Origin of the sequence: Idiomarina sp. H2 (assembly GCF_004364275.1) — a bacterium.
GTDB classification, from domain to species: Bacteria; Pseudomonadota; Gammaproteobacteria; order Enterobacterales; family Alteromonadaceae; genus Idiomarina; species Idiomarina loihiensis.
This window is the reverse complement of sequence record NZ_SNZY01000004.1, coordinates 115,343-320,137: the sequence shown is the minus strand read 5'-3', so window position 1 is coordinate 320,137 and position 204,795 is coordinate 115,343. Positions and strand designations below refer to the sequence as shown.

Genomic DNA, 204,795 nt, shown 5'->3' with positions numbered 1-204,795 from the left:
AACGTGGAGCGCATTTTAGAGATTTAACTCGTCCCGTCAAGCGCTTTTAGCACCTTTCTAACTGTTTTTTTACTGACTGCGTAAAGTTTCAGCAAATGTGATCAAATCCAACATAAATAAAGGGCGTTGGCACATAAAGGCATTGATGCGTAAAATAGAAGCCTGACTAATTACTGGCAAATATGGCGTAACCTCATAATGACTTACAAACGAATCGATACATCTGAATACCCACAACAACTCGCACAGAAGGCAGACCGGGTTAGAGAGATGTTTCGTCCTTTTCACCTTAATGAAGTGGAAGTGTTTGAATCGCCCGCCAGTCACTACAGAATGCGTGCTGAGTTTCGAGTTTGGCACGAAGGCGATGACTTATACTACATTATGTTTAACCCTGAGACGCGTGAAAAAATCCGCATGAATGAATTCATACCAGGGAGCCTGCTTATTAATGAACTAATGAAAGAGCTTATTAGTTTATTAAAGCCGAATGATGTTTTACGTCGCAAACTGTTTCAAGTGGATTTCCTGACTACCACCACCGGTGAAGCCATTATCTCTTTACTCTATCATCGCCCTTTAGATGACCAATGGGAACAGGAAGCCATCCAACTTCGCGAAGCGCTGACCTCTATAGCTAAGGTTGAAGTTATAGGAAGAGCTCGTAAGCAAAAACGCGTGTTATATAAAGAAAGCGTCACTGAAGAAGTTAAGGTTGATGGAAAAAGCTATCTGTCTCTACAAACCGAGAACAGCTTCACTCAGCCAAATGCCATTATTAATCAGCAAATGATCAGTTGGGCTAAACGCCACGCAGGCAACAATTCGCATGACTTATTAGAGCTCTACTGCGGCAACGGCAATTTTACCTTACCGCTGGCTGAGAACTTTAATCGCGTTTTAGCTACTGAAATTAGCAAAAGTTCTGTTGCGGCGGCTCGCGAGAACGCAGAATTGAACAATATTAAAAATGTCACCGTTGTTCGTATGTCTGCGGAGGAGTTTAGTGCAGCGTTAAGTGGAGAGCTGGAATCTAAACGGGCGGCTGATGCTGAGATTCACAGTTTTGATTGTCAAACCGTATTGGTTGATCCACCCAGAGCGGGTTTAGATAAAGACACGTTGAAGCTGGTGTCTCAGTATCAAAGAATAATTTATATTTCCTGTAACCCGGAAACTTTGACAGAGAACATTCATGATTTATCCAGTAGCCATAAAGTGACTGCAGCGGCAATGTTCGATCAGTTTCCCTACACAGACCACATTGAAACGGGCGTTGTTCTGGAAAGGAAGAGTTAACCTTGAACGGGCTCTTCAGCCACCGAGGAAAAATTAAGCTTGCGGCTTAAGCGAAGGTTCGAGACATGGGCATAAATAATGAGACCGGCACCAAATAGAATAATGACAGGTTCACCCCAGTGTCCCAGAATATCGCGTTGAGAATAGATAAATGCTCCTAGCAGTAACAATGACAGCAGGTGCCATTTACCGTGCTTCCGCGCACCACTAATAAGAGATAATAGCCCGATAACAACACTGAAGCCTAAAATGGTGTTTTCCAATAGGTCTTCGCCGATAAAGGCTAAACCCGCCATAGCTAGCAACGGCAGAATAACAGGCAGCAATAAGCAATGAATCGCACACAAAGTGGTGACCCAAATTCCTGCTTTATCCAAATTTTTGGATGCTGTTGCTGACATACTAGAAACGACCTTCTGCATAAACCTAAGCTGTAATATTATAACATACGAAAAGAATAGCCAAGGGAGATCAGAAAAAATTGTTTTCTCAGGCGAGACTGATCAAGCAGTTTGAATAGAAAAAGGCAGCACTTCGGTGATTGATTTCGCCCCACAGGCAATCATTAGCAGCCGATCGAACCCTAGTGCTACGCCGGAACACGCGGGGAATCCCGACTCTAACGCCGCCAATAAACGAGTATCTTCGGGTTGTGTGGGCAAATTCAGCTGTTTACGTCGTTGATTATCCTGGCTAAAGCGCAGGCGTTGTTCTGCTGGATCAGCAAGCTCATTATAACCATTGGCCAATTCCACTCCCTGATAATAAAACTCAAATCTTCTGGAGACGCGCGGATTATGCCGGTCAATTTTGGCCAAAGCAGCTTGCGACTTTGGAAACTCGGTAACGCAAACCGGTATTTCCGCGGGAAATTTGGCTTCTATTAACTCTGAAAATGCCACTTGAAGAATGGTATTTTCATCGTCTTCTTTTGACATCCAGTCCGTTAAAGCGGGTTGTTCAATAAGCTCTTGTCTGATGTTTTCAACACCGCAAGTCGTCAAAGGGTCTTCGCCAAGGTAATCAAGAAAACACTGCTGGTAGGTGATGACTTTAGTTTCCGGCGCGTCACAGACTTCAGTCAGCAGCTCTGAAACTTCAGCAATTAGCTGAATATCGTCGTACCCAACCCGGTACCACTCAAGTAAAGTAAATTCCGGATTATGGAAGCGCCCTATTTCGTCATCGCGCACCACATGGCTCAATTGATAAATATCTTTTCCATAGGCTGCAAGAATTCGCTTCATGGCGTATTCGGGAGAGGTCTGCAAATAGAGTGTTCTATTTCCTGAAGCCAGCGGATACTTGAATTCCGTGGTGAGATTATTCAGATGACAATCGGTTACCCCAAACTGGGACAACAAATGCGTATCGACTTCGGTTACTTTCCTTTCATAAAAAAACTGGCGGACTTGCCGCATGAAATCAGCGCGTTTAACAAGCACTGACCAATCTGCTGCTGGCCGCCAGTCGGTCGTCATATCTATTTACTTTTGAACGCGGGAAACGTATTCGCCCGAGCGAGTGTCCACTTTGATCACTTCGCCAATTTGTACAAATAACGGAACACGAACAACCGCACCTGTACTCAGAGTGGCAGGTTTACCGCCAGTACCGGCAGTATCACCTTTAAGTCCAGGGTCAGTTTCAGTAATTTCCAATTCAACAAAGTTTGGCGGCTGCACATTAATTGGCTTCCCTTCCCACAGAGTCAGAGTACAAACATCTTGTTCGACAAGCCATTTCTCCGCTTCGCCTACCGCCTTCTCGTCGGCAGGAACTTGCTCAAAGGTTTCGTTATTCATAAAGTGCCAGAATTCACCATCGTTATAAAGATAAGACAGTTCCAACTCAATAACATCAGCGCCTTCAACGGATTCGCCCGACTTGAAGGTTTTCTCAACCACTTTACCGCTGATTAATTTGCGAATTTTAACGCGGTTAAAGGCCTGACCTTTACCGGGCTTAACCATTTCATTTTCAACGATCGAGCATGGCTCGCCGTCCTGCATTATTTTTAAACCACCTTTAAATTCACTCGTACTATAATTCGCCATAACAAGACTTTCCTTTGTAAATGCCTGATCATTTGCGCGCAATAATAAAACAAATAGCGACTTTTTTCAGGTAAAATATGGAGTATTTGCAGCAGTCGCGGAGGCGTAGTGCCTGAGCCAGCGTATCCTATCTCTATAAATGATCGTCCTGACTGGCAGTTTGAGCTGAAACAAGCCTATACCCAGCCAGAAGAACTGCTACGCGCACTCAAACTCGATCCCGCATTATTTAGTGAGGATATCAAAGCCCGTAAGCTCTTTGCTATGCGCGTACCAAAGCCTTTTGTTGCGCAAATGCAAGTTGGAGACTCTAACGATCCATTATTACGTCAGGTGCTCCCCTTGCACAACGAATTTGAGTCAGAGCCCGGTTACAGCACCGACCCTCTGCAAGAACAGCAAGGCCCCGTAAATGGTCTTCTGCACAAGTATAAAAGCCGAGTATTGTTGATACTGCAAGGCGGTTGCGCAGTCAATTGCCGTTATTGCTTTCGGCGTCACTTTCCTTACGACGAATTAACCTTCAGCAAACGCCAACTAACGGAGACACTGGAGTACATCCGACAACACCCGGAAATTAATGAGGTGATTCTGAGCGGCGGCGACCCTCTAATGGCAAAGGACGAGCGGCTTAAAGGGTTGATTAACGAATTTGAATTATTACCCCAACTCACCCGTTTACGTATTCATAGCCGGTTGCCAGTCGTGATACCCTCCCGCCTGACGCATAAGCTTAAAGAAGTGCTCAGCAACAGTCGTTTGCAAAGCGTCTTAGTGCTTCATGCGAATCATGCAAATGAGATTTCTCCTGAGTTAGCCGAGGCACTCGATGACTGGCACCACGCGGGTATCCATTTACTGAACCAGAGCGTCTTGCTCAGCGGAGTAAATGATAATTTAACCGCGCTTACCGAGCTGAGTGAAACGTTATTTAGTGCCCGGGTTATGCCCTACTATTTGCACCAGTTGGACAAAGTTGAAGGCGCCAGCCATTTCGCCGTTAGTGACGAGAAAGCACAGGCCTTGTGGCAAAAAATGACTCATGAATTGCCTGGGTTTCTGGTTCCTCGTCTGGTCAGAGAGGAAGCTGGCGAGCTCAGTAAAACCGCTATCATGCCGGACGGCACTAATACATTAACAGAGGAAAAACTATGAGCGATAACCTGGAAAGTGTAGAAAGCAAACTGCAGGATCATCTTCAGCAACTGTATCGTCAAGTTATTGATGCAGACCAGTACCTTGACGATCTGCGTCAACAAGGCAAAGCCAAGTTCCAGGGCGTTTTCGCCGAGCAAACGGTATTTGAAAGCACAGGCAACCGTTTTCAGCCCTACCTTAATGAAATTGCTGCCAACTTTGAAAAATGGCAGCAGGACAAAGAAAACGAGCAGCAGTTACAGTTACTGGTCCAACAATTACAGTTAATGACTGAAACTCTCGCTCGTCTTAAAGCTATTCGTCAGGCTGGTTAACAAAGGTTTCTTCGAACCACTGAGTCAGCATCTGCTTTTCAAAATATAAGTCATCCCGTCTCATCCGTGATGCCAGGCTGTCGTAATTAAACCCCATATTTTTTACGTGAGCCTGGCCTTCCTTTACAGCTTCTCCGGAATTACTCATTAAACGATAATCAAATTCCATTCTAGGGAAGTCAATTTCCCGAACAATGCGCACGTAATTTGAACTCGAGCGTCCAAATGTCGGTTCAACCCGGCCGGTTAAATCAACGTCTGTTACGGTAATTTCCAGCTTCTGATCTTCAGGAAGCTTTGCCGCCAACTCCTGAAAATGCTCAGTCAGCTTATCCATCACCTTTTTCTGGTACCGATCACGTAAGCCATCGGCCGGTCGAATATCTGTGTAACTATCAACATCTTTCCAGGAAACTTCAGCCGTACCAGCATATGCTGTAAAGCTACAGGCTAATAACGCCGCTCCCACTATACCTTGAACACGCATGCTATCTTCCTCCCATACAATCGCCAAGGGTGTCATCTCTAGGTTAGAACACAAATAATGAAAAAAATTCCATAAAAAAAGGGGAGCCATCAAGGCTCCCCTTTTCAAAAGTGCGTTAGGAGGCTTACATCATGCCGCCCATACCGCCCATTCCACCCATGTCGCCGCCAGGCATGCCGCCTGCGTTGTCATCTTGTGGAATGTCAGCAATCATCGCTTCAGTGGTGATCATCAGTGCGCCAACAGATGCTGCGAACTGAAGTGCCGAACGGGTTACTTTGGTTGGATCCAGAATCCCCATTTCCAGCATATCGCCGTAAGTGTCGTTACCGGCGTTGTAACCATAGTTACCTTCGCCAGCACGTACGTTGTTAGCAACCACAGAACCTTCGGCACCAGCGTTCATTGCGATTTGACGCAACGGTGCTTCCATCGCACGCAGGGCTAAACGGATACCAACGTTCTGTTCTTCGTTGTCACCACGCAGTTCTGCCAGTTTGCTCGCAGCGCGAACCAGAGCAACACCACCACCAGGTACCACGCCTTCTTCAACAGCGGCACGAGTTGCATGCAACGCATCTTCAACGCGCGCTTTTTTCTCTTTCATTTCCATTTCAGTAGCAGCGCCGACTTTAATCACCGCAACACCGCCAGCTAACTTAGCCAGACGCTCTTGCAGTTTTTCACGGTCGTAGTCAGACGTCGTGTCTTCCATCTGCTGCTTGATTTGGTTAACGCGACCGTCGATAGCGGTATCGTCGCCATTACCGTCAACAACTGTTGTGTTGTCTTTAGTAATAACAACGCGTTTCGCAGTACCTAAGTCTTCCAGCTGAGTTTTTTCCAGCTCCATACCAATTTCTTCAGAAACCACAGTACCGCCAGTCAGAACAGCAATGTCCTGCAGCATCGCTTTACGACGGTCGCCAAAGCCTGGTGCTTTAACCGCAGCAACTTTAACGATGCCACGCATGTTATTTACAACCAGAGTTGCCAGCGCTTCGCCTTCAACGTCTTCAGCAATAATCAGCAGAGGTTTACCGGCTTTAGAAACACCTTCTAATACCGGCAGTAACTCGCGGATATTAGAGATTTTCTTATCAATCAGAAGAATGAACGGGTTGTCTAATTCAACCGAACCGCTTTCCTGATTGTTAATGAAGTAAGGAGACAAGTAGCCACGGTCAAACTGCATACCTTCAACAACGTCCAGCTCGTCAGTCAGTGCCTGACCTTCTTCAACGGTGATAACACCTTCCTGGCCTACTTTGTCCATTGCCTGAGCAATGATTTCGCCAATAGTGTGATCAGCGTTTGCAGAAATAGTCGCTACCTGAGCAATGGCTTTGCTGTCGGCACAAGGCTGAGAAATTTTCTTCAGCTCTTCAACTGCAGCGATAACCGCTTTGTCGATACCGCGCTTAAGATCCATCGGGTTCATGCCTGCGGCCACTGACTTCAAGCCTTCGTTAACAATAGCTTGAGCCAGAACGGTTGCGGTTGTTGTACCGTCACCCGCTTCGTCATTTGCTTTAGACGCCACTTCTTTAACCATCTGCGCGCCCATGTTCTCGAACTTATCTTCCAGCTCGATTTCTTTCGCAACAGACACACCGTCTTTGGTGATAACAGGAGAACCGTAAGACTTATCTAATACAACGTTGCGACCTTTTGGACCCAGCGTCACTTTTACTGAATCAGCAAGAATGTTAACGCCTTTCAGCATTTTTTGACGTGCTGTGTTACCAAATTTGACTTCTTTAGCTGCCATTTTTGCTTTCCTCTTAAATTCGTTTAGTCGGTTGTGCTAGTAAGCGTTTCTGACGTCTTATTCTTCAACAGCCAGAATGTCGCTTTCGCTCATGATTAAGTACTCTTCACCGTCAATTTTCTCGGTTTTAACACCGTAGCCTTCATTGAACAGCACTTTGTCACCAGCTTTTACGTCTAGTGCACGTACCTCACCGTTATCCAGAATGCGGCCTTTGCCTACTGCTACGATTTCACCGCGAGTAGATTTTTCTGCCGCAGAACCAGTCAGAACAATGCCACCAGCCGATTTCGCTTCGACTTCGGTGCGCTTAATAATGACTCGATCGTGTAAAGGACGAAGTTTCATTGTTGATAACTCCTCAACCTATTGTTGTTAGTGGTTAATACCCCTAAGGGGCGGATAAAAATGTGTGTGCACATTAAATGGGGGAGGAATTTTTGTTATCAAGGGGGAAGCCCAAAAATTTTTATGCTAATTTGCAAAACTGACAGGCACTATAGGGAGGTTCTATGACTCAGCAACCACAATTGATTTTATGCACCACAGACAGTTCTGACTCGGCTAAACAGCTGGCTCGTTCTCTGCTCGAAAAAAAGCTCGTGGCCTGCGTCAACATAGTGCCTAATATGACCTCTATTTACTCCTGGCAGGGCGAATTGCATGAAGACCAGGAGTGGCTTTTACTGATAAAATCGACTGCGGAACGTTTCAGTGACATAAAAAATACCATCAGTGCTATTCACCCTTACGATTCTCCAGAATTAATAAGCATCAATATTGAAGATGGTTTACCCGATTATCTGACGTGGATACAGGACTCAGTTAAATGATACAAAGATTCATCACATGTCTCGCAGCCTTAACTCTGGTTTTTGCCGTCGTTGCGCCAGCACATAGTGTGCAGTCGAATCCATTCCAGCAGAACAATCAGTTTTTATCGGTAGACCAGGCTTTTGATTTCGACAGCGAAGTTAATGACAGCAAAGTGACGGTTAGTTGGGTTGTCGCTCCCGAGTACTATTTGTATCAACACCGCTTTAAGGTGGTTCCCGAAAATGCATTAGCAGCAGAACCCGAACTCCCGCAAGGCGAGTCTCACAGCGATGAGTTTTTTGGTGAATCGATTGTGTATCGCGACTACGTTGAGTGGTCTTTTACCCTTAACCCGGAATTTTCCGGCAACACCATTACCGTTCAGTATCAGGGCTGCGCAGATGCGGGGCTGTGTTACCCGCCCACCGAAAAGCAGATTAAACTCTCCAGTAATAGTGAGACAAGCTCCACCACCGCACCGCCAAACACCGACAGCAGCCTGTTCGGTATAGGTGAACAGCATTTAATCATTACATTGTTACTCTTTTTTGCTTTGGGTATTGGCTTAGCTTTTACCCCCTGCGTGTTTCCTATGTACCCCATTTTATCCGGCGTTGTGCTGGGCAACCGTGAACGTAACTGGAAAAACACACTTTGGCTTTCCTTTATATACGTTCAGGGTATGGCCATTACCTATTCTTTATTAGGCCTGGTTGTGGCATCAGCGGGTATGCAGTATCAGGCTTACTTTCAGCATCCGGTGGTGTTAATCGTTCTGGCAGCGTTGTTCGCTCTTTTTGCTTTGAGTATGTTCGGAGCTTATACGCTGCAGCTTCCTATTAGCTGGCAGTCAAAACTGCAAAGCTTTAGCGGCCAGCAAAGCGGAGGCAATGTCGTTGGCGTCTTTATTATCGGCGCTATTTCCGGCCTGGTAGCATCGCCCTGTACCACAGCTCCCTTGTCAGGGGCGTTACTCTTTATTGCGCAATCGGGCGATATGGTAAGCGGCGTCGCTATTCTTTACGCATTAAGCCTGGGTATGGGCGTGCCGCTTATTCTATTCGGCTTAAGTGGCGGCAAGCTTCTGCCCAAAGCCGGCGCGTGGATGAACGTGGTTAAGCAGTTCTTCGGTTGGCTGTTATTGGCAGTTACCTTATTCTTAATTGAGCGCCTTATTCCGACCAGTATTAGCATGTGGCTGTGGATTTTTTACTTTATTCTCGCCGCCGTATCTCTGGCTGTTTCGATAAGCCAGCCGCTTCGGATCACCACGAAAGTTATCACTATTGTACTCTTAGCAGCGGCGGCTACTACAGGCAGTTACTGGCAGGTTAATAAAGCGCAACTGGAACAAAAAAGTCACGGCCTTTTTACTGTTGTTAGTAATGTCAGCGACATACAACAACAAGTAGCAGAAAGTGACCGATGGGTAATGCTAGACCTTTATGCGGACTGGTGCGTGGCCTGCAAGGAATTCGAGCAGTACACCTTTTCAGATGAGCAGGTTCAGGCGCAGTTTCAGGAGTTTAAACTCATTCAGGCCGATGTTACCCGCAATAACGCGCAAGACGTTGAGATTCTGAGTCGCTACAAGGTGCTGGGGCTACCCACCATTCTGTTCTTTGACCCTGAAGGCAACGAACGCCCTGAATACCGGGTTACCGGTTATATGAACGCTGAGGATTTCAAAAAGCATCTGGAAAAGATAGTTTCCGAGTAAACTTGTGCCTAAATGCTCTGATAAGACCAGTAAAGTGCTGCAATCTTGCTTTTTTTCCCTATAATACTGTTGTTATAGGAACCCAAACTGAAAGTTGTGGTCACTTTTAATAGTTTCCGTAACTTCACAGCAAATGGCGGCACAATGGCAGAACGTTTTAAAATATTAGTGCTCAATGGCCCGAATCTAAATTTACTGGGGCAGCGTGAACCAGAGCTTTATGGTAAGCAAAGCCTGGATGATATCGCTGATTCGCTGGGAGCCATTGCTAAACAACACGCAACAGCACTAGATTTCCGTCAGTCCAATGCTGAACACCAGTTAATTGACTGGATCCAGCAAGCCGCCAAAGACTCCGTAGATTATATCGTGATTAATCCGGCAGCCTACGCACACACCAGCGTGGCATTACGCGATGCGTTATTGGCTGTGAAAATCCCTTTTATTGAAGTGCACCTTTCCAATATTTATCGCCGTGAGAGCTTCCGCCACCATTCGTATTTGGCGGACGTGGCTGACGGTGTTATCTGCGGGCTTGGAGCCCGTGGTTATGAATACGCATTACAAGCAGCTTTAACTACATTGAACAACACAGATAACTAAAGGTAGACGTTAGCATGGATATCCGAAAAATTAAGAAACTGATCGAGCTCGTTGAAGAATCTGGCGTAGCAGAACTGGAAATTACCGAGGGCGAAGAGTCAGTTCGGATTAATCGTTACAGTGCGCAGCCTGCACCGATGCAATACGCGCCACAACCGCAACACGCCCCTCAGCAAGCGCCACAATCAGCTCCGGCAAGCCAGCCAGCGGCTGAACCAGCCAGTGAAGAAATTAGCGGCCACGTTGTTCGCTCTCCTATGGTTGGAACCTTCTACGAAGCTCCATCTCCTGATGCAAAGCCTTTCGTTACTGTTGGCTCTCGCGTTAATGCCGGCGAAACACTGTGCATTATTGAAGCAATGAAAATGATGAACCAGATTGAAGCAGACAAATCCGGTGTCGTTAAACAGATTTTAGTAGATAACGAAGAGCCGGTTGAATTTGATCAGCCACTGTTTATCATCGAATAAAGTAACCGCAGGTATTTGTCATGTTAGATAAAGTGGTCATTGCCAACCGTGGCGAAATTGCACTGCGCATACTGCGAGCCTGTAAAGAGCTCGGCATTAAAACAGTGGCAGTTCATTCAACGGTTGATAGAAACCTTAAACACGTTTTACTTGCAGACGAAGCAATTTGCATAGGTAAAGCGCCAGCGAACGAGAGCTACCTGAACATTCCCCGTATTATCAGCGCCGCTGAAATTACGGATGCAGCAGCTATTCACCCGGGTTACGGCTTTCTGGCCGAAAACGCCGATTTTGCTGAACAAGTCGAACAATCTGGCTTCATTTTTGTTGGACCAACGCCGGATCTTATCCGTCTTATGGGCGACAAAGTATCAGCCATTAAGGCAATGAAGAAAACCGGCGTTCCTTGCGTTCCGGGGTCGGATGGTCCTTTGGATGACGACGACGAGCGTAACAAGAAACTTGCTAAGCGCATTGGTTACCCCATTATTATTAAAGCAGCAGGCGGCGGCGGTGGTCGTGGTATGCGGGTTGTGCGCGAGGAGAGCGAGTTACTCAGCTCTATCACTATGACTCAGAACGAAGCTCGCGCAGCCTTCGGTAACCCTGTTGTCTATATGGAAAAATTCCTTGAAAACCCTCGCCATGTGGAGATTCAGGTTCTGGCCGATGGACAAGGCAATGCCATTCATTTAGGTGAACGTGACTGCTCGATGCAGCGCCGCCACCAGAAAGTGGTTGAAGAGGCACCTGCGCCGGGTATCACCCCTGAAATGCGTAAATTTATTGGTGAGCGTTGTGCCAAAGCTTGTGTAGAGCTTGGCTACCGTGGCGCTGGTACATTTGAATTCTTGTACGAAAATGGTGAATTCTATTTCATTGAAATGAACACCCGTATTCAGGTTGAGCATCCGGTTACCGAGATGGTCACAGGTATCGACTTGATTAAAGAGCAGCTGCGCATTGCAGCCGGTCGCCAGCTTTCGGTCAGCCAGGAAGATGTTGTCATTCGTGGTCATGCCATTGAATGCCGGATTAACGCCGAAGACCCTGAGACCTTTACACCGTCACCGGGCACTATCACCCGTTTCCACTCGCCGGGTGGCTTTGGTGTGCGTTGGGACTCACACGTTTACGCGGATTACAAAGTACCGCCGAACTATGACTCGATGATAGGTAAGCTGATTACTTACGGCGAAAACCGTGATATTGCTATTGCCCGTATGCGTAATGCCTTAAATGAATTGATCATCGAAGACATTAAAACCAATATTCCTCTGCAAAAATCAATTATGGCAGATGAAAACTTCCAGCACGGTGGCACCAATATTCACTACCTTGAGAAAAAACTTGGTATAGGCGGGCATTAATTAATGCCCTGGATACAACTCACCCTTTCCTGTAGTGAAGAGCGTGCGCCCCAAGTGGGTGACATGCTCATGGCTAACGGCGCTCAGGCGGTAACTTACCGCGACGGCGCCGACACGCCCATTTTTGAACCCCGCCCCGGCGACGTTATATTGTGGGAACACACTCTAGCCACGGGCTTATTTGACGCCGACGCGGACATCAAAGCGATTATTGCCAACCTGAAACAGTCGAACATTTTCGGCAGCGATTTGCAGTACAAAGTCGATGCACTGGAAGACAAAGATTGGGAACGCGAATGGATGGATAACTTCCACCCTATTCAGTTTGGCGAGAACCTATGGATTTGCCCTAGCTGGCGGGAAATACCAAAACCTGAAGCCGTTAATATTTTGCTCGACCCCGGCATGGCTTTTGGTACCGGAACGCACCCAACAACCGCTATGTGTCTGCGCTGGATAGACGCCAACCCACCAACCGGAAAAGCCGTTGTGGATTTCGGTTGTGGCTCAGGAATACTAGGCATTGCCGCGTTGCTATTTGATGCTGAACACGTCATTGGTATTGATATTGACCAACAGGCTCTGGTTGCTACTAAAGATAACGCCGAACGTAACCAAGTGGGTAATAAGTTTAGTCTGTACCTGCCAAGCCAACAACCTGAAACACAGGTTGACCTGGTGCTAGCCAATGTCCTTGCCGGACCTTTACGAGAGCTTGCTGATACCATACTCGGATTTGTGGCCCCGGGAGGGCAACTGGTTTTATCCGGTATACTGGAACGGCAAATAGAAGGGGTTATTGAGGCTTACCAACCGTACATTAAATTCGACACCCCGACTATAGACGGCGACTGGGCAATGCTCAGCGGCACCCGCGTTGGTTAACAAGCGTACGCTTTGTCAATAGTAAAAAATGAAAAAAAGACTCAAATTGCGTAATAAATAGCCTTTTCTTTATTGCGCAAATTCCCTAAAATTCCTCACCCTTTCGCTGAGTAGTTTTTAACCGATGCGGATTGGTCCATATCAACTCGACAATCAGGTCATATTAGCTCCCATGGCTGGAGTTACTGATCGGCCGTTCCGTCAGCTGTGTTACAGCACGGGGGCCGGGCTTACAGTATCAGAGATGCTGTCCAGTAACCCTAAGGTATGGCAGACCGATAAATCCAGGCAACGCATGGATCATTCGGGAGAGCTGGGCATTCGTGCTGTGCAGATAGCGGGCTCGGAACCGACATTAATGGCCGAAGCAGCGCGCGTGAATGTGAGTATGGGTGCGCAGATTATTGACATAAATATGGGCTGCCCGGCGAAAAAGGTAAATAAGAAGATGGCTGGCTCGGCGCTTATGCAACATCCCGAGTTAGTAGAAGAGATATTAACAGCTGTGGTTGCAGCTGTTGAGGTTCCGGTAACACTGAAAACCAGAACCGGTTGGGATCCCGAACACAGAAACGGTATTGATATAGCGCAGCTGGCAGAACGTTGCGGTATTCAGTCTCTTGCCATTCATGGTCGTACTCGTGCCTGCATGTACAAAGGCATTGCCGAATACGACACCATTAAGGCAATTAAGAAGGCTGTTTCTATCCCGGTAGTGGCTAACGGCGATATCCGTACACCACTGCAGGCTCAACAGGTTTTAGAGTACACCGGAGCCGACGCCATTATGATTGGTCGCGGCGCGCAGGGTAACCCCTGGCTGTTTAGAGAAATTGCTCATTTTCTTGAAACAGGACAGGAGCTAAGCCCGCCGTCCTTAACCGAAGTGGCTGAGACCGTTATTCATCACGTTGGCAAACTGCACGAATTTTACGGCAGTTACCAGGGTGTCAGAATCGCCCGAAAACACGTTGGTTGGTATTTAAAAGAACAAGCCAGCAATGATGAATTCAGGCAAACATTTAATCGTCTTGAGGATGCCAGCGAGCAACTTAAGGCACTTGAAGATTATTTTGTCACTGTAGAGAAGAGATAAGCGCATTATGTTTGATCAAAACCCTAGTCGTGAGAACGTATCTCCCCTAACCACTATCGGCAATAACGCACAGCCAAAGCCATTGCGTGATTCCGTAAAACAAGCATTGAACAGTTTTCTGCGTCAGCTTGATGGTCAGGATCCTGAAGAACTTTACGAGTTGGTGCTATCTGAAGTAGAAGCACCGTTACTGGAAGAAGTCATGACTTACACCCGGGGTAATCAAACCCGCGCCGCAACCATGTTAGGCATTAACCGCGGCACCTTACGCAAGAAGCTGAAAAAATACGGCATGAATTAAGAAGTTTTTTGGGCGCCTTTTGGCGCCCTTTTTTTATTAACCTCCCCGTAAGTTAACTCAGTATAGAAAGGCAAAACAATGGAAACCCGTCCAATCCAACGCGCTTTAATCAGTGTTTCTGATAAAACCGGTATTGTTGAATTCGCTCAAGCTTTGGCTCAAAAGAACATTGAAATTCTCTCTACTGGCGGTACAGCCAAACTACTCCGTGACTCAGGCATTGCCGTTATTGATGTTTCTGAACATACCGGTCAGGAAGAGATTATGGGCGGGCGGGTAAAGACACTGCACCCTAAGGTTCATGGCGGTATTTTAGGTCGCCGCGATGTCGACCAGGGTGTTATGCAGGAGCAAAACATCACGCCTATCGATATGGTTGTCGTGAACCTGTATCCCTTTGCTGAAACGGTTGCCAAAGAAGGTTGCTCTCTGGAAGACGCTATTGAGAATATTGATATTGGCGGTCCAACTATGGTTCGTGCAGCAGCGAAAAACCACAAAGACGTGACTATTGTTGTGAATGCCAGTGACTACCAGCGCGTGCTCGCTGAGCTCAATGAGCAAAATGGGGTCAGCCACAGCACTCGCTTTGACTTAGCAGTAGCAGCATTTGAGCACACCGCTCAATATGATGGCATGATTGCAAATTACCTCGGCAAGCAGCTGAGCGAAAACGATTTTGCGCGCACGTTGAACCTGCAGGTATCAAAAAAGCAGGACCTACGCTACGGCGAGAACTCACATCAGGCAGCGGCATTTTACGCAGAGCGCAATGCACCAAAAGGGACAGTTTCCAGCGCGACTCAAATTCAGGGCAAAGCGTTGTCCTTTAACAATATTGCCGATACAGACGCGGCACTTGAGTGCGTAAAAAGCTTTGTTGAACCAGCCTGCGTTATTGTTAAGCACGCAAACCCTTGCGGTGTTGCAATAGGTGAATCTATTTCCGACGCTTATGACCGCGCCTTTAAAACCGACCCAACTTCCGCATTTGGTGGCATTATTGCTTTTAACCGCGAGCTGGATGAAGCAACCGCAACCGCTATTGTTGAGCGTCAGTTTGTGGAAGTTATTATCGCTCCGAGCGTCAGTGAAAGCGCCAAGACAGCTGTTGCCGGCAAAAAGAACGTTCGCTTACTGGAATGCGGTGAATGGTCAGATACGGTTGAACAGCTGGATTATAAGCGCGTCAACGGTGGCTTATTAGTACAGGACACGGATAACCAGGACTTCATTCAGGATGACCTAAAAGTGGTTACGGAAAAACAGCCAACAGATGCGCAAATGACCGACTTATTGTTTTGCTGGAAAGTGGCTAAGTTTGTTAAGTCTAATGCCATTGTTTATGCCAAAGACGGTATGACCGTCGGTGTTGGTGCAGGCCAGATGAGCCGGGTTTATAGTGCCAAAATCGCTGGTATTAAAGCCGCTGATGAAAACCTCAGCGTACCAGGTTCGGTCATGGCGTCGGATGCTTTCTTCCCGTTCCGCGATGGTATAGATGCAGCAGCTGAAGCAGGCATCACCGCTATTATTCAGCCAGGCGGTTCCATTCGCGATGAAGAAATCATTGCTGCCGCCAATGAACACGGCATCGCGATGGTCTTTACCGGCATGAGACATTTCCGTCACTAAGCACCTCTGCTGATAAGTACAGCATTGCGTCAGTAACGTTTGGGGGCTAGTCTTATAGGCTAGTTCTCAACTCTACAGGTGATAGTATGAAAAAAATAATAACTTCTGTTTCCGCCATTGCACTAGCAAGCGTCCTTGGCGCCTGCTCGCCGGCTCCTGAAGCCGACTCTTTGCAAGCTGCTGTTGACCATGAATCACGTACTGACAAGTATCAGGCTCGTGACGAGTTCCGCCATCCCCAAGAAACGTTAGAGTTCTTCGAATTAGAGCCAAATATGACGGTCGTTGAAATTTGGCCGGGCGGCGGTTGGTACACTGAAATACTGGCACCTTACCTTGCCGAAGAAGGACAGCTTTACGCTGCACATTTTCCTGAAGATTCAGGAAGCGATTATTACCAGCGTTCACTGGAAAAATTCAAAGAAAAATTAACCACCAACCCGGTTTATGGGAATGTCAATTTAACTGAATTTGCCCCGGGTTCTGATAGCGAAATTGCACCGGCAAGAAGTGCCGATAGAGTTATCACTTTCCGCAACCTTCATAACTGGTATATGCAAGAAGGTGAAGAAGGCGTAGTGCAGGCATTCCGTCAGTTTTATCAAACACTAAAACCCAATGGCATGCTGGGTATCGTTGACCACCGTCTGCCTGAGTCGAAAGAGGCTGAAGCATTCAAAGATTCGGGTTATGTAAAAGAAAGCTGGGTCATAGACTTAGCCGAGCAAGCAGGCTTTGAGTTTGTCGCCAGTGCCGAAATCAACGCAAACCCGAAAGATACAGCCGACCACCCTAAAGGCGTATGGACTTTACCTCCAACCCTAACTCTGGGTGATGAAGATAAAGAAAAATATGAAGCCATTGGTGAAAGCGATCGTTTCACCCTGAAGTTTCGCAAACCCGTTACAGACTAACAGGACAAAGCTAACCTTATGAAAGTATTGGTCGTTGGCGGCGGAGGCCGTGAACACGCTCTGGCGTGGAAAGCAGCACAATCAAACCAAGTTGACTGCGTTTATGTCGCACCCGGTAATGCAGGTACAGAGCGTGAGCCAAACCTGACGAATGTTGCTATTGGTGCTGAGGACATTGAGAGTTTGCTCAACTTTGCTAAAAGCGAAGACATTGAACTGACTATCGTTGGCCCTGAAGCACCGCTCGTTGCCGGTATTGTTGATCGCTTTAACGAAGCCGGACTGGCAGCCTTTGGCCCAACCGCAAAGGCTGCACAGTTAGAAGGCTCTAAAGCCTTCAGCAAAGACTTTTTGCAGCGTCACAGCATACCCACCGCCGACTACCAAAACTTTACCGAAGTTGAGCCTGCTAAAGCTTATGTCGCTGAAAAGGGTCTTCCTATTGTCATTAAGGCCGACGGACTGGCCGCTGGCAAAGGCGTTATTATTGCCGAAAGTCAGGAACAGGCAGATGCCGCTATTGACGACATGCTGGCCGGTAACCGTTTTGGTGATGCCGGTCACCGCGTGGTTATCGAAGAGTTTTTACGTGGCGAGGAAGCCTCCTTTATCGTAATGGTTGACGGTAAACATGCCATACCTTTTGCCTCAAGCCAGGACCATAAGGCTCGCGACAACGGCGACAAAGGCCCAAATACTGGTGGTATGGGCGCCTACTCTCCGGCTCCGGTCGTTTCTCCGGCCATCCATGACTGGGTTATGCGTCATGTCATTAAGCCTACAGTGGACGGAATGGCTGCAGAAGGTGCGCCTTACAAAGGCTTCCTATACGCGGGTTTAATGATAGCCGAAGACGGCACCTCCAAAGTCCTGGAATACAACTGTCGCTTTGGTGACCCGGAAACTCAGCCCATTATGATGCGGCTGAAGTCTGATCTGGTCGAACTTTGCCTCCAGGCAATTGAGGGCAAACTCAACCAGGCGCCTATCGACTTTGACGAGCGTGCCGCAGTTGGTGTGGTTATGGCCGCTGGCGGATACCCTGAAAGCTATGCAAAAGGTGACGTCATTCACGGTTTGCCGGATCACGCACCTGAAAACCAGAAAGTATTCCACGCCGGTACTAAAATGGATAACGGTAAAGTGGTCACTAGTGGTGGTCGAGTTTTGTGTTGTACGGCTTTGGGTGACACTGTTACAGAAGCACAAAAACTAGCATATCAACTGGTTGATCAAGTGAGCTGGAATAACGTCTATTACCGTACTGATATCGCTCACCGCGCAATAAAACGCGAAGGCTAAATACTTACCTCCTGTCATAGCACTGTCATAAAATAAAACTAAGCTTTTATGTTGTGCTGTAACAGGGGGTTCCATGTCAGGGTCTGATTTAACTAAAGAGCTGCTTAGCCTTATTCAGGACAAACAGCTTTATCCTCTATTCCAGCCCGTTATGGACACTTCCCGTGGAATTGTTATTGGCCACGAAGCTCTTATTCGCGGGCCTAAAGGACATCCACTTGAATTCCCGGATCGCCTATTTTCTCTCGCCAGCCAGGCACAGTTACTGTCTGAACTGGAACTAGCCTGTCGCTCGGCAGCTATGGAAGCGTTTCAAAAAAACGCTATGCAGGGAAAGCTGTTTCTTAACGTAAACCCTAACGTGTTGCAGGACGACAGCCACCCTCATGGCTCAACGTTACGCTTGTCTCAGCAATTCGGCATAGCGCCGGAACAAATCGTTATCGAAATTTCAGAGCGCTATCCAATTGAAGACACCAAGAACTTAAAACACGCCATTATTCACTATCAAAAACTGGGGTTTATGATAGCAATTGATGATTTAGGAGCCGGTTACTCAGGCCTTAAGCTCTGGTCAGAATTGCGTCCTGACTATGTGAAAATTGATCGATACTTTATTCATTCTATTGAAAAGTCCTCTGTAAAAAGAGAATTTGTACAAAGTATCTTATCGCTAGCCACCAGTCTGCGCACAAAAGTTGTCGTGGAAGGCATTGAAACGCCAGATGAGCTTGAGCAACTGCAAGCTATGGGAGTTAATTATTGTCAGGGGTTCCTGCTTGGCAGGCCCGCGCCTTATCCGGTGTTGGAGGTTCCGTCCTCACTACTGTTACCGCATCATCATGTTGCATTAAACTACCAAAGTACTATCGCCAGTGTGGTTGATACCATTCATTGCGTATCAGCTCATACGCGCTCATCTGAAGTACTAGATACCTTTACACAAGACAAAACCTTATCTTCACTGCCCGTTATTCATGAGAAGAAAGTCGCCGGAATTATTCGCAGAGAAAAAATTATGGAGTTCTTTTCCGGTTCCTACGGTCATGCGCTTTATGCCAACAAACCGGTTTCATACATAATGGACGAACACCCTCTTTCCGTTGACTGGCAAACGTCGCTGGAAGAGGTGAGCCAGCTTATTACCGATAACGACGAAGTCGATATTTATCAGCACATTATTGTGACTAAAAGCGATGTTTACTACGGTGTGGCATCCATTAAAAACCTATTACGCAGAATCACCGAATTAAAAGTTAACAATGCACGACATGCTAACCCCCTAACCCAACTGCCGGGCAACGTTGCCATTAACCAAATTATTGAAGAGCAACTTTCCCGAGTGCGATCATTTCACGTCGCCTACTTTGATCTGAACCATTTCAAGCCCTATAACGACATTTATGGGTACGAACAAGGCGATCAAATTATCAAATGGCTGGCGCAGATACTGCAAAAGCAACTATTCAGGCATGGTCATTTCATTGGCCACATTGGCGGGGACGACTTTGTGGCCATTTTCAAAGACATAGATAAAGAACAAACCGAAGAGCAATGTAATAAAATTATCAGAGACTTTGAGCAGGATATTACCCGCTTTTATCATCAGGAACACATTGATTTAGGAGGCATAAAAGCGTTATCCCGAAACGGTACGCCGGTTTTTTACCCTTTACTGGGCCTTGCTATAGGAGTTGTTCAGCCTGATCCTTCCGAGTGTTTATCGCATCACGATGTCGCACTGCTGGCCAGTGAAGCCAAAAAAGAAGCGAAACAATCTGACGGCAGCCGTTGCTACATGTGCCACCGCCAAAAACCCAGACGTTTACGCCAAATCAGTCCTCAACAATAAGGTCATCTTCGGTGTCCGAGGCTGAACTGAAAGTGTCATCAGCAAATTTACCCCGACCATACATACTGGCAACTTTAGGGCGATGAATTCGTGCCTGATACTTGGCCCAAACCTTTTCTACAGTACTTACCGGAGCTTGCTCACCTTTGCACGCGGCCAGTAATTCAATGTCTTCTTTTAACGTCGGCTTAAATTCACCGTTCAGCATGGCTGTAATCAAACAACCATAATGAGTCAATGCATCGCTTTCACGAATTGAAAAGTCGCCGGAGCGTGAAAAGCCATAAGGATAGTTGCGGAAATCGTTAAACGGTTTCTTTAACAGTGATTCACGGGTCATCTTGGTCATGGGTAAGCCCTTCCTACAGACTAAAAACCGAACAAAAGTCTGTCGTTGTATACGACAAAGACGATATAGAGCTAACTCAGAATTTTGTCAATGAAAATTTTTGTAAAATGCCTTTTAACAAATTTTTACAGCATCTATAAATTAGCCTCACGTAATCAAATATGTCACTTTGTTTCAAATTATTTCGCGAGTAAAAGGAAGAGCACTATGAATAAGTTAATGTTAACAACTCTGGCTACCGCTACATTAGGTCTGGCTGCATGCGGAGGATCAGATAGTAATGACACTAACGATGTCGCTCAGTTCTCTTTAGGTATCAGTGACGCCCCTGTCGACAATGCAGAATCTGTTGTCGCCTGCTTTAATGCCATTGAGCTTACGGGAAATGGCAGCTCTCCGCGGACTTTCACAGTTGGTGAAGATATCGAGGCTCCTGAAGAAAATGATCTTTGTACTAATGAGGAAGGCCAGCCCATAGCCAACACCATAGGTATTAACTTATTAGAATTCACCGGCAACGATTCAATGATGTTTCTGGAAGATGCTGAAATAGCAGCCGGACAATACGGTCAACTAAGACTGGTTATGGCGGATGGCTCATACATTATGACCGACACAAATGGTGACGGCGAAGCCGAGAAGGTGAGTATTCAAGTCCCTTCTAATGAACTTAAACTAGACGGCTTTATTGCCGATGCCGGTGGCAACCTTAACTTTACTGTCGAGTTTGACTTACGCAACTCAATGACAAATCCGGTAGGCCAAAGCCACTATATTCTTAAACCCAGAGGCGTTCGTTTAGTTGATAATTCTGCAGTCGGACACCTGAAAGGAACCGTAGCTGAGGGTGCGCTGCTGTTTAACGACACTTGCACCGTGGCACCGGAAAACACAGATGAGCCAGTAGCTTACGTCTATCTATACGAAGGTAGTGATCTTGACGAAGCAACTCTGGCTGATAACGGCGGTTCGGAAGAAAATACGCCATATGCCAGCACAGCGGTTTACTTTGATGGGGTTAATACCTACGACTTTTCGCTTGGGTTTATTGCCGCAGGAGACTACACCGCCGCGCTAACCTGTAACGGTGACGACGACCCTGAAGCCGATGACGAAATTAATTTCTTATTTGCTGAAAATGTCAGTATTGAAGCGTCCAGCGAACCGCAAGAACTTGAGTTTGTTGGTGCCGCCAGCGAGTAACCTCAAATTAAAATAAAGCTACAGGGACGTAGCTTTTACCTACCAAAACCCAAAAGCGGAACCAAGACTTCTGCCACTCAGCACTACAGAAATCAGAAAAATAATTGCGGCTAAAATATTTTGCAGCAGTGAGTTGCGATATTTCCCCAACAGAGGGCTTTGACAAAGCCACCAGAGAAATCCGACTATTATGGGCAACAAGATGCCATTAGCCACCTGTGCAAACCAGATAACAGTTACGGGCTTAATACCAACGCTAGAAATAATAATGCCAATTACCAGAATCGTGAACCAGATAATCCGAAAAGCTCTGCTGCGTAAATTAACCGACCAGCCCATAATTCCACAAAGCGCATAAGCACTGGCTAAAGGCGCGGTTGTTGCCGACGAAATACCCGCCGCAAACAACCCTATTGCCATTAAATAAGTGGCTCCGTCTCCAAACAATGGTCTTAAAGATTCAGCCAAATCGCCAGCACTCTCTATCTCAACTTGCTGACCAAAAAAGGCCGAAGCAGCTGTAGCCACAATGGCCATAGAAATAAGGCCGCCAAAAGGAATAGAGAGGAAAAGATCACGCCGCGCGGCTGGCAATTCTTCTGCTGTTTTCCACTTTTTTGAAACACTGGATGCGTGCAGGAATATATTATAAGGAACCACAGTTGTGCCAATTAAAGCCACAACTGTTAAAGTCGCTCCGGTAGGCATGGAAAAACCAAAAGTACCATTGAATACCGCCCCCCAGTCAGGGTCTGTTAATAAAAACGTACCGATAAAAGCCACGCTCATTAGCAGCACCATAACGATAAGAGCTCGCTCTATCACCCGCGCATTCCCGGACCAGAGTATCAATAGCGCAATAATACCAATGATAAGCGCCCAGGCATTACTCAGCCAGACATCAAGTACAGGTACCGGTCCAAGCAGTTCGCTTGCACCCAGGCTTGCCCCGGAAAGGTTGCCACCCTGATAGACACTATTGCCAATAGCTATAGCACTAAAAATGAGCAACAGCGCCATCCACCTAAGCCAGCCAGAGGTTAAATTATTACGAATATTCTCGCCCAGACCAGCTTGAGTGACTAACCCAATACGGGCAGACATTTCCTGCAAAATGACACAGGCGACAACGGAAAACAGCAATGCCCACAACAATGCATAACCAAAATTAGCTCCAGCTAATGAAGCAGTAACTACCGTACCCGGACCAATAAAAGCCGCAGCGACCAGAGCGCCTGGGCCAAAGTTAGACAGTTTCAACATAAGTATTCCTGTGCCCCGGAGACAACAGAAAATTTAATTTTTTGATTAACCCATTTATTGTTTTTATTTTGCATGGGAAGCATGTCCGTTTGACGGTAATTTAACCGCTGAGTCTATCTCACTTTAGAGGATTGCACAAAGCACCTCACTGCGGTAAAACAGTGCTATGACAAAGACAAAATTAGACTGGTCAAAAATACTGAAATCCGGGCAGAGGATCTTTATAGGTTCTCACGCGGCGGTGCCTACGGCCCTTATTGATGACCTGATAGAAAATTCGAAAAACCTGCACGATATTGAAATTGTGCAGTTAATGACGCTGTCTGATAACAAATGGGCAGGCCCTCAGTATCAACAACTCTTTAAGGTAAACACCTTTTTTATTGGTGGGGATACAGTACGAACTGCGGTTAACGAAGGACGCGCAGATTACACTCCCAGCTTTATTTCTGACATTCCTAATTTATTCAGTAACGGAATTCTGCCGCTGGATGCGGCCTTAATTATGGTCAGCCCCGCCGACAAGTACGGCTACCATTCTATGGGCGTGTCGGTTGATGTGGTTGCCGCGGCAGCTAAGTCTGCCAATACGGTAATAGCGCAGGTTAACCCTAATATGCCGGTTACCTATGGACAGTCGTTTCTGCACACGAATCAGATTCACCATTTTTGGGAACATGCGGCGCCACTACCGGAGCTGCCGCCGCCAAGCCTGGAAAACAATAAAATCATTGAACGTATAGGCCAGTACATTGCTTTGCTGGTTGAAAATGGCGCTACTCTGCAAATTGGTGTGGGTACCATTTGCGCGGCGGCACTGCGTTACCTGAGCAATCACAAAGATCTTGGCATTCACAGTGAGCTTATCACTGACGATGTTATGCACCTTATGCTCAAAGGGGTCATCAACAATCGTAAAAAAACCTTTCACCCGAACAAAATCGTCACCAGTTTTTGTATGGGTTCTAAAGCTCTGTATGACTTTGTTGATCACAACCCCCACGTTGGCTTTTACCCTAGTGAGTACGTTAACTCACCGGCCAATGTCGCCCGCAACGACAAACTCGTGGCTATTAATAGCGCCATTGAAGTGGACTTAACCGGACAGATTGTTTCCGACTCCATAGGACATCAGTTTTATAGCGGTATTGGCGGGCAAGTTGACTTCAGTCGTGGCGCTTCCTTAAGTAAGGGGGGTAAGCCCGTCATTGCTCTGCCGTCAACCACCGAAGACGGCAAAGTATCGCGCATTGTGCCTTTTATTCGTGAAGGAGCCGGAGTGGTCACCACGCGAGGGCACGTGCATTATGTCGTAACCGAATTTGGGGTGGCGTCGCTGCGCGGAAAAAGTATCCGCGAACGCGCATTAGAGCTGATTCGTGTTGCCCACCCTAAATTCCGTAGCCATCTGTTACAGGAAGTACGCAAACACTACTGGGTGCCCAACTATCAGCAACAAACCCCTGTCGATGTGCCTGAACTTGGTGACATCGGCTTTAAAAAGCTAAAAATTAATAATGAGTCTTTCGACTTAAGACCTCTCTATCCATCAGACGAACGACGATTGCAGGAGTTTTTCTACTCTCATACCAAAGAAACTCTGCAGTTACGATACAACGCAGTGCCCACCAACATGACCCGGGAAAAATCCTGTAACTTGGTCAGCGTTGATCAGTCCAGAGACCTGGCCCTTTGTATTGTTCGCCAGAAGGGCTCAGCGGTTCAAATTCAGGCCGTAGGGCGTTACTACTTCATTGAGTCTCAAAATAGCTGTGAAGTGGCTTTTGTTACCCGTGAGAAGTATCAGGGGCGGGGCATGGCGGGCATGTTACTGGATGAAATGATCCGTATTGCCAAAGAGCGCAAGCTGGACAGTATGCAGGCCTATGTTCTGGCAGCTAATAAGCCCATGCTCAGCGTGTTCGAGCGCGGAGGCTTTAAGCGCCTACCCAGTGAAGAGCCCGGAGAAGTGCTGCTGAAACTCGAGCTGAACGAGGATGCAGACTAGCTATGTCTATCGTTGTCTTTAGTCATTCAGATTGCCTGGAGCATATTCCGGATGAACAACACCCAGAGTGCCCGGCTCGCATAGCGGCCATTAACGACCAGTTGATCCGCTCCGGAATGGACTTTGTTCTGGTAAGAAAAGACGCTTCCGACGCGCCACTTGAGGCTATTTACAGAGCCCATACCAAAGAGCATGTCGATTTTGTTTTCGCGCAAATTCCGGAGTACGACCACGAGTGGATTGATCCGGACACCTTAATAACCGCAGGCAGTAAAGCCGCCGCCCTGAAGGCTGCCGGAGCCGCCATCAATGCAGTGGATGATGTACTGACCACTTACAACAAGCAGGCCTTTTGTGCCGTGCGCCCGCCCGGACACCACGCCACCCGCGACAAAGCGATGGGCTTCTGCCTGTTCAATAATGTTGCTATTGCCGCTTACCATGCTCTGGAAACGCACGGGCTTGAACGCGTTGCCATTGTCGACTTTGACGTGCACCACGGCAATGGAACAGAAGACATTGTTCAGAACGATGAGCGTATTTTATTTTGCTCTTCCTTTCAGCAGGCGTTCTACCCCTTTACCGGTGAAGACACCAGTGCCAGTAATATCCATAATGTGCCCTTACCGGCAGGATGCAAAGGCCCACAATGGCAAGAAGCCGTTAGCCAACAGTGGTTTAAGGCGTTAGATGACTTTGCACCACAACTCATGCTGATTTCTGCAGGCTTTGACGGCCACGCCGAAGACGACATGTCGCAGTTCTTACTGAAAGAAGAAGACTACCACTGGATAAGCCTCAAGCTTAAAGAAATTGCCGATAAACATTGCGACGGCCGTATCGTATCTACGCTCGAAGGCGGGTATAATCTCAGCGCTTTAGGCCGCAGCGTGGTTGCGCATTTAAAAGGCTTGCTTTAATTAGCTAAGGCTTAGATAGCGCCTAAAACAGCAGGCCTCCATTCGTAAAAACATTCATAAAAAGAGTCGAGTATTATGGGATTAATTCTTAAGCTAGTTGCGGGTATTGTCGCAGGTATTCTCATTGGGCTATACCTGCCCGAGTGGGTCAGCCAACTGTTATTGACCTTTAAAGCTCTGTTCGGTCAGTTGTTATTCTTTACCATCCCATTACTTATTTTATTCTTCATTACCAGCGGTATTGCCAGCTTACCAAGCAACTCCGGAAAAATGCTGGGGAAAACCTTAGGTATTGCTTATGCCTCTACCGTCATCGCGGGTATTGTTGCGTTTTTCGCCGCCAGCCTTGTCGTGCCCTGGCTGACCACCGATGCTCAAAGTGTTTCTACCGAAGCCAAAGCTACTATAGAACCCTTTATTGAGCTGTCAGTTCCACCACTTATGGAAGTCATGTCAGCCCTGGTTTTAGCCTTCATATTCGGGCTGGGCATTGCCAGTACTAAAGCAGAAAGTTTGAAAAAACTGTCGGAGCAAGGCCGCGACATTATCGAGCTGCTACTGGTTAAAGTTATTATTCCATTACTGCCGCTGTATATTGCCGGTATCTTTACAGAAATGGCCGTTGCCGGCACGGTGTTTAATACCCTGAAAACATTTGGTGTCATTCTCATACTTGCCGTTGCCCTGCACTGGGTTTACATCACCTCTATGTACATTATGGCGGGCATAAAAACCGGTCGTTCGCCACTGTTTTTAATCAAAAATATGCTGCCAGCCTATTTCACCGCGTTAGGTACTATGTCCAGTGCCGCGACTATTCCGGTCACCCTGCAAAGCGTGCGTAAAAACAAAGTCGATAACGACGTAGCCAACTTTACCGTGCCACTTTGCGCTACCGTTCACTTAGCCGGCTCCACAATTACCATTGTCAGCTGTGCGGTCGCGGTTATGGTGCTGCATAATTCGCTGGCCATTCCCGGTTTCTTTACCATGCTGCCGTTTATTTTAATGCTTGGCATTGTCATGTTAGCCGCACCAGGTGTGCCCGGCGGCGCCGTTATGTCAGCGGTTGGCTTATTAGGTTCAATGCTGGGCTTCGGCGAAACCGCTATCGCCTTAATGATAGCCTTGTACATGGCACAAGACAGCTTCGGTACCGCCTGTAATATTACAGGTGATGGCGCTATTGCTATGTTTGTAGATAGTTCGAAGAAGAGTTAGTAAACGAAGGTTCAGAACACCTTGTCGCTGGTGCGTATTAAATTCAATTTAAACGTACTAGCGATTAAAACTTGGAGCGGGAAACGAGATTCGAACTCGCGACCCCAACCTTGGCAAGGTTGTGCTCTACCAGCTGAGCTATTCCCGCGTATTGGTACTTATTGCAGTATTTCTGGAAAGACTGACGTTGGAGCGGGAAACGAGATTCGAACTCGCGACCCCAACCTTGGCAAGGTTGTGCTCTACCAGCTGAGCTATTCCCGCTTCGTCAGTGCGGCGTGTATTCTACTGATACCACCGATAAGGTCAATAGTTTTCACGCCGCAATTGGTTTATTTGCTGAAAAAATGCTCTCGATAGTGCTGTAATTCTGCAATAGACTCGCGAATATCCGCTAAAGCCTCATGCGCACCTGACTTTTTAAAGCTATTAGCAACTTCCGGGTTCCAGCGTTTGGCCAGCTCTTTTAATGTGCTGACGTCTAAGTTCCGGTAATGGAAAAAAGCTTCCAGTTCAGGCATATGCTTTGCCAGAAAACGGCGATCCTGACAGATACTGTTACCGCACATTGGCGATACGCCAGCGTCAATGTAATGCTTTAAAAACTCAATGGTCTCTGCAGCCGCTTTACGCTCGTCGTGCTGACTCTCCTTTACCCGCTCAACGAGACCGGAGCCGGTGTGCGTTTTTACGTTCCAGTCGTCCATTCTGTCCAGGTACTTTTGTGGCTGATGAACCGCAATAACAGGCCCTTCGGCCAGAGTGTTTAACTCGGCATCGGTGACTATGGTAGCCACTTCAATAATGTGATTTTCATCAGGCTCCAGACCTGTCATTTCAAGGTCAATCCAAATTAAGCGTTGTTTCTTATTGTCCTCGGTCATTACCCTGCTCTCTCAATACAATTTGTTGTATGATAGCGTCATTTCTAGCACGACAACAGGTTAACGGGCTTGGTAAAACGCAGACGTCTTAACAAAGGTCAGCAACGGCAAGTATCAGTCAATCAGAAAAAGCGACTGAAAAACACCGATATAGAGTGGACTGACAGCCAGCTTAATGCACCGGAACCCGGTCGCGTTATAAGCCGCTTCGGCCAACATGCCGATATCCGTGACGAGCAGGGAAACACCTATCGCTGCCATATTCGCAGAGTTATCAGTAGCCTGGTCTGTGGCGACAGTGTTTTATGGTCCAGATCTTCGGTTGAGCAACAAGGAATGCAGGGTGTTGTGGTTGCCGTTCAGGAACGCGACAGCTTGCTTTCTCGTCCCGACTACTACGACGGTCTTAAACCGGTTGCCGCTAATATTGACCAGATATTTATTATCTCTAGCGTATTGCCGAGCTTCTCCTCCCCGATTATCGATCGCTACTTAGTCGCTTGCGAAGACATTGGCATAGAACCGGTTATTGTCCTGAATAAAGCCGATTTACTGCCGGAAATAGACGAAGAAGAGCGCAACCATATCCAGCAGCGCTTAAAAGACTACGAGAGTATTGGCTATAAAGTCCTTAACGTCAGCAGTGCGACTCAGGATGGTCTGGATGCCCTGCAGGACATGCTGAAAGACAGTATTTCTATTGTGGTTGGGCAGTCCGGGGTGGGTAAATCCTCGCTGGTCAATCAACTATTACCTGAGGTGAACGCCGAGACAAATTTCGTGTCCGATAATTCAGGATTAGGACAGCACACAACCACGGTTGCTACTTGGTATGATTTAAAGCAAGGCGGCGCACTGATTGACTCTCCCGGAATTCGGGAGTTTTCATTGTGGCATCTGGAACCCGAACGAATAGCTCGTTGCTATGTGGACTTCCGCGACTATTTAGGCGGCTGTAAATTCCGTGACTGCAAACATGCAGACGACCCGGGTTGTGCATTACAGGAAGCTGTCAGCAACAATCAATTGCATGACTGGCGTCTTTCTAATTATCATCGCATTATTGAGACTATGAAAACACAAAAGCCCAGTCGGGCAATTCGAGGTAAATAACTGTGGCTAAGACCGATAAAGTCAAAATCTTCTTCCAGCATGTCATGCCTAAGCATTTAATTTCCCGCTTAATAGGAAAGTTTGCTGCGGCGCGTGCCGGATGGTTTACTCAGCTGTTTATCCGTTGGTTTATCCGACAGTATAAAATTGATATGAGTGAAGCCATTGAAGAGTCGCCAACAGCTTATAAAACCTTTAATGCGTTTTTTACCCGCCATTTAAAACCTGAGCTCAGACCCTTAGAAGCCAGCGAAAGCGAACTGGCTCATCCGGTCGATGGTGCTGTCAGCCAATTGGGCGACATTGAAAACGGACGTATTTTTCAGGCCAAAGGCCACGATTATTCGTTACAGGAATTACTGGGAGGCAATGAAGAAGACGCGAAACCTTTTGTTGACGGTAAATTCGCGACTATTTATTTGGCGCCGAAAGACTACCATCGCATTCATATGCCCTGCGACGGCGTGCTGAAAAAAATGATTTATGTGCCAGGTGATTTATACTCTGTTAACCCGTTAACGGCGGCTAATGTCCCTAACCTTTTTGCCCGAAATGAGCGCGTAGTTGCCATTTTTGATACCGAAATTGGCCCCATGTCATTGGTATTGGTTGGCGCTACAATTGTTGCCAGTATCGGTACTGTATGGTCCGGTACCATAACGCCTCCTACCGGCGGGCGTATTCAAAGTTGGTCATATCCAACCTCGGGGCACTCTGCTATACACCTTAAAAAAGGTGAGGAAATGGGCCACTTTAAACTGGGCTCGACCGTTGTGTTGACCTTTGCTAAAGACGCCATTGAGTTTGACGATGAACTTAAACCTCAATCAGTGACCCGCATGGGTGAAGTCATGGCAGAAATAAAAGAGAGCGACGATTGATTTTATGGGCTCACCGAGGAGCCAGTTATGAGGCTCCGGAAAACACGCTCGCCGCATTCTCGCGCGCAATGGACAGCGGAGTGCATGGCATAGAGCTGGATGTTTACGCCATTGACGGTGAGCGTTTTGTCTTTCACGACCGGTATTTAGAACGCCTGACAGCCACCCCGGGCAGATTAAAAGATTTAACCGCAGAGCAAATTCGGCATCTGAAAGTCTTCGGTCAGCAGTCTATACCCACGCTTCGAGAAGCTTTAGCTCATATTAACGGACATTGTCATGTCAACATCGAGCTTAAAGGCGATGTGCCGACCAAGGAGCTATTACTGGACGTTGATTACGCTCTGCAGAACTCGAATTTTAAGCCCGAGCAACTGCTGGTTTCGTCTTTTAACCACCATTGGTTACAACGCCTTAAAAAGCGTCGTCCCAGCATTAAAATTGGAGCGTTAAGTGCCAGTTGCCCTTTGAGTTATTGCTACTTCGCTGAAGAACTCAAAGCCTTCTCAGCTCATTTCGCTGTCGACTTTGTGACACCTGAGTTAGTCGCAGATGGTCATCGCCGGGGCTTACAAGTTTATGTCTATACTGTGGATGGCCAGCACGACATTGAAGAACTGCACGCAATGGGAGTCGACGGTATTTTTACCAATCACCCTAGTTATGCACAAAACGTCGTTGCCGGCCTGACCACTGCCGGCAACGAACCTATTCTGCACTATTAGCACCGCAGACCATCAACTATGATGGTCCGGGTACTCTTCCTGTAAAGATTCCAGCTTACGTGTGATAGCCATTGGTGAGCTGGTATTCTTCGCCAGAGCGATATACAGAGCAGGAATAACAAATAACGTCAAAAATGCTGACACTGCAACCCCGGCAAAAATAACCGTACCAATGACCATACGGCTTTCAGCTCCCGGCCCAGAACCGAGGATAAGTGGCACGGAACTCATTAGAGTTGTGAACGCCGTCATAACAATCGGTCGTAAACGCTGTTGCGCAGCTTTAAGCACGGCTTCTTTGAACTCCACTCCTGAATCACGCAACTGATTCGCAAATTCAACAATAAGAATACCATTTTTCGCTGCCAGACCAATGAGCATCACTATGCCTATCTGACTGTATATATTGATGCTCATTCCGGCCAGATACAGCGCCATTAAAGCCCCAACTATAGCCATAGGTACCGCCAGCATAATGACCAACGGATGAATAAAGCTTTCGAACTGCGCCGCCAGAACCAGGAAGGTAATGACCAATGCCAACCCAAAAACAAAGACAATTGAACTACCACTCTCTTTGTACAGTTGAGACTCGCCTTTATAGTCAATTGAAACGTCTTCCGGCAGTTTTTCCTGCACCACGCCTTCCAGATAACTTAAGGCTTCACCCAGTGAATATCCCTCAGCCAGATTCGCTTCAATGGTGACACTGCGCATGCGGTTGTACCGGTTCAACCGGGCTGAAGTGGCCTGCTCAGTAATGCTTACAAGGTTAGAAAGCGGAATCAATTCATCACTTTTGCGTGAGCGAACATAGATATTATCTATAGCGCTGGGGCTACGGTAATCCGCTTTCTCGCCTTCCAGCATCACGTCGTACTCTTCGCCCCGGTCAAGGTAGGTTGTCACTCGTCTCTGACCTAACACAGACTGCAAGGTAATACCGATATCCTGCACCGAAACGCCCAGGTCGGCAGCACTGGCTTCATCTACCTGAATTAATAGCTGTGGCAGAGTTTCTTTATAATCACTGTCCAGGTTCTGCAACCCGGGGTTCGTAGAGGCTTCTTCTATAACAATGTCACGAAACTCCGCTAAGCGCTCATAGGTATTCCCCTGCAACACGAACTCGACTGGCCGGCCGCCTCCGCCGCTAATGCCGCTGCGCATAAAGGCGAACGCCTGAACGCCAACAACCGAGTCCAGTTGAGAGCGCATTTCTTCCATAAGATCAAAACTTGACCAGTCTCGCTCATCAAACGGAATAGCCCCAACAATAGCAATACCGGCACTACCGCCCCAACCGGGCGCACGAACAATCAAACGGTCAATCTTACCTTCATCAATGTAAGGCAGAAGAATCTGCTCTATTTCGTCCATATGCCTGGAGCTAGACTCAAAACTGGCACCTTCGGCACTGCGCACCTGAATGTAGAAAGTACCGCGGTCTTCGGGTGGCGCAAACTCTTGTGGAATAAATCTGAATAAACCAAACGCAACAACGCCCGACATCACCACCAGCACTATCGCCATCATGGGACGCTTAACGCTTTTCTCAAGCACGCGGCGGTAGCCTTGTTCCAGCCAGCTGAAGGTTGCATCAAAAGCCTTGCCAAATTTACTGCTACGCTCTTTTTTACTCAGTATTTTAGAGCTCAGCATTGGTGTTAACGTCAGTGCGGCAATACTGGAGAAAGCAACCGCAGCGGCTATGGCAAGAGCAAACTCAGTAAAAAGCTTACCGATATTTCCATCTAAGAAAGCCAGAGGTACAAATACCGAAATCAGTACCAGAGTCGTCGCAATAACCGCAAAGCCCACTTCTCTGGCCCCACGGTAAGCCGCCAGGATAGGAGGCTCTCCCTCCTCTATGCGGCGATAAATATTTTCCAATACCACAATGGAGTCATCAACCACCAGGCCAATTGCCAGTACCAGCGCCAGCAGGGTTAACAAGTTTATGGAGAAGCCCAGCGCAAATAGCACCATGTAGGAAGCGATAATAGCCACGGGTACTGTCAAGGCAGGCACTATGGTGGCTCTGATATTCCCTAAAAACAGGTAAATAACGACAATAACCAGCGCCATTGCCACAGCCAGGGTGTTATAAACTTCGTCAACTGAGCCCTGAATGAATATCGACGAGTCGTAACTGGGTGCCAGATACATGGTTTCAGGCAGGGTCTCCTGAATTTTTTTCATTTCCCGGTGAACGTTTTTCACCACATCCAGGGTGTTACCTTTCGACTGCTTAATGACACCCACACCAACCATGTTAACGCCGTTACCACGGAAGTCGGTTTTGTCATCTTCTGCACCCAGTTCTACCCGGGCAACCTCACCCAGACGGACTAAATAGCCATCGTCGCTTTGTCGTATCACCAGGTTTTTAAAGTCTTCCGGCGATAAATACGCACGCGCCATACGAACCGAGAATTCTCTGTCGGTTGACTCGACTTCACCCGCCGGAAGCTCAACGTTTTCTTCACGCAAACGGCTGACAATATCGGTTACCGTTACCTGTCTTGCGGCCATTGCATCACGATCCAGCCAGACACGCATGGCATAACGACGGTCACCACCAATGACTACCCGCGCGACACCATCGGCAACTGAAAGACGGTCTACGATGTATCGCTCCGCATAGTCAGTCAGCTCCAGAATCGACATGCTTTCACTACGAAGGTTATACCAGACAATGGTACTCTCATCGCTTGAGGCCTTTGAAACTTCAGGGGGGTCAGCTTCTTCCGGCAGGTTATCAAGTACCCGGGACACCCGCTCACGAACGTCGTTAGAAGCGGCATCAATGTCGCGAGTCAGATTAAACTCTATACTGATACTGGAGCGCCCGTTGCGGCTGCTAGAGCTAATGTTTTTAATCCCTTCTATGCCACTAATACGGTCTTCGACTAACTGCGTGACCTGAGTTTCTACAACTTCGGCAGAGGCACCGGGGTAGTCTGTATCAATAGTAACTATGGGACGATCAATATCCGGATATTCTCGCAATGGCAGCATGGTAAAAGCCACAATACCGAAGACCACCAGCAGAATATTCAGTACGGTTGCAAAAACCGGACGTTTTACAGAAAGGTCTGACAACAACATAATTTAACCTCCCTGCACAGAAACGGGTACACCGTCACGAAGGCGAACAATACCTTCTATAATAACTTCTTCTCCGGGTTTAAGGCCGCCTGTAATTTCCACAATACCGGGCTTACGTCGACCAATAGTGACTTCTTTTTGGCGCGCGCGATTATCCGGTGTTAACACATACACATATTGTCTGTTTTGAATGGGGATAAGCGCTTTTTCCGGCAACAAAAGAGCTTCATCAATGCTCCGTAGCAAAGTAATTTGCAAAAGCATTCCCGGACGCAGACGTTCATCATCATTGTTAATTTTTGCACGGACTTTTACTGACCGCGTTACCGGGTCCACACGAGAATCAATGCTGGAAATACGCCCAATAAACTGTTCGCCCGGATATGCACGGCTGCGGGCAATCACTTCCTGATCTACGGCAATACTAGCGAAATAACGTTCAGGAACGCTGAAGTCCACTTTAATAGGTTTGATATCATCAAGCGTTGTAAACACATCCCCCGGACTGACCAGAGAACCAGCGCTTATTTCACGAATACCGACACGACCTGAAAATGGCGCATAAATCTTCATTTCTTTTAAAGTTGCTTCCGCAACTTCTAAATCGGCCTGGAGCCCATTTACCCGAACTTGTTGCTCATTAAGTTGTTGTTGTGAGGCTGCATTACCACGACGCAATTCGGTTATTCGTTCCAGCTGGCGTTTTGCTTCGTCTAAACTAAATTTGAGTTGTTGCACACGAGCTACTTCTATACGCGCATTTAACTCAGCCAGCAGTTGTCCCTGCTCAACTAAGTCACCGCTTTCAAAATAGATTTTCTCGACAACGTCCTGAGTTTGCGCGGTAATACGAACCGTTTCATTGGCCATGGCGGTGCCTAACGCTTCAATAGTATCGCGGAACTCACTAATTTCAGCGGTCTGAGTTTTAACCGGAACCGACTGTTCCTTTACCTCTTCAACCTTAGTTTCAGGCGGAAACCCAAACAAATACACAGCTGCCGCAGTCAGGACAACGACAACAATAGTAATGGGATTAATCCAGGAACGTTTCGCCATGCTTACCTCTAGGTTCTTTTTACAACGGTTTTAACATGGACTATTGTACGCAAAACACCGCCTAAAGGCGGTGCACTTAACGAGGATTCTGGCGGTTTAATCGCAAATTCAATCGTTTGAATGAAACGCGGGGCTGTATTTGTGAATAGCTTCAATAAAAGCAGCAGCATGCTCCGGATCTACTTCGGGGTGAATTCCATGCCCCAAATTGAACACATGGCCAGTACCTGAACCATAGCTTTGTAATATGCTTTGTACTTCTTCCTCAATCCGCTCTGGTTTCGCATACAGTACGCTAGGGTCCATATTTCCCTGCAGCGCGACTTGCCCACCAACACGAGCTCTGGCATCGGATAAATCGGTGGTCCAATCCACACCCAGCGCATCGGCACCGCTGGCAGCCATAGCTTCCAACCATTGCCCACCATTTTTGGTAAATAAAGTAACCGGCACTTTGCGTCCGTCGGCTTCCCGCGTAAGACCCGCTACAATTTTCTCCATGTAAGCCAGAGAAAATGCTTTGTAGTCACGTGGTGATAAAACTCCCCCCCAGGTATCGAATATCATGACCGACTGCGCACCTGCGGCAATCTGCGCATTTAAATACTGAGTAACGGACTCAGCCAGTACATTCAGCAAGGTATGCATAGCTTCAGGATCAGCAAACATCAGTTGCTTCACCTTGGAGAAGTTTTTGGTGCTGCCACCTTCAACCATGTAGGTCGCCAGTGTCCAGGGACTTCCGGAGAAACCAATAAGTGGCACACTGCCATTCAGTTCGCGACGAATAGCGCGCACAGCATCCATCACGTAACCCAGCTCGTCTTCCATATCGGGCACAGCCAGATTTTTAATAGCAGCCATGCTGCGAACCGGGTCTTTAAATTTTGGACCTTCGCCAGCCTCAAAATATAAACCCAGACCCATAGCATCCGGAATGGTCAAAATATCACTGAAGAGTATAGCGGCATCCAGGTCGAATCGACGTAACGGTTGCATGGTCACTTCACAGGCCAGTTCAGTGTTACGGCATAATGACATAAAGTCGCCAGCCTGACCGCGCACTTCTTTATATTCAGGTAAATAGCGCCCAGCCTGACGCATCATCCAGACGGGTGTGCGATCAACAGGTTGTTTTGCCAATGCACGAAGGTAACGATCATTTTTAAGCGCCGGAGCGGTCATAGCGAATCCAATTATTTATCAACATCAATGCCCGGCATTTTATCAGTCCACAGGCATTGGCTCCATGAAAACTTATGCTTACCTCTTTTGAGATAGGTCAATCAACGTTCTTGCTATGGTCCCTTCCGGCGGAATATTCGGAAGGCTGTCAAAAGCAAACCAGTCGCCTGTCACCAATTCGTGCGGATCAATATGCAATTCGCCTTCTGCCCAGTCTGCAGTGTATCCCATCATTAATGAATGAGGGAAAGACCAGGGCTGGCTTAAATGGTACTGAATGTTCTTAACGCGGATACCTGCTTCCTCATAAACCTCTCGCTCTAATGCCTGCTCCAGACTTTCGCCGGCTTCAACAAACCCTGCCAGTATAGAGTGCAACCCAGGCTTATGCCGCTTACCCTGAGCCAGTAAAATTTTGTCACCTTTGCGAATAGCCACGATAATGCATGGCGACACGCGCGGATAACAACGGTGCTGGCACTGATTACAATGCATTGCCAGCTCCCATTCTATAGTTTGCATGCGGGCTCCGCAGCGACCGCAAAAGCGATGAGTATTCAAAAAGTCGCTGAATTGCCGGGCTCTGCCTGCCATCGCAAACTTTTCCATGTCATCCACGGTAAGTAATTGCCGTAAAGGCACGAACTCACCACCAATGAACTGCTCATCCATATAGTCAGCCATGACCAAATAACAGCTACGCTCCCGCAGTTCTCCTATTTCCACTACCCGGTAGTCATTTAAGTCTGGAAAGCTCAGATCTTGCAGGCAGCCAAAAGGGACTTCTCCGCTGTCATCCAGAAAAAGATGGTCAGAGCTCACCACAAACCACCAGGCAGGTTCATCACCCGCCGGTTTTGAATACAAAGTCGCCATATTAATCCCGCGTATCAAATGCGTTTGGTTTTCTGTAAAATCAGTTGAGTTCTAATGCTTCTGAATTTACATTAGGTACTGAAACTATAGACGGAGAGTATCATGTTAAGCCGTAATGAGCAGGCAAAAAAGCGCTGGGGCGGCGCTCATAAAAGTATCGACCTATGGCTATCCGAGCGCCAGGACTTACTGGTGAATTACTTTAAACTTGCCGCGCTCCCGCCTTATGAAAGCATTCGCTCGGGCTTACCCGACGTCACTGATATCCGTAACTTTTGCGGTCAATTAGTCGACTACGTATCGAGTGGTCATTTTGAAATTTATGACCAAATTGTGCGCGAAGCTTCATCTCAGGGAAACTCAGTTGATGATTTGGCTGATGAGTTATTCCCTTTAATTTCTGACACAACCGAAATAGCGTTAGATTTTAACGATAAGTACGGTGAGATAAGCTCAACTGACCACTGTGAAACCTTCGATAGAGATTTATCGGCACTTGGTGAAGCATTGGAATTAAGAATGGAGTTTGAAGACAAACTTCTCAACCATTTAGACGAGCATAATTTAATAACAGCTTAAGCTGACTTTTATTGAATTTATAAAAACGCCGGCAATTCGCCGGCGTTTTTGTATAGATGAAAACTCAACTGAGCTTATTCGGTATCCGGTTCGTCTTTTTGTACGTTAAGTAATTCAACGGTAAAAATCAGCGTTGAATTTGGTGGGATTTGACCATCACCCAATTCACGATCTCCATATGCAAGTTCAGACGGGATCACAAAACGGTACTTAGCACCTTCCTTCATCAACTGCAGACCTTCAGTCCAGCCCGGAATAACTCGGTTTAGCGGAAAAGATGTAGGCTCGCCACGTTCATAGGAGCTATCAAAAACTTCCCCATTAACCAACGTGCCTTCGTAATGAACTTCTACCATATCGGTTTCGGATGGACTAACACCGTCACCCTCTTTAAGAACTTCATACTGAAGACCTGAATCCGTTGTTTGAACACCTTCTTTTTTCGCGTTCTCGGCTAAATACGCTTTGCCTTCTTCTGCCGCTTTCTTACCCAATACGTTTTGACGTTGCTCCATAACTTCTTTGCGCATAGTGTTCAGGATTTTTTCAGCTTCCTCATCACTTAACTGAGGATCACCTTTAACCGCATCCACAAAGCCAGCAATAACAATATCGCGTTCCAGCATGAAATCCGCTTCTTCCTGACGTTCTAAGTTACGTGCAATAAACCCGCCAACAGAAGAGCCTAGAGCGTAAGCCTGCTTGTCTTTGTCTGTTTTTAATTCCGTATCATTCGCCGGAAATTTTTCTTGTGAGCAGGCCGCCAGTACCAGCGCGATAGCTGAAATAGCTAACGGCTTCATCAGTTGTTTCATCGTTTTCTCCAATTATCGTCTTGCATCCTTTCGGACTATGCCATAATAGTGTTATCTAACAGAACCATACTACACAACCACAAGGAACTTGCCTATGCCTTTTCTTAAGCTCTGCGGTGCGTTTATTTTGCTGGTTGTAATTACCGGTTGCCAACCTGCACCGGAAAAGGTCAAGAAAACGATTCACGCTGAAAACGGCACCTACGCCGCTGATATTTCCGACGACGGAAACTATAGCCTAGTCTCTACAGATGAAACTGGTTTACTGCTGTGGCCACGTTATGCCACCAACGCCAAGTACCAATGGCAGCATAATGAAAACACCGTCTCTCAGATTATAGACGTTGATATTAGCGCCGACGGGGAAGTGGCGGTTGCAGCATCGCGTAAAGAATTCTCCATGTGGGATATTAATAACGGCGAAAATCTGGGGTTCTGGCAAATAGGTTCAGGCGAGATACAAAAGCTGGTGGTCAGTAAAAAAGGTGGAACGGTGGTGCTTGGAAAGCAAGACGGTACACAGGTTGCTTTCAACCCCGCCTCAGGTCGACGTATTGAATTTTATGGGCATACCGAAAGTATTAATGTTCTTGATATTTCGCCCAATGGTTTTTATGTTCTAAGCGGTTCAAACGACCATTCGGCTATTCTGTGGGATACCCGGAGCGGGCAAATTATGCACCGTTGGCCACTGGAAGGGCGGATCACACAGGTTGCTCTGCACCCTGATGGTCACTTCGCGTTTATCTCAGATGCAATCGATAATTCGATTATTCACTCACTACCCGATGGCGAAATTGCCTCAAAACTTAAATTCATAGAGCGCCATAAAATTTTTAGTGCTGCGCGTTTTAGCGCATCCGGTGATTATCTCATTACCGGCTCGCCATCACGTCAAATTGCAATCTGGGACACCTCGACAGGAGAAGAGCTCACGCACTGGCGGGTAGATTTACGCGACGGAGGACGTCCCAGCAACGCTGCGGTGTTAGCCGTCGTCTTTGATGAAAAACAGCAACAGGTCATTAGCGAGAGCTCTGCCGGTCTTGCTGAGTGGTGGAATATTGATTTAACAGGTAGTAAAGAATGACAGTAGAGAAGATAGAAGCACAATTAACTAATCTGGAAATGCAGTTAACATTCCAGGAAGACACTATTGATTCACTAAATAAACTAGTTACTGAGCAGACTCAGCAAATGAGTGAAATGCAAAAGCAAATTCGCTGGTTAGGAAAACGCCTAAAACAAATGCAGGAGAATCAGTCGACTGACTCATATCCGGCAGACGAACCACCCCCTCCTCATTATTAAAGCGTTGGGTTTACCTTGACCTTAGCAAATCAGGTCAGTATAACAACTGTTCTTATTTAGTTTGCGAGAATGTTATGTCATCAAAGCACCCGATTATTGCCGTTACCGGTTCATCAGGAGCAGGAACAACCACCACAGGTCAGGCCGTACGCCATATCTTTCGTTCGTTAGATGTGAGTGCAGCGTTTGTGGAAGGTGACAGCTTTCATCGCTACTCCCGCCCTGAAATGGACTTGGCTATTCGCAAAGCTCAGGAACAGGGTCGTCATATCAGTTATTTTGGTGCCGAAGCCAACGACTTTGACCGGTTAGAATCGTTATTCCGCTCTTATTCGCAAACCGGCAACGGTAAAGTCCGTCGCTATTTACACAGCTTTGATGATGCGGTTCCTTATAACCAAATGCCCGGTACTTTCACGCCCTGGGAAGAACTGCCTGAAAGTACCGATGCACTTTTCTATGAGGGCTTGCATGGTGGTGTTTGCGGAGACGGCTACGATGTAACTCAATATGTTGATTTATTAATCGGTATGGTGCCCATTGTTAACCTTGAGTGGATCCAGAAATTAATTCGCGATACCTCGGAGCGGGGGCACTCACGTGAAGCGGTTACCACCAGCATTATTCGCGGCATGGAAGATTACATTCACCATATTGTTCCGCAGTTTTCGCGTACTCATATCAACTTCCAGAGAGTACCTACGGTTGATACGTCCAACCCTTTCAGCGCCAAGGATATTCCATCACTGGACGAGAGTTTTGTTGTTATTCGTTTTCGCGGTATTAAGAACGTCGACTTCCCATATTACCTGCAGATGATAGACGGCTCGTTTATGTCACGTACCAGCACCCTAGTTGTGCCCGGTGGGAAAATGGCCTTAGCCATGGAGCTTATTCTGACACCGCTGATTGAACAAATTATGGAAAGGAAAAACCAGGTTCGCCGTCAGGTTGACTGGATATCAAGTAAGTAACTACTCACCAACTAACCAGCGACTGTGAAAGTTGGCACCTTTATCCTGAGCCAGAGTCTTGCACAACACGGGTAACAGATGCTCGCTGTCCTGTACCACGCCATAAGGCGGATTAACCCAGAGAAAGCCACAGCCGTGAAGCCCTTTACGCTCATCATTGGTGCGTATATTCAGCTCCATGATCAGAGTCTTAGGCAGATCCGACAAAGCGCCAACGTCGCGATGAAAAGCCGCCGTTTTCAGCTCATCTTTAATGGGATACCAAACCGCAAAGCTGCCGCTTTTCCAGCGTTTTAAGCCCTGTTCAAGCGCGCTGACCACATCGTCAAACTCCGTGGTGTTTTCAAAAGGCGGGTCAATCAGTACCAACCCGCGCTTTTCAGCTGGGGGCAGTTGCGCACGCACAGCCTGATAACCGTCCATAGGAGCCAGTATTTGCACTTGTTTGTGCCGACCCAAAAGCGTTTTTTTAAGGGTTTCTGCGTCTTCTTTATGCAGTTCACAAACAACTAGCCGGTCATGTTCACGTAAGAACTCAGAAGTGATCACCGGCGAACCGGGGTAATACCTAAGCTTATCTTGCTCTTCGTTTAATTGGCGCACAGTATTTAAGTAAGCGGCGGCTAACGGCTCTTCAGCTGAGTGCTCAGCAAAACGGACAATGCCCTGTTCAGCTTCGGCGGTTCTTACTGCCTGATCGCCTTGCAAGTCATAGTAGCCGATACCGCCGTGAGTATCGAGTACAAAGTAGGGCTTTTTCTTTTGCTGAAAATACTCCAGCGCCCGCGCCAACAGCAAGTGCTTAAAAACATCGGCAAAATTGCCGGCATGAAAAATGTGTCGATAATTCAAAGATCAGTCGTCTTGTTGAGGAGATTCAATACGGTAACTGTGGGTAATATTAACCGAAGCTTCCAGCATTTTAGCCACCGAACAGTACTTGTCGGCCGACAGTTTCACCGCACGCTCTACGTGCTTTTCGTTGATATCGGTGCCCACGACCACGAACTCCAGATGCATGTCGGTAAAAACCTTTGGTACTGAATCGGCACGTGTCCCTGACAACTCACAATAGCAGCGCTGAAGGTTCTGCTTAGCTTTTTGCAATATACTGACAACGTCAACTGACGCGCAGCTTCCCGCAGACATTAGCACCATTTCCATAGGGCTGGGCGCCTTGCCAGGGCTGTCACCATCCATAACCACTTGATGACCACTACCTGAGGTAGCCACAAAAGTCATGCCCTCTACCCAGGTGACCTTTGCATTCATGCTATTTGCTGACATTGAAGATCCTTGCTGAACTCAATAAAAGACTACAGTCGGTAACTTTGCAGACGCTCATCGAAAAGGTTTTTTACCAGACCGACAAACTCGTTAATGAAGGCTTCCTGCTGCGGAGTCGGGTGTGTATCCAGAACTTTCGATAACACCTCTTCTAAATCGTAAACGATAGCATCCGTTTCCCGGACAATATCCAGCCGCACAGCCTCATCAAGCTCATTCTGCTCAAACACTGCCATCATGCTTTCTGACAAGCGCTCTTCCATAAAGTCGCGCAAAGTGTAATCCGCAGTTCTTGCGCTGCTACTTTGTTCAGTGAAGACCGGTAACTGACCTGTCAGGTACTGGATTAACTCAATGTATCCGTCTGTTTCAACTATCATCTGTTTCTCTTTGTCACGCGGCCAGGCAACCCATACGTTGCCCAGCCACTAAACTAGCACAGATTGCGATTAAAATTTAAGCCCTGGTGCTAAACTCTCAGGTAAGCTCATGCTGTCAGCTTCCACAGAGGCGACCGGATACGCGCAATAATCCGCCGCATAATACGCACTAGCGCGATGATTACCGCTTGCGCCAATACCACCAAAAGGTGCGGCACTGCTGGCACCAGTAATCGGCTTATTCCAATTCACAATACCTGCACGAATGTGTTTAAAGAAGTAACGATAGGTTTGTTCATCGTCACACAATACACCAGCAGACAAACCATAACGCGTGTTGTTCGCTTCTTTAATAGCCGCATCGATATCTTTAAAACGATACACTTTCAATAATGGTCCGAAATGCTCCTCGTCCGGTAAATCTTCAACTCCGGTTACATCCACAATACCCGGAGTGACAAAGCCTTTCTTCGAATCGGTCTGCTTCATACGAACTAATGACTTAGCTCCTTTATGTAACAGCTCATTCTGTGCATCGACCATTTCGCCCGCAGCTTTAGCAGAAATCATGGCACCCATGAATGGCTGTGGATCAGCTTCGTAGTCGTCGACCAGAATATTCTCAGTCACTTCAATGAGGCGTTCCAGTACAGCACGACCTTGCTCAGAATCTTCGATGAACAAGCGACGTGCACAAGTGCAGCGCTGACCAGAAGTGATGAAAGCCGATTGCACAATATTGTGTACCGCTGCATCAATATCAGCCACATTAGTCACCAATAATGGGTTATTACCGCCCATTTCCAGTGCCAGAATTTTATCCGGACGACCGCCAAACTGTTTGTGTAACAAATGGCCGGTGTTTGATGAGCCAGTGAAATACAGACCGTCAATTTGTGGATGCGCTGACAATGCTTTACCCGTATCAACTTCACCCTGAACCAGGTTGAGAACACCCGCTGGAATGCCTGCTTTTTCCCATAACTTCACGGTTTCCTGAGCCACCATAGGAGTCAGTTCGCTTGGCTTGAACACCACAGTGTTACCCGCAATAAGCGCCGGTACAATGTGCCCGTTAGGCAAATGCCCCGGGAAGTTATAAGGGCCATAAACAGCGACCACACCGTGCGGCTTGTGGCGGATAAAGGCTTTTGCGCCCGGCATGTCGTTTTCCACGGTACCGGTGCGTTCATGGTAAGCACGCTCGGAAATAGCCACTTTACCCATCATAGCGCCAACTTCGGTGCGAGTTTCCCAAACGGGTTTGCCGGTTTCTTTAGCCATGGTACGAGCCAAGTGCTCTTTATTTTCTTCCAGCAATTCAGAGAATTTTTGGCAAATAGCCAAGCGTTCTTCAACACTGCGACCAGACCAGTCCGGAAATGCCGCCCGTGCTGCCAGAATGGCCTTTTCAACCTGAGTTTCACTGGCAGCTTCGCCACTCCAGATAACTTCGTTTCGTGCTGGATCAATCGATTTGAACAACTGGCCTTCGCCAGCTTCCCAACAACCATCAATAAATTGAATACTGTTCGTCATACAAATACTCCTGCTTAGAGTGCAACAATGCGGGCTTCATCGCCGCTTTCTAAATGCATTGCCTGGGCTTGTTCTGTCGTCAATATGAGTTCGTCTGCACCTGCTGGTAAAGACAGTTTGGTTGCGCGGAAGTTCTTCAGTTGCGTGTTGCAGACAATATGAGGAATACCTTCATCTTCCGCTGTAGATCCGCTGACAGTTACCGTCACTAAACGACTGTTACGGACACTATTAAGATTACACACTTCGGCTTCAACCGTTGGCCCTGCGTCAAATATATCGACGAAGCCTCTGAACCGGAAACCTTCCGACTCCAGCAATTTCAGTGCCGGGCGGGTATTGTCGTGAACTTTACCGACAACCGCCTGCGCTTCCTTACTCAACAAGTTGGTATAAATAGGGAAGCGTGGCATCAATTCAGAAATAAAGACTTTATCACCAATGCCGCTTAAGTAATCGGCTTTAGGAAAGTCCATCGAGAAAAAGTTCTCTTCCAGCCAGTTCCAGAATGGCGAATCCCCATTTTCATCTGAAACACCGCGCATTTCGGCTATTACCCAGTCGCTGAAACGCTGTTTAAACTGCGCTAAAAACAGCATACGGAAACGAGATAAAGTACGTCCGTTCATATTGTGCCGGTAGGGTTCACGCAAAAATAGAGTGCATAGCTCAGAAACACCTGTGTAGTCATTACACAAGGTTAAGGTTTCCAGCGCATTATAAATATTAAGCTTTTCTGAATGATGCACAACTTTACCCAAACGGTAATGCCAGAAGGCTTCATTCAAACCCACCGCAGCTTCAATACCACTGACACCTGCAATAGTACCGGTTTCGGTATCTTCCATAACAAACAGGTAGCTTTCATCGCCCGGTGTTTCAACGGTGTCTTTAGCGAATGCTTTTTGCGCCGCATTAATGCGGCGCTCCAGCAGCGACTGGTCTACCGGTAAGGAAGTAAAACCATGACCGGATTCAATCGCGCACTGATATAACGCTTCGTAATCTGACGGCTTAATGGGTCTGATTAGCAACATAAAACAGCCTCAGTTATTGACCGACGACCTGAGCAACAGCTTTTTCAAAGCGCTGCAGGCCTTCTTTAATGTCTTCTTCAGAAATAACCAGTGACGGGGTAAAACGCACCACATTAGCACCGGCAATCAGTACCATCACGCCATGCTCCTGACCGGCCAGCAAGAAGTCGCGCGCACGCCCTTCGTACTCTTTATTCATTGCCGCGCCAAGTAATAAGCCCTGACCTCGAATTTCGCTGAACACGTTATATTTTTCGTTAATTGCGGCCAGTTGCTCTTTGAACCACTGCTCACGTTGCTTCACGCCGTCCAGCGTTTCTTTCGTATTCACAACATCAAGTACCGCTTCTGATACAGCACATGCCAGTGGGTTACCGCCGTAAGTACTACCGTGAGTACCAGGTTTAAGATGCTCAGCAATTTCCGTTGTTGTCAGCATAGCGCCAATAGGGAAACCACCGCCTAAAGCCTTGGCTGAAGTCAGAATATCCGGCGTTACGCCCAGCTGTTCATAAGCATAGAGGCTACCGGTACGGCCAAAGCCTGTTTGTACTTCATCAAAAATCAATAACGCGTCGTTTTCATTACACAGTTCACGTACCGCCTTCACGAATTCCACGTCAGGGCTTACTACGCCGCCTTCACCTTGCAATGGCTCCATCATTACCGCGCAAGTTTTGTCGGAAATCAGTTCCTTAAGCGCGTCGATGTTGTTGTAATCCACATGCTCAATAGCACCAGGTTTTGGACCAAAACCGTCAGAGTAGGCTGGCTGGCCACCCACGGTTACGGTAAAGAAGGTGCGTCCGTGGAAACCTTTGGTAAAAGCAATAATTTGTTGCTTATGCTCACCGTGCTTTTCAATTGCCCAGCGACGCGCCAACTTTAATGCCGCTTCGTTGGCTTCAGCACCTGAGTTAGCGTAGTAAACGCGATCAGCAAAGGTGGCTTCGGTTAATTTCTTCGCCAGACGAATTGCCGGTTCGTTGGTAAAAACATTACTTAGATGCCACAACTTCTGGCTCTGTTCCTGTAGGGCTGACACCATCGCTGGGTGGCAATGACCAAGACAGTTCACAGCGATACCACCGGCAAAGTCGACATACTCACGACCTTCTTGATCCCAAACACGAGCACCTTCTCCTTTAACTGGAATCATCGATGCCGGGTTGTAGTTTGGAACCATTACATCATTAAACATTTCACGGTTTACTGTCTTATTGTCTGTCATTACTCTCGTCCTTATCGCCTTAGCGAGTTAACAAAGGTGTCAACAAATTCATCTCTAAAAGTAGCCGGCTATTATGCCAAAATTTGTGCAGTTTGTCTGTGATAATTCGGTTATAAATCCCTAATCCCGAGGGTTTACGCTTTTCTTGCATAAGATACGAATAGTTATGCTAATGCATACTGAAACCATGAATCTTTAGTCATTATTTTTTAGGTCACGAAAATGTTTTCTCCGAATTAACATTTAAGTACGCAGAATTACATTGATCTTTAACTGGTGTTAATTTAGCCTGACTTATTGAATAAATGTTCGGCAACAGAAGACGTTATGGAAAATCAGACTCCGCCCCTGAACGCCTCATCTCAACCACAGTTAAAGCTTACCTACTTACGTCCGGGCGACGTAATTGATGTTGAGTTTTCTTCGGCGACCAAGGTGCGCACCAAGCTTCAGGTTGTGGGCTTTGATACCGGTAACTATTTATTGTTAAAACAGCCGAATCCACGCACTGACGGCAGCTATGCCGATGTGTTATATGAAGGCAACCCGGTTATTGTTCGCTTGGTTTTAGAGGGAGAAGCGGGTGAATGCCTGGCGTTTAAAACAAAGATCCGGGCCGTCTCAAATATCCCGTTCAGGTTGCTGTATCTGGATTATCCGAAAGAAATTGAGAATCGCGCACTACGCGCACAGCGGAGGGTTCGAACACACATTCCAGTCGATGTTACTGCTGACGGCAGCCAGACTAACACTAAAAAGAAATTGGCCAGTGGTGTTATCGTCGATATCTCTTCTGCCGGGTGTCGAATTGTGTTTAAGGCGCAGAACCAGACAGGTAATGTCACTCATATGAATATAAAAATCAGTATTGGCTCGGGTTCTCAGAAAGAGCCTCTGACTCTTTCAGGTCAAATTATGAATCAGCGCAAAGAGCATGGAATGATAAGTGTTGGCGTGCGCTTCACTGACGAGGAAGCGCATATCGGTAAAGTGTTCGAGCATTTATTAATCGACACCGAGTTTGAGTGCTGACCTCTCTATTCCGGCACGACAATTGGCGGGCGTTTTAAGCTCACATTGTGCAAGCGAGCAACAGTTTCTGACGTTATTGAATGCTTGTTTAGCAGGTGTTTACCCTCTTCCAGGCTGGCAAGGTCCACTTCGCGCAGCATTCTGAATTCGCAATAAGCATTGGCCTGAGCTAAGGCTTCCGCGTATTCAGAGTCATAGCCTTTGTCTTTCGTTTTGCTTTGCGTAAAAGCCAATAAGTGTTTGCTTACCGGAACACGCTTTAACCCCCAGCCTTCAGCAACCAGGTAACTTACGTCTTTATCCTTTTCCAGCATTAAATCGCGCAGAAAGCGCTCATCCGGAGTCAAGGTGACAATAGTATTGTGGCGCTCTGGTGACTTATCGTTAACGCTTTGCATAGCGAATTCACGCTGCACATCATCAAATAAACGCAAATACAGCTTGGTTAAGGCTATTTTCCCCAGCTCATGGAACATACCAATGGTATAGGCTAAAACCGGATCTCGCAGGTTACGCTCTACCGCAATATTGTGCGCAGCAATAGCCGTACCCAGCGAATGCTCCCAAATTTTCCGACGGAATAAAGTGAACGGTTGCGTGGCCGGCGGCAGCCAGTTTTGCATAATATAAGCAGGAGCCAGCAGGCGTAGGTTTTCTGTGCCAACAAAACTCATGGCCACCCGAAGGTTATCAATTTTCATCTGCTTATTCCGATCAATAAACGGTGGTTGATTGACCGTACGGATTAACCCCGTATGAAACCAGTCCATACCTTGCACAACGGACTCAATCCGGCGCATAGAAGCGGCTTTCATGCTAAGCGTATCGAGCAATTCAGGTAGCTTTTCAGGTAGTGGGATCAAGCGCTCGCGTATGTAGTCACCATCTTCGATGGTTTTCAACGCACGATGATAAATCTCTTCATGCAATTCATCAGAAATACGATCGGCGTAACGTTGACGCGCCTGCGCTTTGCGATCGCGCTCTTCGTAATTCAAACGCTCCACTTCTAAAAGCTTACGTCGCTGTTCATGCTCTTCGTCGTCGGTACCATCTTCTTTTGAGCGAGTTTTACGCGCAAACGGGAAGCTTATCAGATAGTTGATAAAGCGTTTTTCTAAGCGCAAAGCGGGATCGTTACTACCGCCTTCTGTGGTACCCGCAAAAAAGTGGAACATGTTACCTCGGTATTAGCTGAACTGCGGCAGTATTATGTTGAATAAGCAGAGAAAATACTACTTACTGATTATCGTATATAACGTAAAAAATTCGCTAACAGATTATGTCCTTGAGCTGTCATAACAGACTCAGGATGAAACTGAACACCAAACAGCGGCAAATGCCGGTGCCTTATTGCCATAATCTCGCGCTGGCCTTTTTCGGTTTCTGTATCGGCATCAATGACAAAATCTGTTGATAAGCTTTCAGGAGAAACAATCAGGGAATGGTAGCGGGTCACTTCTAAAGGGTTATTTAGCTGTCGGAATAGTCCCTCGCCGGAGTGTTTAATTACACTGGTTTTTCCGTGCATAACTTTTTCTGCCCGGATGACATCTGCACCAAAAACCTGCGACAATGCCTGATGACCAAGACACACACCTAATATTGGCAGCTTAGCCTGAAAGTGCTCAATAGCAGCCAGAGATATTCCCGCCTCGTCGGGAGTACAGGGGCCAGGTGATATAACAAGCGCTTGCGGTGCTAACTGTTCTATGTCGGTAAGAGTTAATTCATTATTCCTGAAAACACTAACGTCTTCGCCTAATTCCCGAAAGTAGCGTGCCAGATTGTGGGTAAATGAGTCAAAGTTATCAATTAAAACAATCATACTGCTAGGACAGCCGCTCGCTTAGCCAGTCTTTAAAATGGACTGGCCGGGCAAAATAGAATCCCTGCAATAAATCAGCACCATTTTCTTTCAGCAATTTAACCTGAGCTTCAGTTTCTACGCCTTCTGCTACCGAAGAAACCAATAGAGATTTAGTCATATTCAGCATAGCCAACAGCAGCCCCATGTGTTTGTCATTCACTTCCGCCAGTTGAACAAACTCCCGGTCTATCTTTAGCTCGCCTATTGGCAGTTGCTGAATGCGCATGAAATTAGAATACCCGGTACCAAAGTCATCAATAGAAAATACGACGCCGAGCTCGGCAAGCCGCGACATTGTTTGCTCAACTATTTCAGGGTCAGCCAACAATAAGTTTTCGGTAATTTCAATGGTCAGTTGATTCAGCGGCGCATCCTGTTCGGTAAATATTTTCTGTACCGTCTCGACATAATCGTCTTGTAAAAACTCAATCGGACTGACATTCACAGCTATGCGATCGTTAAGCCCTTTATCGCTAAGCTGCCGCACAACGAAAGCGACCTGACTCAGCAATTCTTTAGCCATAGGAATAATCAGCTTAAAACGCTCCGCAATCGGGATAAATTGATCTGGAGGAATGATCTCCCCGCCTTCATTGCGCCAACGCATTAGAGCCTCTGCACCACGAACAACACCGTTGGTATCCACTTTAGACTGCAACCAACATTCGAACTGCCCTTTACCCAAAGCCGCTCGTAAGGCCACTTCGGTTTTGGCATCGGTTACAACTGAATTAGATATTTCTGCTCTGTATACCGCAACTTTATCCCGGCCACTATGCCGTGCATTAGACGTTGCCGTATCGGCTTGTGACAGCAGTCCGGACGCGTTCTCATTGCCTCCACTCAAACTGACACCAACACTTGCAGTGAGGTAATGCGTCTGGAACGCCGTTTTAAAAGGCTCGCGCAGTGCGCCATGAAGCTCATCAATAATCGCCAGACTGGTCTCGGTGGAGTCCTGCATAACCCCCACCCAAAATCTGTCACCAAGATCTCTCGCTATCCAGCCCGAATCACGAATAGTTTTTCTCAGTCGCTGTGCAATTAACTGAATAACACGGTCACCTTCCTCGTGTCCGTGAATCGTATTAACGCGGTTAAAGTAGTCAATATTAACGGCTGCGACGGCAATAGGTAATTGGCTTTCAATACGTTTCTCAACCAGATCAAGAAAACGGTGGCGATTTGGCAACCCCGTTTGCTCATCGAAGTTTGCTAAATATTCCAGCTTACGGGCATTTTCTTTTTGCTCGGTAATATCCCGTATAATGCCGACATATTGCGTTTCACCAGAATGCGTTATCTCGGTTACCGCCAAATCGATAGGAAATACTTCTCCGGTTTTGCGCTTAGCCTGAACTTCGCGGCCAATACCAATAATGCGTGCGCGGCCTGTTTTTTGATAAGCACTAATATAACGGTCATGTTCACGGGCATAGGGTTCAGGCATTAACACGCTGACATTTTTACCTTTCACTTCAGCGGAACTGTAACCGAACATGCGCTCAGCCGGCGCACTAAAATTAATAATAATGCCGTTACTGTCGATGGTAATAACCGCATCCAGTAAGTTGTCCAGTGTGCTGCGTAAGGTATTGGCTTGCTCTTGTAACTGCTGCAAACGGTACTTTTTAATCGTAATATCCTGAATTGCACCAAATAGTGCCATGTCACCATTTTTCAGCGTTCGGGTAATGCCCGTAATAGCAACCCAGTGAATTATTCCGCTTCTGTCTTTAAGACAACTTTCTGCTGACCAGCTATGATGATTTTGAAAGCTTTGCTCGACCAGATGTTCAATATTTTCACGGTATTCAGGAAGGTGAAACGCCATTGCCTGTTCATAGGTAATGGGTTCATCCTGGGCTACACCATGAATTTCTCTTAACTGAGGGCTCCAGTATAAGTCTCCGGACGCGGGTTCATACCAAAAGCTGCCAATGTTTGCCATAGTTTCAACACTGGTTAGCAACTCCTTTTCACGCTGTTCCGGAGATTTATCTGCCATAGTTAAATTTATCCCGGGTAAGGTACAAAACCTACCGCTTTATAAACATCTGACAAAGTTTTTGCTGAAGCTTCACGTGCCTTATCAGCGCCTTGTTTCATGACCTGCTGCAAAAATGCCTGGTCATTACGCATTTCGTGATACCGCTGCTGTATCGGTTCCAGCATGGCCACCACAGATTCCGCCACATCCACCTTTAGATGCCCGTACATTTTGTCTTCGTACTCAGGTACCAGCTCGTCTATCGACTTACCTGTGGCAGCTGACATAATGCTAAGCAAATTCGAGACGCCCGGCTTTTCTTCCTGATTAAAGTAAATGCGCGCCTGCTCATCAGAGTCGGTAACGGCTTTCTTAATTTTCTTCAGAATCTTCTTCGGCTCTTCCAGCAAGCCGACAAAATTATTTGGATTATCGTCCGACTTTGACATTTTCTTAGTCGGTTCCTGCAGTGACATCACCCGCGCCCCGACTTTTGGAATCATTGGTTCCGGAATCGTAAAAATATCGCCATACAAGTTATTAAAACGTTCAGCAACATTACGCGTCATTTCCAGGTGCTGCTTCTGGTCATCTCCCACCGGCACTTCATTCGCCTGGTACAACAGAATGTCTGCCGCCATTAGCGCCGGATAAGTGAACAAACCCGCATTAATATTACTAGCGTGACGCTGAGACTTATCCTTAAACTGCGTCATGCGGTTTAGCTCGCCCATTTGCGTGTAGCAGTTAAGCACCCAGGCTAATTGAGAATGTTCCGGCACGTGCGACTGAATAAACACCGTACTTTTTGCCGGGTCAAGGCCACAAGCCAGGTACAAAGCCAGTCCATCAAGAGTTGCTTGCTGCAGTTTCTCGGCGTCCTGGCGTACAGTAATGGCGTGCTGATCAACCAGCATAAACTTACAATCGTGAGTGTCCTGCATCTTAACCCACTGACGTAATGCGCCAATATAATTACCAATAGACAACTGTCCCGACGGCTGACAACCACTTAACACAATTGGTTTCGACATTACTGTTTCCTCTAAGAACCTGTTACCGCAGCGATTTCATCGCGCATTGTCCGGATGACACTGGCGTAATCATCCGCATTAAAAATAGCTGAACCAGCAACGAACATGTCCGCGCCAGCTTCTGCAATTTCACCAATATTTGAAACCTTAACACCACCATCCACTTCCAGGCGTATGTCGCGGCCACTTGCTTTAATTCGTTTACGCACCGCTCTGAGCTTATCAAGCGTTGACGGAATAAAAGACTGTCCACCAAAACCTGGGTTAACCGACATCAGTAAAATGACATCCACTTTGTCCATAACATGATCAAGGTAATGCAGCGGTGTTGCAGGGTTTAACACTAAACCCGCCTGGCAACCCTGTTCGTGAATAAGCTGTAAAGTCCGGTCAACATGGTCGGATGCTTCCGGGTGGAAAGTAATGATAGAAGCCCCGGCTTCGGCAAAGTCTGGAATAATACGGTCAACAGGCTTAACCATTAAATGCACGTCAATTGGCGCTTCAATTCCGTAATCACGTAACGCTTTGCATACCATAGGACCTATCGTCAGGTTAGGCACGTAGTGGTTATCCATTACGTCAAAATGCACGACATCGGCACCAGCGTTCAATACCGCGTCAACTTCCTCACCTAACCGCGCGAAGTCCGCGGACAGTATCGACGGTGCAATTAGTGGTTTCATTGTTCGTTTTCCTGACCTATTTCAAAATGATGCTTATTGTAGCAGTTAACCCATGACAAAAAAATTCGCAATGATGACTAGAATTTTTACAAAATCGCTGATAAATTAGTCAATCAAGACTTGAGAGGGACTTTCATGCGATTACTAACAATAATAACATCACTAGCATTAGCTGCGTTTACTGCGCTTGCTATCGTGAGTCCTTCCTCGCTCGTTGCTCAGCAAAACCCCACTCAGCGCTGCCAGCAGCTTGTCACTGAAATAGAACCCAGTAACACCTCTGTTGAGTGTCAGTTAGCTGCCGAGCAAGTGACATGGTTTAGCTGGTTAAAAGGCAACAGCCGGTCCGTACAATTTCACTTCTTCGACTTGATTGAGTTAATCTCGAGTTCAAGCGACAGCAACAAAAAACATTATCAAAACGAATACACTGATTAATGTCTGAATCTACCGAAAATAAAACCTCTAAACCAGGAATTTTTAGTATGGTTATGAGTGTGTTGGCGGCATTTTTGGGTGTGCAAACAGAAAAAAACCGCCAACGAGACTTCCAGCATGGTAGCCCGAAAGCCTACATCATCATTGGCGTTATTCTTACCATTCTATTCGTCTTTGGTTTAATTGGTCTCGTTAACCTGGTCCTGGCTACCGCGGCCTGATGCAATAGCATCAGGCAGCTATGCCGCTATGACGTAACAAAGCTTCGGCATTCGGTTCGCGACCACGAAATTCCTGGAATAAATCTGCGGCTTTACGGCTGCCACCACGTTCCAGAATCACATGTAAAAAGTCGCGCCCGGTTGTGGCGTTGAATATGCCTTCTTCTTCAAAGCGTGCAAATGCATCAGACGACAATACTTCCGCCCACTTGTAACTGTAATAACCTGCCGCATAACCACCAGCAAAGATATGACCAAAGCTGTGCTGAAAGCGATTGTACTCCGGTGGAATACGTACTGAGGTTTGCTGACGCACTTCATCCAGAATTTCGCTAATTCGTGCACCTGTTTTTTTATCAAATTCGTGGTGAATGCGCATATCAAACAGCGAGAATTCCAACTGTCGCATCATTTGCATAGCCGACTGGTAATTACGCGCAGCCAGCATTTTTTCCAGCAGCTCCTTAGGCAGCGGCTCACCGGTTTCATAGTGTCCGGATATTAATGCCAAAGCTTCCGGTTCCCAGCACCAATTTTCCAAAAACTGACTGGGCAGCTCAACAGCGTCCCATTCAACACCGTTAATACCAGACAAACCAGCGGTATCGACCTGAGTTAACATGTGGTGCAAGCCATGACCAAATTCATGGAATAACGTCAGTACTTCATCGTGAGTAAAGAGTGCAGGTTTACCACCCACCGGCTTACTAAAATTACAGGTTAAAAAGGCTACCGGGTTTTGTAGCTCGCCGTCGGAATGTACTCGGCGGCCGACAAAGTCAGCCATCCAGGCGCCACCGCGCTTACCTGAGCGCGCGTAGAGATCCAGATAGAAGCTACCCCGCAAATGACCGTCGGCGTCGTTAATACGAAAGAAGCGCACATTCTCATGCCAGGTTTTTACGTCTTTTTGCTCGCTAACCGTCATGCCAAACAACCGCTTGACCACCTCAAACAAACCGTTTAGCACTTGTTGCTCAGGAAAGTACGGACGTAATAATTCGTCAGAAATAGAATAACGCTGCTGCTTTAACTGCTCACTAAAGTAAGGGACATCCCAGGCTTCCATTTTCTCCACGCCTTGCGCTGCAGCAAAGGTTTCAATTTCAGCATACTCGGCTTTCGCCTGTGCTTTAGACTTGTTGGCAAGGTCCTGGACAAAATCTAACACCTGCTCCGGTGACTCGGCCATTTTCGTCGCCAGCGACATTTCAGCAAAGTCGTTAAAACCTAACAGCTCCGACATTTCATGACGCAAAGCCAGAGTTTCGTTCATAACCTCAGAGTTATCGAACTCCCCGCCATTAGGCCCGGTTTCCGACGCGCGGGTCACAAAAGCCTGATACATTTCTTTGCGCAGTTCCCGGTCTTCGGCGTACAGCATTACCGGCAGATAACTTGGAATATCTAAAGTGAACAACCAGCCTTCTTTTTCCCGGTCTGCAGCGGTTTCTTTTGCAGCTTCTTTAATGCTTTCCGGCAAGCCAGCCAGGCGGCTTTCATCGGTAATCAGGCAAGTCCATGCGTGGGTGGCATCCAGCAAGTTGTTGCTGAAGGTAGAAGACAAGTCAGACAGCCGCGATGAAATTTCAGCATAACGTTTCTTTTTGTCTTCGGGTAAATCCACACCCGACAAACGGAAGTCACGTAAGGTGTCGTTAATGAGTTTTTGCTGAGCTTCGGTCAAACTGTCGAACTCGTCACTTTCACGCAGTGAATGATAAGCGTCAAACAAGCCTTTGTGCTGTCCTACATAGGTTGCGTAGTCCGACAACAATGGCAGGCAGCTGTCATGCGCTTCACGCAGTTCTGATGTGCTTACTACCGAGTTCAAATGCGAAACTGGCGCCCAGACATGCTCAAGCTTTTCATCCGCATCGGTCAAAGGTTCAATCAAACCATTCCAGCTAAAATCACCGCGTTCCAGCACGTCATCAATGGTTTTTCGAGCATGCTTTATGCACTCTTCAACCGCGGGTTGAATATGTTCGGATTTAATTTGCTCAAAGTCCGGAAGATGGCTCTGTTCTAATAGCGGGTTATGGCTCATTTTTACCTCAATTTTTCAAAATGCTTACAATGGATATTGGGGCTTTGCGCTAGTCTTCAACCACGCTTATGTGGTTTCCTGCGTTTTTTGCGGTATTATCAGTTCGTTAATAAATCAGAATAAAGGTAAATGTCATGTCTGACACCTCTTTTCGATCTTTACGCTTATTGGCCGGATTAACGGCCATTATCACCTTAAGTGCCTGTAGTAACCTGGGTGGACAATCCACTGAGGACTCCGGCGAAGCTGAAGTAACAGGCGTTAGCCAACTGACAGCGGAGAAAATTTTCGCCACTGATACCTTCAGTATTGACCGCCCGGCCCCAACCCGCTGGCTGGAAGACGGTTCAGGATATACAACTTTAGAGCAGTCCAACTCAGCCGATGGTCGCGATATTGTTCGTTACCACCCGGAAACCAACGAGCGCACGGTTTTAGTCAGCGCGAAACAGCTAACTCCGCAAGGTAAAAGCAAAGCACTGGATATTGCCGATTACGTCTGGTCAGACGATGGCGACAAAGTACTTATTTTCACCAATACCAAGCGTTCGTGGCGCACCCATACTCTGGGCGATTACTGGGTGCTGAACCGCAACAACAACGAATTACGCCAACTGGGTGGTAATGCGCCAGAGTCGACTTTGCAGTTTGCTAAGTTTAATCCGCAAGGTACAAAAGTCGCGTTCGTTATGCAGAACAATATTTATGTACAGGACCTTAGCAGCTTCACTGTCAGCGCGCTGACCAGCGACGGCAGCGATACTATCGTTAACGGTACCTTCGACTGGGTTAACGAAGAAGAGTTTTTCCTGCGCGACGGTTTCCGCTGGAGCCCCGATGGCCAGTATATTGCGTACTGGCAGCTGGACACCGAGGGCACGCCGGTATTTACTATGATCAACAACACCGACGAACTCTACCCAACGTTAAAAGAATTCCCTTACCCGAAAGTGGGTGAAACTAACGCTGCTATGCGCATTGGCGTTATGCCGGCCAGTGGCGGCCAGACAAAATGGATGGATATTCCCGGTGATCCTCGCCAGCATTACTTGGTGCGCATGAACTGGGCTGGCAACAGCGAAAAACTGTTAATTCAACAACTAACTCGCAAGCAGCATATTAACCGCGCTTTTATCAGCGATATTGAAACCGGTCGTAGTCAGGAGCTGTTACGCGAAAGCACCGACTCGTGGGCTGAGTATGTCGACGACATTCACTTTTTAAATGATGGCCGCGAGTTTACCTGGTTAAGCGAGCGCAGCGGTTACCGCCATATTTACCGGGTGCAACGCGACTCAGGCAGAACCACCGCTATTACCCGCGGTAACTGGGACGTGGTTGAAGTGCTGCGGGTAAACGAAGAAAACGGCTGGGTCTATTTTATTGCCTCACCAGAAACACCTCTGGAGCGTTACCTGTTCCGCGCCAGCTTAGACGGCAGCGGCCGCTTAGAACGTCTGACTCCGGATATGGACGGCACCCACAGTTACAGCATTTCGCAAGACGCCAAATACGCTGAACATACCTTTAGTTCGGTTAACCAGGTTCCGGTTACTAATATGATTTCACTGCCGGATCATGAAGTTATTCGTACCGTGGTTGACAATAAAGAAGCACAGCAAGCGGTTGAGCAGGTGCAGAAACAACCGGTTGAATTTTTCCGGGTGGAAGCTCGTGACGGGTTGGAGCTGGACGGTTACATTATGAAGCCGACTGACTTCGACCCCAGCAAAGAATACCCCATTTTGTTCTACGTTTACGGCGAACCCTGGGGGCAGACAGTGGCTAACCGCTGGGGCGGGTCACTGTATTTATGGCACACCATGCTGACACAGCAGGGCTATATTGTTGCGTCTATTGATAACCGCGGCACCAAATCACCACGCGGCTTTGACTGGCGCCGTTCTATTTACAAGAACCTGGGCGTTGTTACCGTACGCGACCAATACGATGCGCTACAACAAATGCTGGAACGCTGGGACTTCATTGATGAAAGCCGTGTAGGCATTTGGGGACACAGCGGCGGTGGTTCACAAACGTTGAATGCGTTATTTCGTTACCCGGACAGTTACCACATGGGTATGGCGCTGGCACCGGTACCTGATTTAACGCTGTACGACACTATTTATCAGGAGCGTTACTCCGGCTTACTGCCTGAGTCAGCCGAGCGTTATAAAGAAACCTCTGCCATTATTCACGCTGAAAACCTGAAAGGCGACCTACTGTTAGTGCACGGTACAGGCGACGACAACGTTCACTTTCAGGGCAGCGAGCGTCTGGTCAATGAGCTCATTAAACACGGTAAGCAGTTTGAGTTTTTTGCCTACCCGAACCGCTCTCATGGTATTTACGAAGGTGAAGGTACAACCCTTCATTTACGCACCATGATGACCGAGTTTGTGAAAGAGAACTTACCAGCCGGCGAACGTTCGTCATCTGAGTAATGAACTGATCTTTCGATTACCGCTATCGGTATAAAAAGCATGACAACCCCGTGTCTTTATTTGCAAGATACGGGGTTTTTATTCAAGATATCCGCAGTTTTTGAATTAAGTACAGGAGTTAAGCAATATGACCAGACATTATGACTATCTTGCGATAGGCGCAGGTAGTGGCGGCATAGCCTCAGCCAACCGCGCAGCGATACGTGGCGCGAAAGCCGCCGTTATTGAAGCGAAACACGTTGGCGGCACCTGCGTAAACGTGGGCTGTGTTCCCAAGAAAGTCATGTGGTACGGCGCTCATATTGCTGAAGCCATAAAATACTCGCCGTCATACGGCTTTGAGCTTGAACAAAAAGCTTTTGACTGGGCAACTATGGTTAAAAACCGCGAAGCCTATATTGAACGCATTCACGGTGGTTACCATCGCGGCTTTCAAGGCAATGGCGTTGAGTTTATAGAAGGCTTTGCGAAATTCGTTGACCACAAAACAGTAGAGGTTCACGGAGAAAAGATTACCGCTGACCATATTACCATTGCCACCGGCGGGCGCCCCATGATCCCCGAAGTTCCCGGTGCTGAGCATGGTATAGACTCTGACGGCTTCTTTGCCCTGACGGAACAGCCTAAAAAGGCAGCCGTTATTGGAGCCGGTTATATTGCCGTTGAAATTGCCGGTGTCTTCCATGCATTAGGCACTGACACGCACTTAATGGTGCGACGTGATCGTCCGTTGCGTACCTTTGATAAAGATATTACCGATGGTTTGCTGGAGCGCATGAAACAGGACGGCCCTGAACTTCATACAGAAACCACCGTTCGCGAAGTGGTTAAACAAGATGACGGCACATTAACCCTGCACTTTGAAGGTGGTCAGACAATGGACGGCTTCGACTGCTTAGTCTGGGCTATAGGCCGCGTACCATCCACCGATAAAATTAACCTGGAATGCACCGGTGTAGAACTGGATAGCGAAGGCTTTATTAACGTCGATAAATTCCAGAATACCAACGTACAAGGTATTTACGCTGTAGGCGATAATACTGGTGCCGCAGCACTTACACCGGTTGCTATAAAAGCAGGACGCTTACTGGCGGAGCGTTTGTTTAACAACATGCCAAACGCGCACATGGACTTTGAAAACATTCCGACCGTTGTATTCAGCCACCCGACCATTGGTACCGTTGGTCTGAGCGAGGAAGACGCTAAGCTCAAATTCGGCGAAGACAACATTACCGTGTATAAGTCATCGTTCGCGGCCATGTACAACGCCGTTACCCCGCACCGAGCTCTTAGTTATTTTAAGCTGGTATGCCACGGCAAAGAAGAAAAAGTGGTCGGCATTCACGGTATTGGTGAAGGTATGGACGAGATATTACAAGGCTTTGCCGTTGCTTTGAAGATGGGGGCAACTAAAGCTGACTTAGATTCGACTGTGGCTCTGCATCCGACCAGTGCTGAAGAGTTTGTTACCCTGAAATAAGAAGGGTACAGGAAGCCCCGCAAATTCTCTCGCGGGGCTTATTGTCAACAGTATAAACATGTCAAGCTTTAGCGCCAGAGGCATATTCCCAAGGATCCCGAACGTTTTCGTCAGACTCCGCCGGCGGAATATAAGATGACACCACTTTTTCCAAGTCTTCCAGGTATTCCCATTTGGTTTTCGGCACGTAGGAACGTCCGCTTCTCCGGTCCTCACCCTCGCGGGCTTCATAAACAGCCTGCAAAGCATCTTTACTACTTAAAACGGACTGCAGTTTATTCATCGCCTGTGGCTCTGCTTTCATGTCTATAAGTTCATTGGTGCTGCTAGTTTGTATACCTAATAGATTATCGAGGCCGATGACCGCAGCTTCCAGGTAGCCGATCTGTTCCTTTCTATTTAGGTCGTTAAGTTGGTCACCCATTTCTACGAGCTGTTCGTCACTGAAATTATAGGTTGTCAGCAATTCCCCCATATTCTCAAGCATTTTTTTCGTTGTCTCGAATAGGTTATCGCCAAACCCTTTGCTGATACTCACCACATGTTCCGAATCACCAAAAGCGCTCATTTCAAAGAAAGGGTTTGTTTTAAGTGCTACTTTACCAATAAAAGACAATATGCTCGTTCTGGCCTCATCACTTTTATCCAGAAGACCGTCAAGCAGTTGCTCACCTTCAATCCGGCTCATTCCAAGCACATTTAACAAGCTACTTTGCTGTTCCCGACTGTATTGATCGAGCTTGTTAACAAAATCAGCGGGCGATTTGGTATCTATTACGGTCGAAACAAAGTTCTGCAGGTCGTTCGCGCTCGATTTAACGTCGAAATATCCTCCTAGAGATTCATAGGTATCATTGTTCTCACGCTCAGCTTTGTGAATACTGATTTTTTCATCATATTCAGCCGCCTTTTCAATCAGTTGATCCCGGGCAATTCGCTGAGTGTCTGATAGCACTTCAATAAATTGTTCTACTTTTTCTTCGTATGTTCTGGAGGGATTAAATTCATTAACATGGGTAAAAAGCATGTTTGCAGAAGCCGACAACCCATAAAATGTATCGGTTAACTGCGAAAGTTGTTCTTTGTCCAGGGTTTCAACCATAGACAAGAAATCATCGTTCGATGTAATGCCTAACCTACCCAGCCGGATAAAATCTTCCTCAGACATTTTTGAGTACAAATCTTTTAGTTTTTCTATTTTCTCCGCCGAGAATTCTGATTGTATTGGCTCTTCCAACCATTTATTAAAATTAAAATAGAGTTTATCTAGCTCACTAAGGAAGACCCCCTGGGTATTTTCAGGCTGGGTATCCAGAGGCTCCGACACATGGCTCTGTAGCACCGTTATCGGCTGCTTAGCGGGTACCGGCTTGGTTAAGGATGAATAGTGATTTGTTATTGATATTTTCACCTTTAGTCTCTTATTAGTATGAGATACCTACTATAATCATCGGCAGTAACGAATAAATATTGAGCAAAATTTGAGGATTTCTTCCTTGCGCCCCGGCACTTTGCGGTAATCTTTAAAAAAGATAACAAACGAACTTAGATAACTTTGAAGGCAGCCAGTATTCCATGAGCAATATTCTTAACAATGCTGAACAAGGTTGTGACTCGCACGAACAACCGTCATCTGCAATAGAAGTTATTATTGAACCTCGCGACAGCGACTTAGGCGGCTTTTATGTCCGCCGCGCATTACCCACTCGCCAAAAGCGTATGGTCGGACCGTGGATTTTCTTTGATGAAATGGGCCCAGCCGACTTCCCACAGGGAGAAGGTGTCAATGTCGCACCACACCCGCATATTGGGTTATCCACTGTCACTTACTTATTCGATGGCGAAATGCTGCACCGGGACTCCATTGGCAGTTATCAGATAATTACGCCCGGCGATATCAACCTGATGGTCGCAGGCAAAGGCGTTACGCACTCAGAAAGAGAGCGCCCGGAAATTACGGCCCGCGCTCACAGGCTACATGGCTTGCAACTCTGGTTAGCTATACCCGAACAGTACGAGCAGACAGAGCCTGCCTTTTATCATATTCCGTCAACCGATATTCCGTCGGCTAATGTGAATGGGGTTTCGGTTCGCGTCATGATAGGTGAAGCTTATGGCGTAAAGTCACCTGTTCCTACCTTGTCTGAAACTTTGTACCTAGAAGCCAAGTTGGACTCTGGCCAAGAACTGACGTTACCGACAACAGAAGAGTTGGCTGTTTATATCGTTTCTGGTCGCTTAAATTCAGAAGGTAAAGAACTAGCGGCAAGAACATTGGTTGTATTAAAAACTGAAGAGCAACCCGTTATTACAGCTCAGGAACCATCACATATTGTCATTATTGGCGGTAATGCATTGGGCAACCGGTTTATTAACTGGAATTTTGTGTCCTCTAATAAAGAACTAATAGAGCAGGCAAGAAAAGATTGGCAGAATCAACGCTTTGATAAAGTTGTTGGCGATGAAGATGAGTTTATTCCTTTGCCTTAGTGGTTCCAGCCAACCGCTATAATAGCCATTCCGGTTAAAGTGAAAGCAGCGCCTACGGCATCGTAAGTCGACAATGAAGCTCCTTCAACAGCCTTTAACCACAGCAGTGCAGTTACCACGTAAACGCCCCCATAAGCCGCATAGACCCTGCCACTTTCAGCCGGATGCAATGTAAGCAGCCAGGCAAATACTGCCAAACTGATAGCTGCAGGAATCAATAACCAGGCACTTCCATCTTTTTTCAACCACAGGTAAGGTAAATAGCATCCGATAATTTCGGCAATTGCAGTAATAAAGAAAAGCCCTAGCGTTTTGGCTATCAACAAAACAGACATGTTCAGCACCTTTATTTAGCAGGAGAAGACATTATGCAGTCTACTACAAGCAGTTTCACTATGCGGGCATTACTCGTTACCGGCTTTCTTTCAATAACCATTGCCTCTCCGTTTTCCGTAGCCAAAGATACAAATACAGAGAGTGAAACTTGCTCTTATAACGAAGTTGAAATGTTAAAGCTATCTCCCAGGGAGTTTGACCAAAACCTGGAAAAAGGCTGGCGAGAAGTAGCTAAAGCGGAAGCCTGTCGTGAAGCGGCAGCCGACCTTATCCATACCTATTACACAAAGAACGAGATTTCCAAAGGGGCTATGAGAACCTTTGTCTGGCATGAGGGTCAGCTTAGAGCCGAAGTCGGTCAGTATCAACGCGCTATTAGCTTAATGAAGCAAGCGCGCAAGTCGCCCGAAAAAGACATGTCTGGCTGGAACTATTACGTTGACGCCACTATCGCCTTTTTACAGTCAGATAGAGAAAAGCTAAAAAATCAAAGGGAAAAACTGGCTGCAGTTCCTAAGCCCGAAGGTTTTAATCCGACAGATGCAGACGGAAACCCTATTGAAATACAATGGCCGCCAAACTTGAATATTGTTGATAAGTTCATTCGTTGTTTCGACCAGCCTTATTCTGAAGTCTACACTGAATGTACTGCAGAAAAATAACCTCTGCTCGTTATCGGATCTAATAGTGAATGATCATGAACTCGCAATTTTCTGGTAATACTTTATTGTCGCTGTTCGTAACGACTATTTTGTCTGCGGTTTTCATTCCCGCATAGGTTTCTACAGACACTTTAGAAAGCCTCAGTGTTACGGGGCCTTCCAGACTCTCGAAGTTAGCATGAATAGTGTCAGGTAATATGGACTGATAGCTTCCTTTGTACGAGGTTATTTCTTCTTTTTCTACGTCAATATGTACCCGTTTATTATTCTTAAATTCAAGAATCATACGCTGGTTATTACAGGTTTGGTGGTTACCGCGAAGAACCGGTGGAAGCCTTAATTCAGGAGCATTACCTCGCACGTATAACCCAACATTACGCCCTTTATAATAATGTTTCTGCTGATAAAACTTTTGATAAGCTACAGGCTCAAGGTTTTGTTGCCTAATAACCTGTTCAAGTTTAGCGAAAAACTCAGGGTTTTCATTGGCGGGGTTTGTTGCTACAACCACATCTGGGAATTCTTCCGGAACCATCACGCCCGAAGTTGCTTTAACTTTGAACCCATTTTCAGACAATGCAGAAATTAATTCCTGACGCTCTTTCTGTGGCAGCCGTTCTGTTGTGAGAAATACGGTGGGTGAACTGCAGCCAACTAATAAAAAAAGCATCGCTATTATAATAATTGCTTTCATTTTGACATCCCTGTACCAAAAGTATGTTTTAACTCTCACAATCTGTTACAAATTAGTCAACAAATAATTAAAAACCACCCTCAACAAGCAGGGTAGTCCTCGTTATTATATTGAGGTCATTTTTTTAAGGGATATTTTTATGAAGAAGTTATTACTCGCAAGCTCTATTAGCTTCGCTCTTTTAGCCGCAGGCTGCAGTCAGCCCGTTACCGAAACCGGCACCACTCAAAATGCCGTGGCGGGCGAAGTCATTAAAAGCCCGAACGACCAGCGCGAATATCGCGTAGTGACTTTGGATAATAATATTGAAATTATGTTGGTTTCTGATCCGAATACAGATAAGTCGGCTGCCGCTTTAAGTGTTGGCGTTGGTTTATTGCAGGATCCCGAAGCTCAGCAAGGACTGGCGCATTATCTTGAGCACATGTTGTTTCTGGGAACCGAAAAGTATCCCGATACCAACGAATACAGCGAATTTATGAGTAATAACGGTGGTAGTCAAAATGCCTCTACCTGGCTGGATGTCACCAACTACATGTTTAAAATTAATAACAACGCCTATGATGAGGCTTTAGATCGCTTCTCTGATTTTTTCAAAGCACCAAAACTGTACCCTGGGTACGCAGACAAAGAGCGCAACGCAGTGAACGCCGAATGGTCAATGCGCCGTGAAATGGACTTTTTCGGCCAGTTTAAATTAGGCCGCTTATTATTGGGGGAGCACCCTTCCAACCGTTTCCTTATTGGCAACCTCGACAGCCTGAGTAACAAAGAGAACAGCGAGCTGCATAAAGAAACCGTCGATTTCTACAACCGTTTCTATTCTGCCAACATTATGAAAGTTGCCATGATAAGCAACCGTTCGTTAGAAGAGATGGAAACCTTAGCTCGTAAACACTTTGCCAGCATTGAAGACGACGGTATTGATGAGCCCGAGGTCACAGCTCAAATTAACTTCGACGATGTAGGCAAGAAGCGCATCCACTATGTACCGAATGAAGACGTTAAGCAGCTAAAACTGGAGTTCATTATCAATGACAACCAGGAACAGTTTGCCGTTAAACCCAACCGCTATGTCAGTTACTTGCTCGGCTCAGAAATGCCTGGAACGCCAGCACAACAACTCAAAGATGCTGGCCTTATTGCTAGCTTAAATGCATCGGCACAACCCACTTTTTACGGGAACTACGGTGTTCTGGCCATTGATGTTGAGCTCACTAATGCCGGCATGCAACAGCGTGAAGAGATTGTCGCGCTTATTATGCAGTACATCGATAAAGTTCGCGCCGAGGGCGTTGATGAAAGTTACTTTAAAGAAATAAAAACCAGCCTGAATAATCGTTTTCGCTTCCTAGAAAAAAGCGATGAGTTCAGCTACGTTTCTTCTCTGGCTGAAACAATGCAGAACTTCCCTGCCGAATATGCCATCAGCGCCCCCTATGAATACCGTGAGTTTGATCCTGAAGCCATCCGCTCGGTACTGTCACAACTAACACCGGAAAGACTGCGCGTTTGGTATATTAGTCAGGACGAGCCGCACGACAGCGAGCTCGATTTCTATGAAGGCAAATACAAGGTTGTTGACATACCGCAAGAAGAAATCGCGAGCTGGGATAACGAACCGAAAATGTCCATTAACCTGCCGAAAGTGAATACCTTGTTGCCAGAGAGTTTTGCCATTAAGCAGAACGACGCTTTTGATAAACCCAAAGTGGTTATCGAAGAGGAAGGCATTCAGGTCTGGCAATATCCAAGTCAGTTATACAGCGACCAGCCGCGCGGTGTGTTTTATATTCAAATAAACAACGACGCACCTATTAAAAGTATAAAAGCGGACGTTTTAACTGCTTTATGGCGCGATTTATACAATATGAATGTTAGCGCTCTGGACACCGAGGCGAATATTGCGGGTATGAACCTGAACCTTAATGATGGCACCGGCCTGTCACTAACGGTGTCCGGCTTTACCGATAAGCAGCCTCAGTTGCTTGAACGAGCTATCGATAATTTGAGCTTCAACGTAGAAGAGCAGGCCTTTAAACAGGCCGTTGATCGCTATATCAGAGAACTGCAGAACAAAGGTCAGCAATTTCCTATTTATCAAAGTTTTGACGCCTACGGACAGTTGATTCGTGAAGGTGGTTTTAATCAAACGGACTTAATTGAAACAGCAAAAGGATTAACTCCGGCAGATTTGTCTGACTTTATGAATACCTTACTGGGCAATAATGCGATACGCGTATTTGCCTTTGGTAATTATGACCGAGGTGACCTGGAGGAGTCTGTTAAAAACATTCAGGCCAGCTTACCCGAAGACCGTAAGGTTACTGACTTTAAAATGGCTCAATTCTGGAAGCCTGAAACAGGAAAATCCATTGTATTACGTCGTGACCTGGACGTTGCTGACGTAGCGGTGGTCGATGCGCACATTCACCCTCAACCGGGTTTTGCCGCGTTAGCGGCAGGAACGGTTCTGCAAAGTCACTTCCGTACCGTAGCCTTTGATACCCTGCGTACAGAAGAGCAACTGGCCTATGCTGTGGGCTCTTTCGCACCGAGCCTGGATAAGTACGCAGGTTTTGGGCTGTATATTCAGACGCCGGTTAAAAGCGTTGCCGATATGCAGGAACGCTTTGATAGCTTCAAGGAAGAATACTGGGAAGACTTACAGGAAATGACGCCAGAAGAGTTCAATCAAATCAAACAAAGCACCTTGATTACATTGAACGAACAGCCGAAGAACTTGATGGAGGAAGTTTCTCCATTCCTGGCTGATTTGAGTTTGCAGCGCTTCGAATTCGACAGCAAAGAGCAGTTAATTGATGCCGTTGAAAACGTAAGCATTGAAGACGCCAAAGCGTTTTACCAGCAAACCATGTTAAACCCCGATGCCGCGCGTATTTCGGTGCAGCTACGTGGTACCAAGTTTGCAGATCAGCCCTACGCGGAATTGCAAAACCAGAGAGTTATTTCCGATTTGGCAGAGTTTCACCAGGAGATGGAAAAGCAACAGTAACGCCTAGTATTGAGCAACCTCATTATTGAGGTTGCTCTAATTTCAACAATCAAACCACACCTTGTTCCAGCATGGCGTCGGCGACCTTACGGAACCCGGCAATATTTGCTCCGAGCACTAAGTTATTAGGGTGTCCGAAATCTTCGGCAGTGCGTTTTGCATCCTGGTATATATTACTCATAATGTCTTTGAGTTTTTCGTCCACTTCTTCAAAGTCCCAGCGCAACATACTGGCATTCTGAGCCATCTCTAACTGGCTAGTGGCGACACCGCCAGCGTTTGATGCTTTGCCTGGACCGTAGCCAACACCACTTTCAATGAAAAGATCGACTGCAGCCTGAGTTGTAGGCATATTAGCCCCTTCCACAATGTACTTGCAGCCGTTTTCGAGAAGTGCCTGAGCATCTTTTTCGGTCAATTCATTTTGAGTCGCACAGGGGAAAGCAATATCGGCTTCGTAACGCCAAACGCAGTGACCTTCTTCGGGGTAATCGTCCTTAGACGTATATTCCGCATCCTCATGAGTTTCAAGGTACTCTATAAGTCGCCCGCCCTGTTCTTCTTTTATGCGCTTAACCAAGTCAAGGTCAATACCGTTATCATGGTAAATGGTTCCGCTGGAGTCACTGCAACTGATCGGTTTAGCTCCCAATTCATACAGCTTTTCCATAGCATGAATAGCAACATTACCTGATCCTGAAATCAAGCAACGCTTTCCGTCCAGCGAGTCATCCTGGTCATCCATCATGCATTGCGCGAAATAGACAACACCGTACCCTGTCGCCTCTTTTCTAACTTGAGAGCCGCCCCATAATTCACTTTTTCCGGTTAAGACACCATCAAAACGATTGGCCAGGCGTTTATATTGACCAAAGAGGTAGCCAATCTCCCTTGAGCCCACACCGATGTCTCCCGCAGGAACATCGGTGTGAGGACCAATGTGGCGATACAGTTCACTCATAAACGACTGGCAGAAACGCATAATCTCCGCGTCCGACTTGCCTTTAGGATCGAAGTTGGCGCCACCTTTGCCACCGCCAATGGGTAAACCGGTCAGAGCATTCTTAAATATTTGCTCAAAGCCAAGAAACTTAACAATACCGGCATTAACACTCGGGTGGAAACGCAACCCACCTTTATAGGGGCCCAATGCCGAGTTAAACTCTATTCTGTAGCCTTTATTTACCTGAATTTTACCGTCGTCGTCCATCCAGGGGACACGAAACATGATTTGCCGCTCAGGCTCAAGCAGCCGCTCAATAATAGAGTGTTCCCGATATTTAGGACGCTCTTCCAATAAGGGCTCTATCGACTCAAGTACATCCTCTACCGCCTGATAGAATTCGACTTGCGCCGGACTGGTTTGCTTTAACTTTTCGATGGTTTCTTTTATGTAGCTCATTCACGTATCCGTTATTGTTAAAGGCATATTCATGCTTATTAATAACGTATTTTAGAAAGTTTAGATCGCCCAAAATAAAAAACCCGGAGGCAAAGCCTCCGGGTTACAACAGCGTTCCAGCAGGGAGACTAGAACGACAAACGTGCTCCTAAATAAAAGCGGCGTGGTTTAACCCAGTCGACACCTTCACCAAAGGCGTAAACACCATCACCTGCTACTAGATCCTGTTCACGGCGAACCGCTTGATCATCCAGTGCATTAAATATGTCCAGGAAGAATTCGGCTTTATAACGCTCACCGAAGTCATGGGTATATTTAACACGCAGATCTAAAGTACCGTATGCTGGAGACTCATTTACACCAACAGTTCCCTCAGGGATCCACGTTGTGGTGTAACCACCATACTCATACGCAGGCCCTGGAGTCGGCAAGTGACGACCACCGGCAGAGAAGGTGTTGCTATAAAGCGTACCGGAGTTCCAGTTATACACACCACCAACTTCAATTCCGTTATCAAATTTATAGCTACCAAATAACTTAACCAAATGCTGCATGTTACCTGGTTGATCACCGTATACACCCGGCGCTCGTGGGTCTAACCATGGCACATCGCCCTGATAATCAGCATTACTATCTGAGTTTGAGTTACCTTCTGCTTTGTTGTAAGTCCAAGATGCATTGAAGAACCAGTTCTCAGTGCGGTGTTTAGTAAAGCTTACCTCTAAACCTTGATACTCACGTTTTGCACCCGCCAGTGTTGCAATAACATAGTTTGAGTTAGGCATCGTGTCGTAACCGAAATACGACAGCGGTAACTCAAGATCTGTACCCGCAAGAACATTACTGTATAGGTCCAAATCGTAATCTTCTAAGATATTCTTAGTAACACGATCCGTGTAGGTCACCTGGATACTCATATCATCAGCAATATTTGTTGCATAACCGAGCAACAGCTCATCTGTGTAAGGAGTTTCCGTTGTTGGAGCAAAGAATGCATCAGGCTGAGTCTCACCACCGCGTACACGATATGTTAACCACTGGTCTTCGAGGTAAACCTGTTCGTTCAGAACCGGACCGGTCAAGCTACCCGCAAAGTCCGTCATATTTGTACGAATTGGATCGTAATAACGACCTGCAAAAGCCCAAACTTTACTTTCGCCGTCGATGTCATATATAACACTGAAGCGAGGCGCTATTTCCCAGTCAAATTCAGCTACCTTAGTTCCCTTAGTGGAGAAGTGTTCCCATTTTTCAGAACGTATGCCTGCGTTAACAGTCCACTGATCCAGTGTCCAGGTATCCTGAACGAAGAAGGTACTTCCTTCAGTTTCAAGGGTCACTGCACCCGGGTTTGTTTGTAATATCCGATAAGCATTGATATCACTTGTTGGGTTGCCCGTAGTTTGATCAAAAACAACACCCTGCCCTAACTCACTGTCAGAAATGGTTCCGTCGCCATTAGCATCATAACGAGCGTAAAACTGAGCAGAGTTATCACTCTGGTTCATCGCATTTACAATACGGGCGTAGTCTTCCTGAACAAACTCAGTTGCCCCAGTCCAACTTGAATTAACATAATTGTCTAAGTCAACGCTACCAGTTACTGCTCCAATAGAACTGTATTGAGCGCCATCACCTGTAAACCGGCTATCTTGGGCGTTTTCATTTTTAGTTAAGACATAACCCGCCTTAATTTCATGGCTACCAAAATTCAACGTATCAAGGAAATACTCAAGCGTTGCTGAGTATTGATCACGGCCACGAAGATTAGAAGTGTTCGTTCCATAGCCACCTTTGTCCGTATCCGCATTTGTTGGCTCAAACGAGCCACCTGACAGATAGGCCACATCATTTCGTGTTGAATTATCTTTCGCCAAGACCGTTGATTCACTCTCATGACTTGCCGCTTGAACAGTCAGGATAAAGTTATCCCAGTAACGAGAGTATTCTAGCTTATAGTTATCGCCGCCATATTCTCTTGATTGGTCACGATTCATCAAAGTTGAAGGCGAAGATGAACCACTAATCTCACGCGGGTCATTAAACCAACTTGCCACAAAGCGGTCATTCCCCGTTGGTTGCCAGGTTAATTTAAAGAAGCCTAAGTCTGACTCATCGGTAACCGAACGCATGATTTCATCAGTATTAGGGTTTACGACATCATCTTCACGGCTTTTCTTCTGAAATGAACCGAAGAACCAAAGTTCGTCTTGTATTATGGGGCCACCCAGCGTGACAGCAGTATCGTAAGTTGAGAACTTCGCGCCATCAAGGTGTTCATTATCAGCAACTAAACTATCATTCTGAAAATAGTAGTTAACCGAGCCGCTCCATTCGTTACCACCTGACTTGGTGATAACCCGAGTTACCAGGCCTTGTCCACCTGCGTATTCAGCTGGAATACCGCCCGTTAAAATTCTCTGTTCCTGAATGATTTCGGAGTTGATGCTTGAACCAAAAGTACCTGTCTGGTTATCCGTGACATTAATGCCATCCAGATAATACACATTATCAGAAGATGAACCGTATTCTCCCCCAATGTCAGAGTAGTTTACACCAGACTTTGATGACGGATTACCGCTCGGAGATGGTTTAACACCTGGTGCTAATTGCAAATAATCCTGGAAGCTCCGCGCAGTTGGTAGAGACTCTGTCATATCCAGAGTAACGGCTACACCTGTAGTTGAAGAAGTCGTATCAATTGTTGATGCTGCTCGTCCAGTAACCTGAATCGTTTCAATATCCGAACTTTCCGGCGTAAGAACATAACTTAGTTCAAATGTCTGACCCGACGACACTCGAACATCCCCAGATTCGAATGTTGAGTAACCTTCTTCAACAACTTCGACCTGATACTGTCTTGAAGGTTGTAATCCGCCTAATCGAACATAGCCGTCATCATCCGTTTCCGCATTTCTCGAAACCAACGTATCCGGCGCCTTAACAACCACCGATGCATTCGGAATCGGGTTTCCCTGATTATCAGTAATCTGTATACGAAGTGTACCGGTATCCTGAGCGTAAGCGCTAGAGGCAGCAGTTAATGCCGCAGCCACCGATAACGCTGTTAACGTTTTTTTTAGTTTTAACATGATTGTTCTCTCCGTTAACAAACGCCACTATCTAAGTGAACGTACAACTTGTTTTTGTTATAATTTCTTTTTGTTATTGAGGCGAGACCTCACAACCACACTAACTTTCAGTCTCTTTTTTGTCCAGTTGTTATTTTTGACAACAAAAATATATTCTATTACGCCCAGCCTTTTTCGCAGAATAAAGGTTCTCATCAGCACGTTTCAAAATGCTATCCGCGGTATCATCAGGTTCCTTTAACGTCGCACCTAAACTGATAGTGACTTTGACCGTTTTACTCTGCTCCTTTTTACCTCGCGCTTCTTTGCCTTTTATCTTACTCTCCGGCCGCGAGGGCTCTCGCAATTTAAGCGGGTAATTAGCTACCTGGCTACGAACGCTTTCCAGCGTACTTTTTAACTTTTCTTCATCGTTGTGGAAAAATACTAAGGTAAATTCCTCTCCGCCATAGCGGTATGCCTTAAACCCGCCGTGTTCTTTTAAGATACTGCCTAACAGCCGCAACACCTGATCACCAACCTCGTGTCCATAGCGGTCATTAAACTTTTTAAAATGATCAACGTCGAGCATGCAAACGGCACTGCGTTTGCGTAAGTGTTGCAACTGACTCATCAACGCACGCCGTTGCGGCAGCCCGGTTAGTTCATCAATGTAAGCCAGCTTCAACATTTGGTCGGCCAGCGCCAGCAATAAGCAAGCACTGGCTGCCAAAGCGGCCCAGGTGGAGGCTTGTTGATACTGCACGGCCAACAAAAAGACCATAAGCGAAAACCAGGCCGCCCAATGACTCCAGGCAAAAGCGAAAGCGCTTTTATAAAGCAAATAAGTTGCCCAGACGCCGCCCATGGCGACCGTCCAAATTAGCAGCCCAATAGCAAACGAACTTTGTTGCCAGTCAGGTAAAGTCAGAACCTCTGCGGGACTCAATAACGCAAGGGTTTGTGCAACTGGAGTCAGCAATAATGATAAAGGCAGTATTGCCAAAGCAACAAATATCAGTATGCCTTTTCCGGTTAGTAGCACTGGCTTTTTCAGGAAGGTCAGAAGCAAGGCACTAACCGACAACCACACAGGAAGTGCCTCGTACAGTTGGGAAACCTCTTTCTGCGCCAGCGGTTGCTGCAAACCGAGCTGAATCGTAGCGTAGATACCACCAACCCAGGCGCACCAATAAAACCATTGCCATTGCCGAAAGAAAGCGGCAACCAAGAACACTAGCCCTAATGCTGCTGAGACAGTTCCGGGAACTGAAAGCGAGACAGACGTCAGCCACTCAGGAAAAAACCAAACCATAAGAGCCCAGATAATTGCCGGTAACGCCGCAAAAAAGGTCAAGTTCAACTCCCTACTAATAAACGGTCTAAATGATCCGCAAAGTTTTTGCGATCCACATTCGACAACGGCGGCGGACCACCAGACTGAATACCGCTACTGCGCATGGTGTCCATAAAATCTCTTATGTTCAGCCGCTGACGAATATTATCGGGAGTGAAGAGCTCCCCCCGGGGGCTTAATGCTTTAGCGCCTTTGTCTATAACTTCTGACGCCAGCGGAATGTCACTGGTTATGATTAAGTCGCCCGCTTCACAACGCCGGACTATTTCATGGTCTGCCACATCAAAACCACTACCTACCTGCACCATATGAATAAATTTAGATTTAGGTGTTTGAATGCGTTGATTAGCCACTAAGTAGAGGTGCAGTTGTTTTCGTTGTGCCGCGCGAAAGAGAATTTCCCGTATTGCCACAGGGCAGGCATCGGCATCAATAAATAAAGTCATTGCTAATAGTCCACGCATCTATATTAGAGTAAAAGGTTATAAGCCCAATGCCTTGTAATGTGTTCAGTACGCTATCATTTAATGGTTACCAGCAAAGCTTATCAATAATTGCTTCAGGAGGCACTCTATGACATTACGTATTGGCGATACTGCACCGAATTTTACCATTGATACCACACAGGGTTCGATAGAATTCCACGACTGGGCGAAAGGCTCGTGGGTATTTTTCTTCAGCCACCCGGCAGACTATACACCGGTTTGCACAACGGAAATGGGTCGCACAGCCCAACTGGCACCAGAGTTTGAAAAGCGCAACGTGAAACCTCTAGGGCTGTCTACCGATACCGTGGAAGCTCACAAAGGCTGGATCAATGATGTTAACGACACTCAAAATACCGTACTTGAGTTTCCTATCGTTGCCGACAAAGACTTAGAAGTCGCGCAGCTTTACGACATGATCCATCCAAACGAGAGCGCCACAGCAACAGTGCGTTCGGTTTTCATTATCGATCCGAACCAAAAAGTTCGTTTGATCATGACGTACCCAATGACTGTCGGCCGCAACTTCAACGAGATTTTACGGGTTATTGATGCTCTGCAAACGACTGACCGTGACGAAGTGGCATGCCCGGCAGATTGGATGCCCGGAGATTCTGTCATTATTCGTCCAACGGTCAGCGACGAAGACGCAAAAGAGAAATTTCCGCAGGGCTGGAAAACCTTACGTCCGTATTTGCGACTGACTGATATTAAATAGTTAAAAATCAATTATGCTGGGTGTTATATGACACTCAGCATTTTTTCATCCCCCCCTAAAGTAACCCTCTTTAGCTTCCGATAATAAGTCACACGACATCGGTCGCGAGCTACTTTAGAGGTTAAATTATGAGCTGGTTTAACAACCTTACATTTCGGTACAAATTAATACTTCCTATTGCACTACTGGCTTTAGTGCTTATTGGTATTGCTACCGTCAGTACCGTGAATTTTAAATCCGTTGCTAACAGCGTTGATGAAATAGCCAGTGAACACTTACCCGGCCTTAATTACTTATTGCAAGCGGATCGCGACCTACATCAGGCTCTGGTAGCAGAAAGAACCTTACTTTCAGTTCCACCAGGTTCGTCAAAAAAACAAGCACTTGTCGACACAGTCAATGAGAACCTACAGCAAGCTTCTCAACGGGTGGACCGATTTTTAGCTATCACTTCAAGTGCCGAAGAACGTCAAATGGTTGCTGATTACAAGCGAAAAAATGAGACCTGGGTCGCAACCACTAAGCGAGTAATAGAGCTTCATGGTCAAAACAGGGTTGAAGAAGCCATTAGTTTAAGTGAGCAGCAAAGCGGCCCTCAGTTCGAGACCATGCGGGACGTTCTTGACCAGCTAGAGCAACGCAAAGAAGAAGCAGCACTCAGTCAGTCTGACATTATTGACGAAGTCATCAGTCAAAGTAACTGGACAGAGATGGTTGTCCTGACCATAGGTTTAGCTATCTGCGTATTGCTGGCATTATTCTTTCCACCATTAATTACCAGGCCATTGAACTTAATGCTTGAGCGTTTTGAAGATATGGCCAAAGGCGAAGGAGATTTAACCGCACGCGTTAATCTGGACAGAACAGATGAACTGGGTCGAGTAGCCGATGCATTTAATGCTTTTGTCGAAAAGCTTCAGCGCATTATTACCAAAATTAATGAAATGACCGAACAACTGGCAACATCGTCAGAAGAGCTTTCCAGCATTTCAGAAGAGTCTAACGAAAGCATCAGGAAGCAACACGAAGCGGTTGAGCAGGTGGCAACGGCTATCCATGAAATGTCGACCACAGTGGACGAAATAGCCAAAAGTGCTAATGACGCAGCGACTTCTGCGAAAACAGCTGACGATCATACCAAGCAAGGTCGCGATGTCGTTAAGTCGACAGTTGATGCGATTCAGAGTTTAGCTAACCACGTGAATCAAACATCTCAAACTATTTCTAAGGTAGCGGAAGATAGCGACAACATAGGTAAGGTACTGGACGTTATTGGTAGCATAGCTGAACAAACAAACTTGCTTGCGTTAAACGCGGCTATTGAATCTGCGCGTGCAGGGGAACATGGAAGGGGCTTCTCTGTTGTTGCTGACGAGGTCAGAACCTTAGCCAGCCGCACACAAAAATCAACCCAGGAGATTCAGGAAATGATTGAGCGTTTACAAACAGCAACTCATGAAGCTGTCCGCTCAATGAACACCGGTAAGGAAGAGGCGGATCACACAGTGGAAAGAGCAAGAAATGCTGATGAGTCACTCCAGGCAATAACCTCGGCGGTAGCAGAAATTAATGATATGAACAGTCATATTGCCAGCGCGGCTGATGAGCAAAGCTCAGTTACAGAGGAAATTAATCAGAACATTAATACTATTAGTAGTATTTCAGATCAGTCCGCGCAAAGTTCGGCGCAGGTAAAAGAGTCCAGTGAAAATTTGGCGGAGCTATCTGCCAACCTGCAACAGGAGCTCCGTCAGTTCCGAATCCGCTAACGTTCGTTTTCGAAAGATTGCTGGCGTTCTGCCCATTTGAGCAGTTCTCCCAGCGGCTTCGGCTTACTGAATAAGAACCCTTGCATAAAGTGGCAACCATGCTCCACTAAATAAGCACATTCTTCTTCTTTTTCTACGCCTTCAGCGACAGTTTCAATACCTATGCCTGCAACCATACTCAGAATACCGCAGGTAATAGCGGCGTTATGCGAGTTCTCATGAATATTTTCAATAAAGCTGCGATCAACTTTGAGCTTATTTACCGGCAACATATTTAAATAACGTAAGCTGGCAAAGCCACTACCAAAATCGTCAATGGCCACGTCCAAACCCAGATCGCGCAATTGCTGCAATAACTCAGCAATACGCTGAGTATCATTAACTAATACATTCTCTGTAATTTCGACGGTGATCTCGCCGGGTTTAATATCAAACTGTTCGAGTATCGCTTTCGTTTTACTGACAAAATCTTCACGATAAAACTGGATAGGCGAAAAGTTCACCGAAACAGATTTTATACCGTATCGCTTAAGCTGCTGCAGATCGCGACAAGCCTGCTTTAGCACCCATTCACTAATTGGAATGATTTGCCCTGTGCGCTCAGCAACAGGAATAAAGTCTGCGGGTGAAACATAACCTTTGGTTGGATGTTGCCAGCGAATGAGCGCTTCGGCTCCGGCGACTTTACCTTTGTCGGTCATAATGGGTTGATAAAACAGCTCGAACTGCTCTTGCGCAAGCGCCTCCTGAATTTTGGTCCGCAATGCCACTTTGTATCCTAAGCCTTCATCAAGGTTTGCGGAATACCAGTAAACAGAGTTACCGCCGCGTTTTTTCGCTTCATACATAGCGACATCGGCACGTTGAGTAAGCTCCATTGGATGTTTAAACTCAATATCATTTGCTGAAACACCAATTGCTGCCGATAAAGAAACCTCGACTTCGCCAATCCGAAAGGGCTGTTCAAATACCGCTAGAACATCCGCACATAACGCATTAACTTGCTCAACAGCACTCATATCCTGAATAACGGCGACAAACTCATCGCCACCAAAACGGCAAAGTAAGTTAGGTTCCGAAACAACCTGCTGCAAGCGTTGCGCCGTTTCAATTAAGACCTCGTCTCCAAGGTAGTGTCCCAAGCTGTCATTTATAGGTTTAAAGCCATCTAAATCGATAAAGAGAACGAATATTGCCGCGTCACTCTTGTTTTCCTGCAACTGCTGTAGTCGCTGCTCCATTGCACTGCGGTTTACCAGGTGCGTTAAGCTATCGTGAGAAGTGAAAAATTCTAACGCTTCTTCTCGCTGAATTCGTTCGGTAATATCTTTAGCTATGCCGTGTACACCGGTAATTTCGCCATCGATAATAATAGGAATATTGGTTATCGCTAAGTCATGAAGCTGACCGGTCTGGTCTTTTACCTTTATCTCGTAAGACTGCGGAATACCGGATTTAGCCGCTTCAAAATGCTCTAAGGTTCGTTTCTGATCACTTTCAGGCACTGCCAGCTCATAGTGTTTACCCAGTAAATCCTCTTCTTTAAGCAATAAAAGCTCACAAACTGAACGATTGACACTCGTAAAGTTGCCTTCTAAGTCGAGCATAAACACGGCATCAGGGTTGTGAGTAAAGAGTGAACTTTGACTTTGCTCAAGACGAGCTTGTTTCCTTCTTTGCTCCTCCTGTTCAATGATGAGAGCCACCAGATCACGATTACGGACAATAATTTCAAGTTCAGGTCCTAAAGGCACTCTCGGCTCTGAAAAGTAAATTGCGAAAGTTCCAATAACGTCACTGTCAGAGGTTGCAAAAATAGGGTGGGACCAGCACGCCACTAAACCTTGCTGCTCGAGGAGGGACCGGAACTCATTGAAGCGCTGGTCCTTTCTCATATCAGCAACCAGCACGGGCTCACCGAGTGCTGCCGCTGTACCACAAGCGCCAACACCCTCTGCTACGGCTAAGCCATCTAAGGCGCGGTTATAGGACTTAGGTAGGGAAACAGAAGCGGCGGTTGATAAGGTTTGTGTTTTTTTATCAACCGCCATAATGGAGCACATGGCACCATCAATTTGAGACTCAATAAGCCGACAGATGCCCAACAGGCGGCTTTCAATATCCCGGTGCCGGGCTAACGAGTTAAACGCTTCATAATGTGACTGAATTAAGTAATTTGTGCCTTGGTATTTCTTTTCCGCTCTTTTGCGGATCACTACGACAAAAATTGTCGTAGCAATCAGAACAATAGCTATGCCTGTCGCCAACAGGCTGTATTCGGGGAGGCTATCCTGCATTGGCTCGCTGCATATTTACCGCCTATTTTATTTAACCCGCTGCACTCGCATACGGCGATTCGAACCTTCACGGCCAAAGAAAAATGAATTTAATGCGCCGCGTTCAATATAATAGGTATCGTCTTCGTCCCAGGGAAAATAACCACCGCTGTCGGTCTGTTTCCAAATTTGGCCATTACTCAGTTCGATACGCCACTTGTCATAAGGTCCCTGCTCTTTCGCTGCGACTTCAACCTCAATTCGGTCGAGCTGGCCTTCCTCTTTGTCTTTATGCTCCATACCAAAGGTTCGCTCTAAAGAAGAGTTACCACGGCGCTCAGCCTTTGATTTTTGTTTTTCTGCCTGCACTTTTCCTCTGGCTTTTCCTTCTGCTTGCTTCACCTGTCCCTGAGACTGCTTAGCAATATTGTCATAACATACCAGTCGCTCCAGCGAGTCTTCAATCCCTGCACATTGCTGCAATGCCTCTTGTTGTGCATTAACACTGCCCGCCACCAACAATAAGCTTGCCCCTAGTAATGTTTTGTACATACATCATTCCTGTTTTGTTTTATTTAATAACGTAATGTAAGAGTATCGCCTTTTTGCGTTAACTCAAATTCCTTCAAAGCACTCATGCCCAAAAGTATGACATCCCCATCCATTCCGGGAGTGATAGACGCCGCGACATTCGTTAGCTGAATTTCACCCAGTTCTAATCTGTCAATTTCTGTTCTATAAGTTATAACACGTCCGTTCGCGGTTTGAGACATACCCTGGCGGCCTTTACGCAAGCCCAGTTCTTTAGCCAGGTTTTCAGGAACAGCAACCAGTGTCGCACCGGTGTCCAACAAGAAAGTCACAGGCTGACCATTCACTTTACCCTGAGCCACATAGTGACCCATCCGGTTTTGCTCCAGCAAAACGGTGACTTGTCCGTTATCAACATGGCTTTGCACCTGAGAGTTCGGGTTAAACTGTTGCTGCAACTGGTCTTCAAAAAACCAGACCAACATGACAAGGGCTAGCCCCCAGGCAATAAACATAAAAGGTTTGCCGAAAGAAGTCGTACGCGCCAAGTTAATCTCCTTTAATCATCATAGGGCAAACTTTGCTTTTTTACCTGGTCAGCTCTTTGCTGTCGCTGTTCGGTTACGTCTTCAACTGACCAGCCTTGCAAATTATTTTCAATAAGCTGACTTAGCGCATCAATATGCCCGCTTTCGGCATTCAGAGCTGAAATGTACTCGTACCGCTCACCACCACTTTCCATAAAGTATTCACGGTTTTCTTCACCAATTTCTTCTACGGTTTCTAAGCAGTCAGAAGAAAAACCCGGACAAAAGACCTGAACCGACTTTACTCCTTTACCTGGAAGCGCTTTCATCGTCATATCGGTATAGGGCTGCAACCACTCTTCGCGACCAAAACGTGACTGAAAAGTCGTCAGATACTCGTCTTTTCCAAGCCCTAATCGTTCTGCCAGTAAGCGCGATGTTTTGTAGCATTCGCAATGGTAAGGGTCACCATTTTTCAGGTAGCGCAGTGGAATCCCATGGTAGGAAAACAGCAACTTATCAGCCCGTCCATGAGCGTCCCAGTGTTTTTCAATGCGCTGAGCAGCGGCCTCTATAAAAGGTGAAAAATCGTGATAGTGAGTAATAAAACGAAGTTCAGGTAACCAGCGGCGTTTGGTAAAGTCTTTGGCCAGCGCATCAAAGGTTGAGGCCGTGGTCGATGCCGAGTACTGCGGATACAAAGGCAACACCAGCAGTTTGCGAACGCCTTTTTGCATCATCTTCTCAACCACCTCGCTAAGAGCCGGGTTCCCGTAACGCATGGCAAAATCCACAACAATGTTGTCACCCCAGGTTTGCTTCAGTTTTGCCTCAATGGCCGAAGCCTGGTCTTGCGTGTGAAATAACAAGGGAGAGCCACGATCAGTCCAGACAGTTTTATAAGCTTCAGCTGAACGTTTAGGCCGAAAACGCAAAATAACGCCGTTTAAAATCAAAAACCAAAGTAAGCGCGGAACTTCCACCACTCTGGGGTCGGATAAAAACTCTTTTAGATAGGGCTTGAGTGCTTTTTTTGTTGGAGCCTCTGGAGTTCCCAGATTAGTAACCAAGACACCAATTTTGTCCGCCTGCCCATGAGAAAAGCCCGGGCTTCCTTGATATTTCATTTTGAGTTACCTTTTAACAACACGATGTAAGTGCAAATTTTACGTAAGTTTTAACGGCTTCGATCCCTATTTGCAAAAAAATCACGCTACACTGGGCCGATGAATGCTATCGAAAATAATATGTTGACGCGCCAATGACAGAAAACTCGAAGACGCAACAATGGTATCAGAAACTGGCCAGTTCCCCCCATGCGTTGATACTTCTATTTTTTCTGTCTGCCCTGGAGGCAACAATACTTCCCTTAGCCTTAGAGTTGGTCTTAGTACCTTACATGGTACTAGAACGCAAACGCATATGGCTGGTTTCGACTGTCGCTTTAGCGGGTTTTTTGGCCGGGGCTATTGTCGGTTACTACATTGGCTTTGCCTTATTTGATACCGTTGGAGAATGGTTTATCAACTACCTGTCCATTCAGGACTACTATAAAGAATTCCAGGACACTCTGAGTGAAGACGGTTTTATTGCTATTTTTCTGGTGGGCGTTACTCCCGTTCCTTTCCAGGTAGCCATGCTGGCTGCAGGTGCTGGTGATTATCCGCTTTGGCTATTTATGCTAGCGGCTGGTGCCGCAAGAGCTTTACGTTATTATGTATTAGCACTTATCGTTTTATGGTTAGGACCTTATACTGAACGCTTATGGGGTAAATACGCAGGTCTCGTCGGTTGGTCTATTCTCATCGTCGCGGGAACTATGTTATTACTAATGCAGTTTTTGTAAGTATTTAAGGTACCAATGTTCCTACTCATTGTTTTTGCTGTTATTGCCATTGGCGTTTCATTTATTTGTTCAGTTTTAGAAGCTGCCATTTTGTCGGTTACACCAAGCTATATAGCCCAGCTAAAAGAATCCCGGCCTAAAACCCATCAACAGTTGCGCAAGCTAAAAGATTCTATCGATAAACCGCTGGCAGCTATTCTGACACTTAATACTATAGCTCATACAGCAGGTGCCGCAGGGGTTGGAGCACAAGTTGGGGTCGTCTTTGGTGACGGTTATCTGGGAGTAGCTTCAGCAGTTATGGCGTTGCTTATTCTTGTGCTATCAGAAATAATTCCGAAAACCATAGGTGCTAAATTCTGGCGTGAGATAGCTCCTATGCTACCTCCAGTACTAAATTTTTTAATTTTATCGCTTAAGCCGTTTATCTGGCTTTCCGATCAAATCACCAAACGCATTGGCAGCGGAGAAGCGGACATTGACGTTCGCTCCGAAATTAAGGCCATGGCCACTATTGGCCACGAAGAAAAAGCGTTAGATGACGACGAACGTCGGGTCATTCTGAACATTCTCGACTTACATGAAATTCGGGTACGTCAGGTCATGACTCCAAGAACAGTATGTGAATCCATTCGACCAGATTTAAGCATGCCGGAAGTCAGCGAAAGGATTAGAAATCTGCCTTTTTCCCGATACCCGGTCATTGATACCGACGAGGAGCCACAAGGCATTGTTTTTCGTAGTGATATTCTTGATGCTGAGGAATCAGACTCGCTGAAAGACATTGTACGACCGGTTGAGATCGTCACAGAAACCGTCAGTGTTGAGGCTCTAATGAGCCACCTGCTTAAAGAGCGTCAGCATATGGCTTTAGTGTATGACGAACACGGCAGCTGGCTGGGACTCATTACGCTGGAAGATATTATCGAAACCATACTGGGTACCCCCATCATGGATGAAACCGATAACATTGCCAGTTTACGCCGTTATGCCCGTCAACGCTGGGACAAACGGCTCAAGCGCGACCCAAAGCAGACGCAAAGCCAGCAAGGTAATGATTAAGCGAAATAGTTGGTCAAAGCGCTGGTCAGTAATTTTTTTCAGCCAGTGCAGACCAATCCAGGTACCGGCAAAACCGGCCGCTATCATTGCTAATACCAGCGGTAGCCAGTCCTGAAATACAAACCCGGCCATGCCAAACACCAGCGCTTTAGGCGCGTGTTGCATGGTCATTACTGCGGAGAACGTCGCGACGGTTTGCATTCGCTGACTAAACCGGGCTTTTACAAAAGCGGCAACCAGTGGCCCTGACGCACCAACAAAAAGAGAAATAAAGCCGGTAACCAAGCCACCACCGACTAGACCAGCACGCCCACGGAAACTCTGTGGCAACTTAGGTCCCCAGGTTAGCCAGATTAAAAATAGTGCGATGGTAATTTGCAGAAAATGTGTCGGAAGCTGAACCAATAATAAACTGCCGATAAAAGTGCCTAACAAACCAAAGGGCACAAACCAGGCAACGGTAGGCCAATGAATGTATTTCCAGGACAACCCGGTTCGTCCAATATTAGACCCCATTTGCACTAGTCCATGTACCGGAATAACCGCGCTACCGGGTAATACCAGAGCCATTACACCAATCAATACCGCGCCTCCGCCAGCACCGGCCACGGCTGTTAATAACGAGGTTGCGGCTGATAAGAGTACCAGGCCATAAAACAAGGCTTCGTTAATCATGCTTTCTTACTGCTCCCTGAGTCCCTGATTTGCGCTGATCGGGATCAAAACGGTATAATCCGCGCGATTTACTGATCCGCAATTTAATTAATGGCTCCGGATTTACGTTCCGGACCGCTGAAGAAGGTAACATGATATGTATATTTGTGCGGCATTGTATAAATTTGTTGAGCTAAATGACTATAAAGAGCTCCGCGAACCTCTGTATCAAACGCTTATCGCAAACGATGTAAAAGGCACTCTGCTGTTAGCCCGTGAAGGCATTAATGGCACCATTTGCGGTACCCGCGAAGCCATTGACAACGTTTTGAATTACTTACGTTCCGATGAGCGTTTTGCTGACATTGAACACAAAGAATCCCCCAGTGACGAGCAAGCTTTTTACCGCACCAAGGTAAAACTGAAAAAAGAAATTGTCACCCTGGGCGTTGACTGGGTTGACCCTAAAAGCTCGGCCGGTACTTATGTCGATCCGGAAAAATGGAACGACCTGATTGCCGACCCGGAAGTGCTGGTTATTGATACCCGCAACGAATATGAATACGCCGTAGGAACCTTTGAAGGCGCCATTAACCCTAAGACCGATACTTTCCGCGAGTTTCCGGAGTACGTGAAGCAGCATCTGGATCCGGAAAAACATAAGAAAGTTGCTATGTTCTGCACCGGTGGTATCCGCTGCGAAAAGTCGACCGCTTATTTAAAAGAGCAGGGCTTTGATGAGGTTTACCATCTAAAAGGCGGAATTCTTAAATATCTGGAAATGATGCCGGAAGACAACAGTCGCTGGAATGGTGAGTGCTTCGTTTTTGACCAACGCGTTACCGTTAAGCACGGTCTGGAGCAGGGTGAATACGACCAGTGTTATGCCTGCCGCATGCCCATTACTGCTGAAGAAATGCAGTCAGAACATTACCAGAAAGGTGTCAGCTGCCCGCATTGCTATGACAAGACCTCAACCGAGCAAAAAGAGCGATTTGCCGAACGTGAGCGTCAAATTCAATTAGCTAAAGTGCGCGGTGAAAAACACATCCGCGACGGTAAACTTGAAAGCCTGAGTTGATTTAACTCACAGCGCCCCCATACTCCCTATGTAAGCATAAGCTGACAGTTATCGAGTTTAACTGTCAGCGTTATCGATTTTCATCGCTTTCTTTAACCCTATGATTCAACTATGGTTAAGGCATAACGATGATAAAGGAGGGTTTATGAAACAGTTAAGCGTTATTGGTTTAGACCAGAAAAAAGCAGAACAACTTGGTGACAAGCTCAATGAGCTACTTTCAAATTACCAAGTTTTTTATATGAATGTTCGCGGTTTTCACTGGAACATTAAGGGCGAGCGTTTTTTTGAACTGCACGCTAAATTCGAAGAGACCTACGACGATTTACTGCTTAAAATTGATGAAATTGCAGAGCGTATTTTAACTTTGGGTCAGCGCCCTCAGCATGCTTACTCAACTTACATCAAGAACAGCGAAATTGAAGAAGTTAAAGATGTACACGACGGTCGTGCCTGTGTAGCCAATATTCTGGATAGCTATCAGACCACCATTCGTTTGCAGCGTGAAATTCTTGAAATTTCTGATGAAGCAGGCGATGAAGGAACCAACGCGTTGATGAGTGACTACATCAAAGAGCAGGAAAAAACAGCCTGGATGCTGACGTCTTACATGGGCAATTAATCGCTCCGAGAAGTAACAATAAAAACGCCCCGGTATTCGGGGCGTTTTTTTATGTCGATAATGACTAGAAAGTGTAATTCAACCGAGCGTAGTAGTAACCACCGTTAATACCGAACGGGAAAGTTTCCCAGCCATATTTAAAGCCCGCATCAGAAAATGGTGAACCAGCACTGCCCCATTCGTCGGGGTAAGTGTCAAACAGGTTATTCGCACCAATACGAACATTTAAACTATCAGTAAAGTCGTAACCAATAGAAAGATCAGTTAACCACTTACCGCCCCACTCATGACGCACACCGGTAAAGGCTTGCCCTTCAACAGGCCCAAAGTAATTAAAGGCTAAATTCACATTCCAGGCATCACGAGTCCAGTCACCACTTAACGTTGCTTTCTCACTGGGTTGTCCCTCTTCAAGACGCAGGACTTGAGTGTCGTTGAAGATCTGTTCCCCCGGAATTAATGAAGAGACCGAATTCACCTGCTCTACATCGGTATTCATAAAGCTCATTGCGGCAGTTAAATTCAAATTGCCGTCCATAAACTCAGTCGGGTAAGACGCGATCACATCCAGACCTGTGGTTTTGGTGTCAACAGAGTTGGTAAAAAACTGAGCGGCGCCCAGGTTATTATCCTCCAGAATTTGGCCAAACTCCGCACCAACATCGGCCGTCAGAGATTCCGATAACACAATGCGATCATCAATATTGATTTGATAAAAATCCATGGTCAGATCGAAACCGTTGTTGAAACGCTTTATAAGACCCATACTTATGCTTTCAGACGTTTCTTCTTCCAGCTCGTTAATACCAAACTGACGTGCGACTTCGTCATCATTAGCAATGGTCCCGGTTTCTACCAGAGTGCCATTAACAATGTTAGTGGATACCTGACTGTAATAAATTTGCTGTACACCAGGAGCCCGGAATCCGGTCGATACTGTGCCACGCACAGAGAGGTCACTGTTGATATCATATCGGGCAGACAGTTTACCGGAAATATTGTCTCCGGCTATGTCATAATCTTCGTAGCGTAAAGCCCCGGCTAACAAGAAGTCCGGCGTTACATAGTATTCTGCATCGACATAAGCACCATAACTGTCACGGTCAGCATCTACCGCCTGGCTCGGACTAAAACCCGGAAAACCTTGTATGCCGGCTTCAGCAGGGTCACCAGATGGGGTTAGGATTTCAATGCTGGGATCATTAGCTCTGCCATAGGACCAAGATACCGGGTCACCTGGGTTAATTTGATAGCCGTCACGCCGCATTTCTAATCCCACAGCCAGATAAAGCAGCTCATTTGCGATATCAACCGTACCATTAAAATCTAAATTGAATGTCGTCTGCTCAAAGACCAGTTCGCCATCGAAAGCCTCTGTTGGTGTTTCGCCGTAAATACCGCCGTCCGGACTTGGTTCGTAGTACCAACTTACATTTGCTGAGTTTGACGAATTAAAGCCAAATTCATTTTTCCCGTAAACCACACTGGCATCCCATAGCCAGGCGTTAGGCAGGTCTCCGCGAATTCCAACAGCCAACGATTGATCATCCGCTTCGGTCTCTAGTTTCGGCAGAAAACCATCGGGGTAAATTGCTTCTATGGTTCTCGGGTGTCCGCGTCCGCGGAAGAAACCTGAAGAACCACCGTCACGGCTGGAGATACCACCAAAAGCATAAAGCTCTGTCGTTTCACTAAAGTTATAACCGGAGTTAAACCAGGCGTATAAGTTCTCCGAATCGGCATCACCAATATGCAGACGAACCACAGGGTCGCCGCTGGGCGATGACCAGTCTCCTATGAGCGATGCTTCAGCTGGAGACGCCCGGTTCGTCATTCCCCGGTCACGGTACTCCAACGTGCCGTTGAAAAAGCCGTTGTCTGACTCAACACCAAAATTAACGCCAATAGTATTAACTTCGCCATCACCCTCGTAAGTTTGACCTATTTCAGCGGAGACACTGCCGCCTTCGGAGCTTTTCAGCGTGATATTAATGACCCCGGCAATGGCATCAGAGCCGTATTGAGCCGCCGCACCGTCTCGTAGAATTTCGACACGCGCAACAGCGGTAATTGGAATGGCGTTAATGTCGTAGCCTGCCGAGCCTTTACCAATGGTTTCCTGAACGTTCACCAGAGCTTGTTGATGCCTGCGTTTACCGTTAACCAGAACCAGAACCTGATCCGGATTGAGTCCGCGCAGTGTTGCCGGACGAATGATGTCAGAACCGTCAGAAATGGTTGTGCTGGAAAAGTTAAAAGAAGGCGCACTCATTTGCAGGGCTTTACCGAGTTCAGTCGCTCCTGTATTTACGAGTTGCTCTGCAGAAATAATATCAATTGGCGAAGCCGATTCTGTCGCTGTTCTGCCATTAACCCGTGAACCCAAGGTGACAATGCGCTCCATAGATTCGTCAGACTCTGCATTAGCATCCGCTTGTTGCGCAAAACCGGTACCCGGGATTGCTAACGCTGCTGACATTGAAATGGCCAAATACCCAAGTTTAAAAGATGCTCTGCTCATAGTTCTGCCTTACTTTTGTTGTTTTTTTGTTTTAAACGCGACCAGCTTTTTAACAACTACAGCCATTTCATTGGCTTGGGAATATACCAGATGATATAAATCAATATTTGTAAGGAAACTTGCGGATCTGACAGAGTGCTTTATATTGATAGTTGTAAACACAACAAAAGGAAGACTTTATGACTCGTATCGTAGGTATTGTTCTATTAGTTGTTGGCGCTATTTTATTGTATTTCTCATATGAGGCCTCACAATCAATTGCCTCTAGCGTATCAGAAGTGGCTACAAATGAACCAACTGACAACACCATTTGGTATTTAATTGGTGGTGTTGCAGCAGTCATTATTGGTCTCTACGCGGTCATTCGCGGAAAGTAACCTAGTAAACGTAGTTAGCCAGACGTGTCGCCTGATACGTCTGGCAGTCTTAAGGCTGTAAGGGTAGCAAGTAAGCCAATAGCTCCCAGTACCCATAAAACGGCAGCAACGCCATAAGCAGCATCAACCCACCCCAGTAATAAACCAGCTAAAAGCACTACCCCCATCACGGTATTAGATACCGCCGTCAGTTGCGCCCGGTTATCTTGCGTTGCCATATCAACCAGATAGGTTTTTCTGCCAACTCGTGCTCCATGATGCGCAACCGCCGAACTGAATAAAAGTAATGCCGCAATCCACTGCGCGCCCAGCGCCTCAGGTATCCAGTAATAAAGTGCCAGCGCAGCCGATATTACCAAAGTCGACATAACGGAAGCTGCTGCCATCACATGGTGACTGGCAGAATCGGACCAACGCCCCCAAAAGCGCCCCGCCAACAAACCGGCAAGCCCACTCGCTAGCATTAAACTGCCCAGACTAGTCAGTTCGGACTCACCTTCGCGCTGAATTAGAACCACGATATAAGGAATAGCAAAAGCGGCGGCGACTAGTAACGCCCGCGAAATGACAAAGTGTCCAAACTGACGATCCTGCCACAGCAAAGACATTGATTTCAGTGCTTCGGTCAGCGCGTTACCACCGCCCTCGGTTGCACCGGCAACCTCAGGAATGCCCGCATAAAGTAGAGCCGCAACAAACCAGAGCACAACACCGGCACCTAGTAGTCCAATAAATAATGAGCGCTGACCTTCCATATCGGGTGCAAATATAATAACGAGTGCGGTTAACAGTGTGAGTAATCCGGCGGTGGAGGCTGCGACACCGGACATTCGTCCACGGCGCGTTTTAGATACCGTTTTACCGGTCACATCCTTATTCGCCACAGAACAAATGCCCCGTGACAAGCTAAATATTGCCAGTAAAACAACTACAGACCACCCCAGTGCAGATTCATCTAAAGTTGCTACCGCAAACAACATCGCCAGCAACGAGACTGCCTGACCGACACTGCCCGCAACCCAGAACCATTTGCGTACCGGCTGCTCACGGAGCTTTTGAGCAACAAAGAGCTGAGGTAATAAAGCCAGAGATTCCCTTAAAGGCACTAAAGCGCTAATAAACACCGCCGGAGCGCCAAGCGAACTCAACATCCACGGCAATACAAGGCGCGCGCTGACTAAGCTGTCACCCAGTTTTGTCAGAGTTAACGACAACAACATCAAAACGAATGAACGCGGTTGCTCGTTACAGGCAGACTCAGGAATATCTTTACAAACGCGAGCATCTTCGTCTTCAGCTAAGTAGCCGTAAACGCGTTCAGTCAGTTTTTTATCAGTCATGGCAAAGTGTTCACTTTAAGAAAGGTGTCGAAATAGATGCTGCCATACTTTATTCAACCATTCCACAAACTCAAACCATTGCGCTAAACGCTGCCGATCAATTTGATAATGGGCTATTTTTTCGTACTCTGTTATTAAGCGAACCGAGGCTTGGTCACTGAGTTCATTCACGACAATTGCACTGGCAATATCAAACAAGGGGTGGCCAATACCCGCGTACTCCCAGTCAATAATCCGGATAGGATCGGCCATTAAAATATGATTCATAGATAAATCGTTGTGGCATAACACCGGATAACTGAGCCAGTCCTCTAACAAGGGTTGCATGGGTACCAATTTCTGGCTCATTTGAGCAGCAACCGCCGAATTGACCGAACGCAACTGCTGCAAATAATGCTCGACCCGCTCAGACATAGACCAGGCCGGAATATCAACTCGTGTATTGTGGATTTTCGACAGCGTTTCAGCCAGTACAGTGGCTTTAATCAAAGGCGACAGCGTAACTTGCTGTAAAGACGGAGCCTGGTAGTAAGGCTGTAAAAACCAGCCTTGCTTAGCATCGTAAGCTAAAACTTCGGGGGCAAGAGCCTGTTGCGCCAGCTCTTTTTGTATAGATACTTCCAGCTCACGGTCAACCGCGAATACCTGTTCATAGCGCCAGCGTTTTAACACATAATCTTCTGTATCTGTTCGCAGTCGCAACGTCTGATTAGACTGCCCGGAAGCAAGCAGTTGTATTTCGCAGGGCCGGCCAATCACCCGGCTTCACTCGCAGATTTCAGCGAAATGTCATGGCGCCAGCGCCACATGGCATAAATCACCAGTATCAGATAAACCACGAACAACAAGGCGGTGGCGACAAAGCCTTTGCTGGCGTACAAATAAACGTAAACACTGTCGATAACCAGCCAGTACCACCAGGTTTCATACGCTTTTTTGGTAACCAGCCAGGTGGCCAGCAAACTGAATATTGTGGTGTAAGTATCGAGCCATACTGCGTCTGCGTCGGTATAAACCGAGAGTAAATAAGCAATGCCGGCAGCCAGAGGAACCAACCACGCCCATTGCAGCAGATGCCAACGAAACGGGTATTTCGCGCCATCAGGACTCTCCTTTGCTGCGCTTTGCTGACGCTGCCATTGCCACCAACCATAGCCTGCCAACGCAATGTAGATTGTTTGCAGCAAAGACTCCATATACAACTTACCTTGCCAGAACAAGACAGCGTATATAGTACAGCTGACCGCCGCCGCAGCCCAGCACCACTGGCGCTGATGTGCCGCCAGCACTAAATACCCCAAAGCCATGACTAAAGCCGTCAGCTCCCAGGGGGAACTGACCATCAACTGCTCAAGCCAGGATTCAAGCAAAGACTCAGGCATTATCCGGCCTTAAGTCTTTGTTAATAAACTTACAAACCAGAACATTCGAAGGCACATTCTGGAAAAGCATCTCCATTTCTTCACCCATAATGCGCATAACGTCCTGCATTTCACCAAATACTTGCGTACTCATGGTGTTGGTCAGAACCGTTAGTTCTGAATGCTGATTTAAACGCTCAATAAAATCTTTAATGGTATCCAGGTAATTTTCAGCCAGTGGATACAGCGACATTTCTACTGAAACTTGCATATTAAGCTCCCTTAAAACGATTTTCTGACAGTGATACCAAAGCGACGCGGTTCACCGTATTGGACGTAAGTTTCCGGCACATACTCCTTACGAGGGTCATTACGAAAGTAAAAACCGCGAGTTTCGTAGTCTTCATCCGTTAAATTACGACCCCATAAGCTAAAGTGCCAATCCTGATAATGATAGTTTAGCGCAAGGTGCAACACTGCCATGCTGTCCGCTTTTTGGTTATGAGAGTCAGAGAAGTAGAACTCGTCTTTCGCGTCGGCCTGAATCACCCACTGGAAGTTCTCGCCTAACCAACCTTCAAAGCCAATATTCAACTGGTAATTAGGCGCTTGCGCTTGCTCCCGCCCGGTCATATCGGTGCCGTCTTCGGTGACAAAACCTTCAATTTCGGTTTTTAACCAGCTGGCCGAAGCGAAAACCGCCAACCAATCCGTAAACTGGTTGCGAATTTCCGCTTCCAGACCGTAACCTGTGCCTTCAGCGGCGTTCTCAATGTAACCCACAAATGACTGGTCTCGGTTTACCCAGCCCTTGAGCTGCACATCGTCACGCCAATGGTAAAATGCGCTGACTCTTGAGGTTAAACGCCCATCGGCACTGCTGCCTTTTACGCCAAACTCGGTACTCCAGAGCGTTTCCGGAGCAAAGGTTGAGCGGTCTAACAAGTAGTTTTCTAATTCTTCCAGACCCTGATCTTCAGCTTTTCCTAAAGCTTCACCATTAACGCCACCGGCTTTGTATCCGCGCGCCAGAGTCGCGTACAGGTAACTGTCGTCAGACGCCTGATAGCGGACACTGAAATTACCACCCACCATGGTGTCTTCAGGTTCAGCGGTAATATCGCGACTGTCGAGGTAGTCATTGTCGTAACGTTCTACCCGCAAGCCAGTTATAGTACTAACCCGGTCACTCCAATGCTGAGTTAGCTCACCATAAATAGCAACGTGATTGCTATCATAGTCGCTGTTGAAAATGCTTGGCTGGCCTAAGTCCCAGTTAAAATAGTCACGTGTCAGCTGAACCGATTTGTCGTAATAGTACAAACCTAAAACCCATTCGCTATCAATACCAAACAGGCTTTCGGGCTCGTCGGATACCCAGCGAACTTCGGCGGTTTTGTCGTCACGGTCGCGGAAGTACGCGTCAAAAGCTGAGTATTCCCAGCCCGGAGCGATACCTTCATAGGTCCAGTCTTCGTCGTAAGCGTAGCCGGTGTCTGCATCCAGGTAGTTAACAGACATTTCCAGACGGCTGTTGTCAAAACCCAGGTAACTGAGCTGCAAGCGCAATGCCTGACTTTCTAAGCGGTCAAAACCCGGTTCATCGGACAAAGTTTCGCGGGTGTTGTCGAGACTAAACGCATCGTAGCCATTGTCGACATCGTTATAATGCAGAACCGTTTGCAGCAGCCAGTCTTTACTGAGCTCTGTATCCAGCTTGAAGCGCGCAGTGAGTTCGTCGCGCTGTTCCGTGTCATCACGCTCAAGATAGGTATTTTCAATGTAACCGTCTTGCTGAAACTGGCTGACCGAGAAGCGGGCATTACCGTGCGCTCCAAGGTTTCCGCCCATAGCAAGGCCGCCCATGGCTTCGGAATAGTTGCCTGCTGATAGCTGAAACTGGCCGTTAAAGTCGCTGCTCGGTGCGGTGCTGTCCAGCAACAATAAACCGGCCATAGCGTTCACGCCAAAACGTCCGCTTTGCGGACCGCGAAACACTTCCACGTGATCAATATCGAAAAGCGATGCGGCACTGCCTAATCCGCTGTAATCAATACCATCAATTATCAAACCGACCGAGGGCGTTACAGGATCAACAAACTGAGAGCGCTCGCCAATACCACGAATTTGAATAAACCGAGCCGTGGAAGTACCTCCCGAGAAATTCACGTTGGCCAAACTGTTCAGAGTGTCTTGTAAATGCTGTGAGTGACGCTGTTGCATCGCATCTTTATCAATAATAGAAACGCTGCTGGTGGTTTCATTTAAGGTGCGGCGGTGAAAGTCACCACTCACTTCAATAATTTCAATGTCTTTTGTATCTTGTGTGTCCTCTGCTGCAAAGGCAAAAGCGGGAACACTGGATAACGCAGCGGCAATGCTGGCTGCTAAGTATGAATTGATTATTTTCATGGATCATTTCCTCAAAACAAAGTCAGAAACGATCCGGTAAGGCTGTATTAGACGGGTTTTCTACCATCCCTACGCCAGTATTAACCGGATCAGGTTTTAAGGGTTCGCTAATGCATCTCAGCCGTTGCCGGCACCCCTTGGTAAAGCGGCGTCAGTATAACGCAGCTTGTTAGTTAAACAAATTTACTTTCAGTGCAATTAAATAAAGGACAGAGCGTCGCCGTAAAGGTTTTCTAACGGTACGTCTTTAGCGACAAAGTCGTCGCGAATAACGCGTATCATTTCAAAACGGCCAGCCATGTAAATTTCACACTCAGGCAGACTTTGCTCACGGGCCATAACCGCGTGGTGCACTAAACCAATAGAATAAGCCCAGTTGTTATCCGCGTCTTCGACCACCGGGTGATAATCAAAGTGCTCGTACTGGCTTGCTAAGCGTTCCAGTTCGTCATGCAAATACAGGTCGCTTAAGCTTTTTGCACCCCAGTAAAGTGTCAGAGGCCGCTCTGGCGACACACGTAAATGTTGCTGCAAAATAGAATAGGTATACGAGAAACCGGTGCCACCAGCAATTAACACTGCCGGCTTAGTGTTTTCCTGACGGTAAAACGCAATACCGTCCGGCGCATCAATTTCTAGTTCCCCATCGTCACGCACTTTATCCAACACTTCCATGGCATAGCTGTTGTCCGGCGTAGCACCAACATGAAGTAACCACTCACTTTTATTGGACGGGCACGACGCAATACTGAAAGGCCGCTTATCGCGTTCGCCCATCACCACCATAAGGTACTGGCCTGCTTTAAACTCAACCGCCTGCGGCAATTGTAAACGCACTTCCCACACAGCATCCGCCAACTGGCGCGAAATTTTAGCTTTACAGGTCATTTGTTGACTCATTCACGACTCCATAATATTCAGTTCGTCCCACAGCTCGTCAACACGCTGTTTTACCTCATCGCTCATGACGATTGGTTCGCCCCACTCACGGTCGGTTTCACCCGGCCATTTATTGGTGGCGTCCATTCCCATCTTTGAGCCCAGTCCGGAAACCGGTGAAGCAAAATCAAGGTAATCTATTGGCGTATTTTCGACCAGGGTCGTATCACGTGCCGGATCCATCCGGGTTGTCATAGCCCAGATAACATCTTTCCAGTCACGCGCATTTACGTCGTCGTCACACACAATCACGAACTTGGTGTACATAAACTGACGCAAGAAAGACCAGACACCCATCATCACACGCTTCGCGTGACCCGGGTACTGCTTCTTCATAGTGACTACGGCCAAACGGTACGAACAGCCTTCCGGTGGCAAATAAAAATCGACAATTTCTGGGAATTGTTTTTGCAGCAACGGAATAAAAACTTCATTTAAAGCAACGCCCAGCACCGCAGGTTCGTCCGGTGGACGTCCGGTATAGGTGCTGTGGTAAATAGGATCTTTGCGGTGGGTCACATGAGTCACGGTAAACACCGGAAACTCATCCACTTCGTTATAGTAGCCGGTATGGTCGCCATAAGGCCCTTCTGCCGCCATTTCACCCGGCTCTATGTAACCTTCCAGAATGATTTCAGCGTGCGCAGGTACTTGTAAGTCGTTACTGAGACACTGCGTTACTTCGGTTTTGCTGTCGCGCAACAAACCGGCAAAGGCGTATTCCGACAAGCTATCAGGCACAGGGGTTACCGCACCCAAAATAGTCGCAGGGTCTGCGCCCAAAGCAACTGACACCGGGAACCTTTCGCCCGGATGCTGCTGGCACCATTCCTGGAAATCCAACGCGCCGCCGCGATGCGACAACCAGCGCATAATAAGCTTATTCGGACCCAAGAGTTGCTGGCGATAAATGCCTAAGTTCTGACGTTCTTTATGCGGACCTCGAGTTACCGTAAGACCCCAGGTCACCAAAGGCGCAACGTCGCCCGGCCAGCAGTGCTGAATAGGCAGCTTGGTTAAGTCAACGTCGTCGCCGCTCATAACCACTTGCTGGCACGGTGCCTTTTTAATGCTTTTTGGCGACATACTCAGCACTTTTTTGTACTTAGGCAGTAAATTCAACGCGTCGCGAAAGCCTTTAGGAGGCTCAGGCTCTTTTAAAAAGGCCAGCAATTTGCCCACATCCCGTAAAGCGGTTACTGACTCCTGACCCATGCCTAAAGCCACGCGGTCGGGTGTGCCAAACAAATTAGCCAATACAGGCATATCATGGCCTTTCACGTTTTCAAACAATAAGGCCGGGCCTTGTGCTTTTAACGTACGGTCTGATATTTCGGTAATTTCGAGGTAGGGATCGATCTCTTGTTGGATGCGCTTAAGTTCACCGCGCTCCTCGAGGAGCGCGATAAAGTCACGCAGATCTTGATATTTCATACGCCACTTAACTGTTGCGTTGACGTTTCATCGATTCGAAGAATTCGTCATTGGTTTTGGTCATCTGCAGACGGTCAATCAGGAATTCCATGGCCTCAACTTCGCCCATTGGATGCATGATTTTGCGCAGGATCCACATTTTTTGCAGCTCGTCCGGCGTAGTCAGCAACTCTTCGCGACGCGTACCTGAACGGTTGAAGTCGATGGCAGGGAACACACGGCGTTCAGCCAACTTACGGTTCAGATGCAGCTCCATGTTACCGGTACCTTTAAACTCTTCGTAGATGACTTCATCCATTTTCGAGCCGGTATCAATAAGCGCGGTTGCAATAATGGTTAAACTACCGCCTTCTTCTACATTACGCGCAGCTCCAAAGAAACGCTTAGGTTTGTGCAATGCGTTAGCATCCACACCACCGGTTAACACTTTACCGGAGCTTGGAATAACGGTGTTATAAGCACGGGCAAGGCGAGTAATTGAGTCCAGCAAAATCACTACGTCTTTTTTGTGCTCAACCAGGCGCTTGGCTTTTTCAATAACCATTTCGGCCACCTGAACGTGACGGCTGGCAGGTTCATCAAAGGTTGAAGCAACCACTTCGCCATGTACAAGACGGTGCATTTCGGTGACTTCTTCCGGACGCTCATCAATCAACAGAACAATCAGTTCAGCATCAGGGTGATTCGCCGCAATAGAAGTTGCAATATTCTGCAATAGTAAGGTTTTACCCGCTTTTGGTGGCGCAACAATAAGACCACGCTGGCCTTTACCTATTGGCGCTGATAAGTCCAGTACCCGCGCAGTGATATCTTCTTTACTGCCATTGCCGCGTTCTAAGTGAAAACGCTCTTCCGCGTGTAGCGGCGTTAAGTTTTCAAATAAGATTTTATTGCGGGAGTTTTCAGGCTTGTCGAAGTTAACTTCGCGAATTTTCAGCAGGGCAAAATAACGTTCGCTGTCTTTCGGTGGGCGAATTTTCCCGCCAATTGTGTCACCCGTACGCAGGTTAAAGCGACGAATTTGGCTTGGCGAGACGTAAATGTCGTCCGGGCCAGCCAGGTAAGACGAGTCGGCTGAACGCAAGAAGCCAAAGCCATCCTGCAAAATTTCCAGCACACCACCGCCGTGAATGTCTTCACCGCTTTTAGCGTGAGCTTTTAAGATAGCAAAAATGATGTCTTGCTTACGTAGGCGGGCCATATTCTCAAGGCCCATTGAGTCCGCGAGCTGAACCAGCTCGTTTACGGGTTTATCTTTAAGTTCTGTTAGATTCATAGGAGGGTTTTCGAGTTATCGATTGAACACAAAGCCTTTTTTAATTTGACTCTAGAAAGTAAAACAATTGGAACATTCGGAATTCGCGAAGTGCGAAACCAGAAACAGACGTTTCATTTAAAAACAGGTTAACCGGTGGAGTTGGTGAACCCGTATGAACAGTTAATGAGCAGAAGTTATCACCAAAAAAGCGATTCGTCCAGTTTTCTCAACAAAAACGGCGCATAACACGCCGTTTTTTGACAATCATTAAATATGCTGGTCTAAAAACTCAGTCAATTGAGCACGTGATAATGCGCCCACTTTCGTTCCAACGACTTCTCCGCCTTTGAATAGCAATAACGTTGGAATGCCACGAATATTGTACTTAGGTGGAGTTTGTTCATTATGGTCGACGTTCAGCTTACCAATAACTAATTTATCAGCGTACTCGCTGGCAATGTCATCAAGAATAGGCGCTACCATTTTACATGGTCCACACCACTCAGCCCAAAAGTCGACTAATACGGGTTTATCGGAATTTATGACATCAGCATCAAAACTGTCATCACTTAGCTGAACTATTACGTCACTCATGGTACTCTCCGCTACTTTCTTCGCGTGGAAATATTAGAATAGTATTATTTCTGTTTTTGAATACAAGCGCAAACTGATATGCTTATAACTTATGACTAAAAAACATCTTACAGAAACTCGCTTTGCTGATTTGGCGCTTCACCCCAAAATCCAGCAAGCAATATCCAGTGCCGGATTTGAGTATTGTACTCCAATTCAGGCGTTAAGTCTGCCCGTTGCTCTGTCTAACCGCGATGTTGCTGGTCAGGCTCAGACAGGTACAGGCAAAACCTTGGCATTTCTGCTGGCTACTTTCAACCGCTTAATGCAGAACGAATCGTCCGAAAAAACCGAATCGGGCCCACGCGCACTGATTATGGCACCGACTCGGGAGCTCGCTATTCAGATAGCTCACGACGCGGATGCCCTCATTGAGCATTGCGGTTTGAAAATGGGCGTAATTTACGGCGGCGAAGGCTACGAAGGTCAAAAAGAACAACTGGCTGCACAACCAGACATACTGGTCGGCACCACGGGTCGTCTTATAGACTTTTATAAGCAGGATCTATTTAGCCTTAAAGATATTGAAGTTGTGGTGCTGGACGAAGCCGACCGCATGTTCGATCTGGGCTTTATTGATGACATTCGTTACCTGTTACAGAAAATGCCGGATCCATCCAAACGTCTGAATCTGCTGTTCTCTGCAACCTTGTCTTATCGTGTGCAGGAACTGGCGTACGAACACATGAATGCACCGACCAAGCTCGAAGTAGAACCGTTACAAAAAACGGCCACACGGGTAACTGAAGAACTGTTTTATCCTTCTAAACCCGAAAAGTTTCCGTTGCTACTGACATTAATAGAAGAAGACTGGCCGGATAAAGCCATTGTTTTCGCCAACACCAAGCACGGTTGCGAGAAAGTGCATGGCTGGCTGGTCGCGAACGAGCACCGTGCGGGTCTGTTAACCGGTGATGTTCCGCAGAAAAAGCGTTTACGCATTCTGGAAGACTTTGCCGAAGGAAAGCTCGACTTTTTAGTTGCTACCGATGTCGCAGCACGTGGTCTGCACATTCCTGAAGTAACCCATGTATATAATTTCGACTTACCGGATGACTGCGAAGACTATGTTCACCGTATAGGCCGCACAGGTCGCGCAGGCGCCAGTGGCGCTGCAATAAGCCTGGCGTGCGAAGAGTACGTATACAACTTACCGGCTATTGAAGACTATATTGGTCACACCATTCCGGTCACCAAATACGATGGCGATGCTTTGCTTTCTGATTTACGACGTCCGCGTCCAATTCAGCGCCGTCGTCGTCATAACTCAGGCGGAGGCAAGGGCAAACCTCGCGGCCGTCGCTCGGGACCTCCGCGCAACGCGTCGTAATATGCCAGCCAAAAAGCGCAAACTTGCTGCCATTGACATGGGATCCAACAGTTTTCACCTGTTGATGGCAGAAGTTTCAATGACGGGGTTCTTTCCTAAGCCCCGGATTCTTTCCCAGCATAAGCAGAAAGTTCGTTTAGCCGACGGCTTGAACGACAATGACAGCATAGACGACGCTGCCATTTCCCGTGGCATAGATTGCCTTACTCTGTTTGCCGAAGAGCTTAAGCGCTTCCAGCCTTTTGCAGTAAAAGCGGTAGCAACTGCGGCGCTGCGCAAAGCCAGTAATCAGAAAGAGCTTCTTGCACGCTTTGAGTCGACATTAGGCTTCCCCATTGAAGTTATTACCGGAGAGAGTGAAGCTGAATTCATTTATGCCGGGGTTTGTAGTGCGTCACAATGCCGGGATAAAGTTCTGGTTATTGATATTGGTGGTGCCAGTACTGAGGTTGTAGCCGGTAATGGAACTCAGGCCAATGTGCTTCATAGTCTGGATATGGGCTGTGTGGTGTTTCAAAACCGTTTCTTTAAAGGTGGAGAAATTAACCCGGATAATGTAGAGCTGGCCATTCAGGCCGCTACCAAACTTATTAGGCCCTACATCGCTGATTATCAGCAGCATGGATGGCTACGAGTTCTTGGCGCCTCTGGTACTTTTCGTGCACTTACTGAAATAGCGGCGGCAGAGAAACAACCGGGGCTTACTCAAATCTGGTTAAGTGAACTGATTCAGCGTTGTATCCGGCAGGGGCAAGTTGAGCGTCTGAATTTTGCCGGATTACGTGATGACCGCCGCACTGTTCTAATGGGCGGAATCACTATACTTTTGGCGGCACTGAAAGCACTTAGTGTGGACGATTTTGAGGTGACTACAGGCGCGTTACGCGAGGGGCTACTCGCGCAACTTGCCAATGAAATAACAGCTTAGCCTTTCTTCGTTGCCAGACGTTCAGCTACCGATTTTGCAAAGTAGGTAAGAATGCCGTCAGCACCTGCCCGCTTGAAACCCAGCAAACTTTCTTCAATAACGTCCTGACCCAGCCAGCCATTTTTAATGGCGGCCTGGAGCATGGCATATTCACCACTGACCTGGTACGCGAAAGTCGGCACGCCGAAGGTGTCTTTTGCGCGGCGCACAATGTCTAAATAAGGCATGCCCGGCTTCACCATCACCATGTCAGCGCCCTCCTGAATATCCAGTGCAATTTCCTGCAGAGCTTCGTCTGAATTAGCCGGGTCCATCTGATAGGTCTTTTTGTCAGCTCCCTTCAGATTGCCGGCAGAGCCGACCGCGTCGCGAAATGGGCCATAAAACGCGCTGGCATATTTAGCCGAATACGCCATAATTTGAGTGTTGATAAAGCCTTCAGCTTCCAGTGCTGAACGAATAGCGCCAATGCGCCCGTCCATCATATCCGACGGAGCCACAACATCTACCCCGGCCCGCGCATGAGACACCGCCTGTTTTACTAAAACTTCGGTAGTAATATCATTCACCACGTAGCCGCTGTCATCAAGAATACCGTCCTGCCCATGAATGGTAAAAGGATCCAAAGCAACATCGGTCATTACACCCAGCTCCGGAAACTCAGCTTTTATGGCTTTGACCGCACGCTGAGCCAGACCGTTATCATCATAGGCCGCCTCAGCCATCTCCGACTTAGCCGAAGCAGGAGTCACCGGGAATAACGCGACCATAGGAATACCCAAGTCAACCAACTGAGCGCATTCTTGCAACAACAGATCTATACTCACACGGTCAACGCCAGGCATTGAACTGACCTGCTCACGCTGGTTCTCACCTTCGAGAACAAACATAGGGTAAATTAAATCGTCCACACTTAACTGGTTTTCTGCCACCAGCCGTCGGCTAAAACCGTGGCGGCGTAAGCGTCTTAGTCGTCTGCCCGGAAAAGTACCCTGATTTGTCATTCTTGACTCCTGATTGGTTACTGCACCGCTAATCTGTCACGGCCTTCATTTTTAGCCGCATATAGCGCGTCGTCTGCGGCTTTAAAAAGCTCATCTACATTATCAAAAATACGTACGCTAGTGGAGATCACCCCAATACTCAGCGTGATCTTAAGCAAACCGGCATCGGTTTTAAATTCGGTATTACGAACCTTTTCCAGTAACTGACTGGCAAAAATTTCAGCCTCCTGAAGGTCGGTTTCCGGCAAGATAATGGCAAACTCTTCACCACCATAACGACAGACAATATCAGCGGCTCGTTTAGCGTGTTGCTGCATCAATTTTGCTAACTGTTGCAGGATTTGGTCTCCGGCAAGATGCCCATAGGTATCGTTCACGGGTTTAAAATGGTCGACATCGATCATTAGTAACGCTAGCGGTAACTCGCGGCGTAATGTACGCCGCAGTTCACGTTCCAGATGCTGCTGGAAATAACGGCGGTTATACAAACCGGTCAACGGATCTTCCGTATTCTTCTGTTCCAGCTCTGTATTAACGTCCTGGAGCTCGCGCAGAGCAACTTGTAGCTCGAACGTACGTTCGTCAACACTTTCTTCCAGCTCGCGGTTATGACGTTGCTCGGCCTGCAGCCGCTCTTTACGTTGCTCGCTGTAGCGTACGGCAAGAACCCAGGACAACAGCAAAATTTCAATGCCTGAACCTATCATAATGGCATGACGCTGGATGAACATGCTGTCGATGATGCCTAGATACCCGAGAGAATTGACAACTACAGAAACGAGCAAGCTACACCAGGCTAAGGTGAAAATGCGGGCGTAAACAAAACCCTTACGCCACATATATACGCCCACAACCAGAAGAAATAAACAACCAGGTACAGCTAAACTCAACAACACATGAATGCTAACTCGATAGTTGGCGAAAATAGCAATTAGCAGACTCAAACCGGCAAGGAAGGCCATCACCATTAACCCTCTGCCCCAGGTATATCGGTAACGTTTTAGCTCAAGGAGCTGATAAGCAAACAAGGCAGCGGTTAGAAAGGTTAGACTACCGAATATAGGAATTCCTTTATCCTGTAAATACAGAGAGTCAGGCCATAAGTAATGAAAGCCAAGCCCCTCTAATGACAGCATCAACCCGGCAAAAAATAACGTGTAAAGCGAATACACACCAAATTCGGGCTCGCGCGACGCAATAAAACCGAAAAGATTATAAACCGCCATACAAAGCAGTACGCCAAAGTAAATTCCTTCGGCAATACGACGATTCATTTGCGTCTCGAAAAAACCAACTTCGGTACGTACAGCGATAGGCAGGCGCATAGAGCTTTGCGTATTGGTCTTGATATAGATTTCACCACCGATGTCATTGGGTAACGGAACAGCAAATTCCGAGGTCGGTATTGGACGCTCGTAGAAAGGCAAAGTGTCACCCATCCGGTAAGTTCTTACCCCCTCCGGCCTCATAATATAAATGGTCAGCTCATCAAGCAAAGGGTAGGCAATATGCAAAATACGGTCATAAGGCTTAGCGTCTAGCTTAAAGCGAAACCAATATTCATCAGTGGTGTAACCAAAGGAGGCGCGGTCTGTATTCAGTTTATGCCAGTCAGTTGAAGGTAAGTTTTTTGCGGTTTCTAAGTCCAGCTTTTGCTGACTGTTAGTGTACTCAATTGCCAGCTCTGACTGGCTTTCGGGAAGTATTTTCGCCGCAGCAGCGGATGCAGAAAAAAGCAGAGCCACTAGAGCCAAAAATAGCCACTGCAATGCACTTATCCCGGAAGCTTTAGTCACTGTTCTCTCCCAGCCCGAAAAACCGTTCCGTATTAGCATAGGTCAGCTCGGCTAAATGCTGTACCGACACATCAAGATAGTTGGCCAGAGCCTCTCCAACTATCGGTAAAAGCGCAGGTTCATTCATTTTAGGTCGCGGCTTCAGCCCCCGCGGTAATAAAAACGGTGCATCCGTTTCAAGTACCAGCCGATTCAGAGGCAGGTACGGCAAAGCTGACACCAGTTCCTGGTTACGCCGCTCGTCGCACACCCAGCCAGTAATACCAAACCAATGACCTCGCTCAGCATAACGATTCAGCGCTTCAGCGCCACCGGTAAAGCAATGAGTTAAGCAGGGCGTTGAGTCATCACAATTCTGGTTTAACAACTCTATTTGACGGTCAATGGCATCGCGTTCATGCAAATACAGCGGAAGGTTTAGCTCATTAGCCAGCTCAATTTGAGCAACGAATACCTCTTCCTGTGCCTCGCGAGGAGAAAAATTCCGGTTAAAATCCAGACCACATTCACCAATAGCCACAACATAGGGCAAGCCGGCCAATTCCCGTAACTGCTCTTTGTAATTTGCTGACGCCTCGCCGGCGTCGTGTGGGTGAATACCCACGGTCATCAGCAACTTCTCAGGAAACTGCTGACACAATTTAACGGCTTGCTCAGCCTCTTCAATAGAGGTCGATATAATCAGCTGCTTTTTCACATTGTCCTGCTCTGCACGAGCCATAACCCCGTCCAGATCGCTCAACAACCTTTTGTTGGTTAAATTCACTCCGGCATCAAACCACATCGTCGTCTTCCTGCTGGGTGGGTGTATACCAACGGCTAACTTGTAAGCCTAACTCAAACAACAACCACATAGGTATTGCCAATAACGTTTGGGAAATAACATCGGGTGGGGTTAGCAACATACCAATAGCAAACGCACCAACAATAATGTAAGGCCGTTTTTTAGCCAGCGACTCACGGGTACAGGTACCGGTCCAGATCAACAGCATAATGGCAACCGGCGTTTCAAAGGCAATACCAAAAGCAACAAAAATAGCCAGAATAAAGTCCAGATAACGGGAGATGTCGGTGGCAACCGTGACCCCCTCCGGCGCTGCACTGCTGAAAAATGCCATGGCAAGAGGCAGAACCACAAAATAGGCAAAGGCAATACCGGCATAAAACAGCAAAGTGCTGGTAGCCAAAAGCGGAATTACTAAGCGCTTCTCGCGACCATACAAGCCCGGCGCTATAAAGCCCCATATTTGCCACAGTAAATAAGGGACGGTAAGAGCCAGAGCCACGACCAAAGTTAATTTAAAAGGGGTAAAGAACGGCGCCGCAACGTCTGTGGCGATCATTTGCGAACCAACCGGCATGTTCATCAGCAGGGGCTGGGCGACAAAATGATAAATATCATTGGCAAAGTAAGCGAGCGCAGCGAACACAACCAGAATAACCAATACCGAGCGTAATAGTCGGCTTCTGAGCTCCAGCAAATGATTTAATAAAGGGGAGTCACTCATTACCTTTACCCACATCGGTTCCGGTTTTTTCTTTGGGTTCGGAATCTGGCTTAGAATAGGGTCGCTGAACCTCTTCTGCCGCACTTCTTAATTCGACTAGCGAGCGTTGCAGTTCCGGACTTAAATTTTCAAGGTCCTGACTCTCAGCTTGTTTCAAATGTTCGTGCAGCTCTTTAATACGCAGTTCATGGTCAAGCTCATTCTGTACTTTTTGAGAGTACTGCTTAATACTCGACAAGGTTCTCTGAAAGCCACGAATAGCCGAAGGCAGGCGCTCGGGACCAAGCACCAGCAAGCCGACTATCGCAATCAGCAATAACTCCCAGAAACCAATATCGAACATTTAAGATTTCCCGGATTTATCCGAATTGGACTTATCGTCATGTTCTTCTTTGTGCTGCAAAGAGTCGTCTTTATCTTTGCTGTCATCTTCGTCGCCCATAGACTTTTTAAAGCCTTTTACCGCATTACCTAAGTCTGAACCCAGGCTACGCAGACGCTTGGTGCCAAACAGCAATACAACAATGACCAACAAGATGAGTAACTGCCAAGGTGATACACCCATGTTATTTCCTACCGTTTAAGTTAAACAAATTCACTATTCTTTGTTTTCGGGCGAGTGCGCCAGGCCATAAGGCCCAGCAGTACAGTGACAATACCCGCTCCAATCGTCACTTCTGAAAGCTCAGTCTGGTTCCAGAGCAGAGTCGTACAAATTAAGCCGCTGCCGGTTAACACAGTCCAGAACAGCGACGTCGATGCTTGTCTTTGTGTTAATAACTGCTGCTTACGTAACTCTCGCTCGCGCTCATCAATATTATGTTGTTGACGAAGGTTTTCATACAACATCATTGGCATTTCCGGCAGTTTTTCCGCCCAGTACGGCGCGTTCTCTTTTACCGACCGCACAATCGCCCGCCAGCCCAGCTGTTCCTTCATCCAGCGTTCAAGGAAGGGTTTTGCCGTTTTCCATAAATCCAGCTCCGGGTACAACTGACGCCCCAAACCTTCAATGTACAACAGGGTTTTCTGCAGTAATACCAGCTGCGGCTGAACTTCCATCTCAAAGCGTCGCGCCGTATTAAATAAGTTAATCAGCACATGCCCGAATGAAATTTCCGCCAACGGCTTCTCAAAAATAGGTTCACAAACCGTTCTTATGGCAGACTCAAACTCTTCAATATTGGTGTGTTTGGGTACCCAGCCTGAATCAACATGCAGCTCCGCAACTTTGCGGTAATCGCGGTTAAAAAATGCCAAAAAGTTTTCAGCTAAATAACGTTTGTCGTCGCGGTTCAGAGTTCCGACAATACCAAAATCAATACCAATGTAGCGCGGATTCAATGGGTCATCTTTCGCCACAAAAATGTTGCCAGGGTGCATATCGGCATGGAAAAAACTGTCGCGGAATACCTGAGTGAAAAAGACTTCAACGCCCCGCTCAGCCAGTTTTTTCATATCTACGCCGCGGGCTTTCAGGGTGGCAATATCACTCACCGGAATGCCATCAATGCGTTCCATTACCATCACGTTGTGGCGACTGTAGTCGCTGTAAACCACCGGAATGTATAACATGTCGGAGTTTTCAAAGTTGCGCTTCAGCTGTATCGCGTTACCGGCTTCGCGCATTAAGTCCAGCTCATCCAGCAAGGTTTTGCGATACTCTTTAACCACTTCTTTAGGTTTTAAACGCCGCCCGTCGGGCAAATGGTGTGCAGCTACCGAAGCCAGGGTTTCCATCAATTCTAAATCCGCATTAATGGTCTCGCGAATATCCGGGCGAATAACTTTTATGACAATATCCGTTAGCTCACCGTCTCTGGTCTTCAGTTTCCCGGTGTGCACCTGAGCAATTGACGCTGACGCTAAAGGCGTTGTGTCAAAATCTGCAAAACAGTCATGGATGCTCTGCAAGCCTAAGGACTTTTCGATAATACGCTGTGCGGCATGACCATCGAAAGGAGGAACTTTGTCCTGCAGGCGTGCCAGTTCAATTGCAATATCAGGCGGTAATAAGTCGCGGCGGGTTGAGAGCATTTGCCCGAACTTGACCCACACCGGGCCCAGCTCTTCCAGTGCCAGTCTTAAACGCACACCGGCAGGCTTGTCTTTATGCTTATTAGGCAACCAGAAAAAAGCATGGCGGCCTAAACGGATAGTCCAGGGCAACCAACCCGCAGGGATAAGATCATCTAACCCGTAACTCAGTAGTGTTTTGGTGATTTTGTAAAAGCGGCGCGTCCGCATCATTAACCCTTCTTCTCACGACACTGGCGTTCAAGGCGCTCGATTTGAGCCCGCAGCTGTTGTAAATCGGTTTTAAACTGGTCAAATTCAGCTCTTACCGGTAATAATTTCTTCTCTTCGGTCAACACACCATGCACCCAGCGCTGCTGCTGTTGCCAATGTGTTTTTACCTGCTCACGGCTACGTCGCCACAGCTTTCCCAGCCAGTAGGCAGGCGCGTCACCAACGGTTTTCGCGAGCTCAGCTTCCCAGTCAACGTTCAGCGACTTAAACAAGCTAACCACTTGTTGCGCCAGCATGGGGTCACCATCAATATCCAGTAAGTCCGCTTTTATCAGCCGCGTGAGGTTAGCGGTATCCTGCAACTCCGGCAATACACCCATTTCTGTTGCAATACGGCAGTCTACTTCGCTGTCATCCGAGGTACTAAGCTGAACACCATGGGCATCAACACTCACAGTGACTTCAAAGGGCAGTTCCTTCAGATGAAAACGCAGGCGCTTACCGTCCAGCCGCTGCAAACGTTCCGCCGATTCCGGGTCACGGTGCAGCACATTGTTTGCTAACTTCTCGACCAACAAGATTGGAATAAGCGGTAATAACGTCATCAGAACTTATACCCTCGGTGCAGTGCAACCACGCCACCAGTCATGTTCTGGTAGTCGACTTTTTCGTAACCAGCTGCTTCCATCATTGACTTCAGTGTTTCCTGGTCCGGGTGCATACGGATAGATTCCGCCAAATACTGATAGCTGTCAGAGTCGTTAGCAACAACCTGCCCCATTTTTGGCAAAATGTTGAACGAATAAAAGTCGTACACCTGATTCAATGTAGCCGATACCGGCTTAGAAAATTCAAGAATTAGTACCCGACCGCCAGGTTTCAGTACCCGCAACATAGAGCGAAGAGCTTTGTCTTTGTCGGTGACATTGCGCAAACCAAAAGCAATGGTAATAACATCAAAGGTATTGTCATCAAACGGAAGTTCTTCCGCGTCAGCCTGCACGTAACGAACATTGCCAATAATGCCTCTGTCACGCAGCTTGTCACGACCCACTTTCAGCATAGCGTCGTTAATATCGGCCAGCATAACTTCGCCCTCAGCACCAACACGACGTGAGAACTGAGCCGTTAAGTCGCCAGTTCCGCCGGCAATATCCAATACTTTCATACCACGGCGAACACCACTGCAGTCAATGGTATAACGCTTCCATAAACGATGAATACCAAACGACATTAAGTCGTTCATAACATCATATTTTGCCGCTACCGATTGAAAGACATCAGCGACCAGGTTTTTTTTCTGATTACGGGCGACTTTTTGATACCCAAAATCAATGGATTCTTCGTTTTTATCGTTCATTCAACTATCCCGAACTGATTTTGTACTAGTGTACTTGATGATCACACCTGAGCATAGTGGTCACGACGCGGTAACCAACGCTCAATTAGCGCTTCCGCGCTTTGCGGATAATGCTCTAATACGTGCTGAGCAATATTTTGGGCTTCTGGTATTAACGCTTCATCGCGCTCTAAGTCAGCCACTTTTAATTCAGCTAACCCTGTCTGCCGGTGGCCTAGCAATTCACCCGGCCCACGAATTTCCAGATCGCGCTGTGCAATCACAAAACCGTCGTTACTTTCGCGTAAAACGCCCAGCCTCTGCTGTGCAGTTTGCGATAACGGACTGTGATACAGCAGCACGCAATGACTGGCTACAGAGCCCCGGCCAACGCGGCCGCGCAACTGGTGTAACTGAGCTAAGCCCAGCCGTTCCGGGTTTTCAATAATCATGAGCGACGCGTTGGGAACATCCACCCCAACCTCTATGACCGTCGTTGCGACCAATAAGTCAATATCACCCGCTTTAAACGCCTGCATTACCTGTTCTTTCTGCTCATGTTTAAGCCGGCCATGCACCAGGCCAATACTCAAGCCCGGCAATTGCTCCTGCAAGTCATTGGCGGTGTCTTCTGCGGCCTGACATTCAAGTACATCGGACTCTTCAATAAGGGTACAGACCCAATACGCCTGACGGCCTTCAGTGGCACAGACCTCCCGCACACGCTCCACAATTTGTTCCCTCCGGGTATCCGGAATGGCAACCGTGGTTACCGGTGTGCGTCCGGGCGGTAATTCATCAATAACTGATGTGGCTAAATCCGCATACGCTGTCATAGCCAAAGTTCGCGGGATGGGTGTTGCAGTCATAATTAACTGGTGAGGATGCACGCCGGCCTGAACGCCTTTTTCGCGTAATTGTAACCGCTGGTGCACACCAAAACGGTGCTGTTCGTCAATAATCACCAGTGCCAGGCGCCGATACTCAACATCCGCCTGAAACAACGCGTGGGTACCAACCAGTAAATGAATTTCACCCTGCTTTAACTGTGCCAGTAACTCCCGACGGGACTTGCCTTTAGATTTGCCACTTAACCAGCCCACGTTGATTCCTAAAGGCATCAACCACTGACTGAAAGTAATGGCGTGCTGTTCAGACAAAAGCTCGGTCGGCGCCATTAAAGCCACCTGATATCCAGCTTCAATGGCTGCCAGAGCGCTGAGCGCAGCAACCAGAGTTTTGCCTGAGCCGACATCACCTTGCACCAGTCGCATCATTGGCTGACCTTGCGCCATATCGCTGGTAATTTCTTTCACCACTCTTGTCTGCGCGCCAGTGGGTGAAAACGGCAACTGCTTTAAAAATGCCTCTTGTAACGCACCATTGCCTTTTATGGTAAAGCCCGCCTGAGCCTGTCGAGCCTGGCGTAACTGCAGCAAACTTAACTGGTGAGCAATAAGTTCTTCCGATGCCAGGCGCTGCTGCGCGGGATGCTCGCCTTGCTCCAGCAGTGCCAGGGGAACATCCACCGGCGGCCGGTGCAGAGTCAAAATAGCCTGCTCTAAAGAAAGTTGATGGGGTCTTAAATTTTCAGGCAGCAGTTCAGGTAAAGAGCCGGGCTGAAGATACGTCAGTGCCTGCTCGATGATCTTGCGCAAAATTCCCTGAGTCACGCCTTCTGTCATGGGGTAAACCGGCGTCAGAGTTTCCTGCATATTCAATGGCTCGCCAGCTTTGACCATTCGGTACTCGGGGTGAACCATCTCCCAGCCGGTCATGCCCCGACGCACTTCGCCAAAGGCTAGTAACTGCGTGCCTTGTGCGAATTGCTTTAGCTGAGCCGCGCTAAATTGAAAAAACCGCAGACTGATACTGCCGGTTTCGTCACTGGCCTGACAAATCAGCATGCGCTTACGGCCGTACTTAATATCGGCATGCCGCACCGTGACCAAAACATTGGTTGCCACACCGGCACGCAAATTTGCAACGTCGGTCACTTGGGTACGATCTTCGTATCTCAGCGGCAGGTGCAACAGTGCATCGCTGACAGAGGCTAAGCCCAGCTTGCGCAGCTTAACCGCAACCTTTTCGCCCACACCTTTAAGTACCGTCAGTGGAATGTGCTGCAGTCCTTTTACCGCCACCTTTGCTCCTTATCTTGCGCGCATCGCCAGCCACCAGGCTTCATCAGCGACAATTTGTCCATTTTCATCCAGCTCCGGGTAAGGCATATTCTTACGTTTACACGCCTTTGCATAAACTGGATGACCACCTTCAAATAACACCCTGTGCCGCTCTTCGGCGCTGATATGTGTTTTATCGTATAAGCCAGCCTGCTCTCGTTGTCGCTGCGCTTCATACAGCATCACCGCGCCAGCAACAGAGACATTCAGTGACTGTACCATGCCTACCATAGGAATCATTACGTGATAATCAGCAATATCCAAAGCTTCATCGGTAACGCCATACTTTTCCTGCCCCAGCAGAATTGCGGTTGGTTTGGTGTAATCCACTTCACGAAAATCCACCGAATGTTCCGAAAGGTGAGTCACTACAACTTGCATGCCCCGACCTTGAGTTGCCTCAAGAGCTTCACTAACGGTTTTATGATTATGAATTTTCACCCAGTTTTGACTGCCAAGCGCAGTACCACCCGACAAACGCGCCTTTTTGGTCAGCCATATGGCGTGCATTTCATGCACGCCTATCGCATCTGCTGAGCGAACCACCGCAGACAAATTATGGTTTTTATGCACGTTCTCCATGACAACAGTCAGGTCTGGCTGGCGTTTGTCCAACATTTGGTTAATTCGTTGATATCGTTCAGGACTCATTGCTTTTTTAAGAAAATAGGACTAGATATAAGCAGTATACCCGAGAGATTCGGTCAGAACTAACCCTATGCTTTACTCAGGATAATAAGAATAACAATGTCGTACTCCTACATTGCGCGGCAACCTATTTTAACCAGAGACCAAAAAGTTTTTGGTTACGAACTGCTGTTCCGCAACAGCACTGAAAACAGTTTTCCGAATATTGACCCTAACGAGGCCACCTCCAAACTGCTTTTGCAGCAACATTTACTGGGCGACATTCAGACGCTTTGTATGGGAAAGCAGGCGTTTATCAATTTTCATGCCCGTACTTTGCTAAATGACTTCCCTTCCTTTCTCAACGCCCGCACCGTGTGGGTAGAGCTACTGGAAACCGTGGGGGTTGATGCACCCTTGTTAGAAGCATGTAGCGCCACTCGCGCAAAAGGTTACCGAATTGCATTGGATGATCATGATTTTGCCGGGCAATGGGAACCTCTCATTCCTATGGTCAATATGGTGAAAGTTGATATCCAGGAGCAAGGTTTAGAGCTTGATGAAAAAATTCGCTTCTTTAAAGAAAAGGGCGTTCCACTGCTCGCGGAACGGGTTGAGACCAGAAGTGAGTTCGAACGTTGTTTAGAGCTAGGCTTTGATTATTTTCAGGGTTTTTTCTTCGAAAAACCGCAAATTGTCCAGCAAAAATCTCTCGCGCCTAATCGCATTAGTATGCTGACACTGTTGTCTGAAGCGCATAAAAAAGAACTCGACTTAGATACCATACGACAAGCCATTGAGCAGGACTTATCACTCACTTACAGCTTGCTTAAACTGGTCAACAGCGCTTTATACGGCGGCCGCAGGAAGATTGAAAACATCCAGCATGCCCTGGTCTATTTGGGGACTACCGAAATTCGCCGTTTTATCACTCTGATTGTTTTAGCTAATGTGTCAGCAGGGCAGCCTGAAGAGTTGACCATTAAATCGGTCACCCGAGCGCGCTTTATGGAATTGGTTACGGTTGAAATTCTTAACGAAAAGCACCGTTCCAGTGCTTTTTTAACAGGCATGCTGTCATTACTGGATATCATTTTGGGCGTATCTATGCAGGAGGTGCTTAGACAGCTTCCGTTGTCTTCAGAAATTACAAAAGCATTGAAAAGCCGCGAGGGTGTATGGGGATATCTGCTGCAAATGACCGAGCTTTATGAGCGCGGCGAGTGGGAAGCTCTGGATAAGCACCCGCTAAAACAAAAATTGAACGGCACCGATATTGGCCAGCTTTATATCGATGCCAGCCAGTGGTGCCGTTTAGCCCTATTCTAAATGCCCTAGCTCATCCGTTTACGAGATACTTCATAGATATCCGTACGACGATCCTTTTTATTGGTCACTGAGCCTTCATGGTGCAAATAACGCAGCTCATCCAGATTTAAGTCTGAGAACATTAGCATTTCCGTGTTCGGCGTGGTCTCCGACATGATGGCGTCATGCGGGAAGGCGAAATCCGAAGGAGAGAATACTGCCGACTGCGCATATTGCACATCCAGACTTTCCACTTCAGGCAAGTTGCCCACGCTACCGCAAATCACCACATAACACTCGTTCTCTACCGCACGGGCCTGAGCGCAATGTCGTACACGCAGGTAGGCGTTACGGGTATCTGTCCAGAACGGTACAAACAGAATTTCTAATCCTTCGTCCGCCATTATGCGACCCAGTTCTGGGAACTCCACGTCATAGCAAATTAAAATGCCAATGCGTCCGGCGTCGGTATCGAACACTTTAACTTCGTTGCCGCCTTCAATGACCCAGTCGCGCTTTTCGTGCGGGGTAATATGCAATTTGTACTGCTCTTCTACCGAGCCATCGCGACGACACAAATACGAGACGTTATAAATACTATCTCCGTCCTGCACCGGCATCGACCCGGTAATAATATTGACGTTATAGCTGACTGCCATTTGCGACATTTCACGCTTAAACAGATCGGTGTACCCAGCCAGAAAACGAATTGCGTCCATTTGCTGACTCTGGTCAGTTAGCCCCATTAACGGCGCATTGAAAAACTCCGGAAAGACGGCAAAGTCGCTTTGATAACCCGACAGAGCATCAACAAAGTATTCCACCTGCTTCAGCAACTCTTCTACCGACTCCACCGAGCGCATTTGCCACTGCACGGCACCCACCCGCACATTTTGAATACGGGTTGTCAGAATATTGTCTGAGGGCTCATACAGAAAATTATTCCACTCCAGTAAAGTGGCAAAGCCGCGTGACTTTTTATCTTCCGGAAGATACTTACCTAACAGCCGTTTTACGCTAAAGTCATTCGCCAGCTGAAAGGTCAGAATCGGGTCATAAATTTCGCGCCGCTGCACTTTGTCCAGATACTGGCTTGGCGTCAGTTCATTTGCATATTTGTGGTAATTGACAATACGACCACCAGCCAGAATGGCGCGCAGGTTGGCCTGCCGGCACAGCTCTTTACGTGCGTCGTACAAGCGACGCCCCAGACGATAACCGCGATACTCCGGGTGAATTAAGACATCCAGCCCATAGAGCGCGTCACCTTTTTTATTGTTAAGAATGGCCTCTCTGTGACCAATTAAGTCGTCATAGGCGTGAGGGTTAGAAAACTTGGTGTAGGCCACCTTAACCGTTAAGGCGACACCAACAATGCGGCCATTATCCTCCAGACAAAACTGACCTTCGGAAAAGTCCTTTATCAGCTTTTCTATAGTGAACTGGCTCCAGGAGCCACCTATGTCTGTGTAAACAGCATCCATTAATTCTTTTAACTGTTCGTAATCTTCCAGCCGCAAATTTCGTATTTGCAAATGCAGTTCATCGGGGCTCATTATCTTTATCCTGATCTAAAACAACTTTACCGACAGTCTACACGTAATTGGAATAAGGTTGCATCAGGATAATTAGCTGTATAAACTTCTGGACGTCCAAATAAAAACAAGAAGGCTGACACATGACCAATGCTTCGCCACAACCGGCTAGCGCTAAAGCGCTGTTACCTCTGGCTTTATTCTTGATCCTGTTCTTAGGAACCGGATTGTATTTTCAAAGCGAAGGGGTCGAATACGCGTTTTACCAATTACCCAGCCCGGTTGCGATTCTGCCGGCCATAGTCCTTGGTATTTTACTCAGTAAGCAGGCATTTGAAGAGCGCATCGAAACCTTCGTTGGCGGCGTTGGCGACAACAACATTATTACCATGTGTCTCATTTACTTGCTGGCGGGTGCGTTTTCGACGGTGGCAGAGGCAACCGGTGGGGTCGACGCGATGGTGGCACTTGGGCTAAATGTTATTCCGGCTTCTTTCCTGCTGCCCGGGTTGTTTATTATTGCCGGGGTTATCTCTACCGCTATGGGCACCTCTATGGGCACACTGGCGGCGCTGGCTCCGGTGGTTCTGGGCATTGGTGAAGCAACCGATATTAGTTTGCCGCTGCTGGCCGGGGTACTTGTTAGCGGCGCCATGTTTGGCGATAACTTATCCATTATTTCAGACACCACCATTGCCGCGACTCGTACACAGGGCTGCACCATGCGGGACAAATTCCGCGCGAACTTAAAAATTGCCATACCCGCGGCTATCTTTACCGTAATTTGGTTAGTCACTTACGACACCAGCCAGGTGCCTTTAGAAATTCCGGAAGCCAACTTATGGCTATCATTACCTTATTTCATCATTATTGTTTTAGCGGTTATGGGGCTTAATGTTTTTGCCGTACTCGGGCTTGGCATTGTATTAGCAGCCGCTTTTGGCATGTTCACTGTCGACTACGAATGGGTGGCTTTTAGTCAGGATATCTACGAAGGTTTTGGCAGTATGCAGGAAATCTTCCTGCTGTCGCTGCTCATTGGCGGCTTGTCGGCGTTAATTCGTCAGCAAGGGGGATTGGCTTTCTTAGCGGGTTTTGTCGAAAGCGCAGCGAATAAGGTCAGTAAACACAAGCAGCGGGCATCAGCTATTGGCGTGGCGGCCCTGACCGCTCTGACAAATCTATGCGTCGCCAACAACACCGTCAGTATCTTACTGGCCGGCGAAGTTAGTAAACGTCTGGCCAAAGTGGGCAATTTAGCACCGCGCCAAAGCGCCAGCTTATTGGATATTTTTGCCTGCGTTGTGCAGGGAGCTTTGCCTTACGGGGCACAGGCACTGTTGATGGGAGCCAGCTTTAAAATATCGCCACTATCGGTCAGTCTGCATACGGGGTATTGCTTTATTCTGGCAGCCGTGGCTATTGCCATTATCATCTGGCGCCGCCCTCTGGAAGACAGAGAGCCGACACCAGAAACAGCTTAATTAATAGGTACTGGGCAGTTCCATAATGCCGTCAATTTCGATTTGCGCGCCTTTCGGCAACTGCTTTACGCCGATAGCCGCGCGAGCCGGATACGGTTCTCTGAAATGCTTCGCCATGACTTCATTTACAATGGCAAACTGCCCCAGATCGGTCAGGTAAATCTGTACCTTTATCATGTCCTGCAGTTCGCCGCCGGATGCCTCACAAACAGCCGTCAGGTTTTTAAACACCTGCTCAGCCTGGGCCGTGAAGTCTTCACTAACAAGCTCCATACTTTCAGGAACCAGAGGGATTTGTCCAGAAAGGTATACTGTCGTACCAATTTTTACCGCCTGTGAATAAGTGCCGATAGCTGCTGGCGCTTTATCCGTTGAAATAATCACTTTAGACATATTACTTCCTTAAGCGCGTCACGCGCTGAACATCCGGCATCTTACGAATATGACGGATCACATCCGCTAAATGCTTACGGTTTTTTATCGTTAAAGCCACATCAATAAAATAAATGTTGGCATCAATTTCTTCGGTCTGCAGACCATCAATATTACAGCCCGTGGTTGCAATAGCCGATGTTAACTTAGCCAGCACGCCCTGATTATTGACAATTTCGATACGAATTTCAGAAATAAACTCGGCTTCAGGTTTATTATCCCACTCAACCGGGAAATAACGCCCTGGGTCATCTTCATGGCCACGAACGTTTTTACACTCACGACGATGAATAACCAAACCTTTACCCGGACTCACATGGGCAATGATATCGTCGCCCGGAATAGGCCGACAGCATTTGGCGAAACTGACCAGCAGACCTTCGGCGCCTTTAATTGAGAGGCTTTTCTGTGATGCGTTGTCATCTTTTATCGGCTGTAAGTCGCCTAAAAGCCGCTTCGCAATGGCCACCGACATCATATTGCCCAGCCCAATTTGTTTCAGCAAATTCTCGCGGCTATCAATTTTTGTTTCCTGCAATACCCGCTTAAATTCCGACTCTGGAATTTCGTCGTAACTGACCTGCCCGAGTGCTGAGCGAAGTAAGCGCTCACCCAACTGTTGCGCTTCGTCAGCTTCCTGACTTTTCAGGTACTGGCGAATTTTAGCCCGGGCTTTACCGGTTACCACAAAGTTTAACCAGGCAATATTCGGGCGTGAGTTAGGTGCTGTTTTTATCTCAACCGTTTGCCCGGTTTCCAGCGGTTTACTCAACGAATAAGTACGATGGTTAACTCTCGCACCAATACAGGTGTTACCAACGTCGGTGTGCACAGCGTAGGCAAAATCTACCGCGGTAGCGCCCTGAGGTAATTCGGTAATTCGGCCATCGGGACTGAACACGTATATTTCATCCGGGAATAAGTCAGACTTTACGCTTTCAATGAATTCAAACGAGTTGCCAGCGCTTTGTTGTAACTCTAACAAGCTTTGCATCCACTTACGCGCGCGCACCTGAGCCGTGGTGCTGGAATCGTCCGATTGTTTATACATCCAATGCGCGGCGACACCGCGGTCGGCCATCAGATCCATCTCTTCGGTACGAATCTGAATTTCTACCGGCACCCCGTGAGGGCCTTTCAAGGAGGTATGCAACGACTGATAACCGTTCGACTTTGGAATAGCAATGTAGTCTTTAAACCGCGTTTCAATAGGCTTATACAAATTGTGCAGCGCCCCAAGAACCCGGTAACAAGTATCGACACTGTCCACAATGACGCGGAAAGCATATATGTCCATGACCTGTTCAAACTTCACTTCTTTGGCCTGCATTTTCCGGTAAATGCTGTGCAGATGCTTTTCACGGCCAGACACCCGTGCCTGAATATTGTTACCGTCCAGGCGCGAACTGATTTCGCTTTGCACTCGCTCGGTAAACTCGCGACGGTTACCGCGGGCACGTTTTACTTCTGACTCAAGCAATTTCCCACGCCAGGGGTACAGCGCCCAGAAGCCCAGTTGCTCCAGCTCATTTTTAATATCGTGCATACCCAGGCGGTGCGCTAAAGGTGCATAAATTTCTAAGGTTTCACGGGCAATACGGCGGCGTTTGTCGGGGCGCAAATGCTGAATGGTGCGCATGTTATGGGTGCGGTCAGCCAGTTTAATCAGAATAACCCGAATATCCTGCACCATCGCCATAATCATCTTGCGATAGTTTTCGGCCTGAGCTTCTTCTTTGGAGTTAAACTGCAACTTATCCAGTTTAGACACGCCCTCCACTAAACTGGCAACAGTTGCCCCAAAACGCTCGGCCAGATCTTCCCGGCTGGTTTCAGTATCTTCAATAACGTCATGAAGTAGAGCCGCCATTAAGGTTTCGCAATCCAACCTCATGTCAGCAAGCAGGCTTGCAACCGCAACCGGGTGCGTAATGTAAGGCTCGCCGCTGCTGCGTTTTTGCGAACTGTGGGCTTCGTTTGCTACAACAAAGGCATCACGAATACGTTCCACCTGCTCGGACGGAAGATACTCACTAACCTGAGCCTTTAAGCCTTCAAATAAGTACACCAGTTAACTCCCCGGGTAATACCGGACTATGAATATACTTTCAGAATAAGGGGATTTGACGGAATTGCCAACGGCATTGATGCCGTTGGCGAACAGAAACTTTTATTCGATACCGCGTAGTGCATCTACCGCACGCAGTTCTTCAGCGTCTTGCTGCTTTTGAGCCGCCTGATCTTCAATATCAAGACGTTCGTTGTCGATAAGGCCTTGCTCTATTTCACGCAAAGCAATAACAGTTGGTTTTTCGTTTTTTGTTTCAACTAATGGCTCTTTACCATTGGCCAGCTGACGCGCGCGGCGTGAGGCTAACAAAATTAAATCAAAACGGTTACCAACACGGTCTACAGCATCTTCTACAGTTACGCGAGCCATGGTTTACTCCCAATAAAGCGTGAGTCGTATTTTTCGAAAGGCTAAGAATTATACGGAATTAAGGCCTATTATCCAAGTAATTCCTTCAATACGCTTGAATATCTTATTTGCTGATGCGGCATTTTTTGTCGCTGGGCTAAAACGATATGCTCCAGCGATGCCAGACTGTTGTTAAAGTCATCATTTACCAGTAGATAGTCAAACTCATGATAATGCGACATTTCTGCCTGAGCTTTTGCCATGCGCTCAGCAATAACTTCGTCGGAATCCTGTCCGCGAACACGCAAACGTTCCTCCAGAATTTCCAGGCTGGGCGGAACAATAAAAACCGAACGCACTTCAGGATGGTGTTCACGAACCTGCTGAGCGCCCTGCCAGTCAATATCCAGAAATACGTCTTTGCCTTCAGCCAATAAAGACTCTACAACTTTACGGGAAGTGCCGTAATAGTTGCCAAATACACGTGCCCATTCGTAAAATTCACCGGCATCAATACGTTGTTCAAATTCTTCAGTACTGAGAAAGTGATAATGAACACCCTGTACTTCTCCCGGACGCGGAGCGCGAGTGGTGGACGATACAGACACCTGCATAGACTGATCAGGATGCTTTTCCAACAAAGCCCGAATGAGGCTCGACTTCCCTGCGCCACTCGGGGCCGCAATGATAAACAAATTCCCTAACACCGGAGACGCGGTCATAACGGGTTCTCTTTTAAAAAACGGACGATCACTGTTGGCGCGAAATAATAACACGGTTTCACACCGCGATGAAAATTGAGTAAAGTATGGCTTTTAAGGACTGGTGGTATTACTTTGCAGACTCAATCGGCGCCTGTCGCAAAACCGTCTAAATTCCCCCTGCTGTTCGGCTTGCTCGTACTGGTATTGCTGGGGCTTAATTTACGTCCTTTGCTGACATCCGTAGGGCCGCTGACCGATGAGCTACAAACCATTACAGGTCTGTCTTTCAGTCAGGTATCGCTGTTAACGACACTACCCATTCTAATGATTGGCTTAATGGCCTTATTTGCCGGACGGGTGACAACAGCTTTGGGTTACCGGCAAGGTATTGGGCTGGGCTTGTTGATTCTGTGCGCAGGCCTTACTGCCCGGCTATTTGAGCCGACCAGCACCAGCATGATTACCAGCGCTTTAGTGGGCGGAGTTGGCATTGCGTTACTGCATATCGTTATTCCGGAACTGACCAAACAACAGTATTTGAATCGTCTGGGTATGGTCACTGGCCTTTGGTCTGCGGCACTCATGGGCGGCGCGGCGCTAGGTGCTGTCGCGACGCCATGGGCGGCAAATTTATTACCAGAGCGCTTTCAGGCACTAGGCAGCTGGTCTCTTTTAGCGGCGATAGTGCTGATTATTTGGTACTTACCATTTAACCGCACACCGGTTGCCAGCATTCCTCCCCGACATCTGCTATTGCGGGCTCACCGTTACCCCAGGGCTTGGCTTCTGGGTATTTATTTTGCCCTGGTGAATGCAGGATACGCCGGATTTATTGCGTGGATAGCGCCATTTTATGGTGAATTCGGTTGGCCCGCACAAAAAGCAGGGAATTTACTGGCGCTGTTTTCTCTGGTTCAGGTTATCGGCGCTTTGCTGCTACCGGCTCTATCGCGCACACAAGACAGACGGTTGTGGCTAACAGCCGCGGTACTTATTCAAATGGCAGGCTTTGCGGGGTTAAGCTGGTTTCCGACCGAAGCTCCCTGGCTATGGTCGGCACTTTGCGGCTTTGGCTTAGGTGGTGCCTTCCCGCTATGTATTGTTATGGCGCTGGACCATATCGATAACCCTGTGCAGGCAGGGCGCCTGGTTTCTTTTATGCAGGGTATTGGCTTTATGTTTGCCAGTCTAATGCCGCTGTTAACCGGATGGTTCAGAGACGTTTCCGGCAATTACAGTTTCGGCTGGCAGTTACATATTATTGTCGGCATTCTTATTTTGCTGATAACCTGGCAATTTAACCCTAATAGCTACCGTGGCCTGTTTAACTTGCGGGAATAATTCTCGCAATTATATCGTCGGCTAAGCTTTCCAACTGCTGCCGCGGAATTTCTCGCCTGGCCATGGTGCGCAAACCAATAATATTCGTCTGTAATAAAAGCCCCAGACGTTCAGGAGACTGCGAACTACCGATTTCTCCACGCTGCTGCGCCTGCTGAAACGCTTCTGTAAAAAGCTGTTCAAATTTATCAAGGTAACTTTGTACTGGCTCGCTAAACGCTTTGTCTTCGGGCGTAAATTCCAGCAAAGTTTTTACCAGCATACACGCCTGCGTAGGCGCACTGGTAGCTGTCATTACCGCAATATTACGAAGATACAGACTGATTCCCTGCAGCACCGAAGACTTTTGCGCTAAAGCTTGCTTAAACTCCTTTTCAGCAAGAGTACAGTATTCTTCAAGGGTCTCTTTAAATAAGGTTTCTTTATTACCAAATGCGGCGTAAATACTTCCTGGCCTCATATCCATTTCTTCCTCTATGTCTTTCATAGAGGTTGCGTGGTATCCCTTGCGCCAGAAAAGCATCAGCGCATTGTTAAGCGCTGTTTCCCGGTGAAATTTAGGCGTTCTGGGCATTATTTTTATCCTTAATTATTTACCTGGGAGCAAGTATAGACCTGCTTGTTGTTAATTTCACTTTAAGAAGTGTTAAGAAAACATGATCTAAATGTCTCGGGCTCCACTATTAACCCATACATTTCGTACTTAGAGGTAACACAATGGAAATTGTTCAATTCGGCTCTGATGATATCGAAAACACCTTAGCTAAAATGTCAGACGACAAATTAAACGACATTGCGTTTGGTGCTATTCAGTTAGACGCCAGCGGTAAAATCATTCAATACAACGCCGCCGAAGGTGACATTACCGGTCGTGACCCGGGTGCTGTCGTTGGCAAAAACTTTTTTAACGAAGTGGCACCATGCACCAACAGCCCTGAGTTTAAAGGACGCTTCGACGAAGGCGTTAAAAACGGCAATTTAAACACCATGTTTGAATATGTTTTTGACTACGAAATGCAACCGACCAAAGTTAAAGTTCATATGAAAAAAGCTTTAACCGGCGACACCTACTGGGTATTCGTTAAGCGACTATAAAGTGACAGACTCACTTCAGCAGCACCTTATTGTTACTGTCATAGGCGATCTTATCGCCGATGAACTTGCGCGTATGCGTCCGGCTGAAAGTGAGTACTGGAAGCGTCGCCAATGGCATGAAGACGACACGTTAGTGGCAAAACACAAGTCAACCAAAGACAATGGCGAGGATGACGTTGTAGTTGATTCGCTGGAACGACTGGCCTTAGCTGGCCGGGTAGTTCAGTTCTTTCATATGGGGGACAGCGGAGTGGAAGATTACCTTCTGCGCCGTAACAGTCTGGCTCAATGGGCTGAAGTTGTTCTGAAATCGCGGCAAGTTCACACCCAAAACTTAACAGTTACCACTTCCGGCAGCACCGGCCAACCCAAAGCCTGCGAGCATTCATGGAGTGCATTAGTTGAGGAAGTGAGAGAGTTTGTCCGTATCTTTGACAACGATTATGAGTTATCTCCAGTTCGTATTGTCGCTTTAGTGCCAAGCCACCATATTTATGGATTTCTGTTTACCGTATTGTTGCCACATCTTGTTGATGCGCCGGTTTTGCGTGGTTTTAAAGCTTATAGCCACGTTCGCAACGGTGGCTTACGTGCCGGAGATGTCGTTGTCGGTTTTCCTGAGTTGCTTACCCAGTTATCGTCAGAGATGCCGCCATTACCGCCCGGAGTACTTTTTATTAGCTCTGCCGGACCGTGCCCTGCCAGTACCTCGCACCAGTTATATGCCATAGGAGCAGCATGCACTGTCGAAATTTATGGTAGCTCTGAAACTGCAGGTATGGCTTACCGGAGTAAACCAGAAAACAACTACCGTTTGTTATCCCGCTGGCGCAGAAATACAGAAGACCATCAGCAGCTAATTGATAAGAAAACAAAGGTTATTTACGAAATACCAGATAATACCCAGTGGCATACAGAGGATGAATTCCAAATCACCGGAAGAGTCGACAAGGCGGTTTCGATACGAGGAATCAATGTGTTCCCGGCTCATATTGCTAAGTGTCTGCGTCAACACCCGGCAGTTGCCGATGCAACGGTACGCCCGATGAGATCCGACGAAGGCTATGGACTGAAGGCCTTTATTGTTTTACAGGAGAATATTAGTGAAACGGTAACTGAACAACGTGTTCAAACCTGGTTAAGTGACAGCCTCTGCGCTGCGGAAATACCGGAGCGAATTAGCTTTGGAGAGCAATTACCCATAAATTCCATGGGTAAGGCGCAAGACTGGAGTATCGATAACTCGCCAACGGGTAAGCCGTTAAATTAATTCAACGCACGTAATAACACATCGTCAAACCTCAGATCTGTTATTTGTGCAGATTCCAACGCTATTTTATGCTCAATGCCGTGCTGCTCTAACAACTGCCGGGTAGCCTGCAGGCAATTCTTATTTTGCTCTGCTGACAGCGTTGACATGAGTACAACGATAATTCCTTTTCCTAAGCAACCCGGAGTGTCGTAATCCTGAATGTTCTGACGGACAATTTTGCTGACGGCTTTTAACGTTTCTGCGTTATTAGCAACGCGCACGACCATGACATAATACTGATGCTCAGAATGAGCCTGGTATAAACTAAAGCGCCGTTGCAGAGACTGCAGCATAAGCCGTCGATTATAAAATCCGGTGTGCTCGTCATTGCCACCGGTTTCCCTGAGCTTGAGCTCAAGTTCTTTATAGTCGGTAATATTCTGAGTTGTACCAAAAATAATTTCACGCCCGGCTTCGTCAATACGATAAATCCCCGATTGCCTTAACCATCGAGTTTCACCGTCACCCAACATAATGCGATGCTCGACATCTCTCGCGCCTGACTGCTTAACGGCATTAATTGCGTCGGTTACGGCTTGTCTGTCTTCGGGATGAGTTCTTTCTAAAGTCAGAGCTAAGGAGGGGGTAACTTTGGACTTGTCCAAACCATGCAAATTGTACATGGTATCCGACCACTGCGATTGGCCAGTTTCTAAATCAAGCTGCCAATGCCCGAGCCCGGCAACTCGCTCAGCAAGCATTAAATTGCGCTGATTTTCTTCAACTTTCAGCTCCAGCATTTTTCTCTCAGTAATGTCCAGCATCTGCCCATTCCAGAGTGCACTGCCGTCGGCCTGTTGACTGGTTACTGCGTGCCCGTATATCCAGCTAACTCTGCCATTTTTAATCACCCGATACTCTTTCACCCACAAATATTGATAGCGGGCAGAGTTGTGCATGCTGCTCAAAACAGATTGTAAGTCGTCGGGATGAATAATTTCACTCAGCAATGTCACGTCATTTGCCAGTGACTCAGCCGAGCACCCAAAAATAGCCTCAACGCCCTGACTGACATAATTAAACTTCAATTGCCCGTCCGGTGAGCGTTCAAGCTGGTATAGCGCCCCCGGTACCGAGTTTGCTAAATGTTCAAGGTTAACCAGTTGTTTCTCATGATCCATAAATTGCAACATAACTCATTATCGATAAACATACGCCGCAATATTAACCCACAGACCAGAAACTAAACAGTAAATAAATGCAAAGTGACCCATTACAAATCTTTTTAAGTAGTCTATATATAAATAAATCATAATAAAAACAGGAGCTTTTATGTCGACCGAGAAGCGAAAGTGGCATTCAGCGATTTTACTGCCTGTCTTTCTTCCTGCGGTTATCGTTATAGCTTTACTGGTTGTAGGCACTTTAAGTGCCCCGGAAAAAGCCGGCGAGCTGTTTAGCTGGACTCTTGCTGGTATTACCGAAAATTTCGGTTGGTTCTACATGTTAGCCGTCGCACTTTTCCTCATGTTCATTATTGGCGTGGGTGTTTCGAGCTGGGGGAAAATTAAACTCGGCCCCGATCATTGCGAACCCGAATACAGTTTCACCTCTTGGTTTGCGATGCTCTTTTCAGCAGGTTATGGCATAGCCTTACTCTTTTTTGGTGTCTCTGAGCCCATACTACATTATGCCGAGCCCCCGGCTGGTGCGGCTGAAACCGTCGGCTCAGCTAAACAGGCGATGCAAATCGCTTATTTCCACTGGGGCTTTCACATTTGGGCAATTTACGGCCTGGTCGGTTTGGTTCTGGCCTATTTTTCATTTCGCCACGGCTTACCGCTCACCATGCGCTCAACCTTGTACCCACTCATCGGTGATAAAATTAATGGCCCCATTGGGCATACTATTGATACCTTCGCCATTCTCGGCACCATGTTCGGCATTGCCACCACGTTAGGGCTTTCGGTTATTCAAATTAATGCCGGGCTCAATTATTTATGGGAAGACATTCCGGTAGGAACAACCGTTCAAGTTATTTCTATTGGGGTCATCACGTTAGCCGCAATCGCTTCGGTCGTCGCAGGCATGGATAAAGGCATTAAGCGGTTGTCCCTGATTAATATTACCTTAGTGATATTCCTGTTGCTGTTCGTTTTCGCGGTTGGCCCGACCATCCATATTCTGGAAACCTTCCTGCAAAATACTGGCGCGTATTTGAGTGGCATTGTCGAGCGCACTTTCAACTTACAAGCCTATGAGCGCAGTGACTGGATAGGTAACTGGACTTTATTCATATTTGGCTGGACTATCGCCTGGGCACCTTTTGTCGGCTTATTTATTGCCAAAATCAGCCGCGGCCGCACTATTCGCCAATTTGTTTTTGGCGTTATGCTGGTACCAACTATATTCACCTTCTTCTGGTTTGCTGTATTCGGTGACACAGCACTAAATATGATCATGAACGAGGGTTACACCACCTTAATTTCAGAAGTTCAGGATAACCAGGCAATAGCACTATTTAAGCTCTACGAAAACCTGCCTATGACCAGTATCTTGAGCTTCCTGACAGTATTACTCATCATCACCTTTTTTGTAACGTCATCGGATTCTGGCTCGTTGGTTATTGATTCGTTGTCCTCTGGCGGCATGATGGAAACACCTATCTGGCAACGTGTTTTTTGGGCAAGCACCGAAGGCATTGTTGCCTCTGTCCTACTGGTAGCCGGCGGTCTAGACGCTCTGCAAACTGCCGCTATTACCAGCGCCTTGCCATTTGCGATTATTATTTTAATATCCGCGGCAGGCATGTGGCGCGCACTTATCATAGAAGGACACCAGTCCAATAGTCTTCAAAGTCATCGCCATTCTCATCGTCGCGGAGTCAATGAGGGAGCCGACTACTGGAAAAAACGTCTGGCGGGTCTGGTCGACTTTCCAAAGAAAGAGAAGGTACTTGAGTTCATCAACGGACCGGCAACAAAAAGTATGAAAAAAGTCCGGGACGAGTTAAGAGATCAGGACTGGCCGGCAGAATTCAAAGCTGACGAAGAACATAACCGTATTATTCTCAGCGTTGAGCGAAAAGGCGATTTAGAATTTGCTTACGAAATTCGTTTAAAAGACTATCTGTTGCCTGAATTCGCTTTAACCAACGATAAAAACAGAGAAGTTTACTATCGGGCTGAGGTGTTTCTCAGACAAGGTGGTCAGTCTTATGATCTCTATGGTTACGAGCAGACCGATATCATTAATGATGTGATTAATCAGTTTGAAAACTATCTGCACTTCCGTCATAACAGTCCCGGAGTTCTGCCCTGGGATCTTGAAAAACATGACGAAGACCTTAATGAAGACCTTGAGTCACAAAAGTAAAAGGAACGTAAAGAAGCCGCTCTTCGGAGCGGCTTTTTAGTGGTCGGACTGTTGATAGCAAGAGACATGTGCGAGAATAGCCATATTGTCAGTATGGAGTTTAACTATCACTATGGAACGTGTTGATACAAGCCCTCAAAAGCTAAGCCCAATGCCCAGCATGTTACTGCGTTCTCTGTTGACGTTACAACGCAGCGATGAGTCAGCAGCAGAGTCTGAAACTTTGCTCAAAGAGTATTCTATTCCTGCGCCAACAGCTAAGCACCTGAGTCGTTATCAACAGTCATTCGGTGGTTTCGTCAGTGATGTCCCTCTGGCCATGCTGTACTGCATTGCGCAAAGAGCTCATTTATCGCAAATGCTTGATGACAGCTTTCCATGGCCTGCGCCTGGTCTGGTTCATGTCAGTAATAAAATTGAACGCCACCAGGTTATTTCTGCGCAAGTGCCTTTTCAACTGGTCTCCAAAGTGAAAGTACCCAAACGTGGTCCTGATGTTTCTCCGCGCCGACTGCGGCCTCAGTTTGTGGTTGAGTTCTGGCAAAATAATGAGAAAGTCGCAACATGCTCGAGCGTTTATCAGGTTATGAGCGGACAAAACACCGGGTCAACGAAGAAATCGACGCCTCCGATAAAAGCATTTGAGCCGGAAGCCGGCTGGGAAAATCTCAGTCACTGGCAATTAGGCAGCGGTATGGGCAGACGCTATGCGCGCATCTCCGGCGACTTTAACCCTATTCATTTGCATCCGCTGGTATCACGCTGGTTTGGCTTTGAAAAACCAATTATTCATGGCATGTATATGATGGCAAGAGCTCAGGCTGAGCTCGAGCAACGTCAGCAGAAACCTGTAACTTATATTGATGTCACCTTTAAACGTCCGGTTATTCTACCCGCACGGGTACAGCTATGGGCGTCAGAGCAAGGTGATAAAACCAAATACGAAGTACGCAGTGCGGATCACAGCTCACTGAAATTGGAAGGGTCAGTTCGTTTCGACTAACCCTTCCAGATAACTTATTGGTGCTTATAGACTTTGCCGTCTTTCATCACGAAACTCACATTTTGTAATAGTGTGATGTCATCCAGCGGATTTCCTTTTACAGCAACAATATCGGCCAGTTTACCTTCCTCCAGATGACCAATATTTTCATTTTTCAGTATTTTCGCTGCTGTTTTAGTCGCTGACTGAATTGCTTCTGCTTCCGATACACCGGCCTCTACCATGTACTGGAATTCAAGCGCGTTATCGCCGTGCGCTGAAACACCACTATCGGTGCCAAAAGCAAAGTTCACACCAGCCTTATAAGCCTTAGCAAAAGTGTCCTGAATTTGGGGGCCTATGGCACGTGCTTTTGGTCTGACAACATCGGGGAAATAGCCGTCAATTTCAGCTTTCTTAGCAACAAATTTACCGGCCATAATTGTCGGAACCAAATAAGTACCATGCTCTTTCATTGCAGCAATCACTTCGTCATCCATGTAAGTGCCATGTTCCACCGAGGTGATCCCCGCTTTTACAGCACGTAACATACCGGCTTTGCCGTGAGCATGGGCTGCAACGTGAAAGTTATAATCGTTAGCAATATCCACCAGAGCTTTTAATTCATCATCGGTAAACTGTGGGTTATCGCCACTACTGGCCATACTTAAAACACCACCTGTTGCGGTAATTTTGATGAAATCAGCTCCATCTTTATAATGCTGGCGTACGGCCTCACGTGCGCCCTCCGCACTGTTAATGACACCGTCTTTTGGTGTGGGACGCCCCATGAGTTCTTCCTTCCAACCATTAGTAGGGTCGGCATGCCCACCTGTCGTTGCCAACGATTTGCCCGCAGAATAAATTCTGGGACCATCAACGACACCGTCATTGATGGCATCGCGCAGAGCAATAGTTACATTATAAGAGTCACCCGGATTTCTTACCGTGGTAAAGCCCGCATTCAGCGTTTTCATACCGTAATGCTGAGCAGTTAAAGCGAGATCGGCTGGGTTTTCAGTAAACTGTTTTATGTATGAATTCGGCCCGGACTGACCGTCAAGGTGCACGTGTAAGTCTATAAGACCGGGTAAACAGGTATGAGAACTCAAGTCGGTAATCGAAGCATCATCACCGGGTCGGTTCACTTTTACAGCGGTAATTTTGTTGTCAGTAACTTCAATATAACGCTCACCAGCCAGACGACCACTCTCACTATCAAAAACGTTTCCGCAGTGCAGCCATTCACCGGCTTGAGCGGAATGCCCGGCTAAAGCGACAGTCAATCCGATAGCTATCTTTTTCAGCATAGTTCCCCCTAATCTTCATTCTGGTTATTGTTCTTCTTTGATACTCCGAACTCTAACCAATTGCAACGGCAGCGACCAGCATTGAGACAAAAAGTCAGTCTTTGTCGATAGTTACCGGAATAGGGGTCCCCCAAAACTCTCTAATTTGTGCGTCGTTACTCACCAATGAAGCAAGCGTATAGTTGGACAGAAAGTCATAGAAGGTCTCTTTGCCCTGGTTAATCACATTTTTCAGCTCGCAAACGGGAAAAATAGCGCACTCGGGTTTATGGCAGTCGACCCAGTACTCATCACCTTCCAGTCGGCGTATGACTCTGTCCAGCCGTATATCAGCCGGTTCAATAGCCAGCAGGAAGCCACCATTTTTGCCTCGACGTGTTTCAATTAGGCCTTCTTTGCCTAGTTGATGAACGACCTTATTTAAGTGATTGCGGGGAACATTGAATATGCCGCTCAACTCATCAATAGTGGCGCGCTTCGTATCCTCTTTTGCAGCCAGATACATAAGAACTCGCAGACCGTAATCTGTGTACTTTTTTAATTGCATGGTGGCGCCCTTTTGCCTTTATTCGCTCTGTTGCTTAAATGTCATTTGACGGCCGCCGCGAGTGCTCAATATCAAACGCCCTTTATCATCAATATTCACTTGATAAACTCGCTCCAGAACACTTCTGAACTCTTGAGAGAGTTCGTTAGCCTCGCCATTGCAGGCCATTTTTGTGCTTCCGGTAACCCGAATTTGAGCTAGTTCTCCACCCATATTGTAGTTCCCAAAATAACGATTACAGCCATTAAAACCGGCAAGCTGGCTGTCTTTCAAAAACTGAATGGTTGCCGGCTTAGAATGTATCGCATGGCCTTCAAATTCAGAGAGCTCCCAGGTAGCCCCCTGAAGTAACCATTCGCTATCGCCACCGCAGCCAGAATACATGCGGTCAGATTCTTGTAAGTCGACCTGGTATGGATATAAACGTCCGCTCATCGAATCGCGACATAGTCTGTCAATAACAAGAAGATGTTTATCGGTCGTCGACTCAATACGCCATTCATAAGGTTGCTCAGAAACAACCTCCGCTGCGACTAAATCAATAATTGCTTCGCTCTCAGGAGTGGTCAGTGCCATATGCTGTGGATTTACCGCCACTTGCCAAAAAGGCTCATTACCTCTTGCCGTAAAGTGTTTGGGTAAAGTGCCTTGCTCAACACACAGCGGCATTTCCTGACCCCGCCAGGTAATATCGGCTTCGTTACCTTTATTCCAGACTTGAGTTAATGGATCTTTATCATTTGAGTAACGAGCTCCGGAGCCACTCACAGCCCGAGGTAACTCTTCCTGTTGCGACCCGTAACTTAACAGCACACCGTTTTCTTTTTGCAGTACACTGAGCTCGCTGGCACCACACTGGTAATATGTCGGCACTTGCTCTTCCGGAGTTAACAGAGCGCAACCTGACAGCAGCATTACAACGAGAATAGAGACACTTCCTTTCATATGTATCGCAGGCATACTTGCCATCCTTATGTTTTTAACCGTTAAGTTAGAATTCTATAGATCGCACTGGTAATTGCATTAATTCTTCCAAGTCTTTTTCGAATCTGCCGAAGGAGCGCCACAATAAAGAGCTAGATCAAAAAACACCGCAATCTATTATTGCGAATCATTCTTATTTTAATTATCATCCATCCCGAATTTAATTAAACTAAAATAACTTTTCAAAAAGATGAAACGAGTCCGTTATGAAGAAAACGATCTTAGCCAGCACCATACTGACCGCTCTTGCAGCTCCTGCTATGGCCAATAATGCCGTCGGCGATACTGATATCGAGCAAATCAAAATTATTGGCAGTAAAACAGATGCCCGCAATGTTGCCGGCTCCAGCGCTGTTATTGACGAAGAACAGATGCGCATTGAGGTTCCTAGCGACATTAACCAGTTAATGAAAACCATCCCGGGTGTTTATGTCCGTGAAGAAGATGGCGAAGGCCTGCGTCCTAATATCGGTATTCGCGCTGCGACAGCAGGGCGTGTCAGTAAGGTCACTTTGCTGGAAGACGGCGTTATGATGGCCCCGGCACCTTATTCAAACCCGGCGGCCTACTACTTCCCGACTACCTTCCGTATGTCATCCGTTGAAGTATTAAAAGGCGCTCCTTTACTGCGTTACGGCCCACAGACAACCGGCGGCGTTTTAAACCTGGTAACAACACCTATTCCAGAAGACTTTGGCGGACAAGTTCTGACTCAGTTTGGCGAAAACAGCAGCCGTGATATTCATGCTCATGTTGGTGGCACTGAAGATCAATGGGGCTTTTTATTAGAAACCGTTCAACGCAGCAGCGACGGCTTCAAAGAAATTGACCGCAGCAGCCGCGACGCCGGTTTTGATATTGAAGACTATGTTGCAAAACTTCAGTGGACTGGCGAGCGCCAGAGCCTGTTGGCCAAAGTTCAATATTCAGAAGAAGTCTCGAACGAAACTTATCTCGGTTTGACCGATGCCGATTTCGCTCAGGATGAAAACCGCCGTTATGGCCTTTCTGAAATTGATCAGATGGATAACTCCCACAAAGGCTACAGCTTAAACTATGCGTTTGAAGCGACTGATAATCTGACTTTTAATATTTTAAGCTACTACAACGACTATGCTCGCAACTGGTTCAAACTGGATGGCGGTAATGCATACGTCAGTGCGGCTAACAGCGGTGACGCCGATGCATTAGCTATTTTGCAAGGCACTCAGGATGAAGCCGGTCTGAACTACAAAAACAACAACCGAGCTTATGAATCTAAAGGCATTGAAGCTAATGCTCAGTTTGCTTTAGGGACTCATAACCTGGAAGTGGGTGTTCGTGACCACAGCGACGAAATGGACCGTTTCCAGCCGGTTGAAATTTATGATCAGGTTAACGGCAGCCTTGTATACCAGGCTGAAGTTATGCCTACTGGCGGTAACAACCGTCTGGAAGGCGCTGATGCAGTCAGCTTCTGGCTGACAGACCAGTGGCAGGCAACCGAAGACCTTAACGTCCACTTTGCACTGCGTTATGAAGACGTTGAGTCTTATCGTTACCAGTTTGCTGACACGGCTCGCGAGCAACTGGACAGCACACGTTCAAACGACAGCGACGAATGGTTACCGGGCGTTTCCTTCACTTATGACGTGAATGATAACTGGCAGGTACTGGCAGGCGCTCATAAAGGCTTTTCGCCTTTAGGCGGCGGTGCGAAAGACTTTCAGGAGTCAGAAACCAGTAACAACTACGAAGCCGGTGTTCGTTTTAATCAAGGTTCTTTCTTTGCGGAAGCCATTGGTTTCTACAGCGACTTTAGCGATACCACACAGCAGTGTTCAATTGCTAACCCATGTGACAATGGCGCTGAGTCGGGCTCTTATGTGCTGGGTGAATCAACGGTAGCCGGTCTGGAATTACAGGCGAGCAATACCTTTGAGCTTGGTCAGTTCCTTATGCCAGTTGATTTGGCTTACACCTATACAAAAGGTGAAATCAGTCAGGACAACGCGGTGACAGGTTTGATGGACGGCGATGAACTGAATGACATTCCGCAGAATACCTTCAGTGTTCGCGTTGCGCTAGATAACAACAAAGGCTGGGTAAACTATGTGGTCGGCAAATACATTGACGAAATGTGCGTCTCTGTTGGCTGTAACCGCGACAACAGCCGTTTTAACAAAACCGAATCACTGTTTGTGACCGACTTTGTCAGTCGTTATGAAGTCGACAACAACATGGCGGTTTATTTCAAAGTTGAGAACTTGTTTGATCAACAGAAGATTGTTGCTCGCTCACCACATGGTGCGCGTCCGAACAAACCTCAAACAGCCTCTTTAGGTGTGGAATACACTTTCTAAAAACCAATCCCTCCCTGGATTTGTTATGGCCCCATTCTTATGGGGCCATTTTTTTGGTTTAGCTTATTGAGCTAAGCTGATCAGGTAATCCGCTAACGCACCCATACCCGTTTTTTTAACACCCGCTTCGCGTTCTGCGCTTTGATTATAATTGGTGTTGGTGTTTACATCGTAAACGTACAGCTCGCCTTTTGCGTCCTCAATAAATTCAATACCGGCCACATCAATATCATTGGCCTTCAAAAATGCTTCCAGCGCAAAAATAATTTCATGGTCATTAAAGCGCTGCGTAATAGTGAATTTATTAGGCTGATTGTCATCAGCAGGCGCTTCACTGGTTGGGCAAAACGCATCATCCACACTGCACACATCGGCCGGGCATAACTCAAAGCCTTGCTCAGTATTAACATTAACCGCATAAACAAATTTCTGTCCGACAAACTCACTGCGGGTAATATGCGGCTGCTTTGGCTTAATGTATTCCTGTAACAGCCAGATGCCATCTAACGGCTCTTCATAATCATCGCTGTTTATGTAGCTCTTTAAGCCAGCAACATCATCAAACTTAATAACACCTAAGCCTTTACCACCGCGGTTAGGTTTTAAAATCAATGGCCACTCGGCAAATTTCTCAGCGGCCTCGGTCAGCAGCTCTTTCCCCACCACAGCCTGTGTTTTAGGCACGTTAAGGCCGGCTTTTTGTAATGCCGCATACTGCGACAGCTTACACACCTCCAGCGCCAGCACCCGGGTACCATTAACCACGGTTCTATTACTGTTTTCCAACCAGGTTAACGCCATGCGAGTCAGCTCCGGTGCAAAACGATGTCCTCTTGTATGCGAGGAGGCACTCATACGATTATAGTAAACCGCATCTTCCGGAAGCTCGGAAAAAGGTATAACCCCCGTATCCAGGAACCATTCTTTGGCTTGCACACCGCGTTTCTCAAACTCTGCTCTTAGTGGCACCAGCCACTCTTCATTTTCGTGCAGAATAACAATATCTCGCATGGTTACCTCTTAGCGTCTCAGCTGATGTATCAGCAGAACTACGACAATAAAAATAAGCCCTGACAACAATACCTGCCAGGGAACAAAAACGGCCAGTCCAAGACAACTGACTAAACCTAGTATGGATACCCATTTAGGCACAAAACGATCACTTTTTGTGACCTTCAATGCCGCTAAATTCGTGATGCCATAATACACTAAAACCGTGAAGGCACTGAACGACCATGCGGTCTTTATATCACCAATTGCGACCAGCACCAGCATGACAACACAAGTTAACCAGGTTGCCGATGGCGCCGAGGTTTGCTGGTCGTTTAAATTAGCAAAGCGCATGGGTAAGTCGGCGCGACGCCCCATAGCAAGAACCACCCGCGATACTCCCAAAATTAAGTTCAGGATAACCCCGCCCATAGCAACCACCGCACCAAGAGTCACCAACCATCGTACAGGTCCGCTCGGCAGCAAACTCGCCAAAGAGAAGTGCTCAGCCTGAAAGTCCGCTATGCTGGGAAAATGCAAGAGAGCGCTACCAACGCCCAAATACAGAAGCGTCACAACCGCCAGAGTTAAAATAACGGCCAGCGGAATAACCTGACGCGGATTTTGTACCTCTTCCCCCATAGTGGCAATACGTCCGTAACCTGTGTAGGCAACAAAAAGCAGAGCTGCCGCCTGCAAAACGTGCCACCACTCGACCAAAGCCCGCTCAACAACAACGGCGGTTTGTTGATGACCTGTAATAATAAAAGCCAGCAGAGCCACTATGCTCACCGTAACAATGGCTGCATTAACCCAGTTTGTGCGCTTAACGCCCCCCAGTACTAATAACGTAAATAGCACCAATACTGCGGCGGCTATCCACTGTGCTAAATATTCAGGTATTGCCGTGACATTCGTCACATACCAGCCTACCGCCAGCGCAGCGGTTGCCGCTGACGCACTTTTTGCTACTACGAACAAGCTACCCGCCGTTACGCCATAAGCCGGGTTCAAAAACCGATAACCATATTCATAGGTGCCGCCGCTTACTGAATGTGCGGAAGCTAACTGAGCCGAAGACAGGCCATTGCATAAAGCCGTTACTGCCGCAATGAGAATGGCCCATAAAACGGCACCACCGGCAATATCCGCACCAATACCCACACTAACGAACGCACCGGTACCTAAAATGGAACCCAGCCCTAAAACTATAGCTCCGGCCAGCGAGGTGGAACGCACGAGTTGTTGACTCATAGGTTGCCCTTTTTTCTTTCGTTGGTGATTCAGTCACTTCTCTATTATCTTACAGGGTAAAAGATGAAATGGATGTGACAAGACCACTTTAAGAGCTATAATCGCACGCTTTCATCTCCTCAAAAGGATCTGACATGAGCGACTTCCCAGCCTGCCCTGAGTGTAAATCAAGCTTCACCTACCACGATGGTACCTTATTAGTTTGTCCTGAATGCGGACACGAATGGTCTGAAAACGAGCCAGAAACAACTGACGATGCACCCACTTTTCGCGATGCCAACGGTGCACCACTGGAAGACGGCGATACTGTCACTGTCATTAAAGATCTTAAAATTAAAGGTTCATCATCGGTCGTTAAAGTCGGTACCAAAGTTAAGAATATCCGTTTAATTGATGGTGACCATGACATCGACTGTAAAATTGATGGTATTGGTGCAATGAAACTGAAATCTGAATTTGTTAAAAAGGTCTAAAATCGGATACCGGAAATTACTATGAGAACGCTTTTAGCTGTCTGCCTTGTTCTTTTTTCGTCATTTACTTTCGGGAAAAGTAATGAACAAACTGTGGTGCTTATTTCAATTGATGGCTTTCGTCACGACTATATTGAAAAACATGACGCCAAAAACATTGCAGAATTAGCTAAAAGCGGTGTGCGCAGTAAAGGGCTTATTCCTGTTTATCCGTCAAAGACATTCCCAAATCATCTATCTATTATCACCGGCCGTTATCCCACTAATCACGGCCTGGTGGATAATAATTTTTACGATACCGAACGCCAGCAAAAGTACAGCATGGGCGACGGCTTAGAGGACAGTAGCTGGATTACCGCTTTACCCCTATGGAACCTTGCCGAATTTCAGGGCGTAAAAGCGGCGACCTTTTTCTGGCCTGAGTCTGATGCCCGCATTAATGGCCGGACGCCCAGTTACTTCTATCATTACAGTACACCGGTTCCTAATAGCCAACGAGTAGACCAAATTATTGAATGGTTAAAGTTACCGGAGAAAGCGCGTCCAAGACTGGTTACTGGCTATTTTTCTGTCGTTGACACAATGGGTCATCGGTTTGGCCCGGGCGCTAAACAAGTGAAAGGTGCAGTTCAGCACGTTGATAAGCTTATTGGCGAGTTATGGCAGCGAATGCAAACGGAAGTGGATGCGCCGGTTAATCTGGTTCTGGTTTCTGACCACGGCATGGCGCCGATAAAGGCCAACAAGATGATTGATGTTAATGAGCTGAATATTGATGAAGAGCTTTTTAACGTTGTGAATGCACAAACTCGACTGCTTATTTACGCAAATGAGGAGACTTCGGACAAGCAAGTGGACTCACTCCGACAACGCCTGAACCAAATGGCTGATGCCCCCTTTTATACAGAATCGGAAGCAGCGTTGGCTCAGCGGCATTTCGTGAATAGCCCACGGGTTCCTGCCATTGTTTTAGCAACGGATGCTCCTACCAGCTTCGCTACACGGCCGCGTGATCAGTGGTCAGACGGCGGCACTCACGGGTATTACGGCACCCGCGATATGGACGGCTTTTTTGTTGCAGCCGGAACCGGTTTTCATCGTGGCCAGCAAATTGAGCGTTTTGAGAACATCCATATATACCCAATGCTGGCAGAATTACTCAATTTAGAGCTGCTCACCGAAATTGATGGCCGGGCTGACGTACTCCGGCCAATCTTAAAAGCGAATTAATTATCGTCAAGTTGCGGTGTTTTCATAAATATCGCAACTATTGCTGCAGTAATAGTTCCGACAACAAGGGCAAAGAGCATTGACTGAATAATATAGCTACCTAAAGTAAAATAAACTTCCGCTTGCTCTGCATCCATTCCACCTTCATTAACAGCAAAGTTACTAACATTTTCAAAATAATTAGGTGAAATAATAACGTGCGTTATCCACTGGCTAATCGGCGTTAAAATAGCCACTACAATGGCTATAATCAGGCCACTGATGAATCCCTGTTTCCAGGTCATTGATCCGTTAAGATCTTTTTCTCGTTTTTCTCTAAGCGCTAATACATAAATGCCGATAGCAATAAGTGCAAAGAAGTTCGAGTAAGTTGAATGGTAAGCAATGTAATTGTCATGAAGACCAATTAGCCTTGCTATTAATACCCACAACATACTGGCTATAATAAAAATAACGCCCCACTTTATTTCTGTTGTTCGTGTTTTAAGCATTCTGGATTACCCTTTTGTAAAGATCCCTAAAAACAATAGCACTATTAAGGGATAGTCTGTAATTATAGTCCCGTTTTAAACGAATTAATTCAGGAGGATTCCCGTGGAAATACCCAGCATGCTCGCTATCGTAGCTGCACTGTGGGTTGTTCTGGTCATAGCCGGCGCTTTTGAGGCCGTTCGCCATTGGGCACTTGTCCGTAAAATTCCAGTGCGAGTCCATGTAAATGGTACTCGGGGAAAAACCAGCGTTACCCGGTTAATTGCGGCAGGATTACGCAGTGGTGGTAAACGCATTTGTGCTAAAACAACTGGTTCTGCAGCAGCTATTACCGACCCGGATGGTCGCGAATTTCCTATTTACCGAATAAGCGGTGCAAATATTATTGAACAAATGCGCACACTCAAAAGAATGGCAGCATTAAAGCCTGAAATTGTGGTTATGGAATGTATGGCACTGCAGCCTCAGTATCAGTCTTTGAGTGAATTGCGAATGGTTCGCTCAACTGTTGGTGTTATTACCAATGCCCGTGCCGACCATTTAGATGTTATGGGCCCCGGTGAGAACGATGTCGCCTTAGCTCTGGCAGGTAGCACCCCACTAAAAGGCGACTTATTCACCGCAGAACGCGACTTACTGGATGTGTTTAAACATTCATGTAACGACCGTAAAAGTGAACTGCATGGCGTAACCGAGGACGAAGTTAACGCTATTACCGATGACACCATGAAGCGTTTCCGTTACGCAGAGCACGCCGAAAATGTTGCTTTAGCTCTGAATGTCTGCCAGCACCTTGGTGTTGACCGGGAGAAAGCTCTGGATGGCATGGTTGCATTAGAGCCGGAAGCGGGTGCCATGCAGGTTCTTCACGTTAACTACTTCAAGCGCGAAATTGTATTCGTCAACGCCTTTGCAGCCAATGACCCTGAGTCTACAGGACGCATTTGGGAAAATATGCTGGAAAAACATGGCGAAGAACGACGTAAAATTGTTTTGATCAACTGCAGGGCTGACCGCCCACACCGCTCTCAGCAAATGGCCGAAGACATCGTCAAATGGAGTCCGGCAGATAAATATCTGCTGATGGGCTCAGGAACCTTTATTTTCGTCCGTAATGCCGTGAAATACGGCCTTGACCCCGAAAAGCTACTTGTTATGGAAAATGCTGAGATGACCGAAATTACCGAAACTATTTTAGAAGAATCCGGCAGCAGCGCATTAGTTGTCGGTATGTGCAACATTCACGGAGGTGGCGAAGAAGTCGCTCGTTTCTTCCAGAACCGGGCAATCAAGGAGGAAGATTTATGATTGCATTAAACATTCTTGCCGTTGCCATTGGTGTCGGTTTATTTTTTACTTTGTTACTCACACAAACATTAGGTTTAGCCGCTGGCGGCTTGGTTGTTCCGGGTTATGTTGCATTGCAACTGACTGATCCTCTAAGCTTGGCTATCACGCTTGTTGCGGCGCTTATTACCTATCTAATTGTCAGAGTTATTGCCAGCTTCGCTATTATTTATGGGCGTCGCCAAACCATTATCATGATTCTTACCGGTTATCTCATTGCCGGCTTGATGGATTTATTCCTTGGTAACATTGTTAACTGGGTAGATTTGCAAATGATAGCAGGCGGTGGTGATGCACAGGCTCAAGTTGCCACTCTTGAATCTAGCTTTATGATGTCGATTATGGAAAGTAGCATCGTCGGCTACATTATTCCCGGGCTTATCGCTATTTGGTTTGATCGGCAAGGCGTACTGCAGACCTTATGCGGACTCGCAGTAACTGCGGTACTGGTCCGCTTGGCACTTATCATCATTATGCCGGAATCATTACAAATGTACGAAGCAAGCCAAGCATTTCAGATGCCAGGCTGGTAACAGGAGGACGAATCATGAGTAGTTTTACAAAGATTTATTGGCGTTCGTCGGGCGTACCAACCTGGGGACTTATTTTTCTTATCGTACTGTCAGTAATCGTTATGGTTTCTGCGGAAAATATAAAACAACGCGATCCCGTCGTTGATGACAATTACGCAACCATGGTTAATGCGTCAAAAATAATGCGTGAAGGTATGCAGGTTCTTAAACCGTTACGCGCAAAACTGGCTCCAATTAACCCGGAGTTCGACCCCCAACGCTCTGGCATGGTTGGTTTGGAAAACAGCATTGTTACCACTAACCATGGTAGTCGCGAATCCAAACAAACCACTGTTAACCCTAACTGGGCAGCGGTCGCGGTCAAATTAATGGCAGATGCTGGTGTGCAGGAAGGAGATTTAGTTGCAGTTACGGTATCAGGCTCCTTTCCGGCAATGAACCTGGCCGTCTATTCAGCTATCGAAGCGATGGGAGCAGAAGCGATTATTATCGCTTCCGCATCATCCTCGCAGTGGGGCGGAAACGTACCCAACTTTCTATGGCTTGATATGGAGCGAGAACTCCGCGAAGCCGGTGTCATCAATCTTAAACCCGTTTACGCTTCCATTGGAGGTATTGAAGATCGGGGTATTGGTATTCCTGAAGAGGGCATTACCTCAATACGAAATACCATAGAAAGAGCCGGTATCAACTTTATTGATCCTGCTAGCTACCAGGAAGCGGTAGCTGACCGTATTGCCATATTTCGTGAATATTCAACCGATCGTCAATACAAAGCCTTCATAAATGTTGGTGGTGGCGCGACTATAGTAGGCCCTCCCGGCATTGACGATATGTTCAAGTCTGGTCTTCAGAGGGACGCTCCTTCCAGAGCTTTTGCTGTCGACACCATCATGGGCTATTTCCTGCAAGAAGATATTCCGGGTATTCACTTTAGTGGCATTAAAGATATGGCCACACGACATGGCCTTCCGTTAATGCCACAAGAAGTTGTGCCCGTTGGCAATGGCGGTATCTATTCAGCAACCGTTTATAACCGCTGGTTAGCACTTGGTTTAGGCCTTGGTTTATTCGCCATGACCTGGCTTATCGTCCGCTCTGCACGCATCACTAGCTTGTGGCGCCGAACCGGCGAAAGCGGTAAGAGCACGAAACCGATGGTTTAATAAAACCAATCACAACGGGAGCAGGTTAACCTTTGCTCCCGTTCTTTAAGTCATAACAATGACAAATAGCCTGCCAAGCGTCTTCTGCACTATCCACAATCTGGAACAAATCTAAGTCGCATTCTGCAATAGTGCCTTCTTCTACCAGCAAATCGAAATCGATTGCCCGACGCCAAAATTCAGAGCCCACCAAAACAATAGGAACTGGCTCAGACTTTTTGGTTTGTACCAAGGTTAAGGTTTCGAATAACTCGTCGAGCGTTCCGAAGCCACCAGGAAAAGCAACTAACGCACGAGCTCGTTGCAGAAAGTGCATTTTTCGAATGGCAAAATAGTGAAACTGGAAGCAGTATTCAGGCGTTATATATGGGTTTGGACGTTGCTCATGAGGCAGTACAATATTCAGACCAATACTTTCTCCTCCGGCTTCCATCGCTCCTCGGTTCGCAGCTTCCATGATGCCGGGGCCACCACCACTGACAATCATCAGGTTTTCTTCATCGTGCTTAAGGTTGTGTTCAGTCGCAATACGTGAAAAGTCCATTGCCTGCTGATAGTAAGCACTATTTTTTAATGCCCGCTGGGCGCGCTTTAAGTTACCTTTTAAGCTGTCATTATCTGGTTCTTCTTCTAACGCCTGCTCGGCCATACGAGCATCGTGCTGCGCCTGTTCAGGCGATAAGAATCGAGCACTACCGAAGACAACGATGGTTGCGTCTATTTGATGCTTTTCCAGAGTTAACTGAGGCTTTAAATATTCCAGTTGCAAACGTACCGCACGCAAATCGTCCTGAAGTAAAAAATCATGATCGGCAAATGCCAGCTTATACGAACTTTGTCCTTCTATTTTTGCGATAGATTCTTCAGACTGCTTTGCTGAAATTAAGCGGCGTCGATGTAATTCATTTTCTGTCATGGGAAGTCCGTATACATGAATTTAATGGCAATCAATAGCGGCTAGTTTATCTTAAATACAAGGCAAAGCCTTTTGAATTATTCTTTCTCCAGCCGCATAGCAACCATACCGCTATTCTCTCCGGCTTCGTGAAAGCCAAGGCTTTTATAGAGTGACCGCGCCGGCGTATTTTCGGGGTATACATTCAACGTAATAAACCGCGTTTGCTGCTGCGCCCAGGCATTTCCCAGTAAGGCTTTTACAAACAACCGGCCCAGTCCTTTGCCTCTCACTTTCGGGTTAACAATAAGGCAGGCTATGTGAATACCGTTCTCGACTTTTTCATAAGCCTGGGCAAAACCAACCAGCTCTTCATTCTGGTAAAACGCAAAACTCCCGCGTTCGTTACCTTTAATCTGTTGCCAGATGGCCTCAGCCGGACTGCCATACCGAACTTTATCGCCAAACCACAGTCGGAACTCGGCGGCATTCTCGGGCCAGGTCAGCGCCACTTTTAACTCATTGATTTCAGCTTTCTTTAACATCGCTCTTCGTTTTAACAATGGGTTTCCAACGTAAATTAGCACAGAAGAAAACCTAACGTCGCGTTAGTTCACTAACTAAGGTAATGTAAGGCAAATAAAAAATGACCTCCTAAAAGATGCAACTAACGGCGCCATGCTAAGCAATACCAAACTGCACCAGCAACTCGCTTTACCCTTGATTATTCTCTCTCAATTACTGGGCACGTCCTTGTGGTTCAGCATTAACGGTGTCTGGCTTCCTTTATCGGCAGAGCATCACCTTAACGAAGCAGACTTAGGCGCTTATACCCTGGCTGTGCAGCTGGGCTTTATTATCGGAACTCTAACGCTGGCGTTAACCGGTTTTGCTGATCGTTACCGAGCCAGTCAGATATTTTTACTCTCGAGCATTGCCGGTGCGCTGGTTAATGCCCTATTTATTGTTGCAATTGATCACTCAACTCTCGGCTGGCTATTACGTTTCTTAACCGGACTTTGCCTGGCAGGAATTTACCCAATGGGAATGAAACTGGTGATATCCTGGGTTCCACGCTACGCTGGCAGTGCCCTTTCCTGGTTATTAGCCATGCTAACGCTCGGAACAGCGCTACCACATCTTATGCGTGGCATTACTCTGGACTTTTCCTGGGAAATTCCTCTTTTAACTTCGTCAATACTGGCATTGCTTGGCGGTTTATTAGTGGGCTGGCTTGGTAGTGGGCCTCATTTACCTAGCGTAGCGACACCCCACACGTTACGTTCCGGATTACGCGCATTAACCCAACCTAAGTTTCGCGCCATAGCAATAGGCTACTTTGGTCATGCCTGGGAACTCTACGCCTTTTGGATGCTGACACCCTTGTTGGTATTGCACCCATTAGCGACTCTCAACGTGCCGTTAGGCACAGTGCCCTGGCTGGCCTTTAGCATTATTGCTATTGGTAGCCTGGGCTGCATTGGCGGCGGTATCATGAGTAAAAAAATAGGCGGTTTACGCGTTGCCCGACTGGCTTTATTCAGTTCCGGTGCTATTTGCTTACTATACCCTTTAATGACAGCGCTTCCGGCAGGGTTTATTTTCGCTTTATTACTACTGTGGGGACTGACTGTTATCGCCGACTCCCCACAATTTTCGGCACTAGCCGCCCAGTTTGCGCCAAAGGAGAATATTGGCTCGGCACTGGCTATAATGAATGCCATTGGCTTTTCTTTAACACTACCGGCAATATGGCTAACCAGCAATTTGTGGTCTATACATAATGAATGGGTAACCTGGCTTTTACTGCCCGGCCCCGTTATTGGTTTATGGGCAATGCGTAAATTATCAGCATAGAGAAAAGACATGACGACAGAACGGAAAGACCAGCGTATCTACAAACACGGCATTTTCACCATTGTCGGGGTAATTGCTGCTTTAGCTCTTATTTTTCTTATTGCCAGGTTTGGCTAAGTGAGTACTCGCTACCCCTCACTCACCCTGCAATGTCAAAACTAAAGTACGGGCGCCACCATGATCTCTATGTTCACATAGGTATATACCTTGCCATGTTCCCATATTCAGACCACCTTCGGTAACCGGAACCGTCACGCTACTTCCCAGAATACTGGACTTTAAATGCGCGGGCATGTCGTCAGAACCTTCAAATGTATGCCGGTAATAGGGCGCATTCTCCGGTACCATTTCATTAAAGTGGCTTTCAAAATCCTGCCGCACTGTTGGATCAGCGTTTTCGTTGATGGTCAGGGACGCTGATGTGTGCTTTATAAATACGTGTAATAGCCCCACTTTAACCACGCCGAGTTGCGATAAAGCTTGCTCAACTTCATGAGTAATAAGGTGAAACCCTCGTGTTTTGGGCTTTAACTGAACTTCGGTCTGTTTAGTAAGCATATGTAAACCTATTTGCCGCTTATGAAAGCTTGCCATATGCTGACAGCATACAGAAAATAAAAGTATAACTTAAAGGAAGAATAACCATGCGATACTTAATTATAGTTTTTACCTTGCTATTCAGCAGCGCGGCTTTAGCGCAAGAGAGCGTAGAAGAGGCTACAACGAAAGCTGTTGAGGGCTTTCTTTATGGCGCCAGCATTAACGACCCTCAAGCTCACGACCGTTTCTGGGCAGATGAGTTAACTTATACCAGCTCCAGCGGTAATCGCTTCGATAAAGAGCACCTTATGTCCGGCGTGAAAAGCTCAAAAACCAAAAAACCGGAAAACGTCGAGGTTTGGTACGGTGCCGAAGATATCGAAGTAAAACAATTTGGTGACACGGTGGTTTTTAATTTCACACTAACCGCCGAAGAAGAAGGAAAAGTGACAAAATACTATTACAATACCGGCGTTCTTATTGAACGGGACGGTCGCTGGCAGGCTGTTAACTGGAACGCGACTGAAGTCCCTGAATAAAACCGATATAAACGCCGGGGGGTAGAAATGGCAAGAGCACACGCATTACATATTTTAGTTGAAACGAAAGATGAAGCCGAAAAACTAAAAGAGCAACTGGCCAAAGGCGCAAAGTTTGCTGAGCTTGCACGTAAGCATTCACTTTGCCCATCGGGCAAAAAAGGTGGTGACTTAGGCGAGTTTAACCGCGGACAAATGGTTCCTGCTTTTGACAAAGTAGTGTTCGGCAAGCCCACTCTTGAAGTGCATGGCCCGGTCAAAACCCAATTTGGCTGGCACTTAATTAAGACATTGTCTCGCAGTTAGCTGGCCGGGGCGGTGCTTGCCTCACCGTCCCACAACCATGTATCGCGGCCTTTATTCTTTGCCCGATATAATGCCTTATCGGCTCTCTCAAGACATTCATTAACGGTTTCATTTTCTGCAAGGCGCGCGCCGCCTATACTACAAGTTAACTGAGCCACAGGCTCAAAGCTTTTTTGTCTGACAGAGGAAAGTAAACGCTCACATAGTAATTGAGCATCTTTTACATTGGTTTGGGGACAGAAAATAACGAACTCCTCTCCCCCCCAACGGGCAACAACATCTGTAGCTCTCACTTCCTGACGCAGAACGTCGGCAAATTGCCGTAGAATTTCATCTCCTGCGCTGTGGCCAAACTCATCATTGACCTGCTTAAAATGATCAACATCGACAATCAACACGCAGGTTTCTCCCAGGTCTTCCACTCGTCTTTGCAGCTGCTGATTAAAGTGATGCCGATTATAAAGCTGAGTCAGAGGATCATGGCTTGAAGAATAGGAGAGTTCTTTATTGGATGCTTCCAATTGCCGACGCAACATTTCCAACTCATGATTCTGTTGCTGTAATTTCCAGTTCATTCGCCGCAACATTAAAAAATAAATAAACACTAAAACAAATACAATGCCCGTCACTGACGCGGCTTTCCAAAACAAGTGATAATCTGGTTCGTTCACTATTTTGACATTGCTCCAGCGCTGATAAATATCCATGCGGTGGCCATCATTAATTTCTTCTAACGCAGTATTTATTGCTGGCAACAAGTGTTCATATTGCTCAGTAACACCAACCCTTAAACGGTCTTCTAACAGAGCCCAACCCGCTATTTTTAAGTTATTAAGCTCGGCCGACTGGATGTAACTATTCGCAGATAAAATGGAAGTAATGGTAAGGTCGATATCCCCTTTCGATACCGCTATCAAAGCGTCCTTTTCATTATCCATAAGACGGAATTCTATAGCGGGATAATAGCGCTCCAGAAATTCCACCATCCGGTAGCCCCGGGGCATCCCCAGTTTACGTGCGCCAATGTTGTCGACATCTTGTAGAAAAGGCTGATTATCGGTTGATACCAGAACATTCGGCGCGGAAAAGTATACCTCACTGAATTTTAGATACTGGGAGCGACTCTCTGACGCGTTTAGTATGGGTACTAAGTGGCATTTCCCTTGCTGCAGAAATTCCAACGTTTCCAACCAGGTATTAGTTGGAACTAAACGAAAATCCACATTGAGTTTGTCCGCCAGAATGGCCAAGTAGTCGGATGAAATACCAACGTGTTTTCCATCACGAATAGCTTCGTAAGGCAGCCAGTCCGGGTCTACGCAATAATCAATCGCCTCTCGCTGAGCTCCATGGGCCACTTTACTTATGATAACAGGCAGCAATAAAGCAATAACAAGTAGCAGTGAGACTCGGCTGAGGGCTGTCCTGATTGTTAGCATAGTTCATTAGTTGTGATTATTATTTAGTCACCACTATAAATTGACTTAGGTCTTTATACCACTAATTTAACTGGGCTGACTCTAATCGTTTTTATCCGATTCAACGGCTTTCTCGTCTTCAGGTTTCACATAAATAGCAATGCCTTCTCCGGTTTTATCAGTCAACCCAAAAGCCTTACCCACACTCACTCCTAAGCCCAAGTTACCAGAGTATTTCCCGGCACCGGTGCCGACATAAACAGAGTTACCTTCTTTTTCACCCGTTTTTTGAAGCAAAATTCCATTCGCCCCAACTTTTGCAGCTTCCTGTTTCAGGCGCTTTAATACGGCATCCATTTTCGCCTGCTCACCAAAGCTCCATGAGGAATCGCTGGTTGCTTCAATTAAGGCTATTTCCTCGTAGTTCTCTGGCTTTTCTAAATAGACTTTTACCTGCTCAGCTGAAATTTCCGGACGAGCATCCCCAATAAGCACTGAAGAAGACGGCGACGCACAGCCAGCCATAAGTACCATCAAGGCAAAAACTAAACCATAAGAAATTTTCTGTTGCATAATACGACTCTCGCTTTCAATTCCATCCTTAATCAATAGCACAGAAGTGGAGGTTTCACTCAACTCTTTCAATATCTTTAAAGAGCCGCAAAATGGAAAGGCTGGCGGGATGAAATTAAATACGGTTCTAGGCACTGTCGAAGGCAACGTCGGTAAAACTCGCAACAACAGTATTTCTCCCATCAGCTTTCGCCTGATACAGGTTTTTATCTGCCGTTTGCAACAACTTTTCAGCCGTATATTCTTTTTCACTTGCTCGTGACGTAGCGACACCAATACTGACCGTAACACTAATATCTTCGAGTAAAGCTTCGTTATTAAGCTTCATTACTATTCGGTTGGCAATATGTTCAGCTTGCTGCGCATCGGTTTTAGGGCAAATAATCAGAAACTCCTCACCACCCCAACGACCAACCAGATCGCCATCGCGAGTCTCCTCTTTCATGATATGAGCAATAGCGACCAAAACTTTATCGCCAACTATGTGCCCATATTCGTCATTAATACGTTTGAAATGGTCGACATCTAGCAATAATATCGACGTAGAGTGTGAATCGCGTTTTGAGGCGGCCAGCAGCGTCTTTAAAGTATTATCTAAGTGCAGACGATTAAAAATACCAGTTAGAGGATCAGTTACCGAAGTTTTTTGCAGTTGCTCATAGGCTCTGCGTCTGGATCTTTCGTAATAGCGAAATATAAAAATTTGCGCTGTTGCCACTTCAATAAAGTTGAAAAACGCACCCAGGCTTAAGTTTCCAGGCAGCCCCTGCCCAAGCAGTTGATACAAAAACCAACTGCAATAAGCAAATACCGAACCAGTTACCCAACTGCCGGCCTTCGGTCCAAGCAAAAAGAATGCTATCGGAGGTAAAATAGTGACCCACAGGAGTGAATAATTCCGCCCTTCGGCTACATGAATAAAAGCAAGTAATACAAAGATTAAGGTTGCGGTCACCACCCAACCTGCAACTTTAAAGTTACCGCCCCGGCTTACGTATAAATAAATAGCGGCAGCTAACAAAAAACCTGAGAAATCGAAAACAGCAATATCAGCAGCATCGAAAAGCGTAATATTCAGCAAGCCAATTAAACCGAAGTAAATCAGCATGATAAGTAAAACACTATATATCAGCGATACCTGATGATACCGAGGATCATCAGCGCCAATAGTCGGGTGGTATTTCCGCCAGTATTTCATAAGAGTTTTTAGCCGCTTTTTTTCTATGCTAGCGCGGTTTTGTAAAGATTGGAATGTGTATACTGAACCTACGAACACAAAATAGCGTATTAGTCGCACAGGTAAAACCTGCTTAAAACAGTGGACAATGGCTTTGCTTACGCGCAACCATGTCAATATTAATATTTACAACAGCCGAGTCATATATTTGCAATGAATAAAACTGCGTTCGCCGACCTAGCCAAATATATGGACTTGCTATTAGACGCCATTTGCGTTGTTAATAAGCAACACCAATTCAGCTATTTAAGTCCAGGCTCAGCGCGTGTTTTCGGCTATGCACCTGAAGAAATGATTGGTCGCTCAATGTTTGACTTTATGCACCCCGATGACCATCAGGCAACATTGACTGTCGCGCAACAGATCAACGCAGGCGAACAGATTGTTCACTTTGAAAATCGCTATATACGTAAAGATGGCTCTATAGTCTATTTGCTGTGGTCGGCGCGTTGGTCGGAACGAGATCAGATGCGGGTCGGCGTTGCCCGCGACATTTCCGAACAAAAGCGATTAGAACATCAACGTGAGGCTTTAATATCGCGATTAGAACACATGGCACTGACAGACCCGTTAACTCAACTGCCCAACCGCGCCTTATTTTATGATCGAGTGAGCACATCGCAGAAGCGAGCTGAACGTGACGATGTCGGCTTGGGGTTATTATATCTGGATCTCGACAAATTCAAGCATATTAATGACGCCCATGGCCACGCAACCGGTGACCAGTTACTTAAGGGAGTTGCTGAGCGGATTGCGTCTTCAATTCGTGCAACCGACACAGTAGCGCGGCTAGGTGGCGATGAGTTTGTGGTACTTATTGATGCTATTCCGACAACAGATGAAGGAGTCAATATAGTGCGAGCGGTTGCTGACAAAATTCGTCAGGCAATGCAGACACCATTAATGCTTCCGCACGGAGAAGAGGTTATTACCGCCAGTATGGGAATGGCTCTGTGGCCTAAACATGGCGACACAGTGGATGCTTTAATAAACCACGCCGATCAGGCTATGTATCAGGCCAAACGCGATGGCGGGAATAGACTGAGTGAATAACAAATGTAAGCAGCGCATCACCGCCGAGTTAAAACGATGATGCGCTGAATTTAGATTGAGCTACTAAGAAGCTTTCGTTTCACTGATATAGTCGTTAACGAACTGCTCAAGAACATTAAGTGGCACCGGACCACTACCCAGCACAACATCATGGAATTCACGAATATCAAACTTGTCGCCAAGCTCTGATTTCGCTTTTTCACGCAATTCCAGAATTTTATTCATACCAATTTTATAGGCTGTTGCCTGACTCGGCATAACAATATGGCGCTCAACCATTTTCACAGCGTCTGCCTTCGCGTTCGGCGTATTGTTTACGTAGAAATCGATACCCTCTTCACGAGTCCACTTTTTATCATGGATGCCGGTATCGACAACCAAACGCACTGCACGCCACAATTCCATAGCTAAGCGACCAAAGTCTGAATATGGGTCTTCATACAGACCAATCTCTTTTGGAAGTTTCTCGGTATAAAGCCCCCAGCCTTCGGTATACGCCGTGTAACGGCCATACTTTCTGAAGCTAGGAATACCTTCCAGTTCCTGCGCCATCGCAATTTGCATATGGTGACCCGGAATGCCCTCGTGATAAGCCAAGGCTTCCATCTGGTAGGTTGGCATGGAGGCCATGTCATAAAGGTTGGCGTAGTAAATTCCCGGACGTGAACCGTCCATTGACGGCTGCTGATAGAAAGCTTTACCTGCAGATTTCTCGCGGAAAGGTTCCACCGCTTTTACCGTTAAGTCAGCTTTAGGCTTATTGAGGAACAGTTCGTCAAGACGTCCACGCATATTATCGATAATAGCCGTTGCTTCATCCAGATAACGCTTGCGACCCTCTTCGGTACTTGGATAGGTAAAATCGTCACTGTTGCGCATGTGCACAAAGAACTCCTGAAGCGTACCGTCAAAGCCAACTTCTTTCATAATGCCGCGCATTTCTTCGTGGATACGCTCTACTTCGTCCAGACCAATTTGATGAATTTCATCAGCAGTCAGATCAGTCGTGGTGGTGCGTTTTAATGCGTTATTGTAAAAAGCTTCGCCATCAGGAAATTTCCAGGCACCATCTTTGGTTGTCGCTTTTTCTGCAATGCCTTCTACTGCAGTAATTAAGTTTTCGTAGGCCGGTTTTACCGATTCCAGCATCGCTTTTTTAGCCGAATCTAAAAGCTCATCGCGCTGACTGTCATCAATATCTAAGCCTTCTATTTTCTTAGAAAAGTCTGCCCATAACGCGCTGGGTTCACCATCATCAAACGGTGCACCGGTAATGATATTTTCGCTGTCGCTAATCACGTAAGGGTAAACGAATTTAGGTGCGATAATGCCTTTTTCAGCACGCAGCTGGAGATTCTCAGCCAGTTGATCAAATAACTCAGGCAGGCCATTAAGACGCGCAATATAATCTTCTGCGTCATCGACTTCGCTAATACCGTGCTGATTAATTAACAACGACGCAACGCTGGAGTGCATACCGAACATTTGGTTAACCGGATAGTTATAGTGACGCCATTTAAAGTCAGCAATGTCGTTTTCCAGCTTCTGCTTCATCAACGTCCAGCTAATTTTAGTCTGCTCATTAAGCTTAGACTCATCAATAGCCATTACCCGTTCCAGCTGTGCTTTCTGAAACTCTAGATCTTCTTTTGCGCGCTCTTCAGAGATATCGTCCCATTTATCCTGGTCATCTTTAATACCAAGATAAGACTGATACATTGGGCTGCGCATGACCGTTTTCATGAAAATATCTTCAAACAGCTTATTCGCCTTTTCCGATTCGGTTTGCTCCGCATTTTGGGTAGCGTTTTCAGTCGTCGCGGTTTTCGACTCAGCAGTTGCCGTCGTCGCTTCTTCTTTGGAAGCATCAGAGCAGGCCGTTGTCATTAACACCAGCGAGACCGCCAGCGCTATCTTTTTATATTCAAACATGTGTTCTCTCCTGTAAGGTTTCTAAACTTAATATCTGTTGTAGCACAGTATGTCAACGCAGGCACGACCGCAGGGTAAATTGTTAAGGCAGGCAGCGGCTTATTGCAGTGTATGTTCCCGGCAAGCCTCAATTTGCGCTGCGAGCAAGGGCTCACCTATTACCGGTTCAAGTGCTAATTGCACTTTTGGGATCAGTGCCTGAAACTCCGCCAGCAAAACCTCTTCGCTTACGCTTTCATTAAATACAAGTGTCACCTTTAAGCTTTGCGGAAAGCGCCGATAATTAACCTCGTGCGTTAGCCAGATAAAGCCTTCATGATCAAACTTTGCGGCTTCGCACATTTGAGTCAGTTCGCGGATTATCTCGCGCTCAAGTTTTTTATCCGTTTTTCGCATACAACAAACCCTTTTATTCAAGCTGTGGATAGAAGCAATCTAATCGCCAAAATCGACATTTATTATGTATAGAAAATCCCATTTTCTATACATAATTAGCCTTTCATGTATAATATTTTCGATTATTTATATATATTCCGACTCAGATACACAGAAAAGGCCAAAATCTATATGCCAGCTTCGCCACCATTTCTTCCGTTGGAAAACATTGAGCAATGGGAAACACGAACAGTGCTCAAAAGAACAGCAGAAGCCCATCGTTTTCTGGCTGAACTTAAAGGTATTGCGGCCAGTATTCCCAATGAAGCAATTCTTATTAATACGCTCTCACTTCAAGAAGCAAAAGATAGCTCTGAAGTTGAAAACATTGTAACCACTCATGACGAACTCTTTAAAGCGAACCTGTTTGAGGATGCGCTGGTTAATCCTGCCACTAAAGAAGTTCAGGATTACGCTATTGCTTTGAAACAAGCTTTCGCAACCGTGCGAAAAACGAAGACTATTCGTTTGCATGATATTCTGGTCATACAACAGCATCTTGAGCATAACAACGCAGGATTGCGTCGTTTACCAGGAACCGAACTCAAAAATGTAAACACTGGCAAAATAGTTTACACACCACCACAAAAAGCTGATGAAATCTCCTCGTTGATGGACAACCTTGTTCAATACATCAATGACGACGAGCTCTGCGATGCCGATCCACTGGTAAAAATGGCAATTATCCATCATCAATTCGAGAGTATTCATCCGTTTTACGATGGCAATGGCCGGACAGGTCGTATCGTCAATATTTTGTATCTAGTAGCAAAGGATTTACTTAATCTTCCGGTGCTTTATCTGAGCCGCTTCATCACACAGCATAAAGCAGACTACTACCAGCAACTCCAAAGTGTGCGAGAAACGGGAAACTGGGAGCCCTGGCTTCTTTATATTCTAGACGGTGTAATTGATACAGCTAAAAACACAATCGCATTAATTTCAGAAATGAAGGTGTTGATGACAGACGTAAAACACCGCATGCGAGATCAGTTGCCTAAGATCTACCGGCAAGATCTGCTCAACAATATGTTTCACCACCCCTACACCAAAATCGAATTTGTCATTGATGAACTTGGGGTTACTCGCATTACGGCGACTAAATACCTAGAGCAACTCGTCGAGCACGGATTTTTGCAAAAACAGCGCATCGGGCGCGCAAATTATTATATTAATCAGCCGTTATGCGCTCTGCTCATGGTTCGCGGTTAACGACCTAAAAGAAACCGGTGAGTTAAACATACACGTTGGGCTCGCCTATTTCTGCGATAAAGCACCTAATTTATTTCAGCTTTTCTTTGAAGTGACCGATAACCACTTGTATAAGGCGCCAACGCATATTTTGATTGACTTAAACCTAATCTACAATCAATCTCAACATAATATTAACAGGGTTCAGGGTGGCTATGAATATCTCAAAAAAACTTACTCTGTCATTCTTCAGTACAGTGTTTCTGCCCATCGTCATTATATCGACCATTCTGATACTTCAAATTCGGGATCAAGCAGTAGAAGACTTTGAAACCACGACATCTCGCGAAGTTAAGCAAGTTGATAACGCCATTCAAATTCTATTCAGTGAAATAGAGCAAAACCTGAATTTCATCGCCCAGGAGCCACTGATTAATCAGGCTGTCCCTAATGCACGTTCCTATTTGTCGAACCCTGAAGGAACGCAAATGGACTCATTAAGTGAGTCTCAAGAAGAAGCTGCCGTATTTAATTTCTATACCCGCTTCGCTAAAACCCATCCGAGACTGGCCTATCTTTACTTAGGTACAGCCAACGGCGGCTACATTCAGTGGCCACAAGGCCCGCTCAGCAAAAACTACGACCCAAGAACTCGCCCATGGTACGAAGCCGCCATGCAGGGAGAAGGTGAAATAGTGCGAACCGATGCCTATTACTGGGCTGCGGACGACGCCGTTATCGTCTCAACGGTCAAAGCTTTGAAGCAAAATGGCAAGCTTGTCGGAGTACAAGGCATGGACGTGTCTTTAGCTCAATTGACCGATCTCATCGCCGACGTCAAGATTGGAGAGTCAGGCTATTTGATGCTTGTTGAGGACACCGGAACCGTTTTAGTTGATCCTAAATATTCTGACAATAATTTCAGTAATATTGACGATGTCTATGACGGAAACTTTGCCCAAATAAGCAAGCAGTCTGACCAAAACCAAGTCGGCCAGATTGTTATAGACAACGATAATTACTTAGTTAACACTTACACTTCCGAGAAACTCGGCTGGCAATTTATTGGCTTAGTGAAAGAAAGTGAAGTGATGAATAGCGCCAACCAGTTAACCTGGGTCATTGTTGCTGTCGGTATCATTCTGATTATTCTATTTACCTTGCTTGGCTGGTACTTATCTAAAGTCATATCAACTCCTATCGTAAACGTGTCGAATAAGCTGTCAGAGATAGCCGAGGGCGGCGGCGATCTGACGCAACGGATTGAAGTTTCAACCAACGACGAAACACGCGATCTTGCAGACAACTTTAACCAGTTCCTCCTGTCCATTAACCGACTGGTCAAAGACATTAATAATGCATCTCTTCAGGTCAGCGATAGCGCAGAAATTAATAAGCAGTTGTCGGAAGAAATCACCGACTCCGCAGGAAAGCAGCAACAGTCACTGGAGATGGCGTCGAGTGCCGTCGATGAAATGGCTTCTGCAGCAGACGAAGTCGCCGCCAGTTGTTCACGGGCGGCAGACTTGGCCCGGGAAACACAGGATTCTGCGAACAACGGCGTTCGTATTATTAAGGAAAACAATGACAGTGTTGCCGAGCTGCGCAACTCACTTGAACAAGCCGAAACCAACCTTCAGGCATTGCAGGAAGGCAGTGAGTCGATGGTCTCTATCATTAGAACGATTAGAGATATTTCAGAGCAGACCAATTTACTGGCACTTAACGCTGCCATTGAAGCCGCTCGCGCCGGTGAACAGGGACGCGGCTTTGCGGTCGTTGCAGACGAAGTGCGGGAATTATCGCGGCGAACCGCAGATTCAACCACTCAAATATCGGATCAACTCGAAAACTTCAAGAGCACCTCTCAGTCTATTGTTGATGTCATGAAAGCCAATATTGGGCGTTCTCAGCAAGCCGCGGATAAAGCCGATCAGGCACAAAGTGAGTTTTCGGGAATTGTGCAATCTATCGCTCACATTAGCGATCAAAACGCACAAATTGCGACCGCAGCCGAGGAACAACAATCGGTAGCGGAAGAAATTAGTCGAAATGTCAGTGAGATTAAAGGTTCCGCCGATACCATTGCTGATGTGGCGCAGCGTGCCAGTGATAGCAGTCAGTCGTTGGAGCAGCAATCAAGCGCTTTATCGACACTGGTTAGGAAGTTTAAGACAGACTAAGTGATGGGGGTGGGTGTTGCTAAGCTAATTGGAAACCTTATAACGCGTACTTCGCCCACCGCCTTCTGTTTTATACACCACCAGCCCCTGTGCAACTATATCCGTCAAATGACGCGTCGCCGTTGCTTTGCTCACTTTAGCCACCGACTTATACTGCGATGCATTAATGCCGTCCGCAAAATCACCATCCAACAACCGGTTAAGCACCTTTTGCTGATTTGGTTGAATATTCTTGTTCACGTGCCGAGCCCAGAATTTTGTCTTAGCAACAACTCGATCAATTTTTACTAGAGCAGCGTCAATAGCCTCGTCCAGTGTTTGTAAGAACCAAACAAGCCATGGCGTTATATCAGCCCCATGTTTCTGAGTGTATTCCAGTATGTCGTAATAACCCGTACGATTTGCCAGAATCGCTTCGGACATCGCAAATAACCGAATACTTTGCCTGTCCGCCTGAGCCAGAGCTCTGTCGGTAAGCGCTCGAGTTATGCGCCCGTTACCATCCTCAAATGGGTGTATTGTCACAAACCACAAATGGGCAATAGCAGCACGTAACAAAGGGTCGTAGTGCGAGTCCTGCTGCGTTTCGTTGTACCAATTAACAAAGCTTTCGAGCTCTGTTTCTATATTGGCTCTTGGTGGGGCTTCAAAATGAACGGTCGGCCGTGTAATAGGCCCAGAAAAATTTGCATAGGTGCTTCACCGCGCAAAACGCCAGGCTCTACTTTTTGTATAAGTGATTCATGATGTTCAAACAACCACCTATGCCAGTTTAGTAGCCTTTCTAAGTTAATTGTCTCATCCAGGTCTGTTACTGCAGAGCGCATTAAACTGGCTAACCCTTCCGACGAACCATCTGTCTTTACCGGTGATTTGTCATTGATACCAAGTTGCCGAGCTAAGGAGGAGCGCACCGCGTACACATCGACTTTTTCACTCTCTATCGCCGACAATGCAACAATATTTGCCAGAAGCGTATCCAGACTAAACTCAGCGTTATTTTCAACCAGTGCAGATTTGCCCTTTAGTTGACCAAGACGATCGTAAACACCACGTAACAAAGGCGCCAGCTGTTGTTGCTGCCACACCATGTTCGGCCAATTTTTATGTTGCCAAAGCCACGCGGTCATACTTGTTGATTGCCTTATTTTGCTTGCGTCGTAAGCTGAATAGCAAACTTATTCGGCTCATATAATGAGCCAAATAGTAGGTGTATTCGACTCATTCTCCAAACTCGGGTACTTGTGTATTCTTTATCGACTAAAGCCAGTACGGAACCACATCGACTAAAAGGCTACCGGCGATTAGAAACATTACCGCACTGATTAATGCATTAATAATACGCCACGTTTTTGGTTTATTCAGTTTACTAGCGAGCTTTTTTGCAACAAATACTAGTGTATAAAACCACGTTGCGGAGGCACTTAAAGCTCCGGCCACGAACCACGGTCTATTGACTTGCTCAAGGCCAGCAGTAACACCGCCAACCAGAACAACAGTGTCTATATATACGTGTGGGTTTAAAAATGTCATTGCAAAAGCCATCAATAATGTGCTTTTAAGCGAGGTTCTTTTGCTTTCACTCTCGTCTATCGATAATCGACTTTCACCTTTTATTGCAGCTTTTAGCGCATTACTTCCATACCAAATTAAGAAAATAGCGCCCGCTAAGCTCAGCATTTGCCCCCAGATGCTTTCAATCGAAAATAACGCGCCAACGCCAAACACGCCCGCACCAATAAGTAGAATATCGCCAACAAAGCAAACGGTCGCCGCTGCAAACGGATGATTATTCGTTAGCCCGGTTTTTAACAGAAAGGCGTTCTGGCTACCAATTGCGATAATCAATCCACCAGAAATTACGGCCCCCATAACGAATACACTGACAAACTCAAACATTATCACTTCCTGCGTTGTTCTAATCGTTTAAGTCAACGATAATGGAAATTATCGTCAGTTTAATATAAAGAAACAAATAGTCAATATAATGACCGATAAAGATAAAACAGCTATTAACGAAGCTATCGCAAAACGCGTTTACACCTTTCGTAAGCAATACGGAATGTCCCTTGATGAGCTGGCTAAAAATGCCGAAATCAGCAAGGGGATGCTAGTGCAAATAGAAAAAGGGCGTGCAAACCCAAGCATCGGAATTCTATGTAAATTAGCCAATGCACTTGCCGTTTCTGTGGCGGATATCGTAGCTGTATCAGACGACCCGAAAGTAACGATTCGACAGCCTCAGGACATTCCGACACTCTGGAATGGTGATCATGGGGGGACTGCTCGACTGCTTGCAGGTTCAAAGGGCACAATCATGATCGAGTTATGGCGATGGTCTATGTTTCCCAAAGAACAATTTGTATCTGAGGCGCACTCTAAAGAAACCATTGAACTCATTCACGTTGAGGGAGGTTGTTTAGACGTTTTGGTGAATGGAGAAACTTATACTTTATCGGCAGGTGACTCAATGACCGCCGAAATGGACGTTGCGCACACCTACCAAAACAGCACTAACGAACCCGTTCACTTCACAATGACGGTCTACGAAAAGTCGAGGTAGAGGTCTCTTTGCCAACTTCCTGTTGAAATTTTAACCACTCACCCCCACTTATTAATTTAAGGCAAGGAGCTGGCTCGTACCTCGCTGATACATTGGTCGAAATTCCCACGAGGACTATCACATGGCAAAGACTACAAGCGGCAAAAAGAAGGTTCACGTTCCTGCGTACACCAAAAAAGATGGCACGAAGGTTCCCGAGCACTACCGTTCTACGCCGAACTAAAGCTATCAGGGGCAGTTTGCAGTCGCCCCTTCCTTAATCCCATTAAATAGCAAATCTAATACAAGGAAGGGCAATGATTAAAGTCATAATCAACGAGCAAGACCGAGTTTGGGATAGCAGCCAAGCAGGGTGGCTTAATAGCACTATCAACGATCTTCAGAAAGATGGAATTCCACTCTGTGTTCGGGTTTCAATCCAATATGGCGATATCAATGTCGGTTTATCCGCAGGTAGTTGTTCTAGTAGCTCCAGTGCTGTCAGACCACCGAACTCGCGTGAACGGGAGCTAATTAAATCTTGGAACGAAATGGCTGTCGATGAAACCCCACTAAATAGCGGTAAAATTGTTTCACTCTTGAATAGGGTAAAACGTCAGTGAATCTTGCCCATAATCGCAAACCAACTGACTCATTAGGTGAAAGGGATGTCATTCTTTGATTTAAAAGGAACCGGAGAACTGCACTGCGATAAGACGAAGCGTATCGTTGAAGTTGATTTAGTCATTCAAGCAGTTAATGGGCGCACACGTATTCATTACTCATTGGTTGATATTAACGAACCGTTCGACTTACATGATTTTTCGTTTACTGCGCATAACCCTTCGTTGAAGAATGTAAAAATCGAGAGCGCCGCCGGAACACTATCAGCCGACCACCTTGCAAACGTTCACTTAAACTATCTGTCCTCGTTTAACGAAAACGAACCGTTGTTAATTACCCAACTTGCCAATATGCCAGGGAAGCGACATACATTAACGCTTGAAGCAGGATACCTTACCTTAAGCAGTTCCAACTTAGCATTTGACTTTGAACCATCATCGGAGCGTATCACCGGCTTCCAGTTGATGTTTATTGGGTCAGCCCAAAATATAAAAGCGTTTCGAACAAGTATCGTTATTGGTAACCAGATAGTAAAGATTCAATCTTACGGCAATACACACCCGTCGTTAGCGGGAATCATCGTTGTTGACGCTAAAGGAAAAATTTCAATTGAGCATCAGGAGATACTTAGCCTCACTTTAGAACTGTACCTTCGTCAAAAAGTTAGCTTTTTAGCTGAGCTGAGTACGAACAAAGCACTTCTGAACATTGTAGACCATTCGACAGTGAGCTTTAGTGCGCTAAATACAAACGCCAGCTATTCACTTATTCATATAAAAGCGTTTATTGCAAAACATCCCGAGTCTCGAACCTATCTGCGATTTCTAACTGAAATGGCGGGAAACAGCGGAACTATTGATGATCGACTTTTAAATGGCTTCGTGGCTCTTGAAGCCTTGTTTGAAGGGAAAAAATTACAAGAAGATAAAATCAGTCGACGCTTAAGTATATCAAGAGTTACAGCCAAATTTATTATAGAGCTCCGTAACACGTTTTTTCATGATGGACGGAGCATCAAAGACACACTGGACTTTCTACTTGAGCAAAAGTTAAAGCACCCACAAGCTCCAATAATTCCACTTCTACAAGCGTTAATTCAACGAGAAGATGCGAGTTGGATTGTATATAGTAGCTTCGCTGACTTAATGTACACGCACTTTGCTACTTTGGTAGGCCTCGATCCAGAAACAATTAGGCAATGGTCTGAGGTAGATCTTCGAGACGATAGTTGGTTTCAAAAACTAGAGGTGCAGAAAGGACAAAGGCCCTTTTCGGAGCCTTAATTCATAGCTACCACTGTTTGGGTAGTCTCAAATGACTGATGCCTAAGCAGAGTAGGAACAATGATAAATCTTCACATTACCGCTCTCGCGATCAAGTTGAGTTAAGTCGAGCCGGTGAAAACCGGCTCGATACATCATGTCTCCATTTATCCATGAGCTTTTTGTAATTCCCTAGTCAAAACTCTCAATGCGGCTTGTTTCTTGGCCTGCTATAAACAAATCCTTTACAGCCCAAGTAGCCAATGTATTAATAGGTGAACTAGTCAAAAGCGTGAACATCTAAGCTATAATAGTGAATTAATTTTTCGGGCAAATTAGCAATCCCTTAATAATAGGCGAGCGAAGTCATGGTTGAAGCACTGGTAAACCCAAGCATTTTAGCGTGGGCTCGCGAACGGGCAGGGTTTGCTGTGTCTGAAATAGCTAAAAAATTAGACCTTAAGCAAGAGAAAGTAGAAGCTTGGGAGAAAGGCGATAAGAAACCAACATTTCGCCAGGCTCAGCGCTTTGCCGATAAAACCTACATTCCTTTTGGTTATTTATTCTTAAATGAGCCACCAAAAGAGGAACTGCCGATACCTGACTTGCGAACTATTGGCGATCATCCCATTGGGGAATTCAGTCTTGCGCTTAAAGATACCATCAGAGGCTCTTTCGAACGGTTGGAGTGGTACAAAGATTTTTGCCGCGAGCAAGAGTTACCACGTGTAAATTGGATTGGTGGTACATCAATTAACAGTTTTGAAAACGCTTTAGCTAATCTGAACAACTTACTGGGCAATGCCATAGGCCAACGCCCACGAGAGTTCCATAATTACTACGCAGAGCTAAGAAAAGAAATTGAGGATCTGGGCGTACTTGTTATGCGTAACAGCGTGGTGGAAAGCAATACTCACCGCCCGTTAAACCGAGATGAGTTTCGTGGTTTTGCTATCTCTGATGACTACGCGCCAGTCATTTTTATTAATGCAGCGGATACACCTCAGGCACAAATTTTCACGCTAATGCACGAATTTGTGCACCTTTTGATTAATGAGTCTGGTGTATCTGATTTAAGTCACCGAAACGAAAACAAAATTGAGAAGTTCTGTAACCGAGTTGCAGCCGAGTTTCTGGTTCCCACCACTGAACTTACTCAGTTATGGAACAATAACCTTGATGACTGGAAGCATAACTTACCAGACTTAGCTTCTCATTTTCATGTGAGTCATTGGGTTGTTGCTCGCCGGGCATTAGAAGCCGGGTTTATAAGCGAGCAGCAATACTGGGAACATTACAGCAAAATTCTTGCGGCTCTGAAAAAAGACAAAGAAAAGCAGAAAGAGAAAGACGGCGGCCCTACTTACTATCGAATGGTAAATACTCGATACAGTAAAAGGTTAGCCAAAGCTGTTGCCAGTGAAGCGTTAAGCGGTCGTATGCTGTTAAGAGATGCTCAGCGGCTTATTGGCATCCACCCGAGCAAGTTGAAGTCTTTTGCGAAAAAGGAACTTAGCTTTTGATTTACTTGCTGGATGCAAACTCCTTCATACAAGCCAAAAATTTGCACTATAGAATGGAAGTTGTTCCAGGCTTTTGGGAATGGCTGTTAAAAGTCCATGAGACTGCCGATATTCGAAGTATCGATCATGTCTACGATGAGCTGACTAAGAGTAATAATGACCCTGATGAACTTCATAAATGGTCAACAGCACATAAAGCGTTCTTCAAAGATTCAACATCCATTCAAATACAGCAGATATACGGTGACATCGCCAACCACGTTGCGGCACATCCCGTCTATTCCCAAGCAGAAGTTCAACGTTTTTTGGGTGGTGCAGACCCCTGGCTAATAGCTGCAGCGAGAGCCTTAGGTGGAATTATTGTTACCCATGAAGTTATCGTTCCTGAAACCAGCAGAAAAGTGAAAATACCCAATATCGCTCGAGAGTTTGATGTTGAATGGATGGATGTTTTTGACTTGTTGGAGTTAACGGAAGATAGGCTAGTTTTAGAAAATTAAAGCTTATCGTTTTTAGAGATCTCACCTGCGGTAGAACCGCAGGCTACGTCAAAACACATTATTCCAAGTTCTGGATCTGCTCACGCATCTGTTCAATCAAAACCTTTAATTCCACCGCAGCCGCGGTAATGTCAGAGTTGATAGACTTAGAGGCGAGTGTATTTGCTTCGCGGTTGAACTCTTGCATCATAAAGTCCAGGCGCCGTCCGCAAGGGCCGCCTTTTTTCAATATTTTGCGGGCTTCTTCCACGTGGGCGTCTAAGCGGTCGAGCTCTTCGGCTACGTCGGTTTTTTGCGCCAGCATGACCATTTCCTGTTCAACGCGTTGCGGGTCAAGCTCGACTTTCGCTTCTTCAAAGCGGGTTAGTAAGCGCTCACGTTGCCATGCCATGACTTCTGGCATACGTTCTCGCACAAAAGCTACCTGTCTGGTCACTCCGTCTAAGCGCTCCTGCAGCATTTTATCAATGGCTGCGCCTTCACTTTTGCGGTTCTCAATAAAGTCGTTGGTGGTCTTTTCCAACGCAGCCAAAACGTCTTTTTGCAGCTCATCCATGTCCTGGTCCTGAGCAGCAACCACGCCTGGCCATTTGAGAACGTCAATAGGGTTCAACTGCCCGGCAGCGGAATGCTGACTCACCCACTTGGCACTGGCAATCACGCTTTTTGCCAGGTCTTCGTTAATCGACAAGGCACTTTGCTGGGCTTCATCTACCTGCAGGCTAAGCTTGCACTCAACTTTGCCGCGCTGCAGCTTTTTACGAAACTGCTCACGTAGTGAATTTTCCAGAGAGCGAAAGGTTTCCGGCAGGCGGAAGTAGGTTTCCAGATACCGTTGGTTAACGGAACGTATTTCCCAAACCGCGGTGCCCCAGTCGGCTTTTTGCTCGTAACGAGCATAGCCAGTCATACTTTGAATCATGTCGGTTCCTTTAAAACGAATCGTTTCTGTTACCGCTTTGCGTGTTTCTCGCGGTTCTTTTGTTTCTGTTCGGCGTTCTTTTTCATCATTATGTAGGCTGCGCCGCGGCCACCATGCGGTCGCTGTGCGCTATGAAACGCCAGTACAGGTTCCAGCTCGCGCAGCCACTTATTCACGTAACTTTTTATCAGTGCCGGATGCGGCTTTGTGTGCTTGCCCATGCCGTGGATGATTAAAGCCGTACGTACTCCGGCTGCATGGCAGTCTTTCACAAAATTAAACAGTGCCGTGCGTGCCTCCGCCAATGTATGGTGGTGCAGGTTCAGACTGGCTTCCATGCTGTAACGCCCTTGTTTCAGACGTTTGAAAACGCCAGCCTGAACACCATCGCGATGAAACTCAATAACGTCATCGGGCCCGACTAAATCCACATACTCGGTCGATAAAAAATTTTCGTTTTCAGCTTCTTCCGCCTCAGCGGCGCGGCGACGCTCTTTTTGCGCCAGCGTTGGTTCAAAAGCCTGCTTAATATCGGCAACTTCTTCACCCGCCAAAGGCGTTACGTCAGTCATTTCCTGACGAAATAACTCAAATTCTTCATCATCTGAACGCGACATACTGCCTCCCGCTCATATTCTTTTGCTCGGTCTAGTGTAATACGTTGCTGCGCGAATCGCGATCCATTAATCGTCCAATTCTGCTACAATTGCGCCCAATTTCATACATTGCGACATTCACTCAGTAAGGAGATGACATGCGTCCAAGTGGCCGTACGGCACAACAAATTCGACCGGTAACCATTACCCGTAACTTTACCAAACACGCAGAGGGCTCTGTTTTAATTGAGTTTGGTGAAACTAAAGTGCTTTGTAATGCGTCGGTAGAACGTGGCGTTCCGCGTTTTTTAAAAGGTAAAGGCCAGGGTTGGGTTACCGCTGAATACAGCATGTTGCCACGCGCAACTCATACCCGTTCTGCCCGCGAAGCGTCCCGCGGTAAGCAAGGCGGTCGTACCTTAGAAATTCAACGTTTGATAGGCCGTTCACTGCGTACCTGCATCGACATGAGCGCCTTAGGTGAACACACCATTACTATCGACTGTGACGTGATTCAGGCTGACGGTGGCACTCGTACGGCCTCTATTACCGGAGCTTGTGTCGCCTTAGTTGACGCGCTTAACTGGATGCGTGGCCAGGGCATGGTCAAAGTAAACCCGTTAAAAGAAATGGTCGCGGCTATTTCAGTGGGTATTTTAGACGGCGAGCCGATTAGCGATCTGGAATACACTGAAGACTCAAAAGCCGATACCGATATGAACATAGTCATGACAGAAGCCGGCAAGTTTATCGAAATTCAGGGCACAGCCGAGGGCGAAGCCTTCAGCCTGGAAGAAATGAATAACCTGGTTGATATGGCACGTCACAGCATTCGCGAGTTAATTGATATTCAGAAACAAGCTTTAGCATAAATTTGGTGTAACAGTAGGTGAGGAACCCTTCAGCAATGAAAGCGTATCAAAAAGAGTTTATTGAGTTTGCCATAGAGCGTGGCGTATTAAAGTTTGGTGAGTTTACCTTAAAGTCCGGCCGCACCAGCCCCTACTTTTTTAATGCCGGGCTGTTTAATAAAGGGTCTGACCTGGCTCGCTTAGGCCGCTTTTATGCCGCCGCGCTGGTCGACTCCGGTATCGATTTTGATGTGCTTTTTGGCCCGGCCTACAAAGGCATTCCAATTGCCACCGCCACAGCCGTTGCTTTATACGACCACCATCAGCAGGACACCCCATATTGCTTTAACCGTAAAGAAAAGAAAGACCACGGCGAAGGCGGTAACCTGGTGGGCTCTGCGCTGGAAGGCAAAGTGATGCTGGTGGATGACGTAATTACCGCAGGCACAGCTATTCGTGAAGCCATGGAGATTGTCGAAGCCAACGGCGCAGAATTGTCCGGTGTTCTGATTGCTCTGGATCGTCAGGAAAAAGGCAAAGGCGAACTATCGGCGATTCAGGAAGTTGAGCGTGATTTTAATGCCCAGGTGGTTAGCATTGTAAGCTTGAATGATGTCATCAACTTTTTGAAAGATGACGACACTTTTAACGAATATCTTCCCAAAGTTGAAGCGTATCGCGCCGAGTTCGGCGTCGCCTGATACGAATGTGCGTAGCCTGACGTTTACGTCAGGTCCAATATCTCACCTGACATGAATGTCAGGCTACCAGGAAAACGGCAATAAGTGATTGCCGTTTTCATTCACGCCAGGTGGAATATCGGGGAATAAGAGTGCGCCTGACGGTTGCGAGGGGTCTTGTGGAGGTGTGCAGCGCCGTGGATGGCGCTGCTCAAGTCCTACAAGGATGTATTCACGGGCGTCCTCCAAAAGACTCCTCGTAACCTCAGCACTCGCTTTCCCAGTTTCCCAGCCGCTACAGCTTTTCCTGTGGCTGCCAGGCAATACCAATGCTGCCGTTTACAATCTGGCATTCGCCACCTGAAGACTGCACGCGACTGGATTCCCCGCGCTGTGCAATTAGGCGGAAGTCTTTATTTAGCAAGCTAACCTGCTTACGCTCGCCACACAAAATGCGCATAGAATCGATTAAGCCACGATCACTGAGAAAGTTTGTTGTTGGCTCTTCCTGAACAACATCATCGCCTTTCGCAAACTCGGCGGTTTGTAATCCATACGGAGAGATAACCCCCGATGCTCCGGCGACCAGATAATGAAACGTAGCAGCTACGGCATTATCGGTTCCTTGTGCATCTTCCACCATAAACGCACCACGCTCACCAATAATGTTGAAAGCGCCGCTTTCTAAATTCACTTCCATTGCGGTGTTTTCGTCAATACCAATAGATAATGGTGTGGAACTCGCAGCCGCCAGACGCATTAAGCGCCCCTGCCGCCCGCGCTCAGAAAACTCAGTATCCAATGTGGCATAGTGAAACAAACTTAAGCCGCCCAGCGGATGGTAAGTCAGGCTATCAGGTCCAACATTCGGCGGACAGGTGGTGTCTAAATTGCAACCAAATGGAGGAGGATCGGAAGCAATCGCTCCCTCTTTTATGGCCTGAGCGGTTGTGCCATTAGAAATCATAGGCTTAGAAGTCATAACCGCAGTGCCGGCACCCGTTCCGCCAATAACCACTTCCTTTTGTTGCACAGCTGCAATAATCGTCTTCAGCACATCGCCGGGTTCATTATTCGCCTTAATAAAGGTTGAACGAGTCAGGTTCTGATCACCATCATTAAAAAACAGTCCATCGGCATCGGCCAGCATCTCTGCGGCCGCATCAGAATCTTTGCAAAAAGCGACTTGCTCCTGATACCGGTCTTTATGCACCCGGTCACGTTCATAAGCACCTAATTGCTTTTGCTGAATTTTTGCCAGTTCATCGCAACGACCTTCCCGCTGAGCTTTTACTACAGCAGAATCCAGTGGCAGCCAATGCACTTCTGCTCCCAGCTGTTCAAATACACTATTGTAAAAATCTATCTTATCGTACGGATTACGTGATGCAGAGGTCAGGAAATACACCTTTGGCTTCCGTTCATCTCCGGCAACTGACTGCGCCATTTCAACAAAGCGCTGAAAAATTGCTTTTGACTCACCTTTGAGGTTTTCATCCAGATTAACCACTTCACGTGCGGAATCCGGAACCGGTAGCTCAATTAAGTCAATAATCCGGTTCCACTCAGCATCTGACAACGAGTTATAAAGCTGTTGTGTCGCCCGCCGGGTAAACTCACGCAGAAAAACGCGCTCAGGAACAATGTCTTCTTTTAAACGCTCGTGAATTAATTCCAGCGCATCAGCAACTTTTTTGCGAGTTTCTTCACGGTAACTAGGCCAAACCGACTCTGCCGTTGCTCTCGAACGAAATTTTTTCGACAGGTTTAAATACCTGTCGGTGCGCATCGTTTCCTTATCAATCCAGTCAACGTCATCACAGTTATCCGACGCGAAACTGGAACAGGCCGTCAGACCGCCACCAGCCAACAATAAATGTCGGTATGTATCGTCATCGGCAGCATTTGACGGCGCCGCAAAAGCTGATGACAATGCCGCCAAAGAGAGCAAGGAAAACAACGACTTAACCATAAATAAAACCCCTAGTTACCGACGGCTTTCACCGCTAGAATATTTCAACTAACAAAATCAACAGGCTGCAACGCTAGAGCGTTAACAACCCAACTGTCAAATATAGGACAATAGATTAACGCATTTATTATAGACAGACCTAAAATTCTCGCAGAATTAACTTATGTGATACGGCATAGTAAACTCACTGTTAATAAGCGTAAACCTATGAAAATAAATAATTTTCAGGGCTCGTGACGAGCATCCGAACACTGCTATACTAATCTCTCTTTTATGAAATAAGATCACACGTGTTGTTATGAAGTCACCGTTACGTTTTTGCGTTCTGTTACTGCTCGCGGGCCTGCTCCCGATGACCAGTTTTGCCTTCTCAGAGCAGAAACTGACTTTCCGTGCTCCCGAGGAAGGTCCCTTTACGCAATATGTAACAGCGGTGCTTGAAGAGGCATACGAAAAACTCGGTATTGAACTCGAGTACATCGAACTTCCCCGCTTACGAGGTGAGCAGTTGGCTGCTGAAGGTACCATCGCCGGGGAGCTGGGAAGAACAGCGCTACTTGAAGACAAGCGCCGGCACCTGCGCCGGGTGCCTTTTCCACTATTCACTTTCGATATTATCGCGGTAGCCGATCGTCGTAACTGTGGTTACTGCCCATTGTCAGAAATGAAAAGTCTGGCCTATGTTAACGGTATGGACTCAATTACCAAATTGGTCGAAAACCTGCCTTACGAACCGTCTATTGTCACCCCTATTGATATTGAGCAAGTGGTAAAATTACTCGATTCGGGGCGCATTCAAATGGCATTTATGGGGGATTTTCAATTTGAAAATTCAGATCTGAAAGATAACCCTCATTTAATTACTCATAAGTTATCGACAGAGGTTGGTTTTCATTATCTGAATGAAGAGCATGCGAGACTGATACCTCAACTGACTTATCACCTGCAAACTATGCGCGACAACGGCCGGATGAAGGCACTGCGCGAGCAGTATGGTGTCACCCTGGAAACACCAATACAGCCCATAAAGCGTCCTGAGCAACTGACGGTTGTAGGAGCCATACACCAGGGCTTACTGAATGCCGACGGCACGGGCAAATTATGGAATTTGGCTAAATCCGTATTTCCGACTTTTACCTCCCGGCTCAATACGGTTGTCAGCAGTTGGCAGCGAAGTATTCAATTACTACAGGAAGGCCGTGCAGATGCGTTAATCGGTGTTCGTCCTGATCAGAAAATAAAAAATATCATTCTGTCTAAATATCATATTGGCTACGACGACAGCATTTTTCTTTTCACCCTTGAACAACCGAATGATGGTCCTATTTGTGTATCCGGCCCTCGCTTCATGCAAACCTTAGTGGATACCGACCGACCCTTTTACCGGGCCTCGAATTCACTGGACTGCTTTGCACTGCTGGATATGGAAAGGGTCAGTGCGGTAATAGACTACAAGGACAACCTGCCTGACTGGACCGAAAAGCCCTACAAGAAACAGAAGCTGTCGGGACCACAACCTTTATTCATGGCCTTTCTCGACAACAACAGAGGCCGTGCACTTCGTCAACTATTTGATAACACGCTGTTCGAACAGACAATTGAAAAAAGGGCTAAACAGCAAATTAACGAGCGCCTGTAAAATCGTTCTGGCGCCAGGCTTCATAAGCAAAAATAGCCACTGAATTGGATAAATTCAGGCTTCGGCTGGTGTCCGCCATTGGCAACCGCAACCAGTTCTCTTGTGGAAAAGTTTCCAGGACCTCCATTGGCAGCCCGCGAGTTTCAGGGCCAAACAACAAAACATCGCCGGCCTCATAAGCCACTGCAGAGTAATTTGTCTTACCTTTGGTTGTGCACGCAAAAATGCGGTTAAACGAGGTACTATTCAGAAAGCTCTGCCAGTCTTTATGGATATTTACAGAAGCTAAATCGTGATAATCAAGACCCGCCCGACGTACTTTTTTTTCATCCAGCTCAAACCCTAAGGGCTCAATTAAATGCAAGGACATGCCCGTGTTCGCCGCCAAACGAATAACGTTGCCGGTATTAGGGGGAATTTCAGGCTCAAACAGTACAAGGTGCAACATGGTCGTTTTCATCACTTGGGTAAAAGCGGTAGAATAGCAGAATATCTTTTATAAATGTGTACCGGTACTGTGGCAAATCAGAAAAACTACCAACAGAATTATGCTTTTTGGGTACGACTGGCTAGTACAGCGTCGGTTATCGTTGCCATAATCCTAATTACCATTAAGCTTTTTGCCTGGTTCCAGACAGAATCCGCCAGTATGCTGGCATCTCTCACCGATTCAATTTTAGACAGCGGCGCTTCCATATTCAGCTTTTTTGCGATTCGCTACGCTTTGCAACCAGCAGATGAAGAGCATCGATTCGGTCACGGTAAAGCCGAATCCCTGGCGGCGTTAGCGCAAAGCGCCTTTATTTCCGGTTCCAGCATGCTGCTTATTTTTCACAGCGTTCAACAGTTTATGCAGGGCGGCAGTGTGCCTAAAGTGGGTTACGGTATCGCGGTTTCTGCCATTGCTATTGTCATTACCTTTGTTTTAATTGTTATACAGCGTATGGCTATTCGTCATACCAACTCTCAGGCCGTGCAGGCCGATAATCTTCACTATCAGTCGGACATACTGCTGAACTTAGCCGTTATTGTGGCGTTAATTTTAAGTAGCTATGGCTGGCTCTGGGCTGACAGTATTTTTGCCATGGGCATTGCCGTTTACCTCATTATTGGCGCAGTTCGTATTGGCTGGGATGCATTTCAGGCACTGATGGATCGTGAGTTGTCAGAAGAGCTGCAAGAGCAGATTGCTAATATCACAATGGCGGTAAACGGCGTTAAAGGCTTTCACGGTCTACGCACACGGGAGGCAGGCCCGGTGCGCTTTATTCAGTTACACATTGAGCTGGCCAACGAATTGTCTTTATTACGGGCTCACGCCATTGCCGATGATGTTGAAGCACAGCTGATGAAAGCTTTCCCGGGCGCCGATATTATTGTCCACATGGATCCTGAAATTGTCGCCGTGGTAGAAGGTTCACTTAAGCGTTAGCAAGTTTCCGGGTTTCTTCAATAAGAGCGTCCAGCACAGGTTGACGAAACTTGTCAGTTTCCATCATAAGCTCGTGCGATGCACCTTTAATGGTCTCAAACCTAAAGTGGTCCCGGGTAACCGCAGCAGCTACTTTCTTTTGTCCTGACGCGGAAACCACTTTATCATTCCCTGCCTGAAACAGAATGACCGAAATGGTAATGTCATTTGCCAGTTTCTGCGCGTTGATAGCGGCACTGATGGCCTCATACAGCCAATTAAATGTGGGCCCGCCTAGCTGAACATCCGAAACATTATCATAAGCATCCCGAAACGCCTTATATCGCTGTCGGCTATGTGTCAGAACGTTCTCTTCAAAAGGCACCGGCTTATAATTTCCCATACCGAGAAAATACCACGGTTTTGCCAGCCAGCGGTTTAACCAGGCTCCCGCAAAAACTATCCAACGCGCGAACCAATAAGGCACTATTCCTGTTTCTATAGAAAACATAGGAGCAGAGAGTATGAGTTTTTTATAAGGATGCTGGTAAGTGGCACAGTAAATGGTCGCTATTGTTCCGCCCATCGAGTGAGAAAACAGTGTTTTGGGTACATCGCCAAATCGTGCCACTAACAGGTTGGTAAAGTCCGAAAAGTCACGTACAAAGTCATTAAAGTTTTCGACATGTCCCTGATGAGGGTTCGCCGTCAGGCGCCCCGACAATCCCTGCCCACGGTGATCCAGTGCCGCAACAGAAAAGCCCTGCTGTGCCAGCTCCCAAAACAGTTCCTGATACTTCAGTGCCGACTCTATTCGCCCCGGAGCAATAACCACTAAGGGTGCGGAGTCACTATGTCGGTAATAGGCAAAATGTAATTTGAGACCATCAAACGCAGCAAAATACTCAGAGGTAACTTGTTGTTCCCAAAAGACTTCGACTTGAGCCTTAAAAAACTCCAGCCATTCGGGCGTGTCGTCTGCAGGGCGTTGTTGTGTAGTAGGCGGTTGCTTCATTCTTTCTGTTCGGGCTGACTTTTGGGTAAGTCTAACACGACTTCAAGTCCCCCTTCAGAGTGATTATGAGCTTTTAATTCACCACCCAGAACAGCCGCCGCGCGATGACTCAAGGCTAAACCAAGACCAACGCCGGCTTTATGGTGTCGCGCCGGATCGCCGCGATAAAAAGGCACAAACAGTTTACTTATGGTGCTCTCATCAACCCCCGGGCCGTGATCCCGAATGCGAATATGACAGCCTTTGCCGTAATCGTCACAGGAAAGCTCTACGTTATCTTCGGTGTAGTGCAGTGCATTACGGACAATATTTTCCAGAACCAGCCGCAGCAATTCAGGGTCAGTATCAATAACCGGCCAGTTGCTACCATGCCGCAGCAAGCGCTCGCGTACTTCTGGATGCTGATAACACATATCATTAATAAGCTGCTGCACCAGTTCACCGCTATCCAGGCTTTCATGGTTCAGATCAACCAGCCCATTCTCCAGTCTCGACAGCGAAAGAATTCGCTCAATAATCACACTGAGACGTTCCGTATCGCGGCGCAATTGTTGCCAATTAGGGTCGTCCTCATTGCAATCGGCTAAATCCAGAGCCACCTGCATACGCGCCATAGGTGAACGTAATTCGTGCGATACATCGCTGAGTAATCGCCGTTGCGCGTCACGCGAAGTTGCTAAGTCGACCGCCCCTTGCGATAAAGCCCGTGCCAGTTCACCAATTTCATCACCACGTTTAGGTAAACGTTTAAGTTCAGGCGTTGCACTACCATCAGCCACTTCGCGCATTGCCAGAATCATTCGTCGTATAGGTCGAATAAGCCAAATACCCAGTAATACTGCGAGTAAACCGCTACCAACCATTAAGGTCAGTATGCGCGCGCGGGTCGATTCTGCTTCCAACCGCTCACGGTCAACCTGCTCTTCAATGCCTAAGGGCTTAGTCACCAGAATTTTATTGCCGTCGAGCTCGAACGGACCCATTAACAAACGCTCGTCCAGAGGAATCTGCTGCGGAGACTCTTGACCCAGCATACGCAATAGCGTGGAACCGTGACTTACGCGCAGCATCTCGTCCATTAATAGCTTTTCGCTGCCCTGCACCGACAACTGTGCGGCAACGCGGTAGTCGCCAGCAATAAGCCGGCCGGGTTGTAGAGAGTGAAAGGTTAACGCATCGCTCAATAAAGGCTGTAACGTCTGATAAATCTCCGGCTCCAGTGGTTTAAGTTCAGCTTTAGGTTTGTTCCAAACCGCCAACAAATAACCACTGGCCGCTGTGACCGAAAGCAGCGCCCAAAAAATGAAAAGTAATCTCAGAGCAAGCGATCGGTACCACCGCGTACGCCGGTTCTTCATAAGCTTGCAATCAGTCGGTAGCCGCGACCTCGTATAGTTTGAATACGATCAGGTTTTGCCGGGAATTTCTTCCGGATGTTACTAATATGCACGTCAAGACTGCGGTCAAAAGGCTCCATTTTTCGTCCCAGTGCCGCAACAGAAAGCTGATCTTTACTGACCATTTGACCGGCTTGCTGCATCAGACAACGCAAAATATCAAACTCAGTTGGTGTCAGAATCAGTTCAGCATCATCGCATTTTACTTCCGTAGTAGCCGGATCCAGCACTATGCCACAAACGTTCAGGCTTTCATTCTGCATGGTTGTGTTTGGCGTGCGACGCAGCAAAGCTCTTACACGGGCAATCAGCTCACGTGGATTAAAAGGCTTTGGCAGATAATCATCTGCGCCAAGCTCCAGCCCCATGACTCTGTCATCATCGTCACCACGAGCCGTCAGCATCAGCACCGCGGTATCACGATGTTGTTGGCGTAACCGCTGCAAAAGCTGCATACCATCAATGCCGGGTAGCATAACGTCCAGCAAAATAAGTTCGTAGTCACCGTTAAGTGCTTTATCAAGACCAGTGACACCATCTTCGGCGACACTTAAATCCACAGATTCACGTTTAAACAATTCTGTCAGCATGACAGACATTTCAGTATCATCGTCAATGAGTAGTACGGAATGTCTCATAACTTGTTGTTCTCTCCAGAAATAAATCCATGATCCAAAATGCCGGGGATGGATACGACCCTCTTTACATAACTTTTACTTTAGCAGAGTTTTCAACTTTCGGGTTAAGGTATTCCTTCCCCAGCCCAGCCATGCGGCTGCTTTTTGTTTATGTCCGGAAAAACGTTTTAAAGCAGTCTGTAACGCAACCTGCTCCAGCTGCTGCTGATAACTTTGCAGAACATCCTGCGAGTTTAACGGCTGCTGTTCCAGCTCAGTTTGCAAAAAGTGTAACCAGGTAAGCTCACCGCCTGGCTCTGTCGAACCTGGCTCTGAAGTCACCAGAATGTCTTCAGGCAAGTCCCGGGGACTTATTTGCTGCCCGGGCGCCATAACGGTTAGCCAGCGACAGGTATTTTCCAGTTGTCGGACGTTACCTGGCCAATTGTAACTCTTTAATGTGCTAAGCGTTTCATTTAACAATGTTTTTGGTGTGACATTCAACTCTTCGGCCGACTTTTTAAGAAAGTGTCTTGCCAGAGTATCGATATCTTCCGCCCGCTCACGCAGAGGCGGCAGCCGCAAACGGATAACGTTAAGACGATGATAAAGGTCATCCCTGAATGTGCCCTGGTTAACCAAGTGTTCTAGTTCCCGGTGGGTGGCGGCAATAACGCGCACATCCACTTTTACCGGTTGCAACGCTCCCACCGGGTAAAACTGTCCTTCGGCCAGAACTCTCAACAGCCGTGTCTGAACTGGTAAAGGCATATCGCCAATTTCATCCAGAAACAAAGTACCACCGTCAGCTTGCTGAAAACGCCCGACGCGTTTACGGTCGGCTCCGGTAAAGGCCCCGCGTTCGTGCCCGAACAGCTCCGACTCAATTAAATCGGCGGGTATTGCTGCCATGTTAAGCGCAATAAAAGGTTTATCCGCCCGTGGGCTGTGTTTATGCAGAGCTCGCGCGACAACTTCTTTGCCAGTACCGGTTTCTCCGGTAAGCAGCACACTAACGCTTGAGCCCGACAAGCGACCGATAGCACGAAACACATCCTGCATAGGCGTGGCTTCACCAATAAGCTCGGGAACTGAATTTGCGTCTATTTGCGCGGGCACATTTTCACTTTGTCTGGCATGCTGCAGAGCACGGTCAACGGCGGTAATAGCTTCATCAATGTCAAAGGGCTTTGCCAGATACTCAAATGCGCCGCCCTGAAACGCTTTTACCGTTGTCTCGAGATCGGAATGCGCGGTCATAACCACAACAGGCAAATGCGCCTCGGTCTGATGCAGCCGCTCCAGTACAGCCAGGCCGTTTTCTCCCGGCATACGGATATCGGTGAGCACAACGGTTGGTTTATCGCTCTTTAGAGCCATGAAAAAGTCTTCGCCATTGGCAAAACTGCGCACGTGATAACGGCTATCAGCAAAGGCTTTTTCCAGTACCCAGCGAATAGAGTCGTCATCATCAATTATCCATAACTGAGCATTAGTGGTCATCCGTCACCTCATTACCATTTTCTGCTGAAAGATAAGGCAAATACACTGAAAATCGGGTTTTTCCGGGACTGGAATCAAAATCAATTTTCCCTTTATGCTGATGCACTAAATTTTGTGCCAGCGACAAGCCGAGTCCGGTTCCTTCAGCACGGCCGCTTATCAACGGATAAAACAGGGTTTCGCGCAACTCGGCCGGAATACCGGGCCCATTATCGGTCAAAGTAACCACCGCACATTGTCGATAGCGCTGTCCAAACAGAGTCAATTGGTGTTCTACCCGCGTTTTAATTGTAATAGTGCCTTCGCCTGACATAGCTTGTGCTGCATTTTGGGCAATATTCAAAAACACCTGTTCACAAGCTTCCGCAACCACCTGAATATCCGGCAGCGACGGGTCGTAATCCCGAACTAAATTCAGCGAGTCTCCATATTCGTACACCAAAGTTCTGGCAACTCTTTCCAACACTTCATGAATATTGGTTTCCTTCGACTCGCCCCTTTTTACCGGCCCTAATAACCTGTCGACCAAATACCTTAACCGGTCCGACTGGGTGATGATCAAGTCCGTATACTCTGTCAGGCTCTCGTCCGGAAGTTGCCGTGCCAGTAACTGCGCAGCGCCGCGTAAACCTCCCAGAGGGTTCTTTATTTCATGCGCCATACCGCGCAATAAGTGCTGGGTAGCGAATAGCTGATTACGCTGTTGATCTTCCTGATTTATTCGCCGCAACTGGTCTACTTGTTTTAATTCCAGTAGCAAAGCACGTCCAAAAGGTTGCTCTACTGTTTGAATACTGGTTTCCACCCGAATATTGTGCCCGGAATGCAGCGCGAACTGAGCTTCCGCATTCAGCACCGTTTGCTCGCTATTCAGGCACTCCATCAGCGTTTCTGACGCCAGCGAACACTGATAAAAAGCCGCAGTGAAAGGTTCGCCCAACAGGCGTTTTGCACTGTGATCGAGTAAGGATTCAGCAGACGAATTGACGTAACGGATGGTCAGGCGATCATCGAGGATGAGTATGCCTGTGAGTAGTTGGTTAAGTAGCGCGCTATCGTTCACGAAGGCAGGATAAATTACGCACCAAGTTGGTGCAACCGGGTAAGGCAAGACACCTTACCCGGCCAGTAACCATTAAACGCTGTAGTACATATCGAATTCTACCGGGTGGGTAGTCTTCTTCAATGTCTCTACTTCGTTGTACTTAAGATCGATGTAGGCATCAATCATGTCGTCGTCCATAACGCCGCCTTGCTTAAGGAAGTCGCGGTCTTTATCCAGCGCGTCCAGAGCCATTTCCAGTGAGTGACAAACGGTCGGAATGTCTTTCGCTTCTTCAGGAGGCAGATTGTATAAATCTTTGTCCATGGCATCGCCAGGGTGGATCTTGTTACGGATACCGTCAAGGCCAGCCATTAACAGCGCAGTAAAGGCCAGGTACGGGTTCGCACTTGGGTCAGGGAAGCGCACTTCAATACGGCGACCTTTCGCGCTGGAAACCAATGGAATACGGATAGAAGCCGAACGGTTACGGGCGGAATAAGCCAGCATCACCGGTGCTTCAAAACCAGGAACCAGACGCTTGTACGAGTTAGTAGAGGCGTTCGCAAAAGCGTTAATGGCACGTGCGTGCTTAATAATACCGCCAATATAGAACAGCGCGGTTTCGCTCAAGCCTGCGTACTGGTCGCCGGCAAATAAGTTTTCGCCGCCTTTGTTCAGTGACATATGCACGTGCATGCCAGAGCCGTTATCGCCAACCAGTGGCTTCGGCATAAAGGTTGCGGTCATGCCGTAAGAGTGCGCGACGTTATGCACCACATACTTATAAACCTGCAGTTCATCAGCTTTCTTAGTCAGAGTATTGAAGCGTGTAGCCACTTCGTTCTGACCTGCTGTTGCTACTTCGTGGTGATGGGCTTCAACAACCATACCCATGTCTTCCATTACTAAGCTCATGGTGCCACGAATGTCGTGCGCTGAGTCTACCGGAGGTACCGGGAAGTAGCCGCCTTTTACTCCAGGACGGTGAGCCAGGTTACCTTCTGAATATTCACGGCCTGAGTTCCACTTCGCTTCTTCCGCGTCAATCTTGTAGAACGAACCACTCATGTCTGTGTGGAAACGTACGTCGTTGAACAGGAAGAACTCAGGTTCCGGACCGAAGTAAGCGTCGTCTGCAATGCCTGATGAGCGCAGGAAATCTTCCGCACGCTTTGCAATTGAACGAGGGTCACGGCTATAGCCCTGCATAGTTTCCGGCTCAAGAATGTCACAACGTACATTCAATGTGACTTCATCAGTAAAGGGATCAATCACCGCAGACTCGTTGTCTGGCATCAGTACCATGTCTGATTCGTTAATGCCTTTCCAGCCGGAAATAGATGAACCATCAAACATTTTACCTTCTTCAAAGAAGTCTTCATCGATTTGCGACACCGGAATAGTGACGTGTTGCTCTTTACCTTTAGTATCGGTAAAGCGTAAATCGACGAATTTTACGTCGTGTTCTTTGATGGTATCGAAAATCTTATTAGCTGACATGTTGTCCTCCGTAGACAGCGTCTAAAAATACAGCTTGAGTATAGCAAAGCCTGTGCCAACTGACTTTTTTGTTTATATTCATAAAGTTAGTTCATTTAGCACTATAATGCGTAAATTAATACGCACCAGTATAGCGCATAACGCACAAAATTGGTGCAAAAGTAACATTCTAAGATAACGTCATAAAAATATAACGAACAAAAAACAATCAGGTCTTTCTTAATCCAACTCAAAAAGGTAGAATACGCCGCTATTTTTCACAAAACCCCTTGGACGGGTTTCATTCCCGGACAACTACAGGCAGTTCTTAATGACAATTCAGGTATTTGATATAGAAAAATTACGCAACATCGCGATTATCGCGCACGTTGACCATGGTAAAACCACCCTAGTCGACAAGTTGTTGCAACAATCTGGCACTTTAGAAAGCCGTGGCGAAATAGAAGACCGTATTATGGATTCCAACGATCTTGAAAAAGAACGTGGTATTACTATCCTCGCCAAAAACACCGCGGTTAACTGGCAAGATTACCGCATCAACATTCTGGATACTCCGGGACACGCCGATTTCGGTGGCGAAGTTGAACGCGTACTTTCTATGGCAGACTCCGTATTGTTAGTGGTTGATGCCGTTGACGGTCCTATGCCTCAAACTCGATTTGTCACGCAGAAAGCTTTCTCTCATGGTTTGAACCCTATTCTTGTTATTAACAAAGTTGACCGTCCTGGTGCACGCCCTGACTGGGTGATGGATCAGGTATTCGACTTATTTGATAACCTGGGCGCTACTGACGAACAGCTGGACTTTCCGGTAGTTTACGCATCAGCGCTTAACGGCTGGGCATCATTAGACATAGAAGATCAAGACGGCGACATGACGCCATTGTTCGAAACTATCGTTAGTAAGGTAAGCCATCCCGATGCTGACCCTGAAAGCGACCTGCAAATGCAGGTGTCACAGCTTGATTACTCGAGCTACTTAGGCGTTATTGGTATTGGTCGCGTTACCCGCGGTAGCGTTAAAGTGAACCAGCAAGTGACTATTGTTGGTGCCGACGGCAAAGAACGTAACGGAAAAATTGGTAAAGTCTTTAGCTACCTGGGTCTTGACCGCATTGAAGCGGACAAAGCTGCAGCAGGCGACATCTGCGCCATTACCGGTCTGGGCGAGCTAAAAATCTCCGACACCGTGTGTGCAGTTGGTAAAGCTGAAGCTATGAAGCCACTGACCGTTGACGAGCCAACAGTAACTATGACCTTCCAGGTAAACACCTCACCTTTCGCAGGTAAAGAAGGAAAGTTTGTTACTTCTCGTCAAATTCTTGAACGTTTGCAACAAGAGTTGGTTCATAACGTAGCTTTACGTGTTGAAGAAACTGACAACCCGGATCGTTTCCGCGTATCTGGCCGTGGTGAGCTTCACTTAGGTGTTCTTATTGAAAACATGCGTCGTGAAGGTTTTGAATTAGCCGTTTCTCGTCCAGAAGTTATCATCAAGTACGAAGATGGTAAGAAAATGGAACCTTATGAAACCATGACGGTTGATATTGAAGAGCAGCATCAAGGTGCGGTTATGGAAAAATTAGGCTTGCGTAAAGCCGAAATGACCAACATGACACCAGACGGTAAAGGTCGCGTTCGCGTTGATTTTGAAGTACCAAGCCGTGGTTTGATTGGCTTCCAGACAGAATTCATGACACTGACTTCAGGTACTGGCCTTATGTACCATACGTTTGACCACTACGGTCCGCACAAAGGCGGAACCATCGGTCAGCGTAGTAACGGTGTACTGATTTCAAATGCTCAGGGTAAAGCTCTGACTTACTCACTGTTTAACCTGCAGGAGCGCGGTAAGTTATTTGCATCACACGGTGATGAAGTTTATGAAGGCCAGATCATCGGTATTCATAACCGTTCAAACGACCTGACAGTAAACTGCCTGAAAGGTAAACAGCTGACTAACGTACGCGCTTCTGGTACTGACGAAGCACAGACCTTAAGTACACCAATTCGTTTAACGTTGGAGCAAGCACTGGAATTCATCAATGACGATGAACTGGTCGAAGTGACACCTGAGTCTATTCGTATTCGTAAACGCGCACTGACAGAAAACGATCGTAAACGTTTAGGTCGTGAGCCGAAGAACGGTTAAGATTTGCAGAGCTGTTATAAAAAGACGCCCGCTACTTTAGCGGGCGTTTTTTATAACCAAAATTCAGCTTATCAGCTAGTTCGCACTCAGCAACTCCGGTTGCGGCAATACAAAGTAGAAAATCGAGAAGAAATGGAAGACGCTGCCCGCCAATACAAACAAATGCCAGATGGCATGATGATAAGGCAGAGATTTCCAGACATAAAAGATAACACCCAGCGTATAAGCTAAACCGCCGGCGACAAGCAACATCAAGCCACCTGCATCCACATTATCAATCATCGGGTTAATCGCAATAATCGCCATCCAGCCCATTCCAAGGTAGAGAGTAAGCGACAGCCAGGCAATTCGCTTTTTCAGCGTCAGCTCAAGCACGACACCCACCAAAGCAATTCCCCAAGCCACGCCCAATAAGGTCCAGCCCCAGGCATCTCTTAAATTGATTAAAGCAAATGGCGTATAAGTACCAGCAATTAAAATGTAAATAGCGGCATGATCAAGCTGTTGAAACACCGCTTTCATTTTTGGCCAGGGAAACGCATGATAAAGCGTTGAAGCGGTATAAAGCAGAATAAGACTAGCACCGTAGATACTCGCAGCAACAACATGCCAACCATCACCGTAAGCCGCCGCCCAAATCAACATGAAAACTAAAGCAACAATACTTAAAACGGCACCAATGCCATGAGTTAATGCATGAGCCACCTCTTCCTTTACGGTATAGACTTTATGCTGATTGCTCATCCTCGTTCCATTCCCGGCGTCTCATAACCTTTACTGATATTCTTGAGTGCCCTTATAAACTGGTCATACTGTCTTTCATTGTCGTATTTTAAGTTATATGAGTTATGAAACTGCAGGGTTAGCGTGACACCATGCCCTTCCAAAAAAACGGTATAACCGTCATGGTCGGTATAAGCTTCTATTCCGTCCAAGTAGTGACGTCCCTGACGAGCTTCGCCATGAGTGTGGATCTTTTCGTACGCATCCAACATCAGTTTGTTATCAAGTTCGTTTTTCATCACACACCTCAGCGTTTTCTAACTAAATGTATACCCTTATTATTAGGGTCGAATGTCCATTCCACAACCGCTTTTACCTATTTGTTTCAAAAACCTTGTATCAGAATATACATACATAGGTGCATGATTAGGCAAAAGCCGCTATAATAATGAACGGATGTTAAGAAATAGGAGCCGAACATGGTTCGACGCACAAAAGAAGACGCAATGGAGACCCGCGCCAAGTTATTAGACGCTGCTGAGGCTTTATTCAGCGAGAATGGTGTGACTCAAACGTCGATGATGCAAGTGGCTGAAAAAGCGGGTGTCACTCGCGGTGCTATCTATCACCATTTTGAAAATAAAATGGATCTCATTGAATCGTTAATGGGAAGAATTTCTCTTCCGATCGATGAAATGCGGGAACAAATAGCCGAGAGTTTAGAATTCGATGCCTTAGAAGAAGTAAAAGCCCGCTCTAAAGAATTTTTAGCTCGCGTTCAAAATGAGCCCCAGGTACGTTCTATTGCCAGCATCCTTCTTCACAAGTGCGAGTACATTGACGAAGTAAATCCTATAAAATTACGGCATGTTAGCGGTCGTAACGAATGCATTTGTGAAGTCGAAAAGTTGTTTGAATCAGCTATCCAAAAAGGTCAGTTGTCCTCAAAAGCTAGCCCCAGGGTTGCGGTTATTGGCTTGTTTTCATTAGTGGACGGCCTTATTTATAACTGGCTGCTTGCTCCGGATTACTTTCCTTTAGTGGAGTACGGCAACCAGGCTATCGATAGCTATATTAACGGGTTAGCACGCTAAGGCTCGTTGCTGTCTGCACGTCCGCGGCGCCAGCCATTGTATTTTCGGTGCACGCCGCGGGTCAAAGATTGAAAAGTATCTTCCAGTAAGTCGACACCAAGCAATACACCAACAATTACCATCGACAACACAATACTAACCCCGTACATACCAAGACCGACTGCAATGCCAATTGCCGCCAGGGCCCAGATTGTCGCCGCCGATGTGACACCAACTACAACACCGTCCCGAGCCAACATAACGCCTGCACCAAGAAAGCCAATGCCGGTAATAATTTGTCCAATGACGCGGGATGGATCGCCGCCCTGACTGACAACCGAGGAGCCACCAGTTAAAAATAGATAGGTACCTAAGATGATAAGTGCAGCGGTCCTTATACCAACCGGTTTGCCTCTAACCTGTCGCTCGAGCCCGACAATGGCACCACAGAGCAGGGCAGTGCCGATGCCATTCCATGAGTAAGGACCCAGTTCCTGAACAACTTGCCAGTCAATCACTAGCTGGCCTCTCCTTGCTCTAAAAATTGCTTAAGAAAACTTTCATCCATTGCCGCAATGCTTTCGTCATTGGCATTCGGACAGCAGGCAAACAACGGCGCAGTCCATGCCTTCACATTGCCAAGAATGTCCCGCAAGTGGCTTAGCCCCCGAATGCCCCCTAACCCCCCGGGTGAAGCAGCAGCCAATAATACCGTTTTACCGGCCCAGGCCTGCGTCTCAACCCGCGACACCCAGTCAATCGCATTTTTTATCAGTGGAGAGACCGACGAATTATATTCAGGGCTGACTAAAACCACTTTTGAGGCTGACTGAATCTTTTCAGCCAACTTTTTCATCGACTCGGGAACACCATCTGCGGCCTCTAAGTCGCCATGGTAGATCGGCGCGTCCAGCGCATCGGCATCAACGATGTCATGTCGAATGCCATGCTTATCTGCAACTTCAGCCAAACGATGTTTGAGTTTGGCATTAAGCGAGTCTTTACGACGGCTACCACCAATGAATACAACGGTCATACGATTACTATCTCCTGATTATTCGGATTGAGAACTCTTCATTGCTTCAATAAAGCGGTTTGACTCACTTACCGCCGCTTCCATGTCTTTAATTAATGCGGAAATATCATTCTGCAGATTACCAAACTCACCGCGAATAGCATCAATGGCCTTAGCATTCAGGTTATGTTTCAGATAAAGCACGTTATCCTGCATTTTATCCAGCACCGGCTGCATCTTATCTGCCGCGCGCTCCATCACCCTCAGCAACTCGGCATAACGGCGTTCCGTCTGGCGTAACTGTCGCTCACTTTCGCGACGCATAGTGTCGTTACTGTATTCACCCAGCTCTTCGCTCCATTCGTCGAATAAGTCATTAGCTACTTCGTCAACTTCGTCGATACGGCTACGAACGCTCTCTGCTGCAGATTTACTGTCTTCGTAATCATCAAGCAGCGCGTTATATTGCTTTTCCAGATTACCACCATCAATGTTTAGCATAGCGTCCAGACGCTCTAATGCAGAACGGAACTCTTCCTGAGCATCGGTTTGTGAGTCACGTGCATCATCCACTCTATCGACTAAAATATCGCGCTTTTCTACGCCAAATTTTTCCATAGTGCCATAGTAAGCACTTTGACATGCTGACAGCATGAAGACCGTTACCAACGGCAATGTCCATTTTCTCATTTGTCACCTCGTGCAGCTTTAATAATACGTTCGTCGCGTTTGTCACGGTGATAACCATGCACCGCAATAATGGCGTGAAGAATAGCGATAATATAAAGAGCTCCCAGCGCACCAAGCGAGACAATAAAAAGTACTACGCCGACAATAGCGATAACCGCATTAAATATCGCCTGAAAAATTTTACCCGTCAGTAAAATAGCGACGGGGGGAAGTAAAATAGCTAAAATATACAACATTGTGTTCTCCTTGCACTTAACATGCAGCTTACCAATTAAGAGCCATTACTTTAGAAAAAGCAAACTAAATCAGTAAGGTAAACGACTACCATCCCAATGCCATAACGCTCCGGTATTTTCCGGTTTTAAGTTTTTCACTACAGCCACAATCCGCTCTGCAGAGAGTTCAGGCGAATACAGTTTGTCGGTGGATATTCGCTCCTGAAAAGGTTCAGACAAACGAGTGTCCGTTGTCCCCGGATGTATTGCCGCCACGATCAGGTTTTTATGAGTACGCTTTAACTCTATTGACGCCGTTTTCAACAGCATATTTAACCCGGCCTTGCTTGAGCGGTAGGCGTACCAGCCGCCTAAATAGTTATCCTCAATACTGCCGACTTTCGCTGACAACTGTACCCAAAAGCGGGTCTTCTTTCTGTCAAGAATTGGCAAAAACGCCTTAAGCGCCAGCATGGGTTTCACTGCGTTAACGGAAAATAACTTATTCAAGTTGTCTGCCGTAATATCGGTCAACTTTTTCTCCGGAAAGGTTTCTTCGTCATGCAACATACCTATGGTTGAGACGACGCCACTTAACTGTTCACCGTTATTTTTAAACTCACTAACCCAGGCGCCCAGTGCTTTCTCATCGTAGTCTTCTATTCGGCAATAAGTTACATCTGACGAGTCTGTTTCCGGCACCTCAGGCTGCCGCGACAACGCGAATATCCTCTCATCGGGATATTGCTTGCTTAATTCCAGAGTGATGGCCCGACCTAATCCGCCGCCAGCACCTAATACCACCATTGCCATTTGCACGACTCTCTATCATGATAGTTATTACTTCCCTACGTGAATAAAACTGGATTAGCTCAATACACCATGAAGCAAATTGAATGGAAATCGTATTTCAACCACACCTTAGGCTTTCTAAAGTACTTTGGGCAAAGGTTTAATAGCGACAATACCAATATCACCGCCGGTCACCTGACCTACGTCAGCATGCTGTCGCTGGTACCCCTTCTAGTCGTTATGTTTACGGTTTTCTCAGCATTTCCAATGTTTGATGAGCTGAAAGAGAATCTTGAGCAGGCACTTTTTGCGAATCTCTTACCCACTTCCGGTGAACAACTGGAAGAATATCTTAACGAGTTTGTGACTAATGCCTCCAAAATGACTGCAATTGGCGTCGGTTTCCTGTTTATTGTCGCCATTATGCTCATGTCAGCCATCGATAAAGCATTGAACAGCATATGGCGGGATTCCAGCAGCAGACATTGGTTGGTTTCTTTTGCTGTTTACTGGATGCTACTTACCCTAGGTCCGGTGCTTATTGGATCGGGCTTGGCTGCAACCTCTTACTTGATGTCGCTCAGCCAGTTTGCTGATGAATATGTTTCCGGCATACAAAGCTTTGTCTTGTGGTTCGTACCCATTGTGACCTCCTTTGTATTCTTTGTGCTCATGTATCAGTTAGTGCCTAACCGTCAGGTTAAATTCCGCTACGCGGCCTTTGGGGCGGTTATTGCCGCGCTTCTGTTCGAGCTGAGTAAACAACTGTTTTCACTGTACATTACTTTTTTCCCGACTTATCAGGCCATTTACGGCGCACTGGCAACCATCCCAATTCTTATCGTATGGATATATCTGTCATGGTTAATTGTACTCATTGGTGCGGTTTTAACCGTCAGTTTAGAGGAGTACCAGTTACAGCAGCCTGAGCCGAAGTCTGATTGACCTGCTTTGCATTTTCGCCGACCATAGCCGTTCTGTTTTTGAAAGGTATGTACTCATGATCGGACTCATTCAGCGCGTTAGCCGTGCCAAAGTCACTGTTGCCGATGAACTGGTCGGTTCTATCGGGCCCGGGCTGTTAATCTTATTAGGTGTTGAACACAAAGACGACGAAGCCAGTGCTGCCAAATTAGCTCAGCGCATAGCCAATTATCGCGTGTTTAGTGACGTTGAAGACAAAATGAATAATAGTGTTATCGATGCGCAGGGCGAAGTTTTGGTGGTTTCTCAATTCACCTTAGCGGCCGATACTCGTAAAGGACGGCGTCCCAGCTTTTCTTCAGCGGCAACGCCCGACCAGGCACAGCATTTGTATCAGGTTTTTTGTGAGCAAATGGCTGCGCAAGGCTTGCCGGTAAAAACCGGGCGCTTTGCAGCAGATATGCAGGTTGAGTTGGTCAATGACGGCCCGGTCACATTTGAATTGAAGGTATAACACCTATGTATCGCGTTATTACTCCGGAAACAGACGAACAACTCGAGCGTTATTACTACCTTCGCTGGCGGGTTCTGCGCGAGCCTTTTCAACGCCCTTTAGGCTCTGAACAAGACGAATACGATCAAGTTGGTCATCACCGAATGGTAGTCAATGAAGCAGAGGAACCCGTTGCGGTTGGCCGGCTTCACTTTAACAGCCCGGAAGAAGCTCAAATACGCTTTATGGCGGTTGCTCCTGAATACCGGGGGGAAGGGCATGGGGTCGCTATTATCTACGCTCTTGAGCTTGCTGCGCGCAAAGAAGGCGCAACGCATGTGGTGATCAACTCACGCGACAACACCATTGGCTTTTATAAAAAGTGTGGTTACGACGTAGCGGAAGAAGCCGATACCGTAAATAACCCCATGGCAGAACACCATTTACGCAAGTCCTTCACTGAGTACAACCGCATTATTTATCGGCCTGAGTGGTGTACCGAGCTACAGAAAACCTGGCAGGAAGACATACCTATTTCCGACGCCATGGGCATTAAAATCCATCAGTATACCGGTCGCGTATTCGAAACCCGCGCGGTACTCTCGCGAAACATTAATGTGCACGGCACCATGTTTGCCGGCAGCATTTACTCACTGGGTACCTTAACCTGCTGGGGATTGCTGCATTTACAGCTGTTAGAGCGGGAACTGGAAGGAGCCGTGGTATTAGGCGATGGTAACATTCACTATCACAAGCCAGTTACCCAGGAACCCCGGGCAATAGCGCGTTTGAGCGACGTTACCGGTGACTTTTCCGCGTTAAAACAAGGAAAAAATGCGCGTTTAACGATTAAGGCTCAGATACTGGATGAAGAGCAGCCGGTAGCAGAATTTACCGGCCGCTTTGTGGTTCTGGCAAAACGGGACTAGCCCGCAGAATTAAACTTCAGACAAAATATGCGGTAGTTTCACCACTGCCGCCAGCTCACCATTTTGAATCAGGTCACTAGCCGCTTTAATATCCGGCGCGAAGAAGCGGTCTTCAGCATAGTACGCCACTTGCTCACGCAAACAGTTAAACGCCGTTTCAACCGCAGCAGCACCTTTCAACGGGCGACGGAAATCCAGTCCTTGTGCGGCTTCTAACCACTCAATCGCAATAATGTCACTGACGTTTTTAGCGATATCCGTTAACCGACGCGCCGCAAAGGTTGCCATAGACACATGGTCTTCCTGGTTGGCAGACGTTGGCAGACTGTCCACAGACGCCGGATGCGCCAGGGTTTTATTCTCTGACGCCAATGCCGCAGCGGTAACTTGTGCCAGCATAAAGCCCGAGTTAACTCCGCCGTCATTGACCAAAAACGCCGGTAACTTGCTTAAATGGCTGTCTATGAGCAGGGCACTACGACGCTCTGACAAGGCACCAATTTCGCTGGCAGCAATGGCCAGAATATCGGCTGCCATAGCGACAGGCTCTGCGTGGAAGTTACCACCGGAAATAATGTCCTGCTCTTCGCTGAACACCAGTGGGTTGTCAGTAACTCCGTTGGCTTCGCGCACTAAAATACCCGAGGCATGCTCAATTTGGTCTAACACCGCACCCATTACCTGAGGCTGACAACGCAGAGAATACGGGTCCTGCACTTTTTCGCAATTCTCGTGGTCTTTAGCAATTTCAGAACTGTCGGTCAGCACGTGACGAAGCATTTCGGCGGCTTTAATCTGCCCCGGTTGGCCGCGTACTGCGTGAACACGTTCATCAAACGGCGCACGCGAGCCCATAGCGGCTTCCACAGAAGTCGCACCCACCACAATGGCGGCATGGAAATTACGCTCAATGCGGAACAGTCCGGCTAGAGCTAACGCAGTCGATGCTTGAGTGCCGTTCAGTAAAGCCAGACCTTCTTTCGGTGCCAACTCAAACGGCTCAATACCCGCTATTTTCAGACCTTCCTCAGCGTTTAGCACCTTTCCGTTGTGACGAACCGTACCTTCACCCACTAATGGCAATACCATGTGCGCTAACGGCGCTAAATCACCGGATGCGCCCACAGACCCTTTTTCCGGAATGCAGGGGTACACTTCGGCGTTCAATAGCTTGATCAGCGCATCAACCAACACTTGCCGTACGCCAGAAAACCCGCGCGACAGAGAGTTAATTTTCAGTAGCAGCATTAGACGCACAACGGAGTCTTCCATTAAATCGCCGGTTCCCGCAGCGTGCGATAACACAATACGACGCTGGAGATCAGTCAAGCGCTCAGGTGGAATACGGGTATTCGCCAGCAGCCCAAAACCGGTATTAATACCGTAAACTACTCGCCCTTGCTCAAGTACATCTGCAACGGTTTTCGCCGAAGTCGCAATGTTGTCCTTAGCTTCATCAGATAGCTTTAGTGTCTGATGCTGATAAAACCAGTCGCGCAGTTCACTTAACTGCAATTGTCCTGGCTGTAATTCAAAATGACTCATGCAACCTCCTTACTTCGTATCCAGCATAGGTAAATCAAGCCCTTGTTCACGGGCGCAGTTTTTCGCAATATCGTATCCGGCATCAGCGTGGCGCATAACGCCCGTACCCGGGTCGTTCCACAGCACCCGGCCTAACCGCTTGTCAGCTTCTTCGGTACCGTCGGCTACAATCACCACACCGGCGTGCTGTGAGTAACCCATGCCAACGCCACCACCGTGGTGCAGGCTGACCCAGGTCGCGCCGCCTGCTGTATTCAGCAAAGCATTCAGCAGAGGCCAGTCCGATACCGCGTCAGATCCGTCCTGCATCGCTTCGGTTTCACGGTTAGGGCTGGCAACTGAGCCAGAATCCAAGTGGTCACGGCCGATAACAACCGGCGCTTTCAGCTCGCCGCTTTTAACCATGTCGTTAAACGCGCGGGCAATGCGGGCCCGGTCTTTAAGGCCAATCCAGCAAATACGTGACGGCAGGCCCTGGAAGCTAATGCGTTCTTTAGCCATGTCCAGCCAGTTGTGTAAGTGCTCGTTATCCGGAATCAGCTCTTTCACTTTCTCGTCGGTTTTGTAGATGTCTTCCGGGTCACCCGAAAGCGCAACCCAACGGAATGGGCCAATACCTTCACAGAACAGCGGACGAATATAAGCCGGCACAAAGCCCGGGAAGTCAAAGGCGTTATCAACACCTACGTCTTTGGCCATCTGGCGAATGTTGTTACCGTAATCCAGTACTGCCGCGCCTTCTTTCTGGAAGTGCAACATAGCGCGCACCTGCACCGCCATAGATTCTTTCGCAGCATTTACCGTACCAGTGGCATCGCTTTCCTGCTTCGCTTTGTATTCTTCCAGTGTCCAACCCTGTGGCAAATAACCATGCAGAGGGTCGTGGGCTGAGGTCTGGTCAGTCACTACGTCCGGCGTCACGCCTTGCTGCTGCAATTCCGAATAAACGTCAGCGGCATTACCCAGTAAGCCCACTGAAATGGCTTCGCCTTTTGCCATCGCATCATTAATCAGTTTTAACGCATCGTCTAAGTTAGTAGCTTTATGGTCCACATAGCCGGTACGCAGGCGAAAATCGATACGTGACTCGTCACATTCAACAGCCAACATACAAAAACCGGCCATGGTTGCCGCTAATGGCTGAGCTCCACCCATGCCACCAAGGCCACCAGTAAGTACCCACTTACCTTTTGCGTCACCGTTAAAGTGTTGACGCGAAACCGAACCAAAGGTTTCGTAAGTGCCCTGCACAATGCCTTGTGAACCAATGTAAATCCAGGAGCCTGCGGTCATCTGGCCGTACATCATCAGGCCTTTTTTATCGAGCTCGTTAAAGTGTTCCCAGTTAGCCCATTCCGGTACCAGGTTAGAGTTCGCAATCAATACTCGCGGCGCATCTTCATGGGTAGGAAACACACCCACTGGTTTACCTGACTGAATCAACAGGGATTCGTTTGGTTTCAGGCGCTCTAAAGTTTCAATAATTTTGTCATAGCATTCCCAGCTGCGCGCTGCACGACCAATGCCACCGTATACAACCAGCGCCTGTGGGTGTTCCGCCACTTCATCATCCAGATTGTTCATCAGCATCCGCTTTGCAGCTTCCACCTGCCAGTTGCAGGTGGTTAGCTCGGTTCCATGAGGGGCGCTAATTTTGCGGCTTTTATCCAAACGGGTGAATGACATGACTTACTCCTTAAAGGTTAAATGGCCGCCTAACTTAAAGCGGGAGCCCGGATGGGTCAGCGTGGCGAAAGTCACCACGCCACCTGAGCTCCAGGTGCGGCGCAAAATTCTGAGACAAGGTTCGTGACGGTCGATACTTAAGTATTGGCAGAGAGTATTGACCGGCAGAATAGCTTCAATTTGATGACTGGCTTCGGTGAGCGGACTAACCACACACAAATATTCGTGCGGGGTTACCTTGCTGTAGTCCTGCTTAAGATAATCGGGAACCAGTTTGGGGTTAACAAAACGTTCTTCCAGCTGCACCGGCAAGTCATTTTCATAGTGAGTGATTAGCGAATGAAATACCGGGCTCCCTTCTTCCAGCTCCAGCGCTTCAGCTACCTGAGTCGAGGCGGGTTGTTCTTTCAGCATATGCACTTTGGCGCGGTAATCGTGGCCACGTGAACGCACTTCATCGGCAATATTGCGAATGGCCATGAACGAGGTTTGCGATTTAATTGGCGCAACGTAGGTACCAGAGCCCTGAGTCCGAATGACCAGCCCCTCATCGGCCAGTTCCTGTAGCGCGCGTCTTGCCGTCATTCGACTGACAGAAAACTGCGCCGACAAGGCATTTTCTGAACTGACAGGGTGGTTTTCAGGCCACTCACCGGATTCTATCTTCAGATAAATATGCTGTTTTATCTTTGAGAACTTGTTCATCCCGACCCCAACATGTAAATGACATGATTCGATGTTTTTGAGGCTAAAAGTCTAGTTCAGAATAATTGTATATACAAGCAGCTTTTGCTACTCTTTTATCAGAACCAACCTTAAAGGACTGTTATGCAACGCATAGAAAATATCAACGCAGCGACAATGACTGATGATAAGGGTTATGGCCTTATCCAGGACGCTACAGTCATTATTAATAAGGGCAAAATTGAATTTGTGGGTGCCGCTTTTGACGCCCCCGCCACCCCGACTGCAGAAGTCATTGACGGTAACGGTGGTCTGCTGACTCCCGGGTTAATTGATTGCCACACTCACCTGGTATGGGCCGGATCCCGCGCTAACGAATTCGCGCAACGCCTGCATGGCGCCAGCTATCAGGAAATTGCTGAGCAGGGCGGCGGTATCAAAAGTACGGTTAAAGCCACCCGCGAGGCCTCCGCAGAAGAGTTACTGACACTGGCGTTAGAGCGCGCAGAAACGCTCATGTCACAAGGAGTTACCACCATAGAAGTGAAGTCCGGTTACGGCTTGGATCTGGAAAATGAGCGCAAACAATTAACCGTAGCGCGTCAGTTAGCCGAACAGTTACCGGTGAACATTAAAACCACTTTGCTGGCGGCACACGCAGTGCCACCTGAGTTCAAGGATAACGCCGACGGCTATATTGAAGAAATTATCCAAAACATTTTACCAACGCTGGCTAATGAAGGCCTGGTCGACGCGGTTGATGCTTTTTGTGAAAGTATTGGATTTAGCCCGGCACAAACCGAAAAAGTATTTAAAACGGCAAAAGACTTAGAACTGCCAATTAAGCTTCACGCCGAGCAAATCACCAACCAGAAAGGTGCCAAGCTGGCCGCGGATTATCAGGCATTATCGGCTGATCATCTTGAGCAACTGGATGAAGAAGGTGTTAAGGCCATGGCCGAAAATGGCACGGTGGCGGTGTTATTGCCCGGCGCATTTTACTTCCTGCGCGACACGCAAAAACCGCCAGTTGAGTTACTGCGCAAACACGGGGTGCCTATGGCTATTGCCACCGATGCAAACCCGGGTTCATCACCGATTCATAACTTACCGTTAATGCTGCAAATGGCTGCGACTTTTTTCCACATGACACCGGAAGAGTGTCTGCGGGGCGTTACCGTCAATGCAGCAAAAGCATTAGGCGAAAACCAGCGCGGCGTTATTGCAGAAGGCTGTTACGCAGATTTAGCACTATGGAGTTGCAAAGACGCCGCTGAGCTCACGTACCAGTTTGGTGTGAACCCGTTAAAAACCTTATGGTTTAACGGCGTCGCTCACGACCGTGTAAGTAAGCCGTGGTCAGCTCGCTAAGCAACTGTCCGCATATTTTCATGCCTTCGTCGAAGCCGGTACTGCACAAAGAAGGAGCGGCTTCGGCAAGGTGTAAATAACGCGCTTCGTTCACCTCTGCTAAGCGCTTAACGTACTGAAAACCCTGCCCCAGACTCAAACCAACATAGTTTACAGCGCTGGCTGGTACGGCATTTAATGCATCAACATCAACTTCAATACCTAGCGGCCTCTGCCAGGACACGGCTTTTGCTACCACTTCGTCCATCACCTCAACAAATGGACGCTCATATAAGCGATGCAGTGTATGGTAACGCATGCCAGCGTCTTGCAGCTGACGCAGGCTACTGGCAGAGTTTTTGCCCTGATGCAAACCAACAATATGGTAAAACTCCAGCGCACCTTCCATATAAGCGTAACTAAAGCCATTGCCGGAGTGGCGGCCTTCGCGCGGACGAAAGTCTGCATGAGGGTCTAAATTGACCGCACCACAAGCTTCCTCTGTCACTTTATGCAAACTCTTCAGCAGCGGATACGCATTATTGTGACCCCCGCCAATAACAATCACCTCAAAACCCTGCTCGAATAACGGCGTCAGAATTTTCTCGACGCGGGCATCAACCTGCGCGCAAAGTTCACGTAAAGTGGCCAGATCATGGGCGTCTGTAGCATCGAGTTCAGCGGCCTTTTCGTTTAAGTCGTCGCAATTAACCGCTCCAACCAACAACATCTCGTGCGTGGAAAGTAACCCCGTTTTTTGCAGGTTTAAGAAGCTTTTCAAAAAAGCCTGCCAGCCGTCATCGGCACCGGCGCGACCAAGGTTGGCTCGCACACCGATACTCTCGGGAATACCGACTAATGCTACACGCTGGCCGTCTTCCCAGGCTGCCGCCAGGCTTTCTTCGTAAGTGCCCTGTTCAGAGAGCACCCGAATGGCCTGGCCAATTTTAGTTTCCTGTTCACGTACCGTGACCCATTTTGCCGGGTCGGTCAGTTCTAAGTAAGAGATGTCACTCATCATTCAATATCTAATGGTTCCGGAGACAAGATAACGCCAGTAGTATCGATATAAAGGTGGTCTTCCGGCAAAAAGGTTACGCCGCCAAAGTTTACCGGCACATTCAGTTCACCTACGCCTTCGCTAATAGCGCCAACCGGAATAGAAGCAACACCCAGAATCCCAATATCCAGCTCTTCCAGCGCGTCAACTTCGCGCACGGCGCCGTAACAGACAATGCCTTCCCAGTCGTTATCCATGGCTTGCTCAGCAATAGCTGCATCAACCAGAGCACGGCGTGATGAGCCACCACCATCAATCAATAAAATCTTCCCACCACCGTCGGCAGCAATGGTTTCCTCAATAAGCCCTTTATCTTCATGGCACTTGATAATAACCAAACTACCACCAAAAGAGTTGCGGCCTCCGTAAGACTCAAACATGGGTTCAACCACATCGACCATATCGGGGTATAAATCGCAAAGTTCTGAAGTGTTGTATTCCATGATTGTATTCCTGACGTTGCTATAGCAGTAGCTGGCAGTATACCTGCTATCCGGTGCGGACAAAAGCAACCTGATAGCGGTAACGAAACCCTTGAATTATAGAATAAAAACCCGTTTAATCTAACTAACCATAATAATAATAAAGTGAATTGCTATTTTCATGCCCCAGCTCGACCTCATGACCAGTCTGGCTATAGAGACCTTTGCGCATTCAATACAGGCAGTTTTTCTGCTCGGATTTGCCGCTTTACTGATGTATTACCATAGATACTATCAACGCGATTATCTAGGTTACTGGGCTTTCGCCTGCTGTGCATTTGGTCCTGGAGAAATCATCAGAGCCTTTTTGGCCGGAAGCGCAATGGTCGCGCCCGAGTCTGCGCTTAGCTGGTCCAGTGGTTTACAAGGGGTCGCTTTAACCTGCCAGTACCTAGCCATTTCGTTTATTGCCCTGGGTGCCTCTTGTGCCGCTTTTAATAAAAAACCGCAAAACTACTGGCAATATATAGCTTATGGGGTGTCGTTGGTTGGCGGTATTATTTCCTATTTTTGGCTAGATCCCACCATAAGCGATGCGGGTAACACGCCCAATGCCGGATTTATGCGGTTTCTGGTCACTGGCGTAGCGTTAATCGCTATCAGCTTGCTTATGTGGCGGAAATTAGGAAGCGGTATCGGCCCCAAATTGGTGTCCGGTGGCTTTTTCAGTATCGGCTTTAAGAATTTAGTCGTACTTAGCGTTATTTTTTCTTTACCCGGAAACGCTGTGGACTGGGCTCTCAGCTTTCAGGCGCTTTTAAATATCATTATAATTGCGGCGATTATCGTCGGTATTATCATTTGGTTGCTGGAATCTGAGCGCAATACCGCAGTTCGCGCCATCCAAAGAGCCGAGTATCTGCACACCCATGACGCGCTGACCGGAGTCTCTAACCGTGACCAGCTAGTCAGTAAAATCCCTTTATTCATCGAGTATTGCCGCAGTAACAACCGTCAATTAACCATTATGCTTGTTGGCGTCAGTCGCTTTAAAGTGGTTAACGAAAACATTGGTATTCGCGGTGGTGACCAGGTGCTAAAAGAAATTGCGCGACGCCTGCAAAACTTTCGCAAACAGCCTCTGGCGGTATCCCGTATCAGTGGCGATGTCTTTGCTCTTGCCTTTGATCATTTAAAAAGCCGCAGTCTTATAAAAGATTTAGCTACAGAACTTCAGGACACACTGAGTAACCCCATTGAAGTGGGCGAAAAAACGCTGAATATTGCCGCGGGTATTGGTATTGCACGCTACCCTCAGCACGGCAGTCGATCGGAAGTTCTACTCAATAAAGCAACCATTGCGCTGACTCAGGCAAAGCAGTCACACCAGCCCAGTGTTACCGTTTATGAGCGGGGTATGGATGAGATGTACTCCTATCTGGTTGATATGGAGCCAATTTTACGCCGCGCTATGCAAGAGAATGAGTTCACTCTGTATCTTCAGCCGCAGTTTGACTTTGACCATCAACAGCTTTGTGGTTTTGAAGCCCTGATCCGTTGGCAGCACCCGGAACGCGGTCTGCTGAGTCCGGCGGAATTTCTGCCTTATATCGAGCAATTGGGGCTTTCCACCGAACTGGATGACTGGGTACTGAACCACGCGGCTGCTATCCTTGCTTCCTGGAAACAAAAGTTTGGTCTCTGCTGGCCCATAGCGGTGAATTTATCAGCGCCACAATTTCAGCATTTTCAGTTAATAGAAAAAATGCAGCGATTACTGGAAGACTACAATATATCGCCCGAATGGCTAGAGCTTGAGATCACCGAAAACGTGGCCATGTCAGATTTACACAACGGCATGAGTGTTATCCAGCGGTTACGGGAAATGGGTTTTGGTATTTCTATTGATGACTTTGGTACCGGGCACTCCTCCCTGGCTTACCTTCGCTCATTACCTATTAACAAAATTAAAATAGACCGCAGCTTTGTCAGCGAACTGCAGCAAAATAATAACGATGTCACTATTTTAAAAGCCATGATCCGCTTGTCTCATGGCCTGGGTAAACGCGTTATTGCCGAGGGCATTGAAACCCAAGAACAGCAGGACATGTTGCAAAAGCTGGGTTGCGACATGATGCAGGGCTATTTTTACTCACCCCCAATGCGCCTGCAATTTGCTGAACAGTTGATTGAACGCCAAATTCAAGGCGACAAAAAGCCGTTGCCACCCGGAGAGTTTGCAACGGCTTTCTAGCTCTACGATTTCTGCAGAGTATTTTTACAGGATAAAGCGGCTTAGGTCTTCGTCTTGCGATAGCTCACCGACATGTTCATTCACGTAATCGGCATCAACAACCAGTTTCTCACCGCTGTGGTCAGTAGCATGGAAGGAAATTTCTTCCATTAAACGCTCCAGCACCGTATGTAAGCGACGCGCACCAATGTTTTCTGTCGTTTCGTTTACATGGAATGCCACTTCGGCAATACGCTGAATGCCTTCTTCAGTAAAGCTCACTTCAACGCCTTCAGTGTTCAGCAGAGCATGGTACTGAGTCGTCAGCGACGCACTTGGCTCTGTCAGAATACGCACGAAGTCGCCACTGGTCAGTGCTTCCAGCTCAACCCGAATAGGCAAACGCCCCTGTAATTCAGGAATTAGGTCTGACGGCTTACTCATCTGGAATGCACCAGAGGCAATAAACAGAATATGATCAGTTTTTATCATACCGTGCTTGGTATTCACCGTGGTTCCTTCAACCAAAGGCAGCAAGTCGCGCTGCACACCTTCGCGGGAAACATCTGGCCCGCTGGTATCGCCACGCTTACAAATCTTGTCAATTTCATCTAAAAAGACAATGCCGTTTTGCTCAACCGACTCAATAGCAGCTTCTTTTACTTCGTCGGGGTTCAGCAATTTCGCCGCTTCTTCCTCGACTAGCTGCTTGTAAGCATCTTTAATGCGCATTTTGCGGGCTTTTGTCTTATCGCTGCCCATGTTCTGGAACATGTTCTGCAACTGCGACGTCATTTCTTCCATACCCGGCGGCGCCATAATTTCAACACCCATTTGCGGCATGGCTAAATCAATTTCAATTTCTTTGTCGTCCAGCTGGCCTTCACGTAACTTCTTACGGAATACCTGACGCGTACCACGCTGGTCATCATTTTCCGGCGTCTCTTCCTGTTGCTGAGCCCAACCAGAAGAAGACTGCTTCGCCGGTGGTAGCAGCACATCCAGAATACGCTCTTCCGCCGCTTCTTCAGCACGGTAACGTACCTTTTGCATCATTTCTTCGCGCGTTTGTTTCACCGCTACGTCGGTTAAATCCTTAATAATGGATTCAATTTCTTTGCCCACGTAACCCACTTCTGTGAACTTAGTCGCTTCAACTTTAATGAAAGGCGCTCTCGCTAATTTCGCCAGGCGGCGGGCAATTTCCGTTTTACCCACACCGGTAGGGCCTATCATTAAGATATTCTTAGGCGTTACTTCCTGACGCAGCTCGTCATCCAGTTGCATCCGGCGCCAGCGATTACGCAAAGCAACGGCGACAGCGCGTTTTGCTTTATCCTGGCCAATAATATGTCGGTTTAATTCGTCTACAATTTCTCTTGGGGTCATCTCAGACATCTTATTTTTTCCCCTGCTTCGTTTTGTCTTCAGCAATAGACTCTTCTTCTTCAATGGTCTGGTTGCCGTTGGTGTACACGCAAATATCGCCTGCAATGGTCAGTGCTTTTTGCACAATGTCGCGGGCATTCAAGTCGGTATTTTCCAGCAAAGCTCTTGCTGCCGACTGCGCAAACGGCCCACCCGAGCCAATCGCAATAAGGTCATTCTCCGGCTGCACAACGTCACCATTACCGGTAATAATTAATGACGTTTCTTTATCAGCAACCGCGAGCAATGCCTCCAGTCGGCGCAAAGCACGGTCGGTACGCCAATCTTTTGCCAATTCCACAGCCGCACGCATCAGGTTCCCCTGATGTTGTTCAAGTTTGGATTCAAAACGTTCGAACAGTGTGAAAGCGTCTGCGGTTCCGCCGGCAAAACCTGCCAGCACTTTATCGTGGTATAGGCGACGCACTTTACGCGCATTACCTTTCATTACGGTATTACCTAAGGAAACCTGGCCGTCTCCGCCAATTACAACTTTATCGCCGCGGCGAACAGATACGATAGTAGTCAAAGCAAGACCCTCTTTTTTGTCTTAGTGACGTCGATGACAAGTATTTGAGGGTCTATATCGTATTTTTCAATGGTGTCAGCCGATTAATCCAGATTCCAGTTCCAGATAGCACAACCAAACACTTGATTGCGTTGAAGTTTATGACGGTCACTTTCAGCATCTCGTTTGGTTTCATAAGGGCCCAGAATAACCCGGTACCAAAGCCCATTGCTCCCTTCAGTCGAGCGTACCTGAGATTCAAGCCCCGCCATCGCAATTTGTGCACGTAACCTTTCAGCGTCTTCCTGCTGACGGAAAGAGCCACATTGCATCAGTTTCGGTGGACCCAGTTCGCGTTCAGGCACATCAACTTCCACCTCTTTACTTTTTAGCTCTTCTATATAGCGCCAGCGTTCAGCCGATTTCTCTGGCAATAAGTCAGCCGGTGGCGGTTGTACCTTTGGTTGTTCAACCTGTTCAGATTTACCGTTAATTTGCAGCAGAATATAGGTAAAAAATGCTATCAGGACAATGGCAACAGCGACCACGAACCAGGGCACCGGCTTACGCTCAGCAACGGGTTTTGCACCGCGTTGCTGCTTTTTATTGGTTCCCTTTTTCTTAGCCGGCTTACGTTTTGGCGGTTTTGGCTTACGATTCGCGTAATCCATAGTGCGTTACATCTTCTCCAGGGTTGGAATACCCAGTAATTCCAGGCCTTGCTTCAGCACGTTGGCGGTTAACATCGACAACTTCAGACGACTGTTACGAAGGGCTTCGTCTTCCTGATTCAAAATTGGGCAGGCTTCATAAAAACTGGAGAAGCGACCGGCCAAATCAAACAGGAAACCACATAAGAAATGCGGCATGGCTTTATCCTGAACCTGATGCAGCACTTCGTTAAAACGCACCAGCTGATTCGCCAGCGCCAGCTCGCGTTCGTCATCCAGAATAATGTCGGCGTTGCGGTCAAACGCTGTGTCGCCTAAACGGTCAAAAATACTGTTCACACGGGTGTAAGCATAAAGCAGGTAAGGTGCCGTGTTGCCTTCAAAAGTCAGCATGTGGTTCCAGTCGAAAATGTAATCGCTGGTACGGTTTTTTGATAAGTCCGCGTACTTAACCGAGCTAATACCCACCACTTCAGCAACGCGTTTTTGCTGCTCATCTGTTAAATCAGTCGTTTTCTGCTGCAGTAGCTCTAGTGCACGACGTTCAGCTTCATCTAATAAATCAGCCAGCTTAGTCACACCACCGTCACGGCTCTTGTAAGGTTTGCCATCTTTGCCCATCACGGTACCAAAACCGTAATGGTCAAGCTGTATCTCGCCTTCCACAAAACCGGCTTTGCGTGCCAGCGTAAAAATTTGGTCGAAATGCAGCGACTGACGCGCATCCACAAAGTACATCAGGTGGTCACCACCTAACTGTTTCTGACGGTATTCAATGGCGGCTAAATCGGTGGTGGCATAGAGATAGCCCCCGCCTTTTTTCTGCACAATAATAGGCAGCGGTTCACCTTCTTTACCTTTGTATTCTTCAAGGAATACGCATTGTGCGCCCTGATCTTCAGTCAACAGGCCTTTTTCTCGCAGGTGCTCAATAACACCCGGTAACTTGTCGTTGTAGGCGCTTTCAGCCATCACATCGTCACGAGTCAGTTTAACGCCTAAACGGTCGTAAACGTCCTGACAATGGCTCAGTGACACATCAATAAACTGGTTCCACAGCTTCAGGCAGTATTCGTCGCCCGACTGCAGTTTTACGACTAGCTGACGTGCACGGTCAGCAAACTCTTCGCTTTCGTCAAAACGTTGCTTGGCGGCTTTATAGAAAGTCTCCAGGTTGCTCAGCTCATATTCAGCAGACTGATTATCCAGCGCTTCCATGTACGCTAAAAGCATGCCGAACTGCGTGCCCCAGTCGCCCACGTGGTTCTGACGAATGACTTTATGCCCTAAAAACTCACACACGCGCGACACGGCGTCGCCAATAATGGCAGAACGCAAATGGCCTACGTGCATTTCTTTCGCCAGGTTAGGCGACGAGTAGTCAATAACAATGGTTTTGCTTTCTTCTGCCACATCCACGTTCAGACTGTCGCTGTTCAGCATCGCGGTTAGCTGGTCTTTCAACTGGTTCTGCGAAATGGTGAAGTTAATAAAGCCCGGCCCGGCAATATCCATTTTCGACAACAGGGAGTTCTCCGGAACCGCTTCGACAATGGCTTCAGCCAGCTGACGTGGGTTCGATTTTGCTGGTTTGGCTAGCATCAATGCCAGGTTTGTCGCAAAGTCACCGTGTGATTTGTCTCGGGGGCGATCCAACTGAATCTTTACTGGGTGATCAGCAGGGATTTTTCCCTGTGTTTTAAGTTGACCAATGGCTTCGGCCAGTAACTGTTCAAGTTGTTCTTTCATTAATGCGACTACCTGTATGAAAAATCGAAGAGGAAATTCAAGACGCTTAGTTTAATCGCTACGCCCGATAAAAAAAACCGCTTAGTTGTCGATCAGCTAAAGTCTTGCGGATCAATATCCAGCGACCAGCGCACTTTTTTCAATAACGGCAAGGCGTTAATCTGCGGTAACAAGTGTTCAATAAGCTGAAATCGCAATTTACGTGACTGACAATGTAACAGCAATTGGTAGCGGTAACGACCGGCTTTACGTTCCATTAAAGCTGGCATGGGGCCCAGCAAAAATGCACCTTCCACCTGCGGCATTAACTGCTGAATTTGGGTCATGGCCTGCACCACAGAGTCTCTGTCGGTTGCTTCGCCACGGAACAGCGCCAAATAAGAGAACGGCGGCAAGTCACTTTGTTGGCGTTCAGCAAGTGCCGTCAGGGCAAAGTGCGAATAGCCGTTGTTGAGTAAGTCCTGAATTAAGTCGTGCTCCGGATGGTGGGTTTGCAATACAACTTTACCGGCTTTGTGCTCTCGCCCGGCGCGACCAGCGACCTGAGTATAAAGCTGTCCTAAACGCTCTGCTGCCCGGAAGTCCGCGCTGTAAAGCGCGCCATCAACATCCAGCAGCGCCACCAGCGTCACATGCGGAAAGTGATGGCCTTTTGCCAGCATCTGCGTGCCGACCAGCAGCGGATACTCATTGTTGGTGGCTTTTTGCAGATAATCGTCCAACTGACCTTTACGGCGGGTGGAATCCCGGTCAATGCGCAGCACCCCGCGACCCGGAAACATTTCTTTCAGACTGTGCTCTAACTGTTCGGTACCCACACCGTGCGAAATTAAGTGCGAGGAGCCGCAGGAGCCGCATTGCTTAGGTATCCGTTGCTGGCTGCCACAATGGTGACACTGCAGCTGGTGATGAGCTTTATGTACGGTGTAATAAGCGTCACAACGATGACACTGCGCCAGCCAGCCGCACTCGTGACACATTAACGCTGGTGCAAAACCACGACGGTTAAGGAACAGCAGTACCTGATTACCGCGTTCAATTTCTACCTGAATTTGCTCCTGCAATGCTTTAGAAACACCGGCTTTTATGGGCTGCTGTTTCAGGTCAATAAGCTCGTGTTTAACCATTTGCGCGCCACCAGCGCGCTGCCCCAGCTTAAGCCAATGAAAGCGTTTGCTGACCGCGTTATTCAGCGTTTCCAGCGAGGCCGTTGCACTACCCAGCACCAGCGGAATATCCAGCAACGCCGCCCGTTTAATGGCAATGTCCCGGGCATGGTAGCGAAAGCCGTCCTGTTGTTTGTAGGACAAGTCATGTTCTTCATCGACCACAATAAGCCCTAGCTTCTGGCAGGGCGTAAACACCGCCGAACGGGTGCCGATAATAATTGCTGCATGTCCGTGTTTTGCATCCAACCAGGTATTTAAACGTTCTCTGTCACTCATGCCCGAGTGCAGCATGACCACCGGTGCGTCAAAGCGTTCTTTAAAGCGCTGCAAGGTCTGTGGGGTAAGGCCAATTTCCGGTACCAGCACTAATACCTGCTCGCCGCGCTCCAGTACCGGCTCCATGGCTTGTAAGTACACTTCGGTTTTACCACTACCGGTAACGCCTTCCAGCAGCAAAGTGCTGTGCTTTTGCTGCTGGTTAATGGTAGAAACCGCCACCGCCTGCTCAGTATTTAACGCATGGCCCTGCTCTCTTAACACCGATGACTGCTTTTGCCAGCCCTGATTCTTAGTCGGTGCCTGCTCGCGCACTTCAATCCAGCCTTTATCCTGCAAGGTGCGCAGCACGGCTGAGGTCACACCTATATCGGTTAAGTCGCTGCGCCTGAGCGGCTGATGTTTAAGCGCTGCCAGCACTTGCTGCTGCCGCGCGGCCCCTTTTAAATCATTAATGGACTGCGCCCGGCCTAAATCGGTCAGCGCATAAAAAGTTTCGGTCAGGTATTCCGGCGCATCGCCTTTGCGCAACAAAACCGGCAGGCTATTGGCGGCTACGTCCCCCAATGAATGGTGATAGTAGTCAGAAGACCAGCGTACTAGCTGCCAGATATCATCAGGCCACAGCCGCTGCTCATCCAGAACCGAAGCGACGAACTTCAATTCAAATGTTGGCGGTTCGTCATTGGCTTCGGCAACCACGTAACCCACTAACTGACGCTGGCCAAAAGGCACGCGCACGCGGACTCCCTGCGGCAGTGGCTCGGCACTTTTGCACAGATAATCATAGGTTTGTCGAAGAGGTAGCGGCAGTGCGACTTTATAACGTCGTTCGCTACCGGTGCTGGCTTGCTTCATGGCTCTATTCTGGAACGCTACCGCGCAGAATACAAGGCAGCAGATTCTACTTGATCACAGGCTCAGGATCACATAAAATGCGCGGCTCTTAATTCATTGATGTTTTTTTGCGCATGGTGTTCGGCTTTGGATCGAATGGCGATGCGGCCCATAACTGAGGTAACCCCATGAAACAAGGTATTCATCCTAAGTACGAGACTTTAAAAGTCAGCTGTTCTTGCGGTCACACGTTCGAAACACGTTCAACCCGCTCAGAAGATCTTCACCTGGACGTATGTTCAGAGTGCCACCCGTTCTACACTGGTAAGCAACGTGTAATGGACACTGGTGGTCGTGTTGATAAATTTAAGAAGCGTTTTGGTGCTCTGGGCAAGAAAGACTCCTAAGAAAACCTGTAGAAAACGCTGCTTAATAGCAGATTTTAAGAGAAAGGCGCTAAACAGCGCCTTTTTTTGTGCCCGCTTGCCTAAACCTCCTATTGTTAACGAAAAGTTAACTGGTGTACTTTTGAACACTCATTAAATTTAGTTCTCGTCATTCGGCATAAAGACGGAGGTAAGATTTGTTTCTTAGCATAAAAGCGATAGACTGATTGGCATTCTGATAACCAGACTCAGGTATCACCGCATGACAGATTTTCGCCAACAGGCACTGGATTACCACGAATACCCGACCCCGGGTAAAATTTCGGTTGAACTCACCACTCCCGCAGAAACCAGCAAAGATTTAGCTTTGGCCTACAGCCCGGGCGTCGCAGAACCTGTTAGGGAAATTGCACAGGACCCGGATGCTGCATACCGTTATACCGCCAAAGGCAACATGGTTGCGGTTATTACGAACGGAACCGCCATTCTTGGCTTAGGAAACCTGGGACCGCTGGCATCAAAACCGGTAATGGAAGGTAAAGCTCTGCTGTTTAAACGTTTCGCCGGACTGGACTCTATTGATATTGAAGTGAACCACCGCACCACGCAGGACTTTATCAACACCGTTGCTAACATTGCCGATACCTTTGGTGGTATTAACTTAGAAGACATTAAAGCCCCTGAGTGCTTTGAAATTGAACAAGCCTTAATAGAGCGCTGCAATGTACCGGTATTCCATGATGATCAGCACGGTACTGCCATTGTAACGGCCGCTGGTATGCTGAACGCGTTAGAAATTCAGGGTAAAAACCTGGCGGAGTCACGTATTGTCTGCCTTGGTGCTGGTGCTGCCGCCATTGCCTGTATGGAGCTTTTAATTAAATGTGGGGCACAACGCGAGCACATCTATATGCTCGACTCAAAAGGCGTTATTCACACCCGTCGTGATGACTTAAATGAATACAAACAGCTGTTTGCCAACAATACTGACAAACGTACGCTAAAAGACGTTATTGAAGGTGCAGATATCTTCGTCGGAGTTTCAGGACCAAACTTACTCAGCGCAGAAGAGCTAAAACTTATGGCACCTAACCCGGTTCTGTTTGCCTGCTCTAACCCAGACCCGGAGATTAAGCCGGAAACCGCTATGGCCGCACGTGATGACCTGATTATGGGCACCGGACGCTCAGACTACCCGAACCAGGTGAACAACGTTTTATGCTTCCCGTTTATGTTCCGCGGTGCATTAGATGTGCGCGCTACTGCTATTAATGACGAAATGAAGGTTGCAGCGGTGGAGGCCATTCGCCAGCTGGCGAAAGAGCCTGTTCCGGAATCAGTATTAAAAGCGGCCGGTGTCAAAGAGTTAACCTTCGGTCGTGATTATATTATTCCTAAACCAATTGACCCGCGCTTGTGCCCACGGGTATCGCGCGCCGTTGCCGAAGCTGCGGTGAAGTCCGGCGCAGCTAAAATCGATTTACCGAAAAATTATATGCAGGATTAATCGTCGAGCTCTTCGTCGGTCGGAATAGGTAATCCCCGGGCTTCCAGCTCTTCGCGTACCGCTTTGGGGATTTTATTCGGGTTAGATTTTTGCAAATCTTCATCTTCCGGCAGCGGCTGACCGGTAAAAGCGTGTAAAAACGCCTCACACAGCAGTTCGCTGTTGGTAGCATGGCGCAGATTATTAATTTGGCGACGAGTTCGTTCATCGGTCAGTACTTTTAATACGCGCGTGGGTATTGAGACCGTAACTTTTTTCACCTGCTGACTCTTACGACCGTGTTCAGCATAAGGGTAAATATATTCGCCGTTCCATTTCATTGTTATTGTCCCGCTATATAACAAAACCACATAAGTTATAATGAATTGTACCCGAATGAACGACCCCGTCAAATTTTATCCGTCTAGATGGCTAAAAGTTGCTGACATTTGCCTGACAATATTTTAGCCTTAGTAGCAGTAATCTAATTCAAGCGAGTAGTTAAGGAAGGCGGAATGACCACAACTCAGCTCACAGAAGAGCAAAAGCAAGCCGTTGCCGACAGCGTTCAGGTGCATAAGTTTGGCGGCAGCAGTCTTGCCGATGCGTTCTGCTATCGCCGCGTTGCCCGAATTGTAACCGAGTACGCGGGTGCCAGCGACTTAGTCGTTGTTTCCGCGGCCGGAGATACAACCAACCGCATTCTTGCCATTATTAATGCCAAAGCGCAGCCGGGCGACACCGCCAGCATTCTGCTCGATCAATTAGAGAGTTTTCAGCAAGGACTGATCACCGAGTTATTAAGTGGCGACTTACAAAAACAGTTGCTACTGCAATCGCAAAAAGACTTCACCCGCTGGCGTCGTTGGTTAGTCGGCGACGAAGCCATTAGCCATAACGCCGAGTTACTGTCGTACGGCGAACTCTGGTCTGCCCGCTTGTTATCAGCTTTACTGCAAAAACAGGGTACCCGCGCAGACCACATTGATGCCCGGGACTTTTTACTCGCCGCAGATGCCCCTGAACCCGTTATTCAGGTAGAGCATTCGCGTGAAAAGCTATTACAAAGAGTGGCTCCTCACTCGGGTACCCGCTTTATTGTTACTGGCTTTATTGCCCGCGGTTTAAACGGCGAGAGTTTAACTCTGGGGCGTAACGGCAGCGACTATTCAGCAACCTTAGTAGGCAGTCTGCTGGATACACGTCAGGTTACTATCTGGAAAGACGTGGCCGGCGTTTATTCGGCAGACCCACGCAAAGTAGAGCGCGTGGTCAGCTTACCAACATTAGACTGGACCGAAGCCGAAGAGCTGGCGCGTCTTGGCAGTCCGGTTCTGCACCCAAGAACCTTTCAGCCGGTTGACCGTCAACGCATGGTCATTTCCGTTCGCTCCAGTTTAAAAGTAGAAAATCAGCAAACTCGTATTGGCCAGTTCCAGAATACCCAGCCCCGCGGAAAAGTCTTCACTTCTCTGTCTGAGGTGGTGCTGTTTAAGGTTGAGCTGCACGATAAAGCCTTAGTAAAACGTCTGGATGAACTGGAATTAGAACCGCTGGTCAGCTGGACCGAGCCGGAGAATCATCAGCAGTATCTGGTGTTTCATCAAAATCACTTAGACTACCTGACCGGCTGGTTAGACAGTCTGGGCGCGGGTGATGCCATTACTCAAATTCGCGGCTATTCCATGCTGGCCATTGTCGGTAACCGCATTCAGGAAACCGACCAGTTCTCGACCTTTAAACTGCAACTTTCCGAACAAAAAGTGCGGCGTTTTGCGCTGACACAGAACGGTGACTCTGCTGTTGCTATTCTGGAACAAAAGCTTGATAACCGATTGCTCAACCGTCTGCACAGCCAATTATTCAATTACCGTCGCAGCCTGGGCGTTTTAGTCATTGGCCGCGGCAACATTGGTACGGCCTGGCTGGAACTGTTCCGACAGCAGCGCGACCGCATTAACCAAGTGATGGACGTTCGGGTTATGGGCATCGCCAACTCGCGGCGTTTATGGCTGGATTACAATGGCGTCGAGCTCACCCAGTGGGCGGAGGATTTCGACCGCCTGGCTCGACCCTATGTACTCACGGAACTGTTGCGCGAGCTACCAAATGCACCATACGACGAGATGGTCGTCATTGACTTGACTGATGCCAAGCAAGTCGCGCAACTGTATCCCAGCTTGTTCGCAAACGGTCTGCATATTATCAGCGCCAATAAGCGCGCGGGCTCCGCCGACGAAGCGTTGTACCGGGAAATTCGTACCATTCAGCACGAGTACGAGCGTGAATGGCTATACAACACCACGGTGGGTGCCGGGTTGCCGCTGAATTATGCCATAAACGATTTGCGAAATTCCGGCGACGAAATTCGCAGTATCTCCGGTATTTTCTCGGGTACCATGTCGTGGCTGTTTGAGAATTTTACCAAAGGAGTCACTTTCAGTTCATTGGTAAAAGAAGCCAAAGAGCGGGGTTATAGCGAGCCTGACCCTCGTGAAGACCTGTCCTGTCAGGACTTGGTGCGTAAATTACTGATTCTGGCACGCGAAATTGGCTTAAAACTGGACTGGCAGGACATTGAAGTAAAAAGCCTGGTACCTGAGCATTTACGTGAGCTACCACTTAGCGAGTTTATGCAACGCTTATCCGAACTTGATGAGCCCATGGCGGCGATGCTGGACGAAGCGGCTAAAGACGGCAAAGTGCCGCGGCTGCTGGCCAGCTTTACCGTCAGTGACGAGCAAAGAGTTACTGCTCAGGTTGGTATTGAATACATTCCGGAAGGGGACATGCTGGCCAACTTAATACCCGGCGAAAACATTTTCGTTATCTACACCGACTGGTATTCCGAAATGCCATTAGTTATTAGCGGACCTGGTGCGGGTAAACACGTTACTGCTGGCGGCGTGCAATCGGATCTCAATCAGTTACTGAGTAAACTGGCAGTGGGAGCTTAATGCTCCCACTAATTTGTTATTACACAGATTTTGCCTGACTAGAATAAGTCGTCATCATCTTCTTGAAAGATATCGCCATTAGACTGACCGTTATCGCGACTGTACTCAGTGGGTTCGGTACCACGTATAAAGTATTCAAACCGCGTGGTGTAGTCACTTTTGTGTGATAACTTGCCGCTTTCTAAGTCGATACGGACATTCACCACACCCGGCGGAATACCAAAATCGCGTGACGGAAACAGCGGTAGCGCCTTCTCCATAAACAGGATCCAGCCCGGCAACGCAGTTTTCGCACCCGCTTCACCGCCAGTTATTGCCTGCTGACTGGAGTCGACTTCAGGATGCTTTGACGTGCGTCCTAATTTACGGGAAACATCATCAAACCCAACCCAGACAGTTGTCGCAAGGTCCGAGGTAAAACCTGAGAACCATGTATCACGAACATCGTTGGTGGTACCGGTTTTACCGGCAATATTGCGACCAACAGCTTCAGTAATGGGTTTAGAGCGCTGAATACGCCAGGACGTACCGTTCCAGCCTGTGCCATTTGCCCAACTGCCGCCGCCCCAGACCGCTGAGTTCATTGCCTGCTCAACCAGGAACGCATTTTGTTCGCTAATCACCTGCGGAGCCGGGTTGTCACAGTCGAAACAAGCGCGCACCGGGTCGGTTTCTTCAATCACATTACCATCGGCGTCTTCAATACGTTTGATAAAGTAGGGCTCTATCAGAAACCCACCGTTCGAGAACGCCGCATAAGCGCGAGCTACTTGCATGGGTGTCATTGAAAGAGAGCCCAGAGAAAGCGATTCGTTCTCGGGAATTTTTGAGCGATCCAGACCAAATTTGGCCAGGTGATCCGCCACTTTTTTAACTCCCAGTTCGCGAATTAAGCGCACCGAGACCACGTTCTTTGACTTAGCCAGAGCTTTACGCAAACGGATAGGGCCTTCATAGACTTCCGGCGAGTTTTTCGGTCGCCAGGCGACACCGGAACCCGGGTTCCATTGGTTAATGGGGGCATCATTCACCAAAGTAGCCAGAGTTAAGCCCTCTTCAAATGCGGCTGAGTAAATCAAAGGTTTAATGTTTGAGCCGACCTGACGCTCTGCCTGCAAAGCGCGGTTGTACTGGCTCAGCTGGAAACTGTACCCACCAACAACAGCGGCAACGGCACCATCGTCGGGTCGTAAAGAGACAATAGCGGAACTGGGTTCGGGAATTTGCGCCAGTCGCCATTCGCTGCCGTCATTTACCCGACGCAACCAAATAACATGACCCGGCTGCATAATGTCAGCTGCGGTTTCCGGAGGCGGGCCCTGACGTTCTTCGTTTAAGTACTCACGAGCCCAGTGCATAGCTTCCCATGGCAGGGTGAGTTTACCCTCTCCCTTCACTAATACGTCAGCCGACTGCTCTTCGACTGCAGTCACAACCGCCGGCGTTACCGCACCAATAACACGCAGTTGCTCCAGGTACTTGCGTATGGCTGGTTCTTTAACCGGCTCTTCATTCTTCTCTGCTGACCACAATAAACTAACAGGACCGCGATAACCGTGTCGCTCATCATAGCTGTGCAGGTTATCCCATATAGCCTGGCGCGCAGCCAACTGTACGTCGCTTCTAATGGTTGTGTACACCTGATAACCTTCGTTATAGGCTTTATCTTCACCATAGAGATCAACCATTTCCTGACGCACCATTTCTGCCAGGTAAGGCGCGTGCACTGTCACCTCAGCGCCATGCCGTCGAGCTGTGACAGGAGCATTTGCAGCTTCTTCAAACTCAGCACGAGTAATTTTCTTCTCGTCCAGCATGCGCAATAAGACAACGCGTCGACGAGCTTTAGAGGCAGTAGGGTTTGAAATAGGGTTCAGGTTAGACGGTGCTTTAGGCAAACCGGC

Annotated in this window: 191 protein-coding genes, 2 tRNA genes, 1 pseudogene and 1 riboswitch (1 of these 195 running past the window's edge); of the genes and pseudogenes, 81 read left to right on the top strand and 113 right to left on the bottom strand. The window is 47.2% G+C overall.

What is annotated here, in order from left to right:
• The first annotated feature begins 198 nt into the window (after positions 1–198).
• Positions 199–1,299: a tRNA (uridine(54)-C5)-methyltransferase TrmA gene (gene trmA / locus DET62_RS07515; protein WP_016341401.1), complete on the top strand. Its 1,101-nt coding sequence runs from the start codon at positions 199–201 to the stop codon at positions 1,297–1,299.
• On the opposite strand, the gene DET62_RS07510 is transcribed toward trmA, so the two are convergent.
• From DET62_RS07510 to efp, 3 genes are all read right to left on the bottom strand, one after another.
• On the bottom strand, positions 1,296–1,700 hold the full coding sequence (locus DET62_RS07510) for a MerC domain-containing protein (RefSeq protein ID WP_011235500.1): 405 nt from the start codon (positions 1,698–1,700) through the stop codon (positions 1,296–1,298). The genes trmA and DET62_RS07510 overlap by 4 nt on opposite strands.
• A 102-nt stretch (positions 1,701–1,802) precedes the next feature.
• Positions 1,803–2,780 carry an EF-P lysine aminoacylase EpmA gene (epmA, locus tag DET62_RS07505; protein ID WP_110013375.1) on the bottom strand — a complete coding sequence of 326 codons (978 nt, stop codon included), beginning with the start codon at positions 2,778–2,780 and terminating at the stop codon, positions 1,803–1,805.
• A 6-nt stretch (positions 2,781–2,786) separates the two neighbouring features.
• Positions 2,787–3,356, bottom strand: a complete 570-nt coding sequence (efp, locus tag DET62_RS07500; protein WP_011235502.1) for an elongation factor P — start codon at positions 3,354–3,356, stop codon at positions 2,787–2,789.
• Between the two features lie 108 nt (positions 3,357–3,464).
• Between efp and epmB the strand changes: the two genes are divergently transcribed.
• Both epmB and priC read left to right on the top strand, forming a co-directional pair.
• On the top strand, positions 3,465–4,511 hold the full coding sequence (epmB, locus tag DET62_RS07495) for an EF-P beta-lysylation protein EpmB (protein WP_110013376.1): 1,047 nt from the start codon (positions 3,465–3,467) through the stop codon (positions 4,509–4,511).
• Positions 4,508–4,828 carry a primosomal replication protein PriC gene (gene priC, locus DET62_RS07490; protein ID WP_011235504.1) on the top strand — a complete coding sequence of 107 codons (321 nt, stop codon included), beginning with the start codon at positions 4,508–4,510 and terminating at the stop codon, positions 4,826–4,828. Before epmB ends, priC begins: the two co-directional genes overlap by 4 nt.
• Here the strand turns inward: priC and DET62_RS07485 are convergent.
• The 3 genes from DET62_RS07485 to DET62_RS07475 form a co-directional block, all read right to left on the bottom strand.
• On the bottom strand, positions 4,809–5,315 hold the full coding sequence (locus DET62_RS07485; protein WP_011235505.1) for a DUF3016 domain-containing protein: 507 nt from the start codon (positions 5,313–5,315) through the stop codon (positions 4,809–4,811). The two genes, priC and DET62_RS07485, sit on opposite strands and share 20 nt — an antisense overlap.
• A 124-nt stretch (positions 5,316–5,439) precedes the next feature.
• Complete coding sequence (gene groL, locus DET62_RS07480; protein WP_011235506.1) at positions 5,440–7,086, bottom strand: chaperonin GroEL; 1,647 nt, start codon at positions 7,084–7,086, stop codon at positions 5,440–5,442.
• Between the two features lie 57 nt (positions 7,087–7,143).
• On the bottom strand, positions 7,144–7,434 hold the full coding sequence (locus tag DET62_RS07475) for a co-chaperone GroES (protein ID WP_011235507.1): 291 nt from the start codon (positions 7,432–7,434) through the stop codon (positions 7,144–7,146).
• Between the two features lie 164 nt (positions 7,435–7,598).
• Here DET62_RS07475 and cutA point away from each other — a divergent pair, with 164 nt between their 5' ends.
• The 12 genes from cutA to DET62_RS07415 all read left to right on the top strand — a co-directional run bounded on the left by cutA (position 7,599) and on the right by DET62_RS07415 (position 20,050).
• A complete protein-coding gene (gene cutA / locus DET62_RS07470) occupies positions 7,599–7,919 on the top strand; it encodes a divalent-cation tolerance protein CutA (RefSeq protein WP_110013377.1) in 321 nt (106 codons plus the stop codon).
• The gene (locus DET62_RS07465; RefSeq protein WP_110013378.1) at positions 7,916–9,622 is read left to right on the top strand and encodes a protein-disulfide reductase DsbD; all 1,707 of its coding nucleotides are present in this window, start codon (positions 7,916–7,918) and stop codon (positions 9,620–9,622) included. The genes cutA and DET62_RS07465 overlap by 4 nt, the downstream gene beginning before the upstream one ends.
• A gap of 144 nt (positions 9,623–9,766) precedes the next feature.
• Positions 9,767–10,225 (top strand): type II 3-dehydroquinate dehydratase, encoded by a 459-nt coding sequence (gene aroQ / locus DET62_RS07460; protein WP_011235510.1) that lies wholly within the window; start codon positions 9,767–9,769, stop codon positions 10,223–10,225.
• Between the two features lie 14 nt (positions 10,226–10,239).
• Positions 10,240–10,695 carry an acetyl-CoA carboxylase biotin carboxyl carrier protein gene (gene accB, locus DET62_RS07455; protein ID WP_011235511.1) on the top strand — a complete coding sequence of 152 codons (456 nt, stop codon included), beginning with the start codon at positions 10,240–10,242 and terminating at the stop codon, positions 10,693–10,695.
• A 20-nt stretch (positions 10,696–10,715) separates the two neighbouring features.
• Positions 10,716–12,065, top strand: coding sequence for an acetyl-CoA carboxylase biotin carboxylase subunit (gene accC / locus DET62_RS07450; protein WP_011235512.1), 1,350 nt, complete (start codon positions 10,716–10,718; stop codon positions 12,063–12,065).
• A 3-nt stretch (positions 12,066–12,068) separates the two neighbouring features.
• Positions 12,069–12,950 carry a 50S ribosomal protein L11 methyltransferase gene (gene prmA / locus DET62_RS07445; RefSeq protein WP_110013379.1) on the top strand — a complete coding sequence of 294 codons (882 nt, stop codon included), beginning with the start codon at positions 12,069–12,071 and terminating at the stop codon, positions 12,948–12,950.
• 124 nt (positions 12,951–13,074) lie between these two features.
• The gene (gene dusB, locus DET62_RS07440) at positions 13,075–14,046 is read left to right on the top strand and encodes a tRNA dihydrouridine synthase DusB (protein WP_110013380.1); all 972 of its coding nucleotides are present in this window, start codon (positions 13,075–13,077) and stop codon (positions 14,044–14,046) included.
• A gap of 7 nt (positions 14,047–14,053) precedes the next feature.
• On the top strand, positions 14,054–14,347 hold the full coding sequence (fis, locus tag DET62_RS07435; protein WP_011235515.1) for a DNA-binding transcriptional regulator Fis: 294 nt from the start codon (positions 14,054–14,056) through the stop codon (positions 14,345–14,347).
• Between the two features lie 78 nt (positions 14,348–14,425).
• Positions 14,426–15,982 carry a bifunctional phosphoribosylaminoimidazolecarboxamide formyltransferase/IMP cyclohydrolase gene (purH, locus tag DET62_RS07430; protein ID WP_110013381.1) on the top strand — a complete coding sequence of 519 codons (1,557 nt, stop codon included), beginning with the start codon at positions 14,426–14,428 and terminating at the stop codon, positions 15,980–15,982.
• Positions 15,983–16,068: 86 nt separating this feature from the next.
• Positions 16,069–16,896 carry a class I SAM-dependent methyltransferase gene (locus DET62_RS07425; protein WP_110013382.1) on the top strand — a complete coding sequence of 276 codons (828 nt, stop codon included), beginning with the start codon at positions 16,069–16,071 and terminating at the stop codon, positions 16,894–16,896.
• A gap of 18 nt (positions 16,897–16,914) precedes the next feature.
• Positions 16,915–18,198, top strand: coding sequence for a phosphoribosylamine--glycine ligase (purD, locus tag DET62_RS07420; RefSeq protein ID WP_110013383.1), 1,284 nt, complete (start codon positions 16,915–16,917; stop codon positions 18,196–18,198).
• Positions 18,199–18,271: 73 nt separating this feature from the next.
• Positions 18,272–20,050: a bifunctional diguanylate cyclase/phosphodiesterase gene (locus DET62_RS07415; protein WP_110013384.1), complete on the top strand. Its 1,779-nt coding sequence runs from the start codon at positions 18,272–18,274 to the stop codon at positions 20,048–20,050.
• Here DET62_RS07415 and DET62_RS07410 read toward each other — a convergent pair.
• Positions 20,034–20,399, bottom strand: coding sequence for a DUF413 domain-containing protein (locus DET62_RS07410; protein WP_011235520.1), 366 nt, complete (start codon positions 20,397–20,399; stop codon positions 20,034–20,036). The two genes, DET62_RS07415 and DET62_RS07410, sit on opposite strands and share 17 nt — an antisense overlap.
• Before the next feature lie 207 nt (positions 20,400–20,606).
• On the opposite strand from DET62_RS07410, the gene DET62_RS07405 reads away from it, so the two are divergent.
• A complete protein-coding gene (locus DET62_RS07405) occupies positions 20,607–21,602 on the top strand; it encodes a DUF4382 domain-containing protein (protein ID WP_110013385.1) in 996 nt (331 codons plus the stop codon).
• Positions 21,603–21,641: 39 nt separating this feature from the next.
• On the opposite strand, the gene DET62_RS07400 is transcribed toward DET62_RS07405, so the two are convergent.
• The gene (locus tag DET62_RS07400) at positions 21,642–22,865 is read right to left on the bottom strand and encodes an Nramp family divalent metal transporter (protein WP_110013386.1); all 1,224 of its coding nucleotides are present in this window, start codon (positions 22,863–22,865) and stop codon (positions 21,642–21,644) included.
• A 166-nt stretch (positions 22,866–23,031) separates the two neighbouring features.
• Between DET62_RS07400 and DET62_RS07395 the strand changes: the two genes are divergently transcribed.
• The 3 genes from DET62_RS07395 (at position 23,032) to DET62_RS07385 (ending at position 27,014) form a co-directional block, all read left to right on the top strand.
• On the top strand, positions 23,032–24,873 hold the full coding sequence (locus tag DET62_RS07395) for a GNAT family N-acetyltransferase (protein ID WP_011235523.1): 1,842 nt from the start codon (positions 23,032–23,034) through the stop codon (positions 24,871–24,873).
• Positions 24,874–24,875: 2 nt separating this feature from the next.
• Positions 24,876–25,793 (top strand): histone deacetylase family protein, encoded by a 918-nt coding sequence (locus tag DET62_RS07390; RefSeq protein WP_110013387.1) that lies wholly within the window; start codon positions 24,876–24,878, stop codon positions 25,791–25,793.
• A 75-nt stretch (positions 25,794–25,868) separates the two neighbouring features.
• Complete coding sequence (locus DET62_RS07385; RefSeq protein WP_110013388.1) at positions 25,869–27,014, top strand: dicarboxylate/amino acid:cation symporter; 1,146 nt, start codon at positions 25,869–25,871, stop codon at positions 27,012–27,014.
• A gap of 72 nt (positions 27,015–27,086) precedes the next feature.
• Here the strand turns inward: DET62_RS07385 and DET62_RS07380 are convergent.
• The 3 genes from DET62_RS07380 to orn all read right to left on the bottom strand — a co-directional run bounded on the left by DET62_RS07380 (position 27,087) and on the right by orn (position 27,898).
• A tRNA-Gly gene (locus DET62_RS07380) sits at positions 27,087–27,162 on the bottom strand.
• 40 nt (positions 27,163–27,202) lie between these two features.
• Positions 27,203–27,278, bottom strand: a tRNA-Gly gene (locus DET62_RS07375).
• 68 nt (positions 27,279–27,346) lie between these two features.
• Complete coding sequence (gene orn, locus DET62_RS07370; RefSeq protein WP_110013389.1) at positions 27,347–27,898, bottom strand: oligoribonuclease; 552 nt, start codon at positions 27,896–27,898, stop codon at positions 27,347–27,349.
• Positions 27,899–27,967: 69 nt separating this feature from the next.
• Here orn and rsgA point away from each other — a divergent pair, with 69 nt between their 5' ends.
• The 3 genes from rsgA to DET62_RS07355 are packed head-to-tail and all read left to right on the top strand — an operon-like array spanning position 27,968 to position 30,617.
• Entirely contained in the window at positions 27,968–29,011 is a 1,044-nt protein-coding gene (gene rsgA, locus DET62_RS07365) for a small ribosomal subunit biogenesis GTPase RsgA (RefSeq protein WP_110013390.1), read from the top strand.
• Positions 29,012–29,013: 2 nt separating this feature from the next.
• A complete protein-coding gene (asd, locus tag DET62_RS07360) occupies positions 29,014–29,892 on the top strand; it encodes an archaetidylserine decarboxylase (RefSeq protein WP_110013391.1) in 879 nt (292 codons plus the stop codon).
• A complete protein-coding gene (locus DET62_RS07355; RefSeq protein ID WP_110013392.1) occupies positions 29,889–30,617 on the top strand; it encodes a glycerophosphodiester phosphodiesterase in 729 nt (242 codons plus the stop codon). Before asd ends, DET62_RS07355 begins: the two co-directional genes overlap by 4 nt.
• A 12-nt stretch (positions 30,618–30,629) precedes the next feature.
• On the opposite strand, the gene DET62_RS07350 is transcribed toward DET62_RS07355, so the two are convergent.
• The 4 genes from DET62_RS07350 to nudC all read right to left on the bottom strand — a co-directional run bounded on the left by DET62_RS07350 (position 30,630) and on the right by nudC (position 36,848).
• Positions 30,630–33,728 carry an efflux RND transporter permease subunit gene (locus tag DET62_RS07350; RefSeq protein WP_110013393.1) on the bottom strand — a complete coding sequence of 1,033 codons (3,099 nt, stop codon included), beginning with the start codon at positions 33,726–33,728 and terminating at the stop codon, positions 30,630–30,632.
• 3 nt (positions 33,729–33,731) lie between these two features.
• Positions 33,732–34,787 (bottom strand): efflux RND transporter periplasmic adaptor subunit, encoded by a 1,056-nt coding sequence (locus DET62_RS07345; RefSeq protein WP_110013394.1) that lies wholly within the window; start codon positions 34,785–34,787, stop codon positions 33,732–33,734.
• Positions 34,788–34,895: 108 nt separating this feature from the next.
• The gene (hemE, locus tag DET62_RS07340; RefSeq protein WP_110013395.1) at positions 34,896–35,972 is read right to left on the bottom strand and encodes a uroporphyrinogen decarboxylase; all 1,077 of its coding nucleotides are present in this window, start codon (positions 35,970–35,972) and stop codon (positions 34,896–34,898) included.
• 78 nt (positions 35,973–36,050) lie between these two features.
• Positions 36,051–36,848: an NAD(+) diphosphatase gene (gene nudC / locus DET62_RS07335; RefSeq protein WP_034822599.1), complete on the bottom strand. Its 798-nt coding sequence runs from the start codon at positions 36,846–36,848 to the stop codon at positions 36,051–36,053.
• Between the two features lie 102 nt (positions 36,849–36,950).
• Here nudC and DET62_RS07330 point away from each other — a divergent pair, with 102 nt between their 5' ends.
• Positions 36,951–37,427, top strand: coding sequence for an Rsd/AlgQ family anti-sigma factor (locus DET62_RS07330; protein ID WP_011235534.1), 477 nt, complete (start codon positions 36,951–36,953; stop codon positions 37,425–37,427).
• A 74-nt stretch (positions 37,428–37,501) separates the two neighbouring features.
• Here the strand turns inward: DET62_RS07330 and fkpA are convergent, their stop codons facing one another.
• Entirely contained in the window at positions 37,502–38,242 is a 741-nt protein-coding gene (gene fkpA, locus DET62_RS07325) for an FKBP-type peptidyl-prolyl cis-trans isomerase (protein ID WP_011235535.1), read from the bottom strand.
• A 94-nt stretch (positions 38,243–38,336) separates the two neighbouring features.
• On the opposite strand from fkpA, the gene DET62_RS07320 reads away from it, so the two are divergent.
• The 3 genes from DET62_RS07320 (at position 38,337) to DET62_RS07310 (ending at position 40,527) form a co-directional block, all read left to right on the top strand.
• Positions 38,337–39,332, top strand: coding sequence for a PQQ-binding-like beta-propeller repeat protein (locus tag DET62_RS07320; protein WP_110013396.1), 996 nt, complete (start codon positions 38,337–38,339; stop codon positions 39,330–39,332).
• Positions 39,329–39,553: a SlyX family protein gene (locus DET62_RS07315; protein WP_110013397.1), complete on the top strand. Its 225-nt coding sequence runs from the start codon at positions 39,329–39,331 to the stop codon at positions 39,551–39,553. The genes DET62_RS07320 and DET62_RS07315 overlap by 4 nt, the downstream gene beginning before the upstream one ends.
• Positions 39,554–39,627: 74 nt before the next feature.
• Positions 39,628–40,527 (top strand): phosphoribulokinase, encoded by a 900-nt coding sequence (locus tag DET62_RS07310; RefSeq protein WP_011235538.1) that lies wholly within the window; start codon positions 39,628–39,630, stop codon positions 40,525–40,527.
• Here the strand turns inward: DET62_RS07310 and rlmJ are convergent, their stop codons facing one another.
• The 6 genes from rlmJ to DET62_RS07280 form a co-directional block, all read right to left on the bottom strand.
• On the bottom strand, positions 40,528–41,379 hold the full coding sequence (rlmJ, locus tag DET62_RS07305; protein ID WP_110013398.1) for a 23S rRNA (adenine(2030)-N(6))-methyltransferase RlmJ: 852 nt from the start codon (positions 41,377–41,379) through the stop codon (positions 40,528–40,530).
• Between the two features lie 3 nt (positions 41,380–41,382).
• A complete protein-coding gene (locus DET62_RS07300; RefSeq protein ID WP_110013399.1) occupies positions 41,383–41,814 on the bottom strand; it encodes an OsmC family protein in 432 nt (143 codons plus the stop codon).
• Between the two features lie 29 nt (positions 41,815–41,843).
• Positions 41,844–42,194 carry a DUF3802 family protein gene (locus DET62_RS07295; protein ID WP_011235541.1) on the bottom strand — a complete coding sequence of 117 codons (351 nt, stop codon included), beginning with the start codon at positions 42,192–42,194 and terminating at the stop codon, positions 41,844–41,846.
• 69 nt (positions 42,195–42,263) lie between these two features.
• Positions 42,264–43,733, bottom strand: coding sequence for a succinylglutamate-semialdehyde dehydrogenase (gene astD / locus DET62_RS07290; RefSeq protein WP_110013400.1), 1,470 nt, complete (start codon positions 43,731–43,733; stop codon positions 42,264–42,266).
• A gap of 14 nt (positions 43,734–43,747) precedes the next feature.
• On the bottom strand, positions 43,748–44,770 hold the full coding sequence (gene astA, locus DET62_RS07285) for an arginine N-succinyltransferase (protein ID WP_110013401.1): 1,023 nt from the start codon (positions 44,768–44,770) through the stop codon (positions 43,748–43,750).
• Positions 44,771–44,783: 13 nt separating this feature from the next.
• Positions 44,784–46,001, bottom strand: coding sequence for an aspartate aminotransferase family protein (locus tag DET62_RS07280; RefSeq protein WP_034822616.1), 1,218 nt, complete (start codon positions 45,999–46,001; stop codon positions 44,784–44,786).
• 327 nt (positions 46,002–46,328) lie between these two features.
• On the opposite strand from DET62_RS07280, the gene DET62_RS07275 reads away from it, so the two are divergent.
• Complete coding sequence (locus tag DET62_RS07275) at positions 46,329–47,033, top strand: flagellar brake protein (RefSeq protein ID WP_034822618.1); 705 nt, start codon at positions 46,329–46,331, stop codon at positions 47,031–47,033.
• Positions 47,034–47,038: 5 nt separating this feature from the next.
• Here the strand turns inward: DET62_RS07275 and DET62_RS07270 are convergent, their stop codons facing one another.
• The 5 genes from DET62_RS07270 to rpe all read right to left on the bottom strand — a co-directional run bounded on the left by DET62_RS07270 (position 47,039) and on the right by rpe (position 52,613).
• Complete coding sequence (locus tag DET62_RS07270) at positions 47,039–48,211, bottom strand: HDOD domain-containing protein (protein ID WP_110013402.1); 1,173 nt, start codon at positions 48,209–48,211, stop codon at positions 47,039–47,041.
• 68 nt (positions 48,212–48,279) lie between these two features.
• Positions 48,280–48,861: an aminodeoxychorismate/anthranilate synthase component II gene (locus tag DET62_RS07265; protein ID WP_110013403.1), complete on the bottom strand. Its 582-nt coding sequence runs from the start codon at positions 48,859–48,861 to the stop codon at positions 48,280–48,282.
• Between the two features lie 4 nt (positions 48,862–48,865).
• Positions 48,866–50,911, bottom strand: coding sequence for a bifunctional diguanylate cyclase/phosphodiesterase (locus DET62_RS07260; protein ID WP_110013404.1), 2,046 nt, complete (start codon positions 50,909–50,911; stop codon positions 48,866–48,868).
• A gap of 8 nt (positions 50,912–50,919) precedes the next feature.
• Entirely contained in the window at positions 50,920–51,927 is a 1,008-nt protein-coding gene (gene trpS, locus DET62_RS07255; RefSeq protein ID WP_110013405.1) for a tryptophan--tRNA ligase, read from the bottom strand.
• A gap of 11 nt (positions 51,928–51,938) precedes the next feature.
• Positions 51,939–52,613 (bottom strand): ribulose-phosphate 3-epimerase, encoded by a 675-nt coding sequence (gene rpe, locus DET62_RS07250; protein ID WP_011235550.1) that lies wholly within the window; start codon positions 52,611–52,613, stop codon positions 51,939–51,941.
• A 135-nt stretch (positions 52,614–52,748) separates the two neighbouring features.
• On the opposite strand from rpe, the gene DET62_RS07245 reads away from it, so the two are divergent.
• Positions 52,749–53,051 (top strand): hypothetical protein, encoded by a 303-nt coding sequence (locus tag DET62_RS07245; RefSeq protein WP_110013406.1) that lies wholly within the window; start codon positions 52,749–52,751, stop codon positions 53,049–53,051.
• Positions 53,051–53,272 (top strand): DUF2970 domain-containing protein, encoded by a 222-nt coding sequence (locus DET62_RS07240; RefSeq protein ID WP_110013407.1) that lies wholly within the window; start codon positions 53,051–53,053, stop codon positions 53,270–53,272. Before DET62_RS07245 ends, DET62_RS07240 begins: the two co-directional genes overlap by 1 nt.
• Positions 53,273–53,282: 10 nt before the next feature.
• On the opposite strand, the gene prlC is transcribed toward DET62_RS07240, so the two are convergent.
• Complete coding sequence (gene prlC, locus DET62_RS07235; RefSeq protein ID WP_110013408.1) at positions 53,283–55,322, bottom strand: oligopeptidase A; 2,040 nt, start codon at positions 55,320–55,322, stop codon at positions 53,283–53,285.
• 134 nt (positions 55,323–55,456) lie between these two features.
• Here prlC and DET62_RS07230 point away from each other — a divergent pair, with 134 nt between their 5' ends.
• Together DET62_RS07230 and gorA are read left to right on the top strand one after the other, a co-directional pair.
• Positions 55,457–57,766: a S9 family peptidase gene (locus DET62_RS07230; RefSeq protein WP_110013409.1), complete on the top strand. Its 2,310-nt coding sequence runs from the start codon at positions 55,457–55,459 to the stop codon at positions 57,764–57,766.
• A gap of 127 nt (positions 57,767–57,893) precedes the next feature.
• Positions 57,894–59,246, top strand: a complete 1,353-nt coding sequence (gorA, locus tag DET62_RS07225; protein ID WP_110013410.1) for a glutathione-disulfide reductase — start codon at positions 57,894–57,896, stop codon at positions 59,244–59,246.
• A 61-nt stretch (positions 59,247–59,307) separates the two neighbouring features.
• Here the strand turns inward: gorA and DET62_RS07220 are convergent, their stop codons facing one another.
• Positions 59,308–60,657 (bottom strand): hypothetical protein, encoded by a 1,350-nt coding sequence (locus DET62_RS07220; RefSeq protein ID WP_110013411.1) that lies wholly within the window; start codon positions 60,655–60,657, stop codon positions 59,308–59,310.
• A gap of 164 nt (positions 60,658–60,821) precedes the next feature.
• Between DET62_RS07220 and DET62_RS07215 the strand changes: the two genes are divergently transcribed.
• On the top strand, positions 60,822–61,736 hold the full coding sequence (locus tag DET62_RS07215) for a pirin family protein (protein WP_110013412.1): 915 nt from the start codon (positions 60,822–60,824) through the stop codon (positions 61,734–61,736).
• Here the strand turns inward: DET62_RS07215 and DET62_RS07210 are convergent.
• On the bottom strand, positions 61,733–62,071 hold the full coding sequence (locus tag DET62_RS07210; protein WP_011235558.1) for a YnfA family protein: 339 nt from the start codon (positions 62,069–62,071) through the stop codon (positions 61,733–61,735). The genes DET62_RS07215 and DET62_RS07210 overlap by 4 nt on opposite strands.
• Positions 62,072–62,104: 33 nt before the next feature.
• On the opposite strand from DET62_RS07210, the gene DET62_RS07205 reads away from it, so the two are divergent.
• Complete coding sequence (locus tag DET62_RS07205) at positions 62,105–62,734, top strand: hypothetical protein (protein ID WP_051018793.1); 630 nt, start codon at positions 62,105–62,107, stop codon at positions 62,732–62,734.
• A gap of 19 nt (positions 62,735–62,753) precedes the next feature.
• Here the strand turns inward: DET62_RS07205 and DET62_RS07200 are convergent, their stop codons facing one another.
• On the bottom strand, positions 62,754–63,428 hold the full coding sequence (locus tag DET62_RS07200) for a hypothetical protein (protein ID WP_110013413.1): 675 nt from the start codon (positions 63,426–63,428) through the stop codon (positions 62,754–62,756).
• Positions 63,429–63,567: 139 nt separating this feature from the next.
• Here DET62_RS07200 and DET62_RS07195 point away from each other — a divergent pair, with 139 nt between their 5' ends.
• Positions 63,568–66,444: an insulinase family protein gene (locus DET62_RS07195; RefSeq protein ID WP_110013414.1), complete on the top strand. Its 2,877-nt coding sequence runs from the start codon at positions 63,568–63,570 to the stop codon at positions 66,442–66,444.
• A gap of 49 nt (positions 66,445–66,493) precedes the next feature.
• On the opposite strand, the gene gdhA is transcribed toward DET62_RS07195, so the two are convergent.
• The 4 genes from gdhA to DET62_RS07175 all read right to left on the bottom strand — a co-directional run bounded on the left by gdhA (position 66,494) and on the right by DET62_RS07175 (position 72,720).
• A complete protein-coding gene (gdhA, locus tag DET62_RS07190) occupies positions 66,494–67,846 on the bottom strand; it encodes an NADP-specific glutamate dehydrogenase (protein ID WP_110013415.1) in 1,353 nt (450 codons plus the stop codon).
• A gap of 128 nt (positions 67,847–67,974) precedes the next feature.
• Positions 67,975–70,938 carry a TonB-dependent receptor gene (locus tag DET62_RS07185; RefSeq protein ID WP_110013416.1) on the bottom strand — a complete coding sequence of 988 codons (2,964 nt, stop codon included), beginning with the start codon at positions 70,936–70,938 and terminating at the stop codon, positions 67,975–67,977.
• 130 nt (positions 70,939–71,068) lie between these two features.
• Positions 71,069–72,274 (bottom strand): GGDEF domain-containing protein, encoded by a 1,206-nt coding sequence (locus DET62_RS07180; protein ID WP_110013417.1) that lies wholly within the window; start codon positions 72,272–72,274, stop codon positions 71,069–71,071.
• A 2-nt stretch (positions 72,275–72,276) separates the two neighbouring features.
• Positions 72,277–72,720, bottom strand: a complete 444-nt coding sequence (locus DET62_RS07175) for a YaiI/YqxD family protein (protein ID WP_110013540.1) — start codon at positions 72,718–72,720, stop codon at positions 72,277–72,279.
• Positions 72,721–72,847: 127 nt separating this feature from the next.
• Between DET62_RS07175 and DET62_RS07170 the strand changes: the two genes are divergently transcribed.
• The gene (locus DET62_RS07170; RefSeq protein ID WP_110013418.1) at positions 72,848–73,477 is read left to right on the top strand and encodes a peroxiredoxin; all 630 of its coding nucleotides are present in this window, start codon (positions 72,848–72,850) and stop codon (positions 73,475–73,477) included.
• 128 nt (positions 73,478–73,605) lie between these two features.
• On the top strand, positions 73,606–75,246 hold the full coding sequence (locus DET62_RS07165) for a methyl-accepting chemotaxis protein (protein ID WP_034822656.1): 1,641 nt from the start codon (positions 73,606–73,608) through the stop codon (positions 75,244–75,246).
• Here DET62_RS07165 and DET62_RS07160 read toward each other — a convergent pair.
• From DET62_RS07160 to hemH, 4 genes are read right to left on the bottom strand one after another with little or no spacing between them, the layout of a single operon-like run.
• Entirely contained in the window at positions 75,243–77,543 is a 2,301-nt protein-coding gene (locus tag DET62_RS07160) for an EAL domain-containing protein (RefSeq protein WP_110013419.1), read from the bottom strand. The genes DET62_RS07165 and DET62_RS07160 overlap by 4 nt on opposite strands.
• Before the next feature lie 27 nt (positions 77,544–77,570).
• A complete protein-coding gene (locus DET62_RS07155; RefSeq protein WP_110013420.1) occupies positions 77,571–78,074 on the bottom strand; it encodes a hypothetical protein in 504 nt (167 codons plus the stop codon).
• 23 nt (positions 78,075–78,097) lie between these two features.
• Positions 78,098–78,601 (bottom strand): TIGR02281 family clan AA aspartic protease, encoded by a 504-nt coding sequence (locus tag DET62_RS07150; RefSeq protein WP_110013421.1) that lies wholly within the window; start codon positions 78,599–78,601, stop codon positions 78,098–78,100.
• A gap of 11 nt (positions 78,602–78,612) precedes the next feature.
• Entirely contained in the window at positions 78,613–79,707 is a 1,095-nt protein-coding gene (hemH, locus tag DET62_RS07145) for a ferrochelatase (RefSeq protein ID WP_011235573.1), read from the bottom strand.
• A 134-nt stretch (positions 79,708–79,841) separates the two neighbouring features.
• On the opposite strand from hemH, the gene DET62_RS07140 reads away from it, so the two are divergent.
• Complete coding sequence (locus DET62_RS07140; RefSeq protein ID WP_110013422.1) at positions 79,842–80,426, top strand: VTT domain-containing protein; 585 nt, start codon at positions 79,842–79,844, stop codon at positions 80,424–80,426.
• Positions 80,427–80,441: 15 nt separating this feature from the next.
• Positions 80,442–81,488, top strand: a complete 1,047-nt coding sequence (locus DET62_RS07135) for a hemolysin family protein (RefSeq protein WP_110013423.1) — start codon at positions 80,442–80,444, stop codon at positions 81,486–81,488.
• Here DET62_RS07135 and DET62_RS07130 read toward each other — a convergent pair.
• Positions 81,405–82,163: a sulfite exporter TauE/SafE family protein gene (locus tag DET62_RS07130; RefSeq protein ID WP_034822662.1), complete on the bottom strand. Its 759-nt coding sequence runs from the start codon at positions 82,161–82,163 to the stop codon at positions 81,405–81,407. The genes DET62_RS07135 and DET62_RS07130 overlap by 84 nt on opposite strands.
• 136 nt (positions 82,164–82,299) lie before the next feature.
• Between DET62_RS07130 and DET62_RS07125 the strand changes: the two genes are divergently transcribed.
• The gene (locus DET62_RS07125) at positions 82,300–83,223 is read left to right on the top strand and encodes a rhodanese-related sulfurtransferase (RefSeq protein ID WP_110013424.1); all 924 of its coding nucleotides are present in this window, start codon (positions 82,300–82,302) and stop codon (positions 83,221–83,223) included.
• A 145-nt stretch (positions 83,224–83,368) separates the two neighbouring features.
• Positions 83,369–83,845: a Dps family protein gene (locus tag DET62_RS07120; protein ID WP_011235578.1), complete on the top strand. Its 477-nt coding sequence runs from the start codon at positions 83,369–83,371 to the stop codon at positions 83,843–83,845.
• Between the two features lie 64 nt (positions 83,846–83,909).
• Here DET62_RS07120 and DET62_RS07115 read toward each other — a convergent pair whose 3' ends face one another.
• Positions 83,910–86,366: a TonB-dependent receptor gene (locus tag DET62_RS07115; protein WP_110013425.1), complete on the bottom strand. Its 2,457-nt coding sequence runs from the start codon at positions 86,364–86,366 to the stop codon at positions 83,910–83,912.
• Between the two features lie 179 nt (positions 86,367–86,545).
• On the opposite strand from DET62_RS07115, the gene DET62_RS07110 reads away from it, so the two are divergent.
• A complete protein-coding gene (locus DET62_RS07110; RefSeq protein ID WP_034822665.1) occupies positions 86,546–86,743 on the top strand; it encodes a DUF3185 family protein in 198 nt (65 codons plus the stop codon).
• Between the two features lie 14 nt (positions 86,744–86,757).
• On the opposite strand, the gene DET62_RS07105 is transcribed toward DET62_RS07110, so the two are convergent.
• The 9 genes from DET62_RS07105 to trxA form a co-directional block, all read right to left on the bottom strand.
• Positions 86,758–88,083 carry an MFS transporter gene (locus DET62_RS07105; RefSeq protein WP_110013426.1) on the bottom strand — a complete coding sequence of 442 codons (1,326 nt, stop codon included), beginning with the start codon at positions 88,081–88,083 and terminating at the stop codon, positions 86,758–86,760.
• 15 nt (positions 88,084–88,098) lie between these two features.
• Positions 88,099–88,842 (bottom strand): phosphotransferase, encoded by a 744-nt coding sequence (locus tag DET62_RS07100; RefSeq protein WP_034822669.1) that lies wholly within the window; start codon positions 88,840–88,842, stop codon positions 88,099–88,101.
• Entirely contained in the window at positions 88,839–89,465 is a 627-nt protein-coding gene (gene pnuC, locus DET62_RS07095) for a nicotinamide riboside transporter PnuC (RefSeq protein WP_011235582.1), read from the bottom strand. The genes DET62_RS07100 and pnuC overlap by 4 nt, the downstream gene beginning before the upstream one ends.
• Positions 89,458–89,715 (bottom strand): YkoF family thiamine/hydroxymethylpyrimidine-binding protein, encoded by a 258-nt coding sequence (locus tag DET62_RS07090; protein ID WP_110013427.1) that lies wholly within the window; start codon positions 89,713–89,715, stop codon positions 89,458–89,460. The genes pnuC and DET62_RS07090 overlap by 8 nt, the downstream gene beginning before the upstream one ends.
• Before the next feature lie 11 nt (positions 89,716–89,726).
• The gene (locus DET62_RS07085; protein ID WP_110013428.1) at positions 89,727–91,856 is read right to left on the bottom strand and encodes a TonB-dependent receptor; all 2,130 of its coding nucleotides are present in this window, start codon (positions 91,854–91,856) and stop codon (positions 89,727–89,729) included.
• A gap of 49 nt (positions 91,857–91,905) precedes the next feature.
• Positions 91,906–92,004, bottom strand: a riboswitch (TPP riboswitch).
• A gap of 50 nt (positions 92,005–92,054) precedes the next feature.
• The gene (fre, locus tag DET62_RS07080) at positions 92,055–92,756 is read right to left on the bottom strand and encodes an NAD(P)H-flavin reductase (RefSeq protein ID WP_110013429.1); all 702 of its coding nucleotides are present in this window, start codon (positions 92,754–92,756) and stop codon (positions 92,055–92,057) included.
• Positions 92,757–94,229 carry a 4-hydroxy-3-polyprenylbenzoate decarboxylase gene (gene ubiD, locus DET62_RS07075; protein ID WP_011235586.1) on the bottom strand — a complete coding sequence of 491 codons (1,473 nt, stop codon included), beginning with the start codon at positions 94,227–94,229 and terminating at the stop codon, positions 92,757–92,759.
• A gap of 7 nt (positions 94,230–94,236) precedes the next feature.
• Positions 94,237–95,505, bottom strand: a complete 1,269-nt coding sequence (gene rho / locus DET62_RS07070) for a transcription termination factor Rho (RefSeq protein WP_011235587.1) — start codon at positions 95,503–95,505, stop codon at positions 94,237–94,239.
• Between the two features lie 249 nt (positions 95,506–95,754).
• Positions 95,755–96,081 carry a thioredoxin TrxA gene (trxA, locus tag DET62_RS07065; protein ID WP_011235588.1) on the bottom strand — a complete coding sequence of 109 codons (327 nt, stop codon included), beginning with the start codon at positions 96,079–96,081 and terminating at the stop codon, positions 95,755–95,757.
• 91 nt (positions 96,082–96,172) lie between these two features.
• Here trxA and rhlB point away from each other — a divergent pair, with 91 nt between their 5' ends.
• Entirely contained in the window at positions 96,173–97,450 is a 1,278-nt protein-coding gene (rhlB, locus tag DET62_RS07060) for an ATP-dependent RNA helicase RhlB (protein ID WP_011235589.1), read from the top strand.
• A 1-nt stretch (position 97,451) separates the two neighbouring features.
• Positions 97,452–98,378, top strand: coding sequence for a Ppx/GppA family phosphatase (locus DET62_RS07055; protein ID WP_110013430.1), 927 nt, complete (start codon positions 97,452–97,454; stop codon positions 98,376–98,378).
• On the opposite strand, the gene hemB is transcribed toward DET62_RS07055, so the two are convergent.
• From hemB to trmH, 11 genes are read right to left on the bottom strand one after another with little or no spacing between them, the layout of a single operon-like run.
• On the bottom strand, positions 98,375–99,382 hold the full coding sequence (gene hemB / locus DET62_RS07050) for a porphobilinogen synthase (RefSeq protein WP_110013431.1): 1,008 nt from the start codon (positions 99,380–99,382) through the stop codon (positions 98,375–98,377). The two genes, DET62_RS07055 and hemB, sit on opposite strands and share 4 nt — an antisense overlap.
• 17 nt (positions 99,383–99,399) lie before the next feature.
• Positions 99,400–101,178, bottom strand: coding sequence for a diguanylate cyclase (locus DET62_RS07045; RefSeq protein WP_110013432.1), 1,779 nt, complete (start codon positions 101,176–101,178; stop codon positions 99,400–99,402).
• Positions 101,171–101,962, bottom strand: a complete 792-nt coding sequence (locus DET62_RS07040) for a TatD family hydrolase (RefSeq protein WP_110013433.1) — start codon at positions 101,960–101,962, stop codon at positions 101,171–101,173. Before DET62_RS07040 ends, DET62_RS07045 begins: the two co-directional genes overlap by 8 nt.
• Complete coding sequence (gene tatC / locus DET62_RS07035; RefSeq protein ID WP_082815468.1) at positions 101,952–102,686, bottom strand: twin-arginine translocase subunit TatC; 735 nt, start codon at positions 102,684–102,686, stop codon at positions 101,952–101,954. The genes DET62_RS07040 and tatC overlap by 11 nt, the downstream gene beginning before the upstream one ends.
• The gene (tatB, locus tag DET62_RS07030; protein WP_110013434.1) at positions 102,679–103,029 is read right to left on the bottom strand and encodes a Sec-independent protein translocase protein TatB; all 351 of its coding nucleotides are present in this window, start codon (positions 103,027–103,029) and stop codon (positions 102,679–102,681) included. Before tatB ends, tatC begins: the two co-directional genes overlap by 8 nt.
• Positions 103,030–103,251: a twin-arginine translocase TatA/TatE family subunit gene (gene tatA, locus DET62_RS07025; protein ID WP_011235596.1), complete on the bottom strand. Its 222-nt coding sequence runs from the start codon at positions 103,249–103,251 to the stop codon at positions 103,030–103,032.
• A 20-nt stretch (positions 103,252–103,271) separates the two neighbouring features.
• Positions 103,272–104,933, bottom strand: a complete 1,662-nt coding sequence (gene ubiB, locus DET62_RS07020) for a ubiquinone biosynthesis regulatory protein kinase UbiB (RefSeq protein WP_181396968.1) — start codon at positions 104,931–104,933, stop codon at positions 103,272–103,274.
• Positions 104,934–104,935: 2 nt separating this feature from the next.
• Positions 104,936–105,541, bottom strand: a complete 606-nt coding sequence (locus tag DET62_RS07015; RefSeq protein ID WP_110013436.1) for an SCP2 sterol-binding domain-containing protein — start codon at positions 105,539–105,541, stop codon at positions 104,936–104,938.
• Positions 105,541–106,296, bottom strand: a complete 756-nt coding sequence (gene ubiE / locus DET62_RS07010; RefSeq protein ID WP_110013437.1) for a bifunctional demethylmenaquinone methyltransferase/2-methoxy-6-polyprenyl-1,4-benzoquinol methylase UbiE — start codon at positions 106,294–106,296, stop codon at positions 105,541–105,543. The genes DET62_RS07015 and ubiE overlap by 1 nt, the downstream gene beginning before the upstream one ends.
• A 41-nt stretch (positions 106,297–106,337) precedes the next feature.
• Positions 106,338–108,419 (bottom strand): ATP-dependent DNA helicase RecG, encoded by a 2,082-nt coding sequence (gene recG, locus DET62_RS07005; RefSeq protein ID WP_110013438.1) that lies wholly within the window; start codon positions 108,417–108,419, stop codon positions 106,338–106,340.
• A 9-nt stretch (positions 108,420–108,428) separates the two neighbouring features.
• Positions 108,429–109,109, bottom strand: coding sequence for a tRNA (guanosine(18)-2'-O)-methyltransferase TrmH (gene trmH / locus DET62_RS07000; RefSeq protein ID WP_110013439.1), 681 nt, complete (start codon positions 109,107–109,109; stop codon positions 108,429–108,431).
• Positions 109,110–109,205: 96 nt separating this feature from the next.
• On the opposite strand from trmH, the gene DET62_RS06995 reads away from it, so the two are divergent.
• Positions 109,206–110,414 carry an HDOD domain-containing protein gene (locus tag DET62_RS06995; RefSeq protein ID WP_110013440.1) on the top strand — a complete coding sequence of 403 codons (1,209 nt, stop codon included), beginning with the start codon at positions 109,206–109,208 and terminating at the stop codon, positions 110,412–110,414.
• A 5-nt stretch (positions 110,415–110,419) separates the two neighbouring features.
• On the opposite strand, the gene DET62_RS06990 is transcribed toward DET62_RS06995, so the two are convergent.
• Positions 110,420–111,949: a bifunctional GNAT family N-acetyltransferase/carbon-nitrogen hydrolase family protein gene (locus tag DET62_RS06990; protein WP_011235603.1), complete on the bottom strand. Its 1,530-nt coding sequence runs from the start codon at positions 111,947–111,949 to the stop codon at positions 110,420–110,422.
• Positions 111,950–112,071: 122 nt separating this feature from the next.
• Between DET62_RS06990 and DET62_RS06985 the strand changes: the two genes are divergently transcribed.
• Positions 112,072–113,412 carry a Na+/H+ antiporter NhaC family protein gene (locus DET62_RS06985; RefSeq protein WP_034822693.1) on the top strand — a complete coding sequence of 447 codons (1,341 nt, stop codon included), beginning with the start codon at positions 112,072–112,074 and terminating at the stop codon, positions 113,410–113,412.
• Here the strand turns inward: DET62_RS06985 and DET62_RS06980 are convergent, their stop codons facing one another.
• The 4 genes from DET62_RS06980 to gmk all read right to left on the bottom strand — a co-directional run bounded on the left by DET62_RS06980 (position 113,413) and on the right by gmk (position 116,985).
• Positions 113,413–113,805, bottom strand: a complete 393-nt coding sequence (locus tag DET62_RS06980; protein WP_011235605.1) for a RidA family protein — start codon at positions 113,803–113,805, stop codon at positions 113,413–113,415.
• Position 113,806: 1 nt separating this feature from the next.
• The gene (gene spoT / locus DET62_RS06975) at positions 113,807–115,912 is read right to left on the bottom strand and encodes a bifunctional GTP diphosphokinase/guanosine-3',5'-bis pyrophosphate 3'-pyrophosphohydrolase (RefSeq protein ID WP_034822695.1); all 2,106 of its coding nucleotides are present in this window, start codon (positions 115,910–115,912) and stop codon (positions 113,807–113,809) included.
• Positions 115,913–116,014: 102 nt separating this feature from the next.
• Entirely contained in the window at positions 116,015–116,284 is a 270-nt protein-coding gene (gene rpoZ, locus DET62_RS06970; RefSeq protein WP_011235607.1) for a DNA-directed RNA polymerase subunit omega, read from the bottom strand.
• A 68-nt stretch (positions 116,285–116,352) separates the two neighbouring features.
• Entirely contained in the window at positions 116,353–116,985 is a 633-nt protein-coding gene (gene gmk / locus DET62_RS06965; protein WP_011235608.1) for a guanylate kinase, read from the bottom strand.
• 75 nt (positions 116,986–117,060) lie between these two features.
• Here gmk and DET62_RS06960 point away from each other — a divergent pair, with 75 nt between their 5' ends.
• Positions 117,061–118,308, top strand: coding sequence for a CynX/NimT family MFS transporter (locus DET62_RS06960; RefSeq protein WP_243833596.1), 1,248 nt, complete (start codon positions 117,061–117,063; stop codon positions 118,306–118,308).
• On the opposite strand, the gene DET62_RS06955 is transcribed toward DET62_RS06960, so the two are convergent.
• Positions 118,292–118,882: a TetR/AcrR family transcriptional regulator gene (locus DET62_RS06955; RefSeq protein ID WP_110013442.1), complete on the bottom strand. Its 591-nt coding sequence runs from the start codon at positions 118,880–118,882 to the stop codon at positions 118,292–118,294. The two genes, DET62_RS06960 and DET62_RS06955, sit on opposite strands and share 17 nt — an antisense overlap.
• Before the next feature lie 143 nt (positions 118,883–119,025).
• On the opposite strand from DET62_RS06955, the gene pyp reads away from it, so the two are divergent.
• Complete coding sequence (pyp, locus tag DET62_RS06950; protein WP_034822699.1) at positions 119,026–119,403, top strand: photoactive yellow protein; 378 nt, start codon at positions 119,026–119,028, stop codon at positions 119,401–119,403.
• 1 nt (position 119,404) lies between these two features.
• Positions 119,405–120,673 (top strand): AMP-binding protein, encoded by a 1,269-nt coding sequence (locus DET62_RS06945; protein WP_110013443.1) that lies wholly within the window; start codon positions 119,405–119,407, stop codon positions 120,671–120,673.
• Here DET62_RS06945 and DET62_RS06940 read toward each other — a convergent pair.
• A complete protein-coding gene (locus DET62_RS06940; RefSeq protein WP_243734899.1) occupies positions 120,670–121,836 on the bottom strand; it encodes a PAS domain-containing protein in 1,167 nt (388 codons plus the stop codon). The genes DET62_RS06945 and DET62_RS06940 overlap by 4 nt on opposite strands.
• Positions 121,837–121,987: 151 nt before the next feature.
• Here DET62_RS06940 and DET62_RS06935 point away from each other — a divergent pair, with 151 nt between their 5' ends.
• The gene (locus DET62_RS06935; protein WP_110013445.1) at positions 121,988–124,030 is read left to right on the top strand and encodes a BCCT family transporter; all 2,043 of its coding nucleotides are present in this window, start codon (positions 121,988–121,990) and stop codon (positions 124,028–124,030) included.
• A gap of 112 nt (positions 124,031–124,142) precedes the next feature.
• Complete coding sequence (locus DET62_RS06930) at positions 124,143–125,033, top strand: MaoC/PaaZ C-terminal domain-containing protein (protein WP_110013446.1); 891 nt, start codon at positions 124,143–124,145, stop codon at positions 125,031–125,033.
• 14 nt (positions 125,034–125,047) lie between these two features.
• Here DET62_RS06930 and DET62_RS06925 read toward each other — a convergent pair whose 3' ends face one another.
• From DET62_RS06925 to DET62_RS06915, 3 genes are all read right to left on the bottom strand, one after another.
• Positions 125,048–126,322, bottom strand: a complete 1,275-nt coding sequence (locus tag DET62_RS06925; RefSeq protein ID WP_110013447.1) for an amidohydrolase family protein — start codon at positions 126,320–126,322, stop codon at positions 125,048–125,050.
• 94 nt (positions 126,323–126,416) lie between these two features.
• On the bottom strand, positions 126,417–126,869 hold the full coding sequence (locus DET62_RS06920) for an Rrf2 family transcriptional regulator (protein ID WP_110013448.1): 453 nt from the start codon (positions 126,867–126,869) through the stop codon (positions 126,417–126,419).
• A gap of 18 nt (positions 126,870–126,887) precedes the next feature.
• Positions 126,888–127,829 carry an META domain-containing protein gene (locus DET62_RS06915; protein WP_110013449.1) on the bottom strand — a complete coding sequence of 314 codons (942 nt, stop codon included), beginning with the start codon at positions 127,827–127,829 and terminating at the stop codon, positions 126,888–126,890.
• 230 nt (positions 127,830–128,059) lie between these two features.
• On the opposite strand from DET62_RS06915, the gene DET62_RS06910 reads away from it, so the two are divergent.
• Positions 128,060–130,195 carry a TonB-dependent receptor gene (locus DET62_RS06910; RefSeq protein ID WP_110013450.1) on the top strand — a complete coding sequence of 712 codons (2,136 nt, stop codon included), beginning with the start codon at positions 128,060–128,062 and terminating at the stop codon, positions 130,193–130,195.
• Between the two features lie 63 nt (positions 130,196–130,258).
• On the opposite strand, the gene DET62_RS06905 is transcribed toward DET62_RS06910, so the two are convergent.
• Both DET62_RS06905 and DET62_RS06900 read right to left on the bottom strand, forming a co-directional pair.
• The gene (locus DET62_RS06905; RefSeq protein ID WP_110013451.1) at positions 130,259–131,206 is read right to left on the bottom strand and encodes an alpha-L-glutamate ligase; all 948 of its coding nucleotides are present in this window, start codon (positions 131,204–131,206) and stop codon (positions 130,259–130,261) included.
• 9 nt (positions 131,207–131,215) lie between these two features.
• Positions 131,216–132,439: an APC family permease gene (locus tag DET62_RS06900; protein WP_110013452.1), complete on the bottom strand. Its 1,224-nt coding sequence runs from the start codon at positions 132,437–132,439 to the stop codon at positions 131,216–131,218.
• Between the two features lie 134 nt (positions 132,440–132,573).
• On the opposite strand from DET62_RS06900, the gene DET62_RS06895 reads away from it, so the two are divergent.
• Together DET62_RS06895 and DET62_RS06890 are read left to right on the top strand one after the other, a co-directional pair.
• Entirely contained in the window at positions 132,574–132,912 is a 339-nt protein-coding gene (locus DET62_RS06895; protein WP_034822721.1) for a zinc ribbon domain-containing protein YjdM, read from the top strand.
• 21 nt (positions 132,913–132,933) lie between these two features.
• A complete protein-coding gene (locus DET62_RS06890; RefSeq protein WP_110013453.1) occupies positions 132,934–134,142 on the top strand; it encodes an ectonucleotide pyrophosphatase/phosphodiesterase in 1,209 nt (402 codons plus the stop codon).
• Here the strand turns inward: DET62_RS06890 and DET62_RS06885 are convergent.
• Complete coding sequence (locus DET62_RS06885) at positions 134,139–134,633, bottom strand: DUF4199 domain-containing protein (RefSeq protein WP_110013454.1); 495 nt, start codon at positions 134,631–134,633, stop codon at positions 134,139–134,141. The genes DET62_RS06890 and DET62_RS06885 overlap by 4 nt on opposite strands.
• Before the next feature lie 103 nt (positions 134,634–134,736).
• Here DET62_RS06885 and pgsB point away from each other — a divergent pair, with 103 nt between their 5' ends.
• The 3 genes from pgsB to pgsW are packed head-to-tail and all read left to right on the top strand — an operon-like array spanning position 134,737 to position 137,680.
• Positions 134,737–135,942, top strand: coding sequence for a poly-gamma-glutamate synthase PgsB (gene pgsB, locus DET62_RS06880; RefSeq protein WP_011235626.1), 1,206 nt, complete (start codon positions 134,737–134,739; stop codon positions 135,940–135,942).
• Complete coding sequence (gene pgsC, locus DET62_RS06875; protein ID WP_011235627.1) at positions 135,939–136,514, top strand: poly-gamma-glutamate biosynthesis protein PgsC; 576 nt, start codon at positions 135,939–135,941, stop codon at positions 136,512–136,514. Before pgsB ends, pgsC begins: the two co-directional genes overlap by 4 nt.
• Before the next feature lie 14 nt (positions 136,515–136,528).
• On the top strand, positions 136,529–137,680 hold the full coding sequence (pgsW, locus tag DET62_RS06870; RefSeq protein ID WP_110013455.1) for a poly-gamma-glutamate system protein: 1,152 nt from the start codon (positions 136,529–136,531) through the stop codon (positions 137,678–137,680).
• A gap of 25 nt (positions 137,681–137,705) precedes the next feature.
• On the opposite strand, the gene DET62_RS06865 is transcribed toward pgsW, so the two are convergent.
• Positions 137,706–138,596 (bottom strand): TIGR00730 family Rossman fold protein, encoded by an 891-nt coding sequence (locus tag DET62_RS06865; protein ID WP_110013456.1) that lies wholly within the window; start codon positions 138,594–138,596, stop codon positions 137,706–137,708.
• 77 nt (positions 138,597–138,673) lie between these two features.
• The gene (locus DET62_RS06860) at positions 138,674–139,120 is read right to left on the bottom strand and encodes a GNAT family N-acetyltransferase (RefSeq protein ID WP_110013457.1); all 447 of its coding nucleotides are present in this window, start codon (positions 139,118–139,120) and stop codon (positions 138,674–138,676) included.
• Positions 139,121–139,253: 133 nt separating this feature from the next.
• Between DET62_RS06860 and DET62_RS06855 the strand changes: the two genes are divergently transcribed.
• Entirely contained in the window at positions 139,254–140,432 is a 1,179-nt protein-coding gene (locus DET62_RS06855) for an MFS transporter (RefSeq protein ID WP_110013458.1), read from the top strand.
• Positions 140,433–140,567: 135 nt separating this feature from the next.
• Here DET62_RS06855 and DET62_RS06850 read toward each other — a convergent pair whose 3' ends face one another.
• On the bottom strand, positions 140,568–140,990 hold the full coding sequence (locus tag DET62_RS06850; protein ID WP_110013541.1) for a secondary thiamine-phosphate synthase enzyme YjbQ: 423 nt from the start codon (positions 140,988–140,990) through the stop codon (positions 140,568–140,570).
• A gap of 86 nt (positions 140,991–141,076) precedes the next feature.
• Here DET62_RS06850 and DET62_RS06845 point away from each other — a divergent pair, with 86 nt between their 5' ends.
• Both DET62_RS06845 and DET62_RS06840 read left to right on the top strand, forming a co-directional pair.
• The gene (locus DET62_RS06845; protein ID WP_110013459.1) at positions 141,077–141,511 is read left to right on the top strand and encodes a nuclear transport factor 2 family protein; all 435 of its coding nucleotides are present in this window, start codon (positions 141,077–141,079) and stop codon (positions 141,509–141,511) included.
• Between the two features lie 27 nt (positions 141,512–141,538).
• Positions 141,539–141,817, top strand: a complete 279-nt coding sequence (locus tag DET62_RS06840; RefSeq protein WP_110013460.1) for a peptidylprolyl isomerase — start codon at positions 141,539–141,541, stop codon at positions 141,815–141,817.
• On the opposite strand, the gene DET62_RS06835 is transcribed toward DET62_RS06840, so the two are convergent.
• The 3 genes from DET62_RS06835 to DET62_RS06825 all read right to left on the bottom strand — a co-directional run bounded on the left by DET62_RS06835 (position 141,814) and on the right by DET62_RS06825 (position 145,006).
• Positions 141,814–143,256 carry a diguanylate cyclase gene (locus DET62_RS06835; RefSeq protein ID WP_110013461.1) on the bottom strand — a complete coding sequence of 481 codons (1,443 nt, stop codon included), beginning with the start codon at positions 143,254–143,256 and terminating at the stop codon, positions 141,814–141,816. The two genes, DET62_RS06840 and DET62_RS06835, sit on opposite strands and share 4 nt — an antisense overlap.
• Before the next feature lie 81 nt (positions 143,257–143,337).
• Positions 143,338–143,808, bottom strand: a complete 471-nt coding sequence (locus DET62_RS06830; RefSeq protein ID WP_110013542.1) for a hypothetical protein — start codon at positions 143,806–143,808, stop codon at positions 143,338–143,340.
• A 127-nt stretch (positions 143,809–143,935) separates the two neighbouring features.
• Positions 143,936–145,006 (bottom strand): GGDEF domain-containing protein, encoded by a 1,071-nt coding sequence (locus tag DET62_RS06825; protein ID WP_110013462.1) that lies wholly within the window; start codon positions 145,004–145,006, stop codon positions 143,936–143,938.
• A gap of 192 nt (positions 145,007–145,198) precedes the next feature.
• Here DET62_RS06825 and DET62_RS06820 point away from each other — a divergent pair, with 192 nt between their 5' ends.
• Complete coding sequence (locus DET62_RS06820; protein ID WP_110013463.1) at positions 145,199–146,098, top strand: sensor domain-containing diguanylate cyclase; 900 nt, start codon at positions 145,199–145,201, stop codon at positions 146,096–146,098.
• Positions 146,099–146,161: 63 nt separating this feature from the next.
• On the opposite strand, the gene DET62_RS06815 is transcribed toward DET62_RS06820, so the two are convergent.
• Positions 146,162–148,030, bottom strand: a complete 1,869-nt coding sequence (locus DET62_RS06815) for a DUF885 domain-containing protein (protein ID WP_110013464.1) — start codon at positions 148,028–148,030, stop codon at positions 146,162–146,164.
• A 99-nt stretch (positions 148,031–148,129) separates the two neighbouring features.
• Positions 148,130–148,426, bottom strand: a complete 297-nt coding sequence (locus DET62_RS06810; protein ID WP_110013465.1) for a hypothetical protein — start codon at positions 148,424–148,426, stop codon at positions 148,130–148,132.
• 171 nt (positions 148,427–148,597) lie between these two features.
• Here DET62_RS06810 and DET62_RS06805 point away from each other — a divergent pair, with 171 nt between their 5' ends.
• Both DET62_RS06805 and DET62_RS06800 read left to right on the top strand, forming a co-directional pair.
• Positions 148,598–149,677: a Fic family protein gene (locus tag DET62_RS06805; RefSeq protein ID WP_110013466.1), complete on the top strand. Its 1,080-nt coding sequence runs from the start codon at positions 148,598–148,600 to the stop codon at positions 149,675–149,677.
• A gap of 194 nt (positions 149,678–149,871) precedes the next feature.
• Positions 149,872–151,839: a methyl-accepting chemotaxis protein gene (locus DET62_RS06800; protein ID WP_110013467.1), complete on the top strand. Its 1,968-nt coding sequence runs from the start codon at positions 149,872–149,874 to the stop codon at positions 151,837–151,839.
• A gap of 24 nt (positions 151,840–151,863) precedes the next feature.
• On the opposite strand, the pseudogene DET62_RS06795 reads toward DET62_RS06800, so the two are convergent.
• Together DET62_RS06795 and DET62_RS06790 are read right to left on the bottom strand one after the other, a co-directional pair.
• Positions 151,864–152,969: pseudogene (locus tag DET62_RS06795) on the bottom strand (Fic family protein).
• A gap of 130 nt (positions 152,970–153,099) precedes the next feature.
• Positions 153,100–153,738 carry a LysE/ArgO family amino acid transporter gene (locus DET62_RS06790; protein ID WP_110013468.1) on the bottom strand — a complete coding sequence of 213 codons (639 nt, stop codon included), beginning with the start codon at positions 153,736–153,738 and terminating at the stop codon, positions 153,100–153,102.
• An 88-nt stretch (positions 153,739–153,826) separates the two neighbouring features.
• Between DET62_RS06790 and DET62_RS06785 the strand changes: the two genes are divergently transcribed.
• The 5 genes from DET62_RS06785 to DET62_RS06765 all read left to right on the top strand — a co-directional run bounded on the left by DET62_RS06785 (position 153,827) and on the right by DET62_RS06765 (position 158,290).
• Positions 153,827–154,402, top strand: coding sequence for an XRE family transcriptional regulator (locus tag DET62_RS06785; protein WP_110013469.1), 576 nt, complete (start codon positions 153,827–153,829; stop codon positions 154,400–154,402).
• A 296-nt stretch (positions 154,403–154,698) separates the two neighbouring features.
• Positions 154,699–155,004 carry a hypothetical protein gene (locus DET62_RS06780; RefSeq protein ID WP_110013470.1) on the top strand — a complete coding sequence of 102 codons (306 nt, stop codon included), beginning with the start codon at positions 154,699–154,701 and terminating at the stop codon, positions 155,002–155,004.
• A 45-nt stretch (positions 155,005–155,049) separates the two neighbouring features.
• Positions 155,050–156,288 (top strand): hypothetical protein, encoded by a 1,239-nt coding sequence (locus tag DET62_RS06775; RefSeq protein WP_110013471.1) that lies wholly within the window; start codon positions 155,050–155,052, stop codon positions 156,286–156,288.
• Between the two features lie 347 nt (positions 156,289–156,635).
• Positions 156,636–157,790: an XRE family transcriptional regulator gene (locus tag DET62_RS06770; protein WP_110013472.1), complete on the top strand. Its 1,155-nt coding sequence runs from the start codon at positions 156,636–156,638 to the stop codon at positions 157,788–157,790.
• Entirely contained in the window at positions 157,787–158,290 is a 504-nt protein-coding gene (locus tag DET62_RS06765; protein WP_110013473.1) for a DUF4411 family protein, read from the top strand. The genes DET62_RS06770 and DET62_RS06765 overlap by 4 nt, the downstream gene beginning before the upstream one ends.
• Before the next feature lie 58 nt (positions 158,291–158,348).
• Here the strand turns inward: DET62_RS06765 and DET62_RS06760 are convergent, their stop codons facing one another.
• Positions 158,349–159,212 (bottom strand): YicC/YloC family endoribonuclease, encoded by an 864-nt coding sequence (locus tag DET62_RS06760; protein WP_110013474.1) that lies wholly within the window; start codon positions 159,210–159,212, stop codon positions 158,349–158,351.
• A 29-nt stretch (positions 159,213–159,241) separates the two neighbouring features.
• On the bottom strand, positions 159,242–159,829 hold the full coding sequence (gene smrA, locus DET62_RS06755; protein ID WP_110013475.1) for a DNA endonuclease SmrA: 588 nt from the start codon (positions 159,827–159,829) through the stop codon (positions 159,242–159,244).
• Positions 159,830–159,966: 137 nt separating this feature from the next.
• On the opposite strand from smrA, the gene rph reads away from it, so the two are divergent.
• Positions 159,967–160,680: a ribonuclease PH gene (rph, locus tag DET62_RS06750; protein ID WP_110013476.1), complete on the top strand. Its 714-nt coding sequence runs from the start codon at positions 159,967–159,969 to the stop codon at positions 160,678–160,680.
• A gap of 35 nt (positions 160,681–160,715) precedes the next feature.
• A complete protein-coding gene (gene pyrE / locus DET62_RS06745; RefSeq protein WP_110013477.1) occupies positions 160,716–161,360 on the top strand; it encodes an orotate phosphoribosyltransferase in 645 nt (214 codons plus the stop codon).
• A gap of 274 nt (positions 161,361–161,634) precedes the next feature.
• Here pyrE and DET62_RS06740 read toward each other — a convergent pair whose 3' ends face one another.
• Entirely contained in the window at positions 161,635–163,311 is a 1,677-nt protein-coding gene (locus DET62_RS06740; protein ID WP_011235653.1) for a cyanophycinase, read from the bottom strand.
• Between the two features lie 298 nt (positions 163,312–163,609).
• On the opposite strand from DET62_RS06740, the gene DET62_RS06735 reads away from it, so the two are divergent.
• Complete coding sequence (locus DET62_RS06735; RefSeq protein ID WP_016341407.1) at positions 163,610–164,950, top strand: hypothetical protein; 1,341 nt, start codon at positions 163,610–163,612, stop codon at positions 164,948–164,950.
• On the opposite strand, the gene trmL is transcribed toward DET62_RS06735, so the two are convergent.
• Positions 164,934–165,398 carry a tRNA (uridine(34)/cytosine(34)/5-carboxymethylaminomethyluridine(34)-2'-O)-methyltransferase TrmL gene (gene trmL, locus DET62_RS06730; RefSeq protein WP_011235655.1) on the bottom strand — a complete coding sequence of 155 codons (465 nt, stop codon included), beginning with the start codon at positions 165,396–165,398 and terminating at the stop codon, positions 164,934–164,936. The genes DET62_RS06735 and trmL overlap by 17 nt on opposite strands.
• A 54-nt stretch (positions 165,399–165,452) precedes the next feature.
• Here trmL and DET62_RS06725 point away from each other — a divergent pair, with 54 nt between their 5' ends.
• Positions 165,453–166,382: a cation diffusion facilitator family transporter gene (locus tag DET62_RS06725; protein WP_011235656.1), complete on the top strand. Its 930-nt coding sequence runs from the start codon at positions 165,453–165,455 to the stop codon at positions 166,380–166,382.
• On the opposite strand, the gene DET62_RS06720 is transcribed toward DET62_RS06725, so the two are convergent.
• The 6 genes from DET62_RS06720 to glnA form a co-directional block, all read right to left on the bottom strand.
• Complete coding sequence (locus tag DET62_RS06720) at positions 166,372–167,376, bottom strand: alpha/beta hydrolase (protein WP_011235657.1); 1,005 nt, start codon at positions 167,374–167,376, stop codon at positions 166,372–166,374. The two genes, DET62_RS06725 and DET62_RS06720, sit on opposite strands and share 11 nt — an antisense overlap.
• Complete coding sequence (locus DET62_RS06715; protein WP_227016379.1) at positions 167,373–168,635, bottom strand: HAMP domain-containing sensor histidine kinase; 1,263 nt, start codon at positions 168,633–168,635, stop codon at positions 167,373–167,375. The genes DET62_RS06720 and DET62_RS06715 overlap by 4 nt, the downstream gene beginning before the upstream one ends.
• Positions 168,636–168,730: 95 nt before the next feature.
• Positions 168,731–169,411 carry a response regulator transcription factor gene (locus DET62_RS06710; RefSeq protein ID WP_011235659.1) on the bottom strand — a complete coding sequence of 227 codons (681 nt, stop codon included), beginning with the start codon at positions 169,409–169,411 and terminating at the stop codon, positions 168,731–168,733.
• A gap of 75 nt (positions 169,412–169,486) precedes the next feature.
• The gene (ntrC, locus tag DET62_RS06705) at positions 169,487–170,893 is read right to left on the bottom strand and encodes a nitrogen regulation protein NR(I) (protein WP_110013478.1); all 1,407 of its coding nucleotides are present in this window, start codon (positions 170,891–170,893) and stop codon (positions 169,487–169,489) included.
• On the bottom strand, positions 170,883–172,004 hold the full coding sequence (gene glnL / locus DET62_RS06700) for a nitrogen regulation protein NR(II) (RefSeq protein WP_011235661.1): 1,122 nt from the start codon (positions 172,002–172,004) through the stop codon (positions 170,883–170,885). Before glnL ends, ntrC begins: the two co-directional genes overlap by 11 nt.
• Before the next feature lie 24 nt (positions 172,005–172,028).
• Positions 172,029–173,438, bottom strand: a complete 1,410-nt coding sequence (gene glnA, locus DET62_RS06695) for a glutamate--ammonia ligase (RefSeq protein WP_011235662.1) — start codon at positions 173,436–173,438, stop codon at positions 172,029–172,031.
• Between the two features lie 310 nt (positions 173,439–173,748).
• Between glnA and typA the strand changes: the two genes are divergently transcribed.
• Entirely contained in the window at positions 173,749–175,590 is a 1,842-nt protein-coding gene (gene typA / locus DET62_RS06690) for a translational GTPase TypA (RefSeq protein ID WP_011235663.1), read from the top strand.
• Between the two features lie 75 nt (positions 175,591–175,665).
• Here the strand turns inward: typA and DET62_RS06685 are convergent, their stop codons facing one another.
• Both DET62_RS06685 and DET62_RS06680 read right to left on the bottom strand, forming a co-directional pair.
• Complete coding sequence (locus DET62_RS06685; RefSeq protein ID WP_011235664.1) at positions 175,666–176,334, bottom strand: hemolysin III family protein; 669 nt, start codon at positions 176,332–176,334, stop codon at positions 175,666–175,668.
• Positions 176,331–176,612, bottom strand: a complete 282-nt coding sequence (locus DET62_RS06680) for a DUF3081 domain-containing protein (protein ID WP_011235665.1) — start codon at positions 176,610–176,612, stop codon at positions 176,331–176,333. The genes DET62_RS06685 and DET62_RS06680 overlap by 4 nt, the downstream gene beginning before the upstream one ends.
• Before the next feature lie 180 nt (positions 176,613–176,792).
• Between DET62_RS06680 and DET62_RS06675 the strand changes: the two genes are divergently transcribed.
• Positions 176,793–177,407: a TetR family transcriptional regulator gene (locus DET62_RS06675; protein ID WP_011235666.1), complete on the top strand. Its 615-nt coding sequence runs from the start codon at positions 176,793–176,795 to the stop codon at positions 177,405–177,407.
• Here the strand turns inward: DET62_RS06675 and DET62_RS06670 are convergent.
• The 5 genes from DET62_RS06670 to DET62_RS06650 all read right to left on the bottom strand — a co-directional run bounded on the left by DET62_RS06670 (position 177,404) and on the right by DET62_RS06650 (position 180,119).
• A complete protein-coding gene (locus DET62_RS06670; RefSeq protein WP_011235667.1) occupies positions 177,404–177,904 on the bottom strand; it encodes an MgtC/SapB family protein in 501 nt (166 codons plus the stop codon). The two genes, DET62_RS06675 and DET62_RS06670, sit on opposite strands and share 4 nt — an antisense overlap.
• Positions 177,904–178,422 (bottom strand): NAD(P)H-dependent oxidoreductase, encoded by a 519-nt coding sequence (locus tag DET62_RS06665; protein WP_011235668.1) that lies wholly within the window; start codon positions 178,420–178,422, stop codon positions 177,904–177,906. The genes DET62_RS06670 and DET62_RS06665 overlap by 1 nt, the downstream gene beginning before the upstream one ends.
• Before the next feature lie 18 nt (positions 178,423–178,440).
• Positions 178,441–179,091 (bottom strand): DUF2959 domain-containing protein, encoded by a 651-nt coding sequence (locus DET62_RS06660; RefSeq protein ID WP_011235669.1) that lies wholly within the window; start codon positions 179,089–179,091, stop codon positions 178,441–178,443.
• Positions 179,088–179,327 carry a hypothetical protein gene (locus DET62_RS06655; RefSeq protein ID WP_011235670.1) on the bottom strand — a complete coding sequence of 80 codons (240 nt, stop codon included), beginning with the start codon at positions 179,325–179,327 and terminating at the stop codon, positions 179,088–179,090. The genes DET62_RS06660 and DET62_RS06655 overlap by 4 nt, the downstream gene beginning before the upstream one ends.
• Before the next feature lie 69 nt (positions 179,328–179,396).
• Positions 179,397–180,119, bottom strand: coding sequence for an SDR family NAD(P)-dependent oxidoreductase (locus DET62_RS06650; RefSeq protein ID WP_011235671.1), 723 nt, complete (start codon positions 180,117–180,119; stop codon positions 179,397–179,399).
• A 69-nt stretch (positions 180,120–180,188) separates the two neighbouring features.
• Here DET62_RS06650 and DET62_RS06645 point away from each other — a divergent pair, with 69 nt between their 5' ends.
• The 3 genes from DET62_RS06645 to DET62_RS06635 are packed head-to-tail and all read left to right on the top strand — an operon-like array spanning position 180,189 to position 182,444.
• A complete protein-coding gene (locus DET62_RS06645; protein WP_011235672.1) occupies positions 180,189–181,043 on the top strand; it encodes a virulence factor BrkB family protein in 855 nt (284 codons plus the stop codon).
• 55 nt (positions 181,044–181,098) lie between these two features.
• Complete coding sequence (gene dtd / locus DET62_RS06640; protein ID WP_011235673.1) at positions 181,099–181,536, top strand: D-aminoacyl-tRNA deacylase; 438 nt, start codon at positions 181,099–181,101, stop codon at positions 181,534–181,536.
• A gap of 5 nt (positions 181,537–181,541) precedes the next feature.
• The gene (locus DET62_RS06635) at positions 181,542–182,444 is read left to right on the top strand and encodes a bifunctional GNAT family N-acetyltransferase/hotdog fold thioesterase (protein ID WP_011235674.1); all 903 of its coding nucleotides are present in this window, start codon (positions 181,542–181,544) and stop codon (positions 182,442–182,444) included.
• Positions 182,445–182,453: 9 nt separating this feature from the next.
• Here DET62_RS06635 and hutH read toward each other — a convergent pair whose 3' ends face one another.
• From hutH to hutC, 3 genes are read right to left on the bottom strand one after another with little or no spacing between them, the layout of a single operon-like run.
• Positions 182,454–183,989, bottom strand: a complete 1,536-nt coding sequence (gene hutH, locus DET62_RS06630; protein ID WP_011235675.1) for a histidine ammonia-lyase — start codon at positions 183,987–183,989, stop codon at positions 182,454–182,456.
• Positions 183,990–183,998: 9 nt separating this feature from the next.
• Entirely contained in the window at positions 183,999–185,675 is a 1,677-nt protein-coding gene (gene hutU, locus DET62_RS06625; protein WP_034822753.1) for a urocanate hydratase, read from the bottom strand.
• Between the two features lie 3 nt (positions 185,676–185,678).
• Entirely contained in the window at positions 185,679–186,380 is a 702-nt protein-coding gene (gene hutC, locus DET62_RS06620; RefSeq protein ID WP_011235677.1) for a histidine utilization repressor, read from the bottom strand.
• 123 nt (positions 186,381–186,503) lie between these two features.
• Between hutC and hutI the strand changes: the two genes are divergently transcribed.
• Positions 186,504–187,730: an imidazolonepropionase gene (gene hutI / locus DET62_RS06615; protein WP_011235678.1), complete on the top strand. Its 1,227-nt coding sequence runs from the start codon at positions 186,504–186,506 to the stop codon at positions 187,728–187,730.
• Here hutI and DET62_RS06610 read toward each other — a convergent pair.
• Both DET62_RS06610 and rraA read right to left on the bottom strand, forming a co-directional pair.
• Entirely contained in the window at positions 187,681–188,730 is a 1,050-nt protein-coding gene (locus DET62_RS06610; RefSeq protein ID WP_034822755.1) for a formimidoylglutamase, read from the bottom strand. The genes hutI and DET62_RS06610 overlap by 50 nt on opposite strands.
• Complete coding sequence (gene rraA / locus DET62_RS06605; RefSeq protein WP_034822757.1) at positions 188,727–189,212, bottom strand: ribonuclease E activity regulator RraA; 486 nt, start codon at positions 189,210–189,212, stop codon at positions 188,727–188,729. Before rraA ends, DET62_RS06610 begins: the two co-directional genes overlap by 4 nt.
• 160 nt (positions 189,213–189,372) lie before the next feature.
• On the opposite strand from rraA, the gene DET62_RS06600 reads away from it, so the two are divergent.
• Positions 189,373–191,445 (top strand): bifunctional diguanylate cyclase/phosphodiesterase, encoded by a 2,073-nt coding sequence (locus DET62_RS06600; protein WP_110013479.1) that lies wholly within the window; start codon positions 189,373–189,375, stop codon positions 191,443–191,445.
• A 24-nt stretch (positions 191,446–191,469) separates the two neighbouring features.
• Here the strand turns inward: DET62_RS06600 and hslU are convergent, their stop codons facing one another.
• From hslU to priA, 5 genes are all read right to left on the bottom strand, one after another.
• Entirely contained in the window at positions 191,470–192,822 is a 1,353-nt protein-coding gene (hslU, locus tag DET62_RS06595; RefSeq protein WP_034822761.1) for an ATP-dependent protease ATPase subunit HslU, read from the bottom strand.
• 1 nt (position 192,823) lies between these two features.
• Positions 192,824–193,381 (bottom strand): ATP-dependent protease subunit HslV, encoded by a 558-nt coding sequence (gene hslV / locus DET62_RS06590; RefSeq protein WP_011235683.1) that lies wholly within the window; start codon positions 193,379–193,381, stop codon positions 192,824–192,826.
• Between the two features lie 83 nt (positions 193,382–193,464).
• The gene (locus tag DET62_RS06585) at positions 193,465–194,031 is read right to left on the bottom strand and encodes an SPOR domain-containing protein (RefSeq protein ID WP_034822763.1); all 567 of its coding nucleotides are present in this window, start codon (positions 194,029–194,031) and stop codon (positions 193,465–193,467) included.
• A gap of 6 nt (positions 194,032–194,037) precedes the next feature.
• On the bottom strand, positions 194,038–195,780 hold the full coding sequence (argS, locus tag DET62_RS06580) for an arginine--tRNA ligase (protein WP_110013480.1): 1,743 nt from the start codon (positions 195,778–195,780) through the stop codon (positions 194,038–194,040).
• A 92-nt stretch (positions 195,781–195,872) separates the two neighbouring features.
• Positions 195,873–198,083 (bottom strand): primosomal protein N', encoded by a 2,211-nt coding sequence (priA, locus tag DET62_RS06575; protein ID WP_110013481.1) that lies wholly within the window; start codon positions 198,081–198,083, stop codon positions 195,873–195,875.
• A 167-nt stretch (positions 198,084–198,250) separates the two neighbouring features.
• Here priA and rpmE point away from each other — a divergent pair, with 167 nt between their 5' ends.
• Both rpmE and DET62_RS06565 read left to right on the top strand, forming a co-directional pair.
• On the top strand, positions 198,251–198,469 hold the full coding sequence (gene rpmE / locus DET62_RS06570; protein ID WP_011235687.1) for a 50S ribosomal protein L31: 219 nt from the start codon (positions 198,251–198,253) through the stop codon (positions 198,467–198,469).
• Between the two features lie 241 nt (positions 198,470–198,710).
• The gene (locus DET62_RS06565; protein ID WP_011235688.1) at positions 198,711–199,955 is read left to right on the top strand and encodes a malic enzyme-like NAD(P)-binding protein; all 1,245 of its coding nucleotides are present in this window, start codon (positions 198,711–198,713) and stop codon (positions 199,953–199,955) included.
• Here the strand turns inward: DET62_RS06565 and metJ are convergent.
• Positions 199,952–200,275 carry a met regulon transcriptional regulator MetJ gene (gene metJ, locus DET62_RS06560; RefSeq protein ID WP_011235689.1) on the bottom strand — a complete coding sequence of 108 codons (324 nt, stop codon included), beginning with the start codon at positions 200,273–200,275 and terminating at the stop codon, positions 199,952–199,954. The two genes, DET62_RS06565 and metJ, sit on opposite strands and share 4 nt — an antisense overlap.
• Before the next feature lie 174 nt (positions 200,276–200,449).
• Between metJ and DET62_RS06555 the strand changes: the two genes are divergently transcribed.
• Positions 200,450–202,891: a bifunctional aspartate kinase/homoserine dehydrogenase II gene (locus DET62_RS06555; protein ID WP_110013482.1), complete on the top strand. Its 2,442-nt coding sequence runs from the start codon at positions 200,450–200,452 to the stop codon at positions 202,889–202,891.
• 38 nt (positions 202,892–202,929) lie between these two features.
• On the opposite strand, the gene DET62_RS06550 is transcribed toward DET62_RS06555, so the two are convergent.
• Positions 202,930–204,795, bottom strand: partial view of a penicillin-binding protein 1A gene (locus tag DET62_RS06550; RefSeq protein ID WP_110013483.1) — the 3' portion only. Its footprint extends 597 nt past the window's final position; the window shows 1,866 of its 2,463 coding nt (coding positions 598–2,463); its start codon lies off the right edge, out of view — the gene reads right to left on this strand; its stop codon occupies positions 202,930–202,932.

Excerpts from the sequence above, each read along its gene's own strand:
- trmA (WP_016341401.1), top strand. The coding sequence starts at position 199 with ATGACTTACAAACGAATCGATACATCTGAATACCCACAACAACTCGCA.
- DET62_RS07510 (WP_011235500.1), bottom strand. The coding sequence starts at position 1,700 with ATGTCAGCAACAGCATCCAAAAATTTGGATAAAGCAGGAATTTGGGTC.
- epmA (WP_110013375.1), bottom strand. The coding sequence starts at position 2,780 with ATGACGACCGACTGGCGGCCAGCAGCAGATTGGTCAGTGCTTGTTAAA.
- efp (WP_011235502.1), bottom strand. The coding sequence starts at position 3,356 with ATGGCGAATTATAGTACGAGTGAATTTAAAGGTGGTTTAAAAATAATG.
- priC (WP_011235504.1), top strand. The coding sequence starts at position 4,508 with ATGAGCGATAACCTGGAAAGTGTAGAAAGCAAACTGCAGGATCATCTT.
- DET62_RS07485 (WP_011235505.1), bottom strand. The coding sequence starts at position 5,315 with ATGCGTGTTCAAGGTATAGTGGGAGCGGCGTTATTAGCCTGTAGCTTT.
- groL (WP_011235506.1), bottom strand. The coding sequence starts at position 7,086 with ATGGCAGCTAAAGAAGTCAAATTTGGTAACACAGCACGTCAAAAAATG.
- DET62_RS07475 (WP_011235507.1), bottom strand. The coding sequence starts at position 7,434 with ATGAAACTTCGTCCTTTACACGATCGAGTCATTATTAAGCGCACCGAA.
- cutA (WP_110013377.1), top strand. The coding sequence starts at position 7,599 with ATGACTCAGCAACCACAATTGATTTTATGCACCACAGACAGTTCTGAC.
- DET62_RS07465 (WP_110013378.1), top strand. The coding sequence starts at position 7,916 with ATGATACAAAGATTCATCACATGTCTCGCAGCCTTAACTCTGGTTTTT.
- aroQ (WP_011235510.1), top strand. The coding sequence starts at position 9,767 with ATGGCAGAACGTTTTAAAATATTAGTGCTCAATGGCCCGAATCTAAAT.
- accB (WP_011235511.1), top strand. The coding sequence starts at position 10,240 with ATGGATATCCGAAAAATTAAGAAACTGATCGAGCTCGTTGAAGAATCT.
- accC (WP_011235512.1), top strand. The coding sequence starts at position 10,716 with ATGTTAGATAAAGTGGTCATTGCCAACCGTGGCGAAATTGCACTGCGC.
- prmA (WP_110013379.1), top strand. The coding sequence starts at position 12,069 with ATGCCCTGGATACAACTCACCCTTTCCTGTAGTGAAGAGCGTGCGCCC.
- dusB (WP_110013380.1), top strand. The coding sequence starts at position 13,075 with ATGCGGATTGGTCCATATCAACTCGACAATCAGGTCATATTAGCTCCC.
- fis (WP_011235515.1), top strand. The coding sequence starts at position 14,054 with ATGTTTGATCAAAACCCTAGTCGTGAGAACGTATCTCCCCTAACCACT.
- purH (WP_110013381.1), top strand. The coding sequence starts at position 14,426 with ATGGAAACCCGTCCAATCCAACGCGCTTTAATCAGTGTTTCTGATAAA.
- DET62_RS07425 (WP_110013382.1), top strand. The coding sequence starts at position 16,069 with ATGAAAAAAATAATAACTTCTGTTTCCGCCATTGCACTAGCAAGCGTC.
- purD (WP_110013383.1), top strand. The coding sequence starts at position 16,915 with ATGAAAGTATTGGTCGTTGGCGGCGGAGGCCGTGAACACGCTCTGGCG.
- DET62_RS07415 (WP_110013384.1), top strand. The coding sequence starts at position 18,272 with ATGTCAGGGTCTGATTTAACTAAAGAGCTGCTTAGCCTTATTCAGGAC.
- DET62_RS07410 (WP_011235520.1), bottom strand. The coding sequence starts at position 20,399 with ATGACCAAGATGACCCGTGAATCACTGTTAAAGAAACCGTTTAACGAT.
- DET62_RS07405 (WP_110013385.1), top strand. The coding sequence starts at position 20,607 with ATGAATAAGTTAATGTTAACAACTCTGGCTACCGCTACATTAGGTCTG.
- DET62_RS07400 (WP_110013386.1), bottom strand. The coding sequence starts at position 22,865 with ATGTTGAAACTGTCTAACTTTGGCCCAGGCGCTCTGGTCGCTGCGGCT.
- DET62_RS07395 (WP_011235523.1), top strand. The coding sequence starts at position 23,032 with ATGACAAAGACAAAATTAGACTGGTCAAAAATACTGAAATCCGGGCAG.
- DET62_RS07390 (WP_110013387.1), top strand. The coding sequence starts at position 24,876 with ATGTCTATCGTTGTCTTTAGTCATTCAGATTGCCTGGAGCATATTCCG.
- DET62_RS07385 (WP_110013388.1), top strand. The coding sequence starts at position 25,869 with ATGGGATTAATTCTTAAGCTAGTTGCGGGTATTGTCGCAGGTATTCTC.
- orn (WP_110013389.1), bottom strand. The coding sequence starts at position 27,898 with ATGACCGAGGACAATAAGAAACAACGCTTAATTTGGATTGACCTTGAA.
- DET62_RS07350 (WP_110013393.1), bottom strand. The coding sequence starts at position 33,728 with ATGTTGTTGTCAGACCTTTCTGTAAAACGTCCGGTTTTTGCAACCGTA.
- DET62_RS07345 (WP_110013394.1), bottom strand. The coding sequence starts at position 34,787 with ATGGCGAAACGTTCCTGGATTAATCCCATTACTATTGTTGTCGTTGTC.
- hemE (WP_110013395.1), bottom strand. The coding sequence starts at position 35,972 with ATGACCGCTCCGGCGCTTAAAAATGATCGTTACCTTCGTGCATTGGCA.
- nudC (WP_034822599.1), bottom strand. The coding sequence starts at position 36,848 with ATGGCGACTTTGTATTCAAAACCGGCGGGTGATGAACCTGCCTGGTGG.
- DET62_RS07330 (WP_011235534.1), top strand. The coding sequence starts at position 36,951 with ATGTTAAGCCGTAATGAGCAGGCAAAAAAGCGCTGGGGCGGCGCTCAT.
- fkpA (WP_011235535.1), bottom strand. The coding sequence starts at position 38,242 with ATGAAACAACTGATGAAGCCGTTAGCTATTTCAGCTATCGCGCTGGTA.
- DET62_RS07320 (WP_110013396.1), top strand. The coding sequence starts at position 38,337 with ATGCCTTTTCTTAAGCTCTGCGGTGCGTTTATTTTGCTGGTTGTAATT.
- DET62_RS07315 (WP_110013397.1), top strand. The coding sequence starts at position 39,329 with ATGACAGTAGAGAAGATAGAAGCACAATTAACTAATCTGGAAATGCAG.
- DET62_RS07310 (WP_011235538.1), top strand. The coding sequence starts at position 39,628 with ATGTCATCAAAGCACCCGATTATTGCCGTTACCGGTTCATCAGGAGCA.
- DET62_RS07300 (WP_110013399.1), bottom strand. The coding sequence starts at position 41,814 with ATGTCAGCAAATAGCATGAATGCAAAGGTCACCTGGGTAGAGGGCATG.
- DET62_RS07295 (WP_011235541.1), bottom strand. The coding sequence starts at position 42,194 with ATGATAGTTGAAACAGACGGATACATTGAGTTAATCCAGTACCTGACA.
- astD (WP_110013400.1), bottom strand. The coding sequence starts at position 43,733 with ATGACGAACAGTATTCAATTTATTGATGGTTGTTGGGAAGCTGGCGAA.
- astA (WP_110013401.1), bottom strand. The coding sequence starts at position 44,770 with ATGTTGCTAATCAGACCCATTAAGCCGTCAGATTACGAAGCGTTATAT.
- DET62_RS07280 (WP_034822616.1), bottom strand. The coding sequence starts at position 46,001 with ATGACAGACAATAAGACAGTAAACCGTGAAATGTTTAATGATGTAATG.
- DET62_RS07275 (WP_034822618.1), top strand. The coding sequence starts at position 46,329 with ATGGAAAATCAGACTCCGCCCCTGAACGCCTCATCTCAACCACAGTTA.
- DET62_RS07270 (WP_110013402.1), bottom strand. The coding sequence starts at position 48,211 with ATGTTCCACTTTTTTGCGGGTACCACAGAAGGCGGTAGTAACGATCCC.
- DET62_RS07265 (WP_110013403.1), bottom strand. The coding sequence starts at position 48,861 with ATGATTGTTTTAATTGATAACTTTGACTCATTTACCCACAATCTGGCA.
- DET62_RS07260 (WP_110013404.1), bottom strand. The coding sequence starts at position 50,911 with ATGGCAGATAAATCTCCGGAACAGCGTGAAAAGGAGTTGCTAACCAGT.
- trpS (WP_110013405.1), bottom strand. The coding sequence starts at position 51,927 with ATGTCGAAACCAATTGTGTTAAGTGGTTGTCAGCCGTCGGGACAGTTG.
- rpe (WP_011235550.1), bottom strand. The coding sequence starts at position 52,613 with ATGAAACCACTAATTGCACCGTCGATACTGTCCGCGGACTTCGCGCGG.
- DET62_RS07245 (WP_110013406.1), top strand. The coding sequence starts at position 52,749 with ATGCGATTACTAACAATAATAACATCACTAGCATTAGCTGCGTTTACT.
- DET62_RS07240 (WP_110013407.1), top strand. The coding sequence starts at position 53,051 with ATGTCTGAATCTACCGAAAATAAAACCTCTAAACCAGGAATTTTTAGT.
- prlC (WP_110013408.1), bottom strand. The coding sequence starts at position 55,322 with ATGAGCCATAACCCGCTATTAGAACAGAGCCATCTTCCGGACTTTGAG.
- DET62_RS07230 (WP_110013409.1), top strand. The coding sequence starts at position 55,457 with ATGTCTGACACCTCTTTTCGATCTTTACGCTTATTGGCCGGATTAACG.
- gorA (WP_110013410.1), top strand. The coding sequence starts at position 57,894 with ATGACCAGACATTATGACTATCTTGCGATAGGCGCAGGTAGTGGCGGC.
- DET62_RS07215 (WP_110013412.1), top strand. The coding sequence starts at position 60,822 with ATGAGCAATATTCTTAACAATGCTGAACAAGGTTGTGACTCGCACGAA.
- DET62_RS07210 (WP_011235558.1), bottom strand. The coding sequence starts at position 62,071 with ATGTCTGTTTTGTTGATAGCCAAAACGCTAGGGCTTTTCTTTATTACT.
- DET62_RS07205 (WP_051018793.1), top strand. The coding sequence starts at position 62,105 with ATGCAGTCTACTACAAGCAGTTTCACTATGCGGGCATTACTCGTTACC.
- DET62_RS07200 (WP_110013413.1), bottom strand. The coding sequence starts at position 63,428 with ATGAAAGCAATTATTATAATAGCGATGCTTTTTTTATTAGTTGGCTGC.
- DET62_RS07195 (WP_110013414.1), top strand. The coding sequence starts at position 63,568 with ATGAAGAAGTTATTACTCGCAAGCTCTATTAGCTTCGCTCTTTTAGCC.
- gdhA (WP_110013415.1), bottom strand. The coding sequence starts at position 67,846 with ATGAGCTACATAAAAGAAACCATCGAAAAGTTAAAGCAAACCAGTCCG.
- DET62_RS07185 (WP_110013416.1), bottom strand. The coding sequence starts at position 70,938 with ATGTTAAAACTAAAAAAAACGTTAACAGCGTTATCGGTGGCTGCGGCA.
- DET62_RS07175 (WP_110013540.1), bottom strand. The coding sequence starts at position 72,720 with ATGACTTTATTTATTGATGCCGATGCCTGCCCTGTGGCAATACGGGAA.
- DET62_RS07170 (WP_110013418.1), top strand. The coding sequence starts at position 72,848 with ATGACATTACGTATTGGCGATACTGCACCGAATTTTACCATTGATACC.
- DET62_RS07165 (WP_034822656.1), top strand. The coding sequence starts at position 73,606 with ATGAGCTGGTTTAACAACCTTACATTTCGGTACAAATTAATACTTCCT.
- DET62_RS07160 (WP_110013419.1), bottom strand. The coding sequence starts at position 77,543 with ATGCAGGATAGCCTCCCCGAATACAGCCTGTTGGCGACAGGCATAGCT.
- DET62_RS07155 (WP_110013420.1), bottom strand. The coding sequence starts at position 78,074 with ATGTACAAAACATTACTAGGGGCAAGCTTATTGTTGGTGGCGGGCAGT.
- hemH (WP_011235573.1), bottom strand. The coding sequence starts at position 79,707 with ATGAAATATCAAGGAAGCCCGGGCTTTTCTCATGGGCAGGCGGACAAA.
- DET62_RS07140 (WP_110013422.1), top strand. The coding sequence starts at position 79,842 with ATGACAGAAAACTCGAAGACGCAACAATGGTATCAGAAACTGGCCAGT.
- DET62_RS07135 (WP_110013423.1), top strand. The coding sequence starts at position 80,442 with ATGTTCCTACTCATTGTTTTTGCTGTTATTGCCATTGGCGTTTCATTT.
- DET62_RS07130 (WP_034822662.1), bottom strand. The coding sequence starts at position 82,163 with ATGATTAACGAAGCCTTGTTTTATGGCCTGGTACTCTTATCAGCCGCA.
- DET62_RS07125 (WP_110013424.1), top strand. The coding sequence starts at position 82,300 with ATGTATATTTGTGCGGCATTGTATAAATTTGTTGAGCTAAATGACTAT.
- DET62_RS07120 (WP_011235578.1), top strand. The coding sequence starts at position 83,369 with ATGAAACAGTTAAGCGTTATTGGTTTAGACCAGAAAAAAGCAGAACAA.
- DET62_RS07115 (WP_110013425.1), bottom strand. The coding sequence starts at position 86,366 with ATGAGCAGAGCATCTTTTAAACTTGGGTATTTGGCCATTTCAATGTCA.
- DET62_RS07110 (WP_034822665.1), top strand. The coding sequence starts at position 86,546 with ATGACTCGTATCGTAGGTATTGTTCTATTAGTTGTTGGCGCTATTTTA.
- DET62_RS07105 (WP_110013426.1), bottom strand. The coding sequence starts at position 88,083 with ATGACTGATAAAAAACTGACTGAACGCGTTTACGGCTACTTAGCTGAA.
- pnuC (WP_011235582.1), bottom strand. The coding sequence starts at position 89,465 with ATGCCTGAGTCTTTGCTTGAATCCTGGCTTGAGCAGTTGATGGTCAGT.
- DET62_RS07090 (WP_110013427.1), bottom strand. The coding sequence starts at position 89,715 with ATGCAAGTTTCAGTAGAAATGTCGCTGTATCCACTGGCTGAAAATTAC.
- DET62_RS07085 (WP_110013428.1), bottom strand. The coding sequence starts at position 91,856 with ATGAAAATAATCAATTCATACTTAGCAGCCAGCATTGCCGCTGCGTTA.
- fre (WP_110013429.1), bottom strand. The coding sequence starts at position 92,756 with ATGAGTCAACAAATGACCTGTAAAGCTAAAATTTCGCGCCAGTTGGCG.
- ubiD (WP_011235586.1), bottom strand. The coding sequence starts at position 94,229 with ATGAAATATCAAGATCTGCGTGACTTTATCGCGCTCCTCGAGGAGCGC.
- rho (WP_011235587.1), bottom strand. The coding sequence starts at position 95,505 with ATGAATCTAACAGAACTTAAAGATAAACCCGTAAACGAGCTGGTTCAG.
- trxA (WP_011235588.1), bottom strand. The coding sequence starts at position 96,081 with ATGAGTGACGTAATAGTTCAGCTAAGTGATGACAGTTTTGATGCTGAT.
- rhlB (WP_011235589.1), top strand. The coding sequence starts at position 96,173 with ATGACTAAAAAACATCTTACAGAAACTCGCTTTGCTGATTTGGCGCTT.
- DET62_RS07055 (WP_110013430.1), top strand. The coding sequence starts at position 97,452 with ATGCCAGCCAAAAAGCGCAAACTTGCTGCCATTGACATGGGATCCAAC.
- hemB (WP_110013431.1), bottom strand. The coding sequence starts at position 99,382 with ATGACAAATCAGGGTACTTTTCCGGGCAGACGACTAAGACGCTTACGC.
- DET62_RS07040 (WP_110013433.1), bottom strand. The coding sequence starts at position 101,962 with ATGTGGTTTGATGCCGGAGTGAATTTAACCAACAAAAGGTTGTTGAGC.
- tatC (WP_082815468.1), bottom strand. The coding sequence starts at position 102,686 with ATGAGTGACTCCCCTTTATTAAATCATTTGCTGGAGCTCAGAAGCCGA.
- tatB (WP_110013434.1), bottom strand. The coding sequence starts at position 103,029 with ATGTTCGATATTGGTTTCTGGGAGTTATTGCTGATTGCGATAGTCGGC.
- tatA (WP_011235596.1), bottom strand. The coding sequence starts at position 103,251 with ATGGGTGTATCACCTTGGCAGTTACTCATCTTGTTGGTCATTGTTGTA.
- ubiB (WP_181396968.1), bottom strand. The coding sequence starts at position 104,933 with ATGCGGACGCGCCGCTTTTACAAAATCACCAAAACACTACTGAGTTAC.
- DET62_RS07015 (WP_110013436.1), bottom strand. The coding sequence starts at position 105,541 with ATGACGTTATTACCGCTTATTCCAATCTTGTTGGTCGAGAAGTTAGCA.
- ubiE (WP_110013437.1), bottom strand. The coding sequence starts at position 106,296 with ATGAACGATAAAAACGAAGAATCCATTGATTTTGGGTATCAAAAAGTC.
- trmH (WP_110013439.1), bottom strand. The coding sequence starts at position 109,109 with ATGAGTCCTGAACGATATCAACGAATTAACCAAATGTTGGACAAACGC.
- DET62_RS06995 (WP_110013440.1), top strand. The coding sequence starts at position 109,206 with ATGTCGTACTCCTACATTGCGCGGCAACCTATTTTAACCAGAGACCAA.
- DET62_RS06990 (WP_011235603.1), bottom strand. The coding sequence starts at position 111,949 with ATGAGCCCCGATGAACTGCATTTGCAAATACGAAATTTGCGGCTGGAA.
- DET62_RS06985 (WP_034822693.1), top strand. The coding sequence starts at position 112,072 with ATGACCAATGCTTCGCCACAACCGGCTAGCGCTAAAGCGCTGTTACCT.
- DET62_RS06980 (WP_011235605.1), bottom strand. The coding sequence starts at position 113,805 with ATGTCTAAAGTGATTATTTCAACGGATAAAGCGCCAGCAGCTATCGGC.
- rpoZ (WP_011235607.1), bottom strand. The coding sequence starts at position 116,284 with ATGGCTCGCGTAACTGTAGAAGATGCTGTAGACCGTGTTGGTAACCGT.
- gmk (WP_011235608.1), bottom strand. The coding sequence starts at position 116,985 with ATGACCGCGTCTCCGGTGTTAGGGAATTTGTTTATCATTGCGGCCCCG.
- DET62_RS06955 (WP_110013442.1), bottom strand. The coding sequence starts at position 118,882 with ATGCCCAGAACGCCTAAATTTCACCGGGAAACAGCGCTTAACAATGCG.
- pyp (WP_034822699.1), top strand. The coding sequence starts at position 119,026 with ATGGAAATTGTTCAATTCGGCTCTGATGATATCGAAAACACCTTAGCT.
- DET62_RS06940 (WP_243734899.1), bottom strand. The coding sequence starts at position 121,836 with ATGGATCATGAGAAACAACTGGTTAACCTTGAACATTTAGCAAACTCG.
- DET62_RS06935 (WP_110013445.1), top strand. The coding sequence starts at position 121,988 with ATGTCGACCGAGAAGCGAAAGTGGCATTCAGCGATTTTACTGCCTGTC.
- DET62_RS06930 (WP_110013446.1), top strand. The coding sequence starts at position 124,143 with ATGGAACGTGTTGATACAAGCCCTCAAAAGCTAAGCCCAATGCCCAGC.
- DET62_RS06925 (WP_110013447.1), bottom strand. The coding sequence starts at position 126,322 with ATGCTGAAAAAGATAGCTATCGGATTGACTGTCGCTTTAGCCGGGCAT.
- DET62_RS06920 (WP_110013448.1), bottom strand. The coding sequence starts at position 126,869 with ATGCAATTAAAAAAGTACACAGATTACGGTCTGCGAGTTCTTATGTAT.
- DET62_RS06915 (WP_110013449.1), bottom strand. The coding sequence starts at position 127,829 with ATGCCTGCGATACATATGAAAGGAAGTGTCTCTATTCTCGTTGTAATG.
- DET62_RS06910 (WP_110013450.1), top strand. The coding sequence starts at position 128,060 with ATGAAGAAAACGATCTTAGCCAGCACCATACTGACCGCTCTTGCAGCT.
- DET62_RS06905 (WP_110013451.1), bottom strand. The coding sequence starts at position 131,206 with ATGCGAGATATTGTTATTCTGCACGAAAATGAAGAGTGGCTGGTGCCA.
- DET62_RS06900 (WP_110013452.1), bottom strand. The coding sequence starts at position 132,439 with ATGAGTCAACAACTCGTGCGTTCCACCTCGCTGGCCGGAGCTATAGTT.
- DET62_RS06895 (WP_034822721.1), top strand. The coding sequence starts at position 132,574 with ATGAGCGACTTCCCAGCCTGCCCTGAGTGTAAATCAAGCTTCACCTAC.
- DET62_RS06890 (WP_110013453.1), top strand. The coding sequence starts at position 132,934 with ATGAGAACGCTTTTAGCTGTCTGCCTTGTTCTTTTTTCGTCATTTACT.
- DET62_RS06885 (WP_110013454.1), bottom strand. The coding sequence starts at position 134,633 with ATGCTTAAAACACGAACAACAGAAATAAAGTGGGGCGTTATTTTTATT.
- pgsC (WP_011235627.1), top strand. The coding sequence starts at position 135,939 with ATGATTGCATTAAACATTCTTGCCGTTGCCATTGGTGTCGGTTTATTT.
- pgsW (WP_110013455.1), top strand. The coding sequence starts at position 136,529 with ATGAGTAGTTTTACAAAGATTTATTGGCGTTCGTCGGGCGTACCAACC.
- DET62_RS06865 (WP_110013456.1), bottom strand. The coding sequence starts at position 138,596 with ATGACAGAAAATGAATTACATCGACGCCGCTTAATTTCAGCAAAGCAG.
- DET62_RS06860 (WP_110013457.1), bottom strand. The coding sequence starts at position 139,120 with ATGTTAAAGAAAGCTGAAATCAATGAGTTAAAAGTGGCGCTGACCTGG.
- DET62_RS06855 (WP_110013458.1), top strand. The coding sequence starts at position 139,254 with ATGCTAAGCAATACCAAACTGCACCAGCAACTCGCTTTACCCTTGATT.
- DET62_RS06850 (WP_110013541.1), bottom strand. The coding sequence starts at position 140,990 with ATGCTTACTAAACAGACCGAAGTTCAGTTAAAGCCCAAAACACGAGGG.
- DET62_RS06845 (WP_110013459.1), top strand. The coding sequence starts at position 141,077 with ATGCGATACTTAATTATAGTTTTTACCTTGCTATTCAGCAGCGCGGCT.
- DET62_RS06840 (WP_110013460.1), top strand. The coding sequence starts at position 141,539 with ATGGCAAGAGCACACGCATTACATATTTTAGTTGAAACGAAAGATGAA.
- DET62_RS06835 (WP_110013461.1), bottom strand. The coding sequence starts at position 143,256 with ATGCTAACAATCAGGACAGCCCTCAGCCGAGTCTCACTGCTACTTGTT.
- DET62_RS06830 (WP_110013542.1), bottom strand. The coding sequence starts at position 143,808 with ATGCAACAGAAAATTTCTTATGGTTTAGTTTTTGCCTTGATGGTACTT.
- DET62_RS06825 (WP_110013462.1), bottom strand. The coding sequence starts at position 145,006 with ATGAAATACTGGCGGAAATACCACCCGACTATTGGCGCTGATGATCCT.
- DET62_RS06820 (WP_110013463.1), top strand. The coding sequence starts at position 145,199 with ATGAATAAAACTGCGTTCGCCGACCTAGCCAAATATATGGACTTGCTA.
- DET62_RS06815 (WP_110013464.1), bottom strand. The coding sequence starts at position 148,030 with ATGTTTGAATATAAAAAGATAGCGCTGGCGGTCTCGCTGGTGTTAATG.
- DET62_RS06810 (WP_110013465.1), bottom strand. The coding sequence starts at position 148,426 with ATGCGAAAAACGGATAAAAAACTTGAGCGCGAGATAATCCGCGAACTG.
- DET62_RS06805 (WP_110013466.1), top strand. The coding sequence starts at position 148,598 with ATGCCAGCTTCGCCACCATTTCTTCCGTTGGAAAACATTGAGCAATGG.
- DET62_RS06800 (WP_110013467.1), top strand. The coding sequence starts at position 149,872 with ATGAATATCTCAAAAAAACTTACTCTGTCATTCTTCAGTACAGTGTTT.
- DET62_RS06790 (WP_110013468.1), bottom strand. The coding sequence starts at position 153,738 with ATGTTTGAGTTTGTCAGTGTATTCGTTATGGGGGCCGTAATTTCTGGT.
- DET62_RS06785 (WP_110013469.1), top strand. The coding sequence starts at position 153,827 with ATGACCGATAAAGATAAAACAGCTATTAACGAAGCTATCGCAAAACGC.
- DET62_RS06780 (WP_110013470.1), top strand. The coding sequence starts at position 154,699 with ATGATTAAAGTCATAATCAACGAGCAAGACCGAGTTTGGGATAGCAGC.
- DET62_RS06775 (WP_110013471.1), top strand. The coding sequence starts at position 155,050 with ATGTCATTCTTTGATTTAAAAGGAACCGGAGAACTGCACTGCGATAAG.
- DET62_RS06770 (WP_110013472.1), top strand. The coding sequence starts at position 156,636 with ATGGTTGAAGCACTGGTAAACCCAAGCATTTTAGCGTGGGCTCGCGAA.
- DET62_RS06760 (WP_110013474.1), bottom strand. The coding sequence starts at position 159,212 with ATGATTCAAAGTATGACTGGCTATGCTCGTTACGAGCAAAAAGCCGAC.
- smrA (WP_110013475.1), bottom strand. The coding sequence starts at position 159,829 with ATGTCGCGTTCAGATGATGAAGAATTTGAGTTATTTCGTCAGGAAATG.
- rph (WP_110013476.1), top strand. The coding sequence starts at position 159,967 with ATGCGTCCAAGTGGCCGTACGGCACAACAAATTCGACCGGTAACCATT.
- pyrE (WP_110013477.1), top strand. The coding sequence starts at position 160,716 with ATGAAAGCGTATCAAAAAGAGTTTATTGAGTTTGCCATAGAGCGTGGC.
- DET62_RS06740 (WP_011235653.1), bottom strand. The coding sequence starts at position 163,311 with ATGGTTAAGTCGTTGTTTTCCTTGCTCTCTTTGGCGGCATTGTCATCA.
- DET62_RS06735 (WP_016341407.1), top strand. The coding sequence starts at position 163,610 with ATGAAGTCACCGTTACGTTTTTGCGTTCTGTTACTGCTCGCGGGCCTG.
- trmL (WP_011235655.1), bottom strand. The coding sequence starts at position 165,398 with ATGTTGCACCTTGTACTGTTTGAGCCTGAAATTCCCCCTAATACCGGC.
- DET62_RS06725 (WP_011235656.1), top strand. The coding sequence starts at position 165,453 with ATGTGTACCGGTACTGTGGCAAATCAGAAAAACTACCAACAGAATTAT.
- DET62_RS06720 (WP_011235657.1), bottom strand. The coding sequence starts at position 167,376 with ATGAAGCAACCGCCTACTACACAACAACGCCCTGCAGACGACACGCCC.
- DET62_RS06710 (WP_011235659.1), bottom strand. The coding sequence starts at position 169,411 with ATGAGACATTCCGTACTACTCATTGACGATGATACTGAAATGTCTGTC.
- ntrC (WP_110013478.1), bottom strand. The coding sequence starts at position 170,893 with ATGACCACTAATGCTCAGTTATGGATAATTGATGATGACGACTCTATT.
- glnA (WP_011235662.1), bottom strand. The coding sequence starts at position 173,438 with ATGTCAGCTAATAAGATTTTCGATACCATCAAAGAACACGACGTAAAA.
- typA (WP_011235663.1), top strand. The coding sequence starts at position 173,749 with ATGACAATTCAGGTATTTGATATAGAAAAATTACGCAACATCGCGATT.
- DET62_RS06685 (WP_011235664.1), bottom strand. The coding sequence starts at position 176,334 with ATGAGCAATCAGCATAAAGTCTATACCGTAAAGGAAGAGGTGGCTCAT.
- DET62_RS06680 (WP_011235665.1), bottom strand. The coding sequence starts at position 176,612 with ATGAAAAACGAACTTGATAACAAACTGATGTTGGATGCGTACGAAAAG.
- DET62_RS06675 (WP_011235666.1), top strand. The coding sequence starts at position 176,793 with ATGGTTCGACGCACAAAAGAAGACGCAATGGAGACCCGCGCCAAGTTA.
- DET62_RS06665 (WP_011235668.1), bottom strand. The coding sequence starts at position 178,422 with ATGACCGTTGTATTCATTGGTGGTAGCCGTCGTAAAGACTCGCTTAAT.
- DET62_RS06660 (WP_011235669.1), bottom strand. The coding sequence starts at position 179,091 with ATGAGAAAATGGACATTGCCGTTGGTAACGGTCTTCATGCTGTCAGCA.
- DET62_RS06655 (WP_011235670.1), bottom strand. The coding sequence starts at position 179,327 with ATGTTGTATATTTTAGCTATTTTACTTCCCCCCGTCGCTATTTTACTG.
- DET62_RS06650 (WP_011235671.1), bottom strand. The coding sequence starts at position 180,119 with ATGGCAATGGTGGTATTAGGTGCTGGCGGCGGATTAGGTCGGGCCATC.
- DET62_RS06645 (WP_011235672.1), top strand. The coding sequence starts at position 180,189 with ATGAAGCAAATTGAATGGAAATCGTATTTCAACCACACCTTAGGCTTT.
- dtd (WP_011235673.1), top strand. The coding sequence starts at position 181,099 with ATGATCGGACTCATTCAGCGCGTTAGCCGTGCCAAAGTCACTGTTGCC.
- DET62_RS06635 (WP_011235674.1), top strand. The coding sequence starts at position 181,542 with ATGTATCGCGTTATTACTCCGGAAACAGACGAACAACTCGAGCGTTAT.
- hutH (WP_011235675.1), bottom strand. The coding sequence starts at position 183,989 with ATGAGTCATTTTGAATTACAGCCAGGACAATTGCAGTTAAGTGAACTG.
- hutU (WP_034822753.1), bottom strand. The coding sequence starts at position 185,675 with ATGTCATTCACCCGTTTGGATAAAAGCCGCAAAATTAGCGCCCCTCAT.
- hutC (WP_011235677.1), bottom strand. The coding sequence starts at position 186,380 with ATGAACAAGTTCTCAAAGATAAAACAGCATATTTATCTGAAGATAGAA.
- hutI (WP_011235678.1), top strand. The coding sequence starts at position 186,504 with ATGCAACGCATAGAAAATATCAACGCAGCGACAATGACTGATGATAAG.
- DET62_RS06610 (WP_034822755.1), bottom strand. The coding sequence starts at position 188,730 with ATGATGAGTGACATCTCTTACTTAGAACTGACCGACCCGGCAAAATGG.
- rraA (WP_034822757.1), bottom strand. The coding sequence starts at position 189,212 with ATGGAATACAACACTTCAGAACTTTGCGATTTATACCCCGATATGGTC.
- DET62_RS06600 (WP_110013479.1), top strand. The coding sequence starts at position 189,373 with ATGCCCCAGCTCGACCTCATGACCAGTCTGGCTATAGAGACCTTTGCG.
- hslU (WP_034822761.1), bottom strand. The coding sequence starts at position 192,822 with ATGTCTGAGATGACCCCAAGAGAAATTGTAGACGAATTAAACCGACAT.
- DET62_RS06585 (WP_034822763.1), bottom strand. The coding sequence starts at position 194,031 with ATGGATTACGCGAATCGTAAGCCAAAACCGCCAAAACGTAAGCCGGCT.
- argS (WP_110013480.1), bottom strand. The coding sequence starts at position 195,780 with ATGAAAGAACAACTTGAACAGTTACTGGCCGAAGCCATTGGTCAACTT.
- priA (WP_110013481.1), bottom strand. The coding sequence starts at position 198,083 with ATGAAGCAAGCCAGCACCGGTAGCGAACGACGTTATAAAGTCGCACTG.
- rpmE (WP_011235687.1), top strand. The coding sequence starts at position 198,251 with ATGAAACAAGGTATTCATCCTAAGTACGAGACTTTAAAAGTCAGCTGT.
- DET62_RS06565 (WP_011235688.1), top strand. The coding sequence starts at position 198,711 with ATGACAGATTTTCGCCAACAGGCACTGGATTACCACGAATACCCGACC.
- metJ (WP_011235689.1), bottom strand. The coding sequence starts at position 200,275 with ATGAAATGGAACGGCGAATATATTTACCCTTATGCTGAACACGGTCGT.
- DET62_RS06555 (WP_110013482.1), top strand. The coding sequence starts at position 200,450 with ATGACCACAACTCAGCTCACAGAAGAGCAAAAGCAAGCCGTTGCCGAC.